The organism is Candidatus Zixiibacteriota bacterium, from assembly GCA_040756055.1.
Classification (GTDB): domain Bacteria; phylum Zixibacteria; class MSB-5A5; order GN15; family FEB-12.
Genome location: JBFLZR010000002.1, coordinates 57,672 through 288,357 on the forward strand (window position 1 = coordinate 57,672; position 230,686 = coordinate 288,357).

The window sequence follows — 230,686 nt, forward strand, 5'->3', positions numbered from 1 at the left end:
GTGACCGCATGGATCACTATCCCAACCAGTTGTCAGGCGGTCAGGAACAGCGGGTGGCAATTGCCCGCGCCATTGTGACCGACCCGACTCTGATTCTCGCTGATGAACCCACTGGCGATCTTGACAAAAAATCGGCCGAGGATGTCATGGAACTGCTTAGCCGCCTCAATCAGGAGTTCAAAAAGACCATCATTATGGTTACCCACGATCCCCGGGCCGCCGAGAAAGCTCACATCCAGCGCCATCTCGACAAAGGGGAACTCAATCACGTATGAAGGTTCTCAAGTTAGTAAGCAGAAACACCACCCGTCACCTTCTGCGATCGTTTCTCACTGTCCTGGGACTCGCCATCGCCGTCATGGCATTTGCCGTCATCCGAACGGCAATCGATGCCTGGTATGCCGGCGCGAACGCCTCCTCCCCCAATCGGTTGGTCATTACCAATAGCATCTCGCTGGTTTTCCCTCTACCGCTGGCTTACAAAGAAAAGATCGCTCAGGTCGACGGTGTCACCGGACTGTCGTGGGCACAGTGGTTCGGAGGCACCTATGTCGATCCTAAGAATTTCTTTCCTCAGTTCGCGATCGATGATTCCTATCTCGATCTGTATCCGGAATACATAATTCCCCCGGAGCAGAAGCAGGCCTATTTGGAGGAACGCAGCGCCGTCATTGTCGGTCGCGCGCTGGCGGACAGATTCGGCTGGACGGTCGGGGACCCGGTTCGCCTGACGGGAACAATCTTTCCTGGCGACTGGGACTTTATCATCCGGGGAATCTACACCGGCCGGGAAGAAACGACCGATGAATCCCAGTGGTTCATGCACTTCGAATACCTCGACGAGCGCATGAGAATCGAGATGCCGCCAAGAGCCGGGCAAGTCGGCTCTTTTATTGTAAGAATCGCGGATCCGAACCAGGCGGCTGAGATGTCGGCCAGAATTGACGGTCTTTTCGCCAACTCACTCGCGGAGACCAAGACACAGACCGAACGCGCCTTCCAGTTGAGCTTCGTCTCCATGGCCAGTTCGATTGTCACCGGCTTGAGAATAATCTCATTCATGGTCATCGGCATTATTCTTCTCGTGCTTGCCAATACTATGGCGATGACCGCAAGGGAACGTGTGTCGGAGTACGCCCTGATGAAGACTCTCGGTTTCCGGCCTGTTCACATACTCGGTTTGATTTTCGGGGAGTCACTATTTATAGCCGCGATGGGCGGCCTGCTGGGTTTGATCATTACTTTTCCAATCAAGAATCTCCTCGCAATGGCTGTGAAGGACTTCTTCCCGGTTCTGAGACTTGATCCCATGACCATGCTTTTCGGGCTTTTTGCGTCGCTGGTAGTTGGATTGATTGCCGCCATTTTCCCGGCCCTGAAAGCGGTCAGAACGCCGATAGTTGACGGACTACGGATAATAGAATAGGTCACGATATGACACTGCTGCTGAACTATTCGTACAGAAACATATTTGCCCGCAAGCTGACATCGATTCTGACTGTCTTTGGCATCGCGCTGGTAGTTTTTGTCTTCTGTGCCGTACTGATGCTGTCCAACGGTCTCAGCACCACCCTCGTTTCCACCGGCGAGGATGACAATGCCATCGTGATAAGAAGAGCTTCCCAAACCGAAGTCCAGTCTATCATCTACCGCGACATGGCCAATGCCATCAAGGCCGATGAAGCTATTGCAAAAGACGACAACGGAACCCCGCTGGTCACCTCCGAGATTCTCGTGCTCATCAACCAGCCCAAGCGCGGAACCGATGAACCCAGCAATGTGCCGGTGCGGGGCGTTGCCGAGATGTCTATCCGGATGCGGCCGGAATTTAAGATAGTGGAAGGTAGAATGTGGCAACCCGGGACTTCGGAAATTATCGCCGGTAAGAAAGTAGCGGAGTCGTTTCAGGGATGCGGCCTCGGTGAAACAGTTCGCTTTGGAATGCGAGAATGGACCGTGGTCGGAGTCTTTGAGACGAATGGCTCCGGCTTTGAGTCGGAGTTGTGGGGTGATGTCGATCAGCTCATGGATGCTTTCGGACGTCCGGTGTTTTCATCGCTTACCATGAGACTTGCCGATCCGGGAGATTTCGACGCTTTCAAACAAAAACTGGAAAACGACCCCAGGTACACAATCGAAGTGATGCGAGAGAAGGATTATTACGAGGAACAGTCTAAGTTCACCACGATTTTCATCAACGCCCTGGGCGTGACTATCTCCATAATATTCTCCCTCGGAGCGATTGTCGGGGCTATGATCACGATGTACGCCGCTGTAGCTAACAGAACCGTTGAGATTGGCACTTTGCGCGCGCTCGGTTTCAGCCGGCGCTCTGTTCTGGCTGCGTTTCTTATCGAGTCGCTTCTGATTGCCCTGATAGGTGGCACTTTTGGGGTGTTAGCCGCGAGCTTCCTGAGGTTCGTTCAAGTATCAACGACCAATTGGAACACGTTCGCCGAGATAGCTTTCTCGTTTGAATTATCGCCTCAGATAGTCATCGATGCTCTTATTTTCGCCGTCATAATGGGATTCGTCGGAGGCTTTCTCCCCGCTGTTCGGGCAGCCCGTTTCCGCATCATCAACGCTCTTCGCGCGAAATAGGTCTGCCACCCGGCCGCTATCAGGTAATTTTCACCAAACTATGGCCTCGTGCCAAGTAAATTGTACCGGCCGGTACGAATTCAGCATTCGGCCGGGCCTGTGGGTACGCTATTTTTGACCAGCCCAAAAACTGTGCCAATTGATAAGTCGTTGAAAGACGGCTTGCTTCGTAGTACAAGCGAATCTTGGCAAAGCCTTTGCACGTACGACAGACATCTGGCACTAAAGAACCAGAGCTACTAACCCTCACACCTCAAACGGAGGAGATGATCGAAATGCGTAGAATCAGCACCTTACTTCTGGTACTGGGATTCGCCCTTCTTCTGGGTTCCGGTAATGCGGTAGCTGGCGACGGAAACTTCTACCAGTGGCTGCATGACGACGACGGTGACGGAATTCCGAACTGCCTGGACCCCGACTGGTATGCTCCCGAAGATGGTACCGGTTATCAGAACAATAACGGTCAGTTGACCACCAGCACCTTGCCGGATGGTACGCTCAACGGCGATCAGATCAAAGATCAGATCCAGTTGAAACTGCAGGATGGCAGCTGCCAGGATACCGTTGTGGTTCCTACTTCGCTCGACGGCGATATGGACCGTTTGCAGATTCAACTGAAGCTGCAGGACGGAAGCTGCAATCCGTAATTTGACTGCTACGACATTACGCTGAAGACTCTGAATTGAGTCTCGCTAAAAAACCCCTCCCGAATCGGGAGGGGTTTATACTTTTCGTCAGAGTTCGAACCTGCGTTACATCAGCGAATATCCACCGTCGACAATGACAGTCTGACCGGTGATCCAGGTAGCCTTCGGCCCGGCAAGAAACACGACTACATCAGCAACCTCTTCCGGTTTGCCCACCCGCTTGAACGGCGTGCGCTGCGAGACTTCATCGAGCATCTGCTGATAGTTGGGAAAACTCTTTAGAGCGTTGGTGTCGATAAATCCGCCGGAGACGCAGTTGACCGTGATGTGTCTTGGCGCCAGTTCAATGGCCATATACTTGACCATATTCTCGATTGCCGCTTTCGAGACACCGATCGACGCGTACCCGGGGATATAACGGATGGAACCGAGCGACGAAAGTGTAACAATCCTGCTGTGATTCGGCATTATCGGCGACGCCAGCTGCACGCTGTTAAGAAAAGCGCGGGCGTTGGTGTGCATCGACAGATCCCACGCCTTGTCGTCGATGTTCAGCATACTCGTAAACAACCCCAGGGCCGCGTTCGATATCAGAATATCCAGCTTTCCGAATCGTTCCTTGATTCCTTCGAAAATCGCCGGGATCTGGTCATGATTGCCCATGTTGGCGCGATGCGCATAAGAATCGACCCCGTAGCTCCTGATCTTCTCCACCGTCTCGTTGGCCGCCTGACGGGAACGAAAATAGTTGACGACCACATGAGCCCCCTGCTCGGCCAGCTTCTCAGCTATACATCGTCCGATACCTTTGGTACCCCCTGATACAAATGCAACTTTTCCTTTTAATTCCATTGTTCGATATCCTTACTCTGTCGGATTGGTAACCTGCGTTTAGATGACGTTGCCGCCGGCCTGTGACTCTATATCCTCGGCGATCTCTTCGAGCCTCACCGGGTAAAATTTTAAGTCGAAAATAGCGGCATATTTGTCCAGGAGTGTATCGCCGAAATGCTGCAGATCTATATCCTGGCCCAGAAGGTTTTTCGCGGATGTCATAATTTCGGGAGCGAGTCCGCACGGGTTGATCGCGGTAAACTCGTTAAGGTCTACATTCAGATTAATCGCCGCGCCGTGAAACGATATCCAGCTTCTGACCGCAACTCCCAGCGATGCAATCTTTTTTTCACCAACCCATACGCCGGTGTATTCCTCGCCTTTTTTGGCCTCTATGCCATATTCGATGAGTGCCCTTATGATGCCATCCTGTATGTTCGACATGAACAGATGAAGGTCCCGCCCCCGGCGTGCCAGGTTGAAAATAAAATAGACCACAAGCTGACCGGGACCGTGATAGGTAACATCTCCCCCGCGTTCGATAAAGTATGGCTTGGTGGTCAGGTTTTCGAAATTCTCTTTGTGGCCGTCTTTCCCCACGGTGACCACCGGCGGATGCTCGACAAGAATCAGCGTATCTCTGGCCATTCCCTCCTTGCGAAGTTTAACCAGCCCATGCTGCCACTCAAGCACTCGCTCAAATTCGATCTTACCGAGCTTCAGGACCCAGCCGGGTGAGGTTTTGTTCGTCGTCGCAGCCATCTTCTATCGAAGCTGCAAAAGCAGCTTGCGAGGATCCGCCAGATATTCGTGCACCCGATGCAGAAATTGCACGGCAACATGACCGTCAATAAGACGGTGATCGAATGAAAGGCCGAAGCTGGAGATATCGCGAATGACAATCTCACCGTCGACGACCCACGGTTTCTTGATTATGGCGTGAACACCCAGAATAGCCACCTGCGGCTGGTTGATTATTGGTGTCGAAGCCGCCGCGCCGAACATACCGGCATTGGTTATCGAAAAAGTACCGCCGCTGACATCATCGGGGGTTAATTGGTTCTTCCTCGCCCGCCTGCCAATCGAATCCAGCTCGACCGCCAGCTCGACTATCGTCTTTTTGTCGGCATCCTTAATTACGGGAACAATGAGACCTTCGTCACGGGCCACGGCGACACCGATGTTATAAAAATTCTTGAAGACTATTTCTTTTTCCGTCATCGAGGCGTTCAGTTTTGGAAACTCGTGCAGCGCCGCGCCGGCTGCCTTGATGATAAAAGGCATATAAGTGATTTTGGCGCCATAGGTATTCACGAAGGAATTCTTGATTTCTTCGCGCAGTTTCACCAGTTCCGTAAAGTCGATATCCTCAAAAGTTGTCACATGCGGAGAGGTTTGCACCGACCTGACCATGTGGTCGGATATCACCTTCCTGATACCCGCCAGCGGTATACGCGTCTCACGCCTGTTGGCCGGCAGCGGTTCAAACGTCGGAATTTCGACTTTCACGAGAGGTTCACGCGGAGTTTCCGGCGCGGCTTTCTGTTCGGCCGAAGCGGATGGTTTTGAGACCATCGGCAGAGGTGGGGGTGGAATCGGCCCCATCGTAAATCCGGCCGAGGCTGACCTCGCCTCAACTGCCCGCATGACATCATCAACCGTCACCCGGCCTTCCTTGCCCGTGGGGGTTATAGTCGAAGGATCCAGGGAATATTCGCGAATAAGAACCTTTACTTTGGGGGACATTTTCCCCTTGCCGATTTCGGCTGTAGCTTTGATCTCCTGCTGCGGTTTAGGTGGTTTTGCGGGGGCCGGGGCAGCCTTTTCGGCCGCGGGCGTTTCTGCTTTAGGCGCTTCAGGGGAAGGCTTCGCCTGCGGCCGTGGAGCCGCCTCACCTTTACCGTCGTCAATAACGGCTATCCGGGTGCCCACCGGAACAACATCTCCCTCCTTGGCAAACTGATGAGTCAGTGTCCCTTCGGCCTCAGCCGGTATTTCCACATTGACCTTATCGGTCATCAATTCCACCAGCGGCTGATTTAGCTTTACCGGATCTCCGATCTTGACCTTCCACTCCAGAATCGTGCCCTCCAGGACCGATTCTCCCATCTGAGGGACCAAAACATCTAACGCCATCTTCGTGTCCTTCTATCTCGATTTTGAGAATATTTCTTTAGGTTGATAACGTAGGCAATATACGGAATGTTCACCATTGTAGTCAAGATTCCCCCTCACAAATAGAGCCCGTCAGCTGACCTCAAGCATCTTCTCAAGAGCCAGAAGCGCTTCGCTTCTAACAGGTTCCGTCACCCGAATCGGTTTGATTTCGCCCAGATTCTCAAGAGTATAGGCGAGGTCATTGAGGGTCGTGCGATACATATTGGCACACACCGGACAAGTCTGGCCTGACAGCTCGATGATGGTCTTGTCCGGATGCTCATGGGCCATCCGGTTAATCAGATTTATCTCCGTGCCGATCGCTATGGTCGAGCCGGCAGGCGCCTTGCGGCAATAATCGACGATGAATTTGGTCGAACCGGCCGCATCCGCCAGATCCACGACCTCGTGGGGACATTCCGGATGAACCACTACTTTCACTCCGGGATACTGCCGGCGAACCTCGCGCACGTGCTCGGCGGTGAAATTGGTATGAACGTGGCAGTGCCCCTTCCACAAAATCACTCTTGCCTTTTCGATTTGCTTCGGCAAAAGTCCCCCGTCATCGCGCGAGAAATCCCAGACTACCATTTCTTCCGGCTTCAGTCCGAACTTGATGCCGCTGTTGTAACCAAGATGCTCATCCGGAAAGAAAAACAGCTTCTTGCGTCTGGCAAACGCCCACTTGTAGGCGGCATCGGCATTCGAGGAAGTGCATATCAATCCACCGTGCCGGCCAGTAAAGGCCTTGAGACCGGCGGCCGTGTTCATATACGAAATGGGCATGAAAACCTCATCACCGCCGAATTTCTCGAGATATTTCCACGCCTCCATGACATCCGCCATCTCCGCCATGTCGGCCATCGGGCATCCGGCCAGAGGATTGGGCAAATATACCTTCTTGGATTCATCCGTGAGAATATCAGCGGCCTCGGCCATGAAATGCACACCGCAAAACACAATGTACTCAACATCGGTCTGCTCGGCGGCGATCTTCGAGAGACCATAACTGTCGCCGACATAATCTCCGTTGGCCACGACTTCTATGCGCTGATAATGATGCGTGAGGATTACGAGTTTCTTTCCCAACTGCCGTCTTGCCGCCGTGATGCTCTCTTTGAGGTCGTCGGTCGAAGCTTCACGGTACTGCTGTGGAAGTGTAAAATACATTATATATCTATTCCCTGTCTTTCGCCTTTTGCTTTTCCCGGGCAATCTTTTTCATAACCAGTTCATGTCTGTCTGTCGAGTGCCCCGGACTGACCTTGGCTTTCGGGTCAATATAGTTTTTCGCGTTGTTGACGGCAATAGCCACTTCACCGCATCCCGTCGAAATCAATTTCAACTTGCCGTCATAAGTGACAATATCACCGGCAGCATAAACGCCTTCTATATTTGTACGCATGCGGCTGTCCACCGCGATGGCGTTTTTGTCGATTTCAAGCCCCCAGTCCCCTATCGGCCCAAGGTTGGTGATAAAACCGACATTGAAGATAACGGCATCAACTTTGAGCCTCTCCTGTTCGCCTGTCTGCGACTGAACTATGGTAGAGTGGTGCACCCAATCATCACCCTCGATCTCCTTTAACTCCCAGAAAGGAAATCTGAGATCTACCGATGATTCCATGACCCTGCGAACGGAATCCTCGTGCGCCGAGAAGAAATCATTGCGATGAATGTGCGTTATCGAGCGCGCCACCGGCTCGAGCATCATTGAATAATCGAACGCCGAGTCGCCTCCGCCGACTATGAGAATATCCCTGTCAACGAAATCGTGCAATCGTCGCACGAAATAATACACCCCGGCGCCTTCGAGCTCTCTCACGTTCGGGATGTCTAATCGCTTGGGGACATAGGCTCCAAGTCCGGCGCACACAATCACTGTTTTGGAAAAATGCTCGTCCTTGTCCGTCACCAACCTGATTACACCGTCCGACCTTCTCTCCAGCCCGACCACCTTCTCCTCCAGACAGTAGGTATGTTCGTACTGGTCGGCCTGCCGACGGAGTTGTTTAACGAGATCCTTGGCGAGCACCTTCGGAAAACCGGCGACATCGTAGATATATTTCTCGGGATACAGCGCCATCAGACCGCCGCCCACCTCGCCGAGCATATCAATCACTTTCGACTTCATGCGCCGAAGACCGCTGTAGTACATACCGTACAGGGCAACGGGGCCGGCGCCGACAAAGGTAACGTCGTAGATTTTTTCTGTAGCTTTATCCGCGTGCATCTTCAGGTGAGTTTCTTGATTGTCTCGATAATTTCGTCGTAGCTGGCGTGGCCCCGCTCGCCGAAAATAATCTTGCCGTCCGGGCCGGTACCATAAACGGTCCTCAAGACGCCCTTGCCACCGGGCTTCTGGCTCCGATAAGAAGCCAGCACCTTTTCACCGGGGTCGGACAAAATCGGAAAGCCGAAATTCTTCTTCCCGGCATAGTTCCGTTGGGAGACAACCGGGGCCGGGTTTATGGCCAGGACCTGTGTATTCAACGCCTCGAACTGAGGACGATAATGCTCCAATGCCTCGAGCTGACGGTTTCAGCCAGGGGTGTTATTCTTGGGATAAAATACAATTACGGCGAATCTGCCTCTCAGGTCCTTCGAACTCAGCCGTCCCCCGGTCGACGCCTCCAGATCAAAATCCGGGGCTGTTGAACCGACCGGCAAAGGCATGATTTCCTTTTTCGCCATATCACTAACCCTATTCTTGTTTATTTGCCATTTCAATTTTCGCCCAGCTGTCGCGAAGTTGCACCGTCCGATTGAAAACCGGGCGACCGGCGGTTGAGTCTTTCGAGTCGACACAGAAATAACCGTGTCGCAGGAATTGATAGCGATCGCCGGCGGAAGCCTCACGCAAACCCGGTTCAACAAAACAGTCGTCGATAATCTCAAGCGAGTTCGGGTTCAACGCCAGGCGGAAATCCTCGTGCTCATCAGGGTCCTCGGTCGTGAACAAATGATCGTACAACCGAACCTCGGTCTTGACAGCATGCGACGCCGACACCCAGTGAAGGGTGCCCTTGACCTTGCGGCCATCCGAAGCCGAACCGCTCTTGGTCGCCGGGTCGTAAGTACACCGCAGCTCTATTATTTCACCGGTCTTTTCGTCTTTTATGACCTTTTCGCATTTGATAAAATAAGCGTGCTTCAAGCGAACCTCCCGACCGGGCGACAAACGGAAAAACTTTTTGGGCGGATCCTCGCGGAAATCATCGCGCTCTATAAATATTTCTCTCGCGAACGGAATCTTCCGCGTGCCCATGGATGGATCTTCCGGATTGTTAACGGCCTCAAGCTCTTCCACCTGACCATCAGGATAGTTCTCGATTACGACCTTAAGGGGTCGCAATACCGCCATCACTCTTGGCGCAGTTAGGTTCAAATCCTCGCGCAGACAGTGCTCCAGAAGCGCGATATCAACCATGCTGTCGCGCTTGGCGACGCCGACCTTGTCCATGAAAGCGCGAATCGCCGATGGCGTGTAACCACGACGACGGAATCCGGAGATGGTCGGCATACGGGGATCATCCCAGCTGGCCACCTTGCCCTCCTCAACCAGCGCGCGAAGTTTTCGTTTGCTCATCACCGTGTAATTCAGGTTAAGGCGCGCAAATTCAATCTGCTGGGGGTGGAATATGCCCAGTTGTTCTATAAACCAATCATATAACGGTCGATGATCCTCGAACTCCAGAGTACAGATGGAATGAGTGATCTTCTCAATCGAATCAGACTGCCCGTGAGTCCAGTCGTACATGGGATAAATACACCATTTGTCCCCGGCGCGGTGGTGGGTGGCGTGCAGAATCCGGTACATAACGGGATCGCGCATGTTGAGGTTTCCGGAAGCCATATCTATTTTGGCGCGAAGCGTGCGCGAGCCGTCCGGGAACTCTCCTTTGCGCATGCGCTCGAACAGGTCGAGGTTCTCCTGCACCGTGCGGTTTCTATGAGGACTCTCTTTACCGGCTTCGGTTAGTGTCCCGCGATGTTCCCGGATCTCATCGGCGCTCAGATCATCGACATACGCCTTACCGTCCTTTATCAGCTTGACCGCGTATTCATACAACTGCTCAAAATAGTCCGAGGCATAAAAGAGCCTGTCTTCCCAGTCGACATCGAGCCATTTGATATCCTCGATCATTGACTCAACGAATTCAACCTCTTCTTTGATCGGATTGGTATCATCGAACCGGAGGTTGAACTTCCCGTTATAATCACAGGCTATACCGTAGTTGAGCAGTATTGACTTGGCATGACCAATGTGGAGATATCCATTCGGCTCCGGAGGAAAGCGCGTGTGCACCCGGCCATCGTTTTTGTTGTTCTTGATGTCATCATCGATAATCTCCCGGATGAAATTGGTCGTCCTGGAAGCACTCTCGGTGTTTCCGGCCGGGTCATCACTTTTGCTTTTATCCGAAGATCTATCGGTCTGTTCATGCGGCGATTTCATTTTTCGGACACCTCCGGTATCAGATTGCAGAACACTCTTTTAATACCGTTGATTTGTTGACTCTTGTTTACGATTATGGTCGTATGCGAAACACCCAACAACCGGTTAGAACAATAACAAGCCGGGCCGCTGATGGTTCGCTTGAACGTGATTTTTCCGCGATATTTACTGCAGGCGCGCCAGTTCTTTGAACAGTCTCTCGTTATCCGGAAGCTGCGATATCTTGACTCTTTCGATATATCGGATTATGCCCTGCTTGTCGATCAAGAAAACAGCCCGTTCGGCGTAACCACGATCGGAAAGCACGCCATACTTGCGAGCTATTTCACCGTGCGGATAGTAATCCGACATCAAAGGAAATGACACACCTCCCAGCGATTTGGCCCAGGCCTTGTGACACGGCACTGAATCGACCGAAACGCACAGAAGCTGACTATCGTACCTGTCGAACTGCTCAAATACCCGCTGATATTCGGGGATCTGGGTCGCGCATACCGGCGTCCAATCGCCGGGATAGAAAGCCAGAATTACGTTCTTGCGTCCCCGATACCAGGCGAGATTAAGCTCCCCTTCGTTGTGCGTCGGGAGAGTAAAATCCGGCGCCGGATCGTTGACCTCCAACCGTACTTTATCCCGTTCAAGATGCTGCGTGCCGTCAGGATTCATTCCTCATAATCCCCATAGAGATCTTCTTCGAAATTGTCGATGTCGTCCTCGACTGTCTCATCGGTCAGAAACTCTGGGTCGTCTTCGGTCCACTCCGAAAACTTACTTTTAGGAGCGCCACACACGGGGCACATGTCCGGCAGTTCTTCCCCATCATGAACATAACCGCACACCTCGCACACATACTCCATTTACGTATCCTCCAGAACTAAGAAGTCACTTTTTCTAATGCTCCAGCGGTGATGTATCACCATACTCAAACCAGAAATAATTGCCGCCAAGAGCATCCTTCTCCGCCATCAGAAGCTCGTAGTGACGGTGTTCCTCTTCGGCCAGTTGATCGAATACGGCGCTGAAAAAAGGATCGCCGACAACGTTCTTTTGCTCCTGGTAGTACTTCGTAGCCGCCAATTCGGCCTCGATAGCCAGATTTATAAAATCCATCTCCGTTTTTCGTTGTTCAAGATGACCCTTACGGAAAACTTCGGCAAGCGCCGTCAGGCCTTTAGCGGGCAATTGTCCAACTTCGCCCCCTATATACTTCTGGTACATTTCAATCAGCGTTGCCTTGTGGCGAGCTTCGTCATCTCGCAGCGTTTCCAGCTTCCTCCTGGCATCCTGATTTACGGCCTTCTCGTACAGCAAGTTGTAAAAGTAGAAGCCGTCTTCTTCACCCTTGATGGCCACCTTGAGAACCTGGGCAACCTTTTCTTTTGAGTCTGACATTGTTCCTCGTAATTATGTATTTGGTTGTGATTTTCTATCGATATATTCTACGGCTTTTTTCATTCTCTCGATAACTATCGGTTTACCCAGCAACACCAGAACATCATAAAGCCCCGGGCCCGTGGGCACACCGGAGACAGCCAGACGGGTCGGATGGATCAAACTGGCCTTCTTGACATCCTTCTCCCCGGCAAGTTGATTCAAGGCCGCCTCAGTGGTATCGTGCGTGAACTCGGTAAGTTCCTCAAATCGCCCGGCCAATTCGGCCAAAAGCTCGCCCGCCTCGGGTGTAAAATTCTTCTGTGCCGCCATTTCGTCATAAGCATAATCAAAACTGAAAAAATACGCACCCATCGACACGAAATCAGTCAAACGGCGCGCCCTGTCTTTGAGTGTCCGGATTACAGCCCGCAGATAATCCCATCTTGTCTCCAGCCAGTACTTGGTAGTCGCGCCGGCCTCAACAAGCATCGGGGCCACCAGGGTGGCAAGTTCATGGTCGGACTTCATCTGGATATGCTCGCGGTTAAAGGCCTCCAGCTTCTCCTCGTCGAAAATCGCGTTCGATGCATTGAAATTACCGGGATTGAATATGTCAATCAATTCCTTCACCGTATATATTTCGCGATCCGTCTTGGGCGACCAGCCCAGCAGACACAGAAAATTGAACATGGCCTCGGGAAGTATGCCCTCCCGGCGATACTCGCCAACGTCCTTGTCACCAAGCCTCTTTGACACCTTCTTTTTGTCAGGCCTTAGAATCATCGGCAGATGGCCGAAAACCGGCAGCGAGTAACCAAGAGCGCTATAGATATGAATCTGTTTGAAAGTATTGGTGATATGGTCATTACCCCTGATGACATGGCTGATACCCATGGCGTGATCATCCACTACCACCGCCAGATTATACGTAGCTGTCCCGTCCGAGCGGGCAATTATGAAATCCTCGATCTCGCTGTTCTGCCTTTTCAATTCACCCGAAACGATGTCATTAAAGACCGTCTCCCCGTCTGGAATCTTCAGGCGAATGGCAAACTGTTCACCGGCCTGAAGCTTCTTTTGGATATCAGCTTCCGTGAGACCCAGACAGCGGCGATTGTACTGTAGCGGCCCTTTGACATTGCGAGCTTCTTCCCGATCCAGCTCCAATTGCTCGGGTGTGCAGAAACAGCGGTAACCATGGCCACTCTCTAAAATCTCCTGCGCTTTCTGCCTGTAGAGGTCCAGCCTCTTTGACTGGTATACTATGTCCTCGTCCCAGGTAAGGCCCAACCACTCGAGAGCCGACAGAATCGGCTCGACCAGCGCCTGATCGCTGCGGGCGGCATCGGTGTCCTCAATCCTGATCATGAACCGACCGCCCGTGTGACGAGCATACAGGTAGTTGGCAATTGCCATGCGGGCGGTACCTACGTGCAGGTATCCCGATGGCGATGGCGCGATGCGTACTCTGACAGGCTGACTACTCATTGAATCCCAACATTACGCCAACGGCTCTTTGTCATCGGTAGGCGACTGCTCTGACGGTTTCACGTCAGGCGGCGGAGGCGGAGTATATGTTTGTACCGTCTGCTGAGGCGGCGGAGTTGAATACCGGGCCGCCGGCTGAAGGACCAGTTCATTCAGGTTCAGCTCAACACCACCGACCAGCTTTGCCACCAGATTGTAGATGAATCCGATGACAATACAGGCGATGGTTCCGAAGACCGCTGAAGAGATAGCCGATATGAAAGGCATAATTATCATCATTGCCCCGATACCGACGCCGGCCGCATCCAGATCGAGTTCTCCGGTCTGAAACCCCGGCAGCTGCGACATCACGGCAAGGAAAAAGCTCAGAAAAAAGCCGTAGACTATGCCGAAAATGAATCCGACTACCAGATTCAAGAAAAAGGCCACCTTGGTCAGAGGCCATATGGGAATGGATTTTAGCTCGTAACGCATATAAGACCCTTCCGCCATCTACTTTAATTCTAAGCCGAATGGTATAACAGATTTTTTTTCAAGGCAACAGCAAAAAAAGTAATTTCGAGGAACATTTTCCGGCCCGGCCGGCTGCATTTCACCGCCGGAATTCAGAAGACGAAATATACGGGTATAGCAAAGACAATCAAGCTTATTTGACGACCGGTCAGCCCAGTTCTACAGCACACATTCCTTTATTAGGAACCTGGCATCGACGGCTTTGCACATGTTTTTATCCTGAGAAGCAATGAACGGGTTTATGTCGATCTCCGAGAAACAGTCGAAATCGCTCACCAGTTGCGACAGCCGCAGCAGTGTTTCCTCGATCGTCTCAATAGACACCGGCGGGGCGCCACGGAAACCGGTCAAAAGCCGGTAGGACTTGATAGCCTGAATCATCTCCTTGGCATTGGCGTCGGTCAACGGGTTTATCTTGAAAGAGACATCCTTCATCACCTCAACATAGATGCCGCCCAGACCGAACATCAGAAGCGGGCCGAACGATGGATCGATAGTCATGCCCATGACTGTTTCGACGCCGCCGGAAATCATGGCCTGCATGGCAACCGAGAACTTTTCGCCCTGTTTGATTTTGCCAACGCGCCTCTTCAATTCGTTGAAAGCATCACGGACTTCTCTATCGGTCCTCAGATCAACCATTACCCCGCCGAATTCGGTTTTGTGCAATATGGCCGGGGTGTTGATTTTCATTACCACCGGATAACCGATGCTGTTGGCTCCTTCAACCGCCTGCTTGGGGCTTGAGGCATATTTGTATCCGGCCGCCGGGATGCCGTAAGCATGGAGAATCTCTATCGCCTGTTCACCCACGATAGCTCGGCCGCCGTTATCGAGCGAGTTTTTCAGTATCTGACGAACCTTATCGGAATCGACCTTGAAGGTTTGATATTTGCCCTTGGGCTTTTGCAGCCACCGCTTGTACTGGGAAATAGTAGAAAGCGTCTTCGCAATAGCCTCGGGAAATATGTAGACCGGAATGTTGTTTTCCTTGAGATATTCAATACCGGCCGAACTTTCGCCCGCACCCATGAAACAGGCCAGAACGGTTTTCTTGGTATCCCTGAGCGCCTCGTGAATATTGTGGGCAACCTCCAACTGGTTAATCGTCACCGGAGGAACGAATATGGGAATTATAGAATCGTAGCGGCTGTCATTCTTGACAGCATCGAGCGTCATCCGAAATTCCCTACCGGCGGCGCCGGCGACCATATCCATCGGATTCGAGAATGAAGCTTCGGCCGAGATGAATTTCTTGAGCTTGGTGACTGTCGATGGCGACAGTGGCGGCATTTCCATGCCGTTGTTGATGAGGGCATCGGTGGCCAGAATCCCCGGACCACCGGCATTCGTAACGACGACCACTCGATTGCCTTTGGGGACCGGCTGCTTGGCGAGCGCCGCGGCAACATCAAACAACTCTTCCACGGTGTCAACGCGCATGACCCCGGTTTGCTCGAAGAGAGCGTCGACACCCACGTCAAGGCCGGCCAGGGCGCCGGTATGCGACGAAGCCGCTTTGGCCCCAAGCTTGGTGCGTCCGGATTTCACCGCCACAATCGGCTTGACCCGAGACACTTCCCGAGCGATACGCGTGAAATTGAGCGGATTACCAAAATTCTCCAGATACATCAAAATAATATCGGTGTCAGGATCATCTTTCAAATAGGCCAGAATATCATTCGAGGATATATCGGCCTTATTACCGATTGACGCCACGTAAGAAAACCCGATACCGAGCTCGTTGGCATGATTCATGATCGCCTCACCCATAGCGCCTGACTGCGTAATGAATCCGACCCGCCCCGGCTTCGGATAAGTCTTGCCAAAAGTAGCATTCAGACTGACTTCCGGATTAGTATTAACCACTCCAAAACAGTTTGGACCGATCATCCGCATCCCGAACTCGTGGACAATCTCCAACACCTCGGTTTCGCGCTTCTTGCCCTCCGGCCCAACTTCGGAGAAACCGGCGGAGATAACAACGAGCCCCTTCACACCCTTTTCACCACACTGCCTGACAACATCCTTGACGAACAATTTAGGGACAATCACAATGGCCAGATCCACGGCGTCAGGAACATCGAGAATGGTGGAATACGCCTTGATGGAGTGAATAACCGGAGCTTTGGGGTTAACCGGAAAGACCTTACCGTTGAACTCCGCCACAAGGATATTGTGAAGAGTTTCACGACCTATGGTCCCTTTGCGGGTCGAGGCGCCGATAACAGCGACCGACTTTGGCTTAAATATGGCATCTAATTGTTGTTTCATAAGCTATTTCATTTCTTGATGTTAGCGTGTCGAGCAATTCCTTGCTCCTTGACGATCCGGCCCTCAAAAGATCCTTTCGCCTGTAAGTTATATCGTCGTTTGGCCTAAAAGAATCAATATAATCCAGGTAAAAAGTCAAGCCAAACTTGGCCTCTCATATAACATTTACGGTTGACTACCGGCTTCAAACAAAGCCGCCCGGATAACTCCGGGCGGCGGTACAATCAATCTAAAAGGCAAATACTAAAACGACTACTTCTTCTTGCCTTTGTCTTTCGAGCCGTACTTAAGAGTAGCCTGAGCGGCTGCCAGCCGGGCAATCGGCACGCGGTAGGGTGAACACGAAACGTAATCAAGACCGACCAGATCACAGAAGTAAATCGAGTCGGGATCACCACCATGCTCGCCGCAAATGCCAACCTTGAGGTCGGGACGCGTCTGACGACCCTTCTCAAAGCCGATTTGTATCAATTGCCCCACACCCGCCTGGTCAATGCTGACAAACGGATCTTGCGGCAGAATACCATTAGCCACGTAGAAATTAAGAAACTTGCCGGCGTCATCGCGAGAGAAACCCATCGACATCTGCGTCAGGTCATTCGTACCAAAGCTGAAAAACTCGGCTTCGGTGGCAATCTCGTCGGCCGTGAGAGCCGCACGAGGAATCTCTATCATGGTCCCGATGAGGTAGTCGAGTTTCTTGATTTTCTTTTTGTGAATAACCTCGTTGGCTACCCGCTGAATAACCTCTTTCTGGTTTTTCAGCTCGTTGATGTGCCCTACCAGGGGTACCATGATTTCGGGACGCACCGGATTTTTGTCTTTCGACACTTCGCAGGCAGCCTCGATAATAGCCCTGGTCTGCATCTCGGTTATCTCCGGGAACACGATGCCAAGACGGCAACCGCGATGACCGAGCATCGGGTTCAGCTCGCTGAGCTCGTCGATACGACGGATGACCTTTTTGAGATGCTCCAGATCCTCCTCGTACTCGTCGCTCTTCTTATCGAGCTCTTCGATCCGCCGTTTGATCTCGGCTCTTCTGGGCAAAAACTCGTGAAGCGGCGGGTCAAGAGTCCGGATGGTGACCGGGTAACCTTCCATGGCCTCGAAGATCTTCTTGAAATCCTTTTTCTGGAACACCAGCAACTTATCCAGAGCAGCCTGGCGCTCCTCGGTGGAATCGGCCAGAATCATTTCCTGAACGATGGGAATGCGATCTTCGGCAAAGAACATGTGCTCGGTACGGCAAAGCCCGACGCCTTCGGCTCCGAACTTCAGAGCCTGCTGTACATCGCGCGGCGTATCGGCGTTGGTTCTGACACCCAGACGGCGCACTTCGTCGGCCCAGGTCATGAACTCGGCAAATTCACCGGAGAGTTCCGGTTCGATCGTGGGAATTTCACCCATCATGATTTCACCGGTAGAACCGTTGAGAGTGATAATCTCGCCTTCCTTGATGATCAGCTTGCCGACCTGGAAGCGCTTCTTGGCGGCGTTGACCCGAATGGCCTCAGCTCCCGATACACAACACTTGCCCATGCCGCGCGCCACGACAGCGGCGTGAGAGGTCATACCGCCCCGCGCCGTGAGAATACCCACGGCCGCGCTCATACCCTCGATATCGTCGGGATTGGTCTCTTCACGTACGAGTACCGAGGCGTGATGACCGGAGTGTCGGACAACATCTTCAGCCGTAAAATAGACTTTACCCGATGCGGCGCCGGGAGAAGCCGGAAGACCACGGGCGATCACTTCATAGGTAGCCGCCGGGTCCAACCTCGGGTGGAGCATCTGATCGAGCTGACGAGGCTCGATTCGCATCAGGGCCTCTTCCTTGGTGATCAGCTTCTCTTTCACCATATCGACTGCGATCTTAATCGCGGCCTGTACGGTGCGCTTGCCGTTCCGCGTCTGAAGCATGAAGAGTTCGTTTTCCTGAATGGTGAACTCGAAATCCTGAACATCGCGATAGTGCTTCTCCAAGCGGCTCGTGATTTCTTTGAGTTGCTTGAAAGCCTCGGGCATCTCCTCGGCCAGCTGAGTAATCGGCTGAGGCGTGCGAATACCGGCAACAACATCCTCCCCCTGGGCATTAATCAGATACTCGCCATAGAATTCTTTCTCCCCAGTGGAAGGGTTGCGTGTAAAGCCAACACCAGTACCGGAGTTATTACCCATATTACCAAACACCATCGCCTGAATATTGACGGCGGTGCCGAGATCCGAGGGGATATTGTTCATGCGGCGATAAGAGATAGCCCTCGGCGTGTTCCAACTGCGAAATACGGCGTCGCGAGCCATACGCAACTGCACGAACGGATCATCCGGGAACGCCTCGCCTGATTTCTTCTTGACGATCGCCTTGAACTTCTTGACAATATCCTTAAGGTCGTTGACCTGAAGCGAGCTGTCCTGCTTAACGCGGCGTTCGGCTTTCTTCTTCGTAATCACATGTTCGAACAGATCCTTGTCGATACCCAATACCACATTACCGAACATCGAGATAAAACGACGATAGTTGTCCAGCGCAAATCTGGGATTACCGGTTTTCTTGCCCAGCCCCTCAACCGTGGCATCGTTAAGACCAAGATTCAAAATGGTGTCCATCATGCCCGGCATCGAGAACTTGGCTCCGGAACGTACCGAAAAAAGCAGAGGGTCATCGATATCGCCGAACTTCTTGCCGGCGGCCTTTTCAACCATCTCAACATACTTCTCGAGGTCCTTGTCAATATTCTTGGGAACCTCAAGCGAATTCTCATAATAGATATTACAGGCTTCAGTGGTGATTGTAAATCCGGGCGGAACCGGGATGCCGGCGTTGCACATCTCGGCCAGGTTGGCTCCCTTGCCACCCAGCAAATCCCGCATCGAAGCCTCACCTTCGGCTTTACCAACTGCGAAGAAATAGTAATATTTTCCGGACGAAGATAACTTCGTGGCTGCACTCTCAGAAACCTTATCGGCACCCTTCGTTGCAGCTGCCTTCGCAGCTGCTTTCCCGGGAGCTTTCTTGGCAGTGCTTCCCTTGGCGCGATCAGATTTAACCGTTCTCCTGGAGGAAGCTGCTTTCTTGGCGGACATACTTGTCTCCCTTATTTTCATGGTCCAAATTTTTCGGGAATCTATCAAAAAAAGACCCACAACGCAATAAAAAAGGCGATTGAGTTGGTCAAATATCCTCAATCGCCTTAAACTTTGTTCGTCCAGTCTTACATCGTAAAGAACCGTTCACCCTTGATGATCTTCTCCAGTATCCGAATGGTCTTCTCAACCGGTGAATGCATAATGTCGGTTGTGTTGTAGGTAGAACGTACCACCTCACGAGGGGCAATGAAGTTCGACTTGCCGCGCCCCCCGCGGGCTTTCTTCTTGTGAGTCAAGTTATACTGCCTCTGGTACTCCTTGGCTTTTTCCTTGTGCATCTGATAATACCGACGCTGATACTCGCGGCGAGCCTCAGCGGTCGATAAAGCCCCCGTACGCTTAGCTTTCCTCCCTTCGGTTCTTGCTTGAGTGGTAGTGTTGGTTTTGGCTGGAGTACCTGTCTTGGTCCGAGCCATTAACTACCTCACTTTCCCTGTGTGATTGACGTGGCTACCCTTTTAACTATGTCAATACCTACACTCTACCCTGGTTCCACCACCAAGCTAATTATATCCGTTTCGGTATTCTTGTCAAGGAAAATTTTTCATATTTTCATTTTTCCTTCTTATAACTTTCGAAAGATTAAAGACTTAGTTCTTCGTCATTTTAACGAAAAGCTAAACCGTTAATAATCAATTACTTATGCTGTTCGGGATACAAACCCATAACCCCTTGAAATACATATAATAGGTGAATAATGACGTGGAATTAGACATACAATTTCGATGCAACATACAATTTATACGCATCTTGAGCCCATAAGTTTAAGCGAAAATGAAGTTAACAAAAAATCCCACCGCCCGAAGACGGTGGGATTCATTTCGCTTTCGCGCCAGGAATGATATCATTTCCTGGTTTGGCTAACGCTGGACTTGGCGTACCTAACGATTTCCAATGTCGCGTATCCAGCCACCAGAAGCACCAGCAGCCAGAAAAATATCTGGTAGAATGCGGAGTGACCGGGATTGGGGGTTTCGGCAGCATTGAAGGCCTCGAGTCCCCAAACTTTGAGGAACTGCATTCGGTTAATAAAGAGTGAAATACGGGCCATGACAGTAAAGCCGAATGACGCCCCGAAACCGATCATAAGAATCCAGATGCCGAAAGTGGCGACGCCCCCAAAGATTCCCTTGTGTTCTTTCGAGAAGAAAAAGTACACCAGACCGGCTATCACCCCGGCGAACACTATTAACTGCGACAGACCGGATTGAACATCGAACAGGTTGAAAGATCCCTGCCCGAGAAAATTCGCCCAGTCGATTGTCGCCATGGTATCATAGAGCTGCTTGTTAACCCGGTTGGACATCTCGAGCGGTACGGCAATGCCTGCGGATATACCGATATACATAGCCATCGGCCAACGAGACACCCACTGCCACTTCATCGAGAAGCGGGTCCACATAAGGAGGCCCAGGAAGGCCGGTATCAGATACCAGGGCTTGGAAGAATCCAGCCAGAGCACATACCAGTTACCGTCTTCGAGACGATCGAACACCAGTTTGGGTATCAGTCCGTTATGCCAGAGCAAAATCGCAAAATAGCCCGCGGCCACACCGGTAACGATGTGCTCGGCTATCTTATAAAACGGGTTGTCCTTGTACAGGAACGAAAATGTTGCCAGCGTCAAAAACGCAGCAAAGGTTGTCCACAAGAAAGTAGTGAAATCCATAATTACTTCACTCCTTCCACTTTGGCCCTGCGGCCGCTGACGAAGTAGCCGATGTTGCCCAGGATAATAAAGGCTATGATCATCATGTGAGCGTACAACTGTACTCTCATGCCGTCCTTGGCCAGTCCCGGATTATCGGCCAGATCCTCGTACTGAGCCGCCCCGAGCATCCCGCCCATGATTCCGAAAATCTGACCCGAACCATAGAACGGATAATACTGCGCGGTGCTGACACCGGTCACGCCTATGGCCAGCGGAAAACCGTAGCGCCCTTGCCCGTAGGAAATCCAGTAGTCGGTCGAGTTGGTGCCGGAGATGTCTATCACGCAGGCGACATCATCGTAGTTCTGCACTCCCTTCATCATCGGCAGCGAGTCGAGAGGAGTACCGTAATAATCGGTCGGGAACGGCAGACGGAAATTCTGGCCCATGCTGAGGATAATGATGGACGGATACGGTTTGTATCCGAGGAAGACGAAGTCTTCGCCGTTGACAATCTCACGCGGTGGATAAGCCACGCCGTTGTATTCCTTCTCGACTTTCAAAGAGTCCGATATATCCCGAATGGCCTGATCGGCCATACCGGGGGCGTTTTGCGACAGCGCCGTGAAGAGCACTTTCAGGTTCTTGCGCCAGCACTGTTCGACAATGGCATATGTCATAGGGTGCAGCTCCGCCAGTGAACCGGGGTCATAGTCAATCGGGACCATGACGATTTCGCCCGGCGGGAGGCTGTCCACGAAATCAAAAATCGCCTTTACTTCAGGCTCAACCAGAATGGGAACGGGGAAATCGAAAGCGTAGGTCACCACGCAGACGATAATCAGGAAAAGAAACACCCAGCGCCGGTCGAGCTTCATTAGTCTTTCAAATATATCCATAGCTCAACTCCTTATCCTTTCCCCATATATCCGCGTTCGATACCCAGAATGACTTTCAGCGCCGTGGCCACGATACCGAGACCGACTCCGATAATAATCGCTCTCTGGGCGGCCAGGTTTGGCACGTTCATCAGCCAGTTGGAAGCATCCGAGAGATATGGTGAGATTGGACCGAAATACGGATTGAATCTCATCATTACCACCAGAGCCGCCATCAGAAGCAGGGTGGCCATCAGGTTGCGCGCCCTGAAAGCCCGATAGGCGGCCGACGCTATGAAAAACGCCAGCAAAGAAAACATCGTCGCAAAGATCGGAATAAGGATATTGTCGAAGAAGGCCACGAACATCGTACTGCGCAGCCCCTCGGCGGTCCTGAAGTGAAAAGCCCAGGCATCATCGAGTATGCCAATGAGAATCGTGGCGACGAAAAACACTGCCGCCAGCCCCAGAAACAGCGAACGACCGCCCTGTTTCGCCTGCCGGGCCTGTATGATCATTATGAACGTAAGATTCAGGGTGATGACAAAGGGGAAAAACCATCCCCATCTCTCACCGTTTTGAGTCGTGAAACCGAAAAGCATCATGGTCACCAGGCCGGTCAGAGTCAGATAGGAGTAACCCCAGTTCGGTTTGCGGGTGACAATTTTGTCAACGGCCACCCGGTACATGGACCACAACCCGAGAGCCATGGCGAAGATACCGATGATAATGGTCCAGTCGAGCAAAAACTCATACACCCATTCGGATGATTCGTGTGGGACGAAGTACTGGAAGATCATGAACAGTCCAAACATTCCCACGAGAAAAACAGGAATTTGTCTTTTCATAATTCAGATCCTCCTAGTCAGCTACTTCAAAATATTTGACGAGTTTGGCTGCCCACTCCCAGCCGTCCAGCAACGCCGTATTGGCGGCCACCAGGCCGAGCAGGGCCAGTACAATCACAGCCGCCTTGGCGATATCCTGTGCTTTCAGCGAACCCAGCAGAATCGGCTCGCGTCCGAGATAGGCCGATGCCGCATAAAGTTCTTCGCCGATCAACGTGTAGTCACAGGCCACAATGAAAAACGGGATCTGGGCTATCTCGTCGGTGCCGGCAATCTGGATCGAACCGGCCACCGCACCGGTTTCAGCGAGAAGCAGAGATTCCGCGAAGAATTTACCCATATACACATTGGTCGCCGGCAGTTCGCGAAGCATGATACCGTTAACGGCAGCCACATAGGCGAATTGTAAGGAGGTGACGAAATGCACCGTGTCTTCTTTGTAATCATCAGGGCGACCGGCATCAAGATACGCTGTCTTAACCACTTCCTGCGCCACGGCCATAACGACGGGATCGTAGGCCGGCACCAGAAGCGATGTCTGATACTCCGCGACCCGCTTGGCAACGCGTCCGAGTATCGTGAAGGAGGCAATGGTTGCCACCATATCAGCCGACCCCAGACCCATAACGTACAGAATAGGCCGACCCATTTCGGTGGCGCGGCCAATGGCGTCATCGACAGCCTCGATACCGGCCAGGGGGCGAACGAACAGATCGGCGCCCCGACGCGCTCTCTGAACGAAATAGACAGTCAGGATGCCAAAGAATATCACAAACCAGAAAACCGGCACGCGGTCGCCGTTGAACCACTGCCCCGAACTCTGAACCGGTCCGACAATCTCTGATTCCGCGCGATAATCCGGATTCGCCGTCACCGCGTCTATGCGATAATACATGTCACTGAAATCGGGCAAGTAGTCTGCCGATTCTTTCTCCTTGGTGCCGACATTGTTGAATGTCCTGGTTCCGGCCGGCGCCACTCCAACCTCAACCCACGAGCCGTTTTGCGGATAAGCGGCGTGCGCCTGCGGCAAACCTGCCAGAGCGCCCGCAATTTTCTCCCTGGTCCGCTTGATCGCCTCCGCCACCTGAGCCTCATCCAGCGACACGAACACCTGGCTGATTGAGTCCATCTTCGAGTCCAAAGGTGGAGGCGTATAGCCGTCGGCCAGCCTCGACTCCAAAAATGCGAGCGTATCGCGAAGATGCGGAATCGAAGCCATCAAGTCCGGCATCCACCGGAAAATCTCATACATCGTAACATTGTTCTTACCCTGCCCGTCGTCGGCAGACAACTCCCACTCAAGAGTAATGGTGTGTCCGTGGTCGTTGTCGGTGTCATAGGCCTTCAACTGCGTTACCGGAGCAGGAAAAAGCGTTGAGTCAACTACCGTTGAATCGGACTCGACAACAGGGACATCCTGAGCGGAAGCAAAGCCGAAGCTTGCGATGAGCGATAGGCAAAGAATAATCGGTTTATGCTTCATACAGTGCTCCCTTTTTGTTAAGGGATATGTTCAATTGATTAATTCCAACCAGTCTCTGAAAAGAAATGTGATTCGTCCAACGAGTAGCGAGATACGACCCATCACGGTGTATCCGAAGGAGGCGCCGAAAGTGACCATGAGGACCCAGATGCCAACCCGTGAACCGATACCAAAAGCGCCTTTGTGCTCCTTGGAGAAAAAGAAGTAAATCAAGCCGCAAAAAACACCGAGGAAAATCACCCAATTACCGAACATAACCACCAGTTCCCCGGTGGCGGAAAGATCAAGATTCGAAAGAAAATGTCCGACTCCCTGCCACTGTGTTCCTAGTAGCGGCACAAAAGTCGATGAAATCTGCTTTATGAAATCCGAACGCAAATAACGAACAAAATTCAGACCGGCGGTCGTACCCACGATGAAGGCCAGCGGCCAGCGCGAGATCCATCCCCCCTTGGGTGAAAGACGCATCAACAGCAAAACGCCGAGAATAACCGGTATGTAAAAAAAGAAATTATAATCGCCCGGTTGGGGAGGCACCTTGAAATATTCGGAAAGACTCACGGACAGACGCGGGACCAGGTTTTGAACGATCGTTGTCCAGAATCCCATACACATCCAGAAGGCGGCCGATACCCCGACGAAAAGATGTTCAGCAAATTTGTAGAAAGGGTTATCCCTGTACAAAAATGACAAAACCGCCAGAGTCAGAAAAGCCGAGAAGGTGACAAGCAAACCACGAAGGATGTAGTGCTCGTGTTCCCCCTTGTATGAGCCCGTCTTCAGATACCAGCTCAGCAGAAAAAGGGCCAGTACGACCGCCATGACAATATAGAGCGGGCGTCTCACTGCTTCTTCTCCTTGCGCCGGCTTCTGAAATAGATGACGTTACCGATAATTATGAACGACATAATGACAATGTGCGCCAGAGTCTGCGGGCCCATCATTTTCAGACCGGGCGAATCCATATCCTCAAACCGCTTGTGGGTGGTTTTCAAGACGTACTCATATTCGGCGGCGCCTTTCACCCCACCAAGGATACCGACAACCTGTTCAGGGTAATAAGGATACATTTGAGGGGCAATCACGGCCGCCACGCCTACCCCGACCGGAACGCCGGCCGGGTCACCCACGAAAAGGATCCACTCTTTCGGTCCGGGGGCACCTCCACCGATCGCTACGACGAGGTCAAGATCGCGGCACGAGTTGATGCCGTCGAAGATACTGACACTGTCGAGCGGTACGCTATTGACGTCAGTTGGAAACATCTTCCTGAAGTTCGTAACGATGACATTGAGCACACCCTCGTTGCCCGCCTTGTAACCAAGACTCACATAATCGACACCGTCCACCTTCTCCGGGAAACCCGGTAGAATGTACTCGCTCAAGGACTGAGACAACAGCGCCTGTCCTGTCGCCCACAGGGACATGAATATTACCCGGTGTCCTTTCTCCAGACAGTGGCGGCTGATCGCATTGGCCATCGGCTGTACTTCCGGAGCCATAGCCGGATCGAAGTCGAACGAGAGCAACACGGTAGATCCTGCGGGAAGACTTTCCACCTTGTCGAACAGGGCCTGTACGACAGGGGTCGGTTTTTCAGAGAACGTGATCGGGAAAAGTATTGGGGCGGCAACCGCAATGAAGATAAACAGAAATATTATGCGACGGTCCACCTCACGGGCGAGGACCGACCTTATCAGAAGGGCCACGAGACCGCCAAATATGATAACAAGAGAGAGTATTATTCCTATGTTACCCACGGTCTTCTCCCAGATAGGTACGTTCTATACCGAGGATTAATCGCAACGACATCGACACCACGCCCAGACCGATACCAATAATAATGGCTCGCTGCCCCGCCAGATTCGGAGAATTCATAAGCCAAACGGCCAGGTTCGGGATCTGAAGCACCGAAAACGACTCCGGAATCCAGGCCGTCAGCATCGTTCCAAACGGAGTACGCCCCAGAAGGATGATGAAGGCCGCTATAAGAAGAATAGTAGCCTCGTTGTTCTTGGCTCGAAAAGCGCGGTAGGATGCCGAAGCGACAAAAAAGGCCAGTAGCGCGTACATCGTCGACTGCAGCGGGTTGAGAATGTAATTGAATACCTCCTGAAACCAGGAACCTTCGGCTGTGACCTGCGCGGCAATTCCCCCATCGTTTCCTATCTTGAATAGTCCGATAATGAGCATGCAGAAAAACCCGATCAGGGTAACGATCGAAAACCACCAGTCCGCCTTGCGGCGTCTGAGCTTGGTAACATGAACCCGAACGAGATTCCCGCCGCCCAAGAAAAAGGCAAATACCGCAATGATGTCAAAGAAAAGCGTGAAGTTCTCTCCGAGATTCTCCATCGGGGGAATAAAGACGGAGAAAATCAGAAGCGCTCCTACGAAAAACGTAATAAACAGCGGTACCTGACGTCTCATATTTTAGTCACTTTGTCGAAAAAACGCCACTCAACCAGGCGACGACATCTTTCATGAATTGCACATCCCAGGCCTCACCTGCCGTCATGGCAATCACACCGACAATAATGGCTACCATGGCGATGCCCTTGCCTACATCCTGTCCCTTCAACGAACCCAGCTGCATCGGTTCTCCCGACAAATAAGCCGATGCGGCGAACAACTCTTCGCCGATCAAAGTAAAATCACATGCTGCGATGAAAAACGGAATCTGCGCGGGCCGGGCCGTTCCGGCAATCTGAATAGCTCCGATATAATTGCCCGTCTCAGCGAGAATCAGCGATTCCGCGAAAAATGCACCGAGCAAAAACACCGTGGCGGGTTTCTCGCGCACCATGATGCCATCGACCGCCGCCACATATCCGAACTGCTCGTCGGTAACATACGTCACCATGTCATCGCTGTATTTGTCCGGGCGACCGGCAGCCTGATACGAGGCTTTGACTGTTTCCCTGCCGGCCGTCATCACCAGAGATCGCGACGTCGGCATGAATATTCGGGTATCATAATCGGCGATTACTCGTGAGATGCGCCCCAGGATAGTCAATGCCGCCAGTGTCTGAACATCATCCATATCGCGAATCCCGGGAATAAACAGTATCGGCCGACCCATTTCCGTTGCTCGTCCGACCGCGTCATCAACCGCCTCAAGTCCGGCGATCTTGCGGACGAACAACTGCTTGCCGCGGCGAGCGAAAGCTATAAACATTACCACCGAGCCACCAACTATCAGCGCGATCAGAAAAAGCCACTTGCGCTCCATGTCGACCAGTTCCCACTCGGGAGACATCGGTGCCGTATGAGTGGATGACACCTCGAAATTCTGCGACAGCGTGCCAACATAATAACTGTATGTGGAATCGGAATCGAGTCCCTCGTCCAGGTAGTGATTCACCGCGGGCGGCAACTCTCCCACCAGAACCGGCTCGCCGTCGTTCGTGATACGGTAAACCCGATAGCCGATAACTTTGCTGTCCAGCAACTGATCGTCAATAGACGGAACCCACTCAAGCGAGATGGCATCGCCGGCGTCGTACTTGTGATCGCTGGCTATCAAAGAGGTAACCGGCGCCACTTTGACAACGGTCGAATCCACAAGGGTATCAGATGGAATAATGTCCGGAGAACTGCCTTGAGCCAGCAATGATATGGGAAGAATCAGGAAAATTAGGAGGACTGAAAATCTCATTTCATGAATTTTTTAACCGGTAACGGTTATCCTCAGGCATGTCATGTCTATTTTATCATCCCCAGCCAGTCACCGAGCAAGAAGTCGATACGCCCAATCAACAGCGACATACGGCTCATAACAGTGTAACCGAACGAAGCGCCGAATGTGATCATAAGAAAAAATACGCCGACCCTCGCGGTAACTCCAAAAGCCCCGGTATGGGCCTTGGAGAAAAAGAAATAAACCAGTCCGCTGAAAGTACCGATGAATATGACGAAAGCACCAACGATAGCGCCAGTCCCGGCATCAAACCCACTCCCAAACGTTGTCGAGAACAGCGGTACCATGGTCGCCTGAACCTGGACCATCACGTTCGAGGCTACGTAGTTTATTAACCACAACCCGGCAGTGGCACCGACAATGAAAGCCAGCGGCCAGCGCGAGAGCCAACCAATTTTGGGAATCAGTCGCAAGAGCATCAGAAAACCAAGTACGGCTCCCACCCAGAGCATGGGATCTTCGCCCTTGCCGATCCAGAACTTGCTGTAGAAATTGTCCCAGAAGTAAACCACGACCCAGTAACCGGCTGAAATACCCACAAAGATGGCCTCGGTGAGCTTATACCAGGGATTGTCTTTATACAAAAATGAAAAGATACCCAGAGTCAAAAACGCTGCTAACCAGAGTGTAAAATGCTCGAATACGGCTTCCATTTAGTCTTGCTCCTTAGCCTTTCAGCGCCGATTTACGACCGGACATAATAAAAGCAACGTTGCCGATAATCACGAAGGCGATGACCACAAGATGTGACACTGACTGCGATAACATATACTTGGTTCCTTTGGCGCGGGCATTGGCTGCCCTTTCAAATTCGGCGGCTCCGCTCATACCACCTAGCAATCCCGTCAACTGACCTGAGCTGAGATAGGGATATACAGTCGGAGCCTGGACGGCGGTGTTGCCCGCTCCCAGTTTGACGCCATAACGGTCGACAGCAATCTGTACCCACTCGACCGTCCCGGGAAATCCCGAGGAGAGATTGAAACAGTAGTCTATGTTCGAAAAGTTTCTTATGTTCTTAACCAACGGGAGATCGTCGTATGGTATCCCGCCGTAATCGGTACGAAACATCGACTTGAACGAACCACCCATGCGCTGGATCACGAACTCGTTACCCGATTGAAAACCGAGGTTAACATAGTCGACGCCGTACTTAAGGTTCTTGGCGGCAATATCGGGTTCAGCCAGAATCTTCTCGAGCGCCAGGACGGCCTGCTGGGGACCCTGGGGCCAGATACCCATAATTATAACTTTCAGGTCGCGCTGGAAACAGATGCGAAGGAAGGTCTCGGCCATCGGCTGAAGTTCTGGGGCCGTGGGCGGGTCGTAATCAAACGGGATAAGCACTTTGGAGCCCGGTTGAAGCTCCATAACCGCATCGTACACGCCCTGCACTGCGGGAGAAACGGGCATCTCCTGGCTGAGCTTCATAAACAGCGGCACCGCAACAGCCACGCCTACATACAGGAACACAATCCGTCGTTCAATCAGTTTACCCTGAAGCGTTAGCACAAGTATCCACAACAGCGACGCCAGCAGGATGCCTACCACTATCAATGACACGACCGTCGAAAACTCTATCGGCTCCCAACCGGAAACCTTGCCTATATAGAAAATCAGGCAGAAGACAAGAATAGCGGCAACAGCGATAAGTTCTTTGAGCCTGATAGTCATAACTATTCTCCACTCCCGATATGTGCTCGCTCGATACCCAGTATAACGCGCAACGAAGTTGACACTACTCCCAGGCCGATGCCAATCATAATCGCACGCTGGCCGGCAGTCTGCGGATAATCCATAATCCAGTTAGCGAGATCCGAGAAGCGATAGCCTTCCGGCATAAACGACGTAAAGAAGTCACCCACCGGTACGCGTCCGATCATCACCAGGAAAGCGGCAATCAAAAGCAACGTGGCTTCGAAATTTCGCGCCCGAAACGCCCGATAGGAAGCCGATGCGACAAAGAAAGCGAGGATGGAAAACATCGTCGCCGACAGCGGATTGTACATATTATTGTAAAGCCAGTCAAAGGCTGTCCCAGGGTCACGATAATCTCTGCCTTCCCAAAAGCCTATGACTGTTATAAGAATGAACGAGAAAATTATGACAAGAGAATAAACCCAGTCTTCCTTGCGGTCGAGGACCTTCTGGGCCGAAAGCTTTATCAGGTTCAAAGCGCCCAGCACGATCGCACAGGCGGCTATAATTGAAAACCAGTCAGCAAACCAGGCATCCATGCGATTGAACGGAAAATGTGGGATAAAATAGCTGACTACAAAGGTGATGCCGACAATCGCTGTTATTAAAAGTGGTACTTCTCTACGCATAATTATTTAACCATAAACAGATTGGACAACTGCCACACACCGAAAGATTCCAGAATAACGCCTATAATCAGCGCCACCAGAATAATTCCTTTACCAATGTCCTGTCCCTTGAGAGAACCCAATAGTTTCGGCTCTTTGGACAGGTAGGACGACGCCGCAAAAAGCTCCTCGCCTATTAACGTATAATCGCAAGCGGCCACGAAAAATGGCAGCTGAGCAGGCATTGCCGTACCCGCAATTTGAATTGCACCAATAGAGTTGCCCGTTTCTGCCAGAATCAGCGACTCGGCATAAAACTGTCCCATATAAAAGATGGTCGCCGGCTTCTCACGCACAAACATGCCATCAACAGCCGCAGCATATCCAAACTGATCGTCCGTAAGATAATGAACCTGATCCGGTTTAAACGCATCGGGACGCCCGGCTTTCGAATAGGCCTCTTTGACAACCTCTCTGCCCGTTACCATCACCAGCGAACGGCAGACAGGAACATCCAGATATGTTTCATATTCAGCGGCAAGTTCGGCTACACGACCCAGGATAGTCAATGAAGCTATCGTCTGCATGTTATCCATATCGCCCAAGCCGGAAATATAGAATATCTTTTTGCCCATCTCCGTGGCCCGACCCACCGCCTCATCTACCGCTTCCATACCGGCAATTCGGCGAATAAACAGTTTCTTTCCCGCTTTGGCTTGTCTAATGTAATAAACGATGAAGAAGCTCAAAAGAATTACCGCGACCATAACATTTACCCGTCGCTTGTGGAACCATTGAGGTGAAGATGTTACCGGCAGAGTCACCGCAGATTCAGACACAAATTCCCGTACCTCACCGGTTTCAGTAGTAACCCGATTGAGGGCCGCTACCTTATAGACATACCGGATTCCATCGGCGGTATTGCCATCATCGTTGGAATACTCATCCTTGCCGGCCGGTCTTTCGCCAACCAACGTAAATTCGCCCGGTTGATCATCTATATATTCCGCCCTGAATACCGAATATCCTTTGACTTTGCCACCTTTATGATCGTCGGGCGATGGATTCCAGGCAACAGTAATAGCCCCTCCACCATCATTCGGTGTGTCTTTGACTGTGACATCGGTAGGCGGCAGCGGCCTGGCGTTGGCTTCAAGAGTATCGACGGGGGTCAAAACAGAATCAGCAATGGCCGGCGTTTCCTGGGCGATTGCTGATATACTTAAGATTATTATTGAAAATAGCGCTAAGACGAGATAAGGGGACTGGCAAACCGAAAGGCTTTGTTGATTGCGGCAAGAGCGCTTCAAACTGTCGTTCCTTGCTTCAGTTTCGTTTAACCGTAAGGCTACTTTCGAAATCAATAACGGTTTTCTACACCCGAATGTCCAAGCCTTTCAGACAACCCACCAATAATTATCTGTATATCAGCCAAGGGACAAAACAATAAGACGGCAATGTAACCGCCACCCCCACTTAAGTCAAGCGAAAAAATCAACACGCCTGTCGATTTAATTAGACAACAACATCTTACGACAACAAGCCAGATTCGAACGACCGGCCCGGGGTGTTTACTTGATGTCCTTTCTCACGGGATACTTTTCGTACAATTTGCGTCTGATTTCGACCGAACGAGTCTGCCGGCGGCATCGTCGGTAAGGGTAAAAACGCTCTTTACATTTCAAGGGCTTTTTGGTATAATGGCAAACTTGGCGGCAATTTACCGCTCGGCCCGAGCTATCTCTTTATGATAGCAGGAGATAATTGGAGTTTGTTAAGTATCGTGAAATTCAAATATACAGGTAATTTTAATGGCTAAGTTCGAAAATCCAGATGACATAAAGGTCATTGTCGCCACCGACTGCGGATCTACCACGACCAAAGCAATCCTGATTGAATACGTCAACGGAGAGTACCGTCTGATTACACGCGGCGAGGCTCCCACCACGGTTGAGGCCCCATTCGAAGACGTAACCATGGGGGTGCTCAACGCCGTTGCTGAAGTCGAAGAGTTGTCGGGACGCAAGCTGCTTGACGACGAAGGCCGTATTATTTCCCCCCGTCAGGGCAACGTTGGCACCGATGTTTACATCTCGACCTCCTCCGCCGGTGGTGGTCTTCAGATGATGGTGGCCGGGGTTGTCCGATCCATGACCGCGGAATCGGCCGAACGTGCCGCTTTGGGCGCCGGTGCTATTGTAATGGATGTCATCGCTTCCAACGACAAAAGACTCCCCCACCAGCAGATTGAGCGAATTCGCGCCTTGCGCCCGGACATGATTTTGCTGTCCGGTGGTATTGACGGCGGTACGATGACTCACGTGGTCGAAATCGCCGAGCTTATCTCAGCCGCTGACCCGCGGCCCCGTCTCGGATCAAGTTACAAGCTGCCCATTATATATGCGGGCAACAAAGACGCTACCCAGGCGGTAAAAGACACCCTCGCCGACAAAGTCGACCTCAAAACGGTTGAGAATCTTCGACCCGTCCTCGAACGCGAGAACCTCGGCCCGGCCCGTGAAGAAATCCATGAGCTTTTCATGGAACACGTTATGGCTCAAGCTCCCGGTTACAAGAAACTTATGTCGTGGACCGACGCTCCGATCATGCCGACGCCGGGCGCTGTCGGACTTATCATTCAGACCATCGCCAAAATTTACGGTATCGAGGCCCTTGGGGTGGATATTGGTGGAGCAACGACCGACGTGTTTTCGGTTTTCCGCCCGGATGGCGAGACGCCCGTGTTTAACCGCACGGTTTCCGCCAACCTTGGCATGTCCTATTCGATCTCGAATGTGTTTGCTGAAGCTACCTTGCCGATGGTCATGCGCTGGGTGCCCTTCAAGATGGACGAGCGCGACCTTCGCAACCGCGTCAAAAACAAAATGATCCGGCCGACAACCATCCCTCAGTCGATGGAAGAGTTGATCTTCGAACAGGCTATCGCCAAAGAGGCTCTCCGCCTGGCTCTCGTACAGCACAAAAATTTCGCCACCGTACTCAAAGGTGTGCAGCAGCAGCGTACGATTGCCGACGCTTTCGAGCAGTCGTCATCAGGCGCCACCATCGTCAATATGATGACGCTCGACATGCTCATCGGTTCCGGCGGCGTGCTCTCCCACGCCCCGCGCCGGCAGCAGTCGGCCCTGATGATGATCGACGCTTTCATGCCCGAAGGTACCACGCGACTGGCCGTCGATTCGATCTTCATGATGCCGCAACTCGGCGTTCTCACTGAAGTCCAGCCTAAAGCGGCCACCGAAGTTTTCGAAAAAGATTGCCTCATTCACCTCGGTACATGTGTAGCTCCGGCCGGAACGACCAAGAAACCCGGTCCGGTTATGAAGTATACCATTGAGCTTCCTACCGGTACCGTCTCAGGTACCCTGCAGCATCTGGAAATGAAGCGTTTCGAGTTGGGCATACAGGAGAACGGCCTCCCGATGACAGCCAGAGCAACGCTGGAACCGGAGCGCGGCTATGATGTCGGCGCGGGCAAGGGAAACAAGGTTGTCAAAGATCTTCACGGCGGCGTCGTGGGCATTATCCTCGACGGTCGTGGCCGCCCGTTTGACCTGTCGACCCTCAGCGAAGATGATAGAGTGAAATATCTTAAACAGTGGATGACTGAACTCGACATTTACCCGGCTGATAAATTATGAGCAAAGGTGGTATAAAGATGCTCAAGATGATGAGACTCATAGCGCTGGCAGCGCTGGCTTGTATGTTGATTGCCGCTGAAGGTGTCGCGAAAACCTACGTCAGCCTCAACGGTAACTTCTATATCAACTATCCCGAGGGGTGGGAACAGATTGACTTTGTAACCGTCGACGCCTTCCTGCAGCGAGGCAGTGCCGATGAGAGCCTGTACAACTACGATGCGGTCCTTGCCCCCTCAAGTTCCAGCCCCTTTTTCGCCACTGAATACCTGATCGTAACTCTGGAAATGGTCGGTCAACTGTCCGATTACCAAGTCGACTCGGTCCTCAGGGAATTTCAGGGTGACTACAGCCGCTCGATCGTGTCGCAACCGTTCGATACTATGTTGACCCGGATAACAACGAGCCGGCCGAGCTTCGATTCTGTCCTTATGACTCTAAGTATCCTGAGCGACATCTATCAGTCTCAGAATGAGTTAAAAAAGAATCTGACAGTAATGAAGTTTTACGACAAGGGCATCGCCACATTCTATTTCTATTCGCCTGATACCATGTTCGACAGCAGCAAAAAGACTTTCTCGGATATTGTTCATTCGTTCGGTACCGAAAACGTTAAAGCCGCTCTCCCAAAGGAGGCTGTCAAGGTGGCCGACATCAAAACCGATGAGCAAGGCAATCTCAGAGAAAGCGGCTCCAAGATGACCCTTTACTTGAGCATCGGCGTGCTGGCGTTGCTGATAATTTTCATTGTCGTACGCATGAAGCAAAAGAGTAGTTAGCTTTTATATAATGTAGAAAGGTTCTCCGAATGGCACATGCATATACACCGGGCCTTAAGGTCACTGAGCGACTCCTCGTCAAGAAAAACCGGATCCTCCCTTTGAAAGGTGAAGTGATCGTGAAGGTCGGTGATAAGGTTAACCCCGATGATGTCGTCGCCCGTACCCACCTCCCCGGCAACGTTGTTCCTCTAAACGTCGCCAATAAGCTCGGTATCCCCCCGGAAGACATGGCCGAGGTGATGGTTCTGAAAGAAGGCGAGCCTATCAAAGAGGGGGAGCCGATTGCGGTGAAGAAGGCCATCATAAAGTGGTTTTCAAGTTCCTGCAACGCCACCATCGACGGCACTCTTGAGTCTATTTCCAGCGTAACAGGTCAGGTTCTTCAACGCGGTCACCCTATCCCGGTCGAAGTAAAAGCATACTTGAAGGGAGAGGTCGTGGAAGTCATCCCCGAAGAGGGGGTTGTCGTGAACTGTATGGCTACTTTCATCCAGGGCATTTTCGGCATCGGCGGCGAAACTTTTGGCAACCTTCAGGTGGCGACCAAGGATAACATCACCATCCTCGATGACAGCCTTATCAATGAAAGCATGTCCGGCAAGGTGATAGTCGGCGGTTCGCTGGTGACAGCCGATGCTATCAAAAAGGCCGCAAAGGTCGGCGTGAAAGGCATCGTGATCGGCGGATTCGACGACAAAGACCTCCGCGACTTCCTCGGCTACGATATCGGTGTCGCCATCACCGGATCCGAAGAAATCGGCGTTACTCTGGTAGTTACCGAAGGTTTCGGTCAGATCAATATGGCCAAAAAAACCTTCGACCTGCTTAAAGCCAACGAAGGCAGGATGGTGTGTATCAACGGCGCCACTCAGATCCGCGCGGGAGTGATTCGCCCCGAAGTAGTCATTCCAAAAGAAGACGAAAGCACGCGCGAAAGAGATCGCGAGGCCGCTCCCATGGAAGGCCTGGGCATCGGATCGCCGGTTCGCGTAATCAGGCACCCGTATTTTGGAATGCTTGGAAAGGTCTCCGACCTTCCAGCCCCTCTGCAAAAGCTGGAGTCCGAGTCCAAAGCGCGTATTCTGGAAGTGGAGTTCGAGGACGGAGTGAAGGCAATTGTCCCAAGAGCGAACGTAGAAACGATCGAAAGCCGGTAGCCACACAAGAACATAAGCACAAAAAAAGCCTTCCGCCGATGCGGGAGGCTTTTTTGTTTCGCAATTATCAGCTACATGCTGTCTACTGGCGTCTCTTCGGCCGGCATCACTGTAGTATCCACAGCCGCGGAATCCATTCTCGTGGAATCCATCTGCTCGGCCTGCTGGACCTCAGCCGGGACCTTATCGGTCTGCTCGGCCTCTTTCTGCCCGCACCCGATGGTGAAAGCCAGGACCAACGCCACAATCATAAGCAGTATAACTACTTTCTTCATACTAACTCCTCTCCCATGCGTTCCCGTTTTGGATTTAACGTGGACAACAAAAGCTTTTGAGCGGACCGTGTCAAGCTTAAATATTCATTTAATTTCAATCTGTGAATTTTCGGGGCAAACCTATTTTTGTTGACGTTACTATAAGGTGGGGCTATTTTCGAACACCTGAAAGATCGAAATTTATTCGCAGCGGAACACATGGTGTAACTTTTAGAGAAATAAGGTGTAAAAGACAATATGAACCCAACGGTTGCGGCAAGTATATTCTCCGGATCGCTCTGGCAGATTATCGGTAATACTTCTACTTTCGGAAGCTTCATCCTGATTGTCCTGACATTTATGTCGATCGTCTCGTGGGTGATCATTTTTCATAAATGGCGCCAGTTCAAAGCCGTCGAGAAAGACAACCATCGCTTCCAGCAGAGTTTCCAAAGAGCACGCCAGATATCCGAATCCGTGGGACAGGCCAAGGCGAGCGCCAATTCCCCACTCTCTCAAATCTACCTGGCCGGTTACCACGAGTTGATGGAACTCAAAGAACAGAAAAATCAGGGCGGGACTCTCCAGGAGAAAGTCAACCGGCTCGATGATGATGATTTCGAAATCGTTGAGATGGCCATGGAAAGAAGCCTCACTGACCAGATGGGAATTCTCGAAAGCAAAGTCATCTTTCTCGCCAGCACGGCTAACTCGGCGCCGTTCATGGGCCTGCTTGGTACGGTTGTCGGTATAATGGATTCCTTTTGGGCTATCGGAGAGCGCGGCTCGGCTTCGCTGGCGGTGGTCGCTCCGGGCATCGCCGAAGCTCTGCTCGCTACGATTGTCGGCCTCGGGGCCGCCATCCCGGCCGTGATCGCCTTCAACTGGGCCAACAACAAACTCAAATTCATCAACGATTTCGCCGGCAACTTCATCTCAAGCTTTATCTCGCAGGCCAAAAAGGAGGCTCGCTAGTGGCCCGTCGAAAACAACGGACATACCGGGCCCTGGCCGATATCAATATCGCCAATCTCGTCGATGTCGTTCTGGTGCTGTTAATCATCTTCATGATATCCGCTCCGCTGCTTCAGTCCGGCATCGAAGTTAACCTGCCTCAAACCAGGGCCGCTGCTATCAGCGAACAGGCCGAAGGCGTCGTTGTTACTCTTGATGCGAAAGGCGGTATTTATATTAACGATGTCTGGTCCCGCCTCGAAAATTTCGAGACCAATCTCCAGAATGAGATGCGGGCGAAGAATGCTTCCTCGGTGTTCTTGCGAGCTGACTCGATGGTGCTGTATGGCACCGCCATTGATGTAATCGGACGTCTCAAGGAGATCGGCATCGAGGAAATCGGTCTGGTAACCGCTCGTCAGGAGAATTCCGGCAGTGGACGCAACCGAAAGTAGCCGTTATGAAACGAGAAATCTTTTTTTCTCTCGCTCTGCATCTTGCTATAGTGGCAGCCGCGGTTGTCTCCTCCCCTTTTGACGCCAAAAAAGCCTTTGATTACGATGATGTCATCAGGGTGCGCGCGGTAGCTATGCCCGATTTCTCTCCGCCCGCCGCGGCCGAACCGGTGGCGATTGAACCCCTGGCCGTGCCGCAGGCAATGCCGGAGGAAGTTCCTGAAATCCCTATCGATGATCCCAAGTCCGTTGTCGAACCGAAACAGGTCGAAAAACCGAAACCCAAACCGGAAAAGAAACCCGCCCAACAGGCTCCCGCAAAAACGGAGGGCAACGCCTCAGCGGGCGCGGGTGACGGCAAAAAGGAAATTGATGTTTCCGGGAGCGGTCCCGGCTCGCCTTTCGGCAGCGCTACCATCGACAATGCCTCGTTTGACTATCCTTATTGGTTCACACAGGCTTTCAACAAAATCGCCGCTAACTTCCGCAACACGGTTGTTATCGACGGTACCGTCATCTGTATCGTGTACTTTCAGGTAATACGTTCGGGAAGGCTGGTGAAGGTCGAAGTAGAACAGTCCTCGGGCATACCCGCCTTCGATAACGTATGCGTGGCGGCCATCGAACGTTCGGCTCCATTCCCGCCGCTACCCAAAGAATTTCGCGATGAGATCATCGGTATTAGCGTTCCATTCACCAACACTCTGAGGTAATAGCATGCGCACTGTCTCGATACTATTGACAATCACCCTGACTTTCACAATAAGCTCGGCAGCTCTGGCCCAGCAGGATGATGACGCCGTTCGCAAAATTCTCTTCGACACCATAAGCGGCGAGTATCAGCCTACGCCGATCGGCGTCGATGAAATGAAATACATAGGCAACCAGTACATCACGCACGATGATTCCGTACTCATGTACTATGTGACGCGAATCGTTCAGGATGATATCGACTTCTATGCCGATTTTGAATTAATACCGCTCGACAGCTTCTTTTTGAGAACTTACGAAATCAGCGAGATGAGCGTTCTGGGCTGGCGACGTCTCGGCGCCGACATTCTGGTTAAACTCGAAGCCGAGTTCCCCGGCGACAAGATGCGGGTTCGCTGGAGATTGTTCGACACCGTTCGCCAGCAGCAATTCGCCCGGGGCATGGTGGAAAAACAAAAAGGCAACTGGCGGGTCATGGGACACGAGATATCGAACGATATCGTCCACACCCTCACCGGTGAGGACGGTATCTTTCTGACAAAGATAGTGTATGCCCGCGAAGTAAAAGACGGCAAGGAACTGTTTGTCGCCGACTACGACGGAGCCAATGAAAAACAGTTGACCTTCACCGGCTCCATCAATATCTCACCCAGCTTCTCCCCCACCAAAGACGAAGTCTATTTCACCAGCTATATGCGCGGCGACCCGCAACTGTTCAAGGTGAACATCAACACCCTCGAGATTGTCCAGATCGCCAATTTCCCTGGTATCGTGGCCGCCCCGGCTGTCTCACCCGATGGCGACAAGATCGCGTGCGTGCTTTCCAAAGACGGCAACTCGGAGATTTACGTTCTGGACACGAAAGGCCGCGTTATCAAAAGGCTCACCCGCCACAGCGCCATTGACACCGCTCCGAGCTGGTCACCCGACGGCCGCTTAATCGCATTCTCGTCCGATCGCACCGGTTTACCGCAGATCTATCTTATGGATTCCGATGGCCTGAACGTGAGACGGCTGACCTTTCAGGGTAGCTACAACGACTCTCCCATCTGGTCAAGCCGCGCCGATCGTATCACTTTTGTCAGTCGTACCAAACACGGTCGCTTTGATTTGGCTTCGATTGACACCTCGGGCTATGACTACCGCATCCTGACTGAATTGGGCATGAACGAAAACCCGCACTTTTCTCCCGATGGCAAACACATCGTCTTCTCCTCGTCACGACTTGGCCCGCAGGACATTTTTACGATGGATATTACCGGGCGCAACCAGCGGCGTCTGACCCGCTCCGGCAAATGTTCCAACCCCGACTGGGGGCCGATCAAATAAATCGACATTTTATCCGCTGCCGTTGGGCGGCCGCGCCGGTGGCGCGTATAATTAATCGACAGAGCAAAGGCTGAAATTCTCTTTTTTATATTGACCGGCTATCCGTCTTACTGTAGATTGGCAAGCGATATATGGATATATTGGTGAAAACTAACATTTAACGTCCTTCAGGGAGGTTGATTGATTATGAAAAAAGTCGCATTGCTCCTGCTAATTGGTGTGTTTGCCTTGGCTTTCATGGGCTGTCCGGGTAAGCCTCCGCCACCCCCACCTCCTCCGGTAGACACCGCCGAGACCACTCAGCCCGTCGAGCCCGAACCCGAACCGGAACCAGCTCCTCCGCCGAAAGCGGAGTTGAAAGAAGCTCAACTACAAACTGTGTATTTTGATTTTGACAAGTTCAACCTCCGCAACGATGCCAAAGCGGCCTTGGACCACAATGCCAGCCTGCTTAAGGAGTATGAGGATGTTGTGATCAAAATCGAAGGTCACTGTGACGAACGCGGAACTGTCGAATACAACCTGTCGCTTGGTGAAAAGAGAGCCAAAGCCGCTCAGGATTATCTGGTCGGACTGGGTATCGAGCCTGCCCGAATTTCAATTATCAGCTACGGCAAAGAGCGACCGATAGACACAGGCCACAACGAAGAGGCCTGGGCCAAAAACAGACGGGCGGAGTTCCGTATTATTTCGCAATAACGTCGCAAGGTATATGCCTATGCTGACCCATAAAAATAGAAACACAACCGCCATACTCGTTATGGCGGTTGTGTTTATCGGAATCGGCCTGAGCGGTTGCGCCACCAAGCGCAATATCGATGAACTCGCGGCCGAAGTACGCCAGGTCCAGAGACAGAACGTACAAACCCAGGAAACGCTGGCCCACCTCGACTCCACTGTTACCGCCGGTGCTGAATCGAACGACAGGCTCCGGGCTGATGTCGCTGTCACCATGAATGAACTCCGCCAGCAAATAGATATGCTTCTGGAAAACTACAATGAGCTTCTCGCGCAGATAAATCAAATGGGACGGCAACCGTCGGTTACCCATGTAATCCGCAGTTCACCGGGAGCTTCCGAGCAAACAACGGTGACCAAAGTCGATTCCGCCGCAACCAGACCGGTCGAGACGGCTCCATCGCAGCCGGCCATCGACTGCGATGCTACCTATGACAACTCGTTTATCCTCGTCCGGCAGGGAGAATACGAAAAGGCTATCGAGGGATTCAGGCTCTATTTGGAGAATTGCCCCAAACATTCCTCTGCCGAGAACGCCTACTATTGGATAGGCGAATCGTATTATTCGCTCGAGAAGTATGTCGATGCTATCAACGAGTTCAAATACCTGATCGATAATTTCAAGAGCTCGGTCAACGCCAGCCGGGCCATGTACAAAATGGCTCGCTCGCAGCAGGAACTGGGCAAGACCAGTGAGGCCAAGGCAACATTCCAGAGGGTTATCGATGAATATCCGGAGACTCTGGAAGCCAGCCAGGCAAAGGAGAGACTCAAAGACCTGTGATGACAGTTGCGGCCATACGGTTAAATCTCTTAACCCCGACAGCGCCCATTTTGCCCGGTCGGGGTTTTTATCAACTCGAAGAAGAATCTCTGTTTGTTCAGGTAGGTACATTCTCGAAAAACCACCGCTTCTTCTCATTTCTGGAGTCGCGCGATGTACGCTTCGATTTCGATAAACAGGGACGACTGATCTTTATCGAGGTGGAAATTCCCAGACGGCAATGGCAGATCGAACCGCTGCTGTCACCACCGAGGCCCGATGCTGTCGCGGATATCCGGTGGCTCAATTTCCGGGACACCATGCCGCAACCGGAAATCCGCACCAATGATAATAAAAGCATCCTGAGACTATCGTTTGGTCACTGCGGCAAACTGACAAGCTATTATGTCTCTCAGTCAGTTATTGTTCAGTTGGATCAGGACGGCTCGCTGGGCAATCTTTGGATTACCGATATAACCGATGATATAGCAGGACAGGAGATCAGCGCGTTCAGGAGACAAATAAGAGCGGAACACTCCTATTACTCATAGAGAATAAGAAAGCAGCAACTATTTTTTTGCCTGTCCCCAGTAAGGCAAAGTGTCCCATTTTGTACCCAATGGTACAGGCTTAAACGGCCGAAAGACATGAAACCAATTTTCGTAACGCTATATTTGCCAACATCTTATGTAGCACAGACATGGCTTGGCATGGCGTTTGTAGTAATAAACGGCGAAGCTATGAATACGAAGATTAACCTTTTAGCCTAACTTACGGAGGTTTGTTATGAAATCCACAACCAGACTACTGACTCTGTTGACGCTGCTCGTCGCCGCCACCTTCTTGTTCGGAACCGCCGTATACGCGGGTAACGATGAGGGTGGGCAGAAGGGTTTTGTTGACCTGAACGGTGACGGATTCAACGACAACATGAAAGATGACGACGGCGATGGCATCCCGAACTGCATCGATGAAGACTACGTGAAGGAGTGCGACGGTGAAGGCACTATGACCAAATCCGGCAACACCTATGCGTACAACTTCCAGTACAAGCTTCAGCCGAAGCACATGGTACAGTCTCGTCACATGGTCTTTTCCGAGCGCAAAGCGATGCTCGAGGGCGTGACCCCCGAGGATCCGATGGGCAATGCCGGCTCGATCGGCCAGGGTTCTTTCAATCCGGGAATGAATGAAACCGCCATCAAGAATGCTCCGGAAACTACCGGCAAGCATGGCACAGAATAAATTACCGGTGTCAGTTAGCAAATTGGGAATGGCGGCTTCGGCCGCCTTTCTCGTATCTAAAATGAAGTGAAGATACTCAGCTGAGGGATAAAGATGAGAAAGATAATTGGGCTAACGGTTTCGGTAGTTTTCCTGGTTACGGTTCTATCCACATATGCCGAAGTGATACCCGAAATAACACTTAGCGGAGGTTATACCGACAACCTGTTCAATGATACGTCGTCTTTTGGCGACAGCTACATCACCGTTAGCCCGAATCTAAAATACTACCCATCTTCACAGGTGGAAATGGCCTTTTCCGGCGCCTACACGACTTACGACTCAGCCAGCCTCAGCAATCTCTCCGGCAGTGCAGCCATCACGATCATTCCGGAGTCCAAGAACGAGAAACTCAATTTCATGATATCCGGCGGCCTGAGCGGTCTCAATTATGATTCTGAGATCTACGAAGCATACAACCGCTGGGGCGCCGAAGCCGACTTCACCATGAGCTATAATGTCACCCCCGGTGTCATATTCCGAAGCGGTGCGTCGCTGGGTAAAACCGGCTATCCCAACTCGCCGAGCGGTGACAGCGAAGCCCTCGGAGTTTTCGCGGGCCTCAACTTCACTCCATTCGGGTCAAACAGCCTGAACCTCGAAGCAGGTTATTCTCTTCAGAGATATGTTACGGGACTGGATACCTCTGTAGTAACTAACGGCCGACGCCAGAGCCTGAGCGTCGAAGGCGAGAAAAGCAAATTCCAGGTGGCCAATTTCTCGGCCCGATACTCCCGTCCTTTTGGAGTACGCACCGGTTTCAGCGCTTATTTCTCGCAGAAGTATTTCGCTAAAGACGTCGAGTCAATTATCTATGGATTCAGCGTTGATTATCTCTCACCCTGGTACAACCTTTGGGATGGCTGGTCCGCAGGCGCCAATATCAAGAACTACCCCGGAAAGAGTTTCATTTTAGAACTGGGCGGAAGTTACACATACAAAAACTATGTCCCCAACCTGGACGTCATCGGAGAGTCGATAGTTATTGAACAACGCGACGACGAGCGCTCGGTAGCGTATGTTCGAATCCAGCGTCCCTTCTCGTTCTCAAACGGTAATTTGATCCGACCGACCGTTCAATTCTCGTGGGTGGATAACAGCTCTGACCTGGTGGAATACGATGTCTCCTACTACGATATCACCGCCAGCCTGACATTCAAGTTCTGAGTCACATCTTAAATCGTGTCAGAAAGCTTAGTTGACAGCCCATGCCGGGTGTGATTTATTTCGGCATGGGCAAAGCCGATTCCGAAATCCAAAAGCAACTCAAAGAACTTCGCGACCAGATCAATCACCACAATCGCCTGTACTATGTCGAAGATCGGCCGGTTATCTCCGACGCCGACTACGACCGCCTCTTCGACCGCCTGCTCCAGCTCGAAAAAGAACATCCTGAACTCATAACGCCCGACTCCCCCACCCAGCGCATCGGTTTCGCACCATCGAAACGGTTCGAGCCGCTCGAACACCGTGTCCCGATGCTCTCGCTTCAGAAAGTAACCACCCCCGAAGAATTTTCGGAGTTTGACCGCCGGGTAAGAGAAGGTCTGGAGGTCACATCGGATGTCGAGTATGTCACCGAACCGAAGCTCGATGGTCTGGCAGTGGAACTTATTTACGAAAGCGGTTTATTCGTTCGCGGTTCCACTCGCGGTGATGGCTTCATCGGCGAGAATATCACTCCCAATCTCAAGACTATCAGAAATATCCCGTTAAGGCTTTCGGACGAAGCAGGCTCAAAATATCCGCTGCTCGAAGTTCGCGGCGAGGTAATCATGCGACGCTCGGCCTTTGAACGGCTCAACAAATGGATGATACAGAACAATCAGGCGCCGCTGGCCAATCCGCGCAATGGCGCCGCCGGGTCGCTCAGGCAGCTTGACTCGTCAATCACCGCCTCTCGCCCGCTGATTTTTTACGCCTATGGGATTTCCGAAACGGAGCTCGAGGGATTGGACAATCAGTATGGCACCATGAAATTTCTTGAATCCGAGGGTTTCACGGTACACAAACAGACCACCCTGGCAAGTGGCGCAAAGGAGGTCTCGGCCGCCTTTGACAGGCTGTCCGACGAGCGCGCTAACCTTGACTACGATATCGATGGCATGGTTACCAAGGTCAACAGCTATGCGCAGCAGCGGATCCTGGGGCAAATATCGCGAGCGCCCCGATGGGCAGTGGCGTGGAAATTCGCCGCCGAACAGACTGAGACTATTTTAGAAGGCGTGGAGTTTTCAGTCGGCCGCACCGGCGCTATCACCCCGGTGGCGAAGCTCAAACCCGTGAGGGTGGGCGGCGTGATTGTCTCCAATGCCTCGCTGCACAACGAAGATGAGCTCAAGAACCTCGATATCCACATCGGCGACTCGGTAATCGTACAGAGAGCCGGTGATGTTATCCCTGAGGTGGTCGAGGTGATTCTTGCTAAGCGCCCAAAAGGAGCAAAACCGGTTGTCTTCCCGACCAAATGCCCATCGTGCGGGACCAAAATCATCCGGCCCGAAGGCGAGGCTGCTCACCGGTGTCTGAACACCGCCTGTCCCGCCCAAGTCGAAGGCAGCCTGATTCATTTCGCGTCCAAAGGCGGACTTGATATCGATGGCCTCGGCGACAAATTAGCCAGACAGTTGATCAAAGAAGGCCTGGTCAAAGATCCATCGGATCTGTTCTTTCTGAAGAAGGAACAACTGCTCCCTCTCGAATTAATGGCGGATAAAAAGGCGTCCAACCTCATAGAGGCCATAAACCGCTCCCGACAGACCGAACTTCCGCGGGTGATTTTCGCTCTCGGTATCATGGGCGTCGGCGAATCGGCAGCCCGAGTTCTGGCTGAACATTTTGTATCGTTCGTAAGGCTTAGAAACGCCTCACTGGAGGACCTGACCAACATAGCCGGAATCGGTCCGGTGATAGCCGCCAATATCTTTGAGTATTTTCGCAATCCCGGCAATATCGAGATGCTCCGGCGCATGAAAGAGGGCGGCCTGGTGCTGCCCGATTTTAAATCCACCGCCACCGGCGGCGCGCTGGCGGGCAAGACTTTTGTCATAACCGGCACCCTCTCCAAACCTCGCAACCACTTCAAAAATCTCATTGAGCAGCAGGGCGGCAAGGTCTCCGGCTCGGTCTCGGCCAAAACCGATTACCTCCTGGCCGGCGCCGATCCCGGCTCGAAACTCGATAAGGCCGGCAAACTGGGCGTTACCGTCCTGGACGAAGACTCATTCAACGCACTTTTGGGTTGACAATTGCATCCGTTGACATTACCTTATGGACAAAATCAGTCTATATAATACAATTTCGCTATGCCAAACAATATTAGGAGAATAAAATGAGCCTTTATATGAAAAGGTTCGTGTACGCCTCCCTGTTTTATCTGGCTCTGGCGGCTATTATCGGGATACTCGATGGTACCATGAACCTGGGATATGCCGCCACCTTCGCCCACACCCACTTCAACTTGCTCGGCTTCATGGCAATGATCGTATTCGGCATCGGCTATTTCATTCTGCCCCGCTTCAACGGCACCGAACTTCGGTTCGAAAGCTGGATCCCGGTCCACTTCTGGCTTGCCAACATAAGCCTTGTCGGCATGGTTGTGTTCAGAGGGCTTTCGGTGGAAACCGGCGCCGATATCTACTCGGTTCTGTTCGTAATCAGCGCCAGCGCGCAGGTTATCTCCATCTTTATGTTTGTAGTCAACATTTGGATTACGTTGACGCCGAAGAAACAGCCGCAGGCCAAAACGCCGATAGGACAGCCATCCTCCCCATCGACCCCTTCCGCAACATTTGTGGTGGACGAGCCAAAGCCGGTGGTCCGTGTTTCTGCTGACACTCCGGTCGCTTACCTGGTGGACACTCTTCCCTCGCTGAAAGAAACTCTTGTCCGCGGGGGTCTGACTCCTCTGGGAATGCCGGGGCACATGGACAAAGTAAGGGCAGCGGGCGTCACTTTGGGAAACGCCGCCAGAAATCACGGGTTGGATCTTGACCAACTGATAAGGGATATTGAGGATGAACTGAAACGGAACGGATTTGCGACCGGAAACGACATCAGCGCGCAACCTAAATTCACTGCCACGACTATGATCGGCGACGTTATCGCCAACAATCCGAGAGCGCGGGCGACATTTCAGAAGTATTTCGGGTCGGGCTGTTTTGACTGCCCCGGGCAGGCTTATGAGTCTATCGACATGGCCTGCCGCATGCACGGCATACAGCCGGAAGTGTTTCTAAAAGAATTGAACGAAACAGTATAGACAACAAGGGCGGCCCTGAGCCGCCCTTTTTTCTGCCTATTCTTTGGTAAGTTTCTTTTCGAGGTCTTTCAGCGCCTTGGTCAACTTATCAACCTTGGCTTCAAGACTCTTCAAGTCGGACTGTTTGGCCACATTCAGTGATTTCACCACCTTGGCGAATTCCTGCTGTGTCTCGTCAGCCCCCTTCGCGATCTTTTCTTTAAGTTGCGATGTTGACTTCTCGGCCCTATCGAGAAGCTCCATGACCGCCTTCTTGCGATCCGACTTGTCCAACTCCCCCTTCTTGATCAGATCGTCGATGATCTTCTCGGCCTTCTCCCTGGTCACCTGGATCACTCCTATTGACGCCAGAATAGTGTTCTTCAGTACTGACATGGATTTGTCACCTCCTAATGATATTATTTTCTGAAACAACTCTTTCGATTCTTTGATGTCCTCCCATGATGAAGCTTCGGTGAGCATGACTCGCCCCAGTACCGCTAAAGTAATATCTTTGCCTGTAGCATTGTCAACAACTCTCAGCTCAATATCGTTCCTGATCATTCTGGCAAGATCGGCCTGCGTTATTACCCGGCTTTCATCGGCATCGTACAACCGCCGATTTTTGTGTCTCTTAATCAGCTTCATACTGTATTATAGTGCACTGCACCATAGATGTCAAATAAAAAAAGCGGCCGGGCCGCTCAGGCGGGCATTAGTGCTTACCGGTGGACATCAAAACGATACTGACTATTTCCAGAAGTCTCTCGCACGAAAACGGCTTTTTGATAAACATGTCGCCGCCCGATTTAAACGATCTACCCATATCGTCGGTGCGGTCTTTCCCTGTCAGGAAGATTACCGGCACATTGGCGAACTCGGGGTCGCTCTTGAGAGACTGACAGATATCATAACCGTCAACCCCTGGCATCATGATATCCAGCAGGATAACATCGGGCTTGAACGCCCTGGCTTTTTCGATAGCTCTATTGGGAGAATTCTCAGTCTGAACTTTGAAACCGTGCTCGACGAGGAATGTCTCAACGATCTCCGTTATCTCCGGTTCGTCATCGACAACCAGGACTTTGGCAGTATTTATCTCTACTTTGTAGGACATAATATATCTAACTTAAAGTCCTTACACTTCTTGTACTTGTTTATAGTGTCGGAACTCTCGACTAAAAACTTTACACTATTTAAGCCGATTTCACCAGATGAATAGGGTTAGTGGTAGTGACGTAACCCGCTATATAACAACCCCTTAAGATCGATGCTTGAGCCCGGACTCACAAATTCCAACTCAGGCGGAAATATCAGGGAAAATTTTCTGCTCCGCGACTCTTCTTCAGCAGCAACTGCCAAAGGCACCTCACAGGTCCAAAAGAATCTCAATACGGTACGACACCGCTTCACTGCCGCCTCAGATAACTCGCCGCCGGAAGAGGATGCCCGGCGGGGAATCGACTCATTCGCAGATGCCTCTCTTCGCGGTACAAAGAGATTCGCACTCCACGGCCGGTGCGCCGGGCCATTTTAAAATTGCCATTGGGGGGCAAACAGACTATCCTATGCGGTGATGAAAGAGGCTGATAACATAAAAATCATCTCGCGCAATCGCAAGGCTCGACACGATTTCGAAATCCACAGCACCATTGAGGCGGGCATCGAGCTGGTCGGCACCGAAGTCAAGTCGCTTCGTGACGGAAAAATCAATATTGCCGATTCTTACGCCTTTATTGAGAACGGTCAGGTGTGGCTTAAGAACCTGCACATTTCCCCGTATAAAATGGCTTCCGATGGCGGTCACGACCCGATGCGGCTGCGGCGCCTGCTGTTGCACAAAAGGGAGATACGCAAGTTGTCCGTGCAAACCGAGCAGCGTGGCATGACCCTGATCCCTCTTTCCATTTATTTCAAGGGGAAAGTCGCCAAAGTCGAACTGGCGGTGGCGGCCGGACGTAAAAGGTATGACAAAAGAGAAGCGATTGCCAAAAGCGAAGCGGATAAAAGGATCCAGCGCGCCACCAAGAAAGACTATTAGATGAATTCGATATACCGACTGATTTCCGTCAACTTCCTGATCGCCCTCGCCCTGGCTTTCGCCGCACCGATCGTGTCGGCCGAAAATGTCAAGGTCGCGATCTCCGGCACAACTCAGGAAATCAAAGCCTATAATGACCGCGAGATCGAATATATCTCTTTCTCGGAGTTCGCCGATATTATCGGCGGCTCGCTCGACTGGTCGCTGGTCGGTCACGAGATAATCTACACTCAGGATACCAACCGCTTTGTTTTCGTTGTTGGCTCGCCCTATTTCAAGCGCAACGACAGTTTGTTCAATCTAACATATCCGGCGCAGTTTATCCAAGGTCAACTGTATCTGCCGGCCGTGACATTTATCCCGTTTCTCGATCACGTGTCCTACCAGAAGATAACGTGGGTGGGCCAGTCCAACACAATCAGGGTTGACTCGGAATATTTCAATGTTACCGATATGACGATGTCGGCTAAAGCCAACGGCCTTCTCATTGAAATCTATCTGACCAGCGCGCTGGCTTATGACATTTTCGTCACTGAAGGTAACTGGATCAATGTATCGATACGCGACGGCAAATTGAACATCCCGCGCCTCCAGTCCCGCCGGGATTCCCGATACATGTACGACCTCAAGACCCATCAGCAATCGCAGGTCGGCCAGTTGTCAATCCGGCTCAAGCGAAAAGTCGACAAATGGACGCACAAGGTTCAGATGGATCCACCTCGAATTCAGATTTCTATTGCCGATGTAAATTTCGATATGGAACCCAGCGACACCACCCCGAAGATCGGCCCCGATGATAAAATCGATGTGATCGTGATCGATGCCGGACACGGTGGAGCGCACTATGGCGCTATCGGGCAGAAAGGCACCCGTGAGAAAGATGTCGCTCTGGGAATCGCCAAGGAACTGGCCAAACTGATACGCAAGGACAAGCAGTTCAAGGTCGTGATGACACGTGATCGCGATGAAACCGTCACACTTCAGGAAAGGGCCGACATCGCCAACAAAGCTTCGGCCGACCTTTTCATTTCAATCCACGCTAATTCGTCGCTAAAACAACACGTGCAGGGCTGGAACGTCTTCTTTCTGGCTCCCGCCAAGAATGACTCCGCCCGCGCTGTCGCCCAGTTCGAAAACAGCGCCTTCTTCCGCGAGCAGGAGCCTGAAAACAACAATAACAGCAGCGGCCTCACCTACGATGACCCCATCCTCACCATTCTCAACGAGATGATTATGACTGAATTCCAGGCGGAATCGCACGATCTGGCCATGATGCTTGATCGCGAGTTCAGGCGAAACCTGAAAATCCCCGCCCGCGGCGTCGATCAAGCCGGGTTTTACGTTCTCAACATGGTCTTTGCCCCCTCCATCCTCGTCGAAGCCGGCTTTATCTCCAACCAGACCGAGGAGAAACTTCTTAAGAAAGACGACTACCAGAAGGATGTCGCCAAAGCCGTCTACGACGCCATTAAACGTTTCAAAGCCAAATACGAAAGTCAATAGGATACATAAATGAGCAAACCGATAAAATCCGATCGTGAAGCACCCATAGGCGTCTTTGACTCCGGGGTGGGCGGCCTTACAGTACTGAAAGAGATATTCAATCTCCTCCCCTTTGAAGACTGCGTCTATTTCGGCGATGTTGGCAGAACCCCGTATGGCGGGCGCTCCAAGGATATCATTACCCAGTTTACGAGGCAGGATGTCGCCTTTCTCATCGAGCAAAAAGTCAAGTTCATCGTGTCTGCCTGCAACACAGCGTCATCGGTAGCGCTGCCTGAAATCAAGCGGGATTATCCCGTCGAAATGATAGGCGTAATAGAGCCGGGAGCCCGCGCCGCCGCCGAGAGGACAAAGGGTGGTAAGATCGGCATTATCGGCACTCACGCTACTATCGGCTCCAATGCCTACGCCAAATGTATCCATGAGATCGACCCCAAATTGAAAGTCTTCTCCCTCGCCTGCCCCCTGTTTGTGCCGCTGGCCGAGGAAGGATATATTGACAAAGAAGCTACTTATCTTATAGCCAGCGATTATCTTCAGACAATGAAGGATGTCGATGTTGACACACTCGTGCTGGGGTGCACACACTATCCACTGCTGAAGCATGTCATTGGTGATGTTATGGGCGACAACGTTCAATTGATTGACAGCGCCGAGGAAACCGCGCGGGTAGTCAACGAACTCCTCTCCGAGATGAACCTTCTCAACCCCCACGCGTCGCAGACGCCCTGTCCTGAAGGCGAGACGAAATATTTTGTCAGTGATGTACCGGAGCGATTTTCCGGTGTCGCCTCACGTTTCTTGGGCCGCGAAGTCAGCCGCATCACGAGGGTGGATATAAGCAGGTATTAGCAAACCACATGCAACTAGTCCTGGCCACAAATAACGAAGATAAAATCAGGGAAATCCGGCATCTGCTCGATGACCTTCCGGTCACGATTATGACCCGAAACGATTTCCTTGAATTCCCCGATGTCGAGGAAACCGGAACAACCCTCGAAGAAAACGCTGTCCTCAAGGCCCGCGCTATCTCGGAATTCTGTGACCTGCCCGCTCTGGCCGATGACAGCGGCCTTGAGGTCGATGCTCTGAATGGCGCTCCCGGCGTATATTCTTCAAGGTATGCCGGTGAGAAGGTCACCTACGCCGATAACAATCGCAAGCTCCTCAAAGAGCTTGAAGGCGTCCCGGATGAAAAACGCACGGCTCGCTTTCGGTGCGTAATGGCTATCTGCTGGGGAGTCGATGATGTCCAGACGGTCGAAGGTGTGGCGGAGGGTTTCATCGCGGGTGAAACATCCGGAAGCAGCGGGTTCGGCTATGACCCTTTGTTTTACTATCCACCGGCAGGCAAACGTTTCTCTGAGATGACGCTCGAGGAAAAGAATCTGGTATCTCACAGAGGAAAAGCTCTTCAGGAAGTCCGCACGGTAATAATCGACCGCCTCAACAGCCTTCGCGACTGAGCGGGACAATCAATCTGAATTTCACAGACATTGCTATATCAGCTTCTGATTTTCATCTGCGGAAATTGTGACCTCACGTCGCCACGACATTTCACTCCGTTGTGTCAGGTCTTGATTTCCGTCTTCGGAAATTGTGACCTGACACCTCCATTAAATCTTAATACGGATTATGATTTGACCGTATCTTCGGTCAGGTCCTTCTCGAAGAACGTCGCGCCATCGATTGGATTGTAGTAATACGGTTGAACTGATTTGAAACCGAGCGACCGATAGATTGCCATCGCCTCGGCCATGGTGTCGATAGTATCCAGTACCATCTTGCGGTAGCCTATCGCGCGGGCATCTTCGACCACCTTCTCCGCCAGCGTGTGGCCTATCTTTTTGCCCCGGAACTGCGGCCTCACCCACATTCGCTTCATCTCACAGATAACGCTCGAAAGCTGGCGCAAGCCCACACAGCCGGCCGGCTGGCCATCGCACAGCGCCAAATACAAACGTCCTTCCGGTGGAGCATATTCTCCCGGAAGGTTGGCAATTTCTTCCTCGATATTCTGGAAAGAGAGGTCAAAACCGAGCGACTCGATATACTCCCGAAACAGCTCGTAAACCGCTGCCAGATGTTCTTTCGTGGTGGCCTGGATTATTTCAACCATAAATAGGTTGTCGGCATTCCGAAGCTACAACTGTAGCTCCATGCGTATGACCTGGTCGTTTCCGATTTTATTAACCGCTGTTTGTTTGAAGCCGAGAATTTGATAGATCGAAATCGCCCGCTCCATCATGGGGATGGTCTCCAGGACCATCATCTTATACCCCATTTTGCGCGCCCGCGCGATGATTTCCTCGGCGAGATTCCAGCCGATATTTTTACCCCGGAATTTGTCGCGAACCCACAGCCGCTTCATCTCACAAACCCCGTTCTTGACCTTCCTCAAAGCCACGCATCCGGCCGGTTTGTCCTCATACAAGGCCAGTAAAAGACACCCTTCGGGGGGGCCGTACTCACCGGGAAGTCCGTCGAGTTCCTTTTCGAACCCTTCGAAACAGGTTCGGTAATTGAGCCAGTTAGCGTATTCCGTGAAAAGCCCGCGAACGGTGGTAAGCTGGGCTGCCGTTTCTGCCTGTTTGAATTCGACCATCAGCCAATTTATACGTCAAAAGTCTGGTTTTGTCTACAAGAAAAAAGCGGGTGAGCAATGAAACTCACCCGCCCAGAAATAATATTCTCTGTGACGCGCTACAGCCTGGCCGCCACAGCCTCGGCGATTTCAAGAGTGGTGCTGGTCCCGCCCATATCATAGGTGCGAGCCTTACCCTCTTTAATCACGTCGGCAATAGCCGCTTCGAGCTTGTCAGCCTTGGCGTCTTCGCCCAGCCAGTCAAGCATCATCTTGACTGTCAGAAGCATCGCCATCGGATTGACTTTGTACATACCGGCATATTTCGGAGCGCTGCCGTGTGTTGGCTCGAACACGGCATACTTGTCCCCGATATTACCGGACGAAGCAAATCCTAACCCGCCGACCAGCTGCGCGCAGAGGTCGGAAACGATATCACCGAACATGTTCGAGGTTACCAGCACAGAATAATCCTGCGGGTTCTTCACCAGCCACATGCACATGGCGTCGATATTGGTCTCCCACAATTCGATGCCGGGATAGTTCTTGGCCACCTCGCGGGCGGTGCGAACCATCAGACCGGAGGTCTCGCGAATGACATTGGGTTTCTCAACCACCGTCACGCTCTTACGGCCGAATTTCTTGGCATATTCGAATGCGTCGGTAATAATATTGCGGCACCCGTTGCGCGTGTTTATGCGAAGCGACACGGCAATATCCTTGCCCGGCGTGGAATCGAAACGGGCCATCTTCTTGTTGTGTTTCTTAATGGCATCGCGGACCTCATCCGGAAGCGGATGGAATTCGACACCGACATAGAGGTCTTCGGTATTCTCGCGGAACACCACGATATCGATATCATCGCGATAGTTGAGCGGGTTGCCCGCGTACGCCTTGCACGGGCGCAGGTTCGTTCGAAGATTGAACTCCTGCCGCAGACGAACGATCGGCGAAGAGTAAACGAGCTTTTTGCCCTGAAGCTCCGGGATCAACTCTTTCTCCGCCTCTTCCTTGGGTTTCGAAGTAATGGCGCCGAAGAGGGCGCAATCGGTATTGTTGAGCAGGTCGATAGTACGATCAGGAAGTGGATTAGCCTCGGTCCGCCAGAACTCCCAGCCGATATCTCCGTGGATATATTCGGCGTCGAGACCGACCTTATCCAAGACTATCTTTGCCGCTTCCATTACATCGTTGCCTACGCCGTCGCCGGGCAGCCATGCGATTTTGTACTTTGCCATTCGTATTAGCTCTCCCTAAAAGTTAAAGCCTGAAAGTAAGGTTTATTATATGTGATGTTCCCAAATCATTTTCATAAGGCACGAAAGCATAGTCAACGGCGAAGTTGCGCTTGGTGAAAGAGGCGCCCGCCGTGATATTCTTGCTGTCATAGTTGAACATATAGCCCGCGCGAAGCTGAAACAGCTCGTGCAGACGGCCCTCGGCGCCAAGATGTAAATGCGCCTCATCATCAACGATAACCACATCCGCCGCGCCGGTGTATTTTTCCCAGGTGTATGACGCCCCCGCCGTATATCTCGTCGGAAGCGAGATATCGCGCGAACCCGGCTGACCTGATTTCTCCAACTGGAAATCACCGCCCAGGTTCGTCACCGATGCTCCCAGATTGAGATGCGGATTCGGCATGACGAGAAAGCCGAAATCGGCATTGAAAGCCGAGCCGCGCCAGCCCTCAATCTTCTCGATAAACCACCCCATCGACAGTCCTACCGACACCTTCTCGGAGAAACGGTAAGACGCGCCGGACTTGAATGACACATCGTGGGCATCGAAATAATTCTCCGGCTCAAGTGTCGGAAGCAATCGCTGCTCGATTTCATCGATGACGGCGAACCGAATCCCGCCGTGCAGAAAGACTCTCCTTGACAAATTCATGGCGAAATACCCGGATTCGAGCCTCACGTTTTCCCAGTACGATGTGTGGCCGAATGATGCGGTGAAAGCATCCAGGCCCACAATGCTCGCCGGGTTGTAAGCTACGCCGTTGGGATCATCGATCAATGACACCACCGCGGAAGCCATACCTGCCGGACGAGCGCCATGCTCGATTTTCATCAACGCCAGACCGTCATCAGCCGAAACCGAACTCGCCGCAAACATCAATAGGAGCGCTATGGCCAGATATCTGAACATCATCAGCATTATTCGTCCTTTAGAACAGCACATCGAACGAGAAGATGTGCTCGGAACCCTCGTCTACCTTTTCGCTCGAAAAAGCATAATCTATCGCCGCCACGAAACCGCTGAGCTTGAACACATAACCGGTTCCGGCCGTGAAGCTCTTATCGGAATATCCGGTCCTCAGCGCGAACTGCGGCGAAAGGAAATACTCCAGGCCGCCATGCAGCGCGAAATCACTTTCCGTATTGGCGACCAGGTCGACCGCGGTGAGCAGCTTTCTGTTGAAAAAGCGCGCGGAACCTCCCGCGCCGAACTCAAGCGGTACTTTGTCCTCAACCTCGTAAGGCAGCGCCTCTATTCCTCGCGCGCCGAGGAAATTCTCGTTGTTCCACCTGTAATTTGCGCCGATATTGCGCACCACTATCCCTGCCTGAAGATCTCTGATTGAGGCGGCCTCCCTCTGTTCGCGGGTCTTGAACTGATCGAAATAAAGTATCAAGCCCAGGTCCAGCGAAACCGAGAAACTGGTCATCTCCGAAAAACTCGAATGAAGATAACTGCCGCTGATACCGGCCGCCAGAAAGTCTTCAAACCTTTTCGAAAACGCGAAACTGAATTTATGATTGTCCATTCCAAATTCATAACCCAGTTTGTCGCCGTCGGAGTTGCGGGCTTCAACATCCCCCGAACCGGCATACAGCCAGCTGAAAGACAGCGCCGACTTGTTGGCGGTTGGGATAACAAACGAGGCGTGCGTCAATGTACGGTCGAGGTCCATCAGCCGGTAAGACGACGAGAAGAGAGTGTTTCTTATCTCGCACACCCCCGCCGGATTGAAAAACATACCCGCGCCATCATCAGCAATACTGATAAAGGCGCCGCCCATACCAGCCGGACGTGCCCCGATTGGAATCTCAAGAAACGGCGCGGCATAACCGCCATTACCGTCTTCAGCGCTAACGGTCACCGCCAATCCGAAGATCACGAGGACAGATATAGTATACTTCCAAAACATCATTGCCTCCTTACGGTATCACCGCCAGCTTGCCCCACTGGACTTCGCCGGTTGAATACTCAAGCTTGAAATAATACATGCCGACCGCCACGACATCGCCCCTGCCGTTGACTCCGTCCCAGGTCCTTCGGCCCGAACCTGCCGTCGGATAAATCCCGGCCGGATAGTACTGATTGTCAATAACCCGACGAACGAGATTCATGGCGAAGTCATATATCTCCAGCGTCACGTAAGCATCCTGCTCGACAACGAAATGAAACTCCACCGCCTGATCCAGCGACTGGCTGAACGGCACCGGGAACGCATATACCTCACTGGCCGGGTCAACCACAAAGAACGGTGTCTGGTCGGTGAAATCATCGAGGCTTACTCGCACCGTGCGATCATCGGTGCCAACCCAGAGGTAGTCGCCGATAACCTCAACCGCGTAAATAGGCGTCTGCGGCAGAAGAAAGGGATCCCCCAGACTGTCCTGCAAAACCAGCGTATCCCAGGCCAGGTCACCCTGAAGCAGGTTCGTTCCCTCGGCATAAATGACACCACCGTTGGTGGCCGCGAACACCCTGTCACCATCAAAGGCAAAATTCCAGGCATAGTCGTGATAAACACTGTCCCAGTTGTAAAGGTAAACGTAGTCACTGTCAACAATCGCGCCGGTCGAATCATAAAAATAACGCCAGGCCTGATCGATCCGCCCAACAGATATACCGGTTACTCCCTCAAGCGCGGGCCGACAGGAAACCCATATGCGCGAAAGCGTGTCCTCAAGATTCTGAACCTCGATTGCCGGTATAAAATCACCGTTGATACCCTGGATCGACTGCGTGTACTGTAACACCGCATCCGGGGCGAGCGTGTCTTTGTTTACCCTTCGGATATCCCAGTTATCCCCGCGGTCAAAGGAAACGGCAAAACCATTATCCGTGCCGAGGTAAACCGTGTCACCCAGCACTTCCATGACCGTGATAATGTCGAGGTCAAGTGAGTCTGATGGAACACCGCTCTGAAATTCTCTTACCTGGTATATCTCATCCGGATTGTCACCATCGTCCGACAGCCTGATCCTGTCCTCGGTCACGACGAAAGCCGAGTCACCGAAAAAGTTGATATCGTATGAAGTCACGCCAACCTGCATGCGGGCGAACGTTTGACCATTATTGAGCGAACGTCCAACTATCGGCGTTCCGCTTTCCGTCATGGGCCGGTTGATTGTCCAGATCACCAGCGTATCAAGATACGTCTGAGTCTTGATCCGAATTACCTGCGCCGAACTCGAATCTGTCTCCGGAAATGTGAAGAACCGGGTCGAGTCGATTACGCCCGCCGGATCCATAAAGAGAAAACCAACGCCCGAGTCGGTTCCGATGATCAGCGTATCCGCCCAGGTACAGAGGGCGTTGACTATACCGTGCGCGGGGTCCGGGGGCGTAAAGACCACCGGGGCCCATGATATACCGTTATCCTCGGTGACATACAGTCCCGCTTCTTCCGCCGCCATGTATAAACGGCCGTTCATAACGGTAAAGTCCTGAATTCTGTTGTTGGCGCCGGTTTCGGTGAACGATGTCGATGTAGTGAAGCTTTCGCCAAAGTCAATCGACTCGGCCAGACCGGTGGAACTGCTGTCCAACGGATCGACCGTACCAGCATAAATGCGCCCGCCGTAGTCGATAACGCTGATCACCGCCTGCCCGGGAAGACCATCCTCTTCCATACGTGTTATATACGGACTACCGGTCTTCAAGCTGCGTGTCAGCCCCTCCTCGCCGGCAAGGTACATGAAGTTGCTGTCCTCGGGGCACGTTTCACAGAAAGCGATTCGATTGATGTGCTTATTATAGGCTTTATCCCTTGGCGCGGCAAAAATGTATTCGAAAAAGCCTTCAGCCGTACCACCCCAGAGCAGAAGTGAATCACCGTGCGAAGTATCCACGGCACAGGAGAAATACCGGTTGCGAAACGACGGCGGCGCGCCATCTTCATTGTTGAACTGCGCGGAGTCCGCTCGTGATGAATATATCCTGCGCCAGGTTATACCGGCGTCCCGCGACGCCAGAAGTCCGCCGGCAAACGCCGTGAAGAAAAGCCAATCGTCGGCCGGATCGCCCGGATCATAATGGCCGGCGATATCATAGACTGTCCGATCTACACCAAAAACATACGGTATGTCCAAACCGGTGGAGTCAAAAATGATCTGTGTCCAGGCGTCGCCATCGTCATCGGAATATGACACAGCGTCGGAATACTGGTACAAATCCCCCTGGAATTCAATTTCATGCGATGTTCCCACCCAGATACGGTCTGAACTCGGACCGTTGGGCAGTGAAAAAATCGCCGACACGTTGTTGCTGACCAATCCGTTGGTATTATCATACGACAACCATGTTTGTCCGTTATCGAAGGAGAAATTCACTCCCTCACTGGTGGCAAACCAGACACCGCCGTTGTGCTCAACGATATCAATGACAACATTACTAATATATCCGCTGTCGGGAGCGTCGTAAGTCGTCGCGATTCCGGCCCAAACCAGACCGGGAAAGGCTACGGCCGCCAACAGACCGATCAAACAGGTACTTTTGATGGTTTTCTTTATCACATCATGCTCCAAAAAAACAGACCGTACAACCCTCGGCACGGGGTCGCACGGCGCCACAATGATTACTTTACTAATTAAGGGTCATCTAATCCAATGTTCTCGTTACCGACTCAGGGACGAAAATACCCAAAAATGCCTGCGGAAGCAAGATAATTAAGCCGGTCTTGAGTGGTTCAGTTGGTAGTTATAACCCGTCTGAAGGCAAAGGTTTCCGAAAATCACCGGGCGAGGCTTTTTTCGAAAGTGACGGCGTTTAAGAGGGAGTCCACGTAGAAGTAGTTTTCCAGGTGGAAAGGAACATAAATCAACTTGACCCCTCGCGGGGCGAAGGTTGCGGCCGACTCCTGCGCCCTGCGGGGCGATGAATAGCTCTGCCGGTAAATAATCACGTCGGCCAACATCAGGGCCTCATCAAGGCTAATCCTAACAGGATCGTAACTGTCGTCAAAATTCTCCACCGCCTCCATTTCAAGTCTCGGCAGAGCCGGGGATATCCGCCTGGCGAGCCGATACATGGCGTCGAAATTACGGGTCTTAAAGGCCGGTATTACCAACTGGTTGGAGTTGTGGACTCCCCCAAACATGGCTTTTACCCGCCTGGCGTCCTCATCGGGAATAGTAAAGGCCCAGAATGGGAACGCCCGGTCCCCGGGCAAGTCACTTCCCGTCGCCCGAAAGACCTGATCGACTATCCCGTCATTTCCGCCTATTACCACCAGCTGCTGGCAATTGTGGCAAATATAAACCCACGATTGCTCCGGCGGCAGGTCCAGCCCGCAATTGGGACAGCGGTGATGTTCCACTGATAAAGCCCCAAACTCGATATCCGGGCTCTCGGGGTAATCGGCCTGCCTGTCGGTATCGAGTTGGCGAACATGATCGAGCACTCTGCCCGAAACACCATCTACCACGTACCGGTTAAAACCACCCTGAGTGTAAGATTCGAAAACCAGAAATGGGAAATAAACCAGCGAGGCCTTGGGATGAAACAACTCGGTTACGTTTTTGCCGAAACTGGCCGGGTCAACATCGGAGATAATCCCCATCTTCGTCTTCAAGTCCGCACGGACATCCTCCCAGGTGGTGACAATCGGCAGGGAGTCAAAATCCTCCTGAAGATTCTCCACTGAGTACGGAAGCATCCTGATATATTCCGCCCGCATGCCGATCGATGCCGGCACACCGTCAAAGTATGACCCCGCGGCGCAGGTGGCGATATAAGGCGTGAGGTTGATTTCGGTCCGTTCGTGTGTCACCGATACCGGATCGTTGTACTCACTCTCGGCGACAACTACCCGCTCATACGCCTTGTTGCGCAACTTGAACAGAATAGCGTCAACTTTCCAATAGGGGTAATAGACCTGCTTGAGAGCCATCCCCGAAGCTGTCAGGGGCAAATCGTTCTTTTTGAGATATCGGTCGATACTGAAACGGGCTTCCCGCCTGTCGATCTTGGCGGGTACAAAATACGCGGTAGGCACATCGGGCATCACTACCCTGTGTACCGAACCGCAATGGTCGCACTTCAGGACAAAAAAATCCTCGTTGAGCTCGAGGCCACTGCCGCAACCCGGGCACGTGACCTCGATATAAAAGCCGCTCTTACGATTTTTGGTCTCGGTCTGCATCAACTGCCTTTCCACACTCACCACAGAACTTGGAACCGGGGATTAACTTTGCCGAACAATGCGGGCAGGTCGGCTTGGTATCAAGCTTGTAGCCGCAATGCAGACAGAAATTAGCCTCGGTGGGAAGGTCGTGCTGGCAGGAAGGACACTTGTTGGTGGTATACATCTGATGGCCGCACCGGTAGCAAAAACGCGACTGCTCCGGCGTATCGGTATGGCATTTCGGACAGGTCACGGTCGCGACCGGCTCACGGCGAAGTTCGGTTTGCTCGGGGGCAAACGCCCTGGTCATCATTCCCGGAACCATTAAACCAACGCCCGCGCCGACTCCAATACCGGCTCCGGCGCTGGCCGTTCCGCCGGGGGTACCGAGCCCTTGGGCCATCTCGAATTTGAGGAACTTGTCCAGATCGCCCACCGCTTCCATTCCGGAACGTTTGTCGATAAGCTTGCTCACTTCATCGGGCGGAGTGATCGACGAAATATAAAAATCGACCAGCTCCAGACCATACTGGTCAAATTCATTGGTGACGCTCTTCTTGAAATCCGCCGCCAATTCAGTGTAGATGGCCGGCAGATCGAGAATCGAATCCAGATTCTCACCCAGCATATCGTTGAGACGGGCAATAATCACGTCTCTGAGATAATCCTGGATGTCAGCGGTGGTATAGCGCGACTGACGACCCACGATTGAGTTCAAAAACAACACCGGCTCCTTGATTCTCATCGTGAAGGCGCCGTGTCCACGAAGCCTGATCAACCCAAGTTTACTATCCTGGAATGTTACCGGGTGCTTGGTACCCCACTTCAACTCCGTGAAGACCTTCAGGTTGATAAAGTAAACCTCCGCCCGAAACGGCGAATTGAACCCGAACGGGAACGCCAAAAGCCGCGTCAAAATCGGAACGTTGAGCGTCGACAGCGTGTGTCTTCCGCAAGTAAACGAATCAGCCGCGTGACCATCCTTGAAAAATATCGCCATCTGGCTGTCTCGGACAATAAGCTGCGCGCCCAATTTGAAATCGGCAGATCCCTGTTGGGGAATTCGGTGAATCATCTCATCACCGGAAGGATCCATCCACTCAATTACCTCAATTAATAACGACATGATATCTCCTGCCTGGGATAATTAGATGTTTGGTATTATTTTCGTCAGTTTCGCCGATTTCTTAAACCGGGCTATCGCACCCTGAAAGCCCTATCCACTCGCAGCCGGAAACTACTGCCTTACAAAACGTTGCTGACTCAAAAATAATTTGACACTTTTGAGCCGCTGGCGTATATAAGCAAGTAAACCAGAACCGCTAGCTCGAAGGGAATATTATCCAATGCCAATAAGACGATTGCTGCTGCTCTTTGCTCTGTCTGCCTTACTAATCATCGCCATACAAACAGGTTGCGACGAACTGATTACCGAAGTCATAGAGATCGAAGACACGATTCCGGGAGCCCCTTACGCCCAATTTTCTCTGGCCGATAGCACACCGCCCATCGGTTGCGAGCCATGCATGGTTCAATTTGTCGACGAGTCACACGGCCCCCGTCAGATTTACACCTGGGCCTTTGGCGACGGTGACACGCTGGTCGAGACCATACCGGCCGACTCGACCATCATTTACCAGGCGCCATCCCACATTTACCTTGAAGCGGGACTCTATACCCCCACACTCACTCTACTCGATACGATAGGCGGCGGCTCGGACAGGGCCACGGCTACGGACGGATCTGTTTATGTCGGAGCGACCGACGCCAGATTTTCGGCTTCGAAGTCTGTCCAGTGCACCGGTGGTGAGATTGCATTCACGCCGCTGACTTACCACTCAAGTATCAACTACCTGTGGGATTTCGGCGACAGCAATGTTTCGTTTTTATGGAATCCCACCCACGTATATGAAGACACAGGCATCTTTTCGGTCACTCTGACAGCTACAGACACCTGCGGCCAAGGAGTGTATTCACTCGATGTCGATATATCGAATTGCCCAACGGTGCTGTTTGCGGCCTCGGACAGCTTTGTCTGCACAAACGATGAAATCACGTTTATGGACTTATCTCAGCCGGGCGACGGCGAGGTCCTCACGCCCGAAAGCCAGCTCTGGAGTTTCGGCGATGGCACAGTCGCAAACGGTATTGCTAATCCCACCCACGCGTACCTGTACGCCGGTGACTATACCGTGAAGTTAACTGTTCAAAGCACCGGTGGGGCAGCTACCGATTCCATAATTGGCTTTATCCACGTGTCAAGCGCAACTGAGGCCGCCTTCAACGTGGTTGGATCCACTTCGGCGTGTAAAACCGACTTCCAGCAGTTCCAGGTTAAATTCGAAGATGCCTCGACCGGAGCCTTTGACAGCTTAAGGTGGTATTTCGGCGATGGCTTCACGGACACCGGACACACAGTCATCCACGCATATATAGAAACCGGAGTGTACACCTGTACGCTCGCCGCCTATGGACCCTGCGGAGCAGATACGCTGGTTGAGGACAGCCTCATCTTTCTCTGCGACACGCTGGTGGCGGACAACATCATCATTCAGGTGGATACTTTATCCGGAGATGGTCTGCCGGGCAGCGTATTTCAGTTCACCGATGCTTCCGTACTCGGCATCGTTACCACCCGGGCCTGGTATCTGGGTGAAACATCACTTGGACAGAATGTACCACAGATAAGTGCCACCGCAGATACGGCAGGCACCTACTGGATTAAGCTGATACAAAGCAACAACTGTGGTTCGGTAGCCGATTCGGTAGAATTGATAGTGCCGGCATTATAAAAAAACAGGCGCGATCCCACCAAAATAGCGAAAGCCCGCCAAACGGCGGGCTTTCTTTGTGTCAGTCAAAAGTGTCTGAAGGACTTTTCTATCAGCCCAGCTCCTCTTTGAACTTCTTCGTAAGAGCCGGAACAATCTCAAACGCGTCACCAACAATACCGTAAGTGGCGATATTGAATATGGGCGCATCCTTGTCTTTGTTCACCGCGACTATCGTCCGGGAGGTCTGCATTCCGACCAGGTGCTGAATAGCGCCGGAGATACCGACGGCTATGTATAGTTTCGGATTGACGGTCTTACCCGTCTGACCGACCTGATTCGAATATGCCGTCCATCCGGCGTCGACAATCGCTCTCGAAGCGCCAAAGGCGCCCTTGAGGACGTTGGCCAGGTCCTGAACCATCGGAAGATTCTCCCCACCCTTGAGGCCTCTTCCCGCCGCGACAATTACATCCGCTTCGGTGAGATTAACAGCGCCCGATGATTCAACCTTCGCCTCTTTCACCACCATCTTCGATTCGAATACGCTGCCGTCCACCCTCTCTTCAACAACTTCTCCGGCGCCATCTTTCGACTCCGGATACACCTTCATTCTTACGGTTGCGAGAAACGGCTTATCACTGTTGTTGACCACCTCGGCGATGACCGACCCGCCATAACTCGGGCGCGTCGCCGTCAATTTATCGCCTTTCAAAGTGAGCGCGGTAATATCAGAGACCATCGGCGCGTCCATCGCTGCCGCAAGTCTGGCAAACAAGGCCTTTCCGTAAAACGAAGCCGACCCGATAATAACATCCGGCGAATACTTCGCGATCAACTGGGACAGGGTCTTTACGTAAATATCATCATTGAAATACCTGAACTGCGGGGCAGAAACCGCCAGAACTTTGCCGCCGCCGCGCGCCGCCAGATCTGAAGCCATCGGCTTGGCATCCTCGGCCAGAATAGCCGTGAAAACCTCTCCACCCAGCGACTTAGCCGCCTCGATCAACTCATACGAAGCTGCCAGAAGCTTGCCATCCTTTTGCGTTGCTATCGTAAATATCTTCATCTCAATACCTTACTTGTAAACAAAGGTGATACTACAATTTAGATGAATATAAAATGACTGACCCGCTAAGGCAACTGTTTTGGGCGGTGGAAATCGGATTTTTTCGCCAATCAACGCTACCGAAGAATATCATCAGGCTTGCTTGGCAAGATACTCCGTGAAAATTACATCTATGTCGTCCAGACGAGAAACCTGAAACAGCTTGGGGCGAAGCTGGCCGGCACCGGGCAATCCCTTGACATACCATCCCAGATGTTTTCGCATCTTGACAACACCCCGTTCTTCCCCGTACTGCTCAGCAACCAGGCGAGCATGAAGTTTTGCGGTTTCCAACTTTTCAACGAGTGTTGGCTCCGCTTCGAGATTGCCGCTTTTTAAATATACGTTCATTTGTCTGAAAATAAACGGGTTGCCCAGCGCCGCACGCCCCACCATGACAGCATCACAGCCCGTTTCGTCAAACATCCTCTTCGCGTCAATAGGCGTGAAGACATCGCCGTTGCCGATAACAGCGATATTCACGGCCTCTTTCAGCTTTGCGATAGCGGACCAGTCGGCAAGACCCGAAAAGCCCCCTGCCCGGCTTCGAGCATGAAGCGTTATGGCCTTTACACCGCATTTCTCGGCAAGCTCACCGACCCGAAGATAGACCGGATTCTTCTCTTCCCATCCCGTCCGAATCTTTATGGTAACCGGTATATCTCCCGCTCCCTCAACAGCAGCCTTCATAATATCTTCAGTCAGAACAAGATCCTTCAGCACCGCCGCGCCGCCATTTTTGTTTACCACTTTCTTGACCGGACAACCAAAATTAATATCAATAATATCCGGTTTGTACTCCCTTGCTGTTATTCGCGCGGCCTGCCCAATCACTTCCGGATTCGCGCCAAATAACTGAATTCCAATCGGTTGTTCATCTGACTGGAATTGCATTAACTCCATGGTCTTGCTCTGTCTTCTGACAACTCCTTCAGAGGAAACCATTTCGGTGTAGGTTACGGCGGCTCCGGACCGTATGGCGAGCACGCGAAAAGGCCGACTTGAAATACCCGCCAGCGGAGCCTGCAAGACTGCTCTGTTAAGGTTTAAGTTTCCCATCCTCATGCCGATAATATAACTAAGTCATTATTGGACAACAAGGGATGTAATTGCATCCCGAGATGGATCTCACTGCGATATAAAAAGAAAAACAAAAGAATAACATATACCGAAAGGGTCTACCCATGGCCGAAATAATCGTCAAATTCGATGATAAGGTCATTGAAAGAATCGTGACCGAAAAAAAGCGCCTGTCAATCGGCCGCACGAAGGACAATGACATTGTTCTGGAAAACCGCGGTGTCTCGCGCAAACATGCCCTCATTGAGTTCAACGACAAAGCCGCTATCGTCATTGACAACGAATCACTCAATGGAACCTTCGTTAACAACCGCAAAATTACCGAGGAAGTTCTGCGCGATGATGACGTTATCACGATAGGCAAGTACTCCCTGGTATATCACAGCGAGGCCAATCAGGAACATGACACCGCTAATGATTTCGACGGTACCATGATTCTGAACACCAAGCGGCAGAAGAAGCTTCTGGAGAACGACAAAGTCGAGAAACAAATCGTCTCCAAATACGGAGGCTCGGTCCTTCTCGGCGAAGAGAACACGGATTTTTCGGAGTTCAAGCTGGATCGCGATGTAATCACTATCGGAAAAGCCAAGTTCGTCCACATCAAAGCCAAGGGTTTCTGGCTTTCAGCCATCCAGGCGAAAATCACAAAGGAGAACAATTCCCACGTATTAACCAATCTCGGTAAGAAAGGTAAAACGTTGGTGAACGGAGAGCCGGTCACGGTGTGCAACCTCAAAAACGGCGACCTGATCACTGTCGGAAAATCGACCTTCAAATACGTGGAAGGAAGCAAGTAAATGAAACTCGCCTTAATATCGGACATCCATGGTAATCTTGAGGCACTGGTTTCAGTTCTTAACCACATCGAAAAGCAGAAGGTCGACAAGATCTATTGTCTTGGAGATGTGATCGGCTATGGAAGCGACCCGGTAAGCTGTCTGGAACTGGTCGGGAAAAACTGTGACGTGAAGCTCATGGGGAACCACGAGTACACGGCGCTCGGCCTGACAGGCACTGATGACTACAATCCGGCCGCCCGGAAATCATCGGACTGGACACGTGAGCAACTCACCGACCGCGAGCAGTCGATTATCGCGGAATACGAGATGATCCACCCGACCGGGGATATACTCCTTGTACACGCGTCTCCCCACCAGCCCGACCAGTGGCACTATATCATGACTCCCGACGCGGCCCGGAAAGCCTTCGACAGCTTCTCGGCGAAGCTGTGCTTCTACGGGCACTCTCATGTGCCGCAGATTTTCTGTGAGCGCGAGCCGGAACTCCCGCGCATGCAGGTGGGACACGACTTTTTGCCCGATGAAGAAGGTCGCTACCTTATAAATGTGGGTTCGGTGGGACAGCCCCGCGATAACGACGCCCGGGCCTGTTACGCCATCTTCGATACGGATGAATATGAAGTCCTCTACCACCGGGTAGAATATGATATTGAGACGACCCAGGAAAAAATGACACAGGCGAAATTGCCTCGTACATTGGTCACCCGGCTGAGCGCCGGCAGATAGGTCAGGGAAATCATGAACAAGTACGCACCATATATTCTGTACCTGCTGATATCGATACTGGTAGCCTTATTGTACTTGAACGGGTTTGCCCCTCTGGATAGCCTGCAAAGATCAATAAACGACCTGCTCTGCCGTATCACGGCTTCCGACGACGCTATCTCTAACGTCGTCTTCGTATCCATAGACAGCCGCGCCCAGAACGAATACGGCGACTGGCCGTGGAACCACGATCTGATAGGGGATCTTCTGGCAGCCACCGCTACCGGCGAACCCAAGGCGATAGTCGTCGATTTCGTCATATCCGAAGATGCCCGTCAGGATTCCGCGGGCTACACCGATATCCTGGCCGAACAACTCGCCTGGATGAACAATGTTGTGATGCCTTACGACGTAGCTCTGGCTACCTTCCGTATCAACACAACATTAAACCCCAAATATCTGTTCAATTTTTCGGTCACGGTGGACAATCCTCTGGGAATTATGGAAGAAGACGCCAGCCTGCAGGTTCGCAAAGTCTTCCTTCCGGCGGAAAAAGTGCTCGAGAGCAATCCTTATCTCGGATATGATTATTCCATGCCCGACGACGACAAAGTCTTGCGCCACCAGTCAATGGTGATGAATTACTCCGGATACTATTATCCATCATTATCACTTCTCGGCGCGGCCGTCTATCTCGGAGTCCCTCCGGACCAGATAAAAGTTATCGAAAAAAAGGAAATCCAGATCGGCACCAGGTCTACGATTCCATTAAACGACAAATCGGAATTCTTGGTGAACTTCCCGACCGAAAGCAGTTTCCGGCGCTACTCGGCAGCCGATGTTCTCGCCGAAGGATTCGACCTCGCTAAACTCAAAGGCAAGCTGGTTGTTGTCGACTATGAGGACTTTTCCAACGGTCTGACCTTCAAAACACCGGTGCACAAGCAAGTCTCCAGATCAATTATAACCGCCTCGGTGGCCGAGAACATCATCAATAGCAACATTTTGACACCGAAGACCGATACGACGCTGCTCGGCCTGATTATAATTTTCGTCATCGGCGGCATCTGTGCCTTCGCCATGCCTCAGGTGTCGCTGCTGTACCGAGCCGTCATTCTCGTGGGCGCCATGATAATTCTTGCGAACATCGATTATTTCCTCTTCAGTTCCTTCAAAGTCATCGTGAACACCGTCTACTTTGGAGCTGAGCTGTTCTTGTTTATGCTGGCTTCGCCGCTTCTGGACTCACAGATGATGCTGAACGCGACCGGCCAAACAAAAACAAGGCGGTCCGGAGTACCGAAAATCAAGGTAAACAAGCATGCCGGGCAGAGCGAACAACCGGTCGTGGTCCGACAACTGAGAGATGAGACAAGCGCTATCGAAAATCAGGAGACAACCGCCATCAACGATGATGCCCCGGCCTATCCCGAAGACCACCAGGCTATTGAAATTGATTCCGCCGAAACCGTAGTCGGCCAGTTCGACTCGTCCGAAATAGCCGAGCCGGTTTACGAGTCAGACTCGGACGGCCCGGACGAAGCCGACTACTCTTCTGCTGAAATCATCTCCGGTGAAAGCGAAGAAATACGCGACGATTCGGATTCGGCCGAAATCAGCGTTGGCGAAGACACCGGCTCCATCACCGGAGCCTTCAATCAGCCCAAAATAACACATCTCGGAAGATACCAGATTACCCAAACAGTGGGTAAGGGCGCTATGGGACATGTTTACAAAGGCATCGACCCGGCTATTAACCGCCCCGTTGCCCTCAAGACAATCCGTCTCGACTTCGTCAACGATCCGGCGGAAATGGAAGAGCTGAAAGAACGCCTGTTCCGCGAGGCTCAGGCGGCCGGTAAGCTCTCTCATCCAAATATCGTGACGATTTATGATGTCGGCTCAGAGGGACATCTGCAATATATCGCTATGGAATTCCTCGATGGTCAGACGCTCGATGACATGATCAAAAAGAAAGTGAAGTTCAACTACAAGATCATTGCGCAGATAATCGTCCAGATATGCAGCGCTCTCCAGTACGCACACGAGCAGGGAATTGTCCACCGCGACATTAAACCCGCCAATATCATGGTTCTCAAAGACTATCGCGTCAAAGTCATGGATTACGGTATCGCCCGTATCGATTCCAACTCCATGACCAAAACCGGTATTGCCATGGGGACACCGAATTACATTTCCCCCGAGCAATTGAGGGGTATGCCGGTTGATCAGAGGGCGGATATCTTCTCACTGGGTGTGGTGCTCTATGAGATGCTCCTGGGACGCAGGCCGTTCAAAGGCGAGAATATCACTTCGCTGATATACTCCACGCTCAACCACGAACCGGAGAAACCGTCGAACGTCAACCCGCAGATACCGCTCTTGTTCGACCATATCATCGGCAAGGCTCTCAAAAAGAACCCCGCCGAGAGATACCAGAAAGCCAGCGAACTGAGCGCCGACCTCCACGAATTCGTCGAATCGTTCGTGAACTGATAACATCAACGACAGAAGAGCGAAAAACAAAAGCCGCTACCAATTAAGGTAGCGGCCTCTCTCATTACTGCCGAATTCTCGGAAGTGAGGGACGTCGCGCTTTACGCGTGACGTTTCAATTTTTCTATTTTTCCTTCTGATCCGACAGTATTTCTTCGGCTAACGAAAGAGCCACGCCGGAAAGCATCACCTCGACTCCAAGCTGAGTGAAATCGGACGATATCAGCTCCCGGTTAAGCGCCGCGTACAGAGAACACGAAGCACCGCGCTCCACAACCAGTCCCGAAAGTCGGCTCCCTGATTCCGAAACGAAAGTTACTTCGCCGAGCTCCTCCGACACCACGTAGCCGGTACAATTATGGAGCTGCAGATGCGAATTGCCGGTATACACCACCACCAGCATTCCTCTCGTCTTTCCCAGTGAGGTTTGCGGGAATATTTCGAGAGAGAGACTCCGGCGCTCCTCGTTATTGACGACCTTCAGACGGAACTTGTCCTTGTCTTCGGTAATCTTTTCGGCGCCAAGTATGCCGCCGATCTTCTCCGCTTCATCTCTGCTGAAAATCTTCTCTTTGGCTGGTTTGTTACTCATATAACCGAATTTCGATTTATATTAACCGTTCTTTTTCTCTTTGTCATTCGTCGTGGGCGGTTCGTTCATCGAACCCTTTATCTCATCGGTTGTATCCTTCATCGCTCTCTTGAATTCCCGAATCCCTTTTCCCAGTCCCTGCGCGATATCGGGCAACCTCTTGGCGCCAAACAAAAGCAGGACAACCAGAAAGATGAGTAACAATTCCCAGGGACCCATTCCAAACATAAAAAATACCTCCTGGTACACCGGTTTAACTTAAATGTACCACCATCTAAAATATATAATAACCAGCAGAACCACCAGCATTGACATAAAATTAATTTTCAACTTCAGCCCGAACGTGAACGAAACCGCGTAAAAGTCAACCTTGACCGTGTCAAACCCGACTACAATAGCCTTGGTAAAAACCGTCTTAGCGGCCCCGGCCGGAAGAAAAGTACCGATAATATCTCCAATCAGTCCGCCGAATACCGCGCCCAGTACCAGAGCGACAATAATAAAAGTAAGTTCGCGCGATTTCATGTTCAGCCCGCCATACTCAGTTTGCCCGCCGATGACCGGATCGATTGAAGCACCTTCACGCCATCGGAAGAACCCAAAATCGTCTCGACCGCCCGCTCAGGATGAGGCATCATCCCAAGTACGTTGCCGGTCCGATTTATTATACCGGCTATATTGTTAATCGAACCGTTCGGATTGGCCTCATCAGTAACATTGCCCGTCGCGTCTACATACCTGAACACGACCTGACCATTATCCTCGAGCCGTTCGATCTCATCATCGAAGTGATAGTAATTGCCCTCGCCGTGAGCAATCGGTATCCTGAGAACCTCCCCCTTGCGGCACTCGCGGGTGAAACTGGTGCCGCTGTTCTCCACCCGAAGGTGAACATATCTGCAGCTGAAACGCAGGGAGCGATTTCTAATCAAAGCCCCCGGCAACAGCCCGCACTCAGTAAGAACCTGAAAACCATTACAGATCCCGATCACAATGCCGCCCGTATTGGCGAAGTCAACAACCTTGTTCATAATCGGGGAAAACCTGGCAATTGCCCCCGCTCTCAGATAGTCACCATAAGAAAATCCGCCGGGAAGAATCACCACATCGGATCCGGCCAAATCCTCGGACTTATGCCAGAGAAATACCACGTCTTCCTTCAGTATATTCTTAACCGCCGCGTAAGCGTCATAGTCGCAATTGGCGCCCGGAAATGTAACCACACCGAACTTCATCGGAGCTTCTCCACCTTGTAGTTCTCAATAACCGGGTTGCTCAGAAGCTTGGCGCACACCTCATCAATATGCCGGTCAAGCTCAGCGCCATCGGCCCTGACTTCCAGCTCAAAAAACTTCCCTGAACGCACCGAGAGAAAATCGCCGTAACCCATCTGCTGCAAAGCCTTATGTATCGTCACCCCCTGCGGGTCAAGTACACCATCTTTCAACCTGACATAAACCGTAACCTTTTTAGAGTCACTCATTATCAGTCCCTTTATCAGTTTTGCGTCGTCCGTATTCCCTGCCGGTCATCTTTCCCATCCCCACGCCAAATAGCCGGTATACCTCCCTGGCCATCCCGAACAATATATATAAAGCGAAAAACGGAAACAACAACAGTCTGGGCTTAAAAATGATAATGATACCGGCAATTACGAGGACAACCAGCCGCATACGATTCTGTGGTGTGTCGAAATTATCCGGGAATGCGTCGTACTCCACCTGAGAAACCATAAGAAAGGCAAACAGGATAATCATCGAGACCAGCCATTCGCTGTACTCCAGACCGCCCCACAGGTAATAGCTGAAAATGATAAAGGTAACCATGGTCACAGCCGCGGCAGGGACGGGCAGCCCCACGAAATCCTTCTTCTCCTCGGTATCCGCCAGCAGGTTAAACCTGGCCAGCCGGTAGGCGGCTGACATGATATAGACAATCGAGATTATCCAGCCCCATTTCCCCATGTTGCTCAGCTTGATGGCGTGCACCAGGGTCGCCGGAGCCACACCGAACGAAAGAAAGTCCGCCAGCGAGTCAAGCTCAACGCCGAACTGCGATGACCCACCCGACAAACGCGCCACCTTGCCATCCAGCACATCCAGAAATCCTGCCAGAATGATAAACCAGCAGGCGGTCGTGATAGCTCCCTCAAATGCCGACAGAATAGCCAGAAATCCGCACACCACGTTACCCATGGTGAAAATTCCGGGCATCAAACCCCTATATCTGGACATTGCTTCCCCTGGCACTGCTCTCCTCACCTGACTTTGCGGTTTTTTCCGGAAGGTAACCAATCACGCTTGTTCCACCGGCTACATGATCGCCCACCTTGACCTCTATCTGGCTTCCGGCAGACACGACCAACTCGGCCCTCGAGCCGAACTTTATCATACCAAAACGCTCACCGGCGGTCACCCGCGAACCTTGCTCCAGCCGGCAGACTACGCGCCGGGCAATTAAGCCGGCTATCTGTTTGAATATAAGCTTATGTCCGCCTTCCGCAGTCATACCGATTTCGGTCTGCTCGTTTAGATCCGAGGCTTTATCGGCATAGGCCACAAAGAATTTCCCCGGATTGTACTTCACGAAATCCACCACTCCCGTTGCCGGGACACGGTTGACGTGAACATCGAAAACCGACAGAAAGATCGAAACCTTAATAGCCGGCCCACCGATAAACTCATGATTTTGCAGCGTATCAACGCCGATCACTTTGCCGTCCGCCGGAGCCACCAGCACACGTTCCTGCTCCACCGGCTTGCGCACCGGGTCCCGGAAGAAAAACACCGTGAACATCGTCAGCAGGGCAAACAGCGCGCTGATCGCAAACAGTACTTTGCTGTCCCAGCGCGATGCCGCCAGGATAAAACCGATCGTGATTACGACAGCCGTGAGTATGAGGTAAAGCCCTTCGCGTGCTATCATTTTCCGAATACCCGTTTAAAAATCTTACCGACATTCCTGGTATAATAACTCAAATCGAAACAGGAATCGATTTCGGCCTCCGACAAAAAGCCTCTGATCTCGGCATCTTTCTTGACCAGATCCCTGAACATCCCCTTTCCGGAATGCGCGGCCATCGCGCTTCGCTGAACCATACGATAAGCTTTATCTCGCGAACCGACCGGACCGGTCAATTTCAGAAGAAGACGTTGTGAAAATACCACGCCCCCTTCAAAAAATATGTTTTCAATCATCCGTTTTTCGTTTACGACCAGTCCCTTGAGAAGTTCGTTAAATTTCTGCAGGCCATAGTCGATTATAATTGTTGCGTCGGGAATGATCACCCGCTCCACCGACGAATGCGCGATATCACGCTCGTGCCAGAGCGGGACATTTTCCATCGCCGACACGGCATAACCGCGAAGCATCCGGGCAATCCCGGTGATACGCTCGGCCGTAATCGGATTCTTCTTGTGCGGCATGGCCGAGGAACCCTTTTGACCTTTAGTGAAGCCTTCCGCCATCTCGCCTATTTCACTGCGCTGGAGATTGCGAATTTCGGTGGCGAATTTCTCGAGGGAAGACCCCAGAAGAGCCAGTGAAGTGATATAATGCGCGTGACGGTCTCTCTGAATCACCTGCGTGCTCACCTCGGCCGGTTTCAGCCCCAGACGACGACAGACTGCCGCCTCAACTTTCGGATCGAGGTTGGCGAAATTCCCCACCGCGCCGGATATCTTCCCGACCGATACCGCCTCGGTGGCCGCCTTGAATCTTTCCTGGGCCCTCTTGAGTTCGGTGTACCACACCGCGAATTTCAGCCCCACTGTGGTCGGCTCGGCCAGAATACCGTGTGTCCGCCCCATGCACGGGGTCATCTTGTATCTATTGGCCAGCGTTTTGATTTGCCGCAACGCTGTCGCGATCTTCTTATCAATAATAACCGACGCCCGTTTCATCAGAAGCGAAAGCGATGTATCAAGCATATCCGACGACGTCATGCCAAAATGAAGATACTTCGCTTCATCGCCCACGTACTCAGAAACCGATGTTAAAAAGGCGATAACATCGTGATTGACTTCCTTCTCGATTTCGTTGATGCGGTCAACATTGAAACGGGCCTTTTTCTTAATGACAGTGTAAGCGCTCATCGGTATGATCTTCATCCTGGCCATCGCATGAGCGGCCTCGACCTCAACCTCCAGCCACGTCTTGAATTTATTCTCCTCGGACCAGAGCGCCCCCATCTCTTTGAGAGTGTACCGTTGAATCATCAGCCCTTATTCGCCTTTTTGTAGTCCGCGATGAATTTTTCCAAACCGATGTCTGTCAGCGGATGATTGATTAGACTCTTTATCACTTTGAAAGGCATGGTGACTACATCCGCCCCCAGCATGGCCGCCTCGACAACGTGCATGGGATGACGCACCGATGCCACCAGCACCTCGGTGCTGAAATTGTAATTGCCATAGATAGTGACTATCTGACTTATAAGCTCCATGCCATCGGTCGAGATATCATCCAGCCGCCCGATAAACGGAGAGACATATGTCGCGCCGGCTTTTGCCACCAGAAGCGCCTGGGTGGGACTGAATACCAGCGTGGCGTTGGTCATAATACCGCGTCCACTGAGAGTTTTGATAGCCCGCAGACCTTCGAGAATTGTCGGGATCTTGATGACGATATTATCAGCTATCTTAACCAGTTCTTCCGCTTCCTTAACCATGCCATCGTGATTGGTGGCAATTACCTCAGCCGAGACCGGCCCCGGCACTATCTTGCATATTTCTGTCAGCAGTTCGCGATAAGGAGCGGTTTCTTTCGCGGCCAGCGATGGATTGGTAGTAACACCATCAAGCACTCCCATGGAGGCGGCTTCTTTGATTTCAGCTATGTTTGCGGTATCGATGAAAAACTTCATGCCTGATTAATCCTTATGATAGCCTACGGACACCAGATACAGGCCCTGGGCCGGAGCGGTGAATTTTATCCTCTCGGACGTTGAGGCTTTTATAATATCGCTAAAGCGGTCTAAAGTCAAGTTCAGCTTGTTCTTATCGGGCTTGACCGAGGCCAGATTGATCATCGCCCCGACCAAAGATCGGATCATACTGTGCAGGAATCGGTTGCCCCTGATTTCAAACACATACAGCGGCCCCACCCGCCGCCACCGGGCTAATTCAATGCAGCAAACATTGTCGGCTTTGCGCGACGATACCACGCAAAAAGGGGCAAAATCATGCTCACCGACTATTTCGCGAGCAGCCGCCCCCAGAAGCTCGAAATCCAGCGGCTCGGTGTGTTCCCAGCGGTAATTGCGGTAAAGAGCCGATTTCTCCGTCCCGATCAGGTAACGATACCGTTTGAACAGAGCGCTGCGACGAGCGTCAAAATCAAGCGGCATCTGACAGGAGTCCTTGATCCGGATATCATCAGCCAGGTAATAATTGAGAGCATCGCGATATCGCGAAGGCTCCAGGTCGTGCTTGATCCTGAAATTGGCCACTTGCCCCAGAGCGTGGACACCGGCGTCGGTCCGACCGGCCCCGGTGAGCTTGACTTTCTTCTGAGTGGTCTTGTAGACCGCCTCAATAACAGCATCCTGAATCGTGTCCTGACCGGCCTGAGACTGCCAGCCGCTATAGCCGGTGCCGTCGTATTCGATTATCAGTCTTATGTTTTGCTCAGCCATGATTTACACAGTCAGGAAGAACAACACTCCGATTGCCAGCGATACCAAAAGCATGAACATCCACTCCACCGGGCCAAAAAAGCTGCGCGAGTAAAAAGTCCGCTCGCTGCCGCTGCCATATCCACGGGCTTCGATAGCCAGAGCCAGTTCATCCGCCCTCTGAATAGCCGCCACAAACACCGGGATAATGATGCTGGTCGTCTTTTTCATTCGTGCGAAAAACGAACCGGTGAAAGACACCCCGCGCATCATCTGAGCGTTCCTGATGGCCGTGAATTCATCATAGAGAATCGGAATAAAGCGCAAAGCTATAAACAGAATGAGCGCCAGATCATAAACCGGGACACGAAATCTCTCAAGCGGCCGAAACAGCCGCGTCATGGCGTCGCCCAGCTCCGATGGAGAATTTGTCAGCGTAATCAGAAAGGCTACGGATATGAAAATGACCAGCCGTAGCGAATAAAACAGCGCCAGTTGCGCCCCTCCGGAGGTTATCTTCCAACCGAAGATGCTCACCAGGGCCTCGCTGTCACGGCCGGAAAATACCAGGTGATAAAGCGACGTGACCACCACCAGTATAAGGATCGGTTTGAAATTGTTGGCCAGCGTCCGCCAGCCCACACCGGAGAACAAAAGAGCCGCAATCATCGCCAGCAGAATCGTGACATAAAAGATCACCGAGTCTGTAAGGAGCGCAAGAATCAAAATTAGCGTAACCGGAACGATTTTCGAACGGGCATCCAGGCGGTGCAGAAAAGAATCGAGGGGCCGGTACTGCCCCAGAAGTATCGGGGTTTTCTGAAACATAATGGCTTTTTCCAAAGGGATAATATAGGTGGCCACTAAGGCGGTGTCAAACAGAGGTCGATGTTTTTGATATCGATGTTTTCCCCTTGTCCTCCATTGCCTTAAGGGCGGGACAAGATTTGCATCCGGCCTTGAGCCTTCGACGGCGAACATAGTAAATTACAACATACAGTCCGGCCAGGACAATAGCGCCGCCAATGATAACTTGTTGCCAGAGCAAACTCATCACAATCCTAGACCTTTCGTGAGTTGATAAACGACAAGCGAAGTGAGATACGCCATGATCGTCATATAAGCGAAAGTGGCAACCGGGTATAAAATATGATTGGCTTCCTGCCGAATTGTCACCAGCGTCGCTCCGCACTGACAGCACAAAGCAAAAAAGACCATTATCGATAAAGCCACCGGCGGTGAGAAAACAAGTTGGCCTTTTTTGGAACCATCCTCCCAGCGCGCCCTGCGCATCTTGTTTACCAGCGACGACGACTGCTCACCGATATCGGAACCCAGATTGTACAGGGTCCCGAGTGTGGCAATGATAACCTCGCGCGCCGGAAATGCCGCCAGTACCGAAACCGTGATTCGCCAGTCCCACCCCAGAGGCTCGAACAGTGGTTCAATCTTTCGACCGGCAACCCCCAGATAGGATCCCCGAATCTGCTCCCCCGCCCTCTCGTTGGCAAGCTGCGCCAACCGCGCCTCGTGCTCTATCTGCATCATTCTTCGCGCGTAAACTGCCTCTACCAGTTCGCTTGCCCCGGAGTACTCAACTGCCAGACTCTCGCGGGCGGCATCAAGAGCCATCAAATCCGACGCCCCAGACAGCCTGCCATCGACTTCGGATACCACCTGTGGTTCGACTGTAGCCTCCGCCTTTAACGCCGTCAGCTCAGCGTCAGCGACCGCCGCCTGGACTCCATACGACTCGACAAGTGCCGCGCGCCGTTCATTGTAGTTCTCCCTCGCGTCGCCCGAACGGGGATAATAGCTCAGCGCCCAGATAATGACTGTTATAGCCAGGATTATCGTTCCCGCCCTGACCAAAAACGATCTGACCCTTGTGACCACCCGAATTCCTATCGATCGGACGGTGGGTATTTTGTATGACGGCATCTCCATCATGAATGTCCCGCGCTCGGTTTTGAAAATCAGCTTCTTCATGACGTATGAAACGGCGACCGCGGCGGCTATTCCCAGTAGATACAACATGGTCAGCACCAAGCCCTGAAGATTGAGTATACCCAGGTAAGTTTTGTAAGGGATGAAGGCGGCGATCATGATAGCATAAACAGGCAAACGCGCCGAACAGGTCATCAGTGGCGCCACCATGATAGTGATAAGACGAAGCTTGCGATCCTCTATGGTACGGGTCGCCATAATGCCGGGTATGGCGCACGCGAACGACGACAGCATCGGTATAAACGACTTGCCCGATAACCCGCACCATCGAAACATCCGGTCCACCAGAAAAGCCGCTCTTGGCATGTAACCGGAATCCTCAAGCAGAGCTATGAAAATGAACAATATGGCTATCTGTGGAATAAACACCAGCACCGAACCCACTCCGCCAATAATACCGTCGGTGATAAGCGAACGAAGCGGACCATCGACCATATTCCCCCGGACAACAGAAGCCAACGACGCAAATACAGAATCAATCATTTCCATAAACGGAGCCGCCCAACTGAAAATAGACTGAAAGACCAAAACCATTATGGCCACGAGGAGAACCGGCCCGAGCACCGGGTGCAGCAGATACTTGTCCAGCTTCTCGGAGGTGGTTTCCGGCTGACGGTCGATATCTCTCACCACCTGACGGTACACTTCTTCCGCCCGATCAGTCAGCGCGCGGGTTTCACCTGCCGCCAGCGAGCCGTATTTATCTCTTATCCGCTTGCGAATCTCACTCACAACAACCAGACCCTGCTCGCCCTCCTCAGCCAGGAAAAGCTTCTCCGCCGGCCCCTCTTCATCAAAAATAATCCTGAGATACTGGGCACGGGTGCGCGCAGTATTGCCACAACGCTGGACAAGTTGCCCGAGAGCCTCTTCCGTTGAATCGTCAAGTCGAACCGCTCCAACGCCGACAGGCGCGGCAATGGCTCTTATGGCTGCCTGTTTGAGCCTTTCTATCCCTTTGCGGAGGTTACCGACAACCGGCACCACCGGAATTCCCCCAAGCACTCTGGATAGTCTATTCGTGTTTATTCGCAGCCTTTTCTTGTGAGCTAGATCGACCATATTGAGAGCCACGACCACCGGACAACCAATCTGCACAATCTGAAACAGCAGATACAAGCTACGCTCCAACCGGGTAGCATCAAGAACACAAATCACGGCATCCGGTCGCGCCTCTCCCTTAACCTCACCGAAAAGAACCGAAGCCGCGATATACTCATCCGGGGTAAAAGCTGAAAGAGAATAAGAACCGGGAATGTCTATCAGTGTGTATTCGCCGGAGGAATCCTCGCCGGAAACGAACCGCCCGGAAACCTTCTCCACCGTCACGCCGGGATAATTAGCCACTTGCTGATTAAGCCCGGTTATGGCGTTGAAAATGGTCGTCTTGCCACTGTTGGGATTACCACAAATAGCGATGACGCCTGTGCTGACCGGCGCCTGCTCCGACGTTGCCCTCATAAGAACCTTCGCGATGTCATTGGTCCAACTTGACAGAAATAATGGCCGCTTCCGAATGCCGGAGCGTCAAACAACAAGGACCGATCTGAACCTCCATCGGATCACGAAGAGGAGCGTTTCTCAAATAAACAACAGTGCGGCCGGGAACAACCCCCAACTCTAGAAGCCGCCTTGATATCCGGGAGTCGACCGTAAAGCCGACTACAATCCCTTTCTGACCCGGAAGCATTTCACTCAACGGTGTCACATCTCGTTCCTTCTATCGATATCCCTTTTCCGTCACCGGGGCTCGGATTACTCCTCGTGAACATGCTCCACAGGAGCGGTCTTCCCGGCAGCAGTTCTACGACAATTCTCACACAGCCCCTGAACCTCGATCTTGAAACTCTCCGGTACAAACCCTCTGGTGCCGGCCGACTGCGCCAGCAGGCCGACAAGCTGCTCGACATTTATTTCCGTCACGCCCCTGCAGCCCGTACAAAAAAGATGACCGTGAGGTACCTTCGTAACTCTATCGTAACGGGTAATGCCATCACCGATATTTACCTGCTCGGCCAACCCCACCCTGCAGATCAGCTTGAGATTTCTCCAAACCGTGGCATAGCCGATAGACTTGTCCTCCATGCGCACCCGGTCGTAAAGCTCGTCAACCGACACATGCTCACCCAGTTCAAAGAAAGAGCGAAATATAAGCTCCCTCTGCGGAGTCATCTTGAAACCTTTTGTTCTTAAAAACTCTTTCATCCAACACCTACCTCAGGCTAAATGAAAACGATTTTCAATTTCATAAATACACTATAATTTTCGGAAAGTCAAGCGATTTCTTTAGCCGAGAGCAGGTCTATTTTACAGACCTAAGTCGCTGTGCAGCAATATAAAATGCTGGCTGCTCTGGAGAATATGCAGGTAATACGAGATGAGAGCAATTTTCACTGTGGATATCGCCGCGATTCGATCTGAGAGATTGGGTAAGGCAGACTTTACTTAATCAGGACCATTTTCCTGGTATCTGTGGCCGAGTGACTCTCAAGGCGATAAAAATATACCCCGCTGGCTACACGATGTCCATATTCATCAGTGCCATCCCATTCGAATTGATGGAGTCCGGCCGTAAGGTGCCCGCTGTGAAGGCTGCGGACTTTCTGTCCGATGACGTTGAAAATCTCCAGACTGGTCTCCCCCGCTTCGGAAAGCGAGAAGGCGATTCTCGTGGTGGGATTGAAGGGGTTGGGGTAATTCTGGTAGAGCTTCATCGATCTCGGCAGCGAACTGTCATCTCCAGCGAGGCTGCTCGATAGCTCATAAATGCTCTGAGCCCGGCGAACGTTTTCGTACAGCTGTATCATGCTATGCCCGCTCACCAGCGCCACCACGACATTGATGGACTTCTGCTGATCGATGATGAATGGCCCCGATGAGCTCGCGAACATCATGTCGCCGCCGGCGCTGGCAGAAGACATCGAAGTCGTCGCCGAAATCAGATCATACAACTGCGTGGCGTCAAAACCGGTCTTGGTTTCACCGTTCATCAGCGCCTGAAATCCGAGCACGTTTTCAAGAGCCAACAACGCCACATACAGATCATCTTCACTCTTCTGATAAATCATGTTGATTGATTCATCGACACCAATTTCGTCGCTTTCCGAAAGGTCGAAGTCCATCATGAACCCGAAATGCAGATTCGTCAGTCTCTCGAGCGATTTGTTGGTCAGAGTGTACTTTAGAATTAGAAGTTCCTGATCGTCAAGGTTGTCAAAGGATATTGTCTCCTGCGTGATATTGACCGGCACAGTCGAGTGCCCGTCGGTAAAAACCGCCCGCCGGTGAGTTCCGCCATCCTCGCCAATCCACGCCTCAGACAACGAGACTATCGGGGTGAAATCCGACGGCTCGAAGAGGCCGGCTTCATTTCTTACCGAGTTGGCCATCTGGGAATCACTGCTGCCGATAACCAGTCCGGCTTCATACAGAAGGTTGTCCGAACCATCATAACAGAAACCATCCCCCAGAGCGTTGTAAGCCGAACCGGGAGCGAAACCGAACTGCCCGAAGTCGGAAACGGATATTTTCATCTTGTTGTTTTGATGACTCGCGATTACTCCCTTGGGCGACAGCCCAACCGTGATCTGGAAGGGTATGGTATCAAAAATTTCCTGGCCGTCTGTCGATATCAGCAGACTGAAATCCACCTGCTGGCCATGATAAAGACTCGAGTCAAAAGTCATCACAAACGGCGGGGCACTGATAGCGATTGTCCCGCCCGTACCGAAATAGAAGTAGCTGGACTCAACATCAAGCGTCACTCCGGATACGCTTTCAGTCCCGATGGTACCGGCAAGTCCGTCTATATTGCCGGCACTGTTCGTCAACGTCAATTGGAGCTCGAAAGTTTCGCCCGGGAAAGCCAGTCCATCGCCCGAAATCACCAACGAGGCGATCTCAAGTTCGTCAGTCGACGGTAATGGAATGTAATCGAGAATCCGGGACGCGTTGACGAACCCGTGACCGTAAGCATTATCCTGCCCAACCACCCCGAGGTCTTCAGCGGCACTGAGAAATGCATACTTGATCTGCTCGACAGTCGCTTCAGGATTATACTCGCGTACCAGCGCAACCATGCCAGCAAGGTATGGAGCTGCCATCGACGTACCGGTCATCAGGGCGTATCCTCCGCCCTTATATGATGATCTTATATCCACGCCCGGCGCGACCACTTCCGGCTTCACCTGTGTGGTGTCACACGACGAGGGACCGCGACTGGAAAATGACGTAATCATCTTCGCGTTGTCCACGGCTCCAACGGCGAAAGAATTGACAGGCGTCGAGGCACGGTCAGCTGGATTTCTTAAAGTCCTCGGCTCGGGGCCTTCGTTACCGGCGGCGAAAATCGTCACAATACCCGCGGCCTCAACGTTATCGATGGCGCCCCAGAAAGTATCGTCACACGGTATGAAAAGTCCCCTGGGGATCCCCCAACTGTTAAGGATAACATCCGGTATGTCGTCGGTAGTGCTGAAATCCCCATCAGGATTGAGCGACCATTGGAAAGCGCCCAGAATGTCGCTGATCGTCATGCTCAGCGTCCGTCCCTGGTCAACCACCGCGGCCGTAATCCACTCGGCGGATGGAGCGACGCCAAAGGTGTCTGCTTCAGTACTGCCAACCATAATCCCCATAGTGTGCGTACCATGCCCCACCAGGTCATAAGGGAGCGTGTCCGGCGCTACCGTCGAATACCAGGCCGACTCCAGCGAACTGCGGTTGCCGCGCCACTTGGACGCCAAAGCCGGATGACTCTGCTCTACACCGGTATCAAACGAACAGACCAACGCGCCCTTGCCTCTCAAACCTCGCTTCCAGAGTTCGGGAACTCCCAGAATTTCCAACTGGGTCGAAACTGACGTCGTCAGCGTCGAAACATCCAACGTGGTCTTAACCGGAGATTCGAAAACAAGGTCGACATTCTCAACCACCAGCTTGATACCGTCGATATCAGCCAGACCCGCCAGCCGGCTCACCGGCACGGAAACAGTGATCGCGGGAACTATCCAGTGCTCCTTGACAACAGCACCTTCCTGATCCATGACATAGTCGAGCACCTGCTCTTTGTAAGGGGAACGATATGACTTAAGTCTGTCAATAACCTGCCAGGCTCTCTCACTTCGAGACAAACCGGCAGCCTGCGATACCTTGTAGACCGCTTCCTTTGGCTCATAATCATCAAGGAAAACCACAACTTCGACAAGTGTATCAGCGGTCGAATAGGCGCTTACTGAAGCAAACGCTTTGGCCAGCCCCGGGGTAAGCTCACCACCGGACGCCGAACAAGCCAGCACTATCCAAGTACCTGCCGCAATAACTGTCTTTTTGATAAATCGCCCTGTCATAGTCGCTCCTACAGCTGAACCTCCACACCCTTTTGAGCAACCGCTATGCCCTCATATTTTTGTCCTGTTTTTCACACCGCAAAAGGCCAGTCGCTTCCCTAAGACGCTATATATCAATAAAATACGGCGCGAACGGTGAGTGGGTATATTTTTCCGTGGGTAGGCAGTCAGTTGCAGGGTGTGCAACCGCAAGCAACTAATCTGATTTTCGGATTAACTCGAAGAGAAAATAAAAGAAGCCGACCGGCCGCTGATTTCCTATATTCTTAGCGATGATCAAGAGGATGAAAAACCGTCTCGATATCTCCGCCGGTCTGATTGCGGTCATCATCATAGCCACCATCCTGAGACTAATTTACTTAGAGGCTTATCACGATCTTCCTCTGTGGGATCAATTGACGGTCGACAACTATTATCACCACAATTGGGCGCTCTCCATCGCAAACGGCAACCTGCTCGGTGACACCACATATTTCCGGGCTCCCTTTTATGTCTTCTGTCTGGCGGCGTTATACAGCGTGCTGGGGGCATCTCTGTGGGTGGCGCGCATATTCGGGCTGGTGATAGGGCTGACATCAATACTGATGACTTACAAGATAGGCCGGCGCGTCTTTGGTCACAAAGTCGGACTCTTAGCCGCCACAATTCACGCGCTCTATCCGGTCACGCTATATTTCGAGTTCGAGTTGCTGCTCGACCCACTTTTTACGCTGTTGTTTCAAATCGCTATATACCGGGCGCTGATCTGGTGGGAATCCCAACGGACATTAGATATGTTTTATTGCGGGCTCTGGCTCGGTTTGGCGGCCATAACTCGACCAACCGCGATGATTCTCGTTCCCATTGTCTTCATTGTTATCGCGTCAATACGCAAATGGACACTTCCGACCATCAAACACTGCGTAGCCTTTGTTCTGGGCATCATTCTCATTGTTCTGCCGATTACCGTCCGGAACATCGTCGTGGCCGACGACCCGGTCCTTATCGCCTCTCAGGGGGGGATCAATTTCTATATTGGAAACAACGAAGCGGCCGATGGCATCTCCGCAGCAATGCCGGAGCCACTCGGCTTCAACTGGCGAATACAACAGATAACTTTCATTGCCGAAAGAGACCTGGGAAAGAAACTAAGTCCCGGCGAGGTGTCAACCTACTGGTTTAACAAGGCGCTTCAATGGATTCAGCAAAATCCGGCGAGCTTCATAAGCCTGTATCTTGAGAAGCTCTATCGACACGTTTCGAATCGTGAAATCTCTAACAACCGCAATCTGGATCACTTCTTCGACCAGGTATTAATTCTAAAAAGCAACCCCCTCTCCTTTGGGATCCTCTTTGCTCTCTCAGTTGTCGGCGTTTTTTTGGTGTGGGGACGTAACAACCGGGCGCTGCTGCTTTACACCATCATCATCTGCTACATGCTGGTCTCTGCCCTGTTCTTCTTCAACAGCCGTTTTCGTCTGCCTCTTCTCCCCATATTCTTCGTGCTCTCCTCATATTCTCTCTATTGGCTGTCGCAGCGGCTCACCAAGCATCCCAAACAGGTCCTGCTTCCCCTGGCGGCGGCCGTTCTTTTTGGCCTCTTCTCGTTTCACATGATAGTGAAATTGCCCGAAGGCGCCCCTTCGCAATATCTTACGTCTCAAGGACTCTATTACCTGAACAACGGTGAATACCGGAAAGCCCTGCAAACATTTCAGATAGCCCGGGCCATTGACCCGACTTTTCCTGAAACAAACCTTAACATCGGCGCTGCCTTTGTCCGGCTGGGAAAACTCGATTCGGCTTTGTACTACTTTGACCGGGAACACGAATTTAATCCTCTCAGGCCCAAAACATATACCAATATCGCTTCAGTCCACCTGCTGAGGAATCAGCCTCGAATGGCTCTACAGGAAGTGGAGAAGACCCTGCAGGCAATGCCTTACGACATAACCGCAAACCTTGTCTTTCTGCGGGCCATTTTTGCCGACTCGCAACTCACAATCGAGAATTTCACCGATTCGGCCCTCGCGGCTATCGACAGAACCAACGGTCACATTCTCGTGCTTAATGACGCCGGAGCAATGTTGACTTCCGGGGGAGATCTACGAACGGCAGCCACCATACTTCAGGCGGCCCTGGAGTCTCCTCCGCCGCCAATTGAGACGGACGACGGCGCCTTTGAAAGAAACTCTCCTAACAGTCCCGCCAACAGGGAGAAAACAAAGGCCGTGACCTGTTATCAGCTCGGCTATATCAGCGGTATGCAGGGAGCTTTTACGGACGCAGTCCGCTTCAGTAAGATGGCGATAGAACGCGACTCCACTATGTCCGAAGCATACGTGAATCTCATCAGCGGATACCTGTCCACCGGCCGCGTCGACGACGCCCGGAGAGTCCTGAACATTGCTCTCACAAAATTCCCCGGCAACGATTACCTTAGACGGTTCGAGAACTTGCAAACATTTGGCAACTAAAAAGGGCCGAATCACTTCGGCCCTTCAAGCATGCTTAACCATCTATAAGCAAAATCAGTAGGTGTCTCTCCTGATAGCGGCATTGATCCGCGCCTCGTCGAGCGAGATCTTTACAGCCGCATCCGGGTATCTCTTCTCCAGCGGAGTAGCAGATAAGCCCAGGTTCGGATCGTACAGGTAATCGAGCTGCTTACCCACCAGTTCGTAGGCTACCGAATCCCCAAAGGCATACGGCGTGAACATGAACCAGGATGTCCTGAAGTAGTTCGTCTCGTACCGATGCGCCACCGGCGCCCCTTCCATGGTGTACGGATAACCCAGGAAGTGATTCGGACCATACTTGGACTTATACAGATACATCACCTCGGTGCCGTAGGCACGCATACACCAGCCAACCTCCGGCAAGGCGGCAATTGTGTCTCTCCATGGACACCATTGCCTCAGAGTCTTAACGGAGTCCATGAAGTCCCAATAATATCTCTCGTGCAGCAGCGCTGTATCGACATCCAACTCCGGCCACATCGACTGATCAATTGAGTAGGCCCCGACGAAATCCTCCATCCGAACCCCGTCCAAAGGATCCGCCGGATCGCTATAGAACGGATGGTCGTTCTTGCGGAACAGCGACCACTGCGTGTAATACACAGACTCCACACCGAAATACCGACGGAATAGATCCGCCGCCGGCCGCATCAGATAGGGATCGCTGGCGTTGATATCTGCATACAGTACCGATCGACCCGTTACCCAAGCGTTGATACCCACGTCAATGCCGGTAAAGATGGTCTCGTATTTAATCTCACCGTTATTGAAACCGTTAGCCGGATAAACGTGACCATCCTCCACAATTATATAGACCTTATACTGGAGAAGTTTCCGCAACGGGAAACCGTTCGGGTAATCCGAAAAATGCGCGTAGTCGTTCGTGGATCCTTCAGAGTTGAAGTCTATGTCCAAGTCATTGTTTTCGGCCCACCGGTCGACGGCATTCTTCCAGAAGGTTCTGCGCATAGTCCACCCGCTATCAGCCATCCACAAATAGTCGGTTGTGCGTTGACCAAGCAATGTTCCCCGATAATTTTCATCATCTCTTTGCATATCAAGCACCAACACGTCCCTCTCGAATTTGGGATTGATTACCGGGAAATCACGGAAAACCGGCGTCGGATCGGGCACCATGGCGTCATCGCGGCAACGTACCCAGAATATGAAATTCCCTGAGATAGTTGAATCCGCCGATCCATAATCACCGAAAACATCGTAAAGAGTGTCTCTGGTGTCATATACCCAGGTGTCCAGACCGTTCCATGAATAAGCTGCTACCTGATCACTGGGGAAGCACTCCTCCACATACGATGTGTCGTCATCCTCACCTATCACCATCACATCGACACACTCAAGATGCAAAACCGAATCGACGCGATAATCCGCCGAACCGGCATCCGATGTATCAAAAACGTGCGTATCGCACTGTTCTTCCCAGTAGGTGGTGTCATTAATAGTGTCCTCAATCAGAACCAAATCGCACGAGACGAGAGTATCACCCGCGTGATAAATCTTTCCACCCGGAGTGACGAACACTTTCTCGCGGAAAGTCTGCTTGATCCAGGCCAGGGTGTCATCGCTGAACGGCCCGAAAAGCTTCCACTCGAACTCGAACGGAGGAGGAATCAAGCCCTGCTCGTCGTAGTCCTGCTTATCCTCGCCCGCCCACGAGATCCACACCCCGGTGACAATTCCGCCGGGAGCGACCGCGTTTACAAACGGCGTGTCGGCCGTCACGCTAAAAAGCAGCGTGGTGGGAGGATTGTCGTTCCGGTTCAAGCACTTGTAGGCAAACTGCGAGCCGGCCTCGTCATCGTCGAAGGCCTGCAGAAATATGAACTGCTCCACGAAATTATTGACCGGATCGTCAAGATCGGCCGTTAAAGGAATCACGTGAGCTGTCTGCGGATCGGACTCGGTGGGATCAACATCCACATAAGTCCACATTGTATCGTGAAGGCCGGCAGCGTAGTCGGCCAGATTGGCGCCACCGATGTCGATCGACGTCGCGACAACATAACGGTAATAATCAATCTGCCCGTCAACATCACTTCCGAACCAGTACACTTCGGGGTTATGTGAAAACGAGGAACTGTCCGGAGGAATATTCACGAAATACACCACCGGAGCTTTATTGGCGTTCTCATCTCCTTTGAGGGTATCTGTACAACCTGATAAGATAATAACCGATACAGCCAGTAGTCCGGCAACGGTAAGACTTAACCAGGCCAAAGCCTTAAATCTGTCAAAACTCTTAGTCATTGTCATAAACCTGGTTTCCTCTTAAAACGATATTGACATTGAAAAACGATGTACCTCGGTCAGGATGCCGAAATCCTGGAACGCGTAATCGAACTTAAGTTCACTCTCCTGCCCGAACGGTACCCTGAGTCCGCCACCGGCCGTGAAACCATCTTCATCATAATTGAAGCGGCCGCCGCCACGCAGAACGAACAAATCTTTATAGGTGTACTCCATCCCGGCGTTGTATTTCTCGAGGTTGTCCGATGGATGCGAACCCTCGGCGGCAAACGTCAGGTAATGATCATCACCCTCGATGAGATTAATACACCCGCCGAACTTGAAGTTGATCGGCAGAGGATAATCGTCGGCAATCATGCGCATATCCGGCCCGAAATTGGTGATCACCATGGCAATAGTGAATCCCCTGAATCCGGTGTCATAGTTCGTGCCGACATCGGCCGACCATCCGGACGCGGAATAGTCGTGGGTGAATTCGCCGATATACCGGGCGGTCAAACCAATCGAGAATCGATCAGTCAGATATCGTCCGTAGCTGACCGAGAAGGCAAAGTCATCATAAGAAAAGACTCTTCCGGTCCCCAGTTCCGGATCGCTCATCTCATAAGTCCTTTCGATCATCTCACCCGAAGTCAGCGTGTAAAGACCCACGCCGAGCACGCCCCCAAGCGACTCCATCGGCATTCCAACCGCCCCGAAATAGTAGGAGACGTCCGCCGGAAGACTTATATACGTGAATGTTGCCTCCCGTCCATACATGTAAACCAGACCGGCTGGATTGTAATAGACCGCCGAGATGTCATCGGCTACCGCGGTGAAAGCCTCGGCCATACCCATGGCACGCGCCGATACACCCAGCTCAAGAAACTGCGCGCCGGTCGTACCGACTTTGGCCTGCGCCTGAACCTCGCCGGTAATCATCATGCTCATCAGGCACACCAACATCAGTATTCCAAACGCTGCCAGGCTCGGACGTCGCGACTTTCCTACACGTAACCTGCTTCTTGCGAAAAACATACTGTCCTCGTTTATTCTCAAAGTTTGCTAAACTTCTTATATCATCAATTTTAAAGGTTGACTTCAACTCCAACACGGATCTGGCGACCGTAATCGTAATTGTACGGGTCGACGTCGTATGCGGTGCCGCCAAAAACATTGGTACCGTCGTTTTGCTGCGTGTCGGGTCTGCCAGTGTTGGTGTAAACCCACACCACGTTCTTGTTATCGAACAGGTTCTCCACCCAAACGATAAACTTGTTGTCAAGACCGAACAGTTGGAAATCCTTGGTAAAACGAACGTCAAAGTTGAGGATCGAAGGCATCCTCATCGAGTTACGCGCGATATCCTCACCCAGATCCGTATTTATGTTCGGAAAGTTATTGTTCGGCGTGTACGGACGTCCGCTCTCGTAAGAACACTGTACATCGGTCGACCAGCCGTTCGGAATCGGTATGCCAAAAAGACGCGGCTTAACTGTATTCGGAACATAAACCTGAACACTCGCCTTCAAATTGTGACGGACATCGTTGTCCAGCGGAGCTTCATCAAGCGGCGTGCGTGAGTTTTCGAAGTCCGTCATGTATCCCTCGTTGGTCTGCGAAGCCTTGCCATACGCAAACGCATAGGTGTAACTTATCAAACCGTTCACGTATCCGCCACCACGCTTCTCCAGCGAAAGTTCAAAGCCCCGGCTGCGTCCATAGTCGCTGTTCTGGAACTGCGTCCGAGTCAGACCGCCAACACGCACCGAGGCACGGTTGATCTTGTCAAACTCGTCCTTGAAATAACCCGAGACATCCAGCGAATAAAACTCGTTCATCGCGTACTTGACACCGAACGAATACTGAATCGTCTTCTGATAATCGAGGTTGTAGTTACCAATGGCCGTATTCAGACTGACCGAGGTGGTGTTTCGCTTGTACATGTACAGAAGACTCGGCCTCTGATAGAAGTGACCGTAGTTGAAGTGTACCTTGGCTTTATCCGAAATCGGGTAGGAGAAACCGAGACGCGGCGAGAATGCCTGGCGGTCACCGTAAATTATGCCTGAACCCAAATCATCGTTTCTGGCAATATCAACCAGGTCTTCCTTGTCCTGAAGGAAGAAATCCCAACGGAAACCCAGCGATGCGATCATGGAACCGTATTCAAGCTTGTCGCGAATGTAAGCTGTTCCCGTCCACGGATTGTAGCTGAACATGTCCCGAAATGCCCCGCGGTCAGGATACGGACCGCCATCAGGACGACCGGTGTAGAGCATGTAGGGATACTGAATCTCCTGGTAAATAAAGTCTTCCTGGCTGAGCGCAAAACCGCCCTTCAGCTCGTGATTACCAAGCTGCCAGAAGACCTTTACCTCACCACGGTAGGTTTTGGTATTGCGGGTGTGCCAAACGCAACTGTCACTGTAAGTGAGCGGGTCGAAGAACGTGCTGGCGCCACCGCCATCCCAAACACCGTTGCCGTTCACATCCGTAAACATCTCGCCCGAATCATAAAGGTTGTTGGGAGCATCGAACAGACCGTTGCCATTGCGATCGATATAAGGAATACCCGGCTCCCACTGATTCGGATCCGGACCGGTGTACCTTCCGTCGTGGTTAAGGTCCATGTTGTCCGCACCGACACTCATCGTGAAAATATCAATGCCGGCATCGTAAACATTGTTGGCGTTGACATCAATAAACGGCTCGCCCAGAACCGAGTCGCCATCGATATACGGCTCCGGAGTACGCGTGTTGATATTCGATACCAGTTCGGCATCCAGTATGCCGTTGCCGTTCTTATCATACAAATAATCGCCCTGGTCCCAAACGCCGTTGCCGTTTAAATCGATAAACGGCTCACTCTCAAGACTGTCCAGATAGCCATTGTCGTTAAAGCGGAAATCCGAAAGCTCCACAACGGCTCCCTGGGTGTTGTTCTCGAACAAAATTTCGCCAATGGTATAGTCCGGACCATAAAAGTCGGTCCCGTAATCGGTGGTATCGGGGAAAAGATTGACTACTGGCTCCGGAGCATCATATATGCCGTTGCTGTTTCTGTCGAGATATGATTCCCACTGAAAATCCAGAGGGAACTGGTCCGGGTCCAGCCCCTGTCCGGGATTGTTCGGATCACCGGGCTTCTGTGTGAGTCCGTTCTCACTGTAAGAGAGAATCATCTCATAATTCATGTCTTTTGAAATCGACTGTGAAATCTCAAGCGACGCCGACCGCCACTTCTCCACACTCACCGGCGCCGTGGCGGCGCTGTAACGGTAGGTCCAGATAAAATCGGTATACCGGAGCTGACGATCCTTGTAGGAAAACAATAACTTGAGGTTCTGGGTCGGCCTGAATTTTATATTGCCCATCCAATAGTACTTGTTATTCAAGCGCTCGGGAATGTCGATACCCAGAAGATTGAAGGAACCATAAGACGCACGCGTCACTGGAGTGTCATAGGAAGAGTACTGATAAAAACCGTCGTCTTTGTCAACCTCGGCATAGAAGTAGTAAGTCAGCTCCTTATCCTCGAGGAAATTCAAGCCCAGGGCAGGGAAAATCTTGCTTTTGAAAATCGGATCCGGGCCACTCACCGAGAACCGAACATAATCATAATTTCGGGAGTACTCATTGAGCGACTCGTTCCCGAAATCATCGGTGATATACTGCATGTTGAATCGGGTCACGTCCTTCGCGCCCGTCTGCGTCGTAATCTTCACAATGCCCGAAAGAGCATCACCATACTCCGGATCGAAACCGTCCTTAATAACCGTAAACTCCTGAATCGAACCGGAGACAAGCGACAAGTTGGCGCCGGCCTGGCCCAGACCGCCAAGAGGATCCCTCAGCGGCACACCGTCAACCACGTAAGCCACCTCGAAAGCGCGACCACCACGAATGAAGACCTCACCCTGACGGTTCGTCACCACACCGGACACCTGCGTCAAAAGGTCATCTACAGTACTTACCGGCTGGGTCTGGATGGCTTCCTTGGAGATCGTCACCTGGTTGGCAGTCTCAAAGATCTTCAGATTATCATATTCGTCCTTCACGACAATCTCGACATCCAACTCGGAAACTTTTTTGGCCAACTCCTGAGAAACATCGGTGGTAATATCTGACTTGACGACCACATCCGTGACCGTCACGCTGTTATACTCCATGTGGGAGACCTGAACAGAATATGTCCCCGGTTCCAACTGGCCGATTATATAACGCCCGTCCGGGTCCGTCATAGCTCCCCTTTTGGTGCCTACTACCATCACGGACGCACCAATCACGGGCTCCTTCGTGTCCTTGTCGACAAGCTGTCCCTTAATCTGACCGGTTGCGGCAGCGAATGTATTTGAAGCAGAGAGGGCAATAATACCCAACAGCAGAAACGAACACAGCCAAAGCTGCTTACGACAGAAATGCATGCTTGATCCTCCTGGGCCTATTACAAAATATCTTTTTCGTCGTCAGGCCTCCCTTCGAGGCCGAAAACCGGATGGCTATGCTAATCAGTTTTCAATGGCAGTTGTATCAATGGCTTAGGTATAGTGGTGAGGAGTAATCTAAAGTCGTGTGTCCCCAACCTCTTGAGTCCCAATTCATCCAACCTACAACAGTTACTTCGCCATCTCAGTTACATTATAGAAAAGGCAAATTTGGTGAAATCCCGCCCCAAAGTCAAGCGATTTTTTGGTCTGCCACAAGCCTTTCCTATCACTGTAATAGACTTGTGGTAAATCACTTCTGTTTAAAAATATCCCGGCGGTCCAGATTATTTTTTCGCACCCGAGCCACACCGCTGTCAACCCGACGCACCTCTTTTTCGGACAACTCGCATTCGACGAATTCAAGCCCCACAGATTTCCGAAACGACTCGACGAACCTGCGTGAGCAGTCGTCAAACTGCCCGACCGTGAGAGCCTTTAGGTTATTTATATTATTAGACTTAACATGCGCCGCGGACAGCGCCGGATGCGAGGCCACCCCCGAAATCTTTATGGAACCATGCTGAAAAATGGCATCCCCGATTTTTCGCTGAGCCGACGCGACAACTTTGCTCGCGTCCACACCCCGCACAATTTCGTGTCGGGAATTCGAGGCAAAGCAGGGCGCAGTGTGAAAAAAATCACGACCGACCGAAACCGTCGAACTCCGGCTCTCATACTGCGACTCGATCCCCAGACTCTCCAGAAACGAAACCAGCACAGTCGCAATTGTTCTCGACGCCTTCGCGATGGAAACACCCGCGTCGAAACCGGGGATATTAACGTCATTTACCGCAATCGAGTACGTCAGCTCCGATGGCTCATGGTAAAGAGCTCGCCCCCCTGTAATGCGCCTTATTATAGGTGTCGCCCCGACTTTGCTTTTATCCAGAGCCCTGTCCCAGCGCTGATTACAACCAAAGGTAATCGCCCCCTCGCTCCAGGAGTAAAGACGAAGAATAATTGAGCCGGGATGATTGAGGACTTCCGAAAACATCCATTCATCGAATGCCATATTTCTAAATGGATCCCACGCGAAATGCCTGTAGAAGCGATGTCTGACCACGGCCAAATCTAATCAAAGGGGACCATAATGTAAAGCGGCTCAAAACAAATCTGACCACTTCGACAAGAACGCTACAACGCGGCAGATATGATGGGAAATTCAGCGGATGAGGATCAGCCGATGCAAACCCCTAGGAACTAACGTCGAGATTCCGAAGGTCGATGTTGTATTGCTTGATCTTCAGCCTGAGCGTCGATTCCGGAATATTCAAAAGCTCAGCGGCGTGCTTTTTGACGCCTCTTTTCTCTCTAAGCGCCTTAATGATAAACCGCTTCTCGTGATACGCCAGATAATCGTAGAGAGAATAATTGGAGTCAAAAACGATATCGTCGGACTTCTCCACTTCCCTGGCTTTTTCCGTTCTTATCGCCCGGCCGGAACTGAGCACCTTGCCCGAAAGAAACTCAGGGGTGATGACGCCGGAATTACCAGCCAACAGTACCAGCTTTTTCACCTCGTTTTCGAGCTCGCGAATATTGCCCGGCCAGTCATATTCGAACATGAGTTTCAGCAGATCAGGCGATATTTTCTTGCCGGAATCGCCGAGGAAGTGATCAATCAAAAGAGGAATATCGTCGCGTCGCTCACGCAGTGACGGCAGCCGGAACGTCAGAGCCGAAAGACGATAATACAAGTCCTGACGGAACAGCCCCTGCGACATCAACTCCTTGAGGTCCTTATTGGTGGCCGATACTATCCTCACATCAACCTGCCTGGGAGTCGTCTCCCCGAGCCTGACCAGCTCTTTGGCCTCGAGAACCCGGAGCACCTTGGCCTGAATATTCAAAGGCATATCGCCTATCTCATCGAGGAAAAAGGTTCCGCCGTCAGCTTCCTCGAACAAGCCGGCCTTATCGCGGTCGGCGCCGGTGAAAGCGCCGCGCTTATAGCCGAATAACTCCGACTCCAGCAAAGTCTCCGGAAGCGCCGCGCAGTTGACCGAAATAAACCGCCGGTCGGCTCGCTCGGAGTTATAATGAATCGCTCTGACCAAAAGGTCCTTGCCGCAGCCGGTCTCACCTTCGATTGATATCGATATATTCGAGTTCACCACCTGCTGAACCTGATTCAGCAGCTCCAGCATCTCACTGTTTCGAGTGATTATGTTCGGAAAGGCGGCTTTTTCGCGAAGCTGACTCTTCAGGCGGAGGTTATCCTCCATAAGCTTGTTTTTCTGAATCTCCGCCCACTTGAAAGCAATAAGATTGGAAAAGCCCACCGCGAAATTCAACTCGGACTGACCAAATGGATTGAGCCCGTTATCCCGGCTCAGCTTATCAACATACAAATAGCTGGGCGAATTGTCGCTCATCCTGAAAGGCACCACCACAACACTGGCGACATTGTCCACCGAACCGGCTACCAGATCATTAATAAAAGGATCCCGGCGACAGTCGAGAATCAACGTTGGCTTCGATCGTGAAATCTCCTCGCCCAGAAGACTCTCGAAGCCTTCCTGGAATTTCTTCATCTGGTGGCTGCTCAAAGGCAGAGTAGCCTCGACCGGAGATGTATCAAAATCGGGGGAATAAACGATTGCCCTGTCTCCACCGGTGCGCTTCAGCAGAACCTCAAGTATCTCCTCGATCCGGCTCGCTTTGATACTGGAAAGCTCAGATGACGAAATCAGGTTGCCGAAAATTTGAAATTCATTGTCCTGCGAAAGCGACAACGCCACCGCCTGATCACTCAGGGACTTGAGGAATTTATTTAGAGACTTAACCTTGGTTTTCTCATTGAGCGCCGCGAACGCCTTTTCAGCCCGGCTGAGCTGGGAAAAACCACTCGAGAGATCGCCCGACTGACAGGCAAAAACTCCGGCGCGAAAATCGGTCTCGGCTATCCAGTAGTCCAGCCCCAACTCTCTGAACAGACGACGAGCCTTGTCAAAAATGCTCCTGATCTTCTCAACCTTGCCGGGGCGCGCCTTTGTTTTGATATCCGCCTGCACCAGCAACGTGCGAGCCGTAACGAGCGGGTCATTGACCTCCTCCAGTATTTCCACGGCCTGATTTATGTGCTCAACCGCCTCCTCCATATCCCCCTTGGCGGCAAAGGATTCAGCTATGACTCTGTGTGACAACCCCACCTCAGCCTTCTCACCGACTTTCAGGGAAATCTCAAGCGCCTTCTGACCATACTTCATCGCCTCGTCAACGTTGTCCAAGGCCAACTCAACTTCGGCAAGCAACCTGGCCGACTGAGATACCAGTGAAGACTCGGGGGCAAGCAACAAACCTTTTTCGTAAGCACTGCTCAGAATCGATTTTGCCTTGAAATTATCACCCTTTTCGAGCGAGAGCTCACCGGCATATTCGAGATAAATAACCTTCTCACGCTTGAGCTCCAGACGACTGATTATCTCGAGAGCCTGATCAAACCACCGCTGCGCGAGAATGAACCGGCGACGACGGAGCTGCAGATAACCCAAGGTCAGATGAAGACCAGCGGCTGCAATCTCATTTCCGTGCTCGGTGAAATACGCAAGAGCTTGTGACAATTCTTGCTCAGCCTGATCCCAATGATATGTGTGGGTTCGCAAACGTCCAATGTTAGCGTTCAGGACAGCTGTCTGTTCAGCACTCTCGCCAACCAGCTTGGCGGCGTCCTCAAGAAATCCCACTGCATCAACGTAATTACAGCGAATGTAAGCTACCCTAGCAAGAAAATTCAGGGCATCAGCCTGACCGGCGATATCATTGCCTCGCCGGAAAAATGCCAGAGCATCCCGACCGCGCAGTTCCGCATTCTTCATGTCACCTACACCAGCATAGGCACCAGAGAGAACGAGCTGCACGCGACCGTATCTCTCGTTGAATGGGAAGTGCGCTAAAAGCTTGGCCGCCCGAAGACCGTCTTCAAGGGCCAACCTGTAACTGCCCTCATAGCGGCGAGTATCTGCGCGAAGAGCCAAAAACAGACCGAGTTCATGATCTCTGTCTTGAAAGTCCGACTCTGTCAGCGCTCTTAAATCCCGCACAACCTCACGGTAATTGCGTTGACGAATCAACTCTTCGGCGGCGAGCAGGCGGTTATCAATAGACAGCTTTGGTGAGGAGGAATCCATCTTCTATTGCTTACTAATTAATGTTGTCGGTAATGTGCTTACTTCTTTTACATTCTGCTCAGACTTATTTTCTAGCCTCAAGAATACGAGTGACAGAGACATCAGTGTCATTCGTAGCTGCTGCTTTCACCAACTCATGCTCGACGTACCAGTCTATAATCCACAGGTTGATATTGGCGGTAATGACATTAATTGTGTTACCATTGGTGAACACATCTTGTCTTGTAAACCTGTTGAATACATCCTGGGCGCCCTTCTTGCCGCCGCCCATATCCTCATCCTTGCCATACATCGGGGCCTCTTCGGTCCAAGGATGTTCAGCGTACGCTGGCGCAATAAAGACCAACATGGTAATCAGTAACAGCAGCGAAAGTCCGAGTAACCTAAGCCTTTTCATAGCCATTACTCCTAGTTTATCTATACGATATTCTTTTGTTCGATATTCTGATTGGCGCATATTTAAGGTCCTACTTGAAAAGACTATGCTGTGAGCCATTTTATTTTAACTAATTTTACCTAAAAGTCAAGCGTTATCTGCTGCGACGCACAAACTGAGCCGTAAGGATCACAACGACATACAGTTAGCACAAGATGACGACTGGCTGCGATCTTAACACCGAAACAGCCAGTCAACCATCCGCGATTTCCTGACCGAAATAGCTTGCCTCGGGCAGTTGGCAAGACCAGCCCAACAATTGATGCATAAATCTCTCTTTATGACCAACCGACTAGTCCCATCATCAAACCGCAACGCTCTGGTAGGACAAAATTTAACACAAATTCCGCAATTGTCGCAAGAGAACTCATCGACGTCCGAACGCATCCACACATAAGGCTCGGAAACCGCCATTTTCAGACCGGGAATAAAACCACTGAAAATCGACCCTCTGTCAGAACCGGTGTTCGCTCTCACCGACTCCACTGACTCGCCCTCAACCCTGATACCCTCCATCCAGCCAATCCCCAGCCCGGCATCCGCGGCGAATCGCGTGGTATAAATCCTGTGCGGATCACAACTCAGTATATCGCCCAATACAGTATCCACAGCTACCGCATCGCAGGCCCCAATCAAAAAGCCGCCGCCCGCCACCTTCCCGTTACCATTGGTGAGTTCCAGAGCATCGACAATGTTAATAGCCGGTCTGACCGCCGAGAACACATCAACCAGAATCCTTGCCACCGACTTTGGGCTGGCGGCTTTCTTGAGCAGCAATCCCTTTTGGAAGCCGGGCAAAACACCTATCATATTTCTAATTGCCCCGGCAAATCCGGTCCATGGATCCCGTTTCAATCGCGGAATATTTATCACCACTTCTGCGTCCAGTGCGGCTCTCGATACATAATAAACGCGCGTCTCAACAGCGACAGCCTCACTGCCGGCCTGCTCGAAACTGACCAATTCCACACCCTCCCGGACGGCCAATTCTTCCAGACCGGTTCGCTGCCAGAAATCAGCCATCCCCTTGCCGAGGACAAACGGCGAGTCGCCCACAAAGACATGCCCGCCAAGTTTTCTAACGCGTCTGGCAACCGCGGCAATCAACTCAAGATGTGTGGTGGAGGTGTTCCCCGACGGATAACCCAGCATCAGGTCCGGCTTTATCAGGACCCTGGCTCCGTTCAAGTGAAGATCCGATGCTTCGCCGCTCAATCCAATCAGCCAGTCGACAACTGCCTCAAGTTGCTGCGGTGACGACCGGTCGGTCTGCCTGATACCTACGGTGGGAACGAGATGCTTATCCATATCAAACAAAATACGCTGACAGGGAATAATCGCGTTGGAACGATTTTCATACCGACGTCGGTCTTCCGCCAACGCGGCTCTAACCAAAACTTGCTGCGCTAATGATCACAATGTTCTCTGAAGCAGCCGCTCAATGGCCTGAGCCACCATTTCAACCGTGATACCGGTCATACATTGCATGTGATGTTGCTGCTTCAAGGGACACTTGTTTTTGACACAACTGATGCAGTCCAGATTATCCAGATACAGCAGTTCCTTCACGTGCGCCATTGGCGAGGTCGACTTCGGGTCATCCGCCCCCGATAAAACCACCACGGGAATACCCACCGCCGCCGCGAGATGGGCCGGTCCGGAGTCATTGCCCACGAAAAACCGAGCCCGCGATAGAATCGATGCCACTTCGCGGATAGTCGTCTTGCCGGCAAGGTTCTTAACTTCCTTGGTCCCGGCCGCCTGGGCAATTGTGTCGCCCGTCTTACGGTCGTCCTCGCTTCCGATCAGGACAACCTTGAATTTGTAGCCTGCCACCAATCGCTTGATCAGTCCGATATAATTGTCGGCCCCCCATCGACGCGACTCGGCAACCGCACGAAAAGCAACGACGGCATACTCCTCCCCCTCGCCGATCCCGAAACCTTCAAGCAAACTGACCGCGCCGGCCACATCATCATCGTTCAGAAAGAGTTTCGGATGAACGTACTCCAGATCCACCCCGGCTCCACGCCGCAGCAAATTGAAATACAACTCACTGCGATGCTCGTCGTTGAGCGGACTGGGCAGAGTCAGCGGTTTGGTAAGAAGCAGCCGCCGCCCGTCAGCGATATAGCCGATTCTCTCCTTCACACCGGCCAATTTAAAGCCCGCGGCCGCCCCAAACGACGGCGGTAGAATATATCCGATGTCATACTCGCCTGAAGCAACCAGATCCTTGATCTTCATGACGGCTATGAGACCGTGGACATGCTCTTTGGGAAGTGTGATTACATGGTCTATTGCCGGATTCGGATGAAACAGTTCGACCAAATTCTCGGGAACCAGCACCGTCACCTCTGACCCTGGATGAGCCTCGCGGGTTTCGTTGACCATCGGCAACGCCATGATACAGTCACCGAGATGATTCGGCGTACGTATGAGTATCTTACCGGACATCAGCTTGCGTACTTGCTTTCGATATCGATTTTTATCGTAAGATAGTTCTTCAACTCTTCAAGATACTTGTTTTGAGCTTCAAGGTAAAACACTTTAGAATCCAAATACTCAGGTTTCGAGATCTGACCGTCATCCAAGCGATACTGCGCAATCTCGAGCTTATTCTGGGCGATTTCAATTTGTTTTTTCATCACCGAGAGCTTGCGGTAGCTGACATCGAGCCTGTTGATCAGGGCCACCAGTTCCGCCCGGGCCGATTTTCGCACCCGCTGATACTCCAACTCCGATTTTTGCGCCGTTATCCGCGCCGCCTTGATAGCGGCGCCTGTAGAACCACCATCCCACAGCGGAAGCGTGAAATTCACCGCCAGCTGCCAGCTATCGGTATTGTTGTCCGTGGTCACGCCCTCTACCTCAACGTCTCCTCGTCCCAGAGAATAGCTGGCCTCGAACGTCCCCCCCAGCCCGTGTGATGAAGCTGTGTAGTCCGCGGCCCGCTTCGCCTTCTTATATTCATACCAGGCTTTCCTGATCGGCACCGACTCCTCCCAGGCATTCACGAAAAATTTCTTCTGAGCGTCCGTCATATGCTCCGGAATCTCAGGAACCGACGTGTTTATGTCTTCGGTGAGATCAAAATCCAAAAGCAGGGCCAACTCGCGGTGCTTTTCTATCTGCTGGTTCTCCGTGTCGAACACCGCCAGTTCCGCGTCAAGTCGCGACGACGTGGACTCCAGCCAGGCTTCCTCGGATAACACGCCATCGGCGAATTTCATAGAATCGATTTCAGCCTTCAATCTCGCCGACTCTGCCTTGTCATTCGATATTTCAATGCTCAGTTCGGTTTCAAGCACACCGAAATAGGCTCCCGAGACTTCCTTTTTCAGACTCGCTGTCTCCTCCACTTTCGCCATCCTGGCAATCTCGAGATCGTCACGCTTATTATTGAGCTGATTCTTCGGCTCCGAAGGCTTCAACAGCGGCTGCTGAAAAGTGAAATCGAAAACCCCCTGGTTGCTCGTCTCGGTGACATATTCGCCAAAAAGCGGATACTCACTCCTGCGGTTCCACAGGTTGCCCAGCATCGTCAGATTTCCGCCGGTTATCAGACTCTGCTTCAGTTCTATATTGGTTCTCAGGTCACGATCCGTCGTGCGAATAAGCTGTTTCTCGTCAAGTCCGCCAAAGAAACGAAACGACTCGCTGACATTATAGACAGGCAGATTGCCGTTTAAGGAAATCTCCGGGATATAAAAATTGATCTTCTCGGCAAAGTAATTCTGCTCGGCCACCTCAAGGTCACCGTCGATTATTTCGCCCCTGCTGGACCGCTCCAGAGCTATCTGCATAGCATCCTTTAGAGTCAAGTCGATGCCCTGGACGCGCACGGGCATCAGCGTACCAGTCAAAAGAAATATAAACAACAGTATATATAGTGAGCGGTATCGTATGTTGATATTAATCATAACCTCTCCATACTCAAAAGAAATCAACGGAACTTGTCTACTCATATCTGAGGGCGTCAATTACATCGAGCTTGGCCGCCTGATTCGCCGGATAGATGCCGAAGACTATGCCAACCGCCGTCGACACGCCAACCGCCAGCACGATCGAATACCACGATACTATCGTCGGCCAGTCGGCATAAAAAGAAATAACCCGGGCGAGAACCAGCCCCATAATAATGCCTGCCACACACCCGATCAGACAAATGGTAACCGCCTCTATCAGAAACTGGCGCAAAATGTCGGCGCGCGTGGCGCCCACCGCCCGACGGACACCTATTTCCCGGGTACGCTCCAGAACCGTGGCCAGCATAATGTTCATAATCCCTATGCCACCGACTATAAGCGATATGCCCGCAATGGCCCCCATCACAATATTGAAAATCTGCTGCGTTTTCTGTGACTGCCGAAGCAGCGATTCGGGAACCACTATCTCGTAATCATCAACTCCGAAATGACGGCGACTCAGCATCCTGTCAACGAGCTTCGTCACCGCCGGAACATACTTCAAGTCCGTGACCGTAACGGTAAGCTGGTCGATCTCCGGGGTGTTGTACTTCTGTTCCTCTTCTTCTTGCCCTTGCCAGTGGTTACGCTCGGTCGCTTCGGGAACCCTGTCAAACTTCTTTACGGCCGTGTTAAAGGGAATATAGACATCCTCATTCAGGTTTTTCAACTCAAACCCTTCCACTTTGCCGCGACCGATATACTTATCCATCATCACGCCAACAACGGCAAAATTCAGATCGCCGATACGAACGATTTTGCCGATCGGGTCCTCGAAGGCAAACAGCGCGCGCTTCGCCTTGGACCCCAGAACACAGACATTGGCGAAAGTCTCATTGTCAATATCCGTTATGAATCGACCACGCTCGACTTCAATTGATGATGCGTAGATATACGAAGGCAATGTGGCTACGACGCGAGCCGATGTTTCCTCGGAGCCGTTATAAACCGATGTAACCGCTTCAAAACGCTGCGGCACCACCCGCGCCACCATGTCGGTGAACTGAGCGATATTATTGCCATCGACCAGCGATAACCCGGGCGATCGCGCCAGACCTCTGTCCGATGAGAGCCCCTCGTCCGGTATCTTGGCCTTTATAATCACATTGTTAATACCGAGGATGGATATCTGTTCGAGCGCTTCCTGCTTGGCTCCCTCGCCGATAGAAAGCATGGCAATAACCGCCCCAACACCGAAAATCACCCCGAGCATGGTCAGGAAGGTACGAAGCTTGTGAGCCGCGAGAGCGTCAAAAGCAATCTGAATTATACGCCGGTCAACCATCACCAATCCGAACTCTATCGCCCGCTGGGCGGGGGCGGCGGTTGAGATGTAACGTCTCGGTTCAATTCCGGCTCAGTAGCCTCCTCCCCCGGCAAGCCCGGCTCATCGAGAGTCGGGTCAATCAGGCAGATCTCTTCCCCTCCATCCAGTCCTTCCGCAATCTCGATCTGCATGTCATTCTTCTGACCAACCTTGACCTGCCGCTTATCCTTATTGGCAAGATACACAACCGTCTGACCTTCTTTCTCGAACACCGCCTCAATCGGAACGTGCACCACGTCGGGTATCTTGTCGACGATGATTTCCACGGCAGCCGACATTCCCGGCTTAAGATCGTCATCGTGGTCAAGAATCTTCACTTCAACATCAAACACATTAATCTTGCTGTTATAATCCTTCCGGCGGGCCAGCGTCCCCTTCTTGGTCACCTTTCCCCTGTAAGTGATATTCGGAAAAGCATCGAGCACGACATTCACTAGCTGTCCGGTGTCCACCTTGTTGGCGTCAACCTCGGAGACTGTCGTCTCAACCATCATCTCGGAAAGATCCGGAAGATTTATCAGTCCCATGCCGGGCCAGGGGGAATCCCCTTCCTGCACTTTGCTCATCGAACCGCCTTTCCAGATCTCGAGATAGACCACCAGGCCCGGAATCGGAGCGTTGATAGTCATCTGGGCCAGTTCTTTGCGGGCCAAATCCACCTTGTCGCTGGCTCGCTGCACTTCCACCTCGGCCTTTTCGACATCGGCCTTCAACTGTTCCAGTTTGGCGTCAAAATTCAACTTGGCCAGCTCGAATTCCAACCGCGCTTCTTCGGCAACCCGCGGGGCCTCATGCTTTTTCTCGTCATAATTGCGCTTGGATTTTTCCAGGTCCAGCTGAAGTTGCTTTTCCTGAATTGTGTACTCCTGGCGCGCCCGCTCAAGGGCTGATTTGTTAATCTTCAACGTCGATTCGAAATCCGCCAGGTCGGCAATCTGTTGCGAAGCATCGAATTTAATTACCGGGTCACCTTCCTTCACCGTACTGCCCTCGGGAGCCAGCCACGTAATCTGAAGTCCGCGCACTCGCGGCGCCGAAAGCGTCATTGCCCGCGTAGCATCAACCGTCCCATTCTCATTGAGGGAAATAAGAAACTCGCCACGCTGCACCTTGGCCGTAGGAATGTCGTATGTTTTGGTGAATATGGCGTTGACGCCGTAGTAGCCGATCAGGATCAGCGCCAGAACTATCGCGATATAGTATATTTTTCTCACATCATCCTTTCTCGAGCCTGTTTGATTCACAGGTGCCACTCATCGTCTCCCGCTTCAAATATAATCTATTTTACTGATTTTCCGTCATAAAGTTGCGGGCGGACTTATCAGATTTTCCACCGCTTGTGAGTCCACATCCACTGATCGGGATACTTACTTATTGTCGTCTCCCAGAAACGCAGGTATCTTTTCGTGATGTGGACCATATTCTCCTGCTCATCCCCGCCTTCCGGCGCGTAAATCGGCTCACCGGCTATTACGACATGACGGTCAAATTGCTCGCGCACCAGCAACAGCGGCAGAATGGCACATCCGGTCCTTATAGCCAGTTGAGCCGGCCCCGAAGCCACTGCCGCCTTGCGACCGAAAAAATCCAGTTCCAGGTTGCGGGCCGGCGCGTGCTGGTCGGCGGCAAAACCCAAAAAGTGATTTGCCTTCAGAGCCTTGTACATTTGACGCATCGACGAAGTGGTTACCTCGATGATTCCGCTGCCCATCTCCTTGCGGCACCCGTTGATGAGGTCATGCATCTTTCGGTTGTGCTGCACTCCCACAACGAGATCCATGTCATATCCCAGCGTTGTTACCCAGGCGCCCAGCATCTCCCAGTTGCCAAAGTGAGCCGTCAATATGATTCCGCCTTTGCGGCGCTCATGCGCCTGTCTTATGTAATCTTCCCCGGCGCCGACAACTATCTTCCTGAGGCCATCCTGCTTGAGCTTGCCAAAACGCGCCGTTTCGATAAAACTGCGTGAGACATTCTGAAACACTTTTCGCACGATAACATCGATATCCCCATCGCCGAGACTGCCGCCAAGAGCGCGCTTGATATTATCGAACGCCACTCGCCGCCGCGAGGCAAGTATCCGGTAGGCGAGATTTCCGATTGCGACCGCGAATAGATCCGCCTGTCTCGCTGACAATAAACTCACCAGTCCAAACCCGGCTCTCGCAGCCAAATACTCAAGGTCGTGCTTCAGGCTCGCCATGGCTCGTCATCATCCTCAACTTCTTCGGGATTATCCGGGTCACCCCAGTCAAAATCGGTTGATTCGAATTTCTCCTGCCGTTCCCACTTGCGGTAATACTGCCGTTTTTTACGCCAACGCAGAAAAGCCGCAATTATGACAATCACCGCCAGGGCTATCCAGAAAAAAACCGTGTCCATGAACAAACTCGCTACGTTAAATCGGCCGTTCAAATGCGCCCTGAAATCCGCCTCAAACTCCGCCTCGGTCGAACCGGTCGCGAGGTACAGCGCCTCGGCGCCATCGGATCCCGAAGCCAGGGCCCCAAGAAAGACATTAAGCGAATTTTCACCGTAATTATCAAGCAGATATCTCACCGCCAGGTAGGCCTCAGCGTATGCCACATGAGCCTTGCTTTCATTGAACCTGTTCACCTCGTCAATGCCTGCCAGAGAGATAAGCTGCCCGAAGACTGCCGCTTTGCTCATGGCCAGATTATCCGACCAGCTCCACTCCATTGAAACAAACATCGCTATCCCCTCATCGAACCAGCGGGGCGGCGTACCCAAACCGCTGGCCTGGGCCACCACGAGATGGCTGTATTCGTGCGCCAACAACTCATCGAGCGGACGGCTCACATTGAATTTGTCAACCGCCTTGATCGCGATCAGCCTTCTCTCGGGGAATGCCCCGGCCGCGCCCCAGTCAGGAAATTTTCCCCCGAGCAGCTGCTGGAAACGGGCAAGATCATCAACGATGTATATCGCGGGCTTGTAGGAAAGGGTGTCCCCCGTCAAACGATATAACTTCTGACGTACCTGCGGGAGCACTCTGTCGGCAACAGTCACATACCGCGAATTATCGAAATAATACACGAAATGTTCCCGTTCGAGCGGCTCAGCCGAAAACGCCGCCGCCAACGGAAACACGGTATAAAAGAAAACGAAAGTGAAAGCGAGCCGGGCCTGTCTCACAATCGAAAGATAGCCAAATCCGGTCCTAAGGCAAGTGCCGCCTGCAACGAGAACTAATCCACGCCAAAAAGTATTGAACCCCGCTGATTGGGGCGTTGTTATTGACAAAGGCATGTTTTTTGCCAATTATAGCGATTATTGAATACCTTAATTGACAGGAGAAGACATGAACATTTTTGAGTACGCCATGAAAATGGAGCTTGATGGCAAGCAGTACTATGAGGAAAGCGCCGCCAAAGTTGGCAACCCGGAGTTGAAACGCATTCTTATGGAACTCGCCGGCGATGAAGAAAAACACTATATGATATTCAGGGCTCTGCGCGACGGACTTCCCACCCAGTATGAAGAAGCTAAAAAGACAAAAATCCTCGCTGAAGTCAAAAACGTCTTTGAAGCACTGAAAGCGCAGAATAAGGATTTCGAGTTTCCCAGAGAAGCTCAACGGGTCTGGGAACATGCTCGCAAGATCGAAAAGGAATCGGAAACTTTCTATCGCGAAAAAGCCAAAGAAGTTAAAGACGCCAACCAGAAGAATATTCTAAGTCGAATCGCCGACGAAGAATACAAACACTGGGTGACGATGGAAAACGTCATCAAATTTCTCGACCGCCCAAACCACTGGCTCGAAGACGCCGAGTGGAGCCATCTCGAAGACTATTAATAGACAATGGGATGCCGCCTTTAGCGGCATCCCATCTACCCCCTGCAGGTTCACAGCACATTCTCTATTCTCGACTACAAACCCGCCATCATCTTCTTCGCTTTGTGCGTCGCAAACGCCTGGTTGAGACTGTTCAGGGCATTGAAGTTGGTGGTCATCTGACACATCTCTTTGGCCTTCGCCTTGTCTCCCTGCCCCTGATACACCGCCGCCATCCTGAAGATATTCTGCGGGTTCTGCTGGTTGGACTTTAACAAATTGGCATGTGCCGTCTTATAATCCTTCTGCTCCATCGCTATCATACCTTGAAGCTCATGAGCCAACCTTATCTCGTTGGAATTATTGATCTTAGTGGCTGCCGCGAGATACTGCTCCGCCTTGGTTCCGGCCGTAGCCAAATCACCTCGCATTACCGCCACCCGACCCTCGTTATATAGATTGTTGCGCCTGGTAGCTTCCTTGACATCCTCGTCCAGATTGGACTCGTTGATCACCGTTACGGACTTCGTGAAGTGTGTCAGGGCCTTGTCATACTGCCCATCTTCGAGCAAAATATTACCCATAGTTACCAGGTCGCCCGACATAGACGCATGATCATTATTCTTCTGTGCGATGGTGTACATCTTGTTGATCTCATCGAGAGCCGCCATCATGTTTCCTTCGTTAACATGCGACACTGCGGTGGCGAACAACGAAGCACGGCGTTGTCCGTCATCTGTGGCATTGGCGTACATTGTCTGCAGCTGATCGCGAGCCTCCTTGTACTTACCCATGTAGTTGAGGTTGGTGGCAATGCCGATGTGAGAGGCCGCGAAGGTGGGATTGAGCTTGAGCGCCTTACGATAGTTCTCGATCGACTCCTGATAACGACCCATTTTCATTAGAAGTTCCGCATATGAATCGTACGGATTCGGATCGTCCGGAATCAACGAAATGTAGGTCTGAAACGCTTTTTCGGCTTCATCATACTTCTCCAAAGTCCGGTAGGCATAACCCATCTGGTTGTATGCCTGTGAGAAATCAGGATTGATCTTGGTAACCGTTTTATACTCCTTAATCGCCTCATCCCACTCCTGTTGTCCAAAGTGGTTTGTTCCCAGCAAGTTATGGGCCCGTTCGTCATTCGGATACATCCCGACGAGTTTCGTATAAATCTCTCTTTGTTTCATCGGATTCGCGCCGGCGCCTGCCTGGCTGCCAAGAATCATCAGCTTCTCACCCTCCGATACCTTGTCCGTAAGAGCGAGGGCTTTATCAAGATGCTCGAAAAAACCCCTGGCCGTTGGCTGCACCTGAGCCAGCAGAAGATGCGCGAGGGCGAAATCCGGGTCCTCCGCTACAGCCTTCTCAAACCATGTCCGGGCTTCCGGAGCGCGGAGACGTTCCGCCAGATCGCGACCTTTGAGGAAATACTCCATGGCCTGCTTCGACGATGTCGTAATCGGGATCTTCCCCTCCATTGTCGTTTTCCCCTCCATACTCATCTTACCTTCAGTACCGGTCATCTGGGCCGTGACAACCGGGGTCATCAGCATGGCGCACAACGCAAATACCAGCGCCAGCCGAATTAAACTGCTGTTTTTCATCTGAGACATCCTTTCCTATACGTGGATTTGTTTGACAGAAAAAATCCAATTCATTGTTCACCAGTCGAAGTCAGGACAAACAATTGCCTAACACCGAAAAGTCTCTAATAAACTCTCGGTTCGAGAGGAACAATTGGTAGCGCCGGCCAATTAGACGGCATGCCCCCGTTTTTCTCTATCTGCTCCCAGTGACGGCCCGGAAATGTCAATTGGTGGGACACCCGTTTGAAGGTGCTGGATTAGCCTCAATTGCCTGAGGTAATACTCGCTTAAGGATACGCCCCTTTGCTGAGCGGTAACCCTTGAAACATCATCACTGCTGCCTGCGTCGGACTGGTCCGGCGGACCAATCAAACTTAGCCGCTTGTACAGTTCTCTCCACATACTCTACAATAAAAGTTAGCCTACAGGGAAGATTCTCTACCCCCGTCCCTGTAATCTATATTACGTGATGAATGCCCTAAGATTGGAATATTTATCCACAATTAACTGCCCCCTCGCATGCCTGTCAACCCCTTTGACCCTATTACCTCAAAACATTCGAGCAATAACAAGTTAACTCGTTGGTAGAACATGCCATACGGTGAAAAATAAGAGTATTAGCCGGTCAGGCCAACCAGCTTTTTCAGATGAGAGATTTCCTCGGAAGTCAACTTTCGCCATTTACCGAGCTTGAGACCTCGAACCGTTATGCCCGCGAAATCTGTCCGTCTGAGCTTCACAACCGGATGCCCCACCGCCTTGCAAAGCTGCTTTACCTCCCGTTTGCGACCTTCGGTCAAAACGATCCGTATCCGGCTGATCCTGCCGGTGTGGCTCACGAGCTTAACCTGCCCCCTGCCAACAGCCCCATCCTCAAGCTCGATACCGCCTGCAATCCGGGCCGCGTCACTCTCGGTAAACTCCCCCTGCACCTTAACATCGTACATCTTCGGAACCTGATACCTGGGGTGGGCCAATCGGTAAGCCAGATCTCCGTCATTGGTAAGAAGTAAAACACCCTCGGTGTCAAAATCCAAACGACCAACCGGATAAACACGCGCGCCAAGATCTTCGAGAAAGTGCACTATGGTTTTGCGCCCGAACGGGTCAGCGAGAGTCGTCATGACATTGGGTGGTTTGTTGAGGACAACGTAGATAAGCTCTTCAACGGGATTGACCGACGTTCCGTCAACCGTCACCTCGTCGACCGCTTCATCAATAATCGTACCGACCTTATCGACTACGGCGCCGTTGACCGAGACGCGGCCCTCCGCTATCAGAGAATCAGCGCCTCGCCGTGAGGTAACTCCGCAGATTGAGAGATATTTATTAAGGCGAATCAACTTCCTATCCCGGCTCAACCAAGGTCCTCTGCGATTCACCCAATATCGACCGGCACTCCTGAAAACTGTACGACATCAAGTGGTATCGATGTCGATAATTACTCCGGCCTCCCCGCCGGACGGCGCCGATATTTCCGGCTCGCCGTCGTCAAGTTCCTGCTCATCCGGATCTTCCGTGATCTCCAGAACATTATCCGTCTCAGCAACGAGATCTTCGATGTTGATGCGCCGCGTCGCATCGAAAGTACCATCGGACATATCCAGGTTCGCGGCTTGTTTCCCGTGACCGTTGCCGTTGCCATTGCCGTTTCCATTGCCATTGCCATCGGCGTCGTCGATCTCAATCTCATCACTGCTGTCCGGCTCGGCAATGGCTACCAGCTGCTCGATTTCCGACATCTTGGGAAGATCATTGATACTGTTCAAACCGAAGAACTTCAGAAACTCCTCGGTGGTACCATACTGAAGCGGCTTGCCGACGCCTTCGGCACGGCCCTTGATAGTTATCATATTCTTCTCGACCAGATTGTGAATAACCCCGTCCGAAGCTACCCCGCGAATCTGCTCGATTTCAACCCTGGTCACCGGCTGGCGGTAGGCAATGATAGCCAGCGTCTCCAATGCCGCCCGCGTCAGTCGCATCTTGCGGGTTCGAGCGAACAGTTCTTCAACGTAACCGGTGAATTCCGGCACAATATAAATCTGGTAACCACCGGCTATCTCCCGGATGCGGAAAGAACAACCGCCCTCCAGATACCGGGTGTTAAGCTCCGCGACCGCTCTTCCCACTTTGGCCGGATTGAAACCATCGAGTACATCGGCAATCTTACGCGCCGGCAACGGCTCCGGGGAAGCCAGAAGCAGAGCTTCTATCGTCGAAAGCTGAAAACTGTTTTCCATCAATTATACTTCCAGTGTTTCTTTTATGGCTGTTATGTCAATCAGGTCGATATCGCGCTTGGCGGCGCTGAATTCCGGACCGCGGTAAACCCTAAGCTCGGCAAAAGGAACTGATTGATATACGGCAATCCGCCGTGAACGAACTAACTCCAACAGAGCGATAAACGTTACCACGGCGGCAATCTTGGTCGGAATATCCGTGAACAACTGCTGAAAAGTTGCGAACTCAACCGATTTCAAGTAGTTGACAACGTAGCGTATCCGGTCCTCAATATGGACTTCCTGGGTGACTACCTGATGTATGGTTTCCACCTTCTTAGTCGTCATCACATCGCGAAAAGCCGTCAGCAAATCATACAACGTCGTGACCGGTTCAAGGTCGACCCGCCCCTCAATCTTCTCCACCGCGCTCGGAGGGACATATTTCTGCTCCTCCACCAGCGCCCGATCTCTCAGTATATCGCCGGCTTCTTTGTACTTTTTGTACTCTATCAGCGCGGCAATCAATTCCTCGCGCGGATCGGCCTCGTCGGAATCCTCTTCATCCCGCGGCAGAAGCATACGCGTCTTTATGCGAATTAACGTGGCCGCCATCAGAATGAAATCACCGGCAATCTCGAGATTCAAATCGCGCATCATCTCGATATACCTGAGATACTGCTTCGTTATCCGGGCGATCGGTATGTCGTAGATATCGACTTCTTCCTTCTTAATCAGATACAATAGCAGGTCGAGCGGCCCCTGAAAAACCGCCAGGTCCACGCGATAATCATCAGATATATTTTCAAGCACGGCAGCATCCATAGCTATTTCTTCTCGCGATAATTGAGTTTCATCACCTCACGCACCTTCTCCATCACCCCCCGGGCCGTATTCCGGGCCCGGCCGGCGCCATCAGTCAACATGTCCCAGATGTCATCCGGTCGCTTGACCAGCTTGGCACGCCGCGTCCTGATCGGCGCCAGAGCGGCATTGAGATTAGCGGCCAGTTTCATCTTGCAGTCAACACAACCCAGTTCACCGGTCCGACACGGCGGCGCGATCACGTTCTCAGCGTCATCGGTATAGACCCGGTGAAGCAGATAAACCGGGCACATATCCGGATTACCGGGATCCCCCTTACGAATCTTGTTAGGGTCGGTGAAGAAAGTCTTTATCCGCGCCGTAGTATCTTCTTCGCTGTAGTCTATTGGAATATGGTTGTCATACGATTTGGACATCTTGCGCCTGTCACTGCCCAGAATGAGCGGCACCCTGGTGAAAAGCGCCTCGGGCAGCACGAAAGTATCGCCATAAAGACGGTTAAACCGCTTGGCGACATCGTTGGCCAACCAGATGTGCTTCTCCTGGTCCTTACCCACCGGCACCTTATGAGCGTTGTAAAGACAAATATCCGCCGCCTGCAAGACCGGGTAGCCCAGAAAGCCAAAAGAATCAAGGGCATCCTTCTTCTCTTGATAAGTTGGCAATCGCATCAGGGTCGGAACAGACACCAACAGGGAAAACAGCAGATTCAATTCAGCGTGCTCTTTGACATCGGACTGAATAAATATCGCGCATTTTTCCGGGTCCAGACCGGCAGCCAGAAGATCAATCGCCATTTGAAAGATATTTTCCTTCAGGTTGCCGGGGTCCTCAAACTCCGCCGTCAGCGCGTGCCAGTCGACAATACACAGGTACATATGAAAATCGTCTTGCAGATGTACCCAGTTGCGTACCGCCCCTTCGAGGTTGCCCACATGAACCGCGCCTGTCGGCTGCATACCGGATAAGATTGTCTCTTTGTTGCCCGCCGGTGTCTTGCCTGAGGTATTAATCTTTGGCACTCCTTCTATCGGGATAAAAACCGCATAATTTTACCCGCAAAGTTTAAGCTTAAACATATTTTAAATCAAATAAAACTTTTGGCATTTTTCTCCATGAAAACAGCAATCAACACGGAAATTGCAATCGGTCTTGTCAAATGAGAGAAAAAGACAACCCGAAGGCTCAGGTCGTCATGCCGCCGATCGTGGAATCCATGAACAAATACGGTTTCCATCTATCGTCGACGCTGTGGTTGCGCTGAATGAACGTGATGTAAGTCGGCCGGGTGGGACGTTTGAGCAGCTTCATCTGTGACTGCTCCGGCGTGCGGTCACCTTTCAGGTTGTTGCACTTCGCACACGAGCATACCAGATTCTCCCAGCTTTCAGTGCCCCCCATTGTCTTTGGGATTACATGGTCAACCGTCATCGGGCCTTTGGATGTCCCGCAATACTGGCAACGGTTACCGTCGCGCGTGATTATGTTCTTGCGCGTCAACATAATCCTCTTGAACGGCACCTTCTTGTACTGCGAAAGCCTGACCACGGACGGAAGAGAGAAACTGCGCGAGATACTGCGAATCTTTAAACCATCAGCCGTCTCAATCATCTCCGCCTTCCCCTGAAACAAAAGCACCACCGCCCGGCGAGCCGAGGTGATTGTCAGCGGCTCATAATTCTGATTCAGCATCAGAACACTTCGATTTATCAGAGAGTTCTCCATGACCTATTTCTAATACACCCTCTTAACCGGCCGGGTTCGTCGGCCATATGTAAATCCGTAGTATCGAGGCACCGGTCAGCCCGCTGCCGGTCTTTTAGCCAACTTCCTGAAAAAATTATACCTTCGCCGCGAATTGTCAACAGGAATCTACAGACGACTTACCGGCCAATCCTCCGTCGCTATAAAAAAACCGCCCGATAAGAGGGCGGCTTTTCCAAGTCTCTTTTAGCACTACACCGGCGATTCCTCGTCGCTCAAGCTCTTTTCGATCTCGTACCTCTTTATCTTGTCAAAGAGCGTAGTGTAATCAATTTTGAGAATTTGCGAAGCCTTGCGCTTGTTGTTACGCACCTGCTTGAGTACTCTCATAATCGCCGATTTCTCCGCCGCCGCCTGCGCATGCGCGCCAATCTCCTTGAGACCGGCTCCCTCGCGAAGCTGAATCTCCCCCGAGCGACGAAGACGAATCGCCAGATGGTCCGGGGTGATCTTCTTGCCCTCGGCAAGTATCACCGCCCGTTCCACCGTGTTCTGAAGCTCGCGCACATTACCGGGCCAGTGATAAGTCTCAAGCAGCTTGATAGCGTCACGCGAAAGCGACTTCGCCGGCTTGCGCATCTCGCGACAATACTTGTCGATAAAATAATCCGCCAACTCATGAATGTCATCCGGACGCTCGCGAAGCGATGGAATCTGAATCGGGAATACGGACAGGCGATAGTAAAGATCCTCACGGAACCTCTTGCCGCGAATCAGTTCGTTGAGGTCCATATTCGTGGCCGCGATAACGCGCACATCGACATCAACCGTCTTCGTACCGCCCAATCTCTCGAAGTTCTTCTGCTGCAAGACGCGAAGAAGCTTGGCCTGAAGAGCTATGTCCATATCGCCGATCTCATCGAGAAAGATCGTCCCGGTATGGGCTATCTCGAACTTACCCATCTTGCGCGCGTGAGCGCCCGTGAAAGCTCCCTTCTCGGAACCGAACAACTCGTTCTCCAGAAGCTCCCCGGGGATGGCCGCGCAATTGATGGCTATATATGGCTTATCCTTGCGAAGAGACATGGTGTGAATGGCCCGGGCGAATAACTCCTTACCCGTTCCCGATTCTCCCTGGAGAAGAACCGACGCATCCGATACCGCTACCTTCTCCATCAAGCGGCATATCTCAAGCATCTTCTCATTCTTGCCAATGATATTGCCGATACCGCTGTTGGCGAAAAGCTCCTGGCGAAGCAGCGTGTTCTCGGCGATCATCCGACGGTTCTCGAGCGCCCGGCCTACCAGTACGCAAAGATGCTCCGTGTCGAACGGCTTGGTAACAAAATCGAATGCCCCCATCTTCATCGCCGTCACGGCGTCCTCAATCGTACCATACGCTGTCATCAGAATCACGGCCGTCTCGGAGTCCACCTCTTTTACCTCCGATAACACCTGCAATCCATCTATGTCAGGCATCTTAAGATCGGTGAGTACAAGATCGTAAGATTTGTTGCGAACCAGATCCACCGCCTTTTTGCCCGTGGCTGCCGAGTCTACCCGATGTCCTTCTTCAAGCAGAGTCTCGGTGAGCATATTGCGCATGGAGTCTTTATCGTCCACCACAAGGATGTTTGGCATGTTTACTCCTCTGGACTTGAAAGTACCTTCCTAACCGGTATCTCAAAAAAGCCCTAAAGTAAGGCTCTTTACGTATATCGGCTTTCAGTCGGCAGAATAAAGGAATTGCCCTGCGCAATTATTAGACAATCTTTGAAGGTAAGTTACCGGACGGTAAGTCGTTCCACGACTGTAAAGCCGCAGTACTCGGCCTTGAGGAAACAGATTCCGGCGGACGAAAGCCCCGGACTGATTTTGGCTACATTCACCGTGATCTTATAATAACCGTAACCCAACCGGCGAACCACCAGTGGACGAATCACGGCCGAACGCTCGTCCAGAAGGTTGATCGACACAAAACAACCGCCCTGATCGATATGAAACTCTATCGCCGGAGCCATCGGCTCCAAAGGATTAAGCGGCTCATCAACATAGAAAGAATCGATTCTTCTCGCTGAAATCAAAGTATAGAGGCTGTCCGAAGACAATATTTGGGGGTCGATCCAGGCTTTCTCATAATAACCCTGCGTGGATACCTCCGGCTGGTCATAGATGACAGTCTGACGTTTCCCGCAGCCATGCCCGATTATTACGATTGATAACAGAATAAAACCGATCAGCCCTGTCAGCAACCCCTGTTTCAATTCGAACATAATGTCCTCAATATCTCACGGTTTACAGTTCCGGCAAGGCGACAAGCCTTCCCGCAAACCCTCCTCCCGCGTCTTAAACCTCCGGTAAGTGCCTTCTTTAAGCTCGGCTACCGATGAACAACCCGGTCGATGAAGCCGGAACGAACCGCTCTTCGCAATGTAATACTCTTCGGATCGCCGGGGCAAGGACCACACCCCAATTTTCCGGTCCATGGCCCGCCGCTGAGCCGCCAGAAGCTGGCTCGTCTCCGGCCGCCGCAAATCCTCGTCCTTGAACAAATAAAGATACCCCAGACCGTTCTCCAGAATCGCCTTGTTTACAAAAAGGCTGTCGATATAAAGATAACCCAGCAGCCTTCCATACCGGTCCCTTCGAGCCGATGTATACTCGATTTTCGCCACCCGGTTCAAACCAAGGTCGCCAACGAGACTCTTCGCCTCTTCATAAAATGGCTCGTCCTTTTCGGGCGTATCAATAGACAGCAAACGAAGCCGGTCCCCCCCCAGCAACTCCACCGTGTCACCGTCGAGTATTCTCACGATGGTAAAGCGGTCATCCGGATGACGGTCAAAACCGATATCCTCGACCAGACGAACCGTCAGGATCAAAACCACCAGAACGGCGATTATGACCAGACGGCGCAGAAGCTTGTTGCTTTTTTTAGACGCTCGCGCCATTCACCCTCACCTCTGACCACCCGCTGCCGGTCGGCAAAACCTCGATAATCTCTTCCACCCCGTCCTTGACATCTTCGATATGCGTAATCAGCAAAATCTGCGGAAACCGACTTTTGAGCTTCGCCATCGCCTGAAGTATAAGTTCCTTCCGCTGAGCATCCTGAGACCCGAAAACTTCATCGAGTATAACGAATGAACGCTGAAGACCCGCCGACTCGGTCAGCGCCAGCGAAATAGCCAGGCGCAGACAAAGATTAGCAAGGTCCTTTTCCCCGCCGCTGAATCTGTCAACTCCATAATAAGCGCCGCTATCCATTATTCTCAAATTGTATTTCTCGTCCAAATCGACCAGCGTGTACTTACCATCGGTCATATCACCGAATAACCTCGAAGATATCTCTGATAGCGACGGCCTGATTCCGGCAACAAGATTCTGGCGGAAGTCGGCGAAAAGCCTGGCAAGTTTCTCACCATAATAGTGTGCCGACCTCGACTGCTCCAGCTCAACGGCAGCCTTCTGGTAGCTCTTCAACTGGTCCAACCTGCTTTCCAACTCTTTTTCATGAAGCTCTTTCTCTTTAACCTTGCTCATCAAATCCGTTTTCACCTTATCCAGCCTGTCGCGAACGGAATTGAACCTCTCAGACACCTTCATGAACTCCTGCTCGCTCGCCCCCAGAGTATCCAACTCACTGCGCCCCTGCGAAAGAGTCGCCTCAACGTCTGCGAATCTCTTACCGGTCTCTTCAAGACCCTTCTGTGCAACCGGCAACCGGACCAGCCCGCCTTTTAACTGGTCGCTATGCTGTTTGATTCCCTCCAATTGCTCGGCCTGAACGGTCAACGCTTCAAACTTGCTGCGGTCAAAAACCTCTCCTTCATATTTTTTGAGTTCCGCACTGATCTCACTCAGCTTCATCTGCGTTTTTTCATACGCGGCCGCCGCCAACTGCCTGGTCTTTTCGACCGCTTTAAGGTCAACATTCAGTTGGTAGATATCCCGCTGTACCCTCTCAAGCTGCGTCACCTCGGTTGCCAACTCCTCGCCCGACTTCTTGCGAACCACCAACTCACCGTCGAGCCTCTTCATTTCCTGCTGAAGCTTCTCCAACTCACTGCCGAGATGTCCCCTGATACCGTCGTAATCCTCACCGAACGGTCTCAGGCAGCGGTCGCAGATCGAATCCGGCCCAAGCTGCTCTATCGACAACAACTGTGACTTCAGCTTATCGGCCTCTTTCTGCAATGATGTCGCTTCCGCCTTTATCTTGCTGTACGCTTCTCGCGCCGATTCCAAATTCTCTTTCTTCTCCGCAAGTATCTTTTCGAAATCAGCGGGAAAAGAACCGAGCTTCGTTCTTATGCCGCCGATGCGCTCTTCGGATTTTTTGACATCCTCCTGCAGTTGGGCCAACTCGTCAGACATATCCTTCTTGCGCGACATCAGATCATCTCTGACTGCCAGCCGACTCTTGATTTCCCTGAGTGATTCCAACTGTTTCTTTACTTCGGGGAAAACCACCAGTCGTTCGTTTAACTTCTGCAGTTCGCCCTGGTCGTTTGCCAGTTTCTGGATTTCTTCCCGATAACGGTCGGCCTGCTCATTCAGACTCTCAAGGGTCTGCTCATTAGCTTCAATCTGCGCCTTCAGGCGGGTCCATCGCTCCCTCTTGAGCTGAGCTTCATTAAACTCCTTCTCGACCGCCTTGAATTCCGCTTCGGCAGCACGCAACTCAGCCTGGAGCTTCCCCACCGGCTCCGCCAGACCCGAAATCATTCCATTCAATTGCGCGATTCGGCTTTCTACCTGTACTTTATCCACCAGTTGATTCTCTATAAAGCGCGCCTTCTCCTGACTCAGCTTGGTATCTTCCTTCACCCTCTGTATGGCCTTGTCCAGCCGTTCGATACCGAGCATGCCCGCCAGATGGTCGCGTCGTTTCGATGGCTGCAAATCCGACAGGGCATTAAGCTCCTGCTGCCTTGCCAAAAAGGAGCTTAGAAACCCACGCCAGTCCAGCCCGAGCAATTGACCCACATACGCCTTGGTTTCGTTGACACCGACCGACTCCGATGAATCGCCCCGGTAAAGCTCCACCTCGGCCCTCTCCGACTTGCCCACCAACCGTCGGACAACTCTATACTTTTCCTCATTAATAGAGAAGCCCAGGCTGACCTCGCAGTTATCGGTCGGGCGGGCAAACACTGACTTGATTTCATCGCGGCCGGTACGTGCCGCCTGGTTGCCATAGAGCGCCCACGCGACAGCCTCGATTATCGATGACTTCCCGGCGCCGTTCGGCCCGATTATACCTATCACCTTATCCGGAAATGTCAGGCTGACATTGCGGATAACCCGAAAGTTACTGATTTCAAGAGAGATTAGACGCATCCCGTCACCACAAAAATCAGAATCACCCACAAAGTCAAGGACTTCTTGGAAACGCCATGTCACATATACAATTGGCCTCCGGCATCAAGGGACGAACCACCAACAGGTTTTTTATGTTCTCATCTGAAAAGGTTGTTGTATAATAGGACACCATGTCACAGACTGAACAGAACAACAAGATTAACACCATTTCAAGGCTTCTCGAAGATTTGTTCGAGGTCGGCGCCATCTACGAACAGGCCGACCATCTCGTCATCAACCTGTCCAACCGCTTTGACAAAGAGACCTCGATAAAACTCGTTTCCGACCGGCTGGAACTGGCCGGCTATACTTTCAAAATATCCGACAACAACGGCGAACTGTATATAAGAATCGATCCGAAAGCCCGCCTTAAGATTCCGACCATTAACATTGTCCTGTTCTTGGTTACATTGCTTACGGTCTATGTGGTGCCTGTTCTCTACCTCCAGTCAGAAGTTGCCTATTACAGCTATCGCTGGAACGCAGGAATCCTGCCCGGCGAGGATCTCTCTGCGTGGGAGAGTTTGAAAATCACGATCGTTTCGTTTCCTGACACCATGGTGCGCACGCTGGATGCTCTTGCCCACGGGGCCGGCATCCAATTCACACTAGCCATGATATCCATCCTGTTCGTTCATGAGATGGGACATTTCGTTGCCAGCCGCCGTCGCAAGATTATAACTTCGTGGCCCTATTTCATCCCAGCGCCGAACATCATTGGTACTTTCGGGGCAATCATAAAAGCGAAGTCACCATTCTGGAATCGCAGAGACCTCATTGAGGTGGGGGCGGCAGGACCCATCGCCGGTTGGCTGGTAGCTATTGCCTGGCTTTGGTATGGACTTTCTCGGTCAGTGTTGCTTCCACAGGATGTTGCGCGGGTGGGCGACTATCCCTTTTACCTATACGGGGAATCATTACTGATGAGACTGTCAGCAATCACTATTGTCGGCCAACCGCCAGCGAACTTCGAGTACCTACTAACAGAGGCTGCTTTCGCCGGCTGGGTGGGATTGCTGGTAACAGCCATCAATCTTTTGCCGATAGGACAGCTAGACGGCGGCCACATCATATACGGGTTAGGACGACGCTGGCAATACTACTTTGGGATGGCGGCGATGGGAGCACTCCTCGTCATGGGTTATTACTCGCCGATCTGGTGGGTCTTCGCCGCTTTCGGATTGATCTTCGGCGTGAAGCATCCTCCGACACTGAATGATTACAAAAAACCCGGTGGAGTGGCCACTGGGATGGGAATACTCGCGCTGATAGTTCTCGTGATTTCGTTTACACCGATACCTTTTGGTTTGTGAGAATCTCTTCGATGCTCGATACATCCTCCGTGTGACCATACATCTCTCTGAAATTAACCTTCCCCTTTCTAACGACCTCAAAGAATATCTGGACTACCACCGGATCGAATTGCGAACCACTGTACTTGACCAGCTCCGAAATCGCGGTCTCAAAGCTGCGGCCTTTGCGATAAGGACGATCCGACATAATCGCGTCGAACGTATCCGCGACCGCCAACAGCCGTCCCTCTATCGGAATATCATCACCCCTGAGACCGCCGGGATAGCCCGAACCATCATACCACTCATGGTGCGCCATGATATACGGAATCGCCGGACGGAAAAGGTCGATTTCGCTGATGATCTTCAGGCCCACTTCGGGATGCTGCTGCATTCTGAACCGTTCTTCGTCGGTAAGCGATGCCGGCTTGTTGAGTATTGAATCCGGCACTCCGATTTTGCCGATGTCGTGCAGCGTGCAACCCATCTGCAGACTTGATATCCTGCCCTTGGTCCAGCCCATCTCCTCGGCAATCAATTCCGCCAGTCGGCCGACTCTGTCGGTATGGCCGGCCGTATATTCGTCGCGCGCTTCAATCGCGTTGGCCAATCCCCGAATAGCCTCCAGATAAGAACGTTCGAGGTTCTTGTAAAGACGGCTGTTGGCTATTGCCGACGCCGCCGCGTTGCTCAATATCGTGAGCACATCGAGCTGTCCGCGCGTCAATTCGTCAAACCGCCGCACCAACAGCAAATCAATTATACCGTGAAGATGCCCCCTGATGGATATCGGCTGTGATATGAATATCTTGGTCGCCGGCTTGCCATGACATTCCACCAGCTCCCGCCGGATTAGCGGACGATTGAGACTTCCGGACTTCAAAGAACGTTGCTTCGATTCCTCCGCCAGCGCCTCAAGACACTCTTCGCGCTCACAATCACAGAACTCCGTTACCACCTCGCCCGTCTCCGGGTCGAGCTCCGTTATGCACACCGCCTGCGCCGATAGTTCCTTCTTGCACGATTCAACGACCAGCTTGAGAAAACTCGTCATGTTCTCTTCAGCCACCGCCGCGTTGGCCACCTTGAGAAACTCGATTTGTCCCTTCAAATTGACTACATCGCGCCTCACCCTCTGGTGCTCCAGACCGCGCTCAATGGCGGCCTTGAGAATATCCAGCTTGAAAGGCTTAACCAGAAAATCGTAAGCGCCTTTCTTAAGCACCGATATAGCCGTCTGAACCGTCGGATGAGCCGTCATAAGGATCACTATGGCGTCGGGATGATGCGCGTGCGTGCGCTCCATCACCTGGATACCCGAATGGTCCCCCATAACCAGATCGGTCAGAACCAGATCCACGGCGTTATTCTCGATGTGTTCCAGACACTGAGAAGGATCACAAAACGAAACCACGTTGTATGGCTCTGAAGAAAGTGCTTCGGTGATGATACCGCAGATATACTTCTCATCATCGACGACGACGATATTCGTCTGGCGGCTGTTTACCATGGGTGTCCTTTCTGTCTTCAGGTCAATCTTTTTATCGGACAACCTTGTACCTTTGCACAGCCGATTGGAAATTTCTGTATAATAATTGAGCTTGGACTTTCTTGACGATCTTAAGCGGAAAACATATCGGCCAGATAAGATGATCTGACCAGTGGAGCCGACAGGACCTTCGGTATCCCCGATGCTTCAGCCATCTCTTTCAATTGGGCAAACTCATCCGGATGAAGATATTTCCTGACCGGATAATGAGCCTTCGATGGAGCCAGATATTGACCAATGGTTAAGATTGAAACATTATTATTGGCGAGATCCCCGAACACCTCTTTCAACTCATCAAAGGTCTCCCCCAGCCCGACCATCAACCCGGACTTCGTCACAATACCCGAATTGTCAGCGACATATTTCAAAAGGGCCAGCGACGATTTATAACTCGCCTGCGGCCTCACTTCGCTGTAAAGAGCCGGCACCGTCTCCACATTATGATTAAACACATCCGGAGCCGAAGCTACAATCGTGTCGGCGGCCCCCACTTTACCCAGAAAGTCGGGCGTGAGTATTTCCACCTTCACACCCGGGACCTCCGCTCTTAACAATCTCACCACTTCCGCGAAATGCCCCGCCCCGCCATCAGGCAGGTCATCGCGGGTAACCGACGTAACGACAACATACTTTAACTCAAGCTCTTTCGCCACCTGGGCCACCCGATACGGCTCGTCAGCATCCCGCGGCGCAGGCTGTCCCGGATTAATATCGCAAAACCGGCAATTGCGCGTGCAAACGGGCCCGAGAATCAAAAATGTCGCCGTCCCACGATTAAAGCACTCACCGCGGTTAGGACAATTCGCAGCCTGACACACCGTGTTGAGCCGGTGCTCTTTCAGAAGATGACTCACGTGGTCAAACTCGCTCCCACTAAAAGCCTTCACCCGAAGCCACGATGGTTTTCTCTGTAAGTCACTCATAACGCGATAATCTCCACCAATTGAATCAAGTATATCAAAAATCGCTCGATAATCAAGAGAAAGAGACAAAATCAACCGATTCTACGGGGTAACGATGTCGCATCCTACGAAAGTACTCACCACCGCCGTCCTGGCTTTACTGTTTACAGCCCAACCGGCTCTCTCCACCGATCGCAAGCCGGTAATCCAAAAAGTTCATACCGACAGCCTCGAAAACATGACTCAAATCCGTTTGAAATCCTATAGAGACGAAACACCGGTTCGCGAAATACGGACCGTCGAACATCCCTCATACCACCTCACCGGCTGGGTTAACGGCAACGAACTCTACAAAGGCTACATAGATCCTTCCGCCTCCTGCGAGAATCCCTATCCCTTCCGCGTCACGGAAATCAGCATGCCCATGTACTTTTCCTCATCCTCCAGAATGTACGTCTCGGTCGACATTGAAGATGTCTACAATCCCACTCCAGGATGCCCCTGGCCAGGAGCCGTGCTGGCGATATCGGTCGATTACGAACTCTATATCCCCGAACCTGGCTATTACGATATCTGGATTCCGCTGGACACACCGATTGTCGTCAACGGTCCCTTCTTCGCCGGTTTCTTCATCGGAAGCACCGTAAACCCCGATGCTGGCGCCGCCCTGCTGACCTCCGATGATCCGACTGCCCTGTGCCGTTCGTACGAAATTTGGGACGAACAAATCGGCTTTATCGACTTGCTCAACAACAGTGTCTTCAATTTCCCCGGTCAGTTGGCTATCGGCGCGGCCGGTATTCCACAGCAATTGCTGCCTCAACAGCCGCCGCCACAAATCACCATTCTCTCCCCCAATGACAGCGACAAACTGCTTGGCAGCGGTTACATCTGGGCGTACGAATCCTCCGGCTCAAACATTATCGACTACGTATCGTTCGAGTACTCAACCGGAAACGGGTTTGTCGAAATCGGCCGCGACTATGATGGCTCCTCCAAATTACGAAACGATGCAGACGCTACGGGCGACGGCGACGGTTACAGCCAGATATGGAACTTCGCGAACCTCAAAGAAGGTAACTACCTGCTCAGGGTCACGGCCGTCGATACTCTGGGTAGAACCGCGTCTGAACAGATATCCGTTTATGTAGAGCCATCTCCGCCTCTCGCTCAGATTATCTCCTTTGAAGATGGATCCGATATTTGTGACCAAACAACAATTTTGATGTCTTGCTCCAACAGGGATATGTCCCACGTGAGTCTGTATATAAAAGAAGCCGATCTCGAATACTCGGCCGGAATGGTACCACTGCAAAAACAGAACTTCCCGACCTACTACAGCGGTCCAATGGCCGCCGCCCAAGCCATTCAACTGTGGAACAACCGCGGCTATACATCGCTGATGTCCGACGGCGGAAATGATACCTCTCTCGATGAACTGGTCGAGCAGATGGCCGCCCGGTTTAAGACACCGGAAAATCAAGGGACCATCGATGAACTCCTTTTCAGCGGCCTGTGCCGGTTCAGTCATGAACACGGCGACGCTCTCAGGATAGAACCCGTCAGATACCCGGACTATGCCGTAATACGAAAAGCAGTTGAAGAGCAGGAAAAGGCTGTTCTTATCGCCATCAGTGGAACATCGGGTAGCTGGCTGGCAGTCGATGGGTTCAGCGGATGGCTTCAGCCCGGCAGCACCTACCTTGTCTCTGTTTGCAGCCCGGCAAGCGGCGCAGTCGAAGTCATACCCGTCCGCCAGCTCAAAACCAGGAGCGAAATCTTTTTCGAAGATTCCTGGCACGCGATCGACCTCATGGTCTCGATTGGCGCGGCTGACTGGCAGGTGCAACGGATTATGATCGGGCAGGACAACGACGCCTCCGATGGGTGGTCGCTGCCATGGTCCCCATCTGATCTCGTACCGGACACGAGATATTTCATCCGGGCCGAGGGAATCGATGGCTCCGGGAGCAAGTGCGCCTCAACTACGATTGTAAATTACGATTGTTCGAATACATTCGGTCAGGGAGATTATGATCACGACGGCAACTCCAATCTCATAGATCTTGTCTATTTGACCGATTTTGTGACAAATGACGGTGATGCTCCTGCTGGGGGTGCGTGGCGGGGGGATGCCAACGGAGACACCTATGTCAACATCACGGACCTTGTCTACTATCTCAACTACCTTTATGGTATGGCGGGACCTCCGCGCTATTAATTTTCTCTCGTAGACAAGTAAAAGAAAGCCGCCCCCCGGGCGGCTTTCTTTGTTATGCTCGCTACTTGCGACGGGCTACCGCCGCGTTGATGGCCCGACGGGCTATCTCTGCTTCGATATCGCAGATCGATATCAGACTGTCGATAGCTTCATCGATGTGCTTCAACCACTCCGTCTCCGGATACCTCTGCCTCAAATCATCGGTCACCTCATCGGCAATCATCGCGATAAGCTCGGCATACCGCCGCTTCTTGCCCGCCTTCAGATAAGGAATAACATACTTGTTAGCCACGTGGCTGATTAATACCAGCCCAATCGAACCCAGCGCGCCCAAAAACGAGCCGGAATCAAATATGGATGCTTCCAACATTTCACCTCCCTTGTATTTCAGGTTTACTTGATTTCTTCACCAGCTCAACCGCCACTGCGTCTCGTCTGGCACCTCCAACCTCTGCCGGAGGATCACCCCGTCGGACCGGGCAATCGTAAATTCATACTTCGTGCCGGATGGCTCCAAAAGTGCTGACGGAATCAGGTCGAGATAGAAATATCCCTGTTCGTCCGTCGTCGTAGTCAGCGCCGAAGGCGATACTATCACACCGTTATAAAGAACCGTCCCCGACGCCAGGCTCGCCGTAACCGTCGCGTCATCTTCCGCCTCCCCGCCGGAAGTATACACGTATCCATAAACACGGCACAGCCCCGGCGACGGAGGAGCACCCGGATCAAACTGATCCCCGAAAACCGTATCAACCGTCGGACCATTCACTACGACCGTGTCATGCGCGGCAAAAACGTATCCTGCTGCCGAGGCGATCGCCAGGTAGCTGCCATCATCGAGATTGAACGACACTCTACCATCCGAGTCGGTCAACCCGGTTGCGATGAGCGACGTTTGTTCGAGATTGCGAATAACAACCGCTACTCCCCCAATCGCGGCGTCGACGCTGGTGTCGGCCGCCTGGACAACGCACGCATATGTCCCGCTGCCACTGCCGATGCCGGAAATCTCGGCGTCAAGATTACCGCCGAAAGTCCCGTTCACGATATGATTTAGCTGCGGCGTGTTCCAGACCCACGAAGCAATCGAGGCCGAATCCGCCCCTCCGCCGACCGCCCCCGAATCGGCATGCACCGACAACTTGTGCCAGAAACCATCCGCGTACAAACTGGAGTCCCGGCCGGTAATCGTATCGGCCATCTCGGAAAACTCTCCCGCATCCAGAACGACCGGCGTCGCCAGTGGATCGAACGATGACACCCAGTCATCATGATTCTGGATACTGTCCAGCAGGGCATAGAGGCTGTCGATTACCTTCGCCTGCCATATCAGCGTATCATACAGCTTCGCCGCGAATGCCGCCGAATCACCGATATCATCAAGCCCCCAGCCCACCACCTGAAACTCGAAACCGGCGCGTGAGTAAAGCCCCAGTGAGGTATTCTTGGCGATAAATTCACCGGCGTAGGCGCCGGGCATCCCCGCGCCATCAATGTCCGCCACCAACCGATGGTAATAATAGACAGTCTTACCGGCCACCCTGGTTGTGTCCAACCCGACCATGGAGGTGAGCCCCGAATCCTTGAACACTACGTCATCGGTGTGTGACTTCAACACCACCACCCAGAAACTGTCAGCGCTAATCGGATTACATCCGGCAGAGTCCCAGTTCACCAGCGAGACTGTTATGGAATCCTGTCCCGACATCCCCGTATTGCCGACAATCCCTCCATAGCCTGCCTGAACCAATACCAGCGCCACGAAAAACACCGTCACTAATACCCTTTGCATCCGCCCTCCTTATGCCCGATCATCTGTTTCCTTCGCCCTGATACCGTCTCATCGGCGACAACCTGCTCCGTATAAGTCGCGTACATCGAGAAATTAAACGAAGTCAGCGATGAATGCGTCCACCCATCCCAGTCCAGACCGCAGTAAGTGTTGTCCGTCGATACGGCGTTGGTGACACCGTTGTAGTAGATGGTCCCGCCGCTGCGCGGGGCACAACTGACCGCCACTCCGTACTCATTTCCTTCAGATAGCTCCTGCTCCAATATCGCGCTGCTAAACCACGCGGGAGTACCACCCGAAATAGTCACATTCACCCGGTCGCCGACCCTGCTCTGCGGTGTACCACTGACAATCTCGAACGCCGCCATGCTGACACTCATGTCCCCCGACCCGGTTTCGCAGCCATAAACGGAATACTGGGTGATCGTGGCTGTCTTCCCCGATGGCACCTGGTACGTATTGACACCCGCGAGCCTGTGACAATAAGCATAAAGCAGATTCCAGCTCATGGTCGAACCGCCCACCGAGGTGTTTCCGAAAGTCGGATCAATTGTTACAGGATAATCCGCCGATTCGAGCCACATCTTATCTAAGACTATCTCGAACCGTCCTCTCTTTACATCAATGTTCAAATCGCACCACACCGTGTCATTGCCGCTCCAGGCCTTTGGACGATACACGATAAATGCCTGCCCGGTGCGGTACTCATTTACCAGTGTGTCACCACCCGACACAGACAGAATGTTGTCGGACCTCAACGCATGGTAGGCGACCCACGCCCCGACCACCGAGTCCGGCCGAATCGCCCCAAGAACATCCCGCTCGAACACGCTAAGGCTGTCCTGGTAATAAAACCTGAGATTCTTGACACTCATCGCGTATTCGAGAACGTTCGAAGCAGGCCTCCGCTTAAGCACAATCTCCCATTCCAGGCCGGACTCATTGCGATAAAACCGGTGCCCGATATCATCACTTAACGCCTCAATGGTGTCACCTTCTACCCGGTAACCAGACGGCCCGGCACCGCAAGCAATCTCGAGCCGACACTCCCCCTGCCACAGGTCCAGACTAAGCCGGCAACCACTTGCGTCCTTGCTGATGTTCGCTGTCATGCAACGGCGGTTGTGATTCGATATTGCTTCACCGTCGTAAAGCCTGATCGTATGCTCATCGCCCGCTACCAACGTTGACCACACCATCAACACCGACAATACCGCAAGACACAGTCCATAAACCTTCCCACTGCTACCCATCCTGACGTTTCACTTTCTTTGACGGCTTCAAAGGTTCCTTGCCATCACTCGGCAGATTTTTCCGCCGGATGTCGTCCAGCATCTTCCAGAATTTCTCCTGGTCGGCCTGCGACGGCATCAGTTTCTTTCTCATTTCAACCATCTTCAAAAAATCCCCTATTTTGATATCCTCGCTTTTGACACGTATCAGTTTTTCGTAGTAATTCTTGATTAGGCCATCCAGCACGTCAACCCCAACCGGATGCTGCCCGCTGTCATCGGCGGATTTCTTTTTTCCTGTCACCTCAATCGCCCATCTCCACTACCAGAAGGTCAACCGTCACCGGTCCGCCGGCCGATTGGTCCCGTGCGATTTTAAACCCGCTCGATATTTCACTTCCAACCACATACGCCGACAGCTCACTCCTGGGACGCACAAAAACACGCGGATTGGTAAGGCTCGCCGGAAGATGATTGCCGCGAAAATCCGTCAACTGCTCAAAAGCGACCGATTGCGCGCTATCGCCAACATCAACACTACCGAAGAAAACCGACTTGACCGAATCAACGCTCTCCACGGTGAGAAACTCAATCTCACTCCAGCCCGATGTCCCCCAGACGCTCACGTCAGGCACGAACCACACTCTTCTGCCCGTCACATTCACCAATGCCGTTAACATGTCACCTCCTAATTCTTGACCGGGGCGGCCGGTCCGGTATAAGGCGCGCGGAAACTGCTGAGCAATTGTTCGGAGCGCTCCGCGAAGTGGTCCCCGAGCTTCATCCACGCCAGCGCCGCTTTGTCACTCTTGTTGAGTCCCAGCAGCTCTTTGGCGGCCGTCGCCCTGCCGACTATCTCCAGAGCGCGATAAGTCGCCGCGGCCTGCAACGCGATATCCGCCCCGAACTGCCCCTCCGGATCAACCGCCGCCTCAATCAAAGCGTTGGCGTCAGCAACCGCCTGAATGATCATCTCCTCGATATAACCGGCCAGCAGCGGCGAGTAATCGATATAGACCGACTCGCCATCGCATATATCACCCGACGGCAACCTCCGTATCGACCCCCGGTCGTAGTCCGCGTGATAATCGACACCGTCAACATAGACCCGGTAGGTCATATACCACACCACTACCGTTTGCCCAGTACCGAGAAGTCCGCTCTCTTTCAGAAGCAGGCTGCTGTTTGCATAATCAATTGAGTAATCGGTCCCCTCCGTGAAGATCGTCCCCAGCGAGCTGTCCGATGCCACCAGTACCGACCCCGGCACGAGAGGCAAGTTTACAATCCGTGTAGACAACGCCGTCAGGTTTAGATTCACCCTCACCGGCTTTACCGCGACCACTCCCTTAACGACCAGCGAGCTTTCGTCGACAGCCCCTCCGTAGAACACCAGGTCATCCGTGCCGCGCATTATTACAGCTTGATCACGAACATTACTTTGCGCCGGATAAGGCGTGCCCAAATACCTGCGGACCAGTTCTATATTCGTATACGACACCTCTACCTCCCCACCGAGAGTTCACGCAGATCCGACTGCGAGGTTATCCTGCTGCCGACCGGCCCGCTCGTGAATGCCGAGCCTGCTTCCACCCTGACCCAGAACATGCTGCCGCCGTTGACGGTACACTTTTGCCAGTCTGCCGGAATCGAGTTGAGATCGCTCCAGAAAATCAGATTCTTGCTGATAGCGTCGAAATTGAACGCACCGCCCACCAAAGCGAACGCCTTCCAGTTCACACCATCAAAATATGAATACGTGACAGCCCCCCCGGCCCCCGCCGTTGACAGAATCACATTCGCATTCCGAAACTTCCGTGACAACCCGAAATAAACCGCGTCACCGATATTCTTCAGCAAAACCCCTGTCTGTGGATGAAACACATCTCCCGCTGTTTCCGATGAAGACGCCGCTGTCAGATCCGCGTACGAACAGGACACAGCGTCATAGGCCACCACACTCTCGAAATCTCCGGTACTGCTGTCGAGAATGGCGGGCGATGAGAACTCACCCGTTGCCCGATGACTGTACTTGACAACGCTCTGGTTATCACCCTCGTCACTCAAATAGACCACCACCGGGATATTGTTCTCGAACTTGAGTTGGGGAAATTCTACTTCCGACTCATCGAGAGTTATCAGCGAACTCCAGTTGCTGCCATCGTACTCCCGATACTTGAGCTGCTGCGCGTCGAACACTACGCCGAGAAGACCCTCACCTGAAACGGCCGCGTCAAAATGTTCATCGATGCCTGAGCCGGAGGCTATGACAAACTCGCCTGACCAGCTTCCCCCGGCAATAGACTGTGACTGTACGAACAAATCCGTCCCGGTTCCACAGTAGACCACGTGGACTTTTGAAGGACCCGCGACGACTTTCGATGTACCGGCCGGAAGTCCCGTCCGAAGACTGTCGCCAGCATCGCCCGGCCCCGTTCCCCAAGTTTGACCGGAGTCACTCGATGATTTGACCTGGATATCGAAATAGCCCGCGGACAACCGTGAAAAGCTCACCAGAAGTTTCCCGCCCGATGTCCTGGCTATCGATGGCGCTACACTCACGCCGCCGTTATAAACATAAACCGCATCACCCACTGTCCAGATACCGGCGCTGAAAGACAGCTTTTTGAGCACGATATAGTTTGTCGTCTGTTCGCAGTAGACGACATAAACGTTACCGCTGTCGTCCATCAGGGCGTCAAAACCGAAGTCCGCCGTCTGTGAGGTCACCTCCGCCAGCGTACTCCACGCGCTGTATGGTCTGTCGGCGTAAGCGAAACGGATCTGGTTATTCTCGGTCTGAAGCAACACTATAGCTCTTCCCGCGAACTCCCCCGATGAAACCTTAAGAAGCTGTCGTGTCGGCGGGCCTCCAAACACCTGCGAAGCGGTAGTATCCGCAATTTTTACCTGCATATCGTTCCTTAAATCAAGGCCCGGAAAAACCGGGCCTTTCAATTGTTAGTGATTGGTTGTCAGGATTACCGCTGCCTGCTTGAGCACCTTGGCAAAAGTAACCGACTCCGAGATAACGGCCTCTTCGAACCGCTGGTCGATCACCTTGTCGTACTCGATCATCAGCGGCTGAGTGATCACTTCCTCCACCGCGAAACGGTTGTCCAGGCCGATAACATAGTCGCTGGAAACTTCATCCGAACGAACCAGCGATGCCCCCAGCGGGCTGAACAACTGACCGGTGCTCTGAAAACGATAACCGGCCATCGGATCGCGGAACTCGTCGAGCGTGAGAATCGCCTTGAGCTTGTCGCGGTGACACACTATCGTGTTAAGCTCAAACGGCGAGAAACTCGCCCACAGACTGATAAGATCATCATAGGTCAACACGCCGGTATCCGCCGAGTTGATGATTGTCGCGGCGTTGTCGTTGCCGTCGCCGCTGACAATCGTGTCAACCAGCATCCCGATCTTGTCCGACTGAATCTTGAACCCGATATACCACAAGAGCACCCGAAACTGCGCCGTCGTCCGATAACGAAGCGCCCGGTAACTGGTCTTGAGGGCCAGCCCGTAGTCGGCCACATTCACCGCGTGATTCTGCTCGGTCACGATCAACTGCGGGATCTCCGCCCCCTCGCCGATCGGCCTCAGAGAAAATCGGCTGTCGTTGTCGGTATCGATATTGAACGGCGTGTACTTGTTGCTCGCCACGGTTGTGCTGCTCGCGATCAGCCGGTCGAGATCCGGACGCATCGCCTGCCCCTTCTTGATCTCCCGGAGCATGAATTCGGGAAGAAGCGATGGCGCCTGCTGGTAGAACTGCTCCACTGTCGTCGGCGACTTACCGCCGATCCGTATGCCCGCCAGCACCAGCTGACGCTCGAAAGCGTCAAGAACGCTGCCGTTCGGCGACGGATCATATTCGTCGCATTCCAGAAGCTCCGACACCGACATCCCCCTGGCCTCGGCTTCGCTATACAGCTCCTTGTCCACCTCTATGCCGCTGGCCCGACTCAGATCAACCGAAGAATGATTGATCAATTTCGAATCGTCCTGCTGAAGATTCTCGACGGCTCCCGACTGAATGAAATCGTTGAAATCCACCTGCTCCCCCTTTCTAATTGAGAAGTATGACACAGTCGATTGTGCCGTTCACATCAAGCACCGTCCCGCGGGCGATATTCCCGCCAGCCGGATCACCCGCCACCGTCGGCGCCTGCTTGACCGTTCCGCTTGTGCCGCCCACTACCCTGTTACCGACCAACGGCGCCGGCGCGCTTACCGCCAGACGACAAATTCCGCCAACCTGCACCGTGGCCACCCGCTGACCATCATCGGCGTCCGTAAGAGTCAGGCTGATGAGTTTGCCCAAAAGCTGACCATCGGCCGCCAGCGGACCAACCTCACAGTTGCCGCTCAACGCCACCGGCCCGCCAATGTCAGCATCCTTCAAATCATCCACACCCGATGTCTGGTGAATCTTGAATGTCGCCAGCATCGGAGCGATTGTCTCGAGATTATGATCTCTGATCGTCATAATTTCCCCTCATTAAGTTTTATGGATTACTCTGGCCGGGATAATTTCCCACGGGCCGGGATCAAAATCCCACGTGGTTACTTGTATTCACTCGGTCTGTATTGATTCGATGATTTTCGCGAACGCACTCTATCCGCGAAACTCGCCGGAAACGTATCGCGCATCCTCGCCTGCGCTTTTCGATACCTCGAAAGCAACTGCTCCGCGTCGAGACCCGACAGTTCCTCGATAGCCAGCAGCGCCGATTCTACGCCATCACGGCTTCTTCGCGCCACCGCAATCGCCTTCTCCATACCGGAAAGTCGCTTGATAATGTCTTCGCGAAACAGATCTCGCTCTTGCTTCACCAGTTGAAACTCGCCCAGGATAGTCAATACATCCGACAGCGTCGCCCTGAGCTGATCAAAATCCAGTTCGCCTATCGACTCACTCTCGATACAAGCTGTCAGCCGTTCGAGAAATTCTTTGTGCCTGTCAATTTTTTCCAAGGTCCTGCCCTCGCCCTTCTTTGAGGTAAAACTCTATGCGCGACAGCCGCGCCTCAACGTCTTTCGAAAACTCATAAAACTGCTCGCGGCTCACCACACTCTCCTTTAATACCACCTCGATATTCGCCAGCCTCTTGTCGAGCGACTCGACCACTGTATCCTCGGCCTTCGCCGCCAGTTCTATCTTCAATGACTGAATTGTCAGAAAATAGGCCGCCGCCAGGCTCAAAATCACCCCGATAAACTTGAGCATCGCCGCGCTCAACCTGAATCCGCCCTCTTTATAGTCCAGCACTACCATTGCCTTCGGACTCCTCGCTTAGAGATTTGATATCCGCTACCCGGCGAATCAAACACCTCGTCACACCGTTAATCTTGATCGGACAGATCGCCATCACACCCTCGATCCCGCCCGATATCTCGAGAAGCAGCACGCCATCGCGAAGTCCCGCCGCCAGAAGTTCACCATGCGCTAAGGTAGCGAGCGCGGCCGTGCTGCAAACATCTACCTCGTCAGCGATAAACCGCGCGCCCTTCATGAAACGACTGAAATGAAATTGCCTGATAACAAACTGATGTGTCTTCCCACCCCGGTAAAGACACAGCACCGCGTTGCTGCCGTCGGGCTGACCGAACAGAGCAAACCGACCACAACCCTCGCGACTCTCAGTTGCCGGTTTGTACAGATAGCCGCGATGGCCGGATGATGATTCACCCCTCGGATACACGCGAACGCCCCCTCTGGTCCGCATCTTACCCGCGCACTCCTCAAGACCGGAAACCCCGCTGTACGCATGACGAATCTGTTTTATTGTCAGTGCGTCCGTGACAATATCCACACTGCCCTGTTCAACCCCTTCCTGCGGATATAACCGCAACTCCAGCCGTGTCACCCGGCCGGTTCCCTTCTCAAGGTACTTCTCGAGATCCGCCTGTGAGCACCGCTCTTTTCCGCGAAATCCGATCAATACACCACTCGCGCCGCTCAAATCGCGTAAGCCGGCAACTGCGATATGCTCCTCCCCGTGAAACTTGACCGTTTCGCCATCGTGAGTGGCCATCGACAGTCTCCCATCCGCGCATTCCACTGTCACCTCAATTCCATCATAATGAGGCACCACCAGATACTCCACCGATGGATCCAGTACGGCCGTGCTGCTGATAACTGTCGCTGTGTCGCCCCCGAAATCGTGATCGCTCTCGTCGAGCTGACGGGAAATCGATGTATCCCGGACCGCCCCGCGATAGACCAGCGATGTCTCCAGCACCCGTTCTATCTGACGGTAATTGAAATGACAGCTCGCCCCGCTTTCATTGTCCGGATACTTTTGAAAAGGCTCATGCCGGCACGTCCTGATATCTTCGCCGCAGATCGAACACTCCGGAAAGAGATACGTGAACCCGATTGAGCACTCCTTGTAGATACCCCCATCGATATTCTCTTTGAGATCCAGGGCACCCTTCGCCGATTTGAGCCAGTAGAAATAACTTTTGACCCACGTCTTGTCGCCGCGGTTAACTATTTCCGCGTGAAAAGTCCTCGCTACCGGCAGCTTATCCTTGCGGTGTCCTACCAGAACCGGCGAGTCTACGAGAAGCTCTATCAGCCGCTCCAACTCCTCCGCCGGAAACCTGCCGCCGAAACTGTTGACCTCATCGGAAACGATATACATGGCGCGGATTAGTACGTCCGATGACCGTACCGGGCTGGGGGGATTGATATTTACATTAATGTAGTCGATCAGTTCACTTAGCCGCTCATCGGTCGGCTCGGCCAACTCGGCCCTGATCCTTGAAAAACTGGCGTCCATCTGACCTCCATCTTGGGCTGTTTACCAAAGATTCCGGCCAGACCTTTTCCTCGAATCTTCCTGCATTTTTGCGCAGGACGTTACTCTTTTTTGTAGTGATTTTGTTGTTGTGCCCTGTGGGCGCGGGTCTTCCGTAGCAGTCTTCCGTAGGGCAGGAGCCTTCTTAGTCTCCTGCCAACTACGGGTCCGCCCTCGAACCCGCCATGATCAGTCTTCGTAGGTCGAAATCCCCTGCCCGATAGGGTCTCCGCCACCGGCGGAGAGGTTTCGACATGTCTCAATGCTTTGTAGTAAAATTCTCTTGTTTGCTCCGCAAGCAGGGCGGCAACCGTAGGGCGGGTCCGTCTTCGAACCCGCCATTATCTTGTGGGCGGCAGAAACTTGTGCGTGGATGCTCCATCCCGCCCTTGGCGGGACTGTGGGATTTTGCGGGCAGCAACCGCAGGGCGGGTCCTTCCCTGTCCGCCATTGGAGGATTAGAACCCGCCATCTTGATTCACGAATCACTACTTTTTGTTGTTGCCGAAGCGCGAATATGCGGGTATACTTTGGTTTATTCAGAAATAGGAGAGGGTATTCATGGAAAAGAACAACTGGAAGAGAATCATAGCTAAGGAGTGGCTTTTCCTGCTCGGATTCGTCGCTAGTGGAGCCGCTGCTGCCTTATTGGTACATCTTGCCTTCAGCCCAGAGCCAGTTTTAGATCCTGGGCCCAAACCCACCGCGATAGCAGAAACGCGCTACTTCTCAGGGCCAAGTCGGCCTGTTAAGATGGCCACCTTCCTACTGTTCGATGTGATCCCAGATACCGTTATATGTCGATTTCTGGATAGCATCGGATATCAAAATGCCACTTACGACAGCGCCAGTTACACGCGGTCCAGAGAAGCTGAAGCAAACCTAGGGCTGTCCGATTATGACAGGTACCTGCTATACACTTACCTCTCAGACTACGTGACGGCAGGCGAATCCGTAGCTGTGGAGGTTCTTCGAAGCAGAGAGGCGAACGATTACGAAATACTCGTGATCTCTGATTGGATTCATAGTCTTCAAGACGTTCAATCGCCGAAGCCGGACGTTCTGCCCACCGAGGCCTTCGCACAATACAGACATGACCGGTGGGAGGATGACTATAGGCGGTACATCGACTATTCCAAGAAAAAAATGCTCGCCGAGATTTTTACGGCGGGCTTTCTTATCCTCCCCTATCCAATGTTTGTGTTCCTTCGCACAATCCTCTGGTCAGTTAGGCAGATAAGAGCGCGGAATTCGTAGGTCGGTGTTCCGCCGGAGTCGAAGGCTTTTCAAATCAAGTATTGCGCTGTCGTATCATCTCAATCTAACTGCGGAGCGCATCGGGGTGTGCACGCCTCCGCAAATATGGGCCGCCCCTACCCGAGTATCCGTACCATGCTTCAGATGATACTCAATACCGTGCGATTCGCAAAAAGATACAACTTGGGAACAAAGATCGTTATAATAATCTCGGTGACCTTCATACTCCTTTGATCTCACGTTGTAGTTTAGTCTACCAAAAACAATCTTATCCACGAAGCCAATGCGTTCCAGCAATTCGTTAATGTCCTGATCCGCGATGTTTGGCGTTGGATACGGCTCCATACTGACCCAAGTCTTTGCCCCTTGGTTGCTTAGGCGCTCCAAGCTCCTGACGCGCATAAACCACTTAGCAGAGTATGGCTCATACTCTCTTAAGTATGAAGCGCTATTTGATACAAAACTGATTCCATACTCGTTTTGATCCAGCGTACCATAATGTAATATATCTGCCGGATAAATTCCTTTTGTGAGAGTAGTTACCTTGATGCCATGATCGTTAAGAAGTCGAATGATCCTAAGTGACATGTCGGTCACGTCGGGATAACCGACCATAAAGGGATCCGACATAAAGCACAAATGGACAAAGCGAATCTTATCTTTCATCCTTGGAATTTCTCTGTGCAGTAGCTCTATAGCATTACCAACAAGCTTCGGCTTTCTCCAGTCTTGATATGTATTAGTTCGACCGAATCGCTTTGACATCAGCATAGCGTAACACGGATACCTACACCCGTGGGCACAACCCTCAATATGGTTTATGGAGTAGTCTCCATACTCCACGCCCGTTTTGTACAGCAGAGTCTTTCTCAGAATCTGTTTCATTGCAACAACGCTATTCTATAGCAGTCCCAGTTCGAGATTCTTATGTTTGGCCTCTCTCCAGAATTTGAGACCGAGAGAATGTTTACTGGCAAATATCAGATAATAGATATCCGCCTTGGTCTTTGTCTTGACCTTGACCTTTTGTTCGAGGTCATCCTCCACTGCCGTGAAACCGAGCGCCTTCAGCCTATCCATGTAAAACGGTAGCCATTCTAGGTCTCTATCAGGCCATGTTTCGCACCCAAAAAACTGGTTCGCCTTTTCGTGCTTGCCGCTGGAATAATTCGCAAGGTTCCTTTTAAGGTCTGAAACACCGAAATTGATAATGACATCAAGTTTAGGAAACTGCGACAACAACTTGAGAGTGTTGTAGTGAATGTCTAGTCCATTGGGATCCAGAAAGGCCACCGATAATGACTTAGCCCCGTTCACATGTTTAAGAATCCTGGCAACATCTTGATTCGCGTCCACGTTGAGAATGTTAATTCTCTCTATTAATTCCGGCGCCAGCCGTTCACATCTCTTGTGCAGAATATCAGATGTCTTGGAGTCGGCATCAACAAAAATGTAGTTCGTAAAAGGGTTTTTCAACGTAAGCGCAATCAGAGAAGATCCGAGTCTTTCTTCACCATTCTCACGATTGATACAAAGCCCTGGCCCGGAAAAGAGATCAATGAAATTGAGTTCTTTGTGGTGAGATTTCATTGCTACAGAAAATATTTTAAGGTAGTAGTCGAGCACTTCCAGTTTTAGGAACGACTGCGAATGTACGCACCGCACCGGTAAACCGTCTGACGTATCGACGCCATCGCACAAGAAACGCTTTCTTTTTCGTGCTTCAGGGTTACAATCCTGACACATGAGCGGTTGGGCCATTATCCATCCTCATTTTAGATACAGCGCCATTAGACAATATACGGAACCACATGCTCAACAATCAACTACGTATTCACCCAGTGGCCAAATGTTTGCGGTGGGAATAGACTCGGGTTTATGCCCCGCGAGGCTCATCCGGTGTCCGACCTATTTCTACTTTCGATCTTCGCATCTAGGCTCACCAAGTACCCAAGCCCGACGTTAGAAAGCAGTTTGCGCGTCGATAGATCATCGTCAAAAGCTTGAGCGGCAATGCTGCCACCGACTTTCGCCGCATCAATTGCCGCTGATATCCCACCACCCGTGAACCATTTAAGAGTAATGCTTGGAAGGTGGCTTCCAACTTTACCGATCAGCCTGCGCCAACGGGCTCCGCGCTCAAACACCAGGCGGCGCTTTAGTTCCTCGAGCCGAGGCAGTATATCCGTCTCAGCGATGTATTTGGCTTCCCTGTATATTTCGGCAGGTGGTGCATCGGAGTCTATTGCGGAACGAACTTTCGGCGCAAGCGCTAACATTGCGGCTCTGAACGGCGTGAGTTGATCCCTCAACGACTCCCTTGTCTCTAATATGTCTTGAGAGCTTAATGTCGCAAACGCCGGCAAGATTAACTCAAGAGATTGAACCGCTAAGGCGCTAGCCTGAAAAGCGGCAGCGCGTCTGATGTCGACTTGTGTCAGAACAGATAACGGAAGCGGTGCATCGACTTTGTCAGTAACTGGTACGGCCCCCTCGACCACACAACACTTCAGCGCCATTCCAGTCACGTGAAAATCCCAGATTTTGTCAAGTTCCACTTCTTCAAGCGAAGGAAACTGTCGGCGGAAATCATCTTCAATGTCATCCAGAGGATACTCCTCTCTCAAGTCCAGCACGCCCTCTTGAACGAGGGGGTCACTGGAGAACATTTCCGTCATCCCATGGCCGCCTCCACAGGCCATTCCGCCCAAAGCAAAGTGAACAACGACCTTATCGTAGATCAAGCAGAGCACAGTCTTCAATCTCTGGTCATTAACAAGATCAGAGGGGTAGTAGGCGCCAATCCATCCTTCTTTCATCTTCACCTGCTGGCCCACAGCCTGCTGTGGGAACCTTTCACACATTCTTCCCGAGTTTATTCACCATCCTGTCAAATCAAAGCTGTGCGGGGCAAAGGCAAACCCTCCCGCTATCCAATAGAAAATATATACCCTCTTATCCAGAATTGGTCAATTACATTTTCCTCCGCCGACCTGCGCTTTTGCGCAAACAGTTGCTCTTTTTTGCAGCCATTTTGTTGCTGTTCAAGCCCTGCGCAAAGCCCCTAAACCCAACAAAATCATACCGTTAGCCCACGGCGGCACGGCCCCGGCAATATCGGCACAGCGGTTGCACTCAGGTAGGTCAAAAGGCACAATAACCGGAAGGTAGGAAAAACATGACAATCTATAAGAAAAAAGCTACCGGCAGATTCAGATGGGTCTTAGCCATTATAGTCTTCGTGCTCGGCATGACCATCACGTTCTCCGATGTCTACGGCTCCATACTGTTCTAAGACTGCTTCGGGTGCGCCGGCTTGATATAGACTACGTTAGGCTGTCTGGTTATAAAACGAGGCAAACCACAGACATCATCGAAACGGCATACAAAAGCGTTCGACATCTCTGAAACGCCTCTCCTTGGATTGACGCCCTTTAAGACTCCTCCCTTAAAGGGCGTTTTTATTTTATCGATTGTACGAACCCAGCGAACAGCTACTCACCGATGAAAATCTGAAACTCCACCTCGCGTTCCACCGAGGTAGAATCCCACGGGCGAAGATACTCCAGGGCCACCGATGTCGACCCGGCCGCTATCGCCTCGAAAAGCCACTCATCATGACCCCCGCGTCCAACCACTTTCTCCGGATTGGGCTTGGCGATATACTGATGCTCCATCAGCTTCAAAAGAGATGAATCGACATCGCTGACAAACCGCCATCCATACCCGGTCGATGGATTCGACTCGAGCGCGATCTTGAACCGCTCGCCCATCTTTACACTGACAGTATCTGCGGAATCTGCATAGACCTTGGGATCACTGCTCTGACTGCTGCAGGCCAGACTTATCGACAGGGTCAGTATGACCGCATAAACAATACTCTTCGCTTTCCACATATCACACCTCCCGGGCAATGACAATTTACGATTTCACAAACTACACCCATGATACGGAAATTCATTGCCCGCAACAACGCTTTTTCAGAAACGTCCAATCCTCGGCTGAAGTACAACTCCCCCCTGCTTTCTAAGAGGCCACAACGCCAGAGCAAGCGCCATCACACTGTCGCAGTCGCTGTTGTCATCCCACCGGGCCCGGCGAAGTTCATCCTCAAGCGACCACATCTTCCCCGATTTGTCGACAAGCTCCCACCGCTGGTAAACAATCCTGCCGCGCGCGTGAAATAACTCCAGATTCGTCAAAAGCTCCGCCTTCGTCTTCTCCGTGAACAGCACGGCCTGGGGATGATACTCCGCCAGTTGCTCCACGATAACATCGCCCAACCCGGTAGCATCGATTACCATCTCCCCCGGATACACTAACTGACGTTGCTTTATCTTCGCGGTTACGATATTCCAGTCGAATCGCTGGAGCCGGTCAAGTTCCACCACCCGTACTGTCTCACCGTCGTACGCAACCGTAATCCCCACTGTCGCTGTCTGCTTGCGCGCCAGATCCCAACCCGATATGAACTTCAGGCTCCGCGTCTCCTGCGCCGCCTGAACGCCGGCGAACTCCGAGAGGGCACGATCCACATATTCACCACGAAGAATCTCCCCGCCGCAATCCACGAACTGCCCCATGATATTCTGCTGCACCCTGCGCTCGGAAAAATTCCGCATTCGCTCGCCCAGCGCCCGCTTTGAGATGAAACTGTTTTCCCGGCTGTCCCCCGACTGAAAATAACCTTCCCGCTTCCCCTCGATTATCTCCCGCGCCCTCAGATAAAACCAGTTCTTGCCGTTCGGCGTCGACACCAGATCCAGCCTCCCCTCACGATCCGCCAGACGCATCTGGATGACCTCTTCGACCACATACTCCGGATCCGTCTCGAAAGCAACCTCATCGAATATGAATAAATCATAATCGTTGCCCAGAAGATACTCACCCCGGTTTTGTGTCGACCGCGCCTCAATCACGGATCCGTTCGAAAACACGAGCCGCGGATACGGGGTGCGCGTTATCGATTCCACCAGGCACTCCAGAATCGGCGAACTTCTCACGATCCGCACCACCTGGTTGAATATGATATTGGCCTGATCCTGAGTAATCGACGCTGTAACGATCCGGTACCTGCCCGCGTTGTCGTACGAAAGATCCCTTACGCGGTAGATAGCGTGATGAATAATTTTCAACGCCGACACGAATGACTTCCCCCACCGGTTGCCGGTGACCAAAGCATTCTCGCGGCAGCGCGAACCCTCCAGCCACTTCTTCTGACCCTCGTGGCAGGATATTCCCAGCACCGCGTCAGCGAAATAGGCGGGATCCTTCAGACCCCGCCCCCAGTTGATTTTCGCGATATCGTCTATTATAACAATTCCCCGGCGCGCTCTTGTGCTGTCTTTTTGTCAATCAGGCCGGCCTCAAAGAGCTTCAGAATATTGCCAATCCTACTCGACTCTATCTCCGCCTTTTCATTGGCCTGGTACGCGAAAGTATTATCGAACTGCCAGCGACAGGTCTGCTTAAAGCCTCCCAGGGCCAGATCAATATTGCCGATCCATTCCAGAAACGACGCCATCTGCGCCTGAACCGACTTCACCTGACGCATCACCAGATCAAACTTGAACGACGACCAGCTCGTGGTCGCGCCGTAAGAATAGCCCAGCAGAAATGGAGCCAGATTGGTGCCGCAGCAAATCTCCTCGATCATCGAACGATGATTCACAAACCAGGAATTGGTCACCGTCCTCACATTGTTCGGCCCGATATACTCGATAGCGATATTATCCCACGTCACCGGATTCTCATCGACCCGGCACGACTTTATCATCGAGACCGTGGAATCAAAGTAGCTGTTGACCCGCTCTATATACGCCTGCTCGGACTCCCCGCTCATTCGCTCCGGCGGCGTGACCTTTACATGAAGACGATGATAACCGGAATTGTGACTCGACCTTCGCATATCATCAACGAGCTGCTGCTCGATAAACGAAACAAACGGCACCGACTGTAAAATCGATTTCCCCAGCGGCCGGCTTATGTCGCTGTTTAACGGCACGAAATAGAAATCCGGACGCTCCAAATCCAGCGAACTGTCAGCCCCCTCCAGCACCAGTCTCGGCCTGCCGTTCACGATTTGAATCGCGAGATCCGACGAGTCAATTGAGATGAATTTATCCACCCCGCTTTCATCGCGCTTGACCGTCAGAAATCCACCGAATACTCCGTCACGGTATAAGCCCGTGAACAGGTCCGCTACCAGTGCAATCAGACTTCCCCCCGACGTGTGCGCGCTGTCCCACATACTCTCCGACAAGCGCTCAAGGCGCTCAGCAGCTTCATCAGCGCCACCCTTGTGGCCGCCCTCGATTGTGAATCTCCCGGGCGCCGCGCTCAACCTGACCCAGGTTGACACACAGGCGCTTATGATCGGAACATTATCCGACAGAAACCGGTAAAGCCCCATGCGGTGCCGTCCGGCCGCGACCTCCGAAGTCTGCCATTTGATCTCCCTCTTAATAACTGAGGTTGTCGCCAACCCCTCTGCTTCGGGCGCACGTACTCTGGCAGCCAATCTGTCGGTCAGGCACTGCGAAACGATCTCTTTTCCCCGGTTTTTTCGAAACAGCCTCATTATTCCTCCTTTTTACCTGACAAACACCCCTATGCGTTAACCTCCGTTTTTGTAGCGTTTTTGCCGCGAAGCCTTGAGACTCAAGACATTAAATGCACACAGTACGCTGCTTAAAATATGCACACCCTTGCGACATCGCCTGACACATCCAGTGTCATAACACGTCGAAAAGTGTTAAGTGATTGACTGTCAATATATTTTTAAAGGACAAAATAAACCGTGTTTTGGTATTGAAATTGCTCAGGAGATGACGGGGCGTTATAATCTGAAAGGACGCAGAGGCAAAACAAAATATGAGCAGACATTTCAAAAACGTGATCCTGGTGGCAATTGCGCTGTTGATACCGGCAACATTGTCCGCCTTCTCATTCGTTGAATCAGTTCAAGATTACGGTATCGATGCGGGCGGTTACAACTATGTTTCGACCGTAAACTTCGAATGCGGCACTGTTTTCTGGGGGCAAACCGCCAATTGGTGGCACACTCTAAGCTCCGACTATATGCCTGTCCCGGGAGCCTACCAGGTAAACCAGGCAGTGCTGGAAATTCAGGGCTGGCAGATGCTCGGTTTTGGCGGTGAAATCGTACAGGTCGGTGGAACCGCTTACTGGACGCCTATTCATGGATGGAGCTTCTATAACACCAGCAGCGCCATCTTCGATCTCTCTGAAACCGCCGACAGCTATTGGAACTCTCCCTTCTTGAATGTCTCCTTCACCCCGGTATTCGAATTGGGCGCTTCCCTGACCCGCTCCACTCTTAGAATCGATTACGATCGCGTCCTCACGGCAGGTGACGGCGGCACAACCATTGCCACGCCGGAACCAACGTCAGTTTTGCTCATGGGCTTAGGTCTCATGGGCGGCAAAATCCTCACACGAAGAAGAAAGAGCTCTTGACTCTCCAGAATTAAAGCCCGCTGATAAAAGCGGGCTTTTTCTTTGCCTTCTATGAATCCAATGCTCCAATCATGCATAATACTGTCGATGTTGCGAATACCAATGCAGTTGTGACTTCGAATCGCAGGTAAGACGCAAAAGATCTAATGGCGTAAGTAACTATATATCAACCAAGTACCTTTATCGCCCCGTACTTTCCCATGGCGGTACCTAATTTGCTAACCATTAATGAGAGAAATTATAATCTTAAGCAGCATCTATAAGGAATGTGGTATGGTGAGGGTAACACGTTTACTACTTTTACTTCTTGTGCTGGCTCTGCCGGCATCCATTTTTGGTTTAGACCTGACGATTGGCTCCGAAGTAATAAGCTACTCTGGTACTGATATCTATGACTACTCGGGCTATAACTACCAGTCGTACATCACGTTCGACAACGAATATGTCCCCGCCGGCGAAATCGGCATCTGGGGTCACAGCCTCGATCCAGCCTTCATGACTGTTCCCGATGACTTCACGGTCATCAGAGCCACTCTCCAGATAACTGGATGGGCTCCGAACGGTGTCGGCGATGGTATCGTTACTGTCCAGCAGGATTATCGCTGGACCGGACCGACCGGCTGGACCTGCCTGACTGACTACAGCGACAAATTCTTTGAGCTGACTGACATTGATGACCACTTCTGGAATTCAAGCCCTCTGTATGTCGAGATAGCCCAACCCGCCGCTGTCGGCGTCACACTGACCAGTTCGAGACTTCTGGTGGAGTACAGCCCGGCCGACCCGGGTACTGCCATTCCAGAACCCACGACCGTCGTTCTGTTCGGCGCCGGCCTGCTTGGGGCAGGAATTTACCTGCGCAAGAAGGTCTTTGCCTGAGTCTTGTCGAAATAGGCTTTGAACCGTCCGCCGACCGCGGACGGTTTTTTTTGAGCGACCACGGACCGGTTCATATCAAAAATGCTCTTGTGAGACCACCCCAAATGGCCTATATTCTCATCGCTATTTGCGGTAACCCTGTGTATTTCCGAATCTATTGAAATGAAACACGTTACTAAAGCGCTACTCATCCTGTGCCCCTTACTGGCACTCTTGGTGATATCCTGCTCGGATAACCCCGCCGTTAGAATGCGCTATGAAGCGGAAAAGAAGCTGTATCAGGCCGACAAACAAACTCAGCGCCTGCAGGCCTTCGGTCAGAATCTCTCCCCAGAACAAATCCGACAGGTATACCCGGCTTATCGCGAGGCCGTCGATTTCTGTTATTCAGCGCTTGATTCAATCGATCCTCTGGCTTTCCCCCATGAAACCAACGAACTGAAATACCTCACTTACGAATCATCGACCAGACTCGCCCGGCTGCTTCTGTCCGCCCAACAGTACGACAGTTCCATAGCCATTCTTGACCGCCTGATAAAGAATGTTGAACTTGATGAAAGACAACTTCTGCCAACCTATCTCAACCTGGGGCAAACACTCCAGCTTTCCGGCCGATGGGATTCCGCCCTCGTTGTCTACAACTTCACCATTAATGGATTCTTCCCGCCCGTTGGCGACGATGGGACAATTATGGTGGAAGCATTTAACCTGCCGCTGCATCTGTACAGAATGACAGCCATGATAAACGATCCTGCCGCCGTCCAAAAAGAATTTGACCGCGCCAGACTTTACTATACCGATTTATTGAGCCAGTACCCGGGCACACCACTGGCTTCCGCCAGTCACATCGCCCTGGCCGATCTATACGAAGCCGCCGGCATGTACGACTCGGAGTTGCAGCAGTTATCCGCCGTCCTCGATCCTGCCGAGACGGACTATCAGTCTCTCCGGTTGAGAATGGCAGGCATCATGGCCGGCCGCCTGAAAAAATACGACAGCGCTATCTCCATCTACAACGACATCCTCAACAGGCTGGACCCCAATGACTCTACTGCGGCCCCCGACATCAAATTCAGGATCGCTCTCGCTTTGCTCGACCAGCAGAAATATGAGCAGGCTCGTGAAATTGTCTTCAACATCAAAAAACAATACCCGCGCTTCTACGAAGCCACCCCGGTTCCGCAATATACCGTAGCGCGGTCACTCGAACTCCAGGGCAACTGGCGCCGGGCCGAACAGGAATATAATCTTCTGATAGAAAAATACCCCAATTCCGACGAAGCTATGATGGCGCATCTTAATGCCATCGACTTCCTGAAAAAACAAAAACGACAACCCGAAGCCGACCTCTGGTACGCAAAAGCGGACAAATACCTTGACGATATCGCCCTGAAAAACCTCGGCACGGCCGGCGAAGCCAAAGCCCTCTTTTACAGGGCCGAACTCCGAAGACGCGCCGGCAAACTAGCTGAAACTGCCGAAATCCTGACATCCGTCTTCCGAAAATTCCCCGATTCAGAACCCGGACGCAGAGCTATAATGGGTGCGGCATCGATTTATCGTGAAAACCTCAACAACCCCCAAAAAGCCGATTCCCTGACCGAAGCCCTCAAAGAGCACCTCGCCAGGGAAACTGACGTCGCTCAAAAGAAGGATCTTTTCGCCGATTAAAAAGTAAAAGATAAGACGTTACCAATAGACGGAGGAAAAATGAAATTCTCGCTAAAATTAGCTCTCGCTCTTTCGCTGATTCTCCTATTGCCCGCCATAGCTTTAGGTCAAAAAGACAACTTCGGCGCTCTCGACACAGTTTACGCCGATGTACAAAAAATCGATAACCTCAATTGGGCCGTTACGGTCTCATACTCCAACGACCAGAATGTCGTCGGACTGTCCATACCCCTCAAGCTCGGTGCCGTTGATAACTATGTCGTCGCCGACTCGGCCGTCTACACCGGAGGCCGTGCCGAACACTTCACCTTCAAGGGATTCCGTCCGGACACCTCCGTCCAGTGCGTCACCCTGGGGCTTATCGCCAACCTCGGTCCAACAAACAAAACCATGGAACCGGGCAAAGGACGCGTGGTCACCGTTTTCGTTTCTTCCCTCGATGATAAACCCATCGAAGCACTCACTGTTGACACCACCACCACCCATCCTCATAACACGCTCATGATGGTGGCTGATCGCTTCCAGGGCGGGGAATACCCCGATTCCATCCCCATGGAGAACAGACGAATACTGGAGATTCGCCCGGTCTTCGTCGTCCGCTACTCCCAATGATTTCTCGGATGAAAAGCTGCACATAAACAAAAAGCCCGGATCGTCCGGGCTTTTCCGTTTTCAGGACCATTTTATGCGGGTGTCTCAGTCGCTGTCGTCCTCCGACTCGTTACTCAACGTGGCCGTAACCCGGCTTTCTTCCTTCTCGATTACGAAATTCTTCAATTTCTCCAGTTGCTCGTCATTAAGACGCCTCTTCGAATAAACACTGCGCATCAAACCATTACCGTCTACCACGAAATAATCATCCAGACCCAGCTCTCGACAAGCAGCCGAAAATTCCGCGAAAGCCCCCGGATCATCCGTCTTCGTCACGAACTTCTCCTTACGCGAAAAACGTACCGAAATTTTCCCCATCGCGCTCTCGAACCGCGACATATCCATCTGCCGCGCAACCTCGATGAGATTCGCCTTCAGCGCCTCTAACTCCGATTTTATTTCCTTCTGCCGGGCGTACAACTTCAAATATTCATCGGCCATCTGGCGGATCTGCTCCGCCGTCAACGCCTGCTGCGTCTCGGCCTGCTGCTGTGCCTCCAACAACCGACGATGCGCTTTCGCCGGGCAAAGATGTTGATAATCGCAATAACTGCAGTGAGTCCCCTCGCGGGCAGGAAAATCGTCCAGCCGCGTCGCGCGTATTGTCTCCACAATGGCTACCCGCATGTCCTCTATCAGCAATTCCACCTCTTCCCCCGACAAAGTCCGGCTGATAATCTCGTCCTGCCTCAGCCAATGCTGGCTCAACTCGACTTTGTTGAACTGCGGATAATTTGCCTGCACCGCCAGCTGATACAATCCCATCTGGTAAAAAAATCGCGGATCCGACGGCTGAATCAACGATTGCCCCGTCTTGTAGTCGACGATCTCAACCGTGCCGTCCTCGAGCTTCGTCAAACGATCTATATAGCTCTTGAACGCATACGGCGTCCCCGGCAAACCGAATGTCAATAGGAGCTCAGCGCCCAGAAGCGTGCCGCGCTTGAACGGCCGATATTTCTCGTAATGCCTGACAAGCATCTCCTGCCCGATTCTTACATAATCATCGACCGTGTAAAATTCCGATGTTACCGAGATCTGATTGCGATCAAGCTTGTCCCACTGCTCGCGGTAAAGACCCACCACCTGACCCGGCTCCATGACAATTCCATCCGCCGCCAAAGCATAAAGCTGCCTGAGGACACGATGAACCGCCGTCCCGAGATAAGTGTCGGCGGTGACACCCGGACGGGTCGGGGCTTTCTCGACATAAGTGAACTTGAACTTGCGCGGACACGTCCGATAAGTATCCAGTGAACTGTAACTGTAGGTAGATAACACCTTGATCTCCAGAAAAGCGGCTGTCTTAGGAATCAGCCTCGTGGAACTTACCGGCCATTCCCTTGAGGAATCCAACCCCGAGTCCGAAATGAATGGCCGGGAATATTACCGGCCCGTAAAGCAAACAACCGATCCTTTTCTCTCTCAAAGACAGCACCAGCGAAAAAAGAACCACGATCAGAATATAAAACGCCAGCATCGTCCTCAACACTTCAGCCACGGGCGATGAAACCAATGACAGAACCAACATCAGCGCGAGAAACAGCACCGCCAACCCTGCAAACCACTGGAGCGGCGAGAATATCTGATGCTTCTGGGTAAAATTGAACCGGCCCGCCCCGATACGGGTCATCTGGTTCCAAAGACTCTGTATCGTCCCCCGCGGATAATGAAATACCTTCAACTTCGGCGACAGGTATGACTTCAGCCCGAAAATCCTCACTCGATGATTGAACTCAACATCGTTACAAATATCGAATGCTTCATCGAACAAACCTACCTTCGTGAAAACCTCCCGGCGATACATGGCTCCCGTCGACGTAGGATCAACGTATCCTTCAAAATCGGTGTACGCCTGCGATACCGGGTTATGCCCCAGCGCCGAACCCCGGCAGACCGCCACCGCCCACTCGAATTCATTTATGTCCGGCGGTGTAAGCGGACGGGCCCGGCACAGACAGTCGGCTCCGGTAGCTTCAAACGTGGCAATAATATCCTTCAGGAAATTCTTGCTGGGAATGTAAGTATGACCATTCAGAAAAACGATATACGGCGCTGTCGTATGCTGCACCCCGATATTGCGGCCCGAAGACGAAATCCGGCGCGGATTATCCAGAACCTTTAACGACCCGAAACGACTCTTGAACGATTCGGCAATCCCACGGGTACGGTCCCTGGAACCGCCATCAACCACCGCCACCTCCAGACTGTCCATCGGAAAGTCCTGCAAATAAAGCTGGTCGAGAGTCTGGTCAAGAAATCGCTCTTCGTCCCGAACCGGTATGATTACCGCCAGCCTGAATTTGGTTTCCGTATCACCCATTAGAACAACCCCATCATGGTGAATACTCCAAAAAAAACTCGATAACTGATTACGACGGAAAATATAGATAATCGAAGGAAATATCAGCAACAAAAAACCAGTGGCCGGCAAAACCGCGGACGGTTCAGGCCAACCGACCGATGAGATCGCGATACAACGATGAATAGCCGCCCTCGCCGGCCTTCTGGATCAGGCGATCGGCAATCTCTACCGAACGACGAGAAAGCATCTCAGTAAGCGCCGGATCCTCTACCAACTCAATGATCCGATCGGCAACGCCGGTATGATGATTGAAGTCCACTCTCATAATGTCGCGCCTGTCACGCCATACATCACCGCCCCCTCCGCACGGCGTCGAAACAACGGGCAGTCCGGACGCAAAGGCCTCTATGGTAGCCGCCGACAGGAAATCAACCGAAGAACAGTTTACATACACGTCCGCCGAAGCCAACACCTTCTGCCTCTCGCGATAACCGGATCCGTCAACAAAATGCACCCCGTTTAGCTTACGCCCCAATACGAAACTTTCAAGACCTCGGCGTTGACGTCCAACGCCGACAATGGTGAGTTCAGTGCGCGGATACTTTCTCTTCACCAACTCAAAGGCACGAATGGCGCAGGCTACGTTGTGCTCCCGTTCCAGGTCGGTGCATACCGCCAGATGCGGCTGCACCCGTGAAACCACACGGGGTACGATATTTCCCACGTGGAGCAATGGCTGCTGGTAAAATGCCCGCCCGCCAAAGCTGTTGACCAACTGCTGCAAATACACCGAAGGTACCACCACCCTGTCGCAGACGCGCCACAGCCTCGGGAGCAGCCGGCTTCGACCAATCCGACGATACAACCCCACGGGCGACTGGTAATCAAGAATCACCTGCTTACCAAAAAATCTGCCAATCAAAATCACTGGGACCAAAAACAATACCAGACTCTCCCCATAACCGCAAAACACGTGAAGCACTCGGAAACGCGATACCCTGGCAACAATCTTTCTCAGATACTTCACCTGGGCATACACCCGCCGCAGAAATCCCGCTACAGAACCGGTGGCAAGCCCTGCCTCCGGAACATCGAGAGGTAAACAAACTCCAACTCTCTGACGCAGACTGCTAAGAACCAGCTCAACCATCTCCATCTCGCCACCGACCGAACCCCTGCCACCAACCAGCAATACGCCAGCCCCCCCGCCATGCTCCCCAGCATCGGGCCGTGCCGCCCCCTTAACAGGCAAAAAGGGCAAAGTCAACTGATGTAATCTACTGTTTCTGATGGTCACATTCCTCGACTGAAACCTCTCCACTTCCCCCCAATCCCTTGTACCACTGAGCGCCGCGAAAGTCTCAACTAATACCTCTGTATCGGCCGCCAATGCGGTCAACCGCGCCAAAACCGACACGAAATATGGTTGAAGAAAAGCCGAATAGCCCCTTTTTTCTCCAACCAATCTGCCTATAATTAGCATAACCCCCTTTGAGACAAGAATATACAAAAAGGTAAAAATATCCATTTTGTGAATTTTTTCTCAATTTTTCCTTGACATTTCCGATACCCTGTATAGATTTGCGCTAAAACTAGTCGTAAAGGAGCCGGACTTAGACATGTGTCAATCTGTTGTTTCACCGGTACCTGTCCAGGAAAATACCGCTCAATGGCTCCGTCTTTTCAAGAGTACAACTAAAACAGAAAAGGCTTTCTGCCATGACTGACACCACCAATAAAATCGGCGAAAAGCTTGTTTTAACCCGCGACCAACTGCCGCAACTATTCAAGGCTCTCCAGAAATCGGGTTACACCCTCATCGGGCCAACCATCCGCGATCACGCCATCGTTAACCAGGAAATTGACAACTGTGTTGACCTGCCCGAAGGCTACTCCGATCAGCAGGATGCCGCGGCCTACCGCTTGAGCAAAACCGATAAGACCGCCCTGTTCGATTACAATGTCGCCACCCAATCCTTTAAGAGATTCCTCTTCATACCGCGGCACACTATCCTGCGCGCGAAAAGAAAGAAAAAGACATTCGAGGTCGCCGATAACAAATACTCACCCTCAAAGATGGCCTTCATCGGTGTCCGGCCATGCGAACTGCACGCCATTTACATACAGGACCGCGTCTTCACAGCCGGCGAATTCATCGATGAACAATACCAGAAACAACGCGACCAGATTTTTCTCGTGGTGGTCAACTGCACCAAAGCCTCGAAATCATGCTTCTGCACATCGATGGAAACCGGACCGCAGGCAACCACCGGCTTCGATCTGGCCCTGACCGAAATCGCCCAACCCGGTAAACACTTCTTTGTACTCGAAATCGGCAGCGAACAGGCCAGGACAATTCTCAGCGGCATAAAATGTAAACCTGCCTCGCAATCCGATATCGATGCTGCCGATGCCGCCGTCGCCAGTGCGGCCGCCCAGATCGAAAGAACCCTCGATACCACCGGCATAAAAGAACTCTTCCTGCGCAATATCGATAACGTCTATTGGGACAAAGTCGGCGGCCGATGTATGTCCTGCGCCAACTGCACTCTCGTCTGCCCGACCTGCTTCTGTTCCACCGTCGAAGATGTTACCGACCTCTCCGGAGATAACGCCGAAAGGGCCAGGCGATGGGACTCCTGCTTCACTATGGACTTCTCCTACATCCACGGCGGCTCCGTGAGACCCTCGTCAAAAGCTCGCTACCGCCAGTGGATAACCCACAAGCTGGCCGCCTGGCAGGACCAGTTCGGCAGCTCCGGCTGCGTCGGCTGCGGGCGCTGTATCACCTGGTGCCCCGTTGGCATTGATATAACCGAGGAGGCTCGCACCATCCGCGAGCGAGATATAAAGCCCGCCACTGTCACGGAAAAAACGGAGGTATGAAAAATATGAACAACGTACAGACGCTCGAACCTTATCTGGCCGAGCATCCCTTTCTCAAGGGCATGGAAAAAAGGCACATCGAGTTGCTCGTCGGCTGCGCCTCGAATGTGCGCTTTGAAGCCGGTCAGTACATTTTCCGTGAGGGTGACGAAGCCAACGAATTCTACTTCATTCGTCACGGCAAAATGGCCCTGGAAATCTTCCGCCCCCACAAAGGCGGAATCGTAGTGCAAACAATTAAACCCGGCGATGTCGTCGGCTGGGCATGGCTGTTTCCTCCCCACCTCAGACATTTCGACTGCCGCGCCATCGAACTCACCCGCGCTATCGCCCTCGACGGTACCTGTCTGCGTAACAAATGCGAACAGGACCATGAACTTGGATACGAAATAATGCGGCGCTTCGCGGCCCTGATGGAAGACGAGCTGCTGGCGCTCAGATTACAACTTCTGGATATATATGGTGTACAACAAACCTGACAACACGGTTAGTTACCAAAACGGCGTCGCGGCCATGATGCCACACCCGTTTGTAATTAAGAAAATAATCAAATGCACCGAAGACACGTTCACGCTCGAACTCAAGAGCGCTGACAATTCGAGCGGCCTTGAATTCGCCCCCGGCCAGTTCAACATGCTCTATGTCTACGGTGTCGGCGAAGTACCGGTCTCCATCAGCGGCGACCCAACCTCGACCAAAACCCTCGTGCACACTATTCGCGTCGTCGGCACCGTCACCCGCGCCCTCCGCCGACTCACTGTCGGCGAAATAGTCGGCGTGCGCGGTCCCTACGGTTCCGCATGGCCGGTGAAAAGAGCCGAGGGTTGCGATGTCGTTATTGTCGCCGGAGGTATCGGCCTGGCCCCTCTCAGACCAGCCATATACTACCTGCTCGCCAAGAGGAAAAAATATGGCCGAATAGTCCTGCTCTATGGCACCAGAACCCCCGCCGATATCCTCTTCCGAAACGAACTCGAACAGTGGCGCGCCCGATTCGACCTCGAAGTCGAAGTAACCGTGGACCGCGGCGATGACGCCTGGTGGGGCAACGTCGGCGTCGTCCCCACCCTTATACCCGGCGCCAGTTTCGACCCGCTCAATACTGTCGCCATGACCTGCGGCCCCGAGGTCATGATGCGTTTCACGGTCATGGCTCTGCGCAAAAAAGGCGTCGACGTTAAAGACATCTACGTCTCCATGGAACGAAACATGAAATGCGCCATCGGACTTTGCGGCCACTGCCAGTTCGGCGGGAAATTCATCTGCAAAGACGGCCCCGTCTTCAGCTATGATCAGGTTATGGACTTGTTCAACAAGCGAGAAATATAAAATGAAGCAAAACGGAAAAGCAAAACTGGCGGTCTTCAAATTCGCCTCCTGCGACGGATGCCAGCTCAGCATACTGGACTGCGAAGACGAACTCCTGGCTGTCGCCGGAGCCGTCGAAATCGCCAACTTCCCCGAAGCATCGCGCGCCGTCGTCAAAGGACCATACCAGGTCTCCCTTGTTGAAGGTTCCATAACGACCCCGCATGATGCCGAGCGAATTCACAAAATCCGCCGCGCCTCAAAATTCCTGGTAACGATCGGCGCCTGCGCCACCGCCGGCGGCATACAGGCCCTGCGAAACTATAAAGACGTAAAACAGTTCACTTCTGCCGTCTATGCCAACCCGAGCTATATCAGCACGCTGCAAAATTCAACGCCGATCTCCGACCACGTCCCTGTCGACTACGAACTGCGCGGGTGCCCGGTCAACAAGTATCAACTGGTAGAAGTTCTCAACGCCTACCTCAATCGGCGCAAACCGAACATCTCACCACACAGCGTCTGCATGGAGTGCAAAATGCGCGGCACCACCTGCGTCATGGTCGCCCAGGGCATACCCTGCCTCGGACCCATCACCCACGCCGGCTGCGGCGCCATATGCCCGTCCTACAACCGCGGTTGTTACAGCTGCTTCGGACCAAAGGAAACCTGCAACACCAAAGCCCTCGCCAAAAGATTCAAGGTGATGGGCCTTCAAGGACACGAACTCGTGCGACTGTTCCGCAGTTTCAATGCCGAGGCTGACGAATTCAAAAAGGAAAGTGTTTTCCATGAAAGAGAAGACTAAATCCATAAAAGTAGATTATCTTGCCCGCGTCGAGGGCGAGGGCGGTCTGCACGTTAAGATAAAAGACGGCGAAGTCACCGACGTCAAATTCAACATCTTCGAACCACCCCGATTCTTCGAAGCCTTCCTGCGGGGTAGAATGTACACCGAAGCTCCCGACATCACCGCCCGCATATGCGGTATCTGCCCCATCGCCTATCAGATGAGCTCGGTTCACGCCATGGAAAACGCCCTGGGCGCCAAAGTCGATGGGCAACTGAGAGCCCTGCGCCGCCTCATCTACTGCGGCGAATGGATCGAAAGCCACGCCCTCCACGTCTATATGCTCCACGCTCCCGATTTCCTGGGATATGAAGACGCTATCCTTATGGCCAAGGATCACCCCGAAGTCGTCAAACAGGGCCTTGAGCTGAAAAAAATCGGCAACGAACTCGTAACTCTTGTCGGCGGCCGCGAAATTCACCCTATCAACGTCAAAGTCGGAGGCTTCTATAAAACTCCGGACAAAAAGGATCTCAAAAAGTTCGCAAAAAAACTCACGTGGGCACAGGGGGCTGCCCATGATATGATCAACTTCGTGTCAAAACTGAAATTCCCCGACTTCGCCCCGAAATACGAATACGTCTCCCTGCGGCACCCCGATGAATACCCCTTCTGCGAAGGCCGCATCGTGTCCAACAAGGGGATAGATATCGCTATCGAAGAATACGAGCAGTATTTCGAAGAACAACACGTGCGCCATTCAACCTCACTGCATTCCTCTATCAAGAAACGCGGCGCCTATTCCACCGGACCTATGGCTCGCTACAACCTGAACTTCGACAAACTCTATCCCGTCGCCCAGGAAGCCGCCCTGAAGGCGGGACTCAAAGAAAAGTGCGACAACCCGTTCAAGAGCATTATCGTTCGCAGCGTCGAAACCTTGCAGGCAATCGAAGATGCCCTGAAAATAATCGAAAACTACGAACAACCCGAGAAACCATCGGTCGAACTGACCCCCAAAGCCTCGCGCGGATGCGGATGCAGCGAGGCCCCCAGAGGAAGTCTCTATCACCGCTACAGCCTCGATGACCAGGGTCTCATTCTCGACGCCAAAATCGTGCCGCCAACGTCACAGAACCAGAAAATTATCGAAAGCGACCTCTGGAAATTCGTCCCCAAATTCATGAAACTCTCCCACGACGAGTTGACCTGGAAGTGCGAACAGGTCATTCGCAACTACGACCCGTGCATCTCCTGCTCCTGCCACTTTCTCAAACTTACGGTGGAACGAGAATAGAAAGATGATCAACAAATCCGGCACACTCGTGATTGGAATCGGGAATGAGTATCGCGGCGATGACGCTGTCGGCCTCTATGTCGCCCGAAAACTATCCGGCTTCAGACTCCAGTCATGTGCCATCAAGGAATCACCCGGCGAGGGAACTTATCTTATGCACAGCTGGGAAGGCTTTGAACACGTGATTATAATCGACGCCGTCAAGTCCGCCTCGAAACCGGGGACAATCCACCGTATCGACATCCCCCGGCAGGAGATCCCCTCCGACTGGTTTCCGGCGTCGTCACATCTGATCAGCCTCCCCGAGGCGATCAAACTGAGCCAGGCCCTCGGAACTCTCCCCGCTTCGCTGGTCGTCTATGGCATAGAGGGCAACCTGTTTGACACCGGCGTGAAACTGACGCCTCCCGTCAAAGAAGCGGCCGATTCCCTGATCGCCGCATTACTGAACGACATAAGCAGCCGCAAGGAAAACGGCCGTCCAACTCCCTGCTGAACGGCCTCCAACTTGTTACGCCCATGGAAAGAACGGATTTCGCTTATGGCTCCGGTACCCGATGCCTGACAATCTCCCCGTTTATCATATATATCACGTCCTCGGCGATATTTGTCGCGTGGTCGGCGATACGCTCCAGATGACGCGATACCGCGAGCATGTGAATTAACTGATCCACCTGTGATGGATCATCCAGAATCGCCTTCTTTATTACCGTGTACGTATCCCGGTGCATGGCATCGATCTTATTGTCATCCGCGCCCACATCCTTGGCCAGCCTGACGTCGAGATTCACAAGGGCGTCAAGGCTCCTGCGAAGCATCGACTTGGCGATATCCGCCATCGCCTGAACATCGAACACGATCTCTTTCATGGGAAGCTTCGCCAGCGAAATACATCTCTCGGCAATGTTCACCGCCAAGTCGCCAATCCGTTCAAGGTCATTGTTAATCTTTAACACCGCTATCAAGAACCTCAGGTCGATCGCCACCGGTTGATGAAGCGCCATGATCTTAAGACAATCTTCCTCAACCTCCACCTCGACTTGGTCGATCTCCGAGTCACGCTCAACCACCTGATTAGCCAACTGTTCATCCCGCTCCAAAATCGACCTCACCGCCATATGAACACTCTCTTCAACCAGCGCACTCAAGGAAAGCATGTTCCTTTTCAGCCGGTCTATTTCGCGTTGAAAATGCCTCGTCATACGATAACTTCCTCTTATCCGAACCTTCCCGTAATATAATCCTCGGTCCTCTTCTTGTCCGGCTTGGTAAATATCTTCTTTGTTGGCCCGGATTCTATGAGAACTCCTTCGTAGAAGAATCCCGTCGTATCCGAGACACGAGCCGCCTGTTGCATATTGTGTGTGACAATCACGATAGTATAGTTCTTTTTCAATTCCGCGATCAAGTCTTCTATCTTGGTCGTCGATATCGGGTCCAGCGCCGAAGCCGGCTCGTCCATAAGCAGCACTTCCGGACGGACCGCCAGCGCCCGAGCGATACACAAACGTTGCTGCTGCCCGCCGGACAACATATAAGCGCTCTTGCCCATCTTGTCTTTGACCTCTTCCCAGAGATACGCTTTCCTGAGCGTCTCTTCAACCGCCTCCGCAATCACCTGCTTGTCGCTAATGCCGTTTACCCGCAAACCGTAAGCAACATTGTCGAAAATGGACTTCGGAAACGGATTGCTCTTCTGAAACACCATGCCCACCCGCGTCCGCAGAACCGACGCGTCTCTGAAATCCCTGTAAACATCCACCCCGTCCAATAGCACTCTACCATTCATGCGGGTGTTTGGAATCGTTTCGTTCATCCTGTTGAGAGTCCGAAGAAATGTCGACTTGCCGCAACCCGAGGGACCAATCAGCGCCGTCACCCGGTTCTTCTCTATCTTAAGCGAGATATCCTTCAGCGCCTGCTGCGTCCCATAAAAGAAATCCACGTTATCGATAACCATCTTATATTCAGCGGCGGCATCCGGCTTGATACCATCGCTCTCCCCGTTGTAGGCGATGTTCATCGTGATGCGTTCGGTATCATTCTCTCGTTTATCAGGCACTTACTCGCCTCCTTCTCAATCGCGAGCGTATAAAAATGGCCGTGAAATTCAACATGAAGGTCAAAACCAGCAATACCAACACCGTTCCGTATAGTATGGGCTTGGTCGCCTCCACGTCGGGCGATTGCGTCGCCATTACATAAATGTGATAACCCAACTCCATGAACTGATCATACAACTTACTTGGCAAATACGGTAGATAATACGCCGCGCCGGTAAACATGATCGGGGCCACCTCACCGGCCCCCCTGCTGACCGCCAGTATAGCCCCGGTCAGTATCCCCGGCATCGCTTGCGGAATTATGATGCGCACGATCGTCTGGAGCTTCGTGGCGCCAAGAGCATAACTCGCTTCCTTCAATTCCCGCGGAATCGTCCTCAAAGCCTCCTCGGTCGAAATTATCACCACCGGCAGCGTCAACAAAGCCATCGTCAACGACGCCCAGATGATGGCCGGTTGGCCCCACACCGGCGAGGTTCCATCGGTAAGAAGTTTATCCATCCCGTTGCCGACAAAGCCAATGAAAAAACCCAGGCCAAACAGCCCGAACACAATCGACGGTACACCCGCAAGGTTATTTATTGCCAGTCTGATTATCCTGGTCAAAGGCGAGGTACCCGTCGTATATTCGCCAAGATAAATGGCCGTCATGACCCCTACCGGGACCACCGCAATCGTCATAAGTATCACCAGCGCCACGGTGCCGAAAATCGCCGGGAAAATACCGCCCGCCTCCATACCGTTTTCCGGCGGATGCGTCAGAAACTCCCAGCTAATCGTCCCCACCCCTCCATAAATTATATTCCCGAGTATAACGGCAAGCATCGCCGCAATGATTACTACCGCCGCCAGCGTTAATCCCTTGGGAATCAGCCCGCGCGACTTGGGCTTGAAATCATGATGAATCGCCTCTGTCGCCGCAACAGCAGCTTCGTGCTTCATAATACTCATGACATCGATCCCTGAAGCTTTTCTTTCAGTTTTATCAGAACTAACTCACCACCGAGGTTAATCAGAAAAGTGAAAACGAAAAGAAGCGTGCCGATGAAAAACAGGACATTATAGTGTGTGCTGCCAAAAACAACTTCCGCGAGTTCCGCCGCTATCGTTGCCGAAAACGTGCGAATCGAATCCGTAAAACTCGCCGATACAATCGCCGCGTTGCCCGATGCCATCAACACAATCATCGTCTCACCCACCGCCCGGCCGAACCCCAGCACAATACCCGCCGCTATGCCGGGGAACGCCGCCGGCAAAACCATCGTAAAAGACACCTGCCACGGATTCGCCCCGAGCGCCATCGCGGCGTCGCGAAGCGACTGCGGCACCGATGTCATCGCGTCCTCCGCAATGGTGAAAACTAGCGGGATCACCGTTAGTCCCAGAGCAATACCGGCATTAATGGCGTTCAACCGAAAGACAAATCCAAAGGTCTTCTGCAGAAAGGTCGCCAGCACTATCAACGCGAAAAAGCCAAGCACCACCGACGGAATCCCCGCCAGCAACTCGATTAACGGCTTGATAATTTCCCGCGTTCGCCTCGAAGCGAACTGCGAACTGTAAATCGCCGCTCCCACACCCAGCGGAACCGCAAACAACATCGCTATCAACGCCGCCTTCAACGTACCAAGGACCAGGGGATATAACGAGTACTTCGGCACCTCAGAGTTCGGTTGCCACGACCATTTCGGCTCCCGCCCCTCATAGTACTCCTGCTTGAAAACCATCTTCTCAACACTGGCTTCCTGTTGAACTTCGGGATCAGTGAAAATCGGTATGGCCTCTTTGAATATGAACAAAAAGATCAAGAATATTCCGATCAACGCGGCATAGGCATTAATCGAAATCAATTTCTCACCGAGAAATTCCCTCAACCTGGACTTTGGCTTAAATTCGTAGCGTTCCATCTTCTAACCCGGAAAAAGTTGCGACGGGGCGGCTGCTTTATTCACGGCACCACCACCCCGCCATTCTATCAGGGATTAGCACAAAGGGAATTTTAGTCCACCATGTACTTCTTGGCGGCTTCCATCGGAAGCGGCACGTAATCTATAGACTCGGAAATCTTCTGCCCCTTCTCCGACAAAGCCCAGTTCAAAAGCTTCTTCAACTCTCCGGTCGGCTTGCCGGCAAAAAACCAATAGAGATCCCTTGAAATCGGGTAGGTCCCGTTCGAGACCGCCTCAACCGAGGGCTCAATGAACGGGCTGTTGTCATCTTTTGCCACCGCCGCAAACTTGACACCCGTCGCCCAGGCGATACCGCCATATCCAATACCATTGACATCCTTGGAAACAGCGTTCACCACCGCAGCCGTACCCGGAAGAGTCTGCGTGTAGTCGGAATAATCCTCTTCGTTAAGCACATGCTCCTTAAAGAAGGCATAGGTGCCCGAATTGTTCTCACGACCATAAACAATGATCCTGGCATCACCGCCGCCGACCTCTTTCCAGTTGGTGATAGCGCCCGTGTAGATGCCCTTTAACTGAGCGAAGGTGAGATTCTTGACCGGATTGCTCTCATTCAAAAACACCGCGATACCATCAAGCGCCACCGAGACACGATACGGTTCGAGGCCCTTTTCCCTGGCAAGGTCATATTCCTTCTGCTTCATGTCGCGCGAGGCTTCGCATATATCGGTCGTACCGTTAAGCAATGCGGCAATACCGGTACCCGACCCGCCACCGGACACCTGAATCGTCGTACCCGGATTCTCTTTCATGTATTCTTCCGCCCAGCGCTGCCCCAGACGAACCAGCGTGTCGGAACCCTTTATCGTGACCGTACCGCCGGAAAACACCAATCCGGCGCCAACCACAACGATCATCAGTGTGATCAACAGTTTCTTCATCTGCCCTTGTCTCCTTTTTCGACTTCTTCTTATTATTGTCTAAAATTTCACTTCTGTATTGAAATACAGATATGTATCCGAATCGACCCCCTCAGCCTGGTAGCTGACACTTCTTAAATTAACCGAGGCCTTGAAACCCTTCACCGGTACGCACTCCACGCCACCCATGACATAAGTTCTGCCGTTGTCGTCAACGTCGGTGTTCGGATCATACATGTCGACCCTGCCAAACAGATTCAACGTCCTCAACAGCGATTCAGCCGCCACCATGTCCTCGAAATACAGCGTGCCGAAAAACGAGAAGGCATTCTCGGTTATGTCCTCGGCATCCGGACCCTGACCTTCTTTGTTTATATTGATATCAGCGCCAAGATCCAACGTATTGCGATAGCCGAGCATACCACCGAACGAAATGAGCGAATGGTCATAATCCGAGGCGGATTCACCCTCTTCAAATTCGCGGTTCTGAGTGCCAAAATAAGCCTGACCCATGATAGCCGTGCGTTCGAAATCAGCATTGTCTGCCAGCGGCTTGAAGATTATAAACCCGCTGAAATCCTTCTGCTTGTTCAACTCCTCAACCTTGGTGTAAGAAGTGCCGTTCCAGACATTGGCCGCAAAGTAGCCGTTCTTGTTCTTCTCACCGAACGAGAACATAAGGCCCGCGCCGAGATCCGAAGAGGTCAGAAGTGACCGGTGATCCGCAATGACCTTCTCCAGATAACGCCTTCCCCACAGATCACTCATAACATCGATATAATGAGTCGGCTGAAGACCGAAACGGAACGTCATCACATTGTTCGCGAACTTCGGCTTCCAATCCAGAAATCCGTACTTCAATATCATGCTGTATCCGTCAAAACCGTCCGTTTCCCTGATATCGAGCGTCGCGCGCAGTGATGTGTAGTCCGATAATTTCGACTTAACGTCTACATAAACCCGGCTTAACTCAAAAACGTTGTAGCTCTCTGCTCCGTCAGTCAAATCCATCATCCAATCGGCGTAGATTCTCCCACCAACCGTCGTCTCAGCGCCATCAGTATTTTTCCCGGTCGCCACCAGCGCCAGAACCACCATCAGCATTACAAACCTTCTCATCCGTACTCCCATAGTTTTGGTTCGAAGTTTTACTTCGTTGCTCCGAAAAATTGTTTTCGTCATCTATCATACCTTCGGTATGGTTATCTTCGCTACGTGCCGTAAAAACCGCTGAAATGTTAGGATTATATTAGACTTTGGTTAATCTTGAGTGAAAACTCTAACACCACCTTCAGTAATTACCAGCATCTGACCTCCTGATTAACAAGCCCCCCGTTAGCCGTCAGTTAGATGTGAGTTAAAATTGGATTAAACGATGTACTATTCGCCTGAGACCCAGCCGGCTAACCGACCGGTTGCCTGGATTGAGGTATTTCTATGGTGAAGGTCGAGCCCCTGCCGTACACGCTTTCCACCCGAACTGCCCCTTTATGTGTCAGAGCGATATGCTTTACTATCGCAAGCCCAAGCCCCGTGCCCCCAAGATCACGACTGCGAGCCCTGTCAACCCTGTAAAATCTCTCAAAAAGACGAGGTATATGCTCCTGCTTTATCCCGCATCCGTTATCCTGAACACTTATTCTCACCCCGTTTTCCCCGGCTATGCCCCGGACAAACACCTCGCCGCCCTCATCGCTGTATTTGACAGCATTGTCAATCAAGTTGACAACCGCCTGCTCCATAAGATGGGGGTTAAGCTCAGCCTGCGCGGTCTCGGGACAATCAACCTCAATCTTAACTTTGGCCGAATCCGCCTTCCCCTGACAAATCTGAACCGCGCTCACCAGCACCGCCCGCAAAGAAACCACCCTCAACTCAATCTGCTTTTCCTCGGCCTCCTCTTCGATTCGCGATAAAGCAAGCAGATCGTCAATGATCGAACTCAACCTGTCGGCGTGCTTACCGATTATCCTCATGAACTTCTCGGCATCGCCCCGGCTGTCGAGAGCCCCGTCGAGCAGCGTTTCCACAAATCCCTTTATCGATGTAACCGGTGTCTTAAGTTCATGAGATACGTTCGCAACGAAATCCTTGCGGACACGCTCAAGTTGCTTGATCTTGGTCAAATCGTTCAGCACCACCACCGCTCCGAGACCGTTACCGTCCGCATCCTTCAATAATGTGGCATTGACGTGGAAAAACCTCTCCCCGCGCCCGTTAACCCTTATCTCACCGGCGACACTGTGCCCGGCGGCAAGCGTCTCCCTAACGAGCCTCTGGAGGTCAGTGTTGCGTAAAACTTCCTGAACGCTACGCCCAACAGACTCTATCTCCTTTATGTCCATCAGTCTTTCAGCCGCCTCGTTCAGACTGAGAATATTCTCCGAAGCATCGACCGCAATCACTCCCTCGGACATGCTCGACAAAATCGCCTCCCGCTCGTTTCGCTGCTTCACCACCGTACTCAAGCGTTCATCGAGTTCTCGCGCCATACTGTTCATGGCTTCCGCCAGACGGCCTATCTCCTCCGAATCCGCAACCGGCAGCTTATGCTCCAACTCCCCCCGCGCGAACATATCGGCACCCTGTTTGAGCTGCTCGAGCGGCCGGGCAATACGTCGCGAAATATACAGGCTGGCTAACATTGCCATCAGAGCAATGACAACTCCACCCAATACAACCCGATACCGTAACCCGTCCAGAGCGCCCTCTATGGCTGAAATCGGCACCGAGGTTCTTATCGCCCCGATAAGCTTACCTTCGTTTTCCACCGGTATAGCCACGTACATCATCGAGACCTGAAGAGTATTGCTGTAACGGATAGCGCGGCCGACATCTCCCTCCAGCGCCTTCTTCATCTCCGGACGATTCCCATGATTCTCCATCGCCGCCGGATCCTCATCCGTATCACCCACAACAACGCCCGATGGAAGCATGACCGTCAGGCGCGTCGACGATAACTCACCCTGCCTCTTACAGAGGCTATCGATAACCGCCGATGATTCCGAGTGTGATATCAAAAGACGTCTGACCTGATTCTCGATAAGATGAGCCCTGGAGAGCAAACCCTCTTCCGTCTGGTCAAGGTAGAAATCCCGAAGTGAGCGAAATGCAAACCAGCTCAGAACCAGCACCGATAATAAAATGACAATTAGGTAAGGCGACATCAGTCGCCAGAAAATCTTCCGTCGGGGCATATCTACTCTCTAAACCGGTATCCTACTCCACGAACAGTTTCGATATAGTCACTGGCATGACCAAGCTTCTTGCGCAATCCGACAATCTGCACATCAACCGAACGGTCCGTGATGACCGCATCCTCTCCCCGAATCTCATTAATAAGCTGATCCCGTGTGTAAACCCAGCCCGGATGCCGCGCCATCAGATTCAACAACTGAAACTCGGTGGCCGTAAGTGTTAATGGCTTTCCCGAAAGCAGGACCTCGTGACGTCCGGGGTTGATTACCAAGTCTCTTATCTTAAGCGTCGTCTGGTCAGATTTGGTTTCCGCCGGCTTGCGACGAAGAAGAGCCCGCACCCGCGCCGTCAGCACTCTCGGGCTGAACGGCTTGGTGATGTAATCATCAGCGCCCAGCTCCAACCCCGCCACGATATCGGCATCCTCCCCCTTGGCCGTCAACATCATGACCGGAATGTGCCGAGTCTTGCTGTCACCGCGGATTAACCGACAAATCTCCAGTCCGTCCGCCCCGGGCAACATCAAATCCAGAATAACCAGATTCGGCAAATCCGATCTCGCGATTCGAAAACCATCTTCACCCGAAGTAGCTGTCTTGACGGAATACCCCTCCCGATGGAGATTATAGGTCACCAACTCGAGTATGTCACCGTCATCCTCAATTACCAATATGTTGGCAGTCGCCATTATCTGCCCCAAAAAATTATTGTTAAACTAATAATATAGAACAGAATAATGTTAGAAAATAACTAAAATCGCGTGAGATTTTCGTTAGTTCCTGCGTTTTCCACTCACTGTGCCTCGATTCACATACCCTTAAGACACAGTCCCTCTCACTGGCAGCCAACCTCCATCGCACCCATCCGCTCGCCGCAACCGCTATTGGCTTCGCTACAAGGCGACCCGGTCTGCAGACGAAAATCACCCCCCGCAGCGTCGCAGAAAAGCGGATCCGCCGATATGTTGCCACCAACCCCAAGTTGATCCGCGAGACATTCAATCCAGTCACCACCCTCGTTGCCATATATGTCACAGCAGACAAATACCGGCTGGCTGAGATCGTCCGAGCAGTCAATTACCTCGCCCCCGGTGGCAGACACTATAATGCATTTCTCGAAAGACGGCGACGAAGCGGCCAGCAGGTACGCCACCGCCCCCGCCGGAGCGCTGCTGCCGACAAAAGCACAGTTGATGAAACTGGGCGATGCTGCCTTACACCTGATGGCTCCACCACTAATGTACGCCGCATTATCAACAAAGAGGCAGTTCTTGATGGTCGGCGACACCGACCGAAAATTCATCGCCGTACCCTGCGTATGATAGGTATTTATGATCGTAAAACCGTCAATCACGACCGCCGAATCCCCGGGCGATGTAATGTCGAAAGCAAAGTGCCAGTCCGCCTCAGTCCCCTGACAGTCAATCACAGTAGCGCTCGGGCCGGACTCAGAAACGAGAGTCACCGATTTGCCGCCAAATACAATTTCACGATTACCCCCTCCCCGATAGGTACCCGCCGCCACAATTATACTGTCACCAACATCAGCGGCCACAATAGCTGCCTGTATGGTCGGCTGGTCGGCCGGAACCCGAATCACCCCCGATTGCTGCTGATTATCATCCGGACCCACCACCGGCTCCTCATCGTCAGAACAACCCACCTGCGACAAGCTAATGACAACGACAAGGTTATAGGCTAATTTCCTGAACACTTCCCTTTACCCCCGTGAAATTATCAATATCTATAAAAATTACGGCCAAAATTCTATCTCTCGCAAGCATTTCTGCGATAGTCAAAATCTCCGCGACCACCTTCACCCCCGCAGCATCCAGAAGTTCGCCACCCAGAATAGACATAAGACACTAATTGACAGTCACTTAGGCAGATATTACATGCCGCCCCCCCGGGGAAATCATGCTTTGACATTTTAGTACAGTTTTTGTTGAAATCACAACCTAAACTACCCATATTGTAGACTAATGGGGGCGCCATTAATTTAGAAAAGTTGTCCTGAACACCGAATGGACCGCGCTCCCCGCCAAGTCGTTTCGCCGCCTTTCGCGGCAACACGCAGGAGACCGTGAACGTGCTTTGTCATACTGCATCACTGCCGTCGATCTCTCGACCTGTACTTCCGCCCCTTGTCCGGCCCCAATGACAAAGTCAGGGTAAATTCGAAAGAAATATACGACCTTGGAAAGAACATTTACAAGAAAATGGGGATACGGCCTGTACCTCACCCTGACCGCAGCCGCCATTGTCATCCTTGCGGCGATGCTCTTTGTTCTCAGGGAAAGCAAACAGACGATGGCTACCATCGGACCTCTGGCCGATGCCGCTATGGAAGTCACAATCGAAGCCAATTTGGCCCACCTTTACATGGAAGAATATGTCACCCACGGCTACGAACAATCACTCGAAAAAGCCTGGCAACACCTCGACATCGCGGACAACTACGCCCGGGGAATTATGGAAGGGGATACCGTAGGCCTCAAAATTTACCGCTCTGTGGTGGACGGCTCTTTCGGCGATGTCTTCGGAGACCTGCAACTGCGACTGGCAGAGTTCCGCAATACGGCGGAAGAACGAATCAGACGCCTGTCCGATACAACTTATCCCGGCCACGTACACCACCAGCATGATTCTGCTTTCGTGGCAATTGTGACCCAGGCTTCGACCATAGAAGAACAGTTGCGCAAAATTATCGCGGAGAGAACAGTTTATATCTCACAGGTACAGACAGTCCTGATTTTCGGGAGCCTGCTTTTCTTCACCGTCGTGGGGCTTATCATACGAAGACAAGTGAAACAGTTGGCCCTGAGTGAAGCGGGCATCAATCACCTCAATCTCGTCCTCAAAGCAGTGCGAAATGTAACTCAGCTTATGACCAGGGAAAAGGATCCGCAACGCCTTATTCAGCGTTCGTGCGAACTACTGGTCGAAACGCGCGGCTTTCATAACGCCTGGATTGTGGTAGTATCCAAAGACGGTAAACCCGAACTGCTCGCCGAAGCCGGACTGGGAAACGAATTTTCAGTTGTCAAAGGTCTTATCGAAAAGGGCGAATTCGTCCCCTGCTGCCGCCAGTTGGACGTTCACGATGGCGTCCTGCCCGTCAAAGACCCGCCTCAGGATTGCCCCGAATGCCCACTCGCGCAGCTGTACACCGGAAGAGCCGGTATGGCCGCAAAGCTCGAACACCACAACAGAAACTATGGATACATGGTCGTCTCCGCACCGCGCCAAAACGCGTTCGGCCCGGAAGAACAACGCCTCCTCTGTGAATTGGCCGAAGATATCGCCCTGTCACTGCACCACACAGCCGTCGAAAAAGAACGTCTCCAGGCCATGCAGGCGCTGCGCCGCAGCGAAGAACAATATCGCACCCTCGCCGCCAACATCCCCACCAGCGATATTTACCTATTCGACAAAGACCTGCGCTATGTCGTCGCCGATGGAACCGAGCTCCGAAAAAATGGACTAACCGGCGATTTCTATGAAGGTAGGTCTCTCTACGAAACCTGGGATGATGCCCTGATCGGAATCTTTGAGCCGCTGTACAAACGGGCCATAAACGGACAATCCGGCAGTACCGAGTTCAAATGCTGCGGAAAATATTACTCCCTCAGTGTCGTCCCCGTCTTCAACGAAAGAAACGAACCGACCGGCGGGCTGGCCCTCTCCCAAAACATCACCGAACGAAAACTCGCCGAAGAAGAACGCAGAAACTCGGAAGAAAAATACCGCGTCCTCTTCGAAAGCACCGACCACCTCGTGTCCGTATTCGATAAAAACGGCACCTGCCTGCTCATGAATCATGCCGCCGCCAGGCAATTCGGCGGTAAACCCGAAGATTTCATTGGGTCAACCTTTTCTCATCTGCACGCCGAAGCCGGAGCGGCGTATACCGGCCGTATCCGCACCGTCATGGAATCTGGAGAAATTCAAAGATACGAAGACCTCGTCCAGTTTCCCCAGGGTGACCGCATCCTGCTGACCACCGTCCACCCCGTAAGAAACAGCAGCGGCGAAATGTACGCCGTACAGGTTATCTCCAGCGACATCACCGAAAGTAAAATGGCCGAACAGGAAATCCGCAACTCGCAAAGCCTGCTCCAAAGCGTCTTCGACGCTATCCCCGGACTGATCAATGTCATCGACAAAAATCTAAATGTCGTGTGGAGTAACTGGCACGACCACGACTATATCAGCGAACAGGAACGTCAGAGCAAGCCCAAGTGTCATAGGGTCTTCCTGCACAAACAACACCCCTGCGAAAAGTGCCACGTTCTGGAAATCTTTGAAACCGGCAAACCAATCACCGCCGAGGTCCACAACAGCGTTGATGGCGGCTACAAAGAAGTTCGCTCGTTCCCGGTCCGGGACGTCACCGGCGAGGTCAAGTACGTCGTGGAATATGCCGAAGACATCACCCAGCGCAAACGCCATGAGAAGGTTCAACAGGCCCTCGTCAACATTGCCGAGGCAAGTTGCTCCGCACCCGGCGTCCGTGAATTCATAGCCCTGGTACACAAAGAACTTGGCACCATAATCGACGCCGCCAACTTCTATATCGCCTTATGGGATCCCGAAACCGAATATTACTCCTTCCCGTATTCGGTCGACCAGTACGACGGAACCGATTTCACACCGGAACAGCTAAAGAAAAGTCTCACCGATTATGTAAGACGCACCGGCCGCCCGCTCTTGGCCGATGAGGCTACCCATCGACGACTGCTGCAAGCAGGTGAAGCCGATATAGTCGGGCAGCCATCGAAACTCTGGATGGGCGTCCCGCTCAAAACCGCCAACGGCGTCATCGGAGTCGTGGTCGTCCAGAACTACACCGACAATCACGCCTACTCCAGCGCCGATCTCGACCTGCTCTCCTTTGTCACCGGACACATTACTTCAGCCCTTGAACGCAAAATCGCACTCGAAACCATCGCCTCCTACAACCGGCAACTGGTTCAGGCCAACCGGGAACTCGAACTGAAACAAGCCGAACTGGAAGAATTCATATATACCGTCTCACACGACCTTAAGGCTCCGGTCGTCTCAATCTCAGGATTCGCCGGGCTTATCAAAGAAAAACTCACCGGACTGGTCGATGAAGGCACGGCAAAGTATCTGGAGCGAATCCACGTCAATTCCGCTGTGATGGATAGCCTCATCGGCGACCTGCTGGAACTATCCCGTATTGGACGTGTTGAAGAAAAAATGACAACCATTAATTTCGATGCCGTCACTGACGAGATCCTCGACTCCTTCTCCGTCGCCGCCCGGGGAAAAAACATCAGGCTGGTAAAATCCAACCACCTGCCCAACGTCAACGGGTGGCAAAAACGTATCCGGCAGATGCTGTCAAATCTCGTCGACAACGCCATTAAGTATATGCCCCGCAAGAAGGACGCGACCGTCGAAATAGGCTGTCGGCCATCCAACAACAGCTCAATGGGATGTTTCTACGTTCGCGATAACGGCGTGGGCGTGCCACCCGAATTCCACGAGCGGATTTTTGCCATGTTCCAAAGAGCCCAGACCCCCGGACCCGAAATCCAGGGATCGGGCATTGGCCTGACGATCGTAAAAAGGATCGTGGAAAAACATGGCGGCAAGGTCTGGGTCGAATCCGGAATCGGCCGGGGCGCCACCTTCTGTTTCACTCTGCCGCTTGACGGAACCCTCCCGGAAAGGGACCAGAACACCCAAATAACTCAGCACAAAAGCATCGAATTATGATTATATTGAGACCGAGGAGGAACTGAATACATGATACCCGTGATAATGCTGGTCGAAGACAATGATGATCACGCCGAGCTGATCACCGAAGCGCTCAAAAATACCGTGATAGCCATTCGTGTCGTCAGGTTTGCCGATGCCGAATCCGCACTGGAATATTTCGAGGCAACCGGCGGCTCCACCGATGACGTGGATAATCCATTGCCCGAGGTTGTCCTCCTGGATCTGAAGCTTCCGGGCATGAACGGACTCGACATGCTGAAGCGACTGCGCACCAACCCCAAAACGAAGAAAATCCCCGTGGTCATTCTCACCACCTCGAAAAGAGACGAAGAAATCGCCAGGGGTTACGAATACGGCGCCAACAGCTATATCGTAAAACCTGTAAAATATGAGGAGTTCCGCGCGAAAATTATCGACCTCAAAATGTACTGGATCCTGACCAGCGAATTGCCGAGGAATAATCGAGAAACCGCCAGGAACTGACAAAAACAATAGAGTGACATCGATACTCATTCAGCAACGAAAGTGCTTCGAAAGAGGAGTGACAAAATGAATACAAGAGCCATAACCGTTATGCTCATCGAAGACAACGAAGACCACGCGGAATTGATTACCTCCGCGCTTAAATTCAACAATCTGGTCGGTGAGGTTATACATTTCACCACCGCCGAAATGGGCATGGACTATATCTACGGCGAACAAAACAAAAACGATAAAACCACCCGCACTATGCCCGACCTCATCCTGCTCGATCTCATGCTCCCCGGCATGGGCGGAATGGAAATGCTCAAAGTGCTCAAATCCAGGGCCGACACCAAAAGCATCCCGGTCGTCGTGCTGACAACCTCTTCACACGATAAAAAAATCTCCCAGGCTTACGAGCTCGGCGCCAACAGCTATATCGCCAAACCCCTCTCACACGAAGATTTCGTAATCAAACTGGCCGAATTGAACATGTTCTGGTCTCTCACCGCCGAACTCCCCGACCCCGCGGCAAAAGCAAATCTGGCCGAAAATCGACGATCCGGTAATTAGCTCTCCAACCTCCGCCGACTCGCCCCGACCTGAGAAGCCACATTTATGTTGCTTCGCGCTTCGTGATTTATATTATTGCTGCTATGAACGACCAACTGATCGGAAACTACAAAATCCTCCAGAAAATCGGCGCCGGAGGCATGGCAAAAGTCTACCTGGCCGTTCACAAAGATATTCCCAACCTGAAAGTCATCCTCAAAATTCTGTCCGACAGCCGCCTCGTCGATCGCTTCCGACAGGAAGCCGACAAACTGGCCCTCCTCGACGGTAACCCCAACATATGCCGCATCAAACACTTCTTTAACCACGGCGATGACATCGTGATTGCCATGGAGTATATCGATGGCGAGACTGTCGAAGACCGCATCAAGAGGTCAGGTAAACTCACTATCGTAGAGTCGCTGAAAATCGCCAGAGACGTGCTCGGCGTGCTCGAATTCGCACACAATAAAGGTATCTGCCACCGTGACATAAAACCCTCCAATATCATGATCGATACCGCCGGCCATGTCAAGGTGATCGATTTCGGAATCGCCAAGGCCGAAACCGACCCTAACCTGACCCTGGCCGGAAGCGCCTGCGGCACACCGTCCTATATGGCCCCCGAACAATTCACCCCCACCGACCACACCAATTACACCCTCGTCGACATCTACGCCGTGGGAACATCTCTCTACTATATGCTCTGCGGAGAACTGCCCTTTAAGGGAGATAATGAATTCGCTATCCGCGACGCCAAACTTTTCAGCGACCCGCCACCCCTCAGAGACAAAATCTCAGGTGTCTCGAAAGACGTCGAGCGTGTCGTCACGCGAGCGATGGCCAAAAACCCCGCCGACAGATTCCCGTCAGCCACTGAGATGGTCAAACAAATCGACGCTGTCCTGTCGCAGCAGACTCCCGCGACCGCCACCGCCGTACAACCTTCGCCGACACCGGCCAAAACAAAGAAAGCAGTACCGATAACAGCAATTCTCGGTGCCGCTGTCGTCGCCCTAGGCGCAATCGGATTCTATATCATGTCGTCCCTATCAAGTTCGGCTCCGCCGGTCCCGCTCACTCCTGAGAATAACTCGACCATCACCGAAACCAGACCCACTTTCCGCTGGGAAAAACAGGATGACGCCATTTACAACCTCGAATATGCCAACAATCCCGATTTCCTCATCCCGTGGCAAGTAAGCAATCTCACCGCCAACTCTCATACCGCGGCCAACGAACTCGAGCCGGGCGAATATTACTGGAAAGTCCAGGCAATCCATGGTCAAAATGCGGGCGACTTCTCCGATGTCTACACTTTCGTTATTGCAGCTCCGCCCGTGCAAGCAAACCTCGAAATTCAGGTAAATCCTTCCGGCGACATATATGTCGACAACTCACTCCTCGCGAGCGACGCCGAACAGGCCTCCATCACTCTCAGCGCCGGTAATCACAACGTACGCGTCACCAATGCTGATGCCGTCAATGGCGAAATCCTCGATGAAATCGCGATTAACGCCGACACCGCAATCATTCGAACCTACACTTTCAACTTTCCATCAACACAACCAACTCCAACCAGACCGACAAAACCGAAAACTTCCTTCGGCGAACTCAAGGTGGGTTCGAAACCGACTATAGGGGCGGTAATCTATATCGACGGAACACTTCAGGAAAGAAAAACCCCGACCGCCTTCCAGCTCAAGCCGGGTCAATACAACGTCAGGGCCGTTCTCGACATCGATGGTATAGCGAGAGAAAGACAGCAGACTGTGTCAGTGGTCGCCGACAGTTCAGCCAGAGTCATATTCGATTTTGAAAAATAACGCTTTAATAATCAAGCGTTGACTATATATTTATAACAGAATCTACTTCCTCATTTCACAAAGGAGCTCAAATGACTAATCGCAACCTTATCCGGTCAGGGATATGTGCCTTCATAACCGCTGCTCTGGCCCTCGCATTTACACCTCCGGCCTACGGACAGGCCGCAGAGACAGTGGTGGACCAACTGGCGGAAGCTCTCAATTTCTACGCCGAGACCGACTTCGATAAAGGCATCGAAGTCGCTTCTTCTCTGCTGGTTCGCGATGACCTCACTGCCAAAGACAGTATCGCCATCCTCGAGACTCTCAGTATTATCACCTACGCCAAAGGTGAACAGTACCTGAGAAAGTCCGTCGAGTACCTCGAAAAAATATCCAAAATCGGCCCCTGCGTGACTCATCTGCCACAGGAAATCTGGCCCCAGGAACTGCGCGACAACTGGTACAAGCTTCTCAAACAAATGAACAAAATGTCGTGCGACCAGAGTGGACCCACCGAAATATCGACTATCGCCATCATGGAATTCGACAACCACTCCATAGGCGAATACCAGGAAAAACTGGGCAGTCTCGCCAAAGGACTGGCCGATTTCTTCCAGCACGATTTCTCCAAAATCAGCTCCCTGAGAGTCGTCGAACGTGATAAAATCGATTTCATCCTCAAGGAAATCGAACTCCAGCAGTCCGGAAGTGTCGATGTCGCCACGGCCGTCAAAGTCGGCAAAATCCTCGGCGCTCAGATTATGGTCTTCGGCAGCATCACTCAACTCGATGACGACAACACCCGCATGGTGGTCAGGGCTGTCAAAGTCGAAACTTCCGAAATCATCGCCTCCGTCGACAAGGAAGGCAAACCGGAATACTCCAAAATGGAAAAAGAACTGGTAAAAGAACTCGCCGGACTGCTCGATCTCCAACTGACCGACAAGATCAGCAAGATGATTGATGAAGGTGGTACTGAATCTGTGGATGCCACCACTTTTTACTCGATGGGGCTCGAATACATGGATCGCTACGACTATAAAAACGCGTACGAGAGTTTCAAAAAGGCGTATGAACTCGACGACCAGTTTGTCGAAGCGAAACGCAAAATGGAAATCTATCGCCCACTGGTAGGCTAACAGGTGAAACAATACAGTTACTACACAAAGTCCGTGTCGCTCATCCTGACTCTGTTGCTGCTGCTCTTAGCGGGATGTTCTCAGAGTTACTACAACACGGGTCGAAAATTGAGCGACGAAGGACAATACGATAAAGCCGTTGAAGCCTTCTACAACGAGATTGCCGCCAACCCACAAAGCGCCGTAGCGTGGCGCGAACTCGGCGTCGCCTACTACCGCATGGACAATCTCGAAAAAGCCGAAGATGCCCTCGAACAGGCAAATACAATCATGCCCGACTCCAGAACACATCTGTTCTTCGGCCTCATATATGAAAAACAGGGTGATTACGAAAAGGCTATCGATGCCTACACGGCCTCGCTCAACCTCAACCCGGGTAAAACAACCCGCGAGTTGGTCAACAGTCACCTCGATGCCCTCGTGTATAAGAAATTGTCCTCCGAAGTCTCTATGGCCATTGCCAACGAGGATGCCATCGAAGCAAGCGACATATCTCCAAATGCCGTCGCGGTGGTCAACTTCGATGGTTCCCACCTCGAACCAGAAATGGCTCCTCTTGCCGTAGGACTGGCCGAATTCACCTCGGCGGATCTGGCTAAGGTCAAATCCCTCGACGTGGTAGAACGGCTGAAGATTGATGTCATCCTCGACGAGTTGAAACTGGGCGAGTCAGGATATGTCGATCCATCCACCGCCCCGCGCATGGGAAAACTGCTCGGATCAGATAAAGTCATCACCGGCTCCTTGCTGAGTGTCGGCGATGATGGCTTCAGACTCGACGGCGTTATCGTGAGCGCCACCGATACATCCACCCGGTTCACCGAATCCAGTCAGGGAAAAATTCAGCAGATATTTGATATCGAGAAACAATTCGTCTTCAGCATTATCGATTCCCTCGGAATAACGCTCACAGCGGCTGAACGCGACGCCATCAAGCAAGTGCCCACTGAATCCTATCTGGCCTTCCTTTCTTACAGCCGCGGACTCTTCTACCAACAGCGCGGCATGCATCAGGCGGCCCGGCAGGAATTCCAGAATGCCCTGAAACACGATGCCGGCTTCCAGGCAGCCCAAACCCAGTTAACCAAACCGACCTCCGCTGCCTCTGCCGAAAGTTACGACCAGACCCAGCAGGCGCTGGAATCGTTCGCCACCGGTGCCGAGGGAGAGCTCGAAGCAATCGCCACCGGCCTCGATTCAAGGCTGACAACCATCCTGCTCTCAAGCGGCGTCCTTCCCAATGCCATCGCCTCGCGGCTCGCAACATCACAACCTCAGGTCGGCTCGACCGGAACAGTCATCATAACAGTGGAGTTGGACAATGAATAAAATAATCATCACTACAGCTCTGCTGGTGCTGCTCATCTGCGCGGCAGCCACTGTCCAAAGCCAGATCGTCTTCGGACAAAAACCCTCCGGTAACCCGCAGTTGGTTTACACTCACTGGAAGCTTGACTTTGGTGACGGCCTCGAAACAACCGTCAGCCAATCCTATATCCCCGTGAGTGCTTTCGTACCTATTCAGGACAACCTCGAAGCCCAGATATACATGGCCACCTCCTCGAGTTCAGCCGAATACTCCGGATTCGACAACTCCGTCTCGGGATTAAGCGACGCTCGCATTCAGATCAGCCGCTCATTCTCCGAAGATCACATCCTCATCAGCGGCGGAATCAATGTACCCATTGGCAAAAAGAAACTGGATTTCATGGAAAACTGGAGCGTCATCGAACTGCTCTCACAGGATTTCCTCGAATTCCCGGTGCGAAGTCTCGGTGAAGGTTTCGGCTTCAACCTGCTCGTTGGCGGCGCCACCATGCTTGGCGATGCTCGAGTCGGAGGCGGTATCACTTACCAGTTCAAGGGTGAGTACGAACCCTATGCCGAAACCGGCGATTACGACCCCGGCGACATAATCGCCATCAACGCCGGCGGCGATATCACTAAAGGCAAAATGACCTGGGTTACGAATGTCGTCTTCACAACCTACACGGCGGACAAACAGGACGGCCTGAAAACATTCAAGCAAAGCCAACAAATTGCGGTGAGCGTCTCCGGCGCCCACATCGACACACCACACGACATCAGCGGCTATCTCAGCTATGTCATCCGCGGCGACAACTCGTTCTACAGCGATTCTGAGGCTCTCCTGAGCCAGTACAAACTCTATGGCAACGAGTTTTCCGCCGGCGCCAACGCAATCTTCAACCTCGCCAACCGATGGGCCGTCGGCCCATCGGCCGGAATTCGCTTGATTGCTGAAAACGAATTAACGCTCGGCTCCACCGACATCTTCAACTTCGGCGGATCCGTCAGCAAACAAATCGGTGAAAATCTGAGCGCCGATGGAGGTTTCAAATACTTCACCGGCAACGTTAACGATAACCTGATTGACCTCAGCGGATACCAGTTCCATCTGGGTCTGCTGGCTAACTTCTAAAAGGTGAGCAGTACCATGAAGCATACAACAATACTCAAAATCACCGGACTGGTAATTTTGACAGTTGCGCTGCTCGCCGGATGCAGCGACAAAATTACAAACGACTCATCACCCACCGTATCAGTCAAATTACAGGCGCCCATTGCATCTACCGGCTCGGCGGCTGTGGTTAACCTCTTTGCTCTGACTGTTACCGGCCCCGACATGGAGCCGGTTATGGCGTACCGCTGGTACGAAGGCGGTCCGCTCGTCTTCGAACTCGATGTCCCCGCCGGATCAAACCGCCTGTTTGTACTCGAAGGAATCTCCGCGGGACCGGAATTTGACTTCACTTCTCCGCTCGAAGACGTCCTCTACCGCGGCAGCGCCACCGCTGACATCGAACCCGGCGAAACTGTCGACCTCAGCATTCAGCTGCTACCGGTTGTCCCCTTGTTCCGCGTCAACCCCTACCTCACTCAGGTTGAATCGGGACAGCCTTTCGCGTTGACCGTCGAGGCGTTCAACTTGGGTGGACTGAAAGACGCCGAAGTAGGTATTCTGTTCGACCCGACCATCATCGCTTTCGACTCCCTCCAGAAAGGCTCCACGCTCGACCCCAACGATGTAGTAGAAATAACGGGGAGCCGCACCGATCCTGGCCTGCAGCTTCTGATCTCCGACCCGAACATCTCAACCGGCGAAATTGTCGACTCCAACGGTTACTCCGACATGTTAACGCTGCACATGCGCTCGCTCGTCACCCTCGATGCCGGAGCACGCTATGTCGACATCGCCCCGCTCGGCCTTGTTTCCGTCTCCGGCGATTCCATACCGGTGGCGGGTGTATACTCACAGGCCGCGACCGTCGATATCGGCGCTTACACCCAACCGCTGGTGCGCCTGTATCCGTCCACTACGGAGATAGCCTCGCGCGAGTCGTTTGCGGTCGATGTCGAACTGGTCAACCTCGCCGGACTGCGAAGTGCCTCACTAACGGTGATGTATGATTATTCGATGATCACACCCGACTCAGTCGTCAAAGGAACCGACCTGACCTCAACCGATGTTTTCTCTCCCTTTATCGGGGAAACTCAGGTGCAGATATCCATCAGCAACTCGACGGAAACGATTGTAGACAGCGACCTGCCCACCAAAGTCGCTACCCTGTATTTTACCATACCGTATATATTCAACGGAGCCTCCAATCCCGATGGCGTCATCCTCGTCGAGACCTCTACCCAGATGGTCTTCCAACTCGGCGCCTTCGAAAACCTCGACCTAACCCGCATCCCGCCTGACGATATCACCACCCTGCCCGGTACGGTCGTGATCACCCCTATCGCCGACAGCATCGTCACTTTCCCCGACTCCGGTCTCGAGTCTCTCGTGCGGTGGAGCATCGGCGACCAGACGACCGACCCTCTCTGGCTGTCCGATGTGATCTTCATAGACTCACTCGACGGCTGGGGTGGAGAGATGCAAATCGAGACAATAGAAGGCGTGCAGGTACTGGAGAACCTCACGCGTCTCTTTCTCGACGGTAACCTGATTACCGACATCGCCCCTCTGGAGTACCTGACCAACATAAGCGTGCTCAATCTCGACAACAACTCCATCGTCGATATAACACCGCTGGTCAACAATCCGGGCCTCGCTGAAAATGACACGCTCTATATTGCCGGTAACCCCCTCAGCGAATCCGCTATTGCGGTCGATATCCCCGCGCTTGAGGCTCGCGGCGTAACAGTATATTGGATGGCTGCGTACTGATAGAGTTATCTGAAAAACAAACAAAAGCCGGGTCAATTATATGACCCGGCTTTCTCATTTGATCGGCTTTCTCGCGAAAATCTACTTCTCTTCCAATATCACCGACTCGGCTACCGTTGCCGTGTAAATCTTGTCTGTCGGTATCTCCCCCTGACCGCCCTTGATAAACAAGCCAAAAATGAACAGGTACGAGAGGGTTTTCTTGCCTTTACCTTCAGCGGTAATAACACCCTTCAATTTGACATTCTCACCGTCGAGCGTCAGGAAAGTCCCCTTCGGCGCCAGATCAACGAACTCCAGCGCTATTTTCCCCGGCTTGCCGCCCTTGCCGGCCTTCCTGACCTCCTTGACCACCGCCGTGCCGGTGGCCCCTTTCTCAACAATCACCTTGCCGCCTATTTCGATTGGCTCGGCGAGGTTGAAAAGAATCGGGATACCCTCACCAAGCTCACTCGATGAAATCTTAATAGTAGAGGGAAAACTGACCTTAACAGCCGTTCCCTCCGGAATCTGCACTTTGGCGGCATCAGCGACCGGACCTGTCAGCAGCACCGCAACCGCTATAAAGAACGCCAGTACGCCGGCCCTGCCTGGATGTATCATCTTTCTCATTTCCTACTCCTTCGCTACGAACCTTTACCTGGGTTCACTCTATTTCTTTAACCTCGGCAACTGCTCGGACAGCGCCGGCTTGAAACTTATACTTATCTGCTTGCCGAGATTCTCGAACCTCAGATCACCCTCCATCTCGAAGAGCGAATAATTGCCTCTCAGCACTTTCTTGTCACTCGGGTTATTACCCCAGTTGCAGGGATGCTTCAATTCGTCGATAGCTATATGAACATCATCGTTCATCTTCCACTCGATCGTATATTCGTCCCCCTCGAAAATCTGATTCTGCTCCGCCCACTTCGGATCTTCACCCCTCGGCGTTATTTCTATATGCACGTGAGCGTTACCTGGAATAGTCTCAACGCGATAGGTGAACTTCTGCGGCCTTGTCCACTTGCGGGCATCCTGTAAGTACCGCTCAATCGCACTTATGCCCTCGGCGTCCGTGTTCGGATTAAGCTCCGATTTCAAACGGGTCAGCCTTTCAACAGCCCGCCCCAACCTGTACTCGGGATCCTTATTGCCATTTATCTCCGCGATCAAATCATCGAGCTCCACACTCGCCTTCTTGGCTATTTCTTTTTTCTCCTGAATAGCCGCCTGAACCTGGAGTTTCTGGTCAAAGGTCTCCCCCAGCTTTTCCTCGGCCGCGCTCAATTCACTGGCATACGTCTTGACATTAAACGCCACCTGCTCGCGAATCTTCGTCGCCAGCGCCGTATCCTTCCGACCGGCGATATATTCCGAAAAAAGATTCCAGTAACTCAACACCCGGTCACTTCGATCATAAAGCACCGACCCCTCTTCTCCAACATGGTAATTCTCGACCTCTGCTATTACCCGCTCCAGTTCGGACGAAAGTTGAATCGAATCCGTGCTCGGATTCCACTTCGGCCACAGCGTCGAATCCGCGACTATCGCATCAAACCGCCCAATAAGCTGATCGAGAGCCTTCACCGCTTCGGAAATATCAAAATCACGATAGAACTGCCGTATCTTACCCGATGGCGCCTGGAAACTCGGGAAAAACCAGCTCACCAACTTGGAATTCTCATACCGGCTGTAAGCAGTCTGCACCTTGCGCCGCTCATCTGCCGACGCTGTGAAGACGTTCCCGTGATTCGCTTTCACAATCTCCTGCTCCACGGCCTGTGTGCGAGGAAGCAGATAAAGGAAGTGATAAAGAAACGGAATCGAATACACAATCGCCCAGATAAGGCATGCCACGGCCACCGCCTTGGCCACTGACCTCAGTCGTGCCACCCGACGATTATGCAAAATGCCGTTCAGAAGCCAGTAAAACGGCTCCTTTACCCCGATCGGCGTTATCTTCTGAGGAGGCTTGTAAATCGAACGCCCCACATCCGTCCCAACCTTCTCCGGAGACTGACCGATACTCGACACGAAGAAAATCTGAAAATTGAGCGTCCGCCCAACAACCACCTTGAGAAAATCCGCCATCCGGATAAGCACGTTGCGAACCGTAGCGGTCCATGTGGGATCCGATGATACCTTCTCGCTTACCAGTATCTTGTTCAGGAACAAATCGAAGTCTTCCGACAGCAGATGCTCATCATCGTGGCTTATCAATACCACCTGATTGTCGCCTGAAAATCCCGGAAGAACATCCGCCTTCGTAATCACCAGCGCCACGGGAATCGGAAGACTCCGCGAATGAGGCGCCAGCTTCTCGAGCATGCTCACAAACGACGACACCTGTGCCTGGCTCTCCAGCTCCGATCCCATTACCTTGGGATCACAGAAAAATAGCAGGCCGTCACAGCCCGACATGAAATCTATCACCTTGTCTTTGAATTCATTCGCGCCCGTTATCGCTACCGCCCGTCCGGGATAATCATACGCCACCACCGGAACCTTCCTGTCACCATCGATAATCGCGTTAAATATCAACACCCTGTCACGAACCGATGGCTCCGGGAACTTCTGCTCCCCGCGAAGATCCACCACCGTGCCGACATCGGTAACCGTACCGAGTCCCCAGATGGATCTACGATGCGTCAGGAATTCAGACGAAGTCGCGTTGTCCGTCACCGAAATCTGAAGGTCCCGGGCAATCTTACACTCCTCATTCAGCACCGTGAAGTAAACCGTCTTCCCGGCATTGAAATGTCCATAGACTCCAACCCGGATACCCGATGGCCACTCGAACGCCCCGCCACCCGCCTGGTCCTTACCCGTGGCGGCCTTGGCCCCCTTCTTGGCGAACTTGAACAACTTTTTGAATATCTTAGCCAAATCTATCCCTTAACAGAACATCATTTCGACATATTTTGAAGGTTATTCGCCTTTTCCTGAAAATCGTTGAGCTTCTGATCGGCAATACTGTTCCACCAGGCCGGCACACCGAACGCGATCCCCAGGAAAATCACTATCAGGAGAATGTAAGTAAAATAGGCCAGCTTGCGCTGTGTGCTCAACAGACGGAAATAACCAAAGCTCGAAAACGCCCCGCGGAATTTCGCCCCCAGCTCCTTGACCCACGTCATAAATCTCGACCAGATACTGCTGCTGGCCAGATAATTCCAGTGAGTCAAATACTGCTCGTACAATTTGCCCTTGTCGCCAATTCGATTGAATGTCGCCACCCGCTGAAGATGAAACTCCAGCGAGGTCCGGTCCTTGATGAGATTCGTCCCCAACGCCAGCTGCCTGCGCTTCAACTCCAGCATCTTGAGCGGGTCAGCCAGACCATCAAACTGCTCCGGCGTCATATCGCTCTTCACGCTCTTACCGAATCGATTGATGTACGCCGCCATCTCATCGAGCAGGAACGCGTTCAATCGGAAATTGTGATTAAGACTCCCCTCATCAAATAACAGCGGCGCCAGTTTCTGCTCGAAAAAAGGCGCATCTTGCTTGATCGGCCGTAAATTACGGCAGTATGAATACGCCTGATTCGACCGCCCGTCGGTGTCAACCTCGGCCTCGAACCGCGTGACCAGCACCTGGATTGTAAGCTGCCTGAGATCGGAACTTGTAAGAGGTGACAACTTGACCTTATCAAGAAGATAGTAATCTACCTCTACCGCCTGATTACGATCCCCCCGCAACGTCTGAAATACGGTCACGATGCCGTTATAGGTCTGAAGGAAAGCCTCAGTCTCAAATTGAGCATAGTTCTTTTCGTAAGTATCTATGTAGCCAAACAGGTCGTCTATATATGATTTCATACCACCGGCTGCTTTCCTGTCACCGTGCCATTACATACAATAGATTATCAAATCCGTCTTGCCGAGATTCATCAGCTTCTCGGCGTCGCCGGCCCCGCGGAAAATCATGGTAAGCTGCTTCACCGACAACGACTTCATCATATCCTGGGGATGGAGCGCGACCTTGTTTCCGAACGTCGATGTGTCCAGCGTGACCGGATCTGTCTCACCCAGACCGCGAGCTTCGTTCAAACCAAGCCTCACCTGTATATTCGACCAGATCCTGTCACCGAACAGGTCTTTCGCCATGAGTATCGTTATATCCGACATCGAGCACGGCTTGGCTATCGCTATCAGAAGATAACTTAAATCTCCCACCTTCTCCAAACGGCAACTGCTGTAATCGGCCAGATTGTACGTCCGGCCATGATAAGTAAGCGTCTGCGTCGCCACCGCCTGCTCACCCAGCTGATCCTTCTTGACCTGCGCGAAAAACCCAAGAAGCTCTCTCAAAGTCACGAACAGACTGTCAATCGTGGCGATATGTCCACCAATATTGTTGTGATCGTATTCCGTCAACAGAAATCCATCGATGGCGGACATGTACCTCCCGATATCAGAACTCGTCTGCTTGACGAAAAATCTCTCGTTAATATAATCCTTCAACCCCGGATGTAGATTCAACAATGTCGAAAACACTCTGAACAGCCGCTTGAAGTGCACAACGAAATACATCGGATGAAGACTGTTCTTGCCCGCCACCAGTTGATCATGCGATGACGCCAGATGCTGAATGAAATGCCCCACCGTGTCCTTGAATTCCGCCTGAAGAACCGTCTGCTGACCGACCGCCGCCGTCGAGGTAAGCATCGCCGCGTACGCCTGCGTCGAAAGCAATATCAACTTCTCCAAACGGCTCTTGAAATCATTGACCGTCTGATTAAGCCGCTCGTCGGCGAAAAGTGTCACACAGGGCGGGTAAAAACTCGAGGCGTGCGTTACCTCTGAGGCCGCCACCATCAACTCGGCTATCTTGATATACTGACCTTCGGGAAGATTCGGCTTGTCGCCCAGATGCAGTTTGTAATCGACATTCAAATAAGGAATACGCGGAATCTCTTCAGTCGGATCAGATTCGCCAACCTGCTTTTTATTCGAGTTCTCAACACCAATGAAAAGCGAAATCATCCCGTCCTTTACATCCGCTGCAGCCTTAACATGCCCCTCGGTAGACTCATTTATCTCGATAAAATGCCCATCGGGAGTAATAGCCTGGCAGCGATCAACCTCAACCGTCAACCGACGACCGCTCAAGAGCAGGTTCAATCCAAGCGCCGGCTTCGCCGAAAGTGATTTCTTGACCAATCCCCAGTTATCGCCGACATGAAACGAATGCCAGCGAACGAGCTCTTCGAAATACCGCTCCTGATCTTTGAGATGCTTCTGCGTAATAAGCATCCCGTCCTGCCAGTTTACCGAATATAAGTTTAAGTCACCCATAGTCTTGCCTCAATAATTAGGGACCAGTCGGGAATCTATAGCCAACACCTGCCCAAGTCAACTTAAATGTACCCACAGCCATGATACCCGTCAAGTTCCAATGTATGATGTATATCCCAGATAATTCCTTTTGCTGCCCTTTCCTATTGCCACCATCGGCCCAATTGCCCTGACCCTGATGGAATACTCAAGATTGCCCGGCATACAGATTTCTAGAGCTCTCTCTATCCTTTTTCGTATGCGTCCCCCCGGAAGAAAATCGGAGACACTCTCCACTGGCACATCTTTCACTAACACTTCGTACGCCGAATCATAATCGGTAAACGTCTTACCCAGAATCACTCCCTCGCCCAGCCGATCCTTGGGCGAACCCAGCCGGTATCGACACGACGATGGAATCTCATGCTGCGACTCGACATTCTCCCTTATCTCGAACTTATATCCGAACAGTCGCTCGAGCACCCGGCAAACACCTTCGGCATTGGCTCCCCACTGGTTGAACGTGGGCAAAACCGCCGCCCATATCAAGGCCTCGCGCAATTCGGTCGATTCCGCCTCAACCGCATACTCGAAGACAGACAGAAAATCACTCACCTGCTTGGAGTCAACCAGCCCGAGACCACTTTTCAAATCCCGAAATTTCGCCGCTGCCCGGTGTCGTATCACTGCCGCATCAAACGGCGACATCAAACAACGCGCGTCATCTTCCCATTTGCCGGTGGAACTTCGGACGCCCCCGAGACCGTAAAAAAACTGGTACGGCATATGATCCACGGCGCTCGGGAAACCAATCTTCAGCGTGATGCGTGTCCTTGAATCGAGCCGCGTACCCGGCTGGGGCTCCTGATACCTGATCTCCCCCCTGTAATTCTCGTGCTCACCGATTGCCTGCAGGTCCACCCGGCTTAAATCAACATTTAACCTCATCAGTGCAATCAAAGCGGTAGTGTAATGAAGGGGGGATCGCCGGCTGCAAAAATCCGGCATGACAGCTTCCACTGGCGACATCATCGCGCGACTATCTCCACCTGAAATGCGGTATTCACCGGCGCCCTCGACTTCAAAAACTGTTTCAGGCGCTGCTTCAAAAGACCCGATTCATCCTCGCTGTAAAAATCCTCTGCGCTCACACGCACCTTGACAAGAACACAACGACGAACCCCACGCCCGGCGCGCTCGATGCTGTTTACGCACTCCACACCCTTGATCCGCGGGTCGAAAGTCTGCGTCCATCCGGCGATCTCACGGAAATTCAGGGCACGGTCACGGTTGCGAAGCCGCGATGACACCTCGGTCACTATCTGCTTCTCCGTCTTGGCCGGTATCGCCCCCCGCGTGACCGTGATATTCTCCGCTTCCCCTACCCCCGGATGTCTCTCGTAAAGCTCGCAAATCTGCCCCGCCTCAATGCCATTTGCCGATGTACCCGCTGTCACCGTGTAGTAAACCGTGATATTGTCCGGCGGCACATCAAGCTGCGATGTGTAATCAAACCAGAGCACCAGACGATCCCCACGCTCCTCCAGCGTATAACACTGATCGGTCGACTTGATCGACATCTCATGCCGGGGAACATACTCATTGCGGTTGGAATCAATCACACTCGTTATTCCGAGTATGGTGTCGATCGGTTCCGGTATCTCCACCTCAACCAGCCGATTTCCACCGGTATACTTGTAAGTCGATAGCCCGTTCTTGTTCGTGGCTACGAAACAATTGAAATAAAGCTTGAAACCACTCTTAACCTTGACCTTGTCTCCCCCCGCCGGAAGATCCACCCTGATCCAGTAGAGCTTGTCCTGCTCAACGGCATATTTCGTCTCGTCATCGTCAATATGATTAACCAAAGCGGCGTCCGCGGATCCCATTTCCCACGTCGAAGTGAACTTGTCGGGCAAAACGATAAAATTGTTCTCAAGCGGCCTGAAAAGATCAACACTGGTACGAAGACCTCCCCAATCAACCGGCTCGCCATCGTCGGAGAAAAGGTCCTCGAGGCTCGTCGTCAGGCCCGGGCAAAAACTGCTGTCCTCGTAAAAGCCCCCCGCCGCCGAACCCGGCACCCAGTACCCCCAGCGCATCTGACGAAGCACTGTCTCCACACCCATCAGGCACAACGTAGCCTTCCTCAAACCGGTCGGCATCCCCGAGTACTCAACACCGATATAAATCTGCCCCGCTCCTTTGCTCTTAAGCTGAGCGTCCGAAATCGCCGGCTGACCGCCGTGTCCCGCCGAATTGGGCGACAGGTCGAAAACCGCATCGTTAAACCGGGCGAAAATATATTTGGCGTCCGCCGCTACCAGCTTCTCGGTCTTCTGCGACGAGAAAAAGAAAGTCTGCCCGCCTTCACGTTTTTCCTTGAAGAAAAACCGCGTATGAGGGTCGATCTCCACCACCGGGTCAATCGGCTGACAACGCATTATCGTGTAGGCCGGAACCGGCCAGCGCTGACTCTCGGGAGCCATCGTCCGAATCAGAGAACTTACCGCCACCTCCCAGGTCTGGTCGATACGACGGTCTATTCGTTCAAGCTGGTGGGCGTAAAGCTGCAAGAGAATCTTAAGCACCGGGTCAAGACGATCCACCGACTCGGGAATCTCCGGGTTCCACTTGCGAAGCTCACGGTGCATGTTGGCAAAAATCTGTTCCTTTGACCGCGATTTCTCAATAGCCATTTCTAGTCTCTCAACGATTCATCAACCCAGCACGAAACTGGCGTCAAACTTCTTTTCCTCGTTGCCTTCCTTGTAATTGCCCGTAACCCTCACCGCCAGCCCCAGCGAATGCGGCGCACTATCCTCCACACTCACAAACGAAACCGACACATTGTACAATCTCTCTTCGTATACGTTGATGGCGTTGCGCAGACTGGCGCGGATGTCGGCTTTGTTGGCGGCGTACAAATCCGAGTACTCCTTGTTCCAGATATCACAACCGTACTCGGGATCAAAATGCATCGCCCCCTGGCGAGTGCTCAACAGAAGCCCCACCGAGTAAGTGATCGATTCCTGCATCGTCCCTCTCCCGAGGTAACCGTCTCTCAGCGCAAAAGGTATCACCAGATAATCCATAGTCGCTCTAATTCAGGTTGATAATCGCGCCCTTAATAACACACTGAGCGCTGGCCTCAACATTCAGGTTGGCGCTGGCCTTCGATTTCAGGTTGGCGCCGGCATCCAGATTCAGGTCCGCACCGGATTTCACGTCAATCTTCGCGTCACTCTCTATCTTGATGTTCTTGCCCTTGAGGCTCATATCCCCGGTACTCTCCAGGCTTAAATCTCCATCGGTCTTGATGCTCACCGATGGCGTCTTCATGTTCAGCACGATCTGGTTCTTGCCATCCTTGGTGCTGATGGAAATCTCCTCCTCGCCATCTTTGTCCGTCAACTTGATCTCGTTGCCGCCGCGGGTGAGAAACACCTTTATCTCGTTCTTGTCGTCAGTGGTCGCCGGAAGCGTATCCGTACCCGAATACAACGACCCCAGCGCAATCGGCAGATCGGCGTTGCCATTCTCGTACCCCACCAGTACCTCATCATCAATCTCCGGGCGACTCAACCACCCGTGATTATTACCCGCGTGCGGCGATACGTAACGAACATAGAGCGTCTCCGTCCCCAGCGCCGGAATCCGCACCTTGATCCGGCCCAGTCCCTCCGGATCATCAAGACTCGTCACGATACCGCTCTGCAGGTTGGTCAGCGATGGACGCTTCGTCTTCTTTGCGGGGAATGATATATCAAGAGGCGAGCTGTAAAACTCGTTATGGTACTTGCCGCTCTCGTCAAAATAATGTACCACCCGGTTAACCCAGTACAAACCGTCAATCTTCCCCATCCCCTTAACCTTCACACAATGCCCAACCTTCACCGCCGGGACGATCGACTCACCCGTACAGGCAACCATCCGGCCAACCTGGCTCTCCACGTTGCCTCCGAGAGTAGAATCAACACTGGCCTGATCCGTCGACTTCTCAGTAGAAATATACCCCGCTTTCGAAAACATCTTCTTCGAGGCATCTATCGAGACCTTGGCCATGTCCGATGGCGCCGAACGAAGAACACCGCTGTCAACCTGACCCTCGAGAGCGGTCTTCTGACCGTATTCCCACGATTTCGATGTAAACTGGCTTGGCGCCGTCCCCAGACCCAGCGAAAAAGCACCCAGCGTCTCACGCCAGTTCAAATCCTCGACCTTCCCGCCCGTGGCCTTGCGAAGCATATACTCCTTACCATCATAGTAAGAATAACGACCCGCCGCCTCGGCCAGCCTCGCTATATATTTCCAGTCCGTCTCACGATACTGCACACTGTACTTGATCGACGACCCGGTCGACTCGACCGTCCCGCGCGTGATTGGATAGTTCGAAACAATCGAACCGATCATGTCACTCGCCGATTGATCCTGGAAATATGCCACCTGCGGCGCGCCATCCATCGTTATCGTCGGACTCTTGCCCACAATCAAAACCGTGTTGAGGCCGTCAATACTGTTTTCCAGCCTGACCTCGGTGACCAGCCCGATAAACTCCAATTCGCGCGACTGCTCCACCTGCCCGCCGGTCGGAGTAATAGTCATAGCCACCGACTTGCCCAGAAACCCGGTGTAATTGCCGGGATCATCAAAATCCTGGTCCCTCGCGGCTTTGCCAACCTGCTTGATCTGAATCTTCAACTCGTGATGATCATCAACATACTGATCAAGTTGAACCGATGACACGTTGTGCTTTAATTCCTTGTTGTCGATCTTGATCGTACAAACACAAGGAGTTTGAATTTTTGCCATAAGGACTTTCCGACCATTGTCGTTGTTAAAGACGAAGCCGGGTTGACTGCTGCCCACCCGGCCCGTCTAACCATGACTATTCTTCCCAGCGATTGTCGAGCGAAGCCCCGCCTATCGTCAACTTGTGGCAGGAAATCTCAAAATACTCGAAAACCTGGTCATCCGGCTTGTTCTTAAGGTGCGGAATGCGCTCCTCGTACTTCGTGATGAAGCCCTCTTCCCAGCTAAGCACCTTCATCTCCGAATCATCCGGCTTCTTAAACGATACCGAACCGGCTTTCCAGTTCGGTTGGCTGGAATCCATCGCCCAGGCAGCGATAGCATCGTTCTCGTCTGACTCACGGGTAACCTTGATCGTCCCCGCATGGGCGCGATCCGAAGGGCGCCCGGTCTCGTCCTTGGCGGTGTAGATCTCATAAGAAACCTCGTACACATTCTTGTACTTTACACCGTCAATCTCTAAGATTGGTCTGCGTGCCATAAGTGGTAACCTCCACCTGCGTTTTAGTTTAGGTTATAAGTCTGCTAATTATTGCCCATCTGCTTGACGACAAGGCCGGGGATCACCCCGGCCCAGCGCCGATTGAAAATTACTTGTCTTTGACGTTGGTCTGGTCACCCTCACCCCAGGCCACGAACTCGATATTGAAAGTCCGGGCCGGATACTTGGGATTCAAGCTGACCTTGACATCGACCTCCTGACGTTTACGCATCTCCTCGTCGGCGAAAATATCAACCTTGTAATCCTGAAGAATATTGTCACCACCGGAAATCGCCTTCATGAACTTGTCGATGTCCTTGCGCATCGTATCGATAAACCGCTGATCAATGACCGAAAACGTCTGCTTGTTGAGATAGTTGCGAAGTGTCTTGTAGACATAATCGTAAGTACGACGGATGGAATATACGTTGAATGTCTCCTTGGTGAATAGCGTCGAAGCACCCATCGCCACCGCCGTGCCCTCAAAACTCACCATCGGATTGACGCCCTTCTCGTTAATCTTGCTGGCGTCAGGCTGATTGGCCTTGAAGCGAAGATACTTCGCGTCCGCAATCTTACCATACTTGAAACCGGCCATCGGCTGCTGCATACCGACCGTCGTGTCACCCTGGTACATCTTGCCGGCCACCGCCGCCGACGGCGGGATCCACATATCATCATCTTCGTACTGATTGGCTCCGCGCGCCATGATGTAATTGGCGAACACCGATACATACTGCTTGTAGTCGTCGATACCCGGAAGGTTCGCGTACGCCGGATCCTCCAGCATGTCCATAACCTCCTCGAATTTCTCGAAATTCGGAAGATCCGTCATGACATGTACCTTGTTCGGAAGTCCAAGCTGACGAGCCACGGTGTCGATGTTCTCCACACTGCCCAGATAGCCCGGAACCACGAACATGGCAAACGCGTCCTTGACGCTCCACTCGCGGAAAAGATCCGATACCGCCTTCGCAAGCTCCTCGAACTTCTCCCTGTCGTTGGGATCGGTCAACTGTTCGCCGCTCACATTGGCGAAATACGCGTTGACCTTCTCATCCGGCTCCTGCTGAGCATTGGCAAAGAACTTGTCAACCGCGCGATAGGTCGTCTCCAACCCGCGACTCGCCCGGTGTACCTTCTTCATGTTCTTCTCAAGATTGGCCTCAAACTTGGCCGCCTGCTCGTTGATACCCTTGCGAATATCATCCAGGCTGCCGCCCTTGGACAGATGCTCCGTCCAGAGTTTGAGGCGCTGAGCCAGAAGCTGACGCTGCTTGGCGAAATCCGCCTTGGTCAAAAATTCCTTGCGCTGAAAATCCTTCTTCGGATCTAGCCACTCCACACCGCGAACAAGATCCCCCTCGGCTGTCTTAAACGACGGCAAAAGAGCGGCGAGCTTGCTGAAATCACCAAAGGAATCGCCCAAAATCGACGCGAACTCATCTTCCGATATCTTTTCCACCGGGGCCGCTTCGGGTTGAGCCGACGCCGCCGCGGGCTGCATTTCTCTTTTTTCTTCTTCACCCATAGTATCTCACCTCTCTTCTACTCGCTGAGAAGGTCTATGTAGTAACGCGCCACCTTCAACAGTGCCTCTTTCTTTTCCTTGTCATCCAGAGTCTTCTTGAGCGCGTTGTTCTTCTTCAACTGCTTGTCCAGATCGGCAAGCATCTCCTTGCTGTAATAGGTCTGACGAAGCGCGTCATTGTTCTCGATCAACTCCTTCGATGTGAAGTCCTTCATCGACTTCACCTCAAAATGCGCGTTGATCGACTGACCATCCGGATCCTCCAGCTCCGCCTCGAACGAAGGCCGGAACTTCTCGAACACCTCCTTGAGGTTGTTGCACCTGACCGGTGTCACGTCGCTGTCCTCGTCATTGTTCAACTTCGCCGCGTACAGCAGCTTGTTGGACGGCAGCAACTCAACCGGTACCGAATCATCTTTCTTGACCCGCTCGGTTGCACCAAGTATGAATTTGGCCATCTGAGTCCTCCGTTATATCATTATTGATTTAACTTGTTTCCTTTTTAGTAAAGACGTAACCTCCGTCCTTTACTTCAACCAAAATATTATCACCCGGAGATACCGCCCCTGTGATTATATCAACCGATAAACGGTTTATAATATCCTTCTCTATTATCCGCTGAATCGGCCTTGCCCCAAGCTCCGGCGTATATCCATCCTCGGCGAGCTTGTGCCGCGCCTCAGGCGTAAGTTCAGCCTTGATATCCAGGTCCTTCAACAGATCTGTCAGGTTGTTGAATTCCAGCCCGGCAATCACTTCCACCTGATCCTGGGTAAACGAATGATACACGATAATATCATTTAACCGGTTTAGAAACTCCGGACGGAACTTGCTGAACAAAAAGCCGCGCACTTCCTCCATATCAACCTCACGCCCCTCACGGTCCGCCTCGAGAATCTTGTCAGCGGCGTAATTCGAGGTCAACACTACCAGCGTATTCGAAAAATCCACCGTACGGCTCTGACCGTCCGTCAAACGGCCATCATCGAGCAACTGAAGCAGCAGATTAAACACATCGGGATGCGCCTTCTCGACCTCGTCAAACAAAACAATAGAGAACGGCTTGCGTCTGACCGCCTCGGTCAACACCCCGCCCTCCTCATAACCGACATACCCGGGCGGAGCGCCAATCATCTTGGCCACCGAATGCTTCTCCATATACTCCGACATATCCAGCCGGACCATGGCATTCTTGTCATCGAACAAAAACTCCGCCAGAAGCTTCGGCAAATGCGTCTTGCCCGTTCCCGTCGGACCCAAAAACAAAAATGAACCAACCGGCTTGTTTTTGGCCTTCAGACCCGCGCGTGATTTTCTTATGGCGTTCGATATCGCGATAATCGCCTTCTCCTGGCCGACTATCTTCCTTTTCAGGAATGATTCCATGTTGATCAGACGGTCTTTCTCCGCCGTCAACATCTTTGCCACCGGAATCCCTGTCCTGCGGGCAACCACCGCCGCTATCTCGGCGTCATCAATCTTGTCCTCAAGCTTGTCAACCGCCGCCTTCAGCGCTTCAAACTTCTCGGCCCGCTCGGCAAAATCCTTTTTCGCCAGCTCTATATCAAACTTTCCGATCTTCATTTTTCACCTCCCGCCTTCGCCTCGAGGCGATGCCCCCAGAAACCACTCATGCGATCCATATTCCGGATAAACTCGTCATATGCCAACTCGAGCTTATCGAAATCCTCCTTGTGCTTCGCCGGGTCCTTACCCTCACACTGCTTGAAAAGCTTCTCGAGCTCCACTATCTGAGTCTCCAAAAGCGGAATCTTGACCTTGGAGAACTCTTTCTTGACATGATACTCCGAGGCCGCCTCATCGATAATATCCAGAGCGATATCCGGAAGATTCCTCTCGCTCAGATACCTCTGCGAATACCTCACCGCCCCGACAATCGCCTCTTCGGTATAGGTAATCTTGTGGTGTTCTTGGTATTTCGGAACTACCCCTTTAGCGATCCTGACCGCATCATCAAAATTCGGCTGCCCGACCTTCACCTTCTCAAAACGCCTGTCGAGAGCCTTGTCTTTCTCCAGGTGCTTGCTGTACTCGTCCTCCGTCGTGGCCCCTATCAGGCGAATCTGCCCTCTGGCCAGAGCCGGTTTTATCAGATTCCCGGCATCCATCCCTCCGCCGCCGCCGGCTCCCGATATAGAGTGAATCTCATCGATAAACAGGATTATCTTCCCGCCGGACTTGACAACTTCTCCAATCAGTGTCTTAAAACGTTCCTCGAACTCCCCTTTGTATTTTGCGCCGGCAACCAGCGAACCCATATCCAGCGACATTACCTTAACACCCTCGAGAGCCTTCGGAACAGCCTTGTCTATCACTGCCTGGGCAAACCCCTCTACTATCGCCGACTTGCCAACACCCGCCCCCCCGACAAGCACCGGGCTGTTTTTGCGACGGCGAAGCAATATCTGGATAACCTGCTGAAGTTCGGACTCACGGCCTATCATCGGGTCAAATTCACCGGCCGCCGCCTGATTCGTCATATCGATACAATATTTCAGCGTCCCGGCAACCTCCCTCCTCCCCTCAACGGGAGCCGCTTTCCCCTCACCCGGCTTCGATGGTGTCGAGGCGATCTCTTCCACCGCCTTGCTCTCGGCTATAGCGCGGTAGATATCCTCTTTGGCAATACCGATTTTCTCGCGAAGATACGGGGCCAGCGAAGATCTCGGGTCGAAAATGGCTATCAAGATATGCTCCGGCTCAACCAGCGCGTCGTAAAGCTTCCCCTTCTCATCCACAGCCTGAGCAAGCACCGTTTGAGTGGCCGGCGAGGCCGTCAAATTCTCTCGCGCTGTGGCCCGGCTGGACTGCTCCTTCAGGTATGTCTCCGTCAAAGAAACAATACCGCTCGGATTCTTCTCCAACTGCGCCAGAATCGATTCCACCTCGGAGCTCTCCTGCCGCAAAGTAGCTATCAGAAGATGCTCCACCTCGATCTCGGCGTGCCGAAATTCGGCGGCCACTTCCTTGGCTATCTTGATTATCGATCTTGAATCTGATGAATAACTGGCAATGTCCATATGTAACCTGTGTGGTTTAGCAATACCCCCCTGCGCAACGGGACCTTGCTGTTGTTACTAAGCCTTGAAATGATAACTATTTATATTAACCTTCGCTATTTTCAATGTCAAGCCTTTTACCTTCGCACCATAGGGCCTTTTTCAGCCAAAACCACGGACTGACCCGCTTTGTCACGATGTCACCGTCAGACGGGCAACAGCACTGCCGTTTACAGACACATCTACTCGACGCGCGACCGATATCTCCATAGACTCCGGATCTCCGGCCCTTGCCGCCTCCTGCTCTCCAAACGCAAACAACCGGATCGTACCATCCCCTTCGCTCTGGGCCCTGGCTATAAGGGGAATCTCAAGTTTCTCACCAAGGATATCTACCAGCGCCTGCAGCGCGAACTGCGATCGCCGGATAGACAAAACCATATTGTGCTGGGAGCTGCCCGGACGGCTCGCGTGCCCGTCCAGCCTCAAATGGCTGTGCCCGTTTAATAGCAAAATCAGATTCTCCGCCAGCACTATTCCAAGCTGATCACGCCCATCCTCACAAACCGACTCCACATCAACGGGGAAGCAAAAATATGTTCGATCAGCCCATCGCACTGAACTCGGCGGGAGCCCGGTCGGATCCACAGCCGATCTCTCCCGAGCCCGTCGATCGGCCCACAACCACCCCGGATACCAGCCAACCCCAACCTGCGCTTGAAATTCTGTGCCGTTGTCAAGACTGATAGTACTTGAGTTCTCAACATCAGCTATGAGAGGAGGAACATCGCCACTACCATAAAACGAAATCGCAACATCGCTGAGACTCGGTCCTGGTATTATTCCGAAAGGCAATTTTATCTGTACTTGCGCCTCAAAAACCTCGAAATACCCCGGAAACATATCCCACGTCCAGCGCCGATACGACTGAAAATCAAAAGTGCTTAAACCTGCCTCGACCGATGGTACCGGTCCCCGACCCCGGCCACCGGAGCCGCCGCCCCGCCCCCGGCCCCCACGTCCGGAACCACTGGCGCTGCCCGATAACTCAACCTTGACAATTCCAACTGCAGCCTCGAACGTGTGTGGATCACCATCCTGCTGCCAGCTTCTGCCCTGCTGAATCGACCTTGTCATCCTGATCTCCGCTCGACGTCCCCCAAGAGAAACTCCACTGCTGGGAATTGGCAGGCTCCCCTGACGATATTCCACCCGCACGTTGTACTTGTACCGACCAAGATGCTCCGGGAGTACCGGCTCCCCGTTGTGCTCACCGAACATCGCCCGAAAACGACGGAAAATGCCCCGCTGATCCTCCGTCTCCCCCGAATCAGCTATCTGGTATAGGACCTCCAAGATCACCTTCTCCTCACCCGACCCGGGCAACGTCATTCCTACCGTCTCAAGAGCACGTAAAAATACTGTCCTGACGAGATCAGTCTGCTCCTGACGGAAAAACTCGCCCAGATTGCGCTCCGAGAAAGCATCGAAGATAGTATTAAAAAGCCCGTGGAACGGCCCCATAAGACTCGTCCCTCTCTGACCCAAACACGCATTAATACGCGGGACCAGTATCTCCTCGATCCACCGGCGCATCGCCCGCACCTGCATCGTGCGAAGTGGATGAGCCTCCGCCTGGTACAGAACGCGATTCGAATTACGAATCGAAGTCAACGCCTTCTGAGACATACGCGGCTGATTGGAAACACAATTCAAGTCGAACCAATGAAGCATGGTATAAGACCTCCCCCTGAACGCGCGGAACTCCGTACTGTCCAGCGCCAATCTCATGCTTCTGACACGCCCGCTGTGCGCCCGAACATTGGAAATATGGCCGCTTCGCGGCTGACTCTGACCCTGCGGCGCCTCGATCACCACCTCCACCGGGCCACCGCTGGAACCCACCTCCCCACTAAAGTAGCCCGTGAAAGCATCATGCAGCACCGTCCCACCACGACCGTCCGGAGCATAAAAATCTATCTGAAACCAGCCATAAACGTAATCACCCGCCTGATTGATCTGCACTGTGCACGGTTGAACGCCCTCGCCACCATCACATTCGTAACGCCCCGTAAAATCCACTGATGGTCTGTCCGGCTCTGCCGCCGGCTCCGATGTAAAATGCCCGCAACGCGACACCTCACCGGCGCAACCCGTCGCGCCGGCGGCACCCGTACCACGCTGAGCGGCGGTTATCGTCGTGCGAATCTCCGTGACCCGGGAATCACCATCGCCGCTTTCGTTCACTGTATAAGTTATCTCACCCATATCTAACTCGCAGACTGCGTTCCCGAATCATCCGATGAATCCGACTCCACCAGCTCTATCCAAAACCGGCCTGGTGGAATTCCATCCACCCTCGCAATTCCATCGGCATCCGTCCGCCCGCGCTTTTCCTGACCATCAGGTAGAGTCGCAACGAACTCATGATCCGCCACCGGCGTCCCGTCGTCATCGGCAAATCTCATGATAATCCAGTCCTTGAACACCAGTAAACCCGACTCCTGCCCCCTGCCGAAAACCTGATCATAGATCTTTATCGTGAAAAAATACTCCGGCGGATTATAAGACCCCCCATAACGCTCCAGCTCCTCCTGCGATGGAAGCTCATCGGTGTCCTCGTGATACTGATACTCCCAGCTAACCTCGAGCTTCTCATCCTTTATCACCGCCGGAATCTCCGTAATCCGGTCGTGCGCGTTGTCCCGGTCATATTCATAGATCGTCACCAGCGCCTCGGTGTCATCCTTGACATTATCAACATTCGCCGTGAGCGTAAGAATATCCCCCCTCCTTGCCTCATCGGCGCTCCACTTCATATTCGTCACATTGATTCCCGGCACAACCGGTATGTCCTCCGACTTACCCGACAGCGAATTGTCCGGCAACTCCGCCTCGAAATATACCCTGTCGCCGATCTCGATATCCGATGGCACCTCAAGCGCACCCACGAACTTGTTGTTCAATATCTTGCCCTTGATTTTGCCCAGCTTCTCGCCCTTGCGACTCTTTCCCGTAATCTTGATAGTCGCGCCATTACCGACAAACGCCGTCGCCACCTCCAGCGATACCGTCCGGCCGGCTATAGCACAGCCGCTTCGCCACTCGGCGTAAACCAGCGATGAATCCACCTTGATTTCTTCTTCGCTGTCGGTCGACTTGTTGAACTTGAGGTCCATGGAACTCGCTCTGCCGTTAACTCGCTTCCGGCCTGAAACTGTTTATCATCTGCTCCACCTGAAGACCAATCGTTTTCATCGTCTGCTTCGTGAAATTGGCAAGAAAAGTGTATCCCCTGCCACCCAGGATCATATATACCCGCTTCTGAAAAATTATCTTTCCATCAACCGGAATCCACTTCACCACCGCATCACACACCTGATTGCCATTCGCAAGTGCCTTGACCTCCTTCTTGAGCAGCTCCATATTGGGCGTCACACTCAACACGGCATCCAGCCTCTCGGTGGCGAACCTATCCAGGTCGTTATCTTCAACGGACTGGTCAATCACCAACGTTAGATTGTGCTGTATCCCGCCCACTTCGGGACCATTGAAGATATACATCGATTGATCAACCCAGTCATCGGGAAGTGTTATTTCGAATCTGTTATTCGTTCTGTCATCAGGCATATCCGTCAATCTCCCTTATTGCGCGCCCTGCTTGGTCAAAAATTCCTTGACCTGCGCAATTTCCTGCTGGCTGTAAATCTTGAATCCGTCCACTTCGAACGAGAACGGGTTATTATGCAGCTCCGCCACGAGATTCACCACCGCGTCGCACACCCTGGCATACTTCGGCACCGGTTGATTCTTGTCCGTGATAAGATGCGCCTGCCTCGTATCATCCAAGGCCGGCAATACCCTTACGGTCAATTTCGGATCGCCAATATAGCGCAAATCGGAGATTGCTTTCAGGCGAACCTCCGAATCATCGACATCGAACTGCGACGCGAACAAATCCTTCATCTCACTGTCACCCAGCCTCGCCAGCGCCAGCTTGATACCCCTCTGAACCTGCTCATCCTGCTCCACCTCCAGCCTCTTGCGAAGCGCCTCCGACGCTGATTCTCGATCGACTCGCCCTATCAAAAGCGCCACATTGCCGCGAACCGCCGCATCCTCGCTATCCAGGTTACTCTCCAACTCGCCCAGTATCGGGCCATTATCGGTCGCCTGTAGCGTCTGCAGCGCAAACGACCTGATATCCTCGCTCTCGTCTCTCAGCGCCGTCGCTATTACTGACAACGCCTGCTCGCCCGCAACCAGCGCCACACAGTTGTACGCGATCTCTCTCGTCTCCGCGTCCGGGTCACCGGTCAACTCTTTCAACACCGGCAACGCTTTGGTCTTGTCAGCCGCCAGATCGACAATATCGAGAGCATCCCAGTCGTGGGCGCGAATCTTCTCCTCAAGTTCTTTTATATCCATACTCCCTGTCCCGTCTATTTGCGAATTCGAATTGAAATAAACACCTCTCTGGTCATCTATCGCGAAAAACAAAACGGCTACAACAACAATCAAACCGACCCATATATAACTCCGCCGTCCCATTGGCTTCCACCCTCATTACGGTTTACAGTAAAAGTTCGGGTCCCTTGCCCACTTGTTGGCGTTGTAAACCTCATTGTCGGTCGGATCACTGGGCAGATTCCTGATCGTAACCTTCTTCCCCGTCTTCTTGTACCCGAACCCGAGATTATAAGGGCGAGTGTGATTCACATAAGCGTACATCATCTTCGCCACCGACCACAAATCTTTTTTCTTATGGTTCGAATCCGGGTCATCGTCCGCATGTATATACTTCTTTGCCCCGATACAATTCGCCAGGCTCAAAAAGTGTCCTATCTCATGCGCCATCACGTGCGCCGACTCCAGAACATTCGCATGCTTCACACTCAGCACGCCGTTGGGCCACGTAAAATCCACCGCGTCATACCCCAAACCGAGATAATTCTCGATAGAATGAACCACGCAGACATTGATTTCTGTCTTCGATGATGCATTCCCGGCATCGTCGTTGGCGTTGATTATACTGTCGAAATCGGTCTTGTGCGGACTGCTGACCCTGCCGGCCGTCCCCAGCGTCACCGTCTTGGAACGATCCGGAAGAAACTTCAAATAAATTCCGTAATGCCGCCACATGTGCCGGGTTAGAGCCTTCACCATGATAAAGCTCTCCTTAAATTCCGCCAGCGCCTGCACGTGTGCGGCGTTTGCCGATCCCGCCGGAGTACCGGCCGGGGTGATCGAAGTACCTCCGGCATCCTTGATAGTTACCCAGTATACGCGAACTTTGACCACCTTCAGCGGCATGACTATCACCTGAAGCGATCCTACCTCATACTCATTTTTGCCGGATTTGTACTTTATCCTTACCGATGTCGACTTCGGGCTGTTTCCGGGATCTTTTGCCTCAAGTTTCAAGATGAACTTCTGTCCATTCGGAAGTGGATTCGGCGACTTCACTACCACCAGACTCTCATCATCGCTCGACGCCACCAGCATTGCGAACGGGTCGATGAACTCGCGAATGACCTTTATCCGAAACTCTGTCTTGCGCTGCACACAAACTACCGGTCCATGAAGATCGATATCGTCAGACTTCACCTTCGCATACCCGCGATCGTCTATAAGCGGCGTCGAATCCTTCGGCCAGCCGCCAATGGCCTCAGCGTTACTGGCATGCGGCGCCCAATCGAAACTGAGCATCGTCCGACGAATTATATACGTCGACCCGCTCTTGTTATTGTTCTCGCAAATCTCTTCGAGCTTGTCTTTGGTCTTTGGACCGATTTCTCCGTCCGTGCGAAGTTTCTGATCGGCCTGAAAATTCAGCGCCGCGTACTCGGTCAGCTTGCCGCCCTTGTCGTCCACGCGACCGTTGTAATAATAGCCCAGAAGCTGCAAACGACGCTGTGCGCCCATCAGCTTCGTCTTATCACCGGTCACTTTCCACCCGGTCAGCGCGAAACAGTTTTTGTCGGCCTTCTCCTTTTCGTCCGCCTCCTGGTAGCTGACCGTATAGTCCGTCCCGAAAAGCTGCAGCACCACCGACTTGCCAGGTTCTATCTTCAGCCCATAATACCCCTTACCCTGCGGCTTGATCAGACCGGTCTGTCCTTTGATTGTCGCGTTGCCGGCCTTAATGATCGCATCGTCATCAACACCGGCTCTGGTCTGAAAAGCTATTAACACGTCCGCCGTCGTGGCGCTGACAGTCTGAGCCATGTAAGTGCAATCCTACCTGGGTAGTTTGTTGGCCTTCTTCAAATTCGGAAAAACAACCTGGTTCCTGGCGGGCGGGACATCCTTCTCGGTCGCTTTCCCCTGGTCATCCAGCTTCCCCTTGCGCACCTCCCCGGTCGCCAGATACACCACATATTCTTCGTTCTTGACCGGATCCCCCTTATCATCATTGAGAGATATCTCCAGATCGTCGGTCAACCGCATCGTCCCGGAATTCATCGTCACAGTGTCAATCGTTACCGTAAAATAAAAACTCGGCCACGAGTACCGCCCCGTATCCGTATGACCCAGATCCGCGTCATCCTCCCCTTCCTGGTACTCGAACTTCCAATCAACCTCGGCCTTGCCGCCGCTGAGTTTGATATCTCCAATCGCATAGATGGGCTTATCCGCCCGGTTGGCATCCCTCTTAAACACCCGGAACACGGCCGTGGCGCTCGAATTGAACCCCACCGTCTCCGCGATCATCTTCACCGTATCGCCTACTTTGGCCTTGGTAGTCGACCACTTGGCGTTCTTTATGGCCGCGATACTCACCTCATACTGACCCTCTTTAACTCCGGTCTTTTTCACCTGACCGGTCAACGTCCCTTTGGTCTCTACCTGGTCGGTATCTTTGAGAGTGAACTGAACGCCGCTGACAGGCTTACCCCCCTTGTCAACAACCTTCGCGCTGATGTAATGCTCTTCCTGCTGCTCCGTACTCGATGTCGTACTCTCCGTCCCCTTGCCGCTCCCGCTCGATCCCGCCCCCCCGCCACCGGCGCTGCTATCGCCGATGAGCACGGTGTTGCACCCCATCATTATCGAATCCGGTGGCCCCGTGCAGGTACACATATCCCCCACTCTGGCCGCGGGCTTATTGGCAATCATCACCGTCATACTCCCCAGCATGATCGGCCCGCCCACATGAGGAATCGGAGGCGTACCCGGCGTCTGCATCGGACAGGTGTGCATATCACCCACCCGCGCCGCCGGCGCGCCGCCAATCATGACAGTCGGCTCACCCACCGTAATCGTGCCGCCGTGCGCCGTACTGTCACCCATTCTCGCGGCCGGTTTACCCATAAACGCTATCCTGTCTTCTCACATTTAACACGCACCGGGAGACATCCGCCAACCGGCAAATGTCTCCCCCGCGTTATTTTCAACCGATACTGCCCCTACTTGAGCAGCATCATCTTCTTCGTCTGACTGAAGTCCGCCGCGTTCAACCGGTAGAAATAAACACCACTGGCCACCTGCTGACCGCCGCCGTCGCGACCGTCCCACTCGACCAGTTGATGCCCGGCATCCATCCGCTGATCCACCAGCGTCCGCACCTTCTGACCGAGCATATTGTACACTACCAGTTCAACATGGCACGCCTGCGGCAGGGCGAACCGGATCGATGTCGTCGGGTTGAACGGGTTCGGGAAATTCTGGCTCAGCCCGAACTGATTCGGCAGCGCCGATGATACCTCTCCGGCCGCATAACCGTCATTTCCAATTACCAACTGGGCGGAGAAAACGTCATTCGGAAGACGCACTTCCGTCCCCTCTCCGAGCCTGAAAGTCCCGGCGTTCGTTAGAATCAGCCACGCCTCCATTCCCTGAGGAATAGACTCAACACCTCTGGCTGTCACTACCCGGTCGCTGCCCTCCGAGAAGACCACATCCCAGGTGGCGCCATTGGCAAACTCCGGACGGTAATCGGTCCGGCGAAGACCTTCGCTCCCATCAGGCAGCTTGTAAGCGAGCATGACTCCTTCCGGGGCCATCGGCGGCTCACGGTAGTCATTGACATCGGCTCCCATGTTCGCGTCAGCGCACACCCCGACATAGTTCGCCACGTCGCCGAGGTCACCCGATGTCATCGTCAACTCCATCTGCCACGATGGAGCAGCCTTTTCGACGAGTAAGTCATCTACCACCGCCTTGCCCGCCGTACCCTGCTCATGGTAACGAAGCCACAACTCTACGCCGGCTTTCTCCGCGAACAGAAACACGCCGTCCCAGGGATCAAAAGTCGTCTGCGTGAAATAGTTGCTTCCGTTATAGTAATAGCCTACATCTTCAATGCGGCCGGTGAAGTCCGATGTCATCGTCCCGTTGTCATTAACCACCGCCTCAAGAAGCGACACCGGGAACGCGAACGGATTCGCGATCTGGTTCCAGCCTGCCTGCAGCGGTATGGACAAGTACCGGTTGCCGCCGTACGTCGCATTGGGCACCATCGAAACACCTGCCACACCGAAATCCGTCAGGTCCCTCGTGATAACCCAATATCCTCGTCCCGGCACCACCGCCGGAGCGCTGGCATACTCCTGGTACGATCCCGTCGTGGCATTCCAGCGCGCCAGACGCCACACTTCGGTATTGAACGCGCCCAGATCATCCACGAATACATCAGCTATCGTATTGCCGCCGGATACCGATACGGGAACCCCGACAATCGCGTAGATGCGCGGCCCCATCTGAAAACTCCGGCACTCTTCATTGGTGTATTGCACCCTGAATACATAGGGAGCTGTCGGCGTGCCAACCGAGGCTATCGATGTCCCCCGGTACACCTGAAAGAAATACTCCAGCCCTCGCAGATTGAAAAGGGACGCCGGACAGTTATATTGAAGCGTATCTCCCGTGCCAGCCACCATCGGCACCGATGTATACGTCACCCTGCCGCCATACCTGTAATTGAACGTCCCCGTAGCGGTACCCAGCTCGCCGGCATAGCCCACCTTCAGCAGATGATCGCCCGGCGTCACGGTCTGAATCGCTCCTCCGGCATAACCGGCCGTCAACAGTCCGGTAGTGTAGGCAATGCCTATCACGCCGCTCGCCGCTGTGTAATTGGTACTCGATGTTACACCGCTCACCGATGTCGGTATGACTCCGGTGATCACGGCCGATGCTGAGGCACTTGTGCCGCCGCCTCCCACCAGCCCGCCGGCTACCAGTGTGAAACTGCCGCTGCTCGCCTGTCCGAACACCATACCGGCACCCATAAAAACAAACAAGACGACAGTTAACGTCATCACAGGGTATGGCAGATTACAGGTGAATGGCAACCGACGCTTCTCACGATAGTCTCTATCATATCTGTTCATATCTCACCTCTGTCTTTTGTTCTGAGGGTTTCGTGAAAAGCATCTTACCTGTCCTCAACGTTCTCCAAAAATGTTGCCGGAAGCCTTTGCTCCGAAGGCATCTCGGGAGCAGCGGTGACCGGCGCAGTCAGAGCATCTGGAATAAAAGTGGCGACAAGATTCGTATAGTACAGTGTGGCGATTGTGACAGAGGAACTGCCGTCGCCAACCAGATAATATGTATAAGCGCCCGGCGTCACCGGTACGATCTTCTTTATGCAGAAATTATTGTAATGATACCCACTGGAAGTCTCGATCCTCGTGGTCAAGTAGGCTGATGACGTCCAGTCAATGGTCGAACTGGAAGCGTTGAGACTTACGACTATATTGTGTGAATAGCTAGTCGATGAATACAACTCCATAAAACCGGATGCTTCCACAACGAGATAGCCGGGCTTTGTTACCTGAACACTGATACTGCCCAGAGACGCTGGCGAGGTTCCGATACTCGCCCACGAAATATACGTTGTGCGCACGGCCGGCGCATTTCCCACGCTCATCGAATACGGCGACGATGTTATCGCCTGACGAGGCATCATCTCCTCATCCTCTTCCACCTGTATCCCCAAATATCTCACATTGCCATCAAACAGGCCCGGAGGAAACGGCTCCGTCCCCCCAAGTTCCACCGTAAATACACCCTGTTCATTTGGAATGACCGTCATGGTATCCGCCCACAATTCTGTCTCAATTGCCGCGTCTTCAGCGTCGTAGATTCTGAAAGTAACAAACGTGGCGCTCGAAATCGGATTCAGCGCGTCATCCGTCAACTTCCCCTGATAAGTCATCGTCCCCGGCGCCTGAGCGAAAACTCCCGCCGCCATCAACACAAGTATAATGGCCGCAGCCAAACCAAATTTAACTGTCCGAAACATCTCTTTTCCTCCTGGTTTATCCATTCTTCTCGTTTTTGCTTGTCTCACGTTAACGTTTGGCCGGCGGATCCGGGAAGTCCGGTAGCGTGTTGTCAGCCGGCTCCTCATCGCCACCGCCGCCGCCACCGGCAACCACTACGGCCGTCGCCACCAAACCAACCCCAAGACCAATGGCCCACCACTGCTTGTACCATGGCCCCTTTTTCTTCTCCTGGGGCGTTATCACTGTCACCGGCGTCTCCTCGATCTGCTCCGTGGGAACTACTTCGGGAGTAGCCTCGGCTACCTCCTCGGCAACCTCTTCCTTAACCGCTCCCTCGACATCCTCCTGCTTGTCAACCAGCTCCTGCGCCTGCGCCATCATCGCCATAAACTCCGGCGATTTGATGTCCAGGTCACCGCGCCAGTTGCGAAACGCCTGAAATGCCGCCACGAACTGCTCGATCACCAAATTCTGCTTCTCCTCGTTGTTGCGGATCTTGGCGTAATACACCGATGCCAGAAGCACGTGCGCGTCAGCCTTGGCCTGAATATCCAGATCCTTCTGGGCTAAGAGCGCCTGAAGCTCCTGCTCGGCACAGTCGTAATTTGTAATACGGAAATTGTAACGGGCGTTTTCGATAGTAGGATTACTTTTATCGAAAGAACAATCGGTCGTCTGAGCCTGTACCACCTGCGGTAATACCAGCGCTTGCATATAGACAATCAATGCCAGTATCACCACGGTTTTCAGTAAACCGGCTCGTTTGTACATAATACCTCCTTAGATTGATGTATTCTACTCCTTATTGTGACCAGTATATTAATAGCGGAACCACATTGCCGTTCGCGCCGGCAACCAGTTTAATTTCCCCCTTTGCGCCTTTGACCACCTGCCGCTCTCCCCCACCGTAAGGAAACGCAACGCACGAATCTATCTTCGGACTCGTCCCAGCGTCGGTATTAATCGGAATCATTTCCGCCTGGAGCTTCCATTCACCCTCCAGACACATCAGATCGAAAACCGGGAACTGAGTATAGCGCCGCTCCTTACCATTAAGTCTGAACTCAACCAGATTCTGCTCCGATGGCGGGAAAAGCGCCAGCTGAAGACTCAATGTATCGGATCGCGCAAACTCCCTGTTCATTTCATAAGTGACACTCGTTGGCTCATCGCGCATCCTTATCGTCTTGCGAAGAATCGGATAATCTGAGTGTACAACCTCTACCGAATGCGAACCCGCCGCCGCTTCAAAAGCCTGCCCGGGCGTGCGCCTGCGACCATCCACGAAAAGCTCATTCACTCCCGAAGGAACAACACCCACCGTAAGCTCCGGATTCTTTACCACCACCGGAGCCACAGCCTGCTCGGACGGTTGTTCGGCCGGCCTTTCCACAGGCTTTTCTACCGGCTTCTCCGCCACCTCAACTTCAGGCTTTTGAACCACCGGCTTTTCCTCCACCACGACCGGCGGCCGGACTGGCTGTTCAACCTGCTCCCCTGTCACAGACTCTGTCTCTGCCGGCTGCGTGGTCTGCTCCGAGGTCGCCGATGGAGAAAACTGACTGCCTATATAATCACGCCCGAAATACGCGCCGGCGGCAATTGCCACCACCGCCACAGCGGCTATCAAAATCCCAACCTTCCCCTTTCTCGGCTTGATATAAACCTCTTTGAGCTCCGCCATGTCCGCCGCCATCTCATTGGCCGACTCGTAACGCGAACCCGGATCAGGATGCGTAGCCTTCCTGAGAATGTATTTCAACTGGGGAGACAGTCTCTCCGAATGAATCCCCCCCCACTCCTGTAAACTCGGCGAGATCGGATTGCGATAAGGCATGGTATTGGTCGCGAAATTGAAAAGCGTCACCCCCATCTCATAAATATCGCTCAAAAACGGATTGTACGAACTCAGCCCCGTCTGACGTTCCGGGGCGGCAAACATCGGCGTTAACGCCTGGTAACCCGTCTTGGTGGCATCCCCGCCAATCTCCTTGGCAATTCCGAAATCTATCAGGTAAACATGACCCTTCTTATCGATCAGAATATTCGCCGGCTTGATGTCCCGGTGCGCCACCTTCTTCTCGTGCGCATAAGCAATAGCCTCCGTAACCGCTTTCGCCACCCGCAAAAACAGCTCCGCCGAAAACGGTCCCGACTCGCGAAGCATATGCGCCGCGTCCTTACCATCGATATACTGGATCACCAGCGCCCCTTCGGAGGGCAAATAGTCAATCACCCGGGAAATGTTGGGATGGTCGAGCATACACAAAATCTTCGCCTCCCGGTCAAACCGGTCACGGGCCTGCACCCGCTTGAAAAACTTGATTACCAGGCGCTGCTCGACAAGATTCAGATTATAGGCGTCATATACCTCACCAAACCCGCCACCGCCTAAATACGAACGGATTTTGTACTTACCACCGATCTCCCAGCCAATAATACCAAGAGGATCGGCATTTATCGGCTCTCCAGAGTCGAACGATGGTTGCGTTTTGTCGTCTTCCGGCATCGCAATCTCCCTGCTACATCGCCCGCCATTGTGGCTTGAAGACAATTCTCTACACGATAAATCTGATTTTTGTCCTTCTAACGGCAGGCATCAACGCAAGCCCATACAGCATCAAAAAAGTACTAAATGTTCTATCTCTTAAGCAAGCAATAATTTCACTCGGCACCTTTCCCTAACCCTCTTACATTGAGAAAATTACGCTCCGTTGTATCCGGCCCGAATCTCCGCATGGGAACATCGGCGTAAGGGGATAATCACCCAAACAGGCATTCCCACCCAAAAAAACAGGCCCCGGATTCTAATCCAGAGCCTGCCGTTGTACCAAAATCTACCGGTCAACCGTTTGAGCGTTCAGACCAATCAATACCCCAAACCCGCCTTCTGGCCCGGTTTGGGTTTTTCCGACATCTCTACCTTTCGCGCCATCATCGCCAGCTCCTCATTTGTCCGCTCTCCCCACTGTTGGAGCCGGGTGAGTAGTTTCGGATCTTCTGTCGTCGTCAGGCAAACCGAACCGCGCGATGTCATCACGCTCTCGTACTTCACCTTGCCGCTCTTCATGATCTGGCTCATCTCCGAACACATGTTGCACAACATCACCTGCTCGCCACGCTCAAGTTTCTCCATAACCTTCGTCATCTTCTCACCGGCTTTGTTGTAAGAACTCAAATAAGCCGGCGCTACCGTCGATACGGACACAAGACCATTGGAAAGATTGTGATGTTCCCAGGTCATGTTGCGCATCAGGGCAGGATCCTGATCCATGATCGGCTTGCACATTTCGCAGTTCTTCAGGTCCATCCAGGCTTCTTCACCGGACAAGACCACCACATAACTGGCCAAAAAGACCACTGGCAATAGCAAAACGCCCACTAAGGTCTTCTTCATAACTGATCTCCTTTGATGAGTTTCGCCCGGATATTCGAGACTTGATGCACACGAGTACTTTCGTATACAACCCTACAACCCCTGCAACAATTCCCCGATACCCCAAAGTTCCAGCAATGCGGATATTTTATGTCCTCTTTTACTTTCACCCGATGATACCGGGCCATCAGCGGATACCAACCTATTATTCCACAACAACTAACCCCCTCCGGCCCCCGCCAGAGCCCGAAGGCCCACTCCGCCGGGTACACTCGGCTCTTGTTTCCGAATACTGTTTACCATATAATATGACCGTCAATAAACATTGAATATACCCGGCTATCTGTGCCACCAGCTTAGATCTCGGGAGGTATCCGATGAAAAAATCTCTGGGCGCCAAAACGCTCATCTATCCGACGCCCGTGTGGGTCGTTGGCACCTACGACAAAGAAGGCAAACCAAATGCCATGACTGCGGCATGGGGCGGCGTATGTTGCTCCAAACCGCCATGCGTGGGCGTCTCCCTGCGCAAAGCCACCTACAGCTATGGCAACATCGTCGAGCGCAAAGCCTTCACCATAAGCGTACCGTCTGATTCCCACGTCCGTGAGGCCGACTATTTCGGCATCGCCTCCGGACGCGACACCGACAAATTCTCCGTGCTCGGCCTGACAGCGGTACGGAGTGAACTGGTCGATGCTCCCTATGTCGAAGAGTTCCCGCTCGTGCTCGAGTGCAAACTGCTCCACTCAATCGAGATCGGCCTGCACACACAATTTATCGGTGAGATTATCGATGTAAAAGCTGAGGAAAATGTCATGGCCAAAGGCGGTCTGCCGGATATGCTCAAAGTCCGGCCGATCATCTACGCCCCGACCGTTCAAAAATACTACGGCGTGGGGAAAGCCCTCGGCAAAGGCTACTCCATCGGCAAAGACTTCTGACCAGGGCAGTCAGCCGTCTCAGCTCTCCGATAGCAGTTCGGCTTCTTGCGACACCGGCTATCGCGCCGCCGTAAACTTCTCCAAAATCTCCGGCACCGCGTCCTTGTGCACGGCGAATTCCATCATCTTTAACCGCACATAATCATCACGGTAAAACATATAACCGTCGAATTTCCCCCAGTACCCCCGCGATGATGACTCCTTAACCAAATACCAGTCCCGTCCATCAAAATTCGCATACCCAACTATGTGAATGCCGTGATCATCGGTCGTCGTCTCGTTGTACATCCGGTATTCCCGTGAATGCTGATTTATAAACTCCTGCGGAATATCGAAATCCGGCACGACAGCCACATCATCCTCTCCATTGAGCCCCGCCTCGGAAATATCCCCGCCAATCGCCGTCGTGTACCCCTTCCGAATCGCCCCCTTAAGCGCCGCGTACCATTCGTCCAGAGGAATATTGTAATAACTGCTGTCATACCACCAGTTGTCAGGAACATCAAACGAACCCCGCGTGTAAAACGGAATCTGCAGCGTCGACATAATCGCCACATAATCATCCGGATTGATCTTCAACACACCATCCAGAAATCCCTTCGGCGTATATGTCGCTCCCTCATACTCAAAAGACACCGGCGGTTCGCCCAGATGACGATTCAAAATCTGCTTCACCGAATTGACAACAAGCGACTCGTCCCACAAACCTTTTTCCTTCACGAATCCGAGATACTCGCGAATCTGACGATCAAGCTCCTCGTGATCATGGCGCGGATCATCGATATACCCCCGATAAACCTCCACCGGCACCGCCCCGTAAGTCTTCATCGTCCGAAACACTCCGTTGGTCTCCGAGCCGGGCGAGGTCGATGACTTCCCCCTCTCCGCTACGAACCGTCGCGCCTTCTCCACCCACTCCCAGTAAACCGTGTACATCTCCGACAACTTCACCTTGATACCGTTTATGCGATAGACCTCTGTCTCCAGAAACGATGTTCCCGAAAACGACCAGCAGGTGCCGGTCCAGTACTGACGTACCGGCGGGAAATGAAAATAACTCTCGAATGCCTCAGGCGACTGCGGCCTGACAATATTCGACAAATCACACTTGATCCACTTCTCGTTGTCGCGCTCGAAATCCTTCAGGGCCTCCTGACGGTCCTTTACCAGATCCGTCAGACTGTCTCTGACTTCATCACGGACCTCGTGTAACTTCCTGAGTTCCTCGTTCGCCGGGTCACGATACTCGGGCACATACCTGATTGTGTCCGTCTGCGCCGCCACCCCTCCCGCGAACATCATCACCATCGTCATACAAACCAGCATCCTCGACATATTCACCATCTCCTTCGCTTTCAATCAACCAGCTTCCAATCGACACTCGATGAATCAGCCGGCGCCAGACGAAATTTCCCCGGTCCCGATTTCAACACCTCGCGATACCATCCCTCGGGATAACCGCTGTCCTGCGCCCGTGCGTTCTCATCCTTCACATATCCGTCATTGTATTTCGTTATCAAATGCTCCGCAAGCCCCCGCCACCGCTCGACCACCTGTTCACCGAGCTTCACACAGTACTCGGTCAAAAATACCTTCGCCGTTCCACGTCACACCCCCGATAGGATTCGGCAGCCACGCTCTCGACTGCGACACGAACGAAAAACCGGACCACACGTGTAAGTTATCATCGTCGAACCATCTGCCGATGCCCCTCTGGTCACCAGCAAACTCGAGCATGCGTTTACATGAAAAAAAGATGGAACGGCCGCCACTACCCCGAAGACGACCACAGCGCTGCGCTTCGTCATATACCCAACCTTTCGTATGTCTGTGATGCCAATAGACAATTCTACAAAAAATCACGCCCGGACACAACAAAAACCACACGTCTAAACCTTGCTCCCCAAACACTCCCGCCTTAAATTTACCGCATGCCAGACCGGAGTCACTCATGAACCTTATCCATCTGCTCTACCTCAGCACCGGCGCGATCGTCGCCGTACTTCTCGAACTGTTCGTCCTGACATCCCTCCGCGAAGAACAACTGCGCGCCGCCGTGCTGTCTTCCACAGCCTTCATCCTTTTTGCTCTCCTCTGGTTCGGAACCTACTTCATCATCCACCCACCCGACTTCATTCTCATCTCCGGCCCGGTTATAATCGCTGTCTGCCTTTTGCTTTTCTACCTTCCCCTCGGCTCAGGGAAAAAGCTGCACATCGGCAAACAGGAGAGGCGCGTCGATGAGCGCGATGTCATCTTCTCCCGCGAAGAATACACCCCCGGCTCCGACAAGTACGAACAATATTACTCCACGCGGCCGGAGTACAAAGATATTGACGATCGCATGCGAAAACTCCCCGAACTGCTCGCCCCCGGCGGCAAATACTATCACCCGCAGCGCTCGCCCTACACCGATGCTGTCTTCGAAACCATTCGTTCCCTGACGACCAAGGTCGATGGCGACATCTCACCGAACCAAATCACCCTCGACGCCGACTCCACCACCCGACTGATAAAAGAGGTCGTTCTGGCCGCCGGAGCATCTGAGGTGGGGATCGCCAGACTCAACCCGATGTATGTTTATTCTCACGTTGGGCGCGGCCCCGAAAAATGGGGACAGCCCATCGAAAACAACCACAGGTTCGCGATCGTCTTTACCCTTGAAATGGATTATGAACAGGTCAGCGATGCTCCTCGGCTCGGCATCACCGAAGAATCGGCCCTCCAGTATCTCCGCGGCGCCCAGATATCAATCGCTCTTGCCAGATACATACGCAGCCTCGGCTATCCGGCCAGGGCACACATTTCCGGAAGCAACTACCAGATCATGCTCCCGCCGGTGGCGCACGATGCCGGCCTGGGCGAACTGGGACGAATCGGCTACCTCATCTCCCCAAAATATGGTCCCCGTATCCGCCTCGGAGCCGTGACCACCGATCTGCCGCTTACACCCGATCGGCCGATTTCATTCGGAGTCCAGAACTTCTGCGAAAAATGCCTCAAGTGCGCCGCCAATTGCCCATCTGCGGCAATTCCATCCGACAACAAGACAAGCATACGCGGCGTGGATAAATGGCAACTTGATATAGAAAAGTGCCTCCACTACTGGCGTGCCATCGGCACCGATTGCGGCCTGTGCATGAAAGTCTGCCCCTACAGCCATCCCCCGACCTTCGTCCACAACCTCGTCCGCTATGGTATCCGCCGCTCGCCTTTCGCTCGCACCCTCTCCGTGTGGGGCGATAACCTGCTCTACGGCAAAAAAATCCGCTACTGAAAACCGCCAGAATTTAGTTGATACCGCACAGCGGGAATCTTAGCTTATATCTTAGCCGGGGGAACCTTCCCCCTCCGAGGCGAAAGGAGTAGCCCTGTGCGTCCCAAAGTAAGATTCCTCACCGACGAATTGATCGAGAAAATCATCGATGAAGCCCGCTCGCTGCTTGAAAATCTCGGCGTCGAAATCCACAACCCCGCCATCCTCAACATGCTCGCCGACCACGGTGCGAAGATCGATGTTGCCGGCCGGCACGTCTGGATTCCCGGAAAACTCATCGACCAGGCCCTCAAGACCGCTCCCGCCTCGTTCAAACTCTACGACTCGCCCGGCCGCGAAGTCATCGACCTCTCCGGCTACAACTGCTACTTCACTCCCGGCTCCACCGCCATAAAAATTCTCGACCGCGAAACACAACAGGCCCGCAAACCCACCACCCCCGATTATATCGCCTATGCCAAACTGATGGCCGGCATGAACCACATCGCCTCGCAATCGACAGCGATGATCGCCACCGACGTGCACGAAAAGATCTCCGACAGCTACCGCCTCTATCTCAGCCTGATGTTCTGCGAAAAACCGGTCGTGACCGGCACCTTCACCAACGAAGGCTTCGAGACCATGAAGAATCTTCAACTCGCCGTCCGCGGCACCGAAAAAAATCTCGCCGATAAACCACTGACCATATTCTCATGTTGCCCGACATCCCCCCTCAAATGGAGCGATATTACCTCGCAAAATGTCGTCGACTGCGCCCGGTATTCTATCCCCGTCGAATACGTCGCCATGCCCCTCTGCGGCTTCATGGCCCCCGTCACGCTGGTCGGCTCTCTCGTTCAACACACCGCCGAAACACTCTCCGGCGTGGTCATAAGTCAACTGACCAATCCCGGCGCGCCCGCCCTGTACGGCGGCTCTCCGGCGGTCTTCGATATTCGCTATGAAACCACCCCCATGGGCGATATCGGCACCATGATGCTCGACTGCGCCTACAACGAAATCGGCAAATACCTCAACCTGCCCACGCAGGCATATATCGGACTAAGCGACTCGAAACACGTCGACGCCCAGGCCGGTATCGAAACGGCTATGGGCGCCACCCTCGCTGTTCTCGCCGGTATCAACAACATCTCCGGTCCCGGCATGCACGACTTCGAGAGCTGCTTCAGCCTCGAAAAGCTCGTCCTTGACAACGAAATCTGCGGTATGACCCTGCGAATGGCCCGCGGCATCCAACCCCGCGACGATTTCCCATCACAGCCCATCTTCGAAGAGCTCCTCCGCGAACAGCATCTGCTCATCGCTGACCACACGCGAAAGTATCTGCGTGATGAAATCTACTTTCCCTCCGATGTTATAGACCGCGCTAACCGCTCCCGGTGGCAGGAAGAAGGCAGCCTCACCCTCATGCAGCGCGCCCGCAAGCAGGTCGATGATATTATCGCCGAATACCAGCCGGTCGACCTTCCGAAAGAAGCACAGAACGATCTGACCGACCTGATGCTGGCCGGGGCAAAACGCTGCGGCATGGATGAACTACCGGAGATAAACTGATGCGCAAAATAGTCACGATCCGTACGGAAGAAACCGTCCCCGGCCCCGAAGTCGTCCTGCAAGCCCAGGGCCTGCCCCCCTCGGCTACACCCAACGACCAAACTCTGGCTCTTTACCGCGCCGCCATCTCCACCTACCTCCTCCTTTCGCAGCCGGTAGCAATGTACAGTCAAATATCTATAGATGATTTCAGGAGCGTTTTCAATGGCGACGGTGCTAACGCGAAAGACGCCCCCCTGGGCCATATATATCCGCGGTCTGATGCGCTCGCCCTGTTCGCCGTAACTGTCGGCGAAACCCTGACCGCCGAAATTACCCGCCTCTTTGAAACCAACGACTTCCCCGCCGGCGCTATGCTTGACAGCGTCGCCTCTCAGGCAGCCGAGATGGCCGCCGCCTGCGTCGAAAGAGAGTACCTCAACGATCTCAAAGACTCCGGCACGAACGCCGACGCTACAGCCACCCTGCCTTTCAGCCCGGGCTACTGCGGATGGAACCTCTCCTCGCAGATACCCCTCTTCCATGCCCTGCATCCCGAAGAAATCGGTATAATCCTGTCCGAAAGCTGCCTCATGAGCCCCCTGAAATCGATAAGCGGCGTCTTTGTGGTCGGACCTAAAGAAATATTCCAATTCGATGATAAATTTGATTTTTGCGAAGACTGTCAGACTCGCTCATGCCGTGCCAGACTCGCGGCCATACGCAGCAGCGCCTGACCGTCAGACAAAAATACCGGAGAACACAACATGACCATTCTAAAGCAAATTGCCGAGCATCTGGAAAAAGGTAATGCCGACGATGTCGCCGAACTGACCCGGAAAGCCATCGAACAAAAGACTGACTTACAGACAATTCTTAATGACGGCCTCATTGCCGGCATGACGGTCGTCGGACGCAAATTCAAACAACATGAGATATTCCTGCCCGATGTTCTCATGGCCGCCCGAGCCATGTATGCCGGTATGGATATACTCAAGCCCCTCATGATCGAGGAAGGTATCCCCTCACTGGGCAAAGTAGTCCTCGGTACCGTCAAAGGTGACCTCCACGACATCGGCAAAAATCTTGTGGCCATCATGCTCCGCGGCGCCGGCTTCGATGTCATTGACCTCGGCAAAGATGTTCCTCCGGAAAAATTCCTCGATGAAGCCGAAAAATCAGGCGCCTCGATAATCGGCATGTCAGCCCTGCTGACTACGACCATGCCCGTTATGCAGCACGTCATCGAACTCGCCCGACAACGCGGCCTATACGGCAAAGTCCATTTCCTCGTCGGCGGCGCCCCTCTCTCCGCCGAATACGCCGGTAAAATCGGCGCCGATGCTTACTGCTTCGATGGCATCAGCGCCGTCGAACGCGCCAAAAACATTATGGGAGTCACGTAGCATGTCCGAACTGATTGATCGATTGAAAAAAGGCGAGGTGCTGCTGGCCGACGGCGGCATAGGTACCATGCTCTTCCAGCGTGGTCTGAAATCAGGTGAGTGCCCCGAAAAAATCAACCTCGACCACCCCGAAATCCCCGAAGAAATCTCACACCTCTATTTCGAAGCGGGCGCCGACATCGTCACCACTAACACCTTCGGCGGCTCTCCCCTCAAACTCGCCCAGTACGGGCTTGCCGAAAAAACCGCCGAAATCAACATCGCGGCCGTCAAGGCATCCCGAAGAGCGGTTGGCAACGAAGCCCTCGTCGCCGCCAGTATCGGACCGTGCGGCGCTCTGCTCAAACCCTACGGAGACATCGACCCGCAGAAAGTCGCCGAATGCTTCTCCGAACAGGCGGCCGCGCTTCTGAGCGCCGGTCCCGATGCCGTCTTCATCGAAACTATGACCGACCTCACTGAGGCCACCCTCGCAATAAAAGCCGTTCGCTCGCACTCATCCACTGTCCCTATTGCAGCAACCATGACCTTCGACCCCACCCCCGGCGGCTTCCATACCATCATGGGCATAAGCATACAGCAGGCCGCCAACGGGCTCGTCGAAGCAGGCGCCGACATCATCGGCTCCAACTGCGGCAACGGCATTGACAACATGGTCAAAATCGGTGAGCAGTTCACAAAGCACTCCCGCATACCGGTCATAATTCAATCCAACGCCGGGTTACCCAATGTCAACGGCGATAAACTCGTTTACAATGAAACACCACAATACATGGCCCAAAAATGCCTCCTGCTCCTCGAGTTCGGCGTCAACATCATTGGCGGATGCTGCGGCACAACCCCCCAACACACAGCCGCGCTGAGAAAAATAATCGACGCTCACAATGGAAGGCAACGGACTACCTGACAGATCACACCATGCCAGGATACGTCCCCGAAGCTGAATCAACGAAAAAATTCTGTACCCGATAAGCCGACAGCGATTGGTTCTGCCGCCAAGGTACCTTATCTGGAGGATTCATTCAACCGGTCAAGAATCTCCAGCGAGATCTCCTCAATAGCCCGACGAGTAACATCAACCGTTTTCCAGTCCCGCTTCGCGAATAGATTGCGGCAAAACTTCAAATCCTCGCGGATTTCCCTGATATCGTAATACTCCCTCAACTCCACCTGCTGCGGGCCGGTCCGCGCAAGGTACAACAGCCGTTCCTCACGAACATGCGCCAGTACCTCCGGGTGCATGCTCAAACCAAAAATGATCGACTGCTTCAAAGGCGCCAGGCGATTGAGAAGGTGACTCTCCATCGAAGCATCCCGCACAATCGGAATATTCGCCACCTTCATCCCGTGATTACAGGCAAGATACATCGCGATGGGCGTCTTGCAGGTCCGCGACAACCCCACCAGAACAACATCGGCATCCGAAATAAGTGCCCCCCGACCATCATCATGCTCAACCGTATAACCTATCGCGTCTACCTTCCGGTAATACTTGTCATCGATCTTTTGAAGCAGACCCGGTCGATAATCCGGATGAACTCCCAGAAATTTCGACATCGTGTTCAGCATCGGCTCGAGAACATTCAAATGAAGTATCCAGCGCTCAGCCAGCACCTCGTGAAAATATCTGCTCAGCTCCTCCGATATGATCGAAAATATTACCAGGTAATCGCTGTCAATCTCCTGAATTATCTTATCCAGGGTCTGCTTGTCACGTACCTGCTGATACGTATGCACCAGCGAATGCTCCACCTCATTGTCCGAGTACTGCGCTAAAACCGCGTCCATCAATCGCTCGGCTGTCTTGCCTGTACCGTCCGAAACGACCACTATCTTCTTGGTTTCACACATGATTGCTCACTCTCTCATCGCTATAAGGCTTCTGCCGAAACTTACGCCTGCTTAAACACATTTTCAAGGTTAATGTCAACCGGACCACAAAAAAGCTCGACCCGAAATCCATAATGACAAGAACGCCAACGGCATATTTCACATGCAAGTGTTCATCTTTCGAACAACAACCTTCCCGGCGGTCTCACCCGAATCCCCGTTATTGCCATAATTACAAGAGAATAGGCCAATTACATCCTTAAAGTTTTACCGATAAAAGTCGATTCCATAGTTAAAGCGCTCTACCTCAACATCAGTTGCAGTTTACGGCTGATTGCCGGCGGGCAACCGGCAAGTAACTCGAACACGATACCATGCGGCAAGAGCGCACAGCTGAGTTTGTCAATAGTATGGCTTAAGCAGATGAAAAAAACATCCGGCTCCGTACCTTTAATTATTAATGCAGCGCTGACCACAGCCTTCTGGGGGCTACTCCTCATTGTCGATACTAATCGCCTCCACGAACTCGCGGTTACGGCTGCCCTTTATCCCACCGAAATACCAGGCATATTGGCAACCATAATACCGGCAGGCCTCCTTTGCCTTGCCGGACTCTTCTCCCGACTGCTCCGCTCCCGCGCTCAAGGCAACAGGCCAAAATCCCGCCATTCTCTTTCATTTTATGAAACGGTCGCCAAAATATCACCGGAATCGGTCGTGGTCATCGATCTCGACGGGAAAATCGCCTTCATTTCACAGCGCTGCCTGGAAGTGTTCGGCTGCCAGAACGCCGACCAGATGATCGGTAAACATGCCCTGGACTTCGTTGTCCCCGAAGATAGGGAAATTGCCGCTAAAAGCCTCAACCTCGTCACGACAACCGGTGAAACGCAGAACGCCGAGTTCATGCTGCAGGCTTTCGACGGTACCCGCTTCTTCGGGGAAATAAACGGGGCCGCCCTCAGGCACGAAAATGGCCCGATCGAAGGCGTCGTGACCATCATACGAGATATCACCGATAGCCGCGAGGCCGAAGATGAACTCAGATATCGATTCGAATTCGAAAAAGTCATAACCACCCTGTCCTCAAGGTTCATTACCCTCGCACCCACGGAAATCGACGCCAACATCATCTATGCCCTGCAGACAATCGGAGAGTTCACCGGCGCCGACCGGGCCTATGTCTTCCAGATCTCTGCCGGCCAGCAGACAATGGATAACACCCACGAGTGGTGCGCCGATGGTATCGTACCGCAAATAGACAAGCTGCAAGGTCTCAAGCTGTCGGACTTCTCGTACATCATGGATCGGATCCTCAAACGCAAAACATTCTTCGTCCCGAGTGTGGCCGACCTCCCCAATGAAGCCGCAGTCGAAAAAAGGGAATTCCAGGCCGAAGGTATCCAGTCACTCGTATGCGTTCCCATGATCCGCCAGAACGAAGTCGTGGGATTCGTCGGATTCGACTCGGTGCGCCGCCGCAAAATCTGGTCGCAGGACAGCAGAACCCTGCTTACTATCGTCGGAGAAATCCTGACCGTCGCCCTTGAACGCGAACGTACCGAAAAAGCCCTCCGCTCAAGCGAAGAAAAATACCGGTCCTTCGTCCAAAACTTCCAGGGCATCGCCTATCGAAGCATGATGAGCTGGGCACCCATGTTCTTCCACGGTGCCGTTGAGGAAATCACCGGTTATACCGAAGCTGAATTTAAAGCCGGCAACCCTCCGTGGAATGAAATCATTCATCCCGAAGACTGGCAGAGAATCAGCCAATCTGTCAAAACCATTGCGCAAGTACCCAACGCTACCACCGAAAGAGAATACCGCATCCGGCGAAAAGACGGACAATACCGGTGGATACTCGACCTCTGCCAGAACGTCGCCGACTCAAGCGGCAAACCCATCTACGTCCAGGGATCACTCTATGATATCACCGAACGAAAACGCATGGAAAGAGTTCAGTCCGCCCTCTTCAAAATCTCCGAGGCCACCAGCCTCGCCTCGAACCTGGAAGAACTGCTGAAAACCGTACACGGCATTCTGGGAACTCTCATAGACACGACTAACTTCTACGTCGCCCTCTATGACGCCACCACCGACCACTACACCTTCCCGTATGTCGTCGATGAATTCTCTGACGCTACCGAACTCAAGCCCGAACAGCTCAAAAAAACTCTCACCGACTATGTCCGGCGTACAGGCGAACCGCTGCTTGCCGATGCCGCCAAAGATGAAGAACTCCGCCTCGCCGGTGAAGTTGAACTGGTCGGAGAACCATCCGAAATCTGGCTCGGAGCTCCCCTGAAAACCCGGCATGGCACCATCGGCGTCGTCGCCCTCCAGAGCTACTCCGACCCCAATATGTATAAGGAAAGCGATGTCGACCTGCTGACCTTCGTCTCCGGGCACATCGCCATGGCTATCGAACGTAAACGTTCCGAAATTATGCTCAGGCAGTCTGAAGAAGAATACCGCACCCTCGTGGAAACCATGCGCGACGGCGTTATCAAAGTAGACAACACCGAAGATATTACCTTCGCCAACGCCGCCGCCTGCAACATCCTCGGCTACGACCACACCGAACTCGAAGGTATGAACCTGTTTAACCTCGTCGTAGAGGAAGACGTTGAACGCATTTTCGAGGAAACACAAAAAAGACTGCGGAAACACCGCAGCCGATATGACCTCAAGGTCCGGCACAAAAACGGCGAAATACGCGAACTGTCAATCTCCGCCGCGCCTGACTACGATAACAACGGAAACGTCGTCGGTACCATCGGCGTTTTCACCGACGTAACCGAACTGAACAAAGCTCAAATGGAAGGCCAGCGCCTGCGCGAAAAACTCGCCAACGCCCAGCGCATGGAATCTCTCGGCGTCCTCGCCGGAGGCGTCGCCCACGACCTCAACAACATTCTCGGACCACTCGTCGGCTATCCCGAACTCATAAAACGACGGCTGCCCGCCGACAGCCCCGTAAAAGACCAGATTACGAAAATCGAAGAATCCGCCAAAAGAGCCGCCGAAATCGTCAGCGACCTCCTCACTATGGGCCGCCGCGGAAGATATGAAATGTCACCGGTCAATTTAAACCAGATCATCACCTCCTACCTGGAGTCGGCCGAATTCACCAACATCAAAACACGCTACCCCAATATCGACACCGAAATTCATCTCGATAGCTCCGTACCGTCCGTCTTCGGCTCCTCAACACACCTGTCAAAAGTCATTATGAACCTCGTGCTCAATGCCCTCGACGCTATGCCCGAAGGCGGAAAACTGTCCGTCAAAACCGAGTGCCTCTACCTGGAAAAACTCCTCCTGGGATTCAACAATATAGAACCGGGACGATACAGCATCATCAGCGTCAAAGACACCGGCATCGGCATCGATGAAAGCGACACCAAACGTATCTTCGACCCCTTCTTCTCCAAGAAGAAACTCGGCAAGAGCGGAAGCGGACTCGGACTCTCCGTCGTCTACGCTGTCGTAAAGGACCACAACGGCTACGTCGACGTTCGCAGCGAACTCGCCAAAGGCTCCGAGTTCATAATCTACCTGCCGGCCATCGAAGCCGTCGCGCCCGCGGGACCGGAACAACCCGTCTATGATATCAAGGGCAACGAGAAAATCCTTGTCGTCGACGATGTCGCCGAACAGCGTGACCTCGCTGTAACCCTCCTCGCCAGCCTCGGATACCAGATGGCGTCGGCATCCAACGGTCATGAGGCCGTAGACTACCTCAAGCACGAATCGTGCGACGTTCTCATACTCGATATGATCATGGAACCGAACTTCGACGGACTCGACACCTACCGGGAAATCATAAAAACTCATCCCGGCCAAAAAGCCGTCATCGTTAGCGGCTTCTCCCAAACCGACCGCGTCAAAGAAGCAGAAAAACTCGGCGTTACCAAATACGTCAAGAAACCCTACACCATGCAAAAACTCGGAAAAGCCATAAGAGAAGTATTGACCTCCCCCTCCGACGCGGACCTGCAGAGCCTCCCGGTCGAAAAAGTCAAGAATTAAGCGCCCCTTTTAAACCAGATCAAGGCTGCCATCATCGAGCATATATAATTTCGAAGCTATACTGGCCGCAAATGAACGGTCATGACTGATCACCAGGTAACCACCGGCAAATCCCCTCAGCAATTGCTCCAGCACATCGATTGACTCGATATCCAGATGTGAAGTCGGCTCGTCCAGCAACAGAAACTCCGCCCTCGACAACACACCCTTCACGACCGCCGCCCGCATCAACTCTCCCTGCGAAAAACTATCCAGACTCTTCTCCACCTCGTCCCTGCGGATGAGAACCGATCCCAGATACTGACGAATCGTTGTCTCATCAAAACCGCAATCATCGAAATTATCCAGAAGCCGCTCCCGTTTGAAAAAACCGGTCAACCCTTGCGGAATCCCGACCACTTTCACCGACGCGTTGCGATACGCCTCCCCCCTTTTTGGCCTCAACTGCCCGAGCAGTAACTTCAGCAGAGTGGATTTACCCGAGCCGTTTTTGCCCATCAAACACAACCTGTCTCTGGCTCTAATCGCTATGTCAACATCTCTCAAAAGATACCTCGTCTCACCACCATCCGCCTCATCGCGATAGTCAAACCGCACGTCGCGTAAACTGAACACATCACGATTACGCACCTCATAGTCAGGGAAATGCAGGCTGACCTTCTTGGCAACGAACGGCTTTACCTCCTCCAGCCGGCCAATCTCACGTTCTGCCCTGCGACGCACCGCCTTCGCGCGCATAGCTATCTTCTTTGATAATTTGCCCAGATAGGGCTTCGATGATCCCGCCCCGATCTTGCGCTTTTCACTGGCGGCTGCCCAGCCAGCCTTGGCGATAACATCCTTTTGCAGCTGCTTGATCTTCTTGTCTATCTCTTTCGCCCGGTGACTTCGCGACTCAAAATCGCCCGACCACGCCGACCACGCCGCGGTGGCACCGCCCGCGACGCCGAGAATCCTGTGACTGGTAACCAGTATCGTCCGATCCGCCAGGTTGTCCGTAAAGGCCCTGTCATGGGTAACTACGATTAGCCCCTTGCCACGACTTTTGAAATTCTCGCAGTAATACTCCAGCGCCGTAATTCCCGCCAGGTCCATGTAGTTGGTCGGCTCATCCAGAAGGTACAAATCGCTGTCCGCTGCAAGAACACGAGCCAGAAAGCGCTTCTGAAGTTCGCCCCCGGATACCCTCGTGTCATCGGATCCGCCTATGACATCGAAATCACGACACAACCTCTCGTAATCGGCCCCGCCGAATGACTCAAAGCCGCGCGAAAGGTCATCGCTGACACTACCGGATTGCAGTACCTGCGGAAGGTACCCTACCGATATATGCGGCGAGAGAAAAACCGATCCCTCGATCTCGAAAGCGATATTGTCAACCAACTCCGCATCACTTCCGACCTGGGCGTACACATGATTAAGAATCGTCGACTTGCCACAACCATTGGGACCAATGAGCGCCACCATCTCCCCCGGCTCTACCGCGAATGATAGACGCTCAAAAAGAACTTCACCGTTTACAGTAATTGAAAGATCCTTGATATTGACGAGAGGCGCAGTCGCCATCACGCTACCTCCAATTGCTTCCCATCAAAAGAAATCACTATTATTCGAATAAGAGTAGCCCGAACCCGTTCGGATCATAAGCGTGTGGTACCTGCCAGCCGCCGGCGCTCTGTAATCGCGCCTGCTTGCGCCTGAAATTGAAATCCCACTTCTGCCCGCTCGCACCCGTTGCTCCAAACTGAGCCAGAGGAATCCGCACTTCCACCCGCCAGCCGACTTCGTCGCTGCTCGTGGCAATCTCGTAGGTACCATTCCAACGCTCATCGTTGACCCAGTACCCGTCCGAACCCTGCAAGATCTTCTGATCGTACGTCGTCCCGACTGGATTAACATACAGCTGGTAAACAGCATCATCGGCCGAAACGGGCCGATAAAGAAATCCAACACAGTCTTCCGTATAAATCGCGTCATCCTGTTCGGTCATGTTGGCCATCAACGAATCCATCCTGCTCTCGACACATCTCACGGCGAGATAAAGATTGTCGCCGTCGTGAGCAAAATAGAACTCCGTCGAATCCACATTGGCAGGCTTGCCATCACCGTCAAGTAACCCCCATCGCGGAGATCGCCAGATCGACTCATCAATTATGCCGTCAATCACCGGAGGGACTTCGGCAGCCACGCAAGTCGCCTGACGAGCAACCCGCAACTCCCGCTTTGCCTGAATAACCGCGTCCTCATTGTACGGGAAACTTACGGTTACTTCGGGCAGTGGATACAAACTCCCGGCACATGAAAACCGGAATTCCGCCTCGGCTTTCCCCGCTGGCGGCGCCTCTACAAAAAACTCCTGCGGCTCCACTGACCAGCCCTCCGGAACCGTCCATCTCACCGTGTCCTTGAGCGCCCTTTGCGAATCAAAGTTGTGAAATTCCACCGTCACCGGACTTGCCTCAACCTTCAGATTTGCCTCGGACACCGGCGCCGCACCCGCAAACGTGATCCCCAGACGTTTTGCCCTTTCGTAATATCGAATATCGGACACCGGGGTTTCATCCCATGACATAACCGAGTTATACTTGATTGGCGCTATGGAAATCCCGTCACTGTCAACCGTCACCCAGGCAAAATGGTACTCCATCTCCCCCGGCCTGAAATTGTTGTGCCCCCCCGATGTCCCCACCGTCGTATACTCGATACCATCATACTCGCCGGTGAAATACGAATGCCAGTGCCCGTTGAACACCGCATCAACCCCATACTTCTGATAAATGGTGTGGAGCCTGTCCGGCTTACCGTCCGACAGCGTACGATACCAGCTCGGCACATGATAAAACAACAGCGTGTACTCCGCGCCCGTGTGGCCCTCAAGATCACTAATTAACCATTGGACCTGTTCATCCGGCATTTCATCACTCTCATACCACCGACTGTTATCCAGCACAACGATGTGCACACCGTCATAATCAAACGAATAATACGGACTCAACCCGGTCTGCCGCCGGTAAGTCTCCTCCATATCATCGTAAGTAATATCGTGATTCCCCGGCGTAAGATGAACCGGCATGCTGAACGCCTTAATCAACTCAAGATACTCTTTCCATTCGGCGTTCAATATTGACGTATCCGAAGTATACCCCTCTATGTGATCGCCAACCGTCATCACGAACTCCGGCTTCAATCGCTCAATCTCACCGATGATTTGCTCGTAAATCCCCGGCTGATTTTCCCCTGTCCGATCACCGATTATAGCGAATCTGATTGGGTACTTCTCCAAATCCCGCGTGTCAGTCTCACCTCCGTTAGCCAGATGATGAAATCCGGAAACGGCCAGCGTCACTATTAATGAGGACAATAGATTCCTGAGCACAGGCACCTCCCTGAATTGATATTGTTATAGAAGGCGACGGGGCCGCCCGGCAGCCCCGCCGCGTTACGATCGCTTAAATCTGCGGAAGATAAAAACAAACGACCTTCGGCTCGGTCATCTCCTGAAGCGAGAATTTCAAGCCTTCCCGGCCGAGACCGGAATACTTGATACCGCCAAACGGCATCGAATCAAGCCGGTAATCGGTCGAATCGTTAATCATCACCCCGCCACAATCAAGATCATACGAAGCTTTAAAGGCGACATCGACATTGCTCGTGAATATCGCCGCCAGAAGTCCGTATGGAAGAGAATTGGCTTCCTTGATAGCTTCATCAAGGTCGTCGATAGGATAAAGGTTGACAGTCGGGCCAAAGACCTCTTCACAATGTATCGTGATATTCTTCGGCACATTCTCCAGCACCGTCGGCTCAAACAACGCTCCCTTTCTCTTGCCGCCGGTAAGCACTGTCGCGCCCTTCTCCCTGGCCTCATTCACCCACTTCTCGACCCGGATAGCCTCCGCCTCCGTAATCATCGGACCCATGTTGGTATCGTCTTTGAGCTTGTCACCGATCTTGTACTTCTTGGTGCTCGCCACGAACTTCGTCTTGAACTCATCATAAATTTCTTTGTGAACCAGAAGACGCTGCACGCCGATACAGTTCTGCCCGGCTGCCCAGAAAGCGCCGGAAACACACGATTCCACCGCCAGATCGATATCAGCGTCCTTCCACACAATTACCGGCGAGTTAGAACCAAGCTCCATACCGATTTTCTTTATCCCGGCCAGCTTCGCAATACGCTTTCCGGCCTCGACACCGCCGGTGAACGAAATCATCCGCACTCTTTCGTCCGATACCAGCAAATCGCCGATCTCGTGTCCATAACCGGTGATCACCTGTATCGCCTGCGCCGGAAGTCCCGCTTTCACCATCGCCTCGACCAGCTTTATCGCCGAGAGAGGCGTCACCGTCGCCGGCTTCAAAATAACCGCGTTCCCCGCCGCTATCGCCGGACCCAGCTTGTGAGCCACCAGGTTCAACGGATCATTAAACGGCGTAATCGCCAGAATTATCCCTATCGGAAAACGATAGTAATACCCCCGGCGCTTCTCCCCGCCCGGGAAAGAATCGAACGGAATCGTCTCACCCAGTATCCGCTTGGCTTCTTCCGCCGATGCCGTGATGGTATTCACGCAGCGCCTTGCCTCTTTGCGGGCCTCCGTGATAGTCTTTGACCCCTCTCTGGCAATCGTTTTGGCGAAATCCTCCAGATTGTCGCTGATAATCTGAGCCGTCTTAAAAAGAATCTGAGCACGCTCATAAACCGTCATCTTCTTCGTGATCTCAAATCCCTTAACAGCCCCACGAAGGGCTGTCTCCACGTCCTGCTTGCTGCCCGCCGGCACAGTATCGATTACACTATTATCGTAGGGATCGGTCACGTCGATTTTCTTGTCACGGTCAACCCACTGACCGTCCAGAAGCATCTTCATCGCTTACCCCCCACGTGAATGATATCAATCAGAGCGCTGTAACCGGTCTGGGCGCGGCCTGCCCCCGGACCCACAATCGTAACATCACCCAGGATATCCGTCGTATACGTAATGGCGTTCGTTCCCCCCATCACCCCCGCCAGCGGGTGCGACAGATCGACCTGCTCCGGCGCCACGCTCGCCTTAACCTTCTCGCCCTCGCGCCATACTTTACCAATCAGTTTAAATCTCTTGCCACGGGCCTTAGCTTCCTTTATCGCCTCGGCCGTGATCTCCGTAATCCCCTTGCACGGGAAATCAGCCGGACGGGCCTTAACACCGAACATCGCGTTCGCTATAATCGTCACCTTCGCCAGAGCATCCCAGCCGAGAACATCGGCATCCGGGACCGCCTCCGCGTATCCCAGTTCCTGCGCCTTCTTTAGAGCGTCCTCATAACCAAGCCCCTCCTCCATCCGGGTGAGAATATAGTTGGTCGTCCCGTTGAGGATACCTTTTACCTCGTTGATCCGGCAACCGGCCAGGGTCTCTCTCGCAAGGTTCAGCATCGGCGAACCGCTCATGACTGTTCCTTCGAAGAGAAACTGCACGCCCTTTTTCCTTGCCAGTTCCGTCAGCTCCTGCAAAAACAGCGCCGCCGGACCCTTATTCGTCGTCGTAACATGCATTCCCTTCTCCAACGCCGCCCTGATGTGCGAAGTCGCCGGCTCTCCGGTCTTGATATCAGTGTACGTCGCCTCAACCATCATATCCGCCTTGGCCTGCTTAATCATCGCCAGCGCGTCATCATCAAAAGCCTCCGCCAGGTCCGAAAGCTTCCCCCCCGATTTAACCTTCTCAAGAGCCTTCTGAAGATCCAGGCCGCCGGCGTCGTAAATACTCCCCTTGAGCATATCCGCTATGCCAACCACCCTCGTCTTCAAACCATACTCTTTTTCGAGCGTGTTTTTCTTCTCGATTAATAACTCGGCCAGGCCCTGACCCACCGTGCCAAAGCCTATTAATAGTAACTTCACGTTAGAATCCTCCTTTATGATAGTCACGACCGCAACGGCCCAATTACCGCTCCGGTGCGTCAAAAAAATATTCTACTTCTTAACCTGCCACCGATCAGGAGCGTCGAATACGTCTATCAGGTTCACCCGCGAATGAAAATTCGCCGAATGCACCACCCCCGCCGGTATATAATACCAGTCACCCTTGCGATAACGCTTCGTCTCCTTACCAATCGTCAGCGACATCTCACCTTCGATCATTATTCCCCACTGGGCACAATGAGAATGAGGCGGAACCACTCCGATCGGCTGAATATCGAAAAAGACAGCCTGCTTCTCACCGCTCGCCAGAAGCCAGCCGCGAAGACCATCCATCGGAATGTCAATCTCCGGCATGCTGCGAATCATCTCGGGAAAAATCGTGCCGTCCCACTTCTTCATCAATTCGTCCATCATGATCATCTATCCTTTATAAGCTATACCGGCGAACCGGGCCTCGTGACCCCGGCGCATTATCTCACGCGCATCCTTATCGCAACGCACACACTTGTGATATATCACGTCGCCGATAAGCTCCGCCTTCTCATCGCGCTCCTGATCCGACAGGAAATAAGCTTCCATCGTGTCGTAAGGACGCGATGTTCCATCGCTCTCATACTTGATCGTGATATCCGTCCCCTTATCCAGAACCTTGTGCGCGTTCTCCGTCCAGTCGAAATCCGCCATCCCCAGGTCGGGATTAATACGCAAATGCGCTGTGAGCGACACGGGCGGAAGACCCGATGCCTTCAACTCCTCGGCGCACTTTACGAACGTCTCGGGACTGGCCGCGTTTCCGATATTTACCTCGTAAATAGGCGTCGTACCATCATCACGCAGATACTCTTTGATTATATTCATCAGCATCCTGAACTGAAGGGCGTTCTGCGTCGACAAAAGCATCGAAATCTTGAAACTGATCTCGGGAATCTCGCGGGCAAAATAGCACGCCGCTATAATCGTCGACCAGCTCGGATTCAAAAAGAAACTCGCCCCTGTCTCCATCGCCGCCCGGGTAATTCCATCCAGATAAATCAAATGATTGTTGTCGCCAACCTCGACACCACCGAGATTGCCAAAAGCCGTACCCATATTCTTGAGAATCAACTGGCTCAGACCATCACCCAGATCCCGACGATCAAACTTATCACCCGTAATCTTCTCCACCCGCTTAAATCGGTGTTCCGGCATCGGAATCCCGATCAAATTCGTCGAACAAAACTTGCTCGCCCGGATAATATTCTCCGCCATCGCCAGCGTCGCCAGAAGGTCACCCGTGTAAACATAATGCTCGGTCAGCGCAACCACCGAAATCATCTCGGTCGGAAACAGCACGTCACGATTCTCGGCCACCCGACGCATACAGTCAAGCGTCACCCGCGAGCCCTGAAACCCCGAAACCTGCGTGGTACAAACACCCGGCCTGGTAACTCTGACACCTTCCCTGTCGACAAAGTCCTCAACCTTCGGAAAATCCCTGGCATACCGTTCGGCCTTTTTAAGCATCTCCCCATAACCCTTCTCAGCGGCCATCTTCTTTCTGGTCTCATATTGCCGCAACTGTTTAATCCTCTCACAGATAGCCTTCCCTCCGCCAAAGTCGGCGATAAGAGCGTCAATTGCCTTAAGGTCTCTGTCGCTAAGCAGCTTGAAATGCATCTTTATTCTCTCCCTGTCTCTATTAAATAGGGGTAATTACTCGCGTCGTCGATATGACTGTTTTCCTCCTGCGGCTGGTCCCGATACACGTCAGTAAGCCGCAAGGTAAGCCAAGATTCACCCCTTTTCAAGCGATTTCTGAAAATCAACCCCCGGGCGGACAAAATGGTCAAGTTATTGCAGGATAATCCGATATAGATACTAATGCTCAACACAGGGCAATGGGCTACGGGAATTCGACGGCGGCTCACGACGGGCTCTGACTCGGACAGCGCGCCTCCGCGAAAAAAAGGGGAGGAAAAGACAATTTGTGAAGTAAGTCACAAAATAGTTGCAAAATGCTTTTTTGACCGGTAATTTCCTTGGGTCTACAGTATTGGCCGGCGTCGCGCTCAGCACGCCTCAAAAAGGGTCGCATACAAAGAGGATACTTATGAAGGACAGCACGCGCGTACTGATCACACTACTGTCATTCATAACATTGTTTGCATGCGCCTCGGCACAGGACATGCCTCATGAAGAAATGGACTTCGACTGCGAAGTCTGCCACTCCATGACCGAGTTCAAAGGCGTTCAGTTCGACCACACCGCCAATACCGGCTTCACCCTCGAACATCGACACGCCAATGTCGAATGCAAATCATGCCACAATGTCAAAGACTTCTCCATAATCGATACTGAATGCATGTCTTGCCACAGAGACATCCACGAAGGGAAGCTTGGCCCTCTGTGCGAAAAATGCCATACTACCCGGGGCTTTGAAATATTCAATATCGAAGATATTCACGCCGAAACCAATTTCCCCATGATGGGCCGCCACGCCCAGGTCGACTGCCAGAGCTGCCACAAAGGCCTGCCACGCGGCGACCTCTCCTTCAATACCACCCGATGCGTTGAATGTCACCAACAAAATTATATCGAAGTCGCCAGCCCCAACCACGTCGCCGGAGGCTTCCCAACCGACTGCAGCGAATGCCACCAGATGAACTCCTGGCAGCCGGCCATGTTCGCAAACCACGATGCCTTCTTTCCCATCTTCTCGGGAGAACACGCCGGTGAATGGGATGAATGCTCCGACTGCCACATCGACCCTGACAACTTCCTCGTCATAAGCTGCCTCAACTGCCACGAACACAACCGTCAGGACACCGATGACAACCACGAAGGCGTCCCCGGATACAATTATGATACTCAGGACTGCCTGATCTGTCACCCCGGTGGACGGGCGGGCCAATTTGTCGAACACGATGCCCTGTACTTCCCTATCTTCTCGGGCTCGCACGCTGGCGAGTGGGATGGCTGCTCCAACTGCCACGACAACCCGGCCGACCGAACCATGTTCAACTGCCTGGCTTGCCACTTCCACAACGAAACTGACATGAACAACATGCATCAGAGTATCAGCGGCTACTCCTACGTGAGCACCGCCTGCTTCTCATGTCATCCGGCCGGCGAAGGAATCGAGTTCACCCAGCACGATGCCGCCTACTTCCCCATCTACACCGGTACCCATTCCGGCGTCTGGACCGAATGCTCCAGTTGCCACACCGAACCGACCGACCGCAGCGTCTTCAGTTGCCTCGGATGCCATGGCCAGACCGAAACCAACACCATCCACCAGGGCATCAGTACTTACGCCTGGGAAAGCACTGCCTGCCTCACCTGTCACCCGACCGGCGCCGGCGGCGATTTCCTTGAACACGATGTTCTCTTTTTCCCCATATATTCCGGCACTCACAGCGGCGTATGGGATGCCTGCTCGATATGCCACACCGATCCCAACGACCGAAGCGTCTTCAGTTGCCTGACCTGCCACTCCGAAGCCGAAACCAACCCGATTCACGGCGGAATAACGGATTACACCTACGAGAGCACCGCCTGCCTCACCTGTCACCCGACCGGCTCCGGAGGTGAATTCCTCACCCACGATGCGGAGTACTTCCCAATCTATTCCGGTACTCACGCCGGAACCTGGAACGATTGCATCACCTGCCATTTCAACCCCGACGATCGCTCCCAATTCACCTGCCTGGTCTGCCACGAGCAATCGACGGTTGACCCCGTCCATACGGGCATGACAAGCTACAGTTACGAAAGTACCGTCTGTCTGTCCTGCCATCCGCAAGGTGTCGTAGGGGATTATCTCGAACACGATGCCGACTTCTTCCCGATATACAGCGGCCCCCACGCCGGCTCCTGGGCCGAATGCGCCACCTGCCACACCGACCCGGCCGACAGATCCGTCTTCTCCTGCCTGGTCTGCCACAACCAGACTGACACCGATGACATGCACACCGGCATAACCGGCTACGTATATAACAGCACCGACTGCATTACCTGTCACCCGACCGGCGAAGAAATAGAATTCACCGAACACGAACTCTCCTACTTCCCGATCTACTCCGGAGCGCACGCCTCCGTCTGGACCGAATGCGCCACCTGTCATCCCGTGCCCGGCGACAGGACAGTATATGACTGCCTCTCGTGCCACGAGCAGACTACTATCGACGGCCTCCACCTCGGCATGCTCAGCTACAGTTACGCAAGCACCGCCTGCTACGGCTGCCACGCCTCTGGATCCGTCGAGGACTATCTCGAACACGATGCCGCTTTCTTCCCCGTCTACTCCGGCACTCACTCCGGGCAGTGGACAGAATGCGCCTCCTGCCACACCGACCCGACCGACAAATCCGTCTACACCTGCCTCGGTTGCCACGAGCAGACCACCATCGACGGTATCCACCTCGGTATGCCAGGCTATAGCTATCAAAGCTCTGTCTGTCTCACTTGCCACCCCTCCGGTGTCATTGAAGATTATGTCGAGCACGACGGCGCCTTCTTCCCCATCTATTCCGGCACCCACTCCGGACAATGGGTCGATTGCTCCAACTGCCACACCGACCCGACCGATAAATCCGTCTTCACCTGCTTGACCTGTCACGAACAGTCAACTATCGACGGTATCCACCTCGGTATGCTCAGCTACTCCTACGAATCCTCCGCCTGCTTCAGCTGTCACCCGACTGGTGTTGTCCAGGACTACCTTGAACACGATGGCGCTTTCTTCCCCATCTATTCCGGCACTCACGCCGGACAATGGGTCGATTGCTCCAACTGCCACACCGACCCGGCCGATAAGTCTGTCGTTGATTGCCTCGGATGTCACGTCCAGGCCCCCATAGATGTAATTCACCAGGGCATGCTCAGTTACAGTTACGTAACCTCGGCCTGCCTGACCTGTCACCCCTCTGGAGTTGTCGAGGATTATCTCGAGCACGATGGCGCCTTCTTCCCGATTTACACCGGCCCGCACGCCGGAGCCTGGGTGGACTGCGCCACCTGTCACACTGACCCGGCCGACAGGTCCGTCTTCAGCTGCACCGTCTGCCACACGCAGACCGATATGGATAACATGCACACAGGCATTACCGGATATGTTTACAACAGCAGCGACTGCCTCACCTGCCACCCTGTCGGTCAGGCTATTGAATTTACCGAACACGAACTGCTCTATTTCCCGATTTATTCCGGCGCCCACGATGGCGTCTGGGACGAGTGCGCCACCTGCCACACGGTCGTCGGTGATCGCACGCAGTTTAGCTGCCTGTCCTGTCACGAGCAGGCAACCGCCGATATCGTCCACATGGGTATGCCCGAATACAGCTACGCCAGCGATGTATGCTATAGCTGCCATCCGCGGGGAGTCCCCGAGGACTACCTGCAGCACGACGTCAACGGCTTCTTCCCGATATATTCAGGCAACCACGATGGCGTCTGGGCTCAATGCGCCACCTGCCACATCGACCCGAACAACCGGTCCGTGTTCACCTGCCTGGTGTGCCATACTCAGGGAGTAATCGACCCCGTGCACCTGGGCATGCCGGAATACAGCTATGAATCGAACGTGTGCTATAGTTGCCACCCCGGCGGAGTCATTGAAGACTACCTCTCGCACGATACCTACTTCTTCCCGATTTACTCAGGAACTCACGATGGTCGTTGGTCCACCTGCGCCACATGTCATATCGACCCGATGGATAAGAGCGTATTTTCCTGTTTGGTTGGTTGCCACCCCAAAACCTCGACCGACGCTAAACACTCAAACCCAACTCCCGTTTCCGGATACGTGTATGACAGTTACGAGTGTTACAACTGCCATCCCACCGGATTGGCCCCGTAAGCAGAGGTAAACGATGAGATCAATAGTAACCTTCATAGCATCCATCCTCATCGCGGTGACTCTTGCGGGACCGGCCCAGGCCGCCGGCAATTGCAGCCAACCCTGCGTAACCTATATCTCTGCCGAGGGCGTCTATCTCGACGGTGGCCTCTCGTCAGGGTTTGATGTCGACGATACCGTGGCCTTCATTAGGGACAAAAAGACTATCGCGATCGGATTCGTGACCAAAGTAGCTGAATACGCCGCCGCCACCGAAGTTGCGCACCAAACGTGCCCCGTGCAGGTTGGCGACATTGCCGCCAGAATTTCCGATGTGCCGCGGCTTACTCTGACGTCCACCGCCGCGTTCGTCGAACCGGCCAGAGCTCCACACCCGGAGGCAACGTCGACTATAAACCAAAAGCCCGGTCCGCCGCCTCACCTAAGAGGCTCCATATCTTTCGAAAACTACTATCACAACGACCTGACCGACACCGACTACGATCGCACCCAGCCCGGCGTCAAAACCAAACTCGAAATCGAAAATATCACCGGCGACGTCTCGTTCAAGATGCGTCACCGCACTCGCCTGTACCATCGCTCAAAAGCCTATAGCATCGGACAGGACACCGACGAATGGATCCACCAGGTTTATGAACTGGGATTCTTTCACGAGGTCGAAGGATCGAAGGCTGAATGGGCTATCGGAAGGGTTCTTTCACCCTATGTGCGCGGCATCGGCTATGTCGATGGCGGCTACCTCGCTCATCAAATACATCGCAATTTCAAGATCGGACTCGCGGGCGGAACAGCCCCCGACATGGTCTCGTCGGAACCCAACTTCGATCGCAGAAAATTCGGACTCTTCGCGGCCTTCGAAACCGGCGCCTACCAAACCCGGCGCCTGGCCTTTACCGCTGCCGTCTCCACCGAATACGACCGTTCCACCGTCAGCCGCGATTTCCTGTACTTCCAGGCCACCTTTTCAAAGTATCAACTACTGTCACTCTATCAGTCCGTGGAAATCGACTTCAATCGCGATTGGAGATACGATAAAACCGGCGACCGATTCACCTTCACCAATTACTACGCCAACGCCACCATCAACATCACCAAAGATGCCTCGGTGTTCTTCTCCTACGACGCCCGCAAAAACATCCGCTATTTCGAAACTATGGATACACCCGACAGCCTGTTCAACGACGACTACCATCAGGGAATCAGAGCCGGACTCAACCTGCGCTTCACGGACCGCATTAGTTTCCGGGGCAACGCCGGAATACGCTTCCGCGACGGATTACCCGAGGACAACAGATTCGTCTCGGCCACGCTCCGTCTCTCGCGATTCCCGCTGCCGAAACACTCGATGACGCTCATGATGTCAATCGTCGAAACACAATTCACCACCGGCTATCGGCCAATGATCACCTATCGTCTGCCAATCTCCCGACGGTTGGCCTTCAATATCACCGGTTCCAGCTACATTTACAAAACCGGCTCCAAAACAACCAGCTATTACTACGCCGACGCCAGCACATATTATTCTTTCGCCCGCAGATACTATTTGGCCGGAACCTTCCGCCAATACTTCGACTCCCGACTCAAATCTGTGGA

202 protein-coding genes and 1 pseudogene (2 of these 203 only partly in view) are annotated in these 230,686 nt (G+C 52.6%); 58 read left to right on the forward strand and 145 right to left on the reverse strand.

Annotation, left to right across the window (positions count from 1 at the left end; translation table 11 throughout):
* The 4 genes from AB1483_03585 to AB1483_03600 form a co-directional block, all read left to right on the forward strand.
* Positions 1 to 275, forward strand: the final stretch of a protein-coding gene (locus AB1483_03585; GenBank protein ID MEW6411537.1) for an ABC transporter ATP-binding protein. It extends 406 nt beyond the left edge of the window; 275 of the gene's 681 nt are visible here — the last part of the coding sequence; its start codon lies off the left edge, out of view; the stop codon is at positions 273 to 275.
* The gene (locus tag AB1483_03590) at positions 272 to 1,426 is read left to right on the forward strand and encodes an FtsX-like permease family protein (GenBank protein MEW6411538.1); all 1,155 of its coding nucleotides are present in this window, start codon (positions 272 to 274) and stop codon (positions 1,424 to 1,426) included. Before AB1483_03585 ends, AB1483_03590 begins: the two co-directional genes overlap by 4 nt.
* Positions 1,427 to 1,434: 8 nt before the next feature.
* A complete protein-coding gene (locus AB1483_03595; GenBank protein MEW6411539.1) occupies positions 1,435 to 2,601 on the forward strand; it encodes an ABC transporter permease in 1,167 nt (388 codons plus the stop codon).
* Positions 2,602 to 2,876: 275 nt separating this feature from the next.
* Positions 2,877 to 3,248, forward strand: a complete 372-nt coding sequence (locus tag AB1483_03600) for a hypothetical protein (GenBank protein MEW6411540.1) — start codon at positions 2,877 to 2,879, stop codon at positions 3,246 to 3,248.
* Positions 3,249 to 3,353: 105 nt separating this feature from the next.
* On the opposite strand, the gene AB1483_03605 is transcribed toward AB1483_03600, so the two are convergent.
* From AB1483_03605 to AB1483_03735, 27 genes are all read right to left on the reverse strand, one after another.
* Positions 3,354 to 4,100, reverse strand: coding sequence for an SDR family oxidoreductase (locus tag AB1483_03605; GenBank protein ID MEW6411541.1), 747 nt, complete (start codon positions 4,098 to 4,100; stop codon positions 3,354 to 3,356).
* A 39-nt stretch (positions 4,101 to 4,139) separates the two neighbouring features.
* The gene (gene lipB, locus AB1483_03610; GenBank protein MEW6411542.1) at positions 4,140 to 4,844 is read right to left on the reverse strand and encodes a lipoyl(octanoyl) transferase LipB; all 705 of its coding nucleotides are present in this window, start codon (positions 4,842 to 4,844) and stop codon (positions 4,140 to 4,142) included.
* A 3-nt stretch (positions 4,845 to 4,847) separates the two neighbouring features.
* A complete protein-coding gene (locus AB1483_03615; protein MEW6411543.1) occupies positions 4,848 to 6,218 on the reverse strand; it encodes a dihydrolipoamide acetyltransferase family protein in 1,371 nt (456 codons plus the stop codon).
* Between the two features lie 111 nt (positions 6,219 to 6,329).
* Positions 6,330 to 7,409 carry a quinolinate synthase NadA gene (gene nadA, locus AB1483_03620; protein MEW6411544.1) on the reverse strand — a complete coding sequence of 360 codons (1,080 nt, stop codon included), beginning with the start codon at positions 7,407 to 7,409 and terminating at the stop codon, positions 6,330 to 6,332.
* A gap of 7 nt (positions 7,410 to 7,416) precedes the next feature.
* Entirely contained in the window at positions 7,417 to 8,472 is a 1,056-nt protein-coding gene (locus tag AB1483_03625) for an NAD(P)/FAD-dependent oxidoreductase (protein ID MEW6411545.1), read from the reverse strand.
* Between the two features lie 2 nt (positions 8,473 to 8,474).
* On the reverse strand, positions 8,475 to 8,933 hold the full coding sequence (locus AB1483_03630) for a peroxiredoxin (GenBank protein ID MEW6411546.1): 459 nt from the start codon (positions 8,931 to 8,933) through the stop codon (positions 8,475 to 8,477).
* 10 nt (positions 8,934 to 8,943) lie between these two features.
* On the reverse strand, positions 8,944 to 10,698 hold the full coding sequence (locus tag AB1483_03635) for a glutamine--tRNA ligase/YqeY domain fusion protein (protein MEW6411547.1): 1,755 nt from the start codon (positions 10,696 to 10,698) through the stop codon (positions 8,944 to 8,946).
* Between the two features lie 165 nt (positions 10,699 to 10,863).
* Complete coding sequence (locus AB1483_03640) at positions 10,864 to 11,364, reverse strand: redoxin domain-containing protein (protein MEW6411548.1); 501 nt, start codon at positions 11,362 to 11,364, stop codon at positions 10,864 to 10,866.
* Positions 11,361 to 11,555: a rubredoxin-like domain-containing protein gene (locus AB1483_03645; GenBank protein ID MEW6411549.1), complete on the reverse strand. Its 195-nt coding sequence runs from the start codon at positions 11,553 to 11,555 to the stop codon at positions 11,361 to 11,363. Before AB1483_03645 ends, AB1483_03640 begins: the two co-directional genes overlap by 4 nt.
* Before the next feature lie 34 nt (positions 11,556 to 11,589).
* A complete protein-coding gene (locus AB1483_03650) occupies positions 11,590 to 12,090 on the reverse strand; it encodes a ferritin family protein (protein ID MEW6411550.1) in 501 nt (166 codons plus the stop codon).
* 12 nt (positions 12,091 to 12,102) lie between these two features.
* Positions 12,103 to 13,560, reverse strand: coding sequence for a glutamate--tRNA ligase (gltX, locus tag AB1483_03655; GenBank protein MEW6411551.1), 1,458 nt, complete (start codon positions 13,558 to 13,560; stop codon positions 12,103 to 12,105).
* A gap of 12 nt (positions 13,561 to 13,572) precedes the next feature.
* Positions 13,573 to 14,034 carry a DUF3566 domain-containing protein gene (locus AB1483_03660; GenBank protein MEW6411552.1) on the reverse strand — a complete coding sequence of 154 codons (462 nt, stop codon included), beginning with the start codon at positions 14,032 to 14,034 and terminating at the stop codon, positions 13,573 to 13,575.
* 198 nt (positions 14,035 to 14,232) lie between these two features.
* Complete coding sequence (locus AB1483_03665; protein ID MEW6411553.1) at positions 14,233 to 16,347, reverse strand: acetate--CoA ligase family protein; 2,115 nt, start codon at positions 16,345 to 16,347, stop codon at positions 14,233 to 14,235.
* Between the two features lie 252 nt (positions 16,348 to 16,599).
* Positions 16,600 to 19,434, reverse strand: coding sequence for a pyruvate, phosphate dikinase (gene ppdK, locus AB1483_03670; protein MEW6411554.1), 2,835 nt, complete (start codon positions 19,432 to 19,434; stop codon positions 16,600 to 16,602).
* Positions 19,435 to 19,562: 128 nt separating this feature from the next.
* Entirely contained in the window at positions 19,563 to 19,913 is a 351-nt protein-coding gene (locus tag AB1483_03675) for a hypothetical protein (protein MEW6411555.1), read from the reverse strand.
* Between the two features lie 428 nt (positions 19,914 to 20,341).
* Positions 20,342 to 21,166, reverse strand: a complete 825-nt coding sequence (locus tag AB1483_03680; protein MEW6411556.1) for a hypothetical protein — start codon at positions 21,164 to 21,166, stop codon at positions 20,342 to 20,344.
* Positions 21,167 to 21,168: 2 nt separating this feature from the next.
* The gene (locus AB1483_03685) at positions 21,169 to 22,047 is read right to left on the reverse strand and encodes a hypothetical protein (GenBank protein MEW6411557.1); all 879 of its coding nucleotides are present in this window, start codon (positions 22,045 to 22,047) and stop codon (positions 21,169 to 21,171) included.
* An 11-nt stretch (positions 22,048 to 22,058) separates the two neighbouring features.
* Entirely contained in the window at positions 22,059 to 22,874 is an 816-nt protein-coding gene (locus tag AB1483_03690; GenBank protein ID MEW6411558.1) for a hypothetical protein, read from the reverse strand.
* A 13-nt stretch (positions 22,875 to 22,887) separates the two neighbouring features.
* Positions 22,888 to 24,360, reverse strand: coding sequence for a DUF6754 domain-containing protein (locus AB1483_03695; GenBank protein ID MEW6411559.1), 1,473 nt, complete (start codon positions 24,358 to 24,360; stop codon positions 22,888 to 22,890).
* A 30-nt stretch (positions 24,361 to 24,390) separates the two neighbouring features.
* Positions 24,391 to 25,206, reverse strand: a complete 816-nt coding sequence (locus tag AB1483_03700) for a hypothetical protein (GenBank protein MEW6411560.1) — start codon at positions 25,204 to 25,206, stop codon at positions 24,391 to 24,393.
* Positions 25,203 to 26,120 (reverse strand): hypothetical protein, encoded by a 918-nt coding sequence (locus tag AB1483_03705; GenBank protein MEW6411561.1) that lies wholly within the window; start codon positions 26,118 to 26,120, stop codon positions 25,203 to 25,205. The genes AB1483_03700 and AB1483_03705 overlap by 4 nt, the downstream gene beginning before the upstream one ends.
* Positions 26,113 to 26,790 (reverse strand): hypothetical protein, encoded by a 678-nt coding sequence (locus tag AB1483_03710; GenBank protein ID MEW6411562.1) that lies wholly within the window; start codon positions 26,788 to 26,790, stop codon positions 26,113 to 26,115. The genes AB1483_03705 and AB1483_03710 overlap by 8 nt, the downstream gene beginning before the upstream one ends.
* Positions 26,791 to 26,797: 7 nt before the next feature.
* Positions 26,798 to 28,018 carry a fibronectin type III domain-containing protein gene (locus AB1483_03715; protein ID MEW6411563.1) on the reverse strand — a complete coding sequence of 407 codons (1,221 nt, stop codon included), beginning with the start codon at positions 28,016 to 28,018 and terminating at the stop codon, positions 26,798 to 26,800.
* 47 nt (positions 28,019 to 28,065) lie between these two features.
* Positions 28,066 to 28,713 (reverse strand): hypothetical protein, encoded by a 648-nt coding sequence (locus tag AB1483_03720; GenBank protein MEW6411564.1) that lies wholly within the window; start codon positions 28,711 to 28,713, stop codon positions 28,066 to 28,068.
* A gap of 13 nt (positions 28,714 to 28,726) precedes the next feature.
* The gene (locus AB1483_03725; GenBank protein ID MEW6411565.1) at positions 28,727 to 29,734 is read right to left on the reverse strand and encodes a hypothetical protein; all 1,008 of its coding nucleotides are present in this window, start codon (positions 29,732 to 29,734) and stop codon (positions 28,727 to 28,729) included.
* Positions 29,735 to 29,736: 2 nt separating this feature from the next.
* On the reverse strand, positions 29,737 to 30,387 hold the full coding sequence (locus tag AB1483_03730; protein ID MEW6411566.1) for a hypothetical protein: 651 nt from the start codon (positions 30,385 to 30,387) through the stop codon (positions 29,737 to 29,739).
* Between the two features lie 2 nt (positions 30,388 to 30,389).
* Positions 30,390 to 31,541, reverse strand: coding sequence for a fibronectin type III domain-containing protein (locus AB1483_03735; protein MEW6411567.1), 1,152 nt, complete (start codon positions 31,539 to 31,541; stop codon positions 30,390 to 30,392).
* A gap of 636 nt (positions 31,542 to 32,177) precedes the next feature.
* On the opposite strand from AB1483_03735, the gene AB1483_03740 reads away from it, so the two are divergent.
* The 3 genes from AB1483_03740 (at position 32,178) to AB1483_03750 (ending at position 35,964) form a co-directional block, all read left to right on the forward strand.
* Complete coding sequence (locus AB1483_03740) at positions 32,178 to 34,028, forward strand: glutamate mutase L (GenBank protein ID MEW6411568.1); 1,851 nt, start codon at positions 32,178 to 32,180, stop codon at positions 34,026 to 34,028.
* Positions 34,025 to 34,804 (forward strand): hypothetical protein, encoded by a 780-nt coding sequence (locus AB1483_03745; GenBank protein MEW6411569.1) that lies wholly within the window; start codon positions 34,025 to 34,027, stop codon positions 34,802 to 34,804. The genes AB1483_03740 and AB1483_03745 overlap by 4 nt, the downstream gene beginning before the upstream one ends.
* Before the next feature lie 101 nt (positions 34,805 to 34,905).
* Positions 34,906 to 35,964, forward strand: coding sequence for a hypothetical protein (locus tag AB1483_03750; GenBank protein ID MEW6411570.1), 1,059 nt, complete (start codon positions 34,906 to 34,908; stop codon positions 35,962 to 35,964).
* 71 nt (positions 35,965 to 36,035) lie between these two features.
* Here the strand turns inward: AB1483_03750 and AB1483_03755 are convergent, their stop codons facing one another.
* On the reverse strand, positions 36,036 to 36,239 hold the full coding sequence (locus tag AB1483_03755; GenBank protein MEW6411571.1) for a hypothetical protein: 204 nt from the start codon (positions 36,237 to 36,239) through the stop codon (positions 36,036 to 36,038).
* Between the two features lie 237 nt (positions 36,240 to 36,476).
* Between AB1483_03755 and AB1483_03760 the strand changes: the two genes are divergently transcribed.
* From AB1483_03760 to AB1483_03810, 11 genes are all read left to right on the forward strand, one after another.
* A complete protein-coding gene (locus tag AB1483_03760) occupies positions 36,477 to 37,193 on the forward strand; it encodes a MotA/TolQ/ExbB proton channel family protein (protein ID MEW6411572.1) in 717 nt (238 codons plus the stop codon).
* Positions 37,193 to 37,627: a biopolymer transporter ExbD gene (locus tag AB1483_03765; GenBank protein MEW6411573.1), complete on the forward strand. Its 435-nt coding sequence runs from the start codon at positions 37,193 to 37,195 to the stop codon at positions 37,625 to 37,627. The genes AB1483_03760 and AB1483_03765 overlap by 1 nt, the downstream gene beginning before the upstream one ends.
* Before the next feature lie 5 nt (positions 37,628 to 37,632).
* Positions 37,633 to 38,340, forward strand: a complete 708-nt coding sequence (locus AB1483_03770) for a TonB family protein (GenBank protein ID MEW6411574.1) — start codon at positions 37,633 to 37,635, stop codon at positions 38,338 to 38,340.
* 4 nt (positions 38,341 to 38,344) lie between these two features.
* The gene (tolB, locus tag AB1483_03775; GenBank protein ID MEW6411575.1) at positions 38,345 to 39,667 is read left to right on the forward strand and encodes a Tol-Pal system beta propeller repeat protein TolB; all 1,323 of its coding nucleotides are present in this window, start codon (positions 38,345 to 38,347) and stop codon (positions 39,665 to 39,667) included.
* A gap of 186 nt (positions 39,668 to 39,853) precedes the next feature.
* Entirely contained in the window at positions 39,854 to 40,366 is a 513-nt protein-coding gene (gene pal / locus AB1483_03780) for a peptidoglycan-associated lipoprotein Pal (GenBank protein ID MEW6411576.1), read from the forward strand.
* A 19-nt stretch (positions 40,367 to 40,385) separates the two neighbouring features.
* A complete protein-coding gene (ybgF, locus tag AB1483_03785; GenBank protein MEW6411577.1) occupies positions 40,386 to 41,189 on the forward strand; it encodes a tol-pal system protein YbgF in 804 nt (267 codons plus the stop codon).
* Positions 41,186 to 41,719 carry a hypothetical protein gene (locus AB1483_03790; protein MEW6411578.1) on the forward strand — a complete coding sequence of 178 codons (534 nt, stop codon included), beginning with the start codon at positions 41,186 to 41,188 and terminating at the stop codon, positions 41,717 to 41,719. The genes ybgF and AB1483_03790 overlap by 4 nt, the downstream gene beginning before the upstream one ends.
* A gap of 235 nt (positions 41,720 to 41,954) precedes the next feature.
* A complete protein-coding gene (locus tag AB1483_03795; protein MEW6411579.1) occupies positions 41,955 to 42,413 on the forward strand; it encodes a hypothetical protein in 459 nt (152 codons plus the stop codon).
* 93 nt (positions 42,414 to 42,506) lie between these two features.
* Entirely contained in the window at positions 42,507 to 43,619 is a 1,113-nt protein-coding gene (locus AB1483_03800; protein ID MEW6411580.1) for a hypothetical protein, read from the forward strand.
* A 41-nt stretch (positions 43,620 to 43,660) separates the two neighbouring features.
* Positions 43,661 to 45,697, forward strand: coding sequence for an NAD-dependent DNA ligase LigA (gene ligA / locus AB1483_03805; GenBank protein ID MEW6411581.1), 2,037 nt, complete (start codon positions 43,661 to 43,663; stop codon positions 45,695 to 45,697).
* Between the two features lie 86 nt (positions 45,698 to 45,783).
* On the forward strand, positions 45,784 to 46,713 hold the full coding sequence (locus tag AB1483_03810) for a DUF1858 domain-containing protein (GenBank protein MEW6411582.1): 930 nt from the start codon (positions 45,784 to 45,786) through the stop codon (positions 46,711 to 46,713).
* Positions 46,714 to 46,749: 36 nt separating this feature from the next.
* Here the strand turns inward: AB1483_03810 and AB1483_03815 are convergent, their stop codons facing one another.
* Complete coding sequence (locus AB1483_03815; protein MEW6411583.1) at positions 46,750 to 47,340, reverse strand: polyhydroxyalkanoate synthesis regulator DNA-binding domain-containing protein; 591 nt, start codon at positions 47,338 to 47,340, stop codon at positions 46,750 to 46,752.
* Between the two features lie 67 nt (positions 47,341 to 47,407).
* Complete coding sequence (locus AB1483_03820) at positions 47,408 to 47,809, reverse strand: response regulator (GenBank protein MEW6411584.1); 402 nt, start codon at positions 47,807 to 47,809, stop codon at positions 47,408 to 47,410.
* 456 nt (positions 47,810 to 48,265) lie between these two features.
* On the opposite strand from AB1483_03820, the gene smpB reads away from it, so the two are divergent.
* Genes smpB through AB1483_03840 form a run of 4 tightly spaced genes read left to right on the forward strand, consistent with a single transcriptional unit; the run spans position 48,266 to position 51,702 of the window.
* Positions 48,266 to 48,733, forward strand: a complete 468-nt coding sequence (gene smpB, locus AB1483_03825; protein ID MEW6411585.1) for an SsrA-binding protein SmpB — start codon at positions 48,266 to 48,268, stop codon at positions 48,731 to 48,733.
* On the forward strand, positions 48,734 to 50,236 hold the full coding sequence (locus AB1483_03830) for an N-acetylmuramoyl-L-alanine amidase (protein ID MEW6411586.1): 1,503 nt from the start codon (positions 48,734 to 48,736) through the stop codon (positions 50,234 to 50,236).
* Between the two features lie 9 nt (positions 50,237 to 50,245).
* Positions 50,246 to 51,088, forward strand: a complete 843-nt coding sequence (murI, locus tag AB1483_03835) for a glutamate racemase (protein MEW6411587.1) — start codon at positions 50,246 to 50,248, stop codon at positions 51,086 to 51,088.
* 8 nt (positions 51,089 to 51,096) lie between these two features.
* Entirely contained in the window at positions 51,097 to 51,702 is a 606-nt protein-coding gene (locus AB1483_03840) for an XTP/dITP diphosphatase (protein MEW6411588.1), read from the forward strand.
* A gap of 167 nt (positions 51,703 to 51,869) precedes the next feature.
* Here AB1483_03840 and AB1483_03845 read toward each other — a convergent pair whose 3' ends face one another.
* From AB1483_03845 to AB1483_03880, 8 genes are all read right to left on the reverse strand, one after another.
* Entirely contained in the window at positions 51,870 to 52,355 is a 486-nt protein-coding gene (locus AB1483_03845; GenBank protein ID MEW6411589.1) for a GNAT family N-acetyltransferase, read from the reverse strand.
* Positions 52,356 to 52,379: 24 nt separating this feature from the next.
* Entirely contained in the window at positions 52,380 to 52,841 is a 462-nt protein-coding gene (locus AB1483_03850; protein ID MEW6411590.1) for a GNAT family N-acetyltransferase, read from the reverse strand.
* 98 nt (positions 52,842 to 52,939) lie between these two features.
* Positions 52,940 to 54,058: an isocitrate/isopropylmalate dehydrogenase family protein gene (locus tag AB1483_03855; GenBank protein ID MEW6411591.1), complete on the reverse strand. Its 1,119-nt coding sequence runs from the start codon at positions 54,056 to 54,058 to the stop codon at positions 52,940 to 52,942.
* 22 nt (positions 54,059 to 54,080) lie between these two features.
* Positions 54,081 to 54,974, reverse strand: coding sequence for a PorV/PorQ family protein (locus AB1483_03860; protein MEW6411592.1), 894 nt, complete (start codon positions 54,972 to 54,974; stop codon positions 54,081 to 54,083).
* Positions 54,975 to 54,990: 16 nt separating this feature from the next.
* Entirely contained in the window at positions 54,991 to 55,977 is a 987-nt protein-coding gene (locus AB1483_03865) for a PorV/PorQ family protein (protein MEW6411593.1), read from the reverse strand.
* Between the two features lie 7 nt (positions 55,978 to 55,984).
* Entirely contained in the window at positions 55,985 to 58,570 is a 2,586-nt protein-coding gene (locus AB1483_03870) for a hypothetical protein (protein MEW6411594.1), read from the reverse strand.
* Between the two features lie 218 nt (positions 58,571 to 58,788).
* Positions 58,789 to 60,213 carry a hypothetical protein gene (locus AB1483_03875; protein ID MEW6411595.1) on the reverse strand — a complete coding sequence of 475 codons (1,425 nt, stop codon included), beginning with the start codon at positions 60,211 to 60,213 and terminating at the stop codon, positions 58,789 to 58,791.
* Complete coding sequence (locus tag AB1483_03880) at positions 60,173 to 61,306, reverse strand: SPFH domain-containing protein (GenBank protein MEW6411596.1); 1,134 nt, start codon at positions 61,304 to 61,306, stop codon at positions 60,173 to 60,175. The genes AB1483_03875 and AB1483_03880 overlap by 41 nt, the downstream gene beginning before the upstream one ends.
* Positions 61,307 to 61,526: 220 nt before the next feature.
* Here AB1483_03880 and AB1483_03885 point away from each other — a divergent pair, with 220 nt between their 5' ends.
* Positions 61,527 to 62,972 carry a PKD domain-containing protein gene (locus AB1483_03885; GenBank protein MEW6411597.1) on the forward strand — a complete coding sequence of 482 codons (1,446 nt, stop codon included), beginning with the start codon at positions 61,527 to 61,529 and terminating at the stop codon, positions 62,970 to 62,972.
* 91 nt (positions 62,973 to 63,063) lie between these two features.
* Here AB1483_03885 and AB1483_03890 read toward each other — a convergent pair whose 3' ends face one another.
* Together AB1483_03890 and dusB are read right to left on the reverse strand one after the other, a co-directional pair.
* Positions 63,064 to 64,023: an electron transfer flavoprotein subunit alpha/FixB family protein gene (locus AB1483_03890; GenBank protein ID MEW6411598.1), complete on the reverse strand. Its 960-nt coding sequence runs from the start codon at positions 64,021 to 64,023 to the stop codon at positions 63,064 to 63,066.
* 132 nt (positions 64,024 to 64,155) lie between these two features.
* Positions 64,156 to 65,127 (reverse strand): tRNA dihydrouridine synthase DusB, encoded by a 972-nt coding sequence (dusB, locus tag AB1483_03895; protein ID MEW6411599.1) that lies wholly within the window; start codon positions 65,125 to 65,127, stop codon positions 64,156 to 64,158.
* A gap of 119 nt (positions 65,128 to 65,246) precedes the next feature.
* Here dusB and AB1483_03900 point away from each other — a divergent pair, with 119 nt between their 5' ends.
* The 3 genes from AB1483_03900 to AB1483_03910 are packed head-to-tail and all read left to right on the forward strand — an operon-like array spanning position 65,247 to position 69,146.
* Positions 65,247 to 65,942, forward strand: coding sequence for an FHA domain-containing protein (locus tag AB1483_03900; GenBank protein MEW6411600.1), 696 nt, complete (start codon positions 65,247 to 65,249; stop codon positions 65,940 to 65,942).
* Entirely contained in the window at positions 65,943 to 66,671 is a 729-nt protein-coding gene (locus tag AB1483_03905; GenBank protein MEW6411601.1) for a metallophosphoesterase family protein, read from the forward strand. It abuts the gene before it with no gap.
* 12 nt (positions 66,672 to 66,683) lie between these two features.
* Positions 66,684 to 69,146, forward strand: coding sequence for a protein kinase (locus tag AB1483_03910; GenBank protein ID MEW6411602.1), 2,463 nt, complete (start codon positions 66,684 to 66,686; stop codon positions 69,144 to 69,146).
* Between the two features lie 124 nt (positions 69,147 to 69,270).
* Here the strand turns inward: AB1483_03910 and AB1483_03915 are convergent, their stop codons facing one another.
* The 16 genes from AB1483_03915 to AB1483_03990 all read right to left on the reverse strand — a co-directional run bounded on the left by AB1483_03915 (position 69,271) and on the right by AB1483_03990 (position 82,707).
* The gene (locus AB1483_03915) at positions 69,271 to 69,738 is read right to left on the reverse strand and encodes a hypothetical protein (GenBank protein ID MEW6411603.1); all 468 of its coding nucleotides are present in this window, start codon (positions 69,736 to 69,738) and stop codon (positions 69,271 to 69,273) included.
* 21 nt (positions 69,739 to 69,759) lie between these two features.
* Positions 69,760 to 69,966, reverse strand: a complete 207-nt coding sequence (tatA, locus tag AB1483_03920) for a twin-arginine translocase TatA/TatE family subunit (protein MEW6411604.1) — start codon at positions 69,964 to 69,966, stop codon at positions 69,760 to 69,762.
* 30 nt (positions 69,967 to 69,996) lie between these two features.
* Complete coding sequence (locus tag AB1483_03925; GenBank protein ID MEW6411605.1) at positions 69,997 to 70,263, reverse strand: DUF4321 domain-containing protein; 267 nt, start codon at positions 70,261 to 70,263, stop codon at positions 69,997 to 69,999.
* 2 nt (positions 70,264 to 70,265) lie between these two features.
* Entirely contained in the window at positions 70,266 to 70,973 is a 708-nt protein-coding gene (gene purQ / locus AB1483_03930; protein MEW6411606.1) for a phosphoribosylformylglycinamidine synthase subunit PurQ, read from the reverse strand.
* Positions 70,970 to 71,221, reverse strand: a complete 252-nt coding sequence (purS, locus tag AB1483_03935; GenBank protein ID MEW6411607.1) for a phosphoribosylformylglycinamidine synthase subunit PurS — start codon at positions 71,219 to 71,221, stop codon at positions 70,970 to 70,972. The genes purQ and purS overlap by 4 nt, the downstream gene beginning before the upstream one ends.
* A complete protein-coding gene (gene pssA, locus AB1483_03940) occupies positions 71,214 to 71,972 on the reverse strand; it encodes a CDP-diacylglycerol--serine O-phosphatidyltransferase (GenBank protein MEW6411608.1) in 759 nt (252 codons plus the stop codon). Before pssA ends, purS begins: the two co-directional genes overlap by 8 nt.
* The gene (locus tag AB1483_03945) at positions 71,959 to 72,663 is read right to left on the reverse strand and encodes a phosphatidylserine decarboxylase family protein (GenBank protein MEW6411609.1); all 705 of its coding nucleotides are present in this window, start codon (positions 72,661 to 72,663) and stop codon (positions 71,959 to 71,961) included. Before AB1483_03945 ends, pssA begins: the two co-directional genes overlap by 14 nt.
* Positions 72,660 to 73,955 carry an adenylosuccinate lyase gene (gene purB / locus AB1483_03950; GenBank protein MEW6411610.1) on the reverse strand — a complete coding sequence of 432 codons (1,296 nt, stop codon included), beginning with the start codon at positions 73,953 to 73,955 and terminating at the stop codon, positions 72,660 to 72,662. Before purB ends, AB1483_03945 begins: the two co-directional genes overlap by 4 nt.
* Entirely contained in the window at positions 73,955 to 74,602 is a 648-nt protein-coding gene (fsa, locus tag AB1483_03955; GenBank protein ID MEW6411611.1) for a fructose-6-phosphate aldolase, read from the reverse strand. The genes purB and fsa overlap by 1 nt, the downstream gene beginning before the upstream one ends.
* Before the next feature lie 6 nt (positions 74,603 to 74,608).
* Entirely contained in the window at positions 74,609 to 75,373 is a 765-nt protein-coding gene (gene truA / locus AB1483_03960; protein MEW6411612.1) for a tRNA pseudouridine(38-40) synthase TruA, read from the reverse strand.
* Between the two features lie 3 nt (positions 75,374 to 75,376).
* Complete coding sequence (locus tag AB1483_03965; GenBank protein MEW6411613.1) at positions 75,377 to 76,180, reverse strand: energy-coupling factor transporter transmembrane component T; 804 nt, start codon at positions 76,178 to 76,180, stop codon at positions 75,377 to 75,379.
* Positions 76,181 to 76,226: 46 nt separating this feature from the next.
* Positions 76,227 to 76,400, reverse strand: coding sequence for a hypothetical protein (locus tag AB1483_03970; protein MEW6411614.1), 174 nt, complete (start codon positions 76,398 to 76,400; stop codon positions 76,227 to 76,229).
* A gap of 5 nt (positions 76,401 to 76,405) precedes the next feature.
* Entirely contained in the window at positions 76,406 to 78,820 is a 2,415-nt protein-coding gene (gene feoB / locus AB1483_03975; protein MEW6411615.1) for a ferrous iron transport protein B, read from the reverse strand.
* A gap of 16 nt (positions 78,821 to 78,836) precedes the next feature.
* Positions 78,837 to 79,049, reverse strand: a complete 213-nt coding sequence (locus AB1483_03980) for a FeoA domain-containing protein (protein ID MEW6411616.1) — start codon at positions 79,047 to 79,049, stop codon at positions 78,837 to 78,839.
* A gap of 65 nt (positions 79,050 to 79,114) precedes the next feature.
* On the reverse strand, positions 79,115 to 79,564 hold the full coding sequence (locus tag AB1483_03985; GenBank protein MEW6411617.1) for a transcriptional repressor: 450 nt from the start codon (positions 79,562 to 79,564) through the stop codon (positions 79,115 to 79,117).
* A gap of 236 nt (positions 79,565 to 79,800) precedes the next feature.
* Entirely contained in the window at positions 79,801 to 82,707 is a 2,907-nt protein-coding gene (locus AB1483_03990) for a S8 family serine peptidase (GenBank protein ID MEW6411618.1), read from the reverse strand.
* Between the two features lie 284 nt (positions 82,708 to 82,991).
* Here AB1483_03990 and AB1483_03995 point away from each other — a divergent pair, with 284 nt between their 5' ends.
* Positions 82,992 to 85,163, forward strand: coding sequence for a glycosyltransferase family 39 protein (locus tag AB1483_03995; GenBank protein ID MEW6411619.1), 2,172 nt, complete (start codon positions 82,992 to 82,994; stop codon positions 85,161 to 85,163).
* Positions 85,164 to 85,217: 54 nt separating this feature from the next.
* Here the strand turns inward: AB1483_03995 and AB1483_04000 are convergent, their stop codons facing one another.
* The 13 genes from AB1483_04000 to AB1483_04060 form a co-directional block, all read right to left on the reverse strand.
* Positions 85,218 to 87,470 carry a hypothetical protein gene (locus AB1483_04000; GenBank protein MEW6411620.1) on the reverse strand — a complete coding sequence of 751 codons (2,253 nt, stop codon included), beginning with the start codon at positions 87,468 to 87,470 and terminating at the stop codon, positions 85,218 to 85,220.
* A 21-nt stretch (positions 87,471 to 87,491) separates the two neighbouring features.
* Positions 87,492 to 88,415: a PorV/PorQ family protein gene (locus AB1483_04005; protein MEW6411621.1), complete on the reverse strand. Its 924-nt coding sequence runs from the start codon at positions 88,413 to 88,415 to the stop codon at positions 87,492 to 87,494.
* A 122-nt stretch (positions 88,416 to 88,537) separates the two neighbouring features.
* Positions 88,538 to 91,876, reverse strand: a complete 3,339-nt coding sequence (locus AB1483_04010; GenBank protein MEW6411622.1) for a TonB-dependent receptor — start codon at positions 91,874 to 91,876, stop codon at positions 88,538 to 88,540.
* A 313-nt stretch (positions 91,877 to 92,189) separates the two neighbouring features.
* Positions 92,190 to 92,951, reverse strand: coding sequence for a hypothetical protein (locus AB1483_04015; GenBank protein ID MEW6411623.1), 762 nt, complete (start codon positions 92,949 to 92,951; stop codon positions 92,190 to 92,192).
* A gap of 181 nt (positions 92,952 to 93,132) precedes the next feature.
* Positions 93,133 to 96,069, reverse strand: a complete 2,937-nt coding sequence (locus tag AB1483_04020) for a sigma 54-interacting transcriptional regulator (GenBank protein ID MEW6411624.1) — start codon at positions 96,067 to 96,069, stop codon at positions 93,133 to 93,135.
* A 64-nt stretch (positions 96,070 to 96,133) separates the two neighbouring features.
* The gene (locus tag AB1483_04025; protein MEW6411625.1) at positions 96,134 to 96,466 is read right to left on the reverse strand and encodes a hypothetical protein; all 333 of its coding nucleotides are present in this window, start codon (positions 96,464 to 96,466) and stop codon (positions 96,134 to 96,136) included.
* A 213-nt stretch (positions 96,467 to 96,679) separates the two neighbouring features.
* Positions 96,680 to 97,813 (reverse strand): DUF362 domain-containing protein, encoded by a 1,134-nt coding sequence (locus AB1483_04030; GenBank protein ID MEW6411626.1) that lies wholly within the window; start codon positions 97,811 to 97,813, stop codon positions 96,680 to 96,682.
* A gap of 105 nt (positions 97,814 to 97,918) precedes the next feature.
* Positions 97,919 to 98,962 carry a lipopolysaccharide heptosyltransferase II gene (waaF, locus tag AB1483_04035; protein ID MEW6411627.1) on the reverse strand — a complete coding sequence of 348 codons (1,044 nt, stop codon included), beginning with the start codon at positions 98,960 to 98,962 and terminating at the stop codon, positions 97,919 to 97,921.
* Positions 98,962 to 100,428, reverse strand: coding sequence for a TolC family protein (locus AB1483_04040; GenBank protein MEW6411628.1), 1,467 nt, complete (start codon positions 100,426 to 100,428; stop codon positions 98,962 to 98,964). Before AB1483_04040 ends, waaF begins: the two co-directional genes overlap by 1 nt.
* A gap of 37 nt (positions 100,429 to 100,465) precedes the next feature.
* The gene (locus AB1483_04045; protein ID MEW6411629.1) at positions 100,466 to 101,758 is read right to left on the reverse strand and encodes an ABC transporter permease; all 1,293 of its coding nucleotides are present in this window, start codon (positions 101,756 to 101,758) and stop codon (positions 100,466 to 100,468) included.
* Positions 101,759 to 101,772: 14 nt separating this feature from the next.
* Entirely contained in the window at positions 101,773 to 103,014 is a 1,242-nt protein-coding gene (locus AB1483_04050) for an efflux RND transporter periplasmic adaptor subunit (protein MEW6411630.1), read from the reverse strand.
* A gap of 107 nt (positions 103,015 to 103,121) precedes the next feature.
* Positions 103,122 to 104,003 (reverse strand): lysophospholipid acyltransferase family protein, encoded by an 882-nt coding sequence (locus tag AB1483_04055; GenBank protein MEW6411631.1) that lies wholly within the window; start codon positions 104,001 to 104,003, stop codon positions 103,122 to 103,124.
* Complete coding sequence (locus tag AB1483_04060) at positions 103,991 to 104,956, reverse strand: peptidase MA family metallohydrolase (GenBank protein ID MEW6411632.1); 966 nt, start codon at positions 104,954 to 104,956, stop codon at positions 103,991 to 103,993. Before AB1483_04060 ends, AB1483_04055 begins: the two co-directional genes overlap by 13 nt.
* 166 nt (positions 104,957 to 105,122) lie before the next feature.
* Here AB1483_04060 and AB1483_04065 point away from each other — a divergent pair, with 166 nt between their 5' ends.
* Positions 105,123 to 105,617 (forward strand): ferritin family protein, encoded by a 495-nt coding sequence (locus tag AB1483_04065; protein MEW6411633.1) that lies wholly within the window; start codon positions 105,123 to 105,125, stop codon positions 105,615 to 105,617.
* Positions 105,618 to 105,691: 74 nt separating this feature from the next.
* Here the strand turns inward: AB1483_04065 and AB1483_04070 are convergent, their stop codons facing one another.
* The 10 genes from AB1483_04070 to AB1483_04115 form a co-directional block, all read right to left on the reverse strand.
* Positions 105,692 to 107,203 carry a tetratricopeptide repeat protein gene (locus tag AB1483_04070; protein MEW6411634.1) on the reverse strand — a complete coding sequence of 504 codons (1,512 nt, stop codon included), beginning with the start codon at positions 107,201 to 107,203 and terminating at the stop codon, positions 105,692 to 105,694.
* 599 nt (positions 107,204 to 107,802) lie between these two features.
* Positions 107,803 to 108,528: a pseudouridine synthase gene (locus AB1483_04075; protein ID MEW6411635.1), complete on the reverse strand. Its 726-nt coding sequence runs from the start codon at positions 108,526 to 108,528 to the stop codon at positions 107,803 to 107,805.
* Positions 108,529 to 108,603: 75 nt separating this feature from the next.
* Entirely contained in the window at positions 108,604 to 109,428 is an 825-nt protein-coding gene (gene scpB, locus AB1483_04080; protein ID MEW6411636.1) for an SMC-Scp complex subunit ScpB, read from the reverse strand.
* Positions 109,429 to 109,431: 3 nt separating this feature from the next.
* The gene (locus AB1483_04085; protein MEW6411637.1) at positions 109,432 to 110,220 is read right to left on the reverse strand and encodes a segregation/condensation protein A; all 789 of its coding nucleotides are present in this window, start codon (positions 110,218 to 110,220) and stop codon (positions 109,432 to 109,434) included.
* A 14-nt stretch (positions 110,221 to 110,234) separates the two neighbouring features.
* The gene (trpS, locus tag AB1483_04090; protein ID MEW6411638.1) at positions 110,235 to 111,254 is read right to left on the reverse strand and encodes a tryptophan--tRNA ligase; all 1,020 of its coding nucleotides are present in this window, start codon (positions 111,252 to 111,254) and stop codon (positions 110,235 to 110,237) included.
* A 163-nt stretch (positions 111,255 to 111,417) separates the two neighbouring features.
* Positions 111,418 to 111,924 (reverse strand): HNH endonuclease, encoded by a 507-nt coding sequence (locus tag AB1483_04095; protein MEW6411639.1) that lies wholly within the window; start codon positions 111,922 to 111,924, stop codon positions 111,418 to 111,420.
* Positions 111,925 to 112,188: 264 nt separating this feature from the next.
* Complete coding sequence (locus tag AB1483_04100; protein MEW6411640.1) at positions 112,189 to 113,577, reverse strand: sigma-54 dependent transcriptional regulator; 1,389 nt, start codon at positions 113,575 to 113,577, stop codon at positions 112,189 to 112,191.
* A gap of 143 nt (positions 113,578 to 113,720) precedes the next feature.
* Positions 113,721 to 114,209, reverse strand: coding sequence for a hypothetical protein (locus AB1483_04105; GenBank protein MEW6411641.1), 489 nt, complete (start codon positions 114,207 to 114,209; stop codon positions 113,721 to 113,723).
* A 15-nt stretch (positions 114,210 to 114,224) separates the two neighbouring features.
* A complete protein-coding gene (locus AB1483_04110) occupies positions 114,225 to 114,887 on the reverse strand; it encodes a thermonuclease family protein (GenBank protein MEW6411642.1) in 663 nt (220 codons plus the stop codon).
* Positions 114,871 to 117,279, reverse strand: coding sequence for an SMC family ATPase (locus AB1483_04115; protein ID MEW6411643.1), 2,409 nt, complete (start codon positions 117,277 to 117,279; stop codon positions 114,871 to 114,873). The genes AB1483_04110 and AB1483_04115 overlap by 17 nt, the downstream gene beginning before the upstream one ends.
* A gap of 152 nt (positions 117,280 to 117,431) precedes the next feature.
* Here AB1483_04115 and AB1483_04120 point away from each other — a divergent pair, with 152 nt between their 5' ends.
* Positions 117,432 to 118,613, forward strand: a complete 1,182-nt coding sequence (locus AB1483_04120) for a site-2 protease family protein (GenBank protein MEW6411644.1) — start codon at positions 117,432 to 117,434, stop codon at positions 118,611 to 118,613.
* Here the strand turns inward: AB1483_04120 and AB1483_04125 are convergent.
* Together AB1483_04125 and lipA are read right to left on the reverse strand one after the other, a co-directional pair.
* Positions 118,588 to 120,102, reverse strand: coding sequence for an HD domain-containing phosphohydrolase (locus AB1483_04125; protein MEW6411645.1), 1,515 nt, complete (start codon positions 120,100 to 120,102; stop codon positions 118,588 to 118,590). The two genes, AB1483_04120 and AB1483_04125, sit on opposite strands and share 26 nt — an antisense overlap.
* Before the next feature lie 110 nt (positions 120,103 to 120,212).
* Positions 120,213 to 121,064 (reverse strand): lipoyl synthase, encoded by an 852-nt coding sequence (gene lipA / locus AB1483_04130; GenBank protein ID MEW6411646.1) that lies wholly within the window; start codon positions 121,062 to 121,064, stop codon positions 120,213 to 120,215.
* 94 nt (positions 121,065 to 121,158) lie between these two features.
* Between lipA and AB1483_04135 the strand changes: the two genes are divergently transcribed.
* Complete coding sequence (locus AB1483_04135; protein MEW6411647.1) at positions 121,159 to 123,264, forward strand: dockerin type I repeat-containing protein; 2,106 nt, start codon at positions 121,159 to 121,161, stop codon at positions 123,262 to 123,264.
* Positions 123,265 to 123,325: 61 nt separating this feature from the next.
* On the opposite strand, the gene AB1483_04140 is transcribed toward AB1483_04135, so the two are convergent.
* The 12 genes from AB1483_04140 to AB1483_04195 form a co-directional block, all read right to left on the reverse strand.
* Entirely contained in the window at positions 123,326 to 123,634 is a 309-nt protein-coding gene (locus AB1483_04140; protein MEW6411648.1) for a hypothetical protein, read from the reverse strand.
* Between the two features lie 36 nt (positions 123,635 to 123,670).
* Complete coding sequence (locus tag AB1483_04145) at positions 123,671 to 125,056, reverse strand: carboxypeptidase-like regulatory domain-containing protein (GenBank protein MEW6411649.1); 1,386 nt, start codon at positions 125,054 to 125,056, stop codon at positions 123,671 to 123,673.
* Positions 125,041 to 126,309, reverse strand: a complete 1,269-nt coding sequence (locus tag AB1483_04150) for a hypothetical protein (GenBank protein ID MEW6411650.1) — start codon at positions 126,307 to 126,309, stop codon at positions 125,041 to 125,043. The genes AB1483_04145 and AB1483_04150 overlap by 16 nt, the downstream gene beginning before the upstream one ends.
* Positions 126,302 to 126,592, reverse strand: a complete 291-nt coding sequence (locus AB1483_04155; protein ID MEW6411651.1) for a hypothetical protein — start codon at positions 126,590 to 126,592, stop codon at positions 126,302 to 126,304. The genes AB1483_04150 and AB1483_04155 overlap by 8 nt, the downstream gene beginning before the upstream one ends.
* Position 126,593: 1 nt before the next feature.
* Positions 126,594 to 126,968 carry a hypothetical protein gene (locus AB1483_04160; protein MEW6411652.1) on the reverse strand — a complete coding sequence of 125 codons (375 nt, stop codon included), beginning with the start codon at positions 126,966 to 126,968 and terminating at the stop codon, positions 126,594 to 126,596.
* 8 nt (positions 126,969 to 126,976) lie between these two features.
* A complete protein-coding gene (locus tag AB1483_04165) occupies positions 126,977 to 127,789 on the reverse strand; it encodes a hypothetical protein (GenBank protein ID MEW6411653.1) in 813 nt (270 codons plus the stop codon).
* 2 nt (positions 127,790 to 127,791) lie between these two features.
* Complete coding sequence (locus tag AB1483_04170; GenBank protein MEW6411654.1) at positions 127,792 to 129,204, reverse strand: hypothetical protein; 1,413 nt, start codon at positions 129,202 to 129,204, stop codon at positions 127,792 to 127,794.
* A 45-nt stretch (positions 129,205 to 129,249) separates the two neighbouring features.
* Positions 129,250 to 130,350 (reverse strand): hypothetical protein, encoded by a 1,101-nt coding sequence (locus AB1483_04175; protein ID MEW6411655.1) that lies wholly within the window; start codon positions 130,348 to 130,350, stop codon positions 129,250 to 129,252.
* A gap of 13 nt (positions 130,351 to 130,363) precedes the next feature.
* On the reverse strand, positions 130,364 to 130,783 hold the full coding sequence (locus AB1483_04180; protein MEW6411656.1) for a hypothetical protein: 420 nt from the start codon (positions 130,781 to 130,783) through the stop codon (positions 130,364 to 130,366).
* A gap of 77 nt (positions 130,784 to 130,860) precedes the next feature.
* Complete coding sequence (locus AB1483_04185; protein ID MEW6411657.1) at positions 130,861 to 131,271, reverse strand: hypothetical protein; 411 nt, start codon at positions 131,269 to 131,271, stop codon at positions 130,861 to 130,863.
* Positions 131,258 to 131,572: a hypothetical protein gene (locus AB1483_04190; protein ID MEW6411658.1), complete on the reverse strand. Its 315-nt coding sequence runs from the start codon at positions 131,570 to 131,572 to the stop codon at positions 131,258 to 131,260. Before AB1483_04190 ends, AB1483_04185 begins: the two co-directional genes overlap by 14 nt.
* Positions 131,553 to 133,082 carry a hypothetical protein gene (locus AB1483_04195; GenBank protein MEW6411659.1) on the reverse strand — a complete coding sequence of 510 codons (1,530 nt, stop codon included), beginning with the start codon at positions 133,080 to 133,082 and terminating at the stop codon, positions 131,553 to 131,555. The genes AB1483_04190 and AB1483_04195 overlap by 20 nt, the downstream gene beginning before the upstream one ends.
* Before the next feature lie 579 nt (positions 133,083 to 133,661).
* On the opposite strand from AB1483_04195, the gene AB1483_04200 reads away from it, so the two are divergent.
* Positions 133,662 to 134,357: a hypothetical protein gene (locus AB1483_04200; GenBank protein MEW6411660.1), complete on the forward strand. Its 696-nt coding sequence runs from the start codon at positions 133,662 to 133,664 to the stop codon at positions 134,355 to 134,357.
* Positions 134,358 to 134,411: 54 nt separating this feature from the next.
* Here the strand turns inward: AB1483_04200 and AB1483_04205 are convergent, their stop codons facing one another.
* The 6 genes from AB1483_04205 to AB1483_04230 form a co-directional block, all read right to left on the reverse strand.
* Positions 134,412 to 135,242 carry a radical SAM protein gene (locus tag AB1483_04205; protein ID MEW6411661.1) on the reverse strand — a complete coding sequence of 277 codons (831 nt, stop codon included), beginning with the start codon at positions 135,240 to 135,242 and terminating at the stop codon, positions 134,412 to 134,414.
* Positions 135,243 to 135,257: 15 nt separating this feature from the next.
* Positions 135,258 to 136,118 carry a three-Cys-motif partner protein TcmP gene (gene tcmP / locus AB1483_04210; GenBank protein ID MEW6411662.1) on the reverse strand — a complete coding sequence of 287 codons (861 nt, stop codon included), beginning with the start codon at positions 136,116 to 136,118 and terminating at the stop codon, positions 135,258 to 135,260.
* 131 nt (positions 136,119 to 136,249) lie between these two features.
* A complete protein-coding gene (locus AB1483_04215; GenBank protein ID MEW6411663.1) occupies positions 136,250 to 137,176 on the reverse strand; it encodes a hypothetical protein in 927 nt (308 codons plus the stop codon).
* Between the two features lie 675 nt (positions 137,177 to 137,851).
* Entirely contained in the window at positions 137,852 to 138,253 is a 402-nt protein-coding gene (locus AB1483_04220; GenBank protein ID MEW6411664.1) for a protease inhibitor I42 family protein, read from the reverse strand.
* Between the two features lie 84 nt (positions 138,254 to 138,337).
* A complete protein-coding gene (locus AB1483_04225; GenBank protein MEW6411665.1) occupies positions 138,338 to 139,603 on the reverse strand; it encodes a terminase large subunit in 1,266 nt (421 codons plus the stop codon).
* A 65-nt stretch (positions 139,604 to 139,668) separates the two neighbouring features.
* Positions 139,669 to 140,937 (reverse strand): hypothetical protein, encoded by a 1,269-nt coding sequence (locus tag AB1483_04230; GenBank protein MEW6411666.1) that lies wholly within the window; start codon positions 140,935 to 140,937, stop codon positions 139,669 to 139,671.
* 293 nt (positions 140,938 to 141,230) lie between these two features.
* Between AB1483_04230 and AB1483_04235 the strand changes: the two genes are divergently transcribed.
* The 4 genes from AB1483_04235 (at position 141,231) to AB1483_04250 (ending at position 144,998) form a co-directional block, all read left to right on the forward strand.
* Positions 141,231 to 141,836, forward strand: coding sequence for a PEP-CTERM sorting domain-containing protein (locus tag AB1483_04235; protein MEW6411667.1), 606 nt, complete (start codon positions 141,231 to 141,233; stop codon positions 141,834 to 141,836).
* A gap of 273 nt (positions 141,837 to 142,109) precedes the next feature.
* Positions 142,110 to 142,715, forward strand: a complete 606-nt coding sequence (locus AB1483_04240; protein ID MEW6411668.1) for a PEP-CTERM sorting domain-containing protein — start codon at positions 142,110 to 142,112, stop codon at positions 142,713 to 142,715.
* A 249-nt stretch (positions 142,716 to 142,964) separates the two neighbouring features.
* Positions 142,965 to 144,386 carry a tetratricopeptide repeat protein gene (locus AB1483_04245; protein ID MEW6411669.1) on the forward strand — a complete coding sequence of 474 codons (1,422 nt, stop codon included), beginning with the start codon at positions 142,965 to 142,967 and terminating at the stop codon, positions 144,384 to 144,386.
* A gap of 39 nt (positions 144,387 to 144,425) precedes the next feature.
* Entirely contained in the window at positions 144,426 to 144,998 is a 573-nt protein-coding gene (locus tag AB1483_04250; protein ID MEW6411670.1) for a hypothetical protein, read from the forward strand.
* An 84-nt stretch (positions 144,999 to 145,082) separates the two neighbouring features.
* Here the strand turns inward: AB1483_04250 and AB1483_04255 are convergent, their stop codons facing one another.
* The 3 genes from AB1483_04255 to AB1483_04265 all read right to left on the reverse strand — a co-directional run bounded on the left by AB1483_04255 (position 145,083) and on the right by AB1483_04265 (position 148,825).
* The gene (locus tag AB1483_04255; GenBank protein MEW6411671.1) at positions 145,083 to 146,318 is read right to left on the reverse strand and encodes a PD-(D/E)XK nuclease family protein; all 1,236 of its coding nucleotides are present in this window, start codon (positions 146,316 to 146,318) and stop codon (positions 145,083 to 145,085) included.
* Between the two features lie 25 nt (positions 146,319 to 146,343).
* Complete coding sequence (locus AB1483_04260; protein ID MEW6411672.1) at positions 146,344 to 147,360, reverse strand: glycosyltransferase; 1,017 nt, start codon at positions 147,358 to 147,360, stop codon at positions 146,344 to 146,346.
* Between the two features lie 124 nt (positions 147,361 to 147,484).
* Complete coding sequence (locus AB1483_04265; GenBank protein ID MEW6411673.1) at positions 147,485 to 148,825, reverse strand: glycosyltransferase family 4 protein; 1,341 nt, start codon at positions 148,823 to 148,825, stop codon at positions 147,485 to 147,487.
* A gap of 236 nt (positions 148,826 to 149,061) precedes the next feature.
* On the opposite strand from AB1483_04265, the gene AB1483_04270 reads away from it, so the two are divergent.
* From AB1483_04270 to AB1483_04295, 6 genes are read left to right on the forward strand one after another with little or no spacing between them, the layout of a single operon-like run.
* Entirely contained in the window at positions 149,062 to 150,228 is a 1,167-nt protein-coding gene (locus AB1483_04270) for a 4Fe-4S dicluster domain-containing protein (protein ID MEW6411674.1), read from the forward strand.
* A gap of 5 nt (positions 150,229 to 150,233) precedes the next feature.
* On the forward strand, positions 150,234 to 150,707 hold the full coding sequence (locus AB1483_04275; protein ID MEW6411675.1) for a cyclic nucleotide-binding domain-containing protein: 474 nt from the start codon (positions 150,234 to 150,236) through the stop codon (positions 150,705 to 150,707).
* Positions 150,688 to 151,557: an FAD/NAD(P)-binding protein gene (locus AB1483_04280; GenBank protein ID MEW6411676.1), complete on the forward strand. Its 870-nt coding sequence runs from the start codon at positions 150,688 to 150,690 to the stop codon at positions 151,555 to 151,557. Before AB1483_04275 ends, AB1483_04280 begins: the two co-directional genes overlap by 20 nt.
* A gap of 1 nt (position 151,558) precedes the next feature.
* The gene (locus tag AB1483_04285) at positions 151,559 to 152,344 is read left to right on the forward strand and encodes an oxidoreductase (protein MEW6411677.1); all 786 of its coding nucleotides are present in this window, start codon (positions 151,559 to 151,561) and stop codon (positions 152,342 to 152,344) included.
* The gene (locus AB1483_04290) at positions 152,328 to 153,623 is read left to right on the forward strand and encodes a Ni/Fe hydrogenase subunit alpha (protein MEW6411678.1); all 1,296 of its coding nucleotides are present in this window, start codon (positions 152,328 to 152,330) and stop codon (positions 153,621 to 153,623) included. Before AB1483_04285 ends, AB1483_04290 begins: the two co-directional genes overlap by 17 nt.
* Before the next feature lie 4 nt (positions 153,624 to 153,627).
* On the forward strand, positions 153,628 to 154,119 hold the full coding sequence (locus AB1483_04295; protein ID MEW6411679.1) for a hydrogenase maturation protease: 492 nt from the start codon (positions 153,628 to 153,630) through the stop codon (positions 154,117 to 154,119).
* A 43-nt stretch (positions 154,120 to 154,162) separates the two neighbouring features.
* Here AB1483_04295 and phoU read toward each other — a convergent pair whose 3' ends face one another.
* From phoU to AB1483_04340, 9 genes are all read right to left on the reverse strand, one after another.
* The gene (gene phoU, locus AB1483_04300; GenBank protein MEW6411680.1) at positions 154,163 to 154,825 is read right to left on the reverse strand and encodes a phosphate signaling complex protein PhoU; all 663 of its coding nucleotides are present in this window, start codon (positions 154,823 to 154,825) and stop codon (positions 154,163 to 154,165) included.
* Between the two features lie 14 nt (positions 154,826 to 154,839).
* A complete protein-coding gene (gene pstB, locus AB1483_04305) occupies positions 154,840 to 155,583 on the reverse strand; it encodes a phosphate ABC transporter ATP-binding protein PstB (GenBank protein ID MEW6411681.1) in 744 nt (247 codons plus the stop codon).
* A 94-nt stretch (positions 155,584 to 155,677) separates the two neighbouring features.
* Complete coding sequence (pstA, locus tag AB1483_04310; GenBank protein MEW6411682.1) at positions 155,678 to 156,628, reverse strand: phosphate ABC transporter permease PstA; 951 nt, start codon at positions 156,626 to 156,628, stop codon at positions 155,678 to 155,680.
* A gap of 5 nt (positions 156,629 to 156,633) precedes the next feature.
* Complete coding sequence (gene pstC, locus AB1483_04315; protein ID MEW6411683.1) at positions 156,634 to 157,593, reverse strand: phosphate ABC transporter permease subunit PstC; 960 nt, start codon at positions 157,591 to 157,593, stop codon at positions 156,634 to 156,636.
* Positions 157,594 to 157,685: 92 nt separating this feature from the next.
* The gene (locus AB1483_04320) at positions 157,686 to 158,537 is read right to left on the reverse strand and encodes a phosphate ABC transporter substrate-binding protein (protein MEW6411684.1); all 852 of its coding nucleotides are present in this window, start codon (positions 158,535 to 158,537) and stop codon (positions 157,686 to 157,688) included.
* A gap of 39 nt (positions 158,538 to 158,576) precedes the next feature.
* Entirely contained in the window at positions 158,577 to 159,635 is a 1,059-nt protein-coding gene (locus AB1483_04325; GenBank protein ID MEW6411685.1) for a hypothetical protein, read from the reverse strand.
* Between the two features lie 284 nt (positions 159,636 to 159,919).
* The gene (pnpS, locus tag AB1483_04330) at positions 159,920 to 161,713 is read right to left on the reverse strand and encodes a two-component system histidine kinase PnpS (GenBank protein MEW6411686.1); all 1,794 of its coding nucleotides are present in this window, start codon (positions 161,711 to 161,713) and stop codon (positions 159,920 to 159,922) included.
* 2 nt (positions 161,714 to 161,715) lie between these two features.
* Complete coding sequence (locus AB1483_04335) at positions 161,716 to 162,402, reverse strand: response regulator transcription factor (protein ID MEW6411687.1); 687 nt, start codon at positions 162,400 to 162,402, stop codon at positions 161,716 to 161,718.
* Positions 162,403 to 162,548: 146 nt separating this feature from the next.
* The gene (locus AB1483_04340; protein ID MEW6411688.1) at positions 162,549 to 163,427 is read right to left on the reverse strand and encodes a hypothetical protein; all 879 of its coding nucleotides are present in this window, start codon (positions 163,425 to 163,427) and stop codon (positions 162,549 to 162,551) included.
* Positions 163,428 to 163,909: 482 nt separating this feature from the next.
* On the opposite strand from AB1483_04340, the gene AB1483_04345 reads away from it, so the two are divergent.
* The 8 genes from AB1483_04345 to AB1483_04380 all read left to right on the forward strand — a co-directional run bounded on the left by AB1483_04345 (position 163,910) and on the right by AB1483_04380 (position 175,614).
* A complete protein-coding gene (locus AB1483_04345) occupies positions 163,910 to 167,458 on the forward strand; it encodes a PAS domain-containing protein (protein MEW6411689.1) in 3,549 nt (1,182 codons plus the stop codon).
* 30 nt (positions 167,459 to 167,488) lie between these two features.
* Positions 167,489 to 167,944: a response regulator gene (locus AB1483_04350; GenBank protein MEW6411690.1), complete on the forward strand. Its 456-nt coding sequence runs from the start codon at positions 167,489 to 167,491 to the stop codon at positions 167,942 to 167,944.
* Between the two features lie 66 nt (positions 167,945 to 168,010).
* Positions 168,011 to 168,496, forward strand: coding sequence for a response regulator (locus AB1483_04355; GenBank protein MEW6411691.1), 486 nt, complete (start codon positions 168,011 to 168,013; stop codon positions 168,494 to 168,496).
* 83 nt (positions 168,497 to 168,579) lie between these two features.
* Complete coding sequence (locus tag AB1483_04360; GenBank protein ID MEW6411692.1) at positions 168,580 to 170,301, forward strand: serine/threonine-protein kinase; 1,722 nt, start codon at positions 168,580 to 168,582, stop codon at positions 170,299 to 170,301.
* A gap of 71 nt (positions 170,302 to 170,372) precedes the next feature.
* The gene (locus AB1483_04365) at positions 170,373 to 171,422 is read left to right on the forward strand and encodes a CsgG/HfaB family protein (protein ID MEW6411693.1); all 1,050 of its coding nucleotides are present in this window, start codon (positions 170,373 to 170,375) and stop codon (positions 171,420 to 171,422) included.
* A 3-nt stretch (positions 171,423 to 171,425) separates the two neighbouring features.
* Positions 171,426 to 172,751: a tetratricopeptide repeat protein gene (locus tag AB1483_04370; protein MEW6411694.1), complete on the forward strand. Its 1,326-nt coding sequence runs from the start codon at positions 171,426 to 171,428 to the stop codon at positions 172,749 to 172,751.
* A complete protein-coding gene (locus tag AB1483_04375; GenBank protein ID MEW6411695.1) occupies positions 172,744 to 173,862 on the forward strand; it encodes a hypothetical protein in 1,119 nt (372 codons plus the stop codon). The genes AB1483_04370 and AB1483_04375 overlap by 8 nt, the downstream gene beginning before the upstream one ends.
* 15 nt (positions 173,863 to 173,877) lie before the next feature.
* A complete protein-coding gene (locus AB1483_04380; protein MEW6411696.1) occupies positions 173,878 to 175,614 on the forward strand; it encodes a leucine-rich repeat domain-containing protein in 1,737 nt (578 codons plus the stop codon).
* 81 nt (positions 175,615 to 175,695) lie between these two features.
* On the opposite strand, the gene AB1483_04385 is transcribed toward AB1483_04380, so the two are convergent.
* The 24 genes and pseudogenes from AB1483_04385 to AB1483_04500 form a co-directional block, all read right to left on the reverse strand.
* Positions 175,696 to 176,226 (reverse strand): hypothetical protein, encoded by a 531-nt coding sequence (locus AB1483_04385; protein ID MEW6411697.1) that lies wholly within the window; start codon positions 176,224 to 176,226, stop codon positions 175,696 to 175,698.
* A gap of 39 nt (positions 176,227 to 176,265) precedes the next feature.
* On the reverse strand, positions 176,266 to 178,482 hold the full coding sequence (locus AB1483_04390) for a hypothetical protein (protein ID MEW6411698.1): 2,217 nt from the start codon (positions 178,480 to 178,482) through the stop codon (positions 176,266 to 176,268).
* Positions 178,483 to 178,502: 20 nt separating this feature from the next.
* A complete protein-coding gene (locus AB1483_04395; GenBank protein MEW6411699.1) occupies positions 178,503 to 179,417 on the reverse strand; it encodes a hypothetical protein in 915 nt (304 codons plus the stop codon).
* A 30-nt stretch (positions 179,418 to 179,447) separates the two neighbouring features.
* Positions 179,448 to 180,896 (reverse strand): hypothetical protein, encoded by a 1,449-nt coding sequence (locus AB1483_04400; protein ID MEW6411700.1) that lies wholly within the window; start codon positions 180,894 to 180,896, stop codon positions 179,448 to 179,450.
* A 90-nt stretch (positions 180,897 to 180,986) separates the two neighbouring features.
* Entirely contained in the window at positions 180,987 to 181,907 is a 921-nt protein-coding gene (locus AB1483_04405; protein MEW6411701.1) for a type VI secretion system baseplate subunit TssG, read from the reverse strand.
* Positions 181,904 to 183,574, reverse strand: coding sequence for a hypothetical protein (locus AB1483_04410; GenBank protein ID MEW6411702.1), 1,671 nt, complete (start codon positions 183,572 to 183,574; stop codon positions 181,904 to 181,906). The genes AB1483_04405 and AB1483_04410 overlap by 4 nt, the downstream gene beginning before the upstream one ends.
* A gap of 21 nt (positions 183,575 to 183,595) precedes the next feature.
* Positions 183,596 to 183,970: a GPW/gp25 family protein gene (locus tag AB1483_04415; GenBank protein ID MEW6411703.1), complete on the reverse strand. Its 375-nt coding sequence runs from the start codon at positions 183,968 to 183,970 to the stop codon at positions 183,596 to 183,598.
* A gap of 7 nt (positions 183,971 to 183,977) precedes the next feature.
* Complete coding sequence (locus AB1483_04420) at positions 183,978 to 185,687, reverse strand: phage baseplate assembly protein V (GenBank protein MEW6411704.1); 1,710 nt, start codon at positions 185,685 to 185,687, stop codon at positions 183,978 to 183,980.
* Between the two features lie 76 nt (positions 185,688 to 185,763).
* A complete protein-coding gene (tssD, locus tag AB1483_04425; protein ID MEW6411705.1) occupies positions 185,764 to 186,168 on the reverse strand; it encodes a type VI secretion system tube protein TssD in 405 nt (134 codons plus the stop codon).
* Between the two features lie 109 nt (positions 186,169 to 186,277).
* The gene (locus tag AB1483_04430) at positions 186,278 to 187,699 is read right to left on the reverse strand and encodes a hypothetical protein (GenBank protein MEW6411706.1); all 1,422 of its coding nucleotides are present in this window, start codon (positions 187,697 to 187,699) and stop codon (positions 186,278 to 186,280) included.
* A 17-nt stretch (positions 187,700 to 187,716) separates the two neighbouring features.
* Positions 187,717 to 188,157, reverse strand: coding sequence for a type VI secretion system contractile sheath small subunit (locus tag AB1483_04435; GenBank protein ID MEW6411707.1), 441 nt, complete (start codon positions 188,155 to 188,157; stop codon positions 187,717 to 187,719).
* A gap of 28 nt (positions 188,158 to 188,185) precedes the next feature.
* Positions 188,186 to 189,283 (reverse strand): AAA family ATPase, encoded by a 1,098-nt coding sequence (locus AB1483_04440; GenBank protein MEW6411708.1) that lies wholly within the window; start codon positions 189,281 to 189,283, stop codon positions 188,186 to 188,188.
* Positions 189,280 to 190,740 carry a Clp protease N-terminal domain-containing protein gene (locus AB1483_04445; GenBank protein ID MEW6411709.1) on the reverse strand — a complete coding sequence of 487 codons (1,461 nt, stop codon included), beginning with the start codon at positions 190,738 to 190,740 and terminating at the stop codon, positions 189,280 to 189,282. Before AB1483_04445 ends, AB1483_04440 begins: the two co-directional genes overlap by 4 nt.
* 171 nt (positions 190,741 to 190,911) lie before the next feature.
* Positions 190,912 to 192,987 carry a hypothetical protein gene (locus AB1483_04450; protein ID MEW6411710.1) on the reverse strand — a complete coding sequence of 692 codons (2,076 nt, stop codon included), beginning with the start codon at positions 192,985 to 192,987 and terminating at the stop codon, positions 190,912 to 190,914.
* A gap of 2 nt (positions 192,988 to 192,989) precedes the next feature.
* The gene (locus AB1483_04455) at positions 192,990 to 193,898 is read right to left on the reverse strand and encodes a hypothetical protein (protein ID MEW6411711.1); all 909 of its coding nucleotides are present in this window, start codon (positions 193,896 to 193,898) and stop codon (positions 192,990 to 192,992) included.
* A gap of 16 nt (positions 193,899 to 193,914) precedes the next feature.
* Complete coding sequence (locus tag AB1483_04460; GenBank protein ID MEW6411712.1) at positions 193,915 to 194,349, reverse strand: DcrB-related protein; 435 nt, start codon at positions 194,347 to 194,349, stop codon at positions 193,915 to 193,917.
* Between the two features lie 15 nt (positions 194,350 to 194,364).
* On the reverse strand, positions 194,365 to 195,147 hold the full coding sequence (locus AB1483_04465) for a HEAT repeat domain-containing protein (protein ID MEW6411713.1): 783 nt from the start codon (positions 195,145 to 195,147) through the stop codon (positions 194,365 to 194,367).
* A 138-nt stretch (positions 195,148 to 195,285) separates the two neighbouring features.
* Complete coding sequence (locus tag AB1483_04470; protein ID MEW6411714.1) at positions 195,286 to 196,947, reverse strand: peptidoglycan-binding domain-containing protein; 1,662 nt, start codon at positions 196,945 to 196,947, stop codon at positions 195,286 to 195,288.
* Positions 196,948 to 197,739: 792 nt separating this feature from the next.
* Positions 197,740 to 198,033: pseudogene (locus AB1483_04475) on the reverse strand (PAAR domain-containing protein).
* Between the two features lie 95 nt (positions 198,034 to 198,128).
* A complete protein-coding gene (locus AB1483_04480) occupies positions 198,129 to 200,054 on the reverse strand; it encodes a T9SS type A sorting domain-containing protein (GenBank protein MEW6411715.1) in 1,926 nt (641 codons plus the stop codon).
* Between the two features lie 44 nt (positions 200,055 to 200,098).
* Positions 200,099 to 200,968, reverse strand: a complete 870-nt coding sequence (locus tag AB1483_04485) for a hypothetical protein (GenBank protein ID MEW6411716.1) — start codon at positions 200,966 to 200,968, stop codon at positions 200,099 to 200,101.
* Positions 200,969 to 201,017: 49 nt separating this feature from the next.
* Positions 201,018 to 201,722, reverse strand: a complete 705-nt coding sequence (locus AB1483_04490; GenBank protein MEW6411717.1) for a hypothetical protein — start codon at positions 201,720 to 201,722, stop codon at positions 201,018 to 201,020.
* 31 nt (positions 201,723 to 201,753) lie between these two features.
* Positions 201,754 to 203,460 (reverse strand): serine/threonine-protein kinase, encoded by a 1,707-nt coding sequence (locus tag AB1483_04495; GenBank protein MEW6411718.1) that lies wholly within the window; start codon positions 203,458 to 203,460, stop codon positions 201,754 to 201,756.
* A gap of 360 nt (positions 203,461 to 203,820) precedes the next feature.
* Entirely contained in the window at positions 203,821 to 204,348 is a 528-nt protein-coding gene (locus tag AB1483_04500) for a hypothetical protein (GenBank protein MEW6411719.1), read from the reverse strand.
* Between the two features lie 356 nt (positions 204,349 to 204,704).
* On the opposite strand from AB1483_04500, the gene AB1483_04505 reads away from it, so the two are divergent.
* Complete coding sequence (locus tag AB1483_04505; protein MEW6411720.1) at positions 204,705 to 205,271, forward strand: flavin reductase family protein; 567 nt, start codon at positions 204,705 to 204,707, stop codon at positions 205,269 to 205,271.
* A 57-nt stretch (positions 205,272 to 205,328) separates the two neighbouring features.
* Here AB1483_04505 and AB1483_04510 read toward each other — a convergent pair whose 3' ends face one another.
* A complete protein-coding gene (locus AB1483_04510; protein ID MEW6411721.1) occupies positions 205,329 to 206,606 on the reverse strand; it encodes a peptidase C1 in 1,278 nt (425 codons plus the stop codon).
* Positions 206,607 to 206,626: 20 nt separating this feature from the next.
* Positions 206,627 to 206,857: a hypothetical protein gene (locus tag AB1483_04515; GenBank protein ID MEW6411722.1), complete on the reverse strand. Its 231-nt coding sequence runs from the start codon at positions 206,855 to 206,857 to the stop codon at positions 206,627 to 206,629.
* A gap of 365 nt (positions 206,858 to 207,222) precedes the next feature.
* Here AB1483_04515 and AB1483_04520 point away from each other — a divergent pair, with 365 nt between their 5' ends.
* The 5 genes from AB1483_04520 (at position 207,223) to AB1483_04540 (ending at position 212,394) form a co-directional block, all read left to right on the forward strand.
* On the forward strand, positions 207,223 to 208,548 hold the full coding sequence (locus AB1483_04520; protein MEW6411723.1) for a reductive dehalogenase: 1,326 nt from the start codon (positions 207,223 to 207,225) through the stop codon (positions 208,546 to 208,548).
* Between the two features lie 96 nt (positions 208,549 to 208,644).
* On the forward strand, positions 208,645 to 210,102 hold the full coding sequence (locus AB1483_04525) for a trimethylamine methyltransferase family protein (GenBank protein MEW6411724.1): 1,458 nt from the start codon (positions 208,645 to 208,647) through the stop codon (positions 210,100 to 210,102).
* On the forward strand, positions 210,102 to 210,818 hold the full coding sequence (locus AB1483_04530) for a vitamin B12 dependent-methionine synthase activation domain-containing protein (GenBank protein ID MEW6411725.1): 717 nt from the start codon (positions 210,102 to 210,104) through the stop codon (positions 210,816 to 210,818). The genes AB1483_04525 and AB1483_04530 overlap by 1 nt, the downstream gene beginning before the upstream one ends.
* A gap of 30 nt (positions 210,819 to 210,848) precedes the next feature.
* Entirely contained in the window at positions 210,849 to 211,487 is a 639-nt protein-coding gene (locus AB1483_04535) for a corrinoid protein (protein ID MEW6411726.1), read from the forward strand.
* A gap of 1 nt (position 211,488) precedes the next feature.
* Positions 211,489 to 212,394: a homocysteine S-methyltransferase family protein gene (locus tag AB1483_04540; protein ID MEW6411727.1), complete on the forward strand. Its 906-nt coding sequence runs from the start codon at positions 211,489 to 211,491 to the stop codon at positions 212,392 to 212,394.
* A 98-nt stretch (positions 212,395 to 212,492) separates the two neighbouring features.
* On the opposite strand, the gene AB1483_04545 is transcribed toward AB1483_04540, so the two are convergent.
* Together AB1483_04545 and AB1483_04550 are read right to left on the reverse strand one after the other, a co-directional pair.
* The gene (locus tag AB1483_04545) at positions 212,493 to 213,338 is read right to left on the reverse strand and encodes a pyruvate, water dikinase regulatory protein (protein MEW6411728.1); all 846 of its coding nucleotides are present in this window, start codon (positions 213,336 to 213,338) and stop codon (positions 212,493 to 212,495) included.
* A 468-nt stretch (positions 213,339 to 213,806) separates the two neighbouring features.
* The gene (locus AB1483_04550) at positions 213,807 to 213,986 is read right to left on the reverse strand and encodes a hypothetical protein (protein ID MEW6411729.1); all 180 of its coding nucleotides are present in this window, start codon (positions 213,984 to 213,986) and stop codon (positions 213,807 to 213,809) included.
* 30 nt (positions 213,987 to 214,016) lie between these two features.
* On the opposite strand from AB1483_04550, the gene AB1483_04555 reads away from it, so the two are divergent.
* Positions 214,017 to 217,349, forward strand: a complete 3,333-nt coding sequence (locus AB1483_04555; GenBank protein ID MEW6411730.1) for a PAS domain S-box protein — start codon at positions 214,017 to 214,019, stop codon at positions 217,347 to 217,349.
* Between the two features lie 9 nt (positions 217,350 to 217,358).
* On the opposite strand, the gene AB1483_04560 is transcribed toward AB1483_04555, so the two are convergent.
* The 6 genes from AB1483_04560 to AB1483_04585 form a co-directional block, all read right to left on the reverse strand.
* Positions 217,359 to 218,915 carry an ATP-binding cassette domain-containing protein gene (locus tag AB1483_04560; GenBank protein ID MEW6411731.1) on the reverse strand — a complete coding sequence of 519 codons (1,557 nt, stop codon included), beginning with the start codon at positions 218,913 to 218,915 and terminating at the stop codon, positions 217,359 to 217,361.
* A 40-nt stretch (positions 218,916 to 218,955) separates the two neighbouring features.
* On the reverse strand, positions 218,956 to 220,725 hold the full coding sequence (locus AB1483_04565) for a metallophosphoesterase (GenBank protein ID MEW6411732.1): 1,770 nt from the start codon (positions 220,723 to 220,725) through the stop codon (positions 218,956 to 218,958).
* Positions 220,726 to 220,798: 73 nt separating this feature from the next.
* Positions 220,799 to 222,220: an aldehyde dehydrogenase family protein gene (locus AB1483_04570; GenBank protein ID MEW6411733.1), complete on the reverse strand. Its 1,422-nt coding sequence runs from the start codon at positions 222,218 to 222,220 to the stop codon at positions 220,799 to 220,801.
* Positions 222,217 to 223,236, reverse strand: a complete 1,020-nt coding sequence (locus AB1483_04575) for a homoserine dehydrogenase (protein MEW6411734.1) — start codon at positions 223,234 to 223,236, stop codon at positions 222,217 to 222,219. The genes AB1483_04570 and AB1483_04575 overlap by 4 nt, the downstream gene beginning before the upstream one ends.
* A gap of 72 nt (positions 223,237 to 223,308) precedes the next feature.
* Positions 223,309 to 223,671, reverse strand: coding sequence for a cupin domain-containing protein (locus tag AB1483_04580; GenBank protein ID MEW6411735.1), 363 nt, complete (start codon positions 223,669 to 223,671; stop codon positions 223,309 to 223,311).
* A gap of 6 nt (positions 223,672 to 223,677) precedes the next feature.
* Positions 223,678 to 224,913 carry a hypothetical protein gene (locus tag AB1483_04585; GenBank protein ID MEW6411736.1) on the reverse strand — a complete coding sequence of 412 codons (1,236 nt, stop codon included), beginning with the start codon at positions 224,911 to 224,913 and terminating at the stop codon, positions 223,678 to 223,680.
* Between the two features lie 433 nt (positions 224,914 to 225,346).
* Here AB1483_04585 and AB1483_04590 point away from each other — a divergent pair, with 433 nt between their 5' ends.
* Together AB1483_04590 and AB1483_04595 are read left to right on the forward strand one after the other, a co-directional pair.
* Positions 225,347 to 229,093 carry a hypothetical protein gene (locus AB1483_04590; protein ID MEW6411737.1) on the forward strand — a complete coding sequence of 1,249 codons (3,747 nt, stop codon included), beginning with the start codon at positions 225,347 to 225,349 and terminating at the stop codon, positions 229,091 to 229,093.
* A 13-nt stretch (positions 229,094 to 229,106) separates the two neighbouring features.
* On the forward strand, positions 229,107 to 230,686 hold the 5' portion of the coding sequence (locus AB1483_04595) for a hypothetical protein (protein MEW6411738.1). 31 nt of this gene lie beyond the right edge of the window; 1,580 of the gene's 1,611 nt are visible here — the first part of the coding sequence; it begins with the start codon at positions 229,107 to 229,109; the stop codon falls past the right edge of the window.

Coding starts and splice junctions, on each gene's coding strand:
- AB1483_04450 (MEW6411710.1), bottom strand. CDS start 192,987: ATGGGTGAGATAACTTATACAGTGAACGAAAGCGGCGATGGTGATTCC.
- AB1483_03860 (MEW6411592.1), bottom strand. CDS start 54,974: ATGATGTTCAGATATCTGGCCATAGCGCTCCTATTGATGTTTGCGGCG.
- AB1483_04400 (MEW6411700.1), bottom strand. CDS start 180,896: ATGGGTGACTTAAACTTATATTCGGTAAACTGGCAGGACGGGATGCTT.
- AB1483_04585 (MEW6411736.1), bottom strand. CDS start 224,913: ATGCATTTCAAGCTGCTTAGCGACAGAGACCTTAAGGCAATTGACGCT.
- AB1483_04405 (MEW6411701.1), bottom strand. CDS start 181,907: ATGATGTCGCCAGTGGAAGCTGTCATGCCGGATTTTTGCAGCCGGCGA.
- AB1483_04285 (MEW6411677.1), top strand. CDS start 151,559: ATGAAGCAAAACGGAAAAGCAAAACTGGCGGTCTTCAAATTCGCCTCC.
- AB1483_03600 (MEW6411540.1), top strand. CDS start 2,877: ATGCGTAGAATCAGCACCTTACTTCTGGTACTGGGATTCGCCCTTCTT.
- AB1483_04335 (MEW6411687.1), bottom strand. CDS start 162,402: ATGGCGACTGCCAACATATTGGTAATTGAGGATGACGGTGACATACTC.
- AB1483_04500 (MEW6411719.1), bottom strand. CDS start 204,348: ATGAAGAAGACCTTAGTGGGCGTTTTGCTATTGCCAGTGGTCTTTTTG.
- AB1483_03885 (MEW6411597.1), top strand. CDS start 61,527: ATGCCAATAAGACGATTGCTGCTGCTCTTTGCTCTGTCTGCCTTACTA.
- AB1483_04380 (MEW6411696.1), top strand. CDS start 173,878: ATGAAGCATACAACAATACTCAAAATCACCGGACTGGTAATTTTGACA.
- AB1483_03720 (MEW6411564.1), bottom strand. CDS start 28,713: ATGGAAGCCGTATTCGAGCATTTTACACTCTGGTTAGCAGCGTTTTTG.
- AB1483_04170 (MEW6411654.1), bottom strand. CDS start 129,204: ATGCAGGTAAAAATTGCGGATACTACCGCTTCGCAGGTGTTTGGAGGC.
- AB1483_04320 (MEW6411684.1), bottom strand. CDS start 158,537: ATGAAGAAACTGTTGATCACACTGATGATCGTTGTGGTTGGCGCCGGA.
- waaF (MEW6411627.1), bottom strand. CDS start 98,962: ATGTCCGGTAAGATACTCATACGTACGCCGAATCATCTCGGTGACTGT.
- fsa (MEW6411611.1), bottom strand. CDS start 74,602: ATGAAGTTTTTCATCGATACCGCAAACATAGCTGAAATCAAAGAAGCC.
- AB1483_03890 (MEW6411598.1), bottom strand. CDS start 64,023: ATGAAGATATTTACGATAGCAACGCAAAAGGATGGCAAGCTTCTGGCA.
- AB1483_03605 (MEW6411541.1), bottom strand. CDS start 4,100: ATGGAATTAAAAGGAAAAGTTGCATTTGTATCAGGGGGTACCAAAGGT.
- AB1483_03675 (MEW6411555.1), bottom strand. CDS start 19,913: ATGGCTCGGACCAAGACAGGTACTCCAGCCAAAACCAACACTACCACT.
- phoU (MEW6411680.1), bottom strand. CDS start 154,825: ATGACGAGGCATTTTCAACGCGAAATAGACCGGCTGAAAAGGAACATG.
- AB1483_03640 (MEW6411548.1), bottom strand. CDS start 11,364: ATGAATCCTGACGGCACGCAGCATCTTGAACGGGATAAAGTACGGTTG.
- AB1483_04190 (MEW6411658.1), bottom strand. CDS start 131,572: ATGGTAGTGCTGGACTATAAAGAGGGCGGATTCAGGTTGAGCGCGGCG.
- AB1483_04240 (MEW6411668.1), top strand. CDS start 142,110: ATGGTGAGGGTAACACGTTTACTACTTTTACTTCTTGTGCTGGCTCTG.
- AB1483_03730 (MEW6411566.1), bottom strand. CDS start 30,387: ATGCGTAGAGAAGTACCACTTTTAATAACAGCGATTGTCGGCATCACC.
- tcmP (MEW6411662.1), bottom strand. CDS start 136,118: ATGGCCCAACCGCTCATGTGTCAGGATTGTAACCCTGAAGCACGAAAA.
- AB1483_04420 (MEW6411704.1), bottom strand. CDS start 185,687: ATGGCAAAAATTCAAACTCCTTGTGTTTGTACGATCAAGATCGACAAC.
- AB1483_03690 (MEW6411558.1), bottom strand. CDS start 22,874: ATGAAAAGACAAATTCCTGTTTTTCTCGTGGGAATGTTTGGACTGTTC.
- AB1483_04580 (MEW6411735.1), bottom strand. CDS start 223,671: ATGATGGACGAATTGATGAAGAAGTGGGACGGCACGATTTTTCCCGAG.
- AB1483_04385 (MEW6411697.1), bottom strand. CDS start 176,226: ATGAGAAAGATGATACATCCAGGCAGGGCCGGCGTACTGGCGTTCTTT.
- AB1483_04290 (MEW6411678.1), top strand. CDS start 152,328: ATGAAAGAGAAGACTAAATCCATAAAAGTAGATTATCTTGCCCGCGTC.
- AB1483_04160 (MEW6411652.1), bottom strand. CDS start 126,968: ATGTTAACGGCATTGGTGAATGTGACGGGCAGAAGAGTGTGGTTCGTG.
- AB1483_04140 (MEW6411648.1), bottom strand. CDS start 123,634: ATGTTGGAAGCATCCATATTTGATTCCGGCTCGTTTTTGGGCGCGCTG.
- AB1483_04195 (MEW6411659.1), bottom strand. CDS start 133,082: ATGGACGCCAGTTTTTCAAGGATCAGGGCCGAGTTGGCCGAGCCGACC.
- AB1483_04570 (MEW6411733.1), bottom strand. CDS start 222,220: ATGAAGATGCTTCTGGACGGTCAGTGGGTTGACCGTGACAAGAAAATC.
- AB1483_03880 (MEW6411596.1), bottom strand. CDS start 61,306: ATGTCGTTATTAATTGAGGTAATTGAGTGGATGGATCCTTCCGGTGAT.
- AB1483_04440 (MEW6411708.1), bottom strand. CDS start 189,283: ATGAAGATCGGAAAGTTTGATATAGAGCTGGCGAAAAAGGATTTTGCC.
- AB1483_03810 (MEW6411582.1), top strand. CDS start 45,784: ATGAGCCTTTATATGAAAAGGTTCGTGTACGCCTCCCTGTTTTATCTG.
- AB1483_03745 (MEW6411569.1), top strand. CDS start 34,025: ATGAGCAAAGGTGGTATAAAGATGCTCAAGATGATGAGACTCATAGCG.
- AB1483_04520 (MEW6411723.1), top strand. CDS start 207,223: ATGAACCTTATCCATCTGCTCTACCTCAGCACCGGCGCGATCGTCGCC.
- AB1483_04505 (MEW6411720.1), top strand. CDS start 204,705: ATGAAAAAATCTCTGGGCGCCAAAACGCTCATCTATCCGACGCCCGTG.
- AB1483_04445 (MEW6411709.1), bottom strand. CDS start 190,740: ATGGACATTGCCAGTTATTCATCAGATTCAAGATCGATAATCAAGATA.
- AB1483_03770 (MEW6411574.1), top strand. CDS start 37,633: ATGAAACGAGAAATCTTTTTTTCTCTCGCTCTGCATCTTGCTATAGTG.
- AB1483_04395 (MEW6411699.1), bottom strand. CDS start 179,417: ATGAAATCATATATAGACGACCTGTTTGGCTACATAGATACTTACGAA.
- AB1483_04435 (MEW6411707.1), bottom strand. CDS start 188,157: ATGGCCAAATTCATACTTGGTGCAACCGAGCGGGTCAAGAAAGATGAT.
- AB1483_03665 (MEW6411553.1), bottom strand. CDS start 16,347: ATGAAACAACAATTAGATGCCATATTTAAGCCAAAGTCGGTCGCTGTT.
- AB1483_04495 (MEW6411718.1), bottom strand. CDS start 203,460: ATGCCGGAAGACGACAAAACGCAACCATCGTTCGACTCTGGAGAGCCG.
- gltX (MEW6411551.1), bottom strand. CDS start 13,560: ATGAGTAGTCAGCCTGTCAGAGTACGCATCGCGCCATCGCCATCGGGA.
- AB1483_04455 (MEW6411711.1), bottom strand. CDS start 193,898: ATGGACCTCAAGTTCAACAAGTCGACCGACAGCGAAGAAGAAATCAAG.
- AB1483_03715 (MEW6411563.1), bottom strand. CDS start 28,018: ATGAGATTTTCAGTCCTCCTAATTTTCCTGATTCTTCCCATATCATTG.
- AB1483_03900 (MEW6411600.1), top strand. CDS start 65,247: ATGGCCGAAATAATCGTCAAATTCGATGATAAGGTCATTGAAAGAATC.
- AB1483_04415 (MEW6411703.1), bottom strand. CDS start 183,970: ATGGATTATCTGGTGATACCTTTTGCGCTGAGAGACGGTTACCTCGGG.
- AB1483_04020 (MEW6411624.1), bottom strand. CDS start 96,069: ATGGATTCCTCCTCACCAAAGCTGTCTATTGATAACCGCCTGCTCGCC.
- AB1483_03915 (MEW6411603.1), bottom strand. CDS start 69,738: ATGAGTAACAAACCAGCCAAAGAGAAGATTTTCAGCAGAGATGAAGCG.
- AB1483_04350 (MEW6411690.1), top strand. CDS start 167,489: ATGATACCCGTGATAATGCTGGTCGAAGACAATGATGATCACGCCGAG.
- AB1483_04470 (MEW6411714.1), bottom strand. CDS start 196,947: ATGGCTCAGACTGTCAGCGCCACGACGGCGGACGTGTTAATAGCTTTT.
- AB1483_04510 (MEW6411721.1), bottom strand. CDS start 206,606: ATGTCGAGGATGCTGGTTTGTATGACGATGGTGATGATGTTCGCGGGA.
- AB1483_04065 (MEW6411633.1), top strand. CDS start 105,123: ATGAACATTTTTGAGTACGCCATGAAAATGGAGCTTGATGGCAAGCAG.
- AB1483_03910 (MEW6411602.1), top strand. CDS start 66,684: ATGAACAAGTACGCACCATATATTCTGTACCTGCTGATATCGATACTG.
- dusB (MEW6411599.1), bottom strand. CDS start 65,127: ATGAGGATGGGAAACTTAAACCTTAACAGAGCAGTCTTGCAGGCTCCG.
- AB1483_03980 (MEW6411616.1), bottom strand. CDS start 79,049: ATGCTTCCGGGTCAGAAAGGGATTGTAGTCGGCTTTACGGTCGACTCC.
- AB1483_04590 (MEW6411737.1), top strand. CDS start 225,347: ATGAAGGACAGCACGCGCGTACTGATCACACTACTGTCATTCATAACA.
- AB1483_04045 (MEW6411629.1), bottom strand. CDS start 101,758: ATGGTTGACCGGCGTATAATTCAGATTGCTTTTGACGCTCTCGCGGCT.
- scpB (MEW6411636.1), bottom strand. CDS start 109,428: ATGGAAAACAGTTTTCAGCTTTCGACGATAGAAGCTCTGCTTCTGGCT.
- AB1483_03590 (MEW6411538.1), top strand. CDS start 272: ATGAAGGTTCTCAAGTTAGTAAGCAGAAACACCACCCGTCACCTTCTG.
- AB1483_03865 (MEW6411593.1), bottom strand. CDS start 55,977: ATGATGTTTTGGAAGTATACTATATCTGTCCTCGTGATCTTCGGATTG.
- AB1483_04150 (MEW6411650.1), bottom strand. CDS start 126,309: ATGGGTAGCAGTGGGAAGGTTTATGGACTGTGTCTTGCGGTATTGTCG.
- AB1483_04375 (MEW6411695.1), top strand. CDS start 172,744: ATGAATAAAATAATCATCACTACAGCTCTGCTGGTGCTGCTCATCTGC.
- AB1483_04480 (MEW6411715.1), bottom strand. CDS start 200,054: ATGAACAGATATGATAGAGACTATCGTGAGAAGCGTCGGTTGCCATTC.
- AB1483_04030 (MEW6411626.1), bottom strand. CDS start 97,813: ATGGATAAGCATCTCGTTCCCACCGTAGGTATCAGGCAGACCGACCGG.
- nadA (MEW6411544.1), bottom strand. CDS start 7,409: ATGTATTTTACACTTCCACAGCAGTACCGTGAAGCTTCGACCGACGAC.
- murI (MEW6411587.1), top strand. CDS start 50,246: ATGAGCAAACCGATAAAATCCGATCGTGAAGCACCCATAGGCGTCTTT.
- AB1483_03905 (MEW6411601.1), top strand. CDS start 65,943: ATGAAACTCGCCTTAATATCGGACATCCATGGTAATCTTGAGGCACTG.
- AB1483_04100 (MEW6411640.1), bottom strand. CDS start 113,577: ATGCCAAACATCCTTGTGGTGGACGATAAAGACTCCATGCGCAATATG.
- AB1483_04115 (MEW6411643.1), bottom strand. CDS start 117,279: ATGCGTCTAATCTCTCTTGAAATCAGTAACTTTCGGGTTATCCGCAAT.
- AB1483_03795 (MEW6411579.1), top strand. CDS start 41,955: ATGAAATCCACAACCAGACTACTGACTCTGTTGACGCTGCTCGTCGCC.
- AB1483_04220 (MEW6411664.1), bottom strand. CDS start 138,253: ATGTGGAAAGCGAAGAGTATTGTTTATGCGGTCATACTGACCCTGTCG.
- AB1483_04025 (MEW6411625.1), bottom strand. CDS start 96,466: ATGAAAAGGCTTAGGTTACTCGGACTTTCGCTGCTGTTACTGATTACC.
- lipA (MEW6411646.1), bottom strand. CDS start 121,064: ATGAGTGACTTACAGAGAAAACCATCGTGGCTTCGGGTGAAGGCTTTT.
- AB1483_04485 (MEW6411716.1), bottom strand. CDS start 200,968: ATGTTTCGGACAGTTAAATTTGGTTTGGCTGCGGCCATTATACTTGTG.
- pstB (MEW6411681.1), bottom strand. CDS start 155,583: ATGGTTATCGATAACGTGGATTTCTTTTATGGGACGCAGCAGGCGCTG.
- AB1483_04280 (MEW6411676.1), top strand. CDS start 150,688: ATGGTGTACAACAAACCTGACAACACGGTTAGTTACCAAAACGGCGTC.
- AB1483_03850 (MEW6411590.1), bottom strand. CDS start 52,841: ATGGTCGAATTCAAACAGGCAGAAACGGCAGCCCAGCTTACCACCGTT.
- AB1483_03710 (MEW6411562.1), bottom strand. CDS start 26,790: ATGAGACGTCAGGTACCGCTGTTTATTACGTTTTTCGTAGGAGCGCTT.
- AB1483_04245 (MEW6411669.1), top strand. CDS start 142,965: ATGCGCTATGAAGCGGAAAAGAAGCTGTATCAGGCCGACAAACAAACT.
- AB1483_04430 (MEW6411706.1), bottom strand. CDS start 187,699: ATGGGTGAAGAAGAAAAAAGAGAAATGCAGCCCGCGGCGGCGTCGGCT.
- AB1483_04265 (MEW6411673.1), bottom strand. CDS start 148,825: ATGCTAATTATAGGCAGATTGGTTGGAGAAAAAAGGGGCTATTCGGCT.
- AB1483_04535 (MEW6411726.1), top strand. CDS start 210,849: ATGACCATTCTAAAGCAAATTGCCGAGCATCTGGAAAAAGGTAATGCC.
- purQ (MEW6411606.1), bottom strand. CDS start 70,973: ATGAAGTTCGGTGTGGTTACATTTCCGGGCGCCAATTGCGACTATGAC.
- pstA (MEW6411682.1), bottom strand. CDS start 156,628: ATGAAGCACGAAGCTGCTGTTGCGGCGACAGAGGCGATTCATCATGAT.
- pal (MEW6411576.1), top strand. CDS start 39,854: ATGAAAAAAGTCGCATTGCTCCTGCTAATTGGTGTGTTTGCCTTGGCT.
- AB1483_04540 (MEW6411727.1), top strand. CDS start 211,489: ATGTCCGAACTGATTGATCGATTGAAAAAAGGCGAGGTGCTGCTGGCC.
- AB1483_04135 (MEW6411647.1), top strand. CDS start 121,159: ATGTCGCATCCTACGAAAGTACTCACCACCGCCGTCCTGGCTTTACTG.
- lipB (MEW6411542.1), bottom strand. CDS start 4,844: ATGGCTGCGACGACGAACAAAACCTCACCCGGCTGGGTCCTGAAGCTC.
- ppdK (MEW6411554.1), bottom strand. CDS start 19,434: ATGTCCGCCAAGAAAGCAGCTTCCTCCAGGAGAACGGTTAAATCTGAT.
- feoB (MEW6411615.1), bottom strand. CDS start 78,820: ATGAGGGCAACGTCGGAGCAGGCGCCGGTCAGCACAGGCGTCATCGCT.
- AB1483_04230 (MEW6411666.1), bottom strand. CDS start 140,937: ATGAGGCTGTTTCGAAAAAACCGGGGAAAAGAGATCGTTTCGCAGTGC.
- AB1483_04000 (MEW6411620.1), bottom strand. CDS start 87,470: ATGACTAAGAGTTTTGACAGATTTAAGGCTTTGGCCTGGTTAAGTCTT.
- tatA (MEW6411604.1), bottom strand. CDS start 69,966: ATGTTTGGAATGGGTCCCTGGGAATTGTTACTCATCTTTCTGGTTGTC.
- AB1483_04260 (MEW6411672.1), bottom strand. CDS start 147,360: ATGGGTGATACGGAAACCAAATTCAGGCTGGCGGTAATCATACCGGTT.
- AB1483_04355 (MEW6411691.1), top strand. CDS start 168,011: ATGAATACAAGAGCCATAACCGTTATGCTCATCGAAGACAACGAAGAC.
- AB1483_03695 (MEW6411559.1), bottom strand. CDS start 24,360: ATGAAGCATAAACCGATTATTCTTTGCCTATCGCTCATCGCAAGCTTC.
- AB1483_03740 (MEW6411568.1), top strand. CDS start 32,178: ATGGCTAAGTTCGAAAATCCAGATGACATAAAGGTCATTGTCGCCACC.
- AB1483_04270 (MEW6411674.1), top strand. CDS start 149,062: ATGACTGACACCACCAATAAAATCGGCGAAAAGCTTGTTTTAACCCGC.
- AB1483_04180 (MEW6411656.1), bottom strand. CDS start 130,783: ATGACGATCAGAGATCATAATCTCGAGACAATCGCTCCGATGCTGGCG.
- AB1483_04215 (MEW6411663.1), bottom strand. CDS start 137,176: ATGAAAGAAGGATGGATTGGCGCCTACTACCCCTCTGATCTTGTTAAT.
- AB1483_04275 (MEW6411675.1), top strand. CDS start 150,234: ATGAACAACGTACAGACGCTCGAACCTTATCTGGCCGAGCATCCCTTT.
- AB1483_04125 (MEW6411645.1), bottom strand. CDS start 120,102: ATGGTAAACAGCCGCCAGACGAATATCGTCGTCGTCGATGATGAGAAG.
- AB1483_04410 (MEW6411702.1), bottom strand. CDS start 183,574: ATGGCTATTGAGAAATCGCGGTCAAAGGAACAGATTTTTGCCAACATG.
- AB1483_03990 (MEW6411618.1), bottom strand. CDS start 82,707: ATGACAGGGCGATTTATCAAAAAGACAGTTATTGCGGCAGGTACTTGG.
- AB1483_04550 (MEW6411729.1), bottom strand. CDS start 213,986: ATGGCGGGATTTTGGCCTGTTGCCTTGAGCGCGGGAGCGGAGCAGTCG.
- AB1483_03815 (MEW6411583.1), bottom strand. CDS start 47,340: ATGAAGCTGATTAAGAGACACAAAAATCGGCGGTTGTACGATGCCGAT.
- pssA (MEW6411608.1), bottom strand. CDS start 71,972: ATGTCCAGATATAGGGGTTTGATGCCCGGAATTTTCACCATGGGTAAC.
- AB1483_03845 (MEW6411589.1), bottom strand. CDS start 52,355: ATGGTTGAAATAATCCAGGCCACCACGAAAGAACATCTGGCAGCGGTT.
- truA (MEW6411612.1), bottom strand. CDS start 75,373: ATGGCTGAGCAAAACATAAGACTGATAATCGAATACGACGGCACCGGC.
- AB1483_03625 (MEW6411545.1), bottom strand. CDS start 8,472: ATGCACGCGGATAAAGCTACAGAAAAAATCTACGACGTTACCTTTGTC.
- AB1483_03660 (MEW6411552.1), bottom strand. CDS start 14,034: ATGCGTTACGAGCTAAAATCCATTCCCATATGGCCTCTGACCAAGGTG.
- AB1483_04490 (MEW6411717.1), bottom strand. CDS start 201,722: ATGTACAAACGAGCCGGTTTACTGAAAACCGTGGTGATACTGGCATTG.
- AB1483_03635 (MEW6411547.1), bottom strand. CDS start 10,698: ATGAAATCGCCGCATGAACAGACCGATAGATCTTCGGATAAAAGCAAA.
- AB1483_03725 (MEW6411565.1), bottom strand. CDS start 29,734: ATGACTATCAGGCTCAAAGAACTTATCGCTGTTGCCGCTATTCTTGTC.
- AB1483_04095 (MEW6411639.1), bottom strand. CDS start 111,924: ATGCTGAATCAGAATTATGAGCCGCTGACAATCACCTCGGCTCGCCGG.
- AB1483_03830 (MEW6411586.1), top strand. CDS start 48,734: ATGAATTCGATATACCGACTGATTTCCGTCAACTTCCTGATCGCCCTC.
- AB1483_04105 (MEW6411641.1), bottom strand. CDS start 114,209: ATGTTCGAATTGAAACAGGGGTTGCTGACAGGGCTGATCGGTTTTATT.
- AB1483_03945 (MEW6411609.1), bottom strand. CDS start 72,663: ATGATAGCACGCGAAGGGCTTTACCTCATACTCACGGCTGTCGTAATC.
- AB1483_03985 (MEW6411617.1), bottom strand. CDS start 79,564: ATGAAAGAGTTTTTAAGAACAAAAGGTTTCAAGATGACTCCGCAGAGG.
- AB1483_04015 (MEW6411623.1), bottom strand. CDS start 92,951: ATGGCATTCGATGAATGGATGTTTTCGGAAGTCCTCAATCATCCCGGC.
- AB1483_04365 (MEW6411693.1), top strand. CDS start 170,373: ATGACTAATCGCAACCTTATCCGGTCAGGGATATGTGCCTTCATAACC.
- AB1483_04070 (MEW6411634.1), bottom strand. CDS start 107,203: ATGAAAAACAGCAGTTTAATTCGGCTGGCGCTGGTATTTGCGTTGTGC.
- AB1483_03800 (MEW6411580.1), top strand. CDS start 42,507: ATGAGAAAGATAATTGGGCTAACGGTTTCGGTAGTTTTCCTGGTTACG.
- AB1483_04005 (MEW6411621.1), bottom strand. CDS start 88,415: ATGTTGGTGTGCCTGATGAGCATGATGATTACCGGCGAGGTTCAGGCG.
- AB1483_03595 (MEW6411539.1), top strand. CDS start 1,435: ATGACACTGCTGCTGAACTATTCGTACAGAAACATATTTGCCCGCAAG.
- AB1483_03965 (MEW6411613.1), bottom strand. CDS start 76,180: ATGTTTCAGAAAACCCCGATACTTCTGGGGCAGTACCGGCCCCTCGAT.
- ligA (MEW6411581.1), top strand. CDS start 43,661: ATGCCGGGTGTGATTTATTTCGGCATGGGCAAAGCCGATTCCGAAATC.
- pstC (MEW6411683.1), bottom strand. CDS start 157,593: ATGGAACGCTACGAATTTAAGCCAAAGTCCAGGTTGAGGGAATTTCTC.
- tssD (MEW6411705.1), bottom strand. CDS start 186,168: ATGGCACGCAGACCAATCTTAGAGATTGACGGTGTAAAGTACAAGAAT.
- AB1483_03760 (MEW6411572.1), top strand. CDS start 36,477: ATGAACCCAACGGTTGCGGCAAGTATATTCTCCGGATCGCTCTGGCAG.
- pnpS (MEW6411686.1), bottom strand. CDS start 161,713: ATGCCCCGACGGAAGATTTTCTGGCGACTGATGTCGCCTTACCTAATT.
- AB1483_04205 (MEW6411661.1), bottom strand. CDS start 135,242: ATGAAACAGATTCTGAGAAAGACTCTGCTGTACAAAACGGGCGTGGAG.
- AB1483_04200 (MEW6411660.1), top strand. CDS start 133,662: ATGGAAAAGAACAACTGGAAGAGAATCATAGCTAAGGAGTGGCTTTTC.
- AB1483_03840 (MEW6411588.1), top strand. CDS start 51,097: ATGCAACTAGTCCTGGCCACAAATAACGAAGATAAAATCAGGGAAATC.
- AB1483_03755 (MEW6411571.1), bottom strand. CDS start 36,239: ATGAAGAAAGTAGTTATACTGCTTATGATTGTGGCGTTGGTCCTGGCT.
- AB1483_03685 (MEW6411557.1), bottom strand. CDS start 22,047: ATGGATATATTTGAAAGACTAATGAAGCTCGACCGGCGCTGGGTGTTT.
- AB1483_04530 (MEW6411725.1), top strand. CDS start 210,102: ATGCGCAAAATAGTCACGATCCGTACGGAAGAAACCGTCCCCGGCCCC.
- AB1483_04465 (MEW6411713.1), bottom strand. CDS start 195,147: ATGGATATAAAAGAACTTGAGGAGAAGATTCGCGCCCACGACTGGGAT.
- AB1483_04560 (MEW6411731.1), bottom strand. CDS start 218,915: ATGGCGACTGCGCCTCTCGTCAATATCAAGGATCTTTCAATTACTGTA.
- ybgF (MEW6411577.1), top strand. CDS start 40,386: ATGCTGACCCATAAAAATAGAAACACAACCGCCATACTCGTTATGGCG.
- tolB (MEW6411575.1), top strand. CDS start 38,345: ATGCGCACTGTCTCGATACTATTGACAATCACCCTGACTTTCACAATA.
- AB1483_04120 (MEW6411644.1), top strand. CDS start 117,432: ATGTCACAGACTGAACAGAACAACAAGATTAACACCATTTCAAGGCTT.
- AB1483_04010 (MEW6411622.1), bottom strand. CDS start 91,876: ATGCATTTCTGTCGTAAGCAGCTTTGGCTGTGTTCGTTTCTGCTGTTG.
- AB1483_03820 (MEW6411584.1), bottom strand. CDS start 47,809: ATGTCCTACAAAGTAGAGATAAATACTGCCAAAGTCCTGGTTGTCGAT.
- AB1483_04250 (MEW6411670.1), top strand. CDS start 144,426: ATGAAATTCTCGCTAAAATTAGCTCTCGCTCTTTCGCTGATTCTCCTA.
- AB1483_04145 (MEW6411649.1), bottom strand. CDS start 125,056: ATGCAAAGGGTATTAGTGACGGTGTTTTTCGTGGCGCTGGTATTGGTT.
- AB1483_04325 (MEW6411685.1), bottom strand. CDS start 159,635: ATGAGAAGGTTTGTAATGCTGATGGTGGTTCTGGCGCTGGTGGCGACC.
- AB1483_04295 (MEW6411679.1), top strand. CDS start 153,628: ATGATCAACAAATCCGGCACACTCGTGATTGGAATCGGGAATGAGTAT.
- AB1483_04545 (MEW6411728.1), bottom strand. CDS start 213,338: ATGTGTGAAACCAAGAAGATAGTGGTCGTTTCGGACGGTACAGGCAAG.
- AB1483_03645 (MEW6411549.1), bottom strand. CDS start 11,555: ATGGAGTATGTGTGCGAGGTGTGCGGTTATGTTCATGATGGGGAAGAA.
- AB1483_04055 (MEW6411631.1), bottom strand. CDS start 104,003: ATGGCGAGCCTGAAGCACGACCTTGAGTATTTGGCTGCGAGAGCCGGG.
- AB1483_04040 (MEW6411628.1), bottom strand. CDS start 100,428: ATGATTAATATCAACATACGATACCGCTCACTATATATACTGTTGTTT.
- AB1483_04110 (MEW6411642.1), bottom strand. CDS start 114,887: ATGGCGCGAGCGTCTAAAAAAAGCAACAAGCTTCTGCGCCGTCTGGTC.
- AB1483_04360 (MEW6411692.1), top strand. CDS start 168,580: ATGAACGACCAACTGATCGGAAACTACAAAATCCTCCAGAAAATCGGC.
- AB1483_04460 (MEW6411712.1), bottom strand. CDS start 194,349: ATGCCTGATGACAGAACGAATAACAGATTCGAAATAACACTTCCCGAT.
- purB (MEW6411610.1), bottom strand. CDS start 73,955: ATGATTCAACGGTACACTCTCAAAGAGATGGGGGCGCTCTGGTCCGAG.
- AB1483_03995 (MEW6411619.1), top strand. CDS start 82,992: ATGAAAAACCGTCTCGATATCTCCGCCGGTCTGATTGCGGTCATCATC.
- AB1483_03925 (MEW6411605.1), bottom strand. CDS start 70,263: ATGAAATCGCGCGAACTTACTTTTATTATTGTCGCTCTGGTACTGGGC.
- purS (MEW6411607.1), bottom strand. CDS start 71,221: ATGAGTGACTCTAAAAAGGTTACGGTTTATGTCAGGTTGAAAGATGGT.
- AB1483_04235 (MEW6411667.1), top strand. CDS start 141,231: ATGAGCAGACATTTCAAAAACGTGATCCTGGTGGCAATTGCGCTGTTG.
- AB1483_03680 (MEW6411556.1), bottom strand. CDS start 21,166: ATGGATTTCACTACTTTCTTGTGGACAACCTTTGCTGCGTTTTTGACG.
- AB1483_03650 (MEW6411550.1), bottom strand. CDS start 12,090: ATGTCAGACTCAAAAGAAAAGGTTGCCCAGGTTCTCAAGGTGGCCATC.
- AB1483_03615 (MEW6411543.1), bottom strand. CDS start 6,218: ATGGCGTTAGATGTTTTGGTCCCTCAGATGGGAGAATCGGTCCTGGAG.
- AB1483_03855 (MEW6411591.1), bottom strand. CDS start 54,058: ATGGCAAAGTACAAAATCGCATGGCTGCCCGGCGACGGCGTAGGCAAC.